231 protein-coding genes, 2 tRNA genes and 2 riboswitches (2 of these 235 cut by a window edge) are annotated in these 222,839 nt (G+C 70.2%); of the genes, 112 read left to right on the forward strand and 121 right to left on the reverse strand.

From position 1 onward, the window contains the following. A protein-coding gene (locus J4573_RS12995; protein ID WP_208255681.1) for a chemotaxis protein CheB crosses the window boundary here: on the forward strand, positions 1-2,434 show its 3' portion. The gene continues 767 nt to the left of window position 1, outside the view; only the last 2,434 of its 3,201 coding nucleotides appear in the window; its start codon lies beyond the left edge, outside the window; the stop codon is at positions 2,432-2,434. Positions 2,435-2,445: 11 nt separating this feature from the next. On the opposite strand, the gene J4573_RS13000 is transcribed toward J4573_RS12995, so the two are convergent. Further along, entirely contained in the window at positions 2,446-3,681 is a 1,236-nt protein-coding gene (locus tag J4573_RS13000) for an alginate lyase family protein (protein WP_208255682.1), read from the reverse strand. 127 nt (positions 3,682-3,808) lie between these two features. Then, a riboswitch (glycine riboswitch) is annotated at positions 3,809-3,905 on the forward strand. Positions 3,906-3,909: 4 nt separating this feature from the next. Then, positions 3,910-4,011: riboswitch (glycine riboswitch) on the forward strand. Positions 4,012-4,083: 72 nt separating this feature from the next. Between J4573_RS13000 and gcvT the strand changes: the two genes are divergently transcribed. From gcvT to J4573_RS13020, 4 genes are all read left to right on the forward strand, one after another. Further along, positions 4,084-5,283, forward strand: coding sequence for a glycine cleavage system aminomethyltransferase GcvT (gene gcvT / locus J4573_RS13005; RefSeq protein ID WP_208255683.1), 1,200 nt, complete (start codon positions 4,084-4,086; stop codon positions 5,281-5,283). 55 nt (positions 5,284-5,338) lie between these two features. Beyond that, a complete protein-coding gene (gene gcvH, locus J4573_RS13010; protein WP_208255684.1) occupies positions 5,339-5,731 on the forward strand; it encodes a glycine cleavage system protein GcvH in 393 nt (130 codons plus the stop codon). A 2-nt stretch (positions 5,732-5,733) separates the two neighbouring features. Continuing rightward, positions 5,734-6,990: a serine hydroxymethyltransferase gene (gene glyA, locus J4573_RS13015; protein WP_208255685.1), complete on the forward strand. Its 1,257-nt coding sequence runs from the start codon at positions 5,734-5,736 to the stop codon at positions 6,988-6,990. 75 nt (positions 6,991-7,065) lie between these two features. Next, a complete protein-coding gene (locus tag J4573_RS13020; protein ID WP_208255686.1) occupies positions 7,066-8,439 on the forward strand; it encodes an L-serine ammonia-lyase in 1,374 nt (457 codons plus the stop codon). A 20-nt stretch (positions 8,440-8,459) separates the two neighbouring features. Here the strand turns inward: J4573_RS13020 and J4573_RS13025 are convergent, their stop codons facing one another. The 7 genes from J4573_RS13025 to J4573_RS13055 all read right to left on the reverse strand — a co-directional run bounded on the left by J4573_RS13025 (position 8,460) and on the right by J4573_RS13055 (position 13,729). Beyond that, positions 8,460-9,011 carry a carboxymuconolactone decarboxylase family protein gene (locus tag J4573_RS13025; protein WP_208255687.1) on the reverse strand — a complete coding sequence of 184 codons (552 nt, stop codon included), beginning with the start codon at positions 9,009-9,011 and terminating at the stop codon, positions 8,460-8,462. Further along, positions 9,011-9,574, reverse strand: coding sequence for an EF-hand domain-containing protein (locus J4573_RS13030; protein ID WP_208255688.1), 564 nt, complete (start codon positions 9,572-9,574; stop codon positions 9,011-9,013). Before J4573_RS13030 ends, J4573_RS13025 begins: the two co-directional genes overlap by 1 nt. Before the next feature lie 114 nt (positions 9,575-9,688). Continuing rightward, the gene (locus J4573_RS13035) at positions 9,689-10,132 is read right to left on the reverse strand and encodes a winged helix-turn-helix transcriptional regulator (RefSeq protein WP_208255689.1); all 444 of its coding nucleotides are present in this window, start codon (positions 10,130-10,132) and stop codon (positions 9,689-9,691) included. A 98-nt stretch (positions 10,133-10,230) separates the two neighbouring features. Then, on the reverse strand, positions 10,231-11,394 hold the full coding sequence (locus J4573_RS13040; protein WP_208255690.1) for a thiolase family protein: 1,164 nt from the start codon (positions 11,392-11,394) through the stop codon (positions 10,231-10,233). A 359-nt stretch (positions 11,395-11,753) separates the two neighbouring features. Then, complete coding sequence (locus J4573_RS13045) at positions 11,754-12,560, reverse strand: maleylpyruvate isomerase family mycothiol-dependent enzyme (protein WP_208255691.1); 807 nt, start codon at positions 12,558-12,560, stop codon at positions 11,754-11,756. A gap of 10 nt (positions 12,561-12,570) precedes the next feature. Next, a complete protein-coding gene (locus J4573_RS13050) occupies positions 12,571-13,107 on the reverse strand; it encodes a hypothetical protein (protein ID WP_208255692.1) in 537 nt (178 codons plus the stop codon). A gap of 4 nt (positions 13,108-13,111) precedes the next feature. Then, positions 13,112-13,729, reverse strand: coding sequence for a DUF6286 domain-containing protein (locus tag J4573_RS13055; RefSeq protein ID WP_208255693.1), 618 nt, complete (start codon positions 13,727-13,729; stop codon positions 13,112-13,114). 175 nt (positions 13,730-13,904) lie between these two features. Here J4573_RS13055 and J4573_RS13060 point away from each other — a divergent pair, with 175 nt between their 5' ends. Then, positions 13,905-14,570: a LysR substrate-binding domain-containing protein gene (locus J4573_RS13060; RefSeq protein ID WP_208255694.1), complete on the forward strand. Its 666-nt coding sequence runs from the start codon at positions 13,905-13,907 to the stop codon at positions 14,568-14,570. Here J4573_RS13060 and J4573_RS13065 read toward each other — a convergent pair. Continuing rightward, complete coding sequence (locus tag J4573_RS13065; protein WP_208255695.1) at positions 14,542-15,261, reverse strand: ABC transporter permease; 720 nt, start codon at positions 15,259-15,261, stop codon at positions 14,542-14,544. The genes J4573_RS13060 and J4573_RS13065 overlap by 29 nt on opposite strands. After that, positions 15,258-16,745: a DUF1349 domain-containing protein gene (locus tag J4573_RS13070; protein ID WP_307796611.1), complete on the reverse strand. Its 1,488-nt coding sequence runs from the start codon at positions 16,743-16,745 to the stop codon at positions 15,258-15,260. The genes J4573_RS13065 and J4573_RS13070 overlap by 4 nt, the downstream gene beginning before the upstream one ends. A 114-nt stretch (positions 16,746-16,859) precedes the next feature. Here J4573_RS13070 and J4573_RS13075 point away from each other — a divergent pair, with 114 nt between their 5' ends. After that, positions 16,860-17,858 carry a sensor histidine kinase gene (locus tag J4573_RS13075; protein WP_208255696.1) on the forward strand — a complete coding sequence of 333 codons (999 nt, stop codon included), beginning with the start codon at positions 16,860-16,862 and terminating at the stop codon, positions 17,856-17,858. Further along, entirely contained in the window at positions 17,855-18,514 is a 660-nt protein-coding gene (locus J4573_RS13080) for a response regulator transcription factor (RefSeq protein WP_208255697.1), read from the forward strand. The genes J4573_RS13075 and J4573_RS13080 overlap by 4 nt, the downstream gene beginning before the upstream one ends. Before the next feature lie 7 nt (positions 18,515-18,521). Here the strand turns inward: J4573_RS13080 and purU are convergent, their stop codons facing one another. The 4 genes from purU to J4573_RS13100 form a co-directional block, all read right to left on the reverse strand. Next, entirely contained in the window at positions 18,522-19,346 is an 825-nt protein-coding gene (gene purU / locus J4573_RS13085; RefSeq protein WP_208255698.1) for a formyltetrahydrofolate deformylase, read from the reverse strand. Continuing rightward, the gene (locus tag J4573_RS13090; RefSeq protein WP_208255699.1) at positions 19,343-21,754 is read right to left on the reverse strand and encodes a GcvT family protein; all 2,412 of its coding nucleotides are present in this window, start codon (positions 21,752-21,754) and stop codon (positions 19,343-19,345) included. Before J4573_RS13090 ends, purU begins: the two co-directional genes overlap by 4 nt. A 70-nt stretch (positions 21,755-21,824) precedes the next feature. Next, positions 21,825-22,760, reverse strand: coding sequence for a LysR substrate-binding domain-containing protein (locus J4573_RS13095; RefSeq protein ID WP_208255700.1), 936 nt, complete (start codon positions 22,758-22,760; stop codon positions 21,825-21,827). Positions 22,761-22,780: 20 nt separating this feature from the next. Continuing rightward, positions 22,781-23,893 carry a pyridoxal-phosphate-dependent aminotransferase family protein gene (locus J4573_RS13100; RefSeq protein WP_208255701.1) on the reverse strand — a complete coding sequence of 371 codons (1,113 nt, stop codon included), beginning with the start codon at positions 23,891-23,893 and terminating at the stop codon, positions 22,781-22,783. Between the two features lie 71 nt (positions 23,894-23,964). On the opposite strand from J4573_RS13100, the gene J4573_RS13105 reads away from it, so the two are divergent. Beyond that, the gene (locus tag J4573_RS13105) at positions 23,965-24,441 is read left to right on the forward strand and encodes an NUDIX hydrolase (protein WP_208255702.1); all 477 of its coding nucleotides are present in this window, start codon (positions 23,965-23,967) and stop codon (positions 24,439-24,441) included. 48 nt (positions 24,442-24,489) lie between these two features. Here J4573_RS13105 and J4573_RS13110 read toward each other — a convergent pair whose 3' ends face one another. Both J4573_RS13110 and J4573_RS13115 read right to left on the reverse strand, forming a co-directional pair. Further along, entirely contained in the window at positions 24,490-26,100 is a 1,611-nt protein-coding gene (locus tag J4573_RS13110) for an alkaline phosphatase D family protein (protein ID WP_208255703.1), read from the reverse strand. 192 nt (positions 26,101-26,292) lie between these two features. After that, entirely contained in the window at positions 26,293-26,904 is a 612-nt protein-coding gene (locus J4573_RS13115; protein ID WP_208255704.1) for a TetR/AcrR family transcriptional regulator, read from the reverse strand. A 108-nt stretch (positions 26,905-27,012) separates the two neighbouring features. Here J4573_RS13115 and J4573_RS13120 point away from each other — a divergent pair, with 108 nt between their 5' ends. The 3 genes from J4573_RS13120 to J4573_RS13130 all read left to right on the forward strand — a co-directional run bounded on the left by J4573_RS13120 (position 27,013) and on the right by J4573_RS13130 (position 28,358). Continuing rightward, positions 27,013-27,660: an FMN-dependent NADH-azoreductase gene (locus J4573_RS13120; protein WP_208255705.1), complete on the forward strand. Its 648-nt coding sequence runs from the start codon at positions 27,013-27,015 to the stop codon at positions 27,658-27,660. 2 nt (positions 27,661-27,662) lie between these two features. Then, positions 27,663-27,983 carry a DMT family transporter gene (locus tag J4573_RS13125; RefSeq protein WP_208255706.1) on the forward strand — a complete coding sequence of 107 codons (321 nt, stop codon included), beginning with the start codon at positions 27,663-27,665 and terminating at the stop codon, positions 27,981-27,983. Positions 27,984-28,088: 105 nt separating this feature from the next. Continuing rightward, on the forward strand, positions 28,089-28,358 hold the full coding sequence (locus tag J4573_RS13130; RefSeq protein ID WP_208255707.1) for an acyl carrier protein: 270 nt from the start codon (positions 28,089-28,091) through the stop codon (positions 28,356-28,358). On the opposite strand, the gene J4573_RS13135 is transcribed toward J4573_RS13130, so the two are convergent. Further along, complete coding sequence (locus J4573_RS13135; RefSeq protein WP_208255708.1) at positions 28,355-29,560, reverse strand: CU044_5270 family protein; 1,206 nt, start codon at positions 29,558-29,560, stop codon at positions 28,355-28,357. The genes J4573_RS13130 and J4573_RS13135 overlap by 4 nt on opposite strands. Beyond that, positions 29,553-30,149, reverse strand: a complete 597-nt coding sequence (locus J4573_RS13140; protein ID WP_243772946.1) for an RNA polymerase sigma factor — start codon at positions 30,147-30,149, stop codon at positions 29,553-29,555. Before J4573_RS13140 ends, J4573_RS13135 begins: the two co-directional genes overlap by 8 nt. A 121-nt stretch (positions 30,150-30,270) precedes the next feature. Here J4573_RS13140 and J4573_RS13145 point away from each other — a divergent pair, with 121 nt between their 5' ends. The 3 genes from J4573_RS13145 to J4573_RS13155 all read left to right on the forward strand — a co-directional run bounded on the left by J4573_RS13145 (position 30,271) and on the right by J4573_RS13155 (position 33,504). Further along, positions 30,271-31,284, forward strand: coding sequence for an LLM class flavin-dependent oxidoreductase (locus J4573_RS13145; RefSeq protein ID WP_208255709.1), 1,014 nt, complete (start codon positions 30,271-30,273; stop codon positions 31,282-31,284). Between the two features lie 40 nt (positions 31,285-31,324). After that, positions 31,325-31,861, forward strand: a complete 537-nt coding sequence (locus J4573_RS13150) for a TetR/AcrR family transcriptional regulator (protein ID WP_208255710.1) — start codon at positions 31,325-31,327, stop codon at positions 31,859-31,861. 80 nt (positions 31,862-31,941) lie between these two features. Continuing rightward, positions 31,942-33,504 (forward strand): MFS transporter, encoded by a 1,563-nt coding sequence (locus J4573_RS13155; RefSeq protein WP_208255711.1) that lies wholly within the window; start codon positions 31,942-31,944, stop codon positions 33,502-33,504. A gap of 94 nt (positions 33,505-33,598) precedes the next feature. On the opposite strand, the gene J4573_RS13160 is transcribed toward J4573_RS13155, so the two are convergent. Beyond that, positions 33,599-34,078, reverse strand: coding sequence for a carboxymuconolactone decarboxylase family protein (locus tag J4573_RS13160; RefSeq protein ID WP_208255712.1), 480 nt, complete (start codon positions 34,076-34,078; stop codon positions 33,599-33,601). 164 nt (positions 34,079-34,242) lie between these two features. Between J4573_RS13160 and J4573_RS13165 the strand changes: the two genes are divergently transcribed. The 5 genes from J4573_RS13165 to J4573_RS13185 all read left to right on the forward strand — a co-directional run bounded on the left by J4573_RS13165 (position 34,243) and on the right by J4573_RS13185 (position 40,820). Beyond that, complete coding sequence (locus J4573_RS13165; protein ID WP_372442834.1) at positions 34,243-35,145, forward strand: RNA polymerase sigma-70 factor; 903 nt, start codon at positions 34,243-34,245, stop codon at positions 35,143-35,145. A 97-nt stretch (positions 35,146-35,242) separates the two neighbouring features. Continuing rightward, positions 35,243-36,034 (forward strand): alpha/beta fold hydrolase, encoded by a 792-nt coding sequence (locus tag J4573_RS13170; protein WP_208255713.1) that lies wholly within the window; start codon positions 35,243-35,245, stop codon positions 36,032-36,034. A 101-nt stretch (positions 36,035-36,135) separates the two neighbouring features. Then, positions 36,136-39,462 carry a S8 family serine peptidase gene (locus J4573_RS13175; protein ID WP_208255714.1) on the forward strand — a complete coding sequence of 1,109 codons (3,327 nt, stop codon included), beginning with the start codon at positions 36,136-36,138 and terminating at the stop codon, positions 39,460-39,462. A gap of 122 nt (positions 39,463-39,584) precedes the next feature. Then, on the forward strand, positions 39,585-39,941 hold the full coding sequence (locus J4573_RS13180) for a hypothetical protein (protein ID WP_208255715.1): 357 nt from the start codon (positions 39,585-39,587) through the stop codon (positions 39,939-39,941). A gap of 129 nt (positions 39,942-40,070) precedes the next feature. Next, positions 40,071-40,820: a DUF899 domain-containing protein gene (locus J4573_RS13185; protein WP_208255716.1), complete on the forward strand. Its 750-nt coding sequence runs from the start codon at positions 40,071-40,073 to the stop codon at positions 40,818-40,820. Between the two features lie 30 nt (positions 40,821-40,850). On the opposite strand, the gene J4573_RS13190 is transcribed toward J4573_RS13185, so the two are convergent. From J4573_RS13190 to J4573_RS13205, 4 genes are all read right to left on the reverse strand, one after another. Then, a complete protein-coding gene (locus J4573_RS13190) occupies positions 40,851-41,477 on the reverse strand; it encodes a hypothetical protein (RefSeq protein ID WP_208255717.1) in 627 nt (208 codons plus the stop codon). Next, positions 41,474-41,944, reverse strand: coding sequence for a SigE family RNA polymerase sigma factor (locus J4573_RS13195; RefSeq protein WP_243772990.1), 471 nt, complete (start codon positions 41,942-41,944; stop codon positions 41,474-41,476). The genes J4573_RS13190 and J4573_RS13195 overlap by 4 nt, the downstream gene beginning before the upstream one ends. 121 nt (positions 41,945-42,065) lie before the next feature. Next, positions 42,066-42,659 (reverse strand): HAD-IA family hydrolase, encoded by a 594-nt coding sequence (locus J4573_RS13200; protein WP_208255719.1) that lies wholly within the window; start codon positions 42,657-42,659, stop codon positions 42,066-42,068. A gap of 8 nt (positions 42,660-42,667) precedes the next feature. Then, positions 42,668-43,264, reverse strand: a complete 597-nt coding sequence (locus J4573_RS13205; protein WP_307796646.1) for a cytochrome P450 — start codon at positions 43,262-43,264, stop codon at positions 42,668-42,670. Positions 43,265-43,267: 3 nt separating this feature from the next. Between J4573_RS13205 and J4573_RS13210 the strand changes: the two genes are divergently transcribed. From J4573_RS13210 to J4573_RS13225, 4 genes are read left to right on the forward strand one after another with little or no spacing between them, the layout of a single operon-like run. Further along, on the forward strand, positions 43,268-43,471 hold the full coding sequence (locus tag J4573_RS13210; RefSeq protein ID WP_208255721.1) for a hypothetical protein: 204 nt from the start codon (positions 43,268-43,270) through the stop codon (positions 43,469-43,471). Between the two features lie 20 nt (positions 43,472-43,491). Continuing rightward, on the forward strand, positions 43,492-43,890 hold the full coding sequence (locus tag J4573_RS13215; RefSeq protein ID WP_307796612.1) for a helix-turn-helix domain-containing protein: 399 nt from the start codon (positions 43,492-43,494) through the stop codon (positions 43,888-43,890). Between the two features lie 34 nt (positions 43,891-43,924). Continuing rightward, on the forward strand, positions 43,925-44,335 hold the full coding sequence (locus tag J4573_RS13220) for a VOC family protein (protein ID WP_208255722.1): 411 nt from the start codon (positions 43,925-43,927) through the stop codon (positions 44,333-44,335). A 48-nt stretch (positions 44,336-44,383) separates the two neighbouring features. Continuing rightward, positions 44,384-45,181: an LLM class flavin-dependent oxidoreductase gene (locus J4573_RS13225; RefSeq protein WP_208255723.1), complete on the forward strand. Its 798-nt coding sequence runs from the start codon at positions 44,384-44,386 to the stop codon at positions 45,179-45,181. Here J4573_RS13225 and J4573_RS13230 read toward each other — a convergent pair. Both J4573_RS13230 and J4573_RS13235 read right to left on the reverse strand, forming a co-directional pair. Further along, entirely contained in the window at positions 45,147-45,278 is a 132-nt protein-coding gene (locus tag J4573_RS13230) for a DUF397 domain-containing protein (protein WP_307796647.1), read from the reverse strand. The two genes, J4573_RS13225 and J4573_RS13230, sit on opposite strands and share 35 nt — an antisense overlap. Positions 45,279-45,331: 53 nt before the next feature. Then, positions 45,332-46,147, reverse strand: coding sequence for a helix-turn-helix domain-containing protein (locus J4573_RS13235; protein ID WP_208255725.1), 816 nt, complete (start codon positions 46,145-46,147; stop codon positions 45,332-45,334). A gap of 111 nt (positions 46,148-46,258) precedes the next feature. Here J4573_RS13235 and J4573_RS13240 point away from each other — a divergent pair, with 111 nt between their 5' ends. Together J4573_RS13240 and J4573_RS13245 are read left to right on the forward strand one after the other, a co-directional pair. Beyond that, positions 46,259-46,642, forward strand: coding sequence for an ATP-binding protein (locus J4573_RS13240; protein WP_279575457.1), 384 nt, complete (start codon positions 46,259-46,261; stop codon positions 46,640-46,642). Beyond that, positions 46,643-47,023, forward strand: coding sequence for a VOC family protein (locus tag J4573_RS13245; protein ID WP_208255727.1), 381 nt, complete (start codon positions 46,643-46,645; stop codon positions 47,021-47,023). Here the strand turns inward: J4573_RS13245 and J4573_RS13250 are convergent. Beyond that, positions 47,020-48,120, reverse strand: coding sequence for an FAD-dependent oxidoreductase (locus J4573_RS13250; protein WP_208255728.1), 1,101 nt, complete (start codon positions 48,118-48,120; stop codon positions 47,020-47,022). The genes J4573_RS13245 and J4573_RS13250 overlap by 4 nt on opposite strands. A gap of 88 nt (positions 48,121-48,208) precedes the next feature. On the opposite strand from J4573_RS13250, the gene J4573_RS13255 reads away from it, so the two are divergent. Next, a complete protein-coding gene (locus J4573_RS13255) occupies positions 48,209-48,877 on the forward strand; it encodes a TetR/AcrR family transcriptional regulator (RefSeq protein WP_243772947.1) in 669 nt (222 codons plus the stop codon). Here J4573_RS13255 and J4573_RS13260 read toward each other — a convergent pair. The 3 genes from J4573_RS13260 to J4573_RS13270 all read right to left on the reverse strand — a co-directional run bounded on the left by J4573_RS13260 (position 48,860) and on the right by J4573_RS13270 (position 51,142). Continuing rightward, positions 48,860-49,771 (reverse strand): LysR family transcriptional regulator, encoded by a 912-nt coding sequence (locus J4573_RS13260; RefSeq protein ID WP_208255730.1) that lies wholly within the window; start codon positions 49,769-49,771, stop codon positions 48,860-48,862. The genes J4573_RS13255 and J4573_RS13260 overlap by 18 nt on opposite strands. Positions 49,772-49,887: 116 nt before the next feature. Then, positions 49,888-50,205, reverse strand: coding sequence for a hypothetical protein (locus J4573_RS13265; protein WP_208255731.1), 318 nt, complete (start codon positions 50,203-50,205; stop codon positions 49,888-49,890). Positions 50,206-50,242: 37 nt separating this feature from the next. Beyond that, on the reverse strand, positions 50,243-51,142 hold the full coding sequence (locus J4573_RS13270; protein WP_208255732.1) for a helix-turn-helix domain-containing protein: 900 nt from the start codon (positions 51,140-51,142) through the stop codon (positions 50,243-50,245). A gap of 81 nt (positions 51,143-51,223) precedes the next feature. Between J4573_RS13270 and J4573_RS13275 the strand changes: the two genes are divergently transcribed. Beyond that, entirely contained in the window at positions 51,224-52,609 is a 1,386-nt protein-coding gene (locus J4573_RS13275) for an MFS transporter (RefSeq protein WP_208255733.1), read from the forward strand. Here J4573_RS13275 and J4573_RS13280 read toward each other — a convergent pair. From J4573_RS13280 to J4573_RS13295, 4 genes are read right to left on the reverse strand one after another with little or no spacing between them, the layout of a single operon-like run. Next, positions 52,579-53,388, reverse strand: a complete 810-nt coding sequence (locus J4573_RS13280) for a citrate/2-methylcitrate synthase (protein ID WP_208255734.1) — start codon at positions 53,386-53,388, stop codon at positions 52,579-52,581. The two genes, J4573_RS13275 and J4573_RS13280, sit on opposite strands and share 31 nt — an antisense overlap. Next, the gene (locus J4573_RS13285) at positions 53,385-54,137 is read right to left on the reverse strand and encodes a CoA-transferase subunit beta (RefSeq protein ID WP_208255735.1); all 753 of its coding nucleotides are present in this window, start codon (positions 54,135-54,137) and stop codon (positions 53,385-53,387) included. The genes J4573_RS13280 and J4573_RS13285 overlap by 4 nt, the downstream gene beginning before the upstream one ends. Continuing rightward, positions 54,134-54,952, reverse strand: a complete 819-nt coding sequence (locus tag J4573_RS13290; RefSeq protein ID WP_208255736.1) for a CoA transferase subunit A — start codon at positions 54,950-54,952, stop codon at positions 54,134-54,136. Before J4573_RS13290 ends, J4573_RS13285 begins: the two co-directional genes overlap by 4 nt. Then, positions 54,937-56,370 (reverse strand): aldehyde dehydrogenase family protein, encoded by a 1,434-nt coding sequence (locus J4573_RS13295; RefSeq protein WP_208255737.1) that lies wholly within the window; start codon positions 56,368-56,370, stop codon positions 54,937-54,939. The genes J4573_RS13290 and J4573_RS13295 overlap by 16 nt, the downstream gene beginning before the upstream one ends. Before the next feature lie 259 nt (positions 56,371-56,629). On the opposite strand from J4573_RS13295, the gene J4573_RS13300 reads away from it, so the two are divergent. The 11 genes from J4573_RS13300 to J4573_RS56670 all read left to right on the forward strand — a co-directional run bounded on the left by J4573_RS13300 (position 56,630) and on the right by J4573_RS56670 (position 67,005). Continuing rightward, on the forward strand, positions 56,630-57,733 hold the full coding sequence (locus J4573_RS13300; protein WP_208255738.1) for an extracellular solute-binding protein: 1,104 nt from the start codon (positions 56,630-56,632) through the stop codon (positions 57,731-57,733). Further along, positions 57,730-58,653, forward strand: coding sequence for an ABC transporter permease subunit (locus J4573_RS13305; protein ID WP_208255739.1), 924 nt, complete (start codon positions 57,730-57,732; stop codon positions 58,651-58,653). The genes J4573_RS13300 and J4573_RS13305 overlap by 4 nt, the downstream gene beginning before the upstream one ends. Then, positions 58,654-59,520, forward strand: coding sequence for an ABC transporter permease (locus J4573_RS13310; protein WP_208255740.1), 867 nt, complete (start codon positions 58,654-58,656; stop codon positions 59,518-59,520). Positions 59,521-59,526: 6 nt separating this feature from the next. Then, positions 59,527-60,549 carry an ABC transporter ATP-binding protein gene (locus J4573_RS56665; protein ID WP_208255741.1) on the forward strand — a complete coding sequence of 341 codons (1,023 nt, stop codon included), beginning with the start codon at positions 59,527-59,529 and terminating at the stop codon, positions 60,547-60,549. A gap of 95 nt (positions 60,550-60,644) precedes the next feature. Continuing rightward, positions 60,645-61,256 carry a hypothetical protein gene (locus J4573_RS13320; protein WP_208255742.1) on the forward strand — a complete coding sequence of 204 codons (612 nt, stop codon included), beginning with the start codon at positions 60,645-60,647 and terminating at the stop codon, positions 61,254-61,256. Positions 61,257-61,335: 79 nt separating this feature from the next. Then, on the forward strand, positions 61,336-62,274 hold the full coding sequence (locus tag J4573_RS13325) for a CE1 family esterase (RefSeq protein WP_208255743.1): 939 nt from the start codon (positions 61,336-61,338) through the stop codon (positions 62,272-62,274). Positions 62,275-62,329: 55 nt separating this feature from the next. Beyond that, a complete protein-coding gene (locus J4573_RS13330) occupies positions 62,330-63,514 on the forward strand; it encodes an amino acid deaminase/aldolase (RefSeq protein WP_208255744.1) in 1,185 nt (394 codons plus the stop codon). 198 nt (positions 63,515-63,712) lie between these two features. After that, positions 63,713-64,555 carry a peptidoglycan-binding domain-containing protein gene (locus J4573_RS13335; RefSeq protein WP_243772948.1) on the forward strand — a complete coding sequence of 281 codons (843 nt, stop codon included), beginning with the start codon at positions 63,713-63,715 and terminating at the stop codon, positions 64,553-64,555. Between the two features lie 262 nt (positions 64,556-64,817). Continuing rightward, a complete protein-coding gene (locus tag J4573_RS13340; protein WP_208255745.1) occupies positions 64,818-65,618 on the forward strand; it encodes an SIMPL domain-containing protein in 801 nt (266 codons plus the stop codon). Beyond that, the gene (locus J4573_RS13345; protein ID WP_208255746.1) at positions 65,615-66,730 is read left to right on the forward strand and encodes a carbohydrate kinase family protein; all 1,116 of its coding nucleotides are present in this window, start codon (positions 65,615-65,617) and stop codon (positions 66,728-66,730) included. Before J4573_RS13340 ends, J4573_RS13345 begins: the two co-directional genes overlap by 4 nt. A gap of 32 nt (positions 66,731-66,762) precedes the next feature. Next, positions 66,763-67,005 carry an anti-sigma factor family protein gene (locus J4573_RS56670; protein WP_208255747.1) on the forward strand — a complete coding sequence of 81 codons (243 nt, stop codon included), beginning with the start codon at positions 66,763-66,765 and terminating at the stop codon, positions 67,003-67,005. On the opposite strand, the gene J4573_RS13355 is transcribed toward J4573_RS56670, so the two are convergent. After that, positions 66,968-67,270, reverse strand: a complete 303-nt coding sequence (locus tag J4573_RS13355; RefSeq protein WP_208255748.1) for a DUF3618 domain-containing protein — start codon at positions 67,268-67,270, stop codon at positions 66,968-66,970. The genes J4573_RS56670 and J4573_RS13355 overlap by 38 nt on opposite strands. Before the next feature lie 121 nt (positions 67,271-67,391). Here J4573_RS13355 and bcp point away from each other — a divergent pair, with 121 nt between their 5' ends. The 6 genes from bcp to J4573_RS13385 all read left to right on the forward strand — a co-directional run bounded on the left by bcp (position 67,392) and on the right by J4573_RS13385 (position 72,327). Continuing rightward, positions 67,392-67,859, forward strand: coding sequence for a thioredoxin-dependent thiol peroxidase (bcp, locus tag J4573_RS13360; RefSeq protein ID WP_208255749.1), 468 nt, complete (start codon positions 67,392-67,394; stop codon positions 67,857-67,859). 247 nt (positions 67,860-68,106) lie between these two features. Beyond that, positions 68,107-68,182: transfer RNA gene (locus tag J4573_RS13365), tRNA-Leu, on the forward strand. Positions 68,183-68,360: 178 nt separating this feature from the next. Next, complete coding sequence (locus J4573_RS13370; RefSeq protein ID WP_208255750.1) at positions 68,361-69,335, forward strand: anti-sigma factor RsbA family regulatory protein; 975 nt, start codon at positions 68,361-68,363, stop codon at positions 69,333-69,335. A 104-nt stretch (positions 69,336-69,439) separates the two neighbouring features. Then, positions 69,440-70,351 (forward strand): MEDS and STAS domain-containing protein, encoded by a 912-nt coding sequence (locus tag J4573_RS13375; protein WP_208255751.1) that lies wholly within the window; start codon positions 69,440-69,442, stop codon positions 70,349-70,351. After that, on the forward strand, positions 70,348-71,304 hold the full coding sequence (locus tag J4573_RS13380; protein ID WP_208255752.1) for an anti-sigma factor RsbA family regulatory protein: 957 nt from the start codon (positions 70,348-70,350) through the stop codon (positions 71,302-71,304). The genes J4573_RS13375 and J4573_RS13380 overlap by 4 nt, the downstream gene beginning before the upstream one ends. 180 nt (positions 71,305-71,484) lie before the next feature. Then, positions 71,485-72,327 (forward strand): MEDS and STAS domain-containing protein, encoded by an 843-nt coding sequence (locus J4573_RS13385; RefSeq protein ID WP_307796613.1) that lies wholly within the window; start codon positions 71,485-71,487, stop codon positions 72,325-72,327. Between the two features lie 105 nt (positions 72,328-72,432). Here J4573_RS13385 and J4573_RS13390 read toward each other — a convergent pair whose 3' ends face one another. The 16 genes from J4573_RS13390 to clpS all read right to left on the reverse strand — a co-directional run bounded on the left by J4573_RS13390 (position 72,433) and on the right by clpS (position 84,541). Next, complete coding sequence (locus tag J4573_RS13390) at positions 72,433-72,939, reverse strand: hypothetical protein (RefSeq protein WP_208255754.1); 507 nt, start codon at positions 72,937-72,939, stop codon at positions 72,433-72,435. Then, positions 72,929-73,471, reverse strand: coding sequence for a SigE family RNA polymerase sigma factor (locus J4573_RS13395; protein ID WP_307796614.1), 543 nt, complete (start codon positions 73,469-73,471; stop codon positions 72,929-72,931). Before J4573_RS13395 ends, J4573_RS13390 begins: the two co-directional genes overlap by 11 nt. Beyond that, on the reverse strand, positions 73,472-74,047 hold the full coding sequence (locus J4573_RS13400; protein WP_208255755.1) for a hypothetical protein: 576 nt from the start codon (positions 74,045-74,047) through the stop codon (positions 73,472-73,474). Positions 74,048-74,129: 82 nt separating this feature from the next. Then, positions 74,130-74,747, reverse strand: coding sequence for an RdgB/HAM1 family non-canonical purine NTP pyrophosphatase (rdgB, locus tag J4573_RS13405; protein WP_208255756.1), 618 nt, complete (start codon positions 74,745-74,747; stop codon positions 74,130-74,132). Beyond that, a complete protein-coding gene (gene rph, locus J4573_RS13410) occupies positions 74,744-75,463 on the reverse strand; it encodes a ribonuclease PH (RefSeq protein ID WP_208255757.1) in 720 nt (239 codons plus the stop codon). Before rph ends, rdgB begins: the two co-directional genes overlap by 4 nt. A gap of 49 nt (positions 75,464-75,512) precedes the next feature. Continuing rightward, complete coding sequence (locus J4573_RS13415) at positions 75,513-76,271, reverse strand: MBL fold metallo-hydrolase (protein WP_208255758.1); 759 nt, start codon at positions 76,269-76,271, stop codon at positions 75,513-75,515. Between the two features lie 30 nt (positions 76,272-76,301). After that, positions 76,302-77,183 carry a glutamate racemase gene (gene murI / locus J4573_RS13420; RefSeq protein WP_208255759.1) on the reverse strand — a complete coding sequence of 294 codons (882 nt, stop codon included), beginning with the start codon at positions 77,181-77,183 and terminating at the stop codon, positions 76,302-76,304. 190 nt (positions 77,184-77,373) lie between these two features. Beyond that, entirely contained in the window at positions 77,374-78,159 is a 786-nt protein-coding gene (locus J4573_RS13425) for a thioesterase family protein (RefSeq protein WP_208255760.1), read from the reverse strand. Positions 78,160-78,271: 112 nt separating this feature from the next. Next, the gene (locus J4573_RS13430) at positions 78,272-79,219 is read right to left on the reverse strand and encodes a PLP-dependent cysteine synthase family protein (protein ID WP_208255761.1); all 948 of its coding nucleotides are present in this window, start codon (positions 79,217-79,219) and stop codon (positions 78,272-78,274) included. A 45-nt stretch (positions 79,220-79,264) separates the two neighbouring features. Beyond that, the gene (locus tag J4573_RS13435; RefSeq protein ID WP_208255762.1) at positions 79,265-79,537 is read right to left on the reverse strand and encodes a MoaD/ThiS family protein; all 273 of its coding nucleotides are present in this window, start codon (positions 79,535-79,537) and stop codon (positions 79,265-79,267) included. A gap of 354 nt (positions 79,538-79,891) precedes the next feature. Continuing rightward, on the reverse strand, positions 79,892-80,308 hold the full coding sequence (locus J4573_RS13440; RefSeq protein ID WP_208255763.1) for a M67 family metallopeptidase: 417 nt from the start codon (positions 80,306-80,308) through the stop codon (positions 79,892-79,894). A gap of 24 nt (positions 80,309-80,332) precedes the next feature. Next, positions 80,333-81,481 carry an MEDS domain-containing protein gene (locus J4573_RS13445; RefSeq protein WP_208255764.1) on the reverse strand — a complete coding sequence of 383 codons (1,149 nt, stop codon included), beginning with the start codon at positions 81,479-81,481 and terminating at the stop codon, positions 80,333-80,335. Then, positions 81,478-82,443 (reverse strand): MEDS domain-containing protein, encoded by a 966-nt coding sequence (locus J4573_RS13450; protein WP_243773005.1) that lies wholly within the window; start codon positions 82,441-82,443, stop codon positions 81,478-81,480. Before J4573_RS13450 ends, J4573_RS13445 begins: the two co-directional genes overlap by 4 nt. Before the next feature lie 2 nt (positions 82,444-82,445). Continuing rightward, the gene (locus J4573_RS13455; RefSeq protein ID WP_208255766.1) at positions 82,446-83,375 is read right to left on the reverse strand and encodes an MEDS and STAS domain-containing protein; all 930 of its coding nucleotides are present in this window, start codon (positions 83,373-83,375) and stop codon (positions 82,446-82,448) included. 306 nt (positions 83,376-83,681) lie between these two features. Beyond that, positions 83,682-84,218 carry a DUF2017 domain-containing protein gene (locus J4573_RS13460; protein WP_208255767.1) on the reverse strand — a complete coding sequence of 179 codons (537 nt, stop codon included), beginning with the start codon at positions 84,216-84,218 and terminating at the stop codon, positions 83,682-83,684. Positions 84,219-84,244: 26 nt separating this feature from the next. Then, positions 84,245-84,541: an ATP-dependent Clp protease adapter ClpS gene (gene clpS / locus J4573_RS13465; protein WP_208255768.1), complete on the reverse strand. Its 297-nt coding sequence runs from the start codon at positions 84,539-84,541 to the stop codon at positions 84,245-84,247. 113 nt (positions 84,542-84,654) lie between these two features. On the opposite strand from clpS, the gene J4573_RS13470 reads away from it, so the two are divergent. From J4573_RS13470 to J4573_RS13480, 3 genes are all read left to right on the forward strand, one after another. Then, positions 84,655-86,007 (forward strand): nicotinate phosphoribosyltransferase, encoded by a 1,353-nt coding sequence (locus J4573_RS13470; protein ID WP_208255769.1) that lies wholly within the window; start codon positions 84,655-84,657, stop codon positions 86,005-86,007. A gap of 70 nt (positions 86,008-86,077) precedes the next feature. Continuing rightward, positions 86,078-86,656, forward strand: coding sequence for an isochorismatase family protein (locus J4573_RS13475; protein ID WP_208255770.1), 579 nt, complete (start codon positions 86,078-86,080; stop codon positions 86,654-86,656). 121 nt (positions 86,657-86,777) lie between these two features. Beyond that, entirely contained in the window at positions 86,778-87,284 is a 507-nt protein-coding gene (locus tag J4573_RS13480; protein WP_307796615.1) for a gluconokinase, read from the forward strand. Between the two features lie 15 nt (positions 87,285-87,299). Here the strand turns inward: J4573_RS13480 and J4573_RS13485 are convergent, their stop codons facing one another. The 4 genes from J4573_RS13485 to J4573_RS13500 all read right to left on the reverse strand — a co-directional run bounded on the left by J4573_RS13485 (position 87,300) and on the right by J4573_RS13500 (position 91,117). After that, positions 87,300-89,051, reverse strand: coding sequence for a DEAD/DEAH box helicase (locus J4573_RS13485; RefSeq protein ID WP_208256119.1), 1,752 nt, complete (start codon positions 89,049-89,051; stop codon positions 87,300-87,302). 36 nt (positions 89,052-89,087) lie between these two features. Then, positions 89,088-89,903, reverse strand: a complete 816-nt coding sequence (locus J4573_RS13490; RefSeq protein ID WP_208256120.1) for a zinc metalloprotease — start codon at positions 89,901-89,903, stop codon at positions 89,088-89,090. 365 nt (positions 89,904-90,268) lie between these two features. Beyond that, positions 90,269-90,532, reverse strand: coding sequence for a DUF3039 domain-containing protein (locus tag J4573_RS13495; protein WP_208255771.1), 264 nt, complete (start codon positions 90,530-90,532; stop codon positions 90,269-90,271). Positions 90,533-90,541: 9 nt separating this feature from the next. Beyond that, positions 90,542-91,117 (reverse strand): YqgE/AlgH family protein, encoded by a 576-nt coding sequence (locus J4573_RS13500; protein WP_208255772.1) that lies wholly within the window; start codon positions 91,115-91,117, stop codon positions 90,542-90,544. Positions 91,118-91,285: 168 nt separating this feature from the next. Between J4573_RS13500 and J4573_RS13505 the strand changes: the two genes are divergently transcribed. Beyond that, entirely contained in the window at positions 91,286-91,918 is a 633-nt protein-coding gene (locus J4573_RS13505) for a phospholipase domain-containing protein (RefSeq protein ID WP_208255773.1), read from the forward strand. A gap of 82 nt (positions 91,919-92,000) precedes the next feature. Here J4573_RS13505 and J4573_RS13510 read toward each other — a convergent pair whose 3' ends face one another. From J4573_RS13510 to J4573_RS13520, 3 genes are all read right to left on the reverse strand, one after another. Beyond that, a complete protein-coding gene (locus J4573_RS13510) occupies positions 92,001-93,404 on the reverse strand; it encodes an NAD-dependent malic enzyme (protein WP_208255774.1) in 1,404 nt (467 codons plus the stop codon). Between the two features lie 91 nt (positions 93,405-93,495). Continuing rightward, positions 93,496-94,197, reverse strand: a complete 702-nt coding sequence (locus tag J4573_RS13515; RefSeq protein WP_208255775.1) for a cytidylate kinase-like family protein — start codon at positions 94,195-94,197, stop codon at positions 93,496-93,498. A 78-nt stretch (positions 94,198-94,275) separates the two neighbouring features. After that, positions 94,276-95,250: a tetratricopeptide repeat protein gene (locus J4573_RS13520; protein ID WP_243772950.1), complete on the reverse strand. Its 975-nt coding sequence runs from the start codon at positions 95,248-95,250 to the stop codon at positions 94,276-94,278. Positions 95,251-95,626: 376 nt separating this feature from the next. Between J4573_RS13520 and J4573_RS13525 the strand changes: the two genes are divergently transcribed. Both J4573_RS13525 and J4573_RS13530 read left to right on the forward strand, forming a co-directional pair. Then, positions 95,627-96,535, forward strand: a complete 909-nt coding sequence (locus J4573_RS13525; RefSeq protein ID WP_307796616.1) for an ATP-binding cassette domain-containing protein — start codon at positions 95,627-95,629, stop codon at positions 96,533-96,535. Next, entirely contained in the window at positions 96,528-97,781 is a 1,254-nt protein-coding gene (locus tag J4573_RS13530) for a hypothetical protein (RefSeq protein WP_208255777.1), read from the forward strand. The genes J4573_RS13525 and J4573_RS13530 overlap by 8 nt, the downstream gene beginning before the upstream one ends. Before the next feature lie 95 nt (positions 97,782-97,876). On the opposite strand, the gene J4573_RS56060 is transcribed toward J4573_RS13530, so the two are convergent. After that, a complete protein-coding gene (locus tag J4573_RS56060; RefSeq protein ID WP_208255778.1) occupies positions 97,877-98,185 on the reverse strand; it encodes a DUF3817 domain-containing protein in 309 nt (102 codons plus the stop codon). Between the two features lie 141 nt (positions 98,186-98,326). On the opposite strand from J4573_RS56060, the gene J4573_RS13540 reads away from it, so the two are divergent. Together J4573_RS13540 and J4573_RS13545 are read left to right on the forward strand one after the other, a co-directional pair. Then, positions 98,327-99,103, forward strand: a complete 777-nt coding sequence (locus J4573_RS13540) for a DUF2127 domain-containing protein (protein ID WP_208255779.1) — start codon at positions 98,327-98,329, stop codon at positions 99,101-99,103. 35 nt (positions 99,104-99,138) lie between these two features. Beyond that, positions 99,139-99,843, forward strand: coding sequence for a DUF4230 domain-containing protein (locus tag J4573_RS13545; RefSeq protein WP_208255780.1), 705 nt, complete (start codon positions 99,139-99,141; stop codon positions 99,841-99,843). Positions 99,844-99,979: 136 nt separating this feature from the next. Here the strand turns inward: J4573_RS13545 and J4573_RS13550 are convergent, their stop codons facing one another. Then, on the reverse strand, positions 99,980-101,164 hold the full coding sequence (locus tag J4573_RS13550) for an acetyl-CoA C-acetyltransferase (RefSeq protein ID WP_208255781.1): 1,185 nt from the start codon (positions 101,162-101,164) through the stop codon (positions 99,980-99,982). Positions 101,165-101,280: 116 nt separating this feature from the next. Between J4573_RS13550 and mce the strand changes: the two genes are divergently transcribed. From mce to J4573_RS53940, 3 genes are all read left to right on the forward strand, one after another. After that, complete coding sequence (mce, locus tag J4573_RS13555) at positions 101,281-101,703, forward strand: methylmalonyl-CoA epimerase (protein WP_208255782.1); 423 nt, start codon at positions 101,281-101,283, stop codon at positions 101,701-101,703. 364 nt (positions 101,704-102,067) lie between these two features. Beyond that, complete coding sequence (locus tag J4573_RS13560) at positions 102,068-103,405, forward strand: DivIVA domain-containing protein (protein ID WP_208255783.1); 1,338 nt, start codon at positions 102,068-102,070, stop codon at positions 103,403-103,405. Between the two features lie 420 nt (positions 103,406-103,825). After that, positions 103,826-105,112, forward strand: a complete 1,287-nt coding sequence (locus J4573_RS53940; protein ID WP_372442835.1) for an AI-2E family transporter — start codon at positions 103,826-103,828, stop codon at positions 105,110-105,112. A 63-nt stretch (positions 105,113-105,175) separates the two neighbouring features. Here the strand turns inward: J4573_RS53940 and J4573_RS13570 are convergent, their stop codons facing one another. The 5 genes from J4573_RS13570 to J4573_RS13590 all read right to left on the reverse strand — a co-directional run bounded on the left by J4573_RS13570 (position 105,176) and on the right by J4573_RS13590 (position 109,907). Beyond that, positions 105,176-106,048, reverse strand: coding sequence for a hypothetical protein (locus J4573_RS13570; protein ID WP_208255785.1), 873 nt, complete (start codon positions 106,046-106,048; stop codon positions 105,176-105,178). Between the two features lie 65 nt (positions 106,049-106,113). Next, positions 106,114-106,905, reverse strand: a complete 792-nt coding sequence (locus J4573_RS13575; RefSeq protein ID WP_208255786.1) for an alpha/beta fold hydrolase — start codon at positions 106,903-106,905, stop codon at positions 106,114-106,116. A gap of 118 nt (positions 106,906-107,023) precedes the next feature. Further along, complete coding sequence (locus tag J4573_RS13580; RefSeq protein WP_208255787.1) at positions 107,024-107,752, reverse strand: alpha/beta hydrolase; 729 nt, start codon at positions 107,750-107,752, stop codon at positions 107,024-107,026. 14 nt (positions 107,753-107,766) lie between these two features. Next, complete coding sequence (locus tag J4573_RS13585; protein ID WP_208255788.1) at positions 107,767-108,087, reverse strand: Rv1322 family protein; 321 nt, start codon at positions 108,085-108,087, stop codon at positions 107,767-107,769. Positions 108,088-108,251: 164 nt separating this feature from the next. Then, positions 108,252-109,907 carry a 3-hydroxyacyl-CoA dehydrogenase family protein gene (locus J4573_RS13590; RefSeq protein WP_208255789.1) on the reverse strand — a complete coding sequence of 552 codons (1,656 nt, stop codon included), beginning with the start codon at positions 109,905-109,907 and terminating at the stop codon, positions 108,252-108,254. A 56-nt stretch (positions 109,908-109,963) separates the two neighbouring features. Here J4573_RS13590 and J4573_RS13595 point away from each other — a divergent pair, with 56 nt between their 5' ends. Genes J4573_RS13595 through J4573_RS55285 form a run of 3 tightly spaced genes read left to right on the forward strand, consistent with a single transcriptional unit; the run spans position 109,964 to position 111,546 of the window. Further along, on the forward strand, positions 109,964-110,959 hold the full coding sequence (locus J4573_RS13595) for an LLM class flavin-dependent oxidoreductase (RefSeq protein ID WP_208255790.1): 996 nt from the start codon (positions 109,964-109,966) through the stop codon (positions 110,957-110,959). Next, on the forward strand, positions 110,956-111,387 hold the full coding sequence (locus tag J4573_RS13600; RefSeq protein WP_208255791.1) for a phosphatase domain-containing protein: 432 nt from the start codon (positions 110,956-110,958) through the stop codon (positions 111,385-111,387). The genes J4573_RS13595 and J4573_RS13600 overlap by 4 nt, the downstream gene beginning before the upstream one ends. 36 nt (positions 111,388-111,423) lie before the next feature. Next, on the forward strand, positions 111,424-111,546 hold the full coding sequence (locus tag J4573_RS55285) for a hypothetical protein (RefSeq protein WP_279575460.1): 123 nt from the start codon (positions 111,424-111,426) through the stop codon (positions 111,544-111,546). 68 nt (positions 111,547-111,614) lie between these two features. On the opposite strand, the gene J4573_RS13605 is transcribed toward J4573_RS55285, so the two are convergent. The 3 genes from J4573_RS13605 to J4573_RS13615 all read right to left on the reverse strand — a co-directional run bounded on the left by J4573_RS13605 (position 111,615) and on the right by J4573_RS13615 (position 112,922). Further along, on the reverse strand, positions 111,615-112,001 hold the full coding sequence (locus J4573_RS13605; RefSeq protein WP_208255792.1) for an SCO5389 family protein: 387 nt from the start codon (positions 111,999-112,001) through the stop codon (positions 111,615-111,617). A gap of 102 nt (positions 112,002-112,103) precedes the next feature. Beyond that, the gene (locus J4573_RS13610; RefSeq protein WP_208255793.1) at positions 112,104-112,298 is read right to left on the reverse strand and encodes a hypothetical protein; all 195 of its coding nucleotides are present in this window, start codon (positions 112,296-112,298) and stop codon (positions 112,104-112,106) included. A 132-nt stretch (positions 112,299-112,430) separates the two neighbouring features. Next, positions 112,431-112,922, reverse strand: coding sequence for a GNAT family N-acetyltransferase (locus J4573_RS13615; RefSeq protein WP_307796617.1), 492 nt, complete (start codon positions 112,920-112,922; stop codon positions 112,431-112,433). Between the two features lie 67 nt (positions 112,923-112,989). Here J4573_RS13615 and nucS point away from each other — a divergent pair, with 67 nt between their 5' ends. The 4 genes from nucS (at position 112,990) to J4573_RS13635 (ending at position 115,636) form a co-directional block, all read left to right on the forward strand. Beyond that, complete coding sequence (nucS, locus tag J4573_RS13620; RefSeq protein WP_208255795.1) at positions 112,990-113,679, forward strand: endonuclease NucS; 690 nt, start codon at positions 112,990-112,992, stop codon at positions 113,677-113,679. 69 nt (positions 113,680-113,748) lie between these two features. Then, positions 113,749-114,156 (forward strand): DUF3224 domain-containing protein, encoded by a 408-nt coding sequence (locus tag J4573_RS13625; RefSeq protein WP_208255796.1) that lies wholly within the window; start codon positions 113,749-113,751, stop codon positions 114,154-114,156. A gap of 22 nt (positions 114,157-114,178) precedes the next feature. Then, positions 114,179-114,763: a TetR/AcrR family transcriptional regulator gene (locus J4573_RS13630; RefSeq protein ID WP_208255797.1), complete on the forward strand. Its 585-nt coding sequence runs from the start codon at positions 114,179-114,181 to the stop codon at positions 114,761-114,763. Between the two features lie 66 nt (positions 114,764-114,829). After that, positions 114,830-115,636: a site-2 protease family protein gene (locus J4573_RS13635; RefSeq protein ID WP_208255798.1), complete on the forward strand. Its 807-nt coding sequence runs from the start codon at positions 114,830-114,832 to the stop codon at positions 115,634-115,636. A gap of 4 nt (positions 115,637-115,640) precedes the next feature. Here the strand turns inward: J4573_RS13635 and J4573_RS13640 are convergent, their stop codons facing one another. Beyond that, positions 115,641-116,306 carry a TetR/AcrR family transcriptional regulator gene (locus J4573_RS13640; protein WP_307796618.1) on the reverse strand — a complete coding sequence of 222 codons (666 nt, stop codon included), beginning with the start codon at positions 116,304-116,306 and terminating at the stop codon, positions 115,641-115,643. Between the two features lie 115 nt (positions 116,307-116,421). Between J4573_RS13640 and J4573_RS13645 the strand changes: the two genes are divergently transcribed. Beyond that, positions 116,422-117,243, forward strand: a complete 822-nt coding sequence (locus tag J4573_RS13645) for an NAD(P)H-binding protein (protein WP_208255799.1) — start codon at positions 116,422-116,424, stop codon at positions 117,241-117,243. 32 nt (positions 117,244-117,275) lie between these two features. On the opposite strand, the gene J4573_RS13650 is transcribed toward J4573_RS13645, so the two are convergent. Continuing rightward, positions 117,276-117,803, reverse strand: a complete 528-nt coding sequence (locus J4573_RS13650) for a PadR family transcriptional regulator (RefSeq protein WP_208255800.1) — start codon at positions 117,801-117,803, stop codon at positions 117,276-117,278. Positions 117,804-117,900: 97 nt separating this feature from the next. Between J4573_RS13650 and J4573_RS13655 the strand changes: the two genes are divergently transcribed. Both J4573_RS13655 and J4573_RS13660 read left to right on the forward strand, forming a co-directional pair. Next, the gene (locus J4573_RS13655) at positions 117,901-119,268 is read left to right on the forward strand and encodes a carotenoid oxygenase family protein (RefSeq protein WP_208255801.1); all 1,368 of its coding nucleotides are present in this window, start codon (positions 117,901-117,903) and stop codon (positions 119,266-119,268) included. Between the two features lie 113 nt (positions 119,269-119,381). Next, positions 119,382-120,884 carry an aldehyde dehydrogenase family protein gene (locus J4573_RS13660; RefSeq protein WP_208255802.1) on the forward strand — a complete coding sequence of 501 codons (1,503 nt, stop codon included), beginning with the start codon at positions 119,382-119,384 and terminating at the stop codon, positions 120,882-120,884. Positions 120,885-121,435: 551 nt separating this feature from the next. Here J4573_RS13660 and J4573_RS13665 read toward each other — a convergent pair. Then, positions 121,436-123,022, reverse strand: a complete 1,587-nt coding sequence (locus J4573_RS13665; RefSeq protein ID WP_208255803.1) for a GMC family oxidoreductase — start codon at positions 123,020-123,022, stop codon at positions 121,436-121,438. 107 nt (positions 123,023-123,129) lie between these two features. Between J4573_RS13665 and J4573_RS13670 the strand changes: the two genes are divergently transcribed. Beyond that, positions 123,130-123,741: a cob(I)yrinic acid a,c-diamide adenosyltransferase gene (locus J4573_RS13670; RefSeq protein WP_208255804.1), complete on the forward strand. Its 612-nt coding sequence runs from the start codon at positions 123,130-123,132 to the stop codon at positions 123,739-123,741. Positions 123,742-123,821: 80 nt separating this feature from the next. Beyond that, positions 123,822-124,640, forward strand: a complete 819-nt coding sequence (locus J4573_RS13675) for a DUF4097 family beta strand repeat-containing protein (protein WP_208255805.1) — start codon at positions 123,822-123,824, stop codon at positions 124,638-124,640. 13 nt (positions 124,641-124,653) lie between these two features. On the opposite strand, the gene J4573_RS13680 is transcribed toward J4573_RS13675, so the two are convergent. From J4573_RS13680 to J4573_RS13690, 3 genes are read right to left on the reverse strand one after another with little or no spacing between them, the layout of a single operon-like run. Then, the gene (locus J4573_RS13680; protein WP_208255806.1) at positions 124,654-125,265 is read right to left on the reverse strand and encodes a GTP-binding protein; all 612 of its coding nucleotides are present in this window, start codon (positions 125,263-125,265) and stop codon (positions 124,654-124,656) included. Next, positions 125,246-125,629 carry a DUF742 domain-containing protein gene (locus J4573_RS13685; RefSeq protein ID WP_208255807.1) on the reverse strand — a complete coding sequence of 128 codons (384 nt, stop codon included), beginning with the start codon at positions 125,627-125,629 and terminating at the stop codon, positions 125,246-125,248. The genes J4573_RS13680 and J4573_RS13685 overlap by 20 nt, the downstream gene beginning before the upstream one ends. 5 nt (positions 125,630-125,634) lie before the next feature. Further along, positions 125,635-128,418: a sensor histidine kinase gene (locus J4573_RS13690; RefSeq protein WP_208255808.1), complete on the reverse strand. Its 2,784-nt coding sequence runs from the start codon at positions 128,416-128,418 to the stop codon at positions 125,635-125,637. 251 nt (positions 128,419-128,669) lie between these two features. Here J4573_RS13690 and J4573_RS13695 point away from each other — a divergent pair, with 251 nt between their 5' ends. The 6 genes from J4573_RS13695 (at position 128,670) to J4573_RS13720 (ending at position 135,475) form a co-directional block, all read left to right on the forward strand. Next, positions 128,670-129,878: an ABC transporter substrate-binding protein gene (locus tag J4573_RS13695; RefSeq protein ID WP_208255809.1), complete on the forward strand. Its 1,209-nt coding sequence runs from the start codon at positions 128,670-128,672 to the stop codon at positions 129,876-129,878. After that, entirely contained in the window at positions 129,875-131,011 is a 1,137-nt protein-coding gene (locus J4573_RS13700; protein ID WP_208255810.1) for an ABC transporter ATP-binding protein, read from the forward strand. The genes J4573_RS13695 and J4573_RS13700 overlap by 4 nt, the downstream gene beginning before the upstream one ends. A gap of 14 nt (positions 131,012-131,025) precedes the next feature. Then, positions 131,026-132,237 (forward strand): ABC transporter substrate-binding protein, encoded by a 1,212-nt coding sequence (locus J4573_RS13705; RefSeq protein WP_243772952.1) that lies wholly within the window; start codon positions 131,026-131,028, stop codon positions 132,235-132,237. Between the two features lie 61 nt (positions 132,238-132,298). After that, on the forward strand, positions 132,299-133,222 hold the full coding sequence (locus J4573_RS13710) for an ABC transporter permease (RefSeq protein ID WP_208255811.1): 924 nt from the start codon (positions 132,299-132,301) through the stop codon (positions 133,220-133,222). Then, the gene (locus J4573_RS13715) at positions 133,222-134,028 is read left to right on the forward strand and encodes an ABC transporter permease (RefSeq protein ID WP_243772953.1); all 807 of its coding nucleotides are present in this window, start codon (positions 133,222-133,224) and stop codon (positions 134,026-134,028) included. The genes J4573_RS13710 and J4573_RS13715 overlap by 1 nt, the downstream gene beginning before the upstream one ends. Positions 134,029-134,038: 10 nt before the next feature. Next, positions 134,039-135,475 carry a gamma-aminobutyraldehyde dehydrogenase gene (locus J4573_RS13720; RefSeq protein WP_208255812.1) on the forward strand — a complete coding sequence of 479 codons (1,437 nt, stop codon included), beginning with the start codon at positions 134,039-134,041 and terminating at the stop codon, positions 135,473-135,475. 47 nt (positions 135,476-135,522) lie between these two features. On the opposite strand, the gene J4573_RS13725 is transcribed toward J4573_RS13720, so the two are convergent. From J4573_RS13725 to J4573_RS13800, 16 genes are all read right to left on the reverse strand, one after another. Next, entirely contained in the window at positions 135,523-136,881 is a 1,359-nt protein-coding gene (locus J4573_RS13725; RefSeq protein ID WP_208255813.1) for a hypothetical protein, read from the reverse strand. 300 nt (positions 136,882-137,181) lie between these two features. Then, positions 137,182-138,699 carry a M28 family peptidase gene (locus tag J4573_RS13730; RefSeq protein WP_208255814.1) on the reverse strand — a complete coding sequence of 506 codons (1,518 nt, stop codon included), beginning with the start codon at positions 138,697-138,699 and terminating at the stop codon, positions 137,182-137,184. A 125-nt stretch (positions 138,700-138,824) separates the two neighbouring features. Next, the gene (locus tag J4573_RS55290; RefSeq protein WP_208255815.1) at positions 138,825-140,318 is read right to left on the reverse strand and encodes a M28 family peptidase; all 1,494 of its coding nucleotides are present in this window, start codon (positions 140,316-140,318) and stop codon (positions 138,825-138,827) included. A 138-nt stretch (positions 140,319-140,456) separates the two neighbouring features. Beyond that, positions 140,457-140,921, reverse strand: a complete 465-nt coding sequence (locus J4573_RS13740; RefSeq protein WP_208255816.1) for a DUF2550 domain-containing protein — start codon at positions 140,919-140,921, stop codon at positions 140,457-140,459. A gap of 20 nt (positions 140,922-140,941) precedes the next feature. Next, positions 140,942-141,328: a F0F1 ATP synthase subunit epsilon gene (locus tag J4573_RS13745; RefSeq protein WP_208255817.1), complete on the reverse strand. Its 387-nt coding sequence runs from the start codon at positions 141,326-141,328 to the stop codon at positions 140,942-140,944. Between the two features lie 69 nt (positions 141,329-141,397). Continuing rightward, positions 141,398-142,828, reverse strand: coding sequence for a F0F1 ATP synthase subunit beta (atpD, locus tag J4573_RS13750; RefSeq protein WP_208255818.1), 1,431 nt, complete (start codon positions 142,826-142,828; stop codon positions 141,398-141,400). A 2-nt stretch (positions 142,829-142,830) separates the two neighbouring features. Continuing rightward, positions 142,831-143,730 (reverse strand): F0F1 ATP synthase subunit gamma, encoded by a 900-nt coding sequence (locus J4573_RS13755; protein ID WP_208255819.1) that lies wholly within the window; start codon positions 143,728-143,730, stop codon positions 142,831-142,833. A gap of 6 nt (positions 143,731-143,736) precedes the next feature. Continuing rightward, positions 143,737-145,374 (reverse strand): F0F1 ATP synthase subunit alpha, encoded by a 1,638-nt coding sequence (gene atpA, locus J4573_RS13760; RefSeq protein WP_208255820.1) that lies wholly within the window; start codon positions 145,372-145,374, stop codon positions 143,737-143,739. A 29-nt stretch (positions 145,375-145,403) separates the two neighbouring features. Then, positions 145,404-146,222 carry a F0F1 ATP synthase subunit delta gene (locus tag J4573_RS13765; RefSeq protein WP_208255821.1) on the reverse strand — a complete coding sequence of 273 codons (819 nt, stop codon included), beginning with the start codon at positions 146,220-146,222 and terminating at the stop codon, positions 145,404-145,406. Beyond that, positions 146,219-146,755: a F0F1 ATP synthase subunit B gene (locus J4573_RS13770; RefSeq protein ID WP_243772954.1), complete on the reverse strand. Its 537-nt coding sequence runs from the start codon at positions 146,753-146,755 to the stop codon at positions 146,219-146,221. Before J4573_RS13770 ends, J4573_RS13765 begins: the two co-directional genes overlap by 4 nt. 42 nt (positions 146,756-146,797) lie before the next feature. Then, a complete protein-coding gene (gene atpE / locus J4573_RS13775; RefSeq protein WP_208255822.1) occupies positions 146,798-147,046 on the reverse strand; it encodes an ATP synthase F0 subunit C in 249 nt (82 codons plus the stop codon). Between the two features lie 73 nt (positions 147,047-147,119). Further along, positions 147,120-147,920: a F0F1 ATP synthase subunit A gene (gene atpB / locus J4573_RS13780; protein ID WP_208255823.1), complete on the reverse strand. Its 801-nt coding sequence runs from the start codon at positions 147,918-147,920 to the stop codon at positions 147,120-147,122. A 127-nt stretch (positions 147,921-148,047) separates the two neighbouring features. After that, complete coding sequence (locus J4573_RS13785; protein WP_208255824.1) at positions 148,048-148,281, reverse strand: AtpZ/AtpI family protein; 234 nt, start codon at positions 148,279-148,281, stop codon at positions 148,048-148,050. Positions 148,282-148,362: 81 nt separating this feature from the next. After that, positions 148,363-148,791: a Cg1360 family ATP-synthase-associated protein gene (locus tag J4573_RS13790; RefSeq protein ID WP_208255825.1), complete on the reverse strand. Its 429-nt coding sequence runs from the start codon at positions 148,789-148,791 to the stop codon at positions 148,363-148,365. Between the two features lie 318 nt (positions 148,792-149,109). Then, positions 149,110-150,270, reverse strand: a complete 1,161-nt coding sequence (locus J4573_RS13795) for a glycosyltransferase family 4 protein (RefSeq protein WP_208255826.1) — start codon at positions 150,268-150,270, stop codon at positions 149,110-149,112. Between the two features lie 91 nt (positions 150,271-150,361). Continuing rightward, the gene (locus tag J4573_RS13800) at positions 150,362-151,405 is read right to left on the reverse strand and encodes a DUF2207 domain-containing protein (protein ID WP_208255827.1); all 1,044 of its coding nucleotides are present in this window, start codon (positions 151,403-151,405) and stop codon (positions 150,362-150,364) included. A gap of 85 nt (positions 151,406-151,490) precedes the next feature. Here J4573_RS13800 and J4573_RS13805 point away from each other — a divergent pair, with 85 nt between their 5' ends. The 3 genes from J4573_RS13805 to J4573_RS13815 all read left to right on the forward strand — a co-directional run bounded on the left by J4573_RS13805 (position 151,491) and on the right by J4573_RS13815 (position 154,758). Then, entirely contained in the window at positions 151,491-151,961 is a 471-nt protein-coding gene (locus J4573_RS13805; RefSeq protein ID WP_208255828.1) for a hypothetical protein, read from the forward strand. 132 nt (positions 151,962-152,093) lie between these two features. After that, positions 152,094-154,058, forward strand: a complete 1,965-nt coding sequence (locus J4573_RS13810) for a sensor histidine kinase (RefSeq protein WP_208255829.1) — start codon at positions 152,094-152,096, stop codon at positions 154,056-154,058. A gap of 13 nt (positions 154,059-154,071) precedes the next feature. Beyond that, positions 154,072-154,758, forward strand: a complete 687-nt coding sequence (locus J4573_RS13815) for a response regulator (protein WP_307796619.1) — start codon at positions 154,072-154,074, stop codon at positions 154,756-154,758. Here the strand turns inward: J4573_RS13815 and J4573_RS13820 are convergent. Then, positions 154,742-155,032: a hypothetical protein gene (locus J4573_RS13820; RefSeq protein WP_208255830.1), complete on the reverse strand. Its 291-nt coding sequence runs from the start codon at positions 155,030-155,032 to the stop codon at positions 154,742-154,744. The two genes, J4573_RS13815 and J4573_RS13820, sit on opposite strands and share 17 nt — an antisense overlap. 204 nt (positions 155,033-155,236) lie before the next feature. Here J4573_RS13820 and J4573_RS13825 point away from each other — a divergent pair, with 204 nt between their 5' ends. Together J4573_RS13825 and J4573_RS13830 are read left to right on the forward strand one after the other, a co-directional pair. After that, positions 155,237-155,692, forward strand: a complete 456-nt coding sequence (locus J4573_RS13825; RefSeq protein ID WP_208255831.1) for a hypothetical protein — start codon at positions 155,237-155,239, stop codon at positions 155,690-155,692. Between the two features lie 95 nt (positions 155,693-155,787). Continuing rightward, on the forward strand, positions 155,788-156,237 hold the full coding sequence (locus J4573_RS13830; protein WP_208255832.1) for a hypothetical protein: 450 nt from the start codon (positions 155,788-155,790) through the stop codon (positions 156,235-156,237). Here the strand turns inward: J4573_RS13830 and J4573_RS13835 are convergent, their stop codons facing one another. The 16 genes from J4573_RS13835 to J4573_RS13910 all read right to left on the reverse strand — a co-directional run bounded on the left by J4573_RS13835 (position 156,238) and on the right by J4573_RS13910 (position 173,763). Continuing rightward, positions 156,238-157,281, reverse strand: a complete 1,044-nt coding sequence (locus tag J4573_RS13835) for a hypothetical protein (protein ID WP_208255833.1) — start codon at positions 157,279-157,281, stop codon at positions 156,238-156,240. Between the two features lie 218 nt (positions 157,282-157,499). Then, entirely contained in the window at positions 157,500-158,054 is a 555-nt protein-coding gene (locus tag J4573_RS13840) for an RNA polymerase sigma factor (RefSeq protein WP_243772955.1), read from the reverse strand. Between the two features lie 273 nt (positions 158,055-158,327). Further along, positions 158,328-159,089, reverse strand: a complete 762-nt coding sequence (locus J4573_RS13845) for an AfsR/SARP family transcriptional regulator (RefSeq protein WP_208255834.1) — start codon at positions 159,087-159,089, stop codon at positions 158,328-158,330. A gap of 109 nt (positions 159,090-159,198) precedes the next feature. Next, positions 159,199-160,140, reverse strand: coding sequence for an L-threonylcarbamoyladenylate synthase (locus J4573_RS13850; protein WP_208255835.1), 942 nt, complete (start codon positions 160,138-160,140; stop codon positions 159,199-159,201). 43 nt (positions 160,141-160,183) lie between these two features. Further along, the gene (prmC, locus tag J4573_RS13855; protein WP_208255836.1) at positions 160,184-161,044 is read right to left on the reverse strand and encodes a peptide chain release factor N(5)-glutamine methyltransferase; all 861 of its coding nucleotides are present in this window, start codon (positions 161,042-161,044) and stop codon (positions 160,184-160,186) included. After that, positions 161,041-162,123, reverse strand: coding sequence for a peptide chain release factor 1 (gene prfA, locus J4573_RS13860; protein ID WP_208255837.1), 1,083 nt, complete (start codon positions 162,121-162,123; stop codon positions 161,041-161,043). Before prfA ends, prmC begins: the two co-directional genes overlap by 4 nt. A 118-nt stretch (positions 162,124-162,241) precedes the next feature. After that, entirely contained in the window at positions 162,242-162,463 is a 222-nt protein-coding gene (rpmE, locus tag J4573_RS13865; protein WP_208255838.1) for a 50S ribosomal protein L31, read from the reverse strand. A gap of 171 nt (positions 162,464-162,634) precedes the next feature. After that, entirely contained in the window at positions 162,635-163,282 is a 648-nt protein-coding gene (locus J4573_RS13870; protein ID WP_208255839.1) for a response regulator transcription factor, read from the reverse strand. Positions 163,283-163,383: 101 nt separating this feature from the next. Continuing rightward, the gene (locus tag J4573_RS13875) at positions 163,384-164,739 is read right to left on the reverse strand and encodes a sensor histidine kinase (protein WP_307796620.1); all 1,356 of its coding nucleotides are present in this window, start codon (positions 164,737-164,739) and stop codon (positions 163,384-163,386) included. 319 nt (positions 164,740-165,058) lie between these two features. Continuing rightward, complete coding sequence (rho, locus tag J4573_RS13880) at positions 165,059-167,107, reverse strand: transcription termination factor Rho (protein ID WP_208255840.1); 2,049 nt, start codon at positions 167,105-167,107, stop codon at positions 165,059-165,061. A 447-nt stretch (positions 167,108-167,554) separates the two neighbouring features. Beyond that, entirely contained in the window at positions 167,555-168,667 is a 1,113-nt protein-coding gene (locus tag J4573_RS13885; RefSeq protein ID WP_208255841.1) for a homoserine kinase, read from the reverse strand. Further along, positions 168,664-169,737 (reverse strand): threonine synthase, encoded by a 1,074-nt coding sequence (gene thrC / locus J4573_RS13890; protein WP_208255842.1) that lies wholly within the window; start codon positions 169,735-169,737, stop codon positions 168,664-168,666. The genes J4573_RS13885 and thrC overlap by 4 nt, the downstream gene beginning before the upstream one ends. Positions 169,738-169,883: 146 nt before the next feature. Beyond that, on the reverse strand, positions 169,884-171,305 hold the full coding sequence (locus J4573_RS13895; RefSeq protein WP_208256129.1) for a homoserine dehydrogenase: 1,422 nt from the start codon (positions 171,303-171,305) through the stop codon (positions 169,884-169,886). A gap of 20 nt (positions 171,306-171,325) precedes the next feature. Next, entirely contained in the window at positions 171,326-172,717 is a 1,392-nt protein-coding gene (gene lysA / locus J4573_RS13900; RefSeq protein WP_208255843.1) for a diaminopimelate decarboxylase, read from the reverse strand. After that, the gene (locus J4573_RS13905; protein ID WP_208255844.1) at positions 172,714-173,376 is read right to left on the reverse strand and encodes a DALR anticodon-binding domain-containing protein; all 663 of its coding nucleotides are present in this window, start codon (positions 173,374-173,376) and stop codon (positions 172,714-172,716) included. Before J4573_RS13905 ends, lysA begins: the two co-directional genes overlap by 4 nt. Positions 173,377-173,397: 21 nt before the next feature. Then, entirely contained in the window at positions 173,398-173,763 is a 366-nt protein-coding gene (locus tag J4573_RS13910) for a response regulator transcription factor (protein ID WP_208256130.1), read from the reverse strand. A 118-nt stretch (positions 173,764-173,881) separates the two neighbouring features. Here J4573_RS13910 and J4573_RS13915 point away from each other — a divergent pair. From J4573_RS13915 to J4573_RS13925, 3 genes are all read left to right on the forward strand, one after another. Continuing rightward, a tRNA-Arg gene (locus J4573_RS13915) sits at positions 173,882-173,953 on the forward strand. A 297-nt stretch (positions 173,954-174,250) separates the two neighbouring features. Beyond that, the gene (locus J4573_RS13920) at positions 174,251-175,207 is read left to right on the forward strand and encodes a Sco1979 family transcriptional regulator (RefSeq protein WP_208255845.1); all 957 of its coding nucleotides are present in this window, start codon (positions 174,251-174,253) and stop codon (positions 175,205-175,207) included. A gap of 97 nt (positions 175,208-175,304) precedes the next feature. Further along, positions 175,305-176,123 carry an SAM-dependent methyltransferase gene (locus J4573_RS13925; protein WP_208255846.1) on the forward strand — a complete coding sequence of 273 codons (819 nt, stop codon included), beginning with the start codon at positions 175,305-175,307 and terminating at the stop codon, positions 176,121-176,123. A 29-nt stretch (positions 176,124-176,152) separates the two neighbouring features. Here J4573_RS13925 and J4573_RS13930 read toward each other — a convergent pair whose 3' ends face one another. Beyond that, positions 176,153-177,181, reverse strand: a complete 1,029-nt coding sequence (locus J4573_RS13930; protein WP_208255847.1) for an alpha/beta fold hydrolase — start codon at positions 177,179-177,181, stop codon at positions 176,153-176,155. Then, entirely contained in the window at positions 177,178-177,843 is a 666-nt protein-coding gene (locus J4573_RS13935; protein WP_208255848.1) for an SAM-dependent methyltransferase, read from the reverse strand. Before J4573_RS13935 ends, J4573_RS13930 begins: the two co-directional genes overlap by 4 nt. Positions 177,844-178,128: 285 nt before the next feature. On the opposite strand from J4573_RS13935, the gene J4573_RS13940 reads away from it, so the two are divergent. The 5 genes from J4573_RS13940 to J4573_RS13960 all read left to right on the forward strand — a co-directional run bounded on the left by J4573_RS13940 (position 178,129) and on the right by J4573_RS13960 (position 183,010). Continuing rightward, positions 178,129-179,217: an alpha/beta fold hydrolase gene (locus tag J4573_RS13940; protein ID WP_208255849.1), complete on the forward strand. Its 1,089-nt coding sequence runs from the start codon at positions 178,129-178,131 to the stop codon at positions 179,215-179,217. 113 nt (positions 179,218-179,330) lie between these two features. Continuing rightward, positions 179,331-179,963, forward strand: coding sequence for a class I SAM-dependent methyltransferase (locus tag J4573_RS13945; RefSeq protein ID WP_208255850.1), 633 nt, complete (start codon positions 179,331-179,333; stop codon positions 179,961-179,963). 142 nt (positions 179,964-180,105) lie between these two features. Continuing rightward, positions 180,106-181,326, forward strand: coding sequence for an IS256 family transposase (locus J4573_RS13950; protein WP_208256131.1), 1,221 nt, complete (start codon positions 180,106-180,108; stop codon positions 181,324-181,326). A 141-nt stretch (positions 181,327-181,467) separates the two neighbouring features. Continuing rightward, complete coding sequence (locus J4573_RS13955) at positions 181,468-181,926, forward strand: YdeI/OmpD-associated family protein (RefSeq protein ID WP_208255851.1); 459 nt, start codon at positions 181,468-181,470, stop codon at positions 181,924-181,926. 127 nt (positions 181,927-182,053) lie between these two features. Further along, entirely contained in the window at positions 182,054-183,010 is a 957-nt protein-coding gene (locus J4573_RS13960) for an NAD(P)-dependent alcohol dehydrogenase (protein ID WP_208255852.1), read from the forward strand. Here the strand turns inward: J4573_RS13960 and J4573_RS13965 are convergent. Continuing rightward, positions 183,007-183,531 carry a GAF domain-containing protein gene (locus J4573_RS13965; RefSeq protein ID WP_208255853.1) on the reverse strand — a complete coding sequence of 175 codons (525 nt, stop codon included), beginning with the start codon at positions 183,529-183,531 and terminating at the stop codon, positions 183,007-183,009. The genes J4573_RS13960 and J4573_RS13965 overlap by 4 nt on opposite strands. A gap of 70 nt (positions 183,532-183,601) precedes the next feature. Further along, the gene (locus J4573_RS13970; RefSeq protein ID WP_208255854.1) at positions 183,602-184,180 is read right to left on the reverse strand and encodes a TetR/AcrR family transcriptional regulator; all 579 of its coding nucleotides are present in this window, start codon (positions 184,178-184,180) and stop codon (positions 183,602-183,604) included. Positions 184,181-184,248: 68 nt separating this feature from the next. Between J4573_RS13970 and J4573_RS13975 the strand changes: the two genes are divergently transcribed. The 12 genes from J4573_RS13975 (at position 184,249) to J4573_RS14030 (ending at position 196,694) form a co-directional block, all read left to right on the forward strand. After that, positions 184,249-184,743, forward strand: a complete 495-nt coding sequence (locus J4573_RS13975; protein ID WP_208255855.1) for an FBP domain-containing protein — start codon at positions 184,249-184,251, stop codon at positions 184,741-184,743. A gap of 153 nt (positions 184,744-184,896) precedes the next feature. Then, positions 184,897-186,213, forward strand: a complete 1,317-nt coding sequence (locus J4573_RS13980) for an FAD/NAD(P)-binding protein (RefSeq protein ID WP_208255856.1) — start codon at positions 184,897-184,899, stop codon at positions 186,211-186,213. 40 nt (positions 186,214-186,253) lie between these two features. Next, on the forward strand, positions 186,254-188,038 hold the full coding sequence (locus J4573_RS13985; RefSeq protein WP_208255857.1) for an MFS transporter: 1,785 nt from the start codon (positions 186,254-186,256) through the stop codon (positions 188,036-188,038). 32 nt (positions 188,039-188,070) lie between these two features. Next, positions 188,071-188,475: a YchJ family protein gene (locus J4573_RS13990; RefSeq protein WP_243772958.1), complete on the forward strand. Its 405-nt coding sequence runs from the start codon at positions 188,071-188,073 to the stop codon at positions 188,473-188,475. A 95-nt stretch (positions 188,476-188,570) separates the two neighbouring features. After that, complete coding sequence (locus J4573_RS13995; protein ID WP_208255859.1) at positions 188,571-189,695, forward strand: S1 family peptidase; 1,125 nt, start codon at positions 188,571-188,573, stop codon at positions 189,693-189,695. A 165-nt stretch (positions 189,696-189,860) separates the two neighbouring features. Then, entirely contained in the window at positions 189,861-190,832 is a 972-nt protein-coding gene (locus J4573_RS14000; RefSeq protein ID WP_208255860.1) for an SH3 domain-containing protein, read from the forward strand. 105 nt (positions 190,833-190,937) lie between these two features. Beyond that, a complete protein-coding gene (locus J4573_RS14005) occupies positions 190,938-191,465 on the forward strand; it encodes a GNAT family N-acetyltransferase (RefSeq protein ID WP_208255861.1) in 528 nt (175 codons plus the stop codon). Between the two features lie 78 nt (positions 191,466-191,543). Then, positions 191,544-192,371 carry a class I SAM-dependent methyltransferase gene (locus tag J4573_RS14010; protein ID WP_208255862.1) on the forward strand — a complete coding sequence of 276 codons (828 nt, stop codon included), beginning with the start codon at positions 191,544-191,546 and terminating at the stop codon, positions 192,369-192,371. Positions 192,372-192,773: 402 nt separating this feature from the next. Further along, positions 192,774-194,024, forward strand: a complete 1,251-nt coding sequence (locus tag J4573_RS14015; RefSeq protein ID WP_208255863.1) for an extracellular solute-binding protein — start codon at positions 192,774-192,776, stop codon at positions 194,022-194,024. Then, the gene (locus J4573_RS14020; RefSeq protein ID WP_307796621.1) at positions 194,025-194,969 is read left to right on the forward strand and encodes a carbohydrate ABC transporter permease; all 945 of its coding nucleotides are present in this window, start codon (positions 194,025-194,027) and stop codon (positions 194,967-194,969) included. Further along, positions 194,966-195,856, forward strand: a complete 891-nt coding sequence (locus J4573_RS14025; RefSeq protein ID WP_208255864.1) for a carbohydrate ABC transporter permease — start codon at positions 194,966-194,968, stop codon at positions 195,854-195,856. Before J4573_RS14020 ends, J4573_RS14025 begins: the two co-directional genes overlap by 4 nt. Positions 195,857-195,869: 13 nt before the next feature. After that, positions 195,870-196,694, forward strand: coding sequence for a L,D-transpeptidase family protein (locus J4573_RS14030; RefSeq protein ID WP_208255865.1), 825 nt, complete (start codon positions 195,870-195,872; stop codon positions 196,692-196,694). A 141-nt stretch (positions 196,695-196,835) separates the two neighbouring features. Here the strand turns inward: J4573_RS14030 and J4573_RS14035 are convergent, their stop codons facing one another. Next, positions 196,836-198,770 carry an ABC transporter ATP-binding protein gene (locus J4573_RS14035; protein WP_208255866.1) on the reverse strand — a complete coding sequence of 645 codons (1,935 nt, stop codon included), beginning with the start codon at positions 198,768-198,770 and terminating at the stop codon, positions 196,836-196,838. Between the two features lie 217 nt (positions 198,771-198,987). Here J4573_RS14035 and J4573_RS14040 point away from each other — a divergent pair, with 217 nt between their 5' ends. After that, a complete protein-coding gene (locus J4573_RS14040) occupies positions 198,988-200,160 on the forward strand; it encodes an aminotransferase class V-fold PLP-dependent enzyme (RefSeq protein WP_208255867.1) in 1,173 nt (390 codons plus the stop codon). A gap of 109 nt (positions 200,161-200,269) precedes the next feature. On the opposite strand, the gene J4573_RS14045 is transcribed toward J4573_RS14040, so the two are convergent. Continuing rightward, positions 200,270-201,304: an LCP family protein gene (locus J4573_RS14045; protein WP_208255868.1), complete on the reverse strand. Its 1,035-nt coding sequence runs from the start codon at positions 201,302-201,304 to the stop codon at positions 200,270-200,272. Position 201,305: 1 nt separating this feature from the next. Next, entirely contained in the window at positions 201,306-201,980 is a 675-nt protein-coding gene (locus J4573_RS14050) for an RNA polymerase sigma factor (protein WP_208255869.1), read from the reverse strand. 168 nt (positions 201,981-202,148) lie between these two features. Here J4573_RS14050 and zwf point away from each other — a divergent pair, with 168 nt between their 5' ends. The 3 genes from zwf (at position 202,149) to J4573_RS56065 (ending at position 207,160) form a co-directional block, all read left to right on the forward strand. Further along, positions 202,149-203,648 carry a glucose-6-phosphate dehydrogenase gene (gene zwf / locus J4573_RS14055; protein WP_243772960.1) on the forward strand — a complete coding sequence of 500 codons (1,500 nt, stop codon included), beginning with the start codon at positions 202,149-202,151 and terminating at the stop codon, positions 203,646-203,648. Continuing rightward, positions 203,645-204,427, forward strand: coding sequence for a bestrophin-like domain (locus J4573_RS14060; RefSeq protein ID WP_208255870.1), 783 nt, complete (start codon positions 203,645-203,647; stop codon positions 204,425-204,427). The genes zwf and J4573_RS14060 overlap by 4 nt, the downstream gene beginning before the upstream one ends. 114 nt (positions 204,428-204,541) lie before the next feature. After that, positions 204,542-207,160 carry a D-alanyl-D-alanine carboxypeptidase family protein gene (locus J4573_RS56065; RefSeq protein WP_307796622.1) on the forward strand — a complete coding sequence of 873 codons (2,619 nt, stop codon included), beginning with the start codon at positions 204,542-204,544 and terminating at the stop codon, positions 207,158-207,160. A gap of 7 nt (positions 207,161-207,167) precedes the next feature. On the opposite strand, the gene J4573_RS14070 is transcribed toward J4573_RS56065, so the two are convergent. The 4 genes from J4573_RS14070 to J4573_RS14085 form a co-directional block, all read right to left on the reverse strand. After that, a complete protein-coding gene (locus J4573_RS14070) occupies positions 207,168-208,421 on the reverse strand; it encodes a PucR family transcriptional regulator (RefSeq protein WP_208255871.1) in 1,254 nt (417 codons plus the stop codon). 121 nt (positions 208,422-208,542) lie between these two features. Then, a complete protein-coding gene (locus J4573_RS14075) occupies positions 208,543-209,181 on the reverse strand; it encodes a LysE family translocator (protein ID WP_208255872.1) in 639 nt (212 codons plus the stop codon). A gap of 148 nt (positions 209,182-209,329) precedes the next feature. Next, positions 209,330-209,947 carry a TetR/AcrR family transcriptional regulator gene (locus J4573_RS14080; protein WP_208255873.1) on the reverse strand — a complete coding sequence of 206 codons (618 nt, stop codon included), beginning with the start codon at positions 209,945-209,947 and terminating at the stop codon, positions 209,330-209,332. 75 nt (positions 209,948-210,022) lie between these two features. Beyond that, the gene (locus J4573_RS14085) at positions 210,023-210,877 is read right to left on the reverse strand and encodes an SDR family NAD(P)-dependent oxidoreductase (protein WP_208255874.1); all 855 of its coding nucleotides are present in this window, start codon (positions 210,875-210,877) and stop codon (positions 210,023-210,025) included. Positions 210,878-210,980: 103 nt separating this feature from the next. On the opposite strand from J4573_RS14085, the gene J4573_RS14090 reads away from it, so the two are divergent. The 6 genes from J4573_RS14090 (at position 210,981) to J4573_RS14115 (ending at position 217,893) form a co-directional block, all read left to right on the forward strand. Beyond that, positions 210,981-211,745, forward strand: coding sequence for an SDR family NAD(P)-dependent oxidoreductase (locus J4573_RS14090; RefSeq protein ID WP_208255875.1), 765 nt, complete (start codon positions 210,981-210,983; stop codon positions 211,743-211,745). A 38-nt stretch (positions 211,746-211,783) separates the two neighbouring features. Then, complete coding sequence (locus J4573_RS14095) at positions 211,784-212,614, forward strand: SDR family oxidoreductase (protein WP_243772961.1); 831 nt, start codon at positions 211,784-211,786, stop codon at positions 212,612-212,614. A 5-nt stretch (positions 212,615-212,619) separates the two neighbouring features. Next, complete coding sequence (locus J4573_RS14100; RefSeq protein WP_208255877.1) at positions 212,620-214,335, forward strand: N-acyl-D-amino-acid deacylase family protein; 1,716 nt, start codon at positions 212,620-212,622, stop codon at positions 214,333-214,335. 216 nt (positions 214,336-214,551) lie between these two features. Continuing rightward, a complete protein-coding gene (locus J4573_RS14105; RefSeq protein WP_208255878.1) occupies positions 214,552-215,745 on the forward strand; it encodes a cytochrome P450 in 1,194 nt (397 codons plus the stop codon). Next, the gene (locus J4573_RS14110) at positions 215,742-217,247 is read left to right on the forward strand and encodes an AMP-binding protein (protein WP_208255879.1); all 1,506 of its coding nucleotides are present in this window, start codon (positions 215,742-215,744) and stop codon (positions 217,245-217,247) included. The genes J4573_RS14105 and J4573_RS14110 overlap by 4 nt, the downstream gene beginning before the upstream one ends. Before the next feature lie 7 nt (positions 217,248-217,254). Next, a complete protein-coding gene (locus J4573_RS14115; protein ID WP_208255880.1) occupies positions 217,255-217,893 on the forward strand; it encodes a class I SAM-dependent methyltransferase in 639 nt (212 codons plus the stop codon). On the opposite strand, the gene J4573_RS14120 is transcribed toward J4573_RS14115, so the two are convergent. The 3 genes from J4573_RS14120 to J4573_RS14130 form a co-directional block, all read right to left on the reverse strand. Next, complete coding sequence (locus tag J4573_RS14120) at positions 217,890-218,822, reverse strand: NAD-dependent epimerase/dehydratase family protein (RefSeq protein WP_208255881.1); 933 nt, start codon at positions 218,820-218,822, stop codon at positions 217,890-217,892. The two genes, J4573_RS14115 and J4573_RS14120, sit on opposite strands and share 4 nt — an antisense overlap. 71 nt (positions 218,823-218,893) lie before the next feature. Then, a complete protein-coding gene (locus J4573_RS14125) occupies positions 218,894-219,562 on the reverse strand; it encodes a class I SAM-dependent methyltransferase (protein WP_307796624.1) in 669 nt (222 codons plus the stop codon). A 34-nt stretch (positions 219,563-219,596) separates the two neighbouring features. Beyond that, positions 219,597-219,800: a hypothetical protein gene (locus J4573_RS14130; RefSeq protein WP_208255883.1), complete on the reverse strand. Its 204-nt coding sequence runs from the start codon at positions 219,798-219,800 to the stop codon at positions 219,597-219,599. A gap of 291 nt (positions 219,801-220,091) precedes the next feature. On the opposite strand from J4573_RS14130, the gene J4573_RS14135 reads away from it, so the two are divergent. Next, a complete protein-coding gene (locus J4573_RS14135) occupies positions 220,092-220,580 on the forward strand; it encodes a helix-turn-helix domain-containing protein (protein WP_208255884.1) in 489 nt (162 codons plus the stop codon). 17 nt (positions 220,581-220,597) lie between these two features. Beyond that, positions 220,598-220,939 carry a hypothetical protein gene (locus J4573_RS14140; RefSeq protein ID WP_307796625.1) on the forward strand — a complete coding sequence of 114 codons (342 nt, stop codon included), beginning with the start codon at positions 220,598-220,600 and terminating at the stop codon, positions 220,937-220,939. A 237-nt stretch (positions 220,940-221,176) separates the two neighbouring features. Here the strand turns inward: J4573_RS14140 and J4573_RS14145 are convergent, their stop codons facing one another. After that, on the reverse strand, positions 221,177-222,376 hold the full coding sequence (locus tag J4573_RS14145) for a phytoene desaturase family protein (RefSeq protein WP_307796626.1): 1,200 nt from the start codon (positions 222,374-222,376) through the stop codon (positions 221,177-221,179). Positions 222,377-222,457: 81 nt separating this feature from the next. On the opposite strand from J4573_RS14145, the gene J4573_RS53955 reads away from it, so the two are divergent. Then, positions 222,458-222,839, forward strand: the 5' portion of a protein-coding gene (locus tag J4573_RS53955; protein WP_307796627.1) for an RNA polymerase sigma factor. 113 nt of this gene lie beyond the right edge of the window; 382 of the gene's 495 nt are visible here — the first part of the coding sequence; it begins with the start codon at positions 222,458-222,460; its stop codon lies beyond the right edge, outside the window.

Here is a 222,839-nt window from a genome sequence, read left to right on the forward strand (position 1 = left end):
GCTGTGGGGCGAACAGCACGTCCTGATCTTCAACGACGCCGAGCTGGCGACCGGCGGCGACGAGCACGCGCGGCGGTTCGCCCTGCCGCTGCTGGACGGGCGGCCGGAGCTACGGCCGTCGATGGAGCCGGTGTTCCGCCGGGTGCTGGACGGGGAGACCGTGGAGCTGTCCACCCTCCTGTGGACGGTGCCCCGGCGCGGCGGGCCCGGGCACGCGTGGTTCGACGTCTCGTTCACGCCCGTGCGCGACGCGCACGGCGAGGTCACCGCGATCCTGCGGGCGTCCACCGAACGCACGACCGAGGTCCTGGCGGCCCGGCGGCTGCGGGCGCTCCAGCGGCTCGCGGCCCTGCCGACCGCGCGGAACGATCGTGAGGCCCTTGAGGGAATCGTCTCCGTGCTCGCCGAGGAGCCCGACGTGCTGTTCGCCGTGGCCTACCTGGTCCAGCCGTCGCAGCCGCGCGCGGACCTGGCCGGGGCCGCCGGCGTCCACGCGAACGGGCCGCTCGCGCGGCGGGAGCTGCGGCTCGCGCCGGGCGACGGCTGGCCGCTGGACCAGGCGCTCACGCGACGCGCTCCGATCGTGGTCGACGACATCGCCGTGCGCTTCCTCAGCGCGCCGGACGCGGTGGACACGGTGGACGCACCCGGGCCCGAGCGCGCCGTCGTCCACCCGCTCGTGGACGAGGCGGCGGACCAGGCCGCCGGCGCGCTGATCCTCGGCACGGACCCTCGGCTGCCGTTCGACGGGCCGTACCGCGAGTTCCTGACGCTCGTCGCGCGGATCGCCGCCGGGCGGCTGGTCGAGGCGCGCTCGTGGCGGCGGATGGAGGAACTGTCGGAGCTGGAACGGGCGCGGGCCGACTTCTTCTCCAACGTGTCGCACGAGTTCGGGACGCCGCTGACGCTGATGCTTGGGCCGCTGGAACAGCTACGGCGCGACCCCGGCCGGCCCGCCGCCGAGCGGATGGCCGACGTGGAGCTGGTCGACCGCAACGCCAGGCGGCTGCTGCGGCTCGTCGCGACGCTGCTGGACCTGTCGCAGGCCGGGCGGCCGAACGCCTCGTTCGTCCGGGTCGACCTGGGCGCGCTGACCGAGGAGATCGTCGCGGCGTTCGGCGGCGCCGCCGAACGCGCCGGCCTGGCGCTGGTCGTCGAGGTTCCCCCGGCGCCCGCGCAGGTCACGGTGGACGTGGAGATGTGGGAGAAGATCGTCTCCCACCTGCTGTCCAACGCGCTCAAGTTCACCTGGAACGGCTCGGTGGAGGTCGCGCTGCGGATCCTGCCGAGGCACGCCGAGCTCACCGTCCGCGACACCGGCGTCGGCATCCCCTCCGCGGAGCTGCCGTACGTCTTCCAGCGCTTCCACCGGGTCCGCGAGACGCGCGGCCGCAGCAACGAGGGCGCCGGGATCGGCCTTTCGCTCGTGCACGAGCTCGTCCGCGTCCACACGGGGCGCATCCGCGTCACGAGCGAGCCGGGCAGCGGGACGACGTTCACCGTCTGGATCCCCAGCGACGCGCCCTTCCGCGACGAACCCGGCGACGCCGCGCCGAAGCCCGTCGGGAGCGTGGCGGCGATGATGGCCGACGAGGCCGACCGCTGGGACCCCGAACGCGAGACCGCGGACCTGGACCATGACCTCGCCGCAGACGCCGGGAACGCCGGCGATCCGGGGCGGCGCGCGCCGGGCGCGCGGATCCTGGTCGTCGACGACAACGCCGACATGCGCGAGTACCTGGCCCGGCTGCTCGGCGCCTCCTGGCAGGTCGTCGAGGCCACCGACGGCGACCGGGCGCTGGAGCTGGCCGTACGGGAGCCGCCCGACCTGCTCCTGGCCGACGTGCGGCTGCCGGGCATGGACGGCTTCACGCTGCTACGCAAGATCCGTTCCGACCCCGCGCTGACGGGGCTGCCGGTCATCCTGCTCACCGCGCGGGCCGGCGAGGAGACCGCGATCGAGGGGCTTCTCGCCGGCGCGGACGACTACGTCGTCAAGCCGTTCACCGCCAGGGAGCTGCTCGCGCGCGTGGGCGCACAGCTGGTGCTCTCGCGCACCCGCCGCGCCGTCGAGGAACGGCTGCTGCTCGTGATGGAGACCGAGAACGTCGGCGTTCTGTACTTCGACCCGACCGGGACCGTGGTCGACGCCAACCAGGCGTTCCTGAAGATGACCGGCTACACCCGCGAACAGGTCGACCGGCGGAAACTCCACTGGCAGGAGATGACGCCGCCGGAGTGGATCGCGGTCAGCGACGCCCAGATGGTCAACCTCGACGCCACCGGCCGGATCGGGCCCTACGAGAAGGAGTACTTCATGGCCGACGGCAGCCGGCGCTGGATGCTCTTCGCCGGCCGCGCCCTCGGGGACGGGACCATCTCGGAGTTCTGCATCGACATCACCGACATCAAGAACCGGGAGTCCCGCAGTTAGGTCGCGCGGTCCTAGGGCACGCCCGCGTGGGTGAGGGTCTCCCAGCCGAGGAAGTAGCTGACACCGGCGGGACGGCCCGCCAGCACGAGCTTCCTGGTGCTGGGCAGCGCGACGGCCATGTGACCGGCGTACTGGTTGTAGCCGACCTCCAGGACCGGGCCGAGACCCTTCTTCAGCTTTCCCTTGCACAGCCACGAGGGAGTGGTCTTGGCCTGCTGGAGCTTGGCGTGGAACTCCAGCGCCTTGGTGAGCCGCTCCTTCTGCTCGCCGTAGAGGTCGAGGCCCTGCAGCCGGGCGGTCTCGGCGGTGTGGACCGCGGCGCCCAGGCCCCAGCCGGTGTGGCCGAAGTCGCGGCAGGTCTCCTGCGCGAGGCCGTCCACGAAGGTCGACTGGCCCTGCCAGTACTTGATCACCTTGGCCCGGGTGTTCATGGCGGCCGGTGCCTTCGGCAGGGCGCCGTCCTTCTTCAGGTAGACGTACATCGGGACGCGTTTGCGCCAGGTGGCCACGGCGCGGTCGAACGAGGCGCGGTCGTCCAGGAAGACGGCGATCGACGACGCGGCGTCGGTCATGATCAGTTCCCAGTTGCCGTTCTTGGTCGCCGCACCCTTGATCACCGTCGGCAGGTAGACGGTGCGGAGCAGGGTGGCGAAGCGCGCCCGGCCGGGCCAGGACACCTTGCCGGTGTGGGCCATGAGCTCGGCGGCGCGGCCGAAGTCGGCGCCCGCCCAGCCGGTCTGGAGCGGCGCGTTGCTGTTGGTGTGCTGCTTCAGCACCTTGGCCCAGGCGTCCATGATCTCGATGGCCTTGCGGGCGTGCCTCTGGTCGCCGTTGATCGCGAAGATCAGCGCGTGCGTGTAGGCGGCCATCGCGTCGTCACGCTCGTCGGAGCAGCCGTGATCGGGATTGGAGCTCGACCCGCACTCGACCACGGCGCGCGGCCGGGGCTTGGCGGTCAGCGAGGCGTACTTGCTGGCCTTGGCCGTGTCGAACGCCTTGGTCCACGGCTGCTTCCTGGCCTTGATCCTGGCCCGGACGTAGGCGAGCTGCTTGCCGCCGACCAGCACGCCAGGGTGGCTGAACTCAGCGGGCGCGGCGGCCTGCGCGACGGCGGCCTGGGCATCCTGGGCGGCGCTCACCGAACGTGCCGTACGGCCGTCCCCGCGGCTCAGGGTGACGGCGAGCGCGGCGGCCAGCGCGGCCACCAGGCCCACCACGATCCATACTCGGTGGCGGCTCAGCGTCATCGCCATCCCCTTAGACCGGGTTCGGGAGCTTGATCATGAATCCGAACATGGAACCGGTATGCGGTGGTCGCGTCAAGGCCGGCGGTGGTCGGGCCGCGTATGCGCTGCTAGCCTGGCTCCCAGCCAATGATCCCGTGCGGGAGAGTGCCCTGGCAGCCGGTCAGGGACGCCGAAGGAGCAACTCCTCCCCGGAACCTCTCAGGCCCACGGACCGCGCGGACCAGGCGACCTCTGGAAAGCGGGGACCTTCACGGTCCCCCGCCGAAGGTGAAAGCCCCGCAGTACGGGCGATGCCCGCGGGGTGAAGCTCTCAGGCGCCGATGACAGAGGGGGAGGCACCGCCGACCCGGTGCGCGAGTGGGACCATTGGATCACGCGCGCCCGCGACCAAGGAGCCGACCCATGTCCGCCGCAGAATCCTCAAGCACGGGGACCGTGAAGAAGACGCCGCTGTACGACGTCCATCAGGACCTCGGCGCCAACCTCGTCGACTTCGCCGGCTACTACATGCCGCTGCGCTACGCGAGCGAGACCGCCGAGCACAAGGCGGTCCGCAGCGGGGCCGGCCTCTTCGACCTCTCCCACATGGGTGAGATCTTCCTGTCCGGGCCGCAGGCCGGGGACGCCCTCGACCACGCCCTGGTCGGCAACCTCTCGCCGATGAAGGTGGGCAAGGCCCGCTACACCATGATCTGCGCGCACGACGGCGGCGTCCTCGACGACCTGATCGTCTACCGGCTCGCCGACGAGGTCTGGATGGTGGTCGCCAACGCCGCCAACGTCCGCGTCGTACGGGAGGCGCTGATCGAGCGCGCCGCCGGGTTCGAGGCCGTCGTCGACGACCGTTCCGACGCGTACGCGCTGATCGCCCTGCAGGGGCCGGACGCCCAGGGGATCCTGACCGGGTTCACCGACGCGCCGCTGGCCGACCTGAAGTACTACGCGATCCTGGCCGGCAGTGTTACCCGAGGGGGGACGACCCCCCACACCCCCCGCGGCGAAGAGGCGGCTTCGCCGGTAGGCGCCGAACGCGTCGCCGGGATCGACGTCCTCATCGCCCGCACCGGCTACACCGGCGAGGACGGCTTCGAGCTGTTCGCCGACGCCGGCGACGCGGTCGCGATCTGGCAGGAGCTGGCCAAGGTCGAGGGCGTCGTGCCGTGCGGGCTCGCCTCGCGCGACTCGCTGCGCCTGGAGGCCGGGATGCCGCTGTACGGCAACGAGCTGACCGCCGAGACCTCCCCGTTCGAGGCGGGCCTCGGCCGGGTCGTGAAGCTGGACAAGCCCGGCGACTTCGTCGGCAAGGCCGCGCTCGCCGCGCAGGCCCAGACCCCGCCCGGCCGGCGCCTGGTCGGGCTGGTCGCGCAGGGCCGCCGGGCGCCGCGCAAGGGGTACGAGGTGGTCACGTCGGACGGCACGCCGTGCGGTGTCGTGACGAGCGGCGCTCCTTCGCCCACACTGGGCAAGCCGATCGCCATGGCCTACGTCGACAGCGCCGTGCTGGACACCGAGCCGGCGGCCGGTCTGGCGGTGGACGTGCGCGGCCGGCGGGAGCCGGTCGACGTCGTGGACCTGCCCTTCTACAAGCGTCAAGCGTCCTGAGAGTTCTGAGAAGACAGCGTTCTGAGAAGACCTGGATCTGGGAGAGAGAACAATCGTGAGCGTTCCGGAGCAGCTCCGTTACAGCGAAGAGCACGAGTGGGTGTCGGGTCTCGAGGGTGAGGGCGGCGGCATCGTCACCGTCGGCATCACCCAGCACGCGGCGGACGCGCTGGGCGAGATCGTCTACCTCGAGCTGACCCCCGGCGAGGGCGACACCGTGGAGGCGGGCGAGACCTGCGGCGAGGTCGAGTCGACCAAGTCGGTCAGCGACCTGTACTCCCCGGTGAGCGGCGAGATCACGGCGATCAACTCGTCGGTGATCGACGAGCCCAAGGTGATCAACGACGACCCGTACGGCGAGGGCTGGATCTTCAAGGTGCGGGTCAGCGACGAGCCCGGCGACCTGCTGGACGCCGAGGCCTACAACAAGCTGATCGAGGAGAGCTGAGCATGACGCTGTTCGACTCCCTGGCCACCGTCGACCCCGAGGTGGCGGAGGCGGTCGGCCAGGAGCTGAACCGCCAGCAGTCCACGCTCGAGATGATCGCCTCGGAGAACTTCGCGCCGGTCTCGGTGCTGGAGGCGCAGGGTTCGGTCCTCACCAACAAGTACGCCGAGGGCTACCCGGGCAGGCGCTACTACGGCGGCTGCGAGTACGTCGACGTCACCGAGCAGCTGGCGATCGACCGGGCCAAGGCGCTGTTCGGCGCCGAGCACGCGAACGTGCAGCCGCACAGCGGCGCGCAGGCCAACACCGCGGTCTACTTCGCCCTGCTCCAGCACGGCGACACGATCCTCGGGCTGGACCTGGCGCACGGCGGGCACCTCACGCACGGCATGCGGCTGAACTACTCCGGCAAGACGCTGAACGTGGTGCCCTACCACGTGCGCGCGGAGGACGGCCTGGTCGACATGGACGAGGTGGCGGCACTGGCGGCCGAGCACCAGCCCAAGATGATCGTGGCGGGCTGGTCGGCGTACCCGCGGCAGCTGGACTTCGCCGCGTTCCGCGAGATCGCCGACTCGGTCGGCGCGCTGCTGATGGTCGACATGGCGCACTTCGCGGGCCTGGTGGCCGCGGGCCTGCACCCGTCGCCCGTGCCGCACGCCGACATCGTGACGACCACGACGCACAAGACGCTCGGCGGTCCGCGCGGCGGCCTGATCCTCGCCCGCGAGGAGTACGGCAAGAAGATCAACTCCGCGGTCTTCCCCGGCATGCAGGGCGGGCCGCTGGAGCACGTGATCGCGGCCAAGGCGGTGGCGCTCAAGGTCGCCGCCTCCGACGAGTTCAAGGACCGCCAGCGGCGCACGATCGACGGCGCCCGGATCCTCGCCGAGCGGCTGCTCGCCGAGGACTCGGCCAAGGCCGGCGTGAAGGTGCTCACCGGCGGCACGGACGTGCATCTGGTCCTGGTCGACCTGGTGGACTCCGAACTCACCGGCCGCGACGCCGAGGACCGGCTGCACTCGGTCGGCATCACGGTGAACCGCAACGCGGTGCCGAACGACCCGCGCCCGCCGATGGTGACGTCGGGGCTGCGGATCGGTACGCCCGCGCTGGCGACCCGCGGGTTCGGCGCCGACGACTTCCGCGAGGTGGCGGACGTCATCGCGCTGGCCCTCCAGCCGTCCTTCGACGCCGAGGCACTGTCGGCTCGGGTCAAGGCGCTGGCGGACAAGCACCCCCTGTACCCCAACCTGTAGTGACGCGGCTCCCCGCCGTTCGCTCGGCGGGGAGCCGGCTACGACGGCGTAGCCAAGCAGTGACGAGGTAGCACCATGGCGATCAGCGTTTTCGACCTCTTCAAGATCGGTATCGGCCCCTCCTCCTCCCACACCGGCGGCCCGATGGCCGCGGCCCACCGCTTCGCCCGCGGCCTCGACCGCGACGGCATCCTGGAGAAGACGGCCACCGTCCAGGCGACCCTCTACGGATCACTCGGCCTCACCGGCAAGGGTCATGGCAGCGACAAGGCCGTCATGCTGGGCCTTGAGGGCGACAAGCCCGAGCAGGTGGACGTCGACACCGCCGACGACCGCGTCGCGGCGATCCGCGAGCGCGGCACCCTCAATCTCTTCGGCCACCACGACATCCCGTTCGTGGTCGGCGAGCACCTGGTCTTCGAGCGCAAGCAGTCGCTGCCGGGCCACCCGAACGGCATGCGCTTCACCGCCCTCTCCCCCGACGGCACCGAGCTGCGTTCCAAGGTCTTCTACTCGGTCGGCGGCGGCTTCATCGTGGACGAGAACGCCACCGGCGCCGACCGCATCAAGCCCGACGACACCGTTCTGCCGCACCGCTTCGACACCGCCGCCGAGTTGCTGGAGCGCTGCCGCGAGACGGGCCTGTCGATCTCCGCGCTGATGATGGAGAACGAGAAGGCGTTCGGCCGCACCGAGGGCGAGATCAAGACGGGCCTGATCGACCTGTGGCACGTCATGCAGGCCTGCGTGGAGCGCGGCTGCACCCGCGAGGGCCTGCTCCCGGGCGGGCTCAAGGTCCGCCGCCGCGCGCCCCAGCTGCACCGGCAGCTGTCCTGCGAGGAGCCCGCCGACCCGCTGCACGCGATGGACTGGGTGACGCTGTTCGCGCTGGCCGTCAACGAGGAGAACGCCGCGGGGGGCCGCATCGTCACGGCCCCCACCAACGGCGCCGCCGGGATCATCCCGGCCGTGCTGCACTACTACGCCAAGTTCGTTCCCGGCGCCTCCGACGAGGGCGCCGTCCGCTTCCTCCTCACCGCCGGAGCCATCGGCGTCCTGTTCAAGCAGAACGCCAGCATCTCCGGCGCCGAGGTCGGCTGCCAGGGCGAGGTCGGCTCGGCCTGCTCGATGGCCGCCGCGGGCCTCACCGAGGTCATGGGCGGCACGCCCGAGCAGGTCGAGAACGCCGCCGAGATCGGCATCGAGCACAACCTCGGCCTCACCTGCGACCCGGTGGGCGGCCTGGTCCAGGTCCCGTGCATCGAACGGAACGCGGTGGGCGCCATCAAGTCGATCAGCGCCACCCGCATATCGCTGCGCGGCGACGGCCGCCACTTCGTCTCCCTCGACCGCGCCATCAAGACGATGCGCGACACCGGCCGGGACATGCTCGACAAGTACAAGGAGACCAGTCGCGGCGGCCTCGCCGTCAACGTCATCGAGTGCTGACCCTCATCCGGCGCTGAACCTCATCGGCCGCTGACGATGCGCGTGGCCTCGTCGGCGAGCTGATCGCCGACGGGGTCCACGTCGATGTCGAGGGTGACCATCAGCCCGGCCAGCATCGTGTAGTAGCCCACGACCAGGACGAGCTCGGTGATCTGCCGCGCCGGGAAGTGCCGCAGCAGTCCGTCGATGTCGGTGACCGGCTGTCTCATCAGCAGCCGGTCGGCCAGCCCGAGGGCGAGCCGGTCCGGTCCGGCGAAGGCGTCCAGGTCCAGGTCCCGTACGGCCCGGATCTGCTCGTCGCCCGCGCCGACCCGCCGCGCGAACGGCTCGTGCTGGATCCACTCGTAGTCCGCGCCGGTCCGCCGCGCCACCCACAGGATGGTGAGCTCCCGGATCCTGGCGTCCAGTTCCAGGGTGGTCAGCAGCGCCCGGCCGAGGCCGATGATCGGCGCCGTGGTGGTCGGCGCGTGCGCCGCCATCGTGAAGATGTTGAGCGGTGCGGGCAGCGCGGCGATCGCCTCTTCGGCCTCGGGCGGCAGCGCCGTGAGGTCGGGGAACGGGATCCGCGCCATCAGAGGGTCCCGAACATCGCGTTGCCCGGGGCGTTCGGGTCGAGGCTCAGGTAGAAGTCCCGGTCGGCCTCGAAGACCTCCTGAACGGTCAGGTAGCCGTCGCCGTCGGTGTCGACGAGCGTGAAGAAGGTGTCGGCCTCCTCGTCGCTGATGCCCATGCCGCGGCCGAGGGCGCGTACCTCGTCGGGCGAGAGCCGCCCGTCGCCGCTGGTGTCGGCGAGCGCGACGACGGCCTTGGTGACGGGCAGGATGGCGCGTTCGAAGCCGCCGTCCCTGTTGAGCACGCCGCCGACCACGGCGTTCTGGAACTCCTCCGGGCTGACCCGGCCGTCGCCGTCGGTGTCGGAGGTCATCGCGAGGGCGCGCCACAGCACCTGGTAGCCGCGCCGCAGGGCGACGGCCCGCTCGGAGCCGGGCGGCTCGTCGAAGATCTGGAGGATCCGGTCGACCAGCTTGTCGTAGTCCTCCCCGGTGATGTAGCCGTCGCCGTCGAAGTCCAGGAGCTGGAACCGCTTGGCGAGCTTGCGCGCGATCAGGGTGTCCACCGCGTGGGCTGTCCTCAATCTTCTTCCTTCCCTCGTGACGCACAGTGAAGATCTGTGTCTCACTTAACGACAGGGAGTGAGATCGGTACAGGGAACCGTTCGTCATGGTCGGAACGGTTCACAGGCCGGGCGTCAGGACGTTCGGGCGCCCCGGCCCTCGGGGTGGCCGCCCTCGCTCGCCGGGCGGCCGCAGTGGCCGCAGACCAGGACGGGGTCGAGGCGTTCGCCGCAGGTGTGGATCCAGCGGACCGGCGGGTCCTCGGGGTTCAGGTGCCGGTCGCCCCACTTCATGAGGACGGCCAGCACGTCGCTCAGCTCGCGGCCGGCGGAGGTCAGGTGGTACTCGTGGCGGGCGGGGTGCTCGCTGTAGAGCTCGCGCCGGATCAGCCCGGCGGCCTCCAGCTTGCGGAGCCGGACGGTGAGGATGTCGCGGGACGCGCCGGTGTTGCGGGCGATGCCGTCGAAGCGGCGCACGCCGTAGATCAGCTCCCGGATGACCAGCAGCGTCCAGCGCTCGCCGACGACCTGGAGTGCGTCGGCGACCGAGCATTCGCGCGGGTCGGCGTCCTTGGGCATAGCGATCAGCATAGGTGGGCGGGCCGGCCGGAACGGCCGGCCCGCGGTGTCCTCCGAGGGGGGACGACCCCCCACACCCCCCGCATCGCTTCGCGGTGTCAGAGGAGCTCGAGAACGGTCGCGTTGGCCAGGCCGCCCGCCTCGCACATGGTCTGGAGTCCGTAGCGGGCGCCGCGGTCCTCCATGGCGTGCACGAGGGTGGTCATGATGCGGGCGCCGCTGGCGCCGAGCGGGTGGCCGATGGCGATCGCGCCGCCGCGCACATTGACCTTGTCCAGGTCGGCGCCGGTCTCGTGCTGCCAGGCCAGCACGACGGGCGAGAACGCCTCGTTCACCTCGAAGAGGCCGATGTCGGCGAGCGAGAGGTTCGCGCGGGCCAGCACCTTCTCGGTGGCGGGGATGATCGCGGTGAGCATCAGCAGCGGGTCGTCGCCCACGACGGCGAACGAGTGGAAGCGGGCGCGCGGGCGCAGGCCGAGGCGGCGGGCGGTCTCGGCCTCCATGGTGAGCAGCGCGGCGGCGCCGTCGTTGATCGGGGAGGCGTTGCCCGCGGTCACCTGCCAGGTGATCTCGGGGAACCGCTCCTCGAACATCGGGTGGTGGTAGGCGGGCTTCAGCCCGGCGAGCGCCTCCAGGGAGGTTCCCGGCCGAATGGTCTCGTCGCGCTGCCCCGTCCAGGCGACCTCGCGGTCGAACTCGCCGCGCTCCCACGCGGCGGCGGCGCGGCGGTGCGACTCCAGCGCGAACGCGTCCAGGTCGGTGCGGTCGAGCTTCCAGCGGGCGGTGATCAGCTCGGCGCTGATGCCCTGGCCGACCAGGCCCTCGGGGTAGCGGCCCGCGAGGTTCTTGCCGAACGGGTCGCTGCCGGGCAGGACGTTGCTGCCCATCGGCACGCGCGACATCGACTCGACGCCGCACGCGATCGCGATGTCGTACGCGCCACTGATCACGCCCTGCGCGGCGAAGTGCGCGGCCTGCTGGGACGAGCCGCACTGGCGGTCGACGGTGGTGGCCGGGACGCTCTCGGGGAAGCCGGCGGCGAGCACGGCCTGGCGGGTGGCGTTGATCGCCTGCTCGCCGACCTGGGTCACGACGCCGCCCACGACGTCGTCGACCTGCGCCGGGTCGATGCCGGCGCGCTCGACCAGCGTCTGGAGCGTGCGGGCCAGCAGGTCGACGGGGTGCTCGCCGTGCAGCGCACCGTTCGGCTTGCCCTTACCCACCGGCGTGCGGACCGCCTCGACGATCACCGCGTCTCTCATGGCCGACCTCCTCAGTCTGGTTTTCCTACTCACTGGTAGTGAGTGTGCGCCTGAGAGTTGGAAAACACAACCGACCGACCGCGTGGCGGCCGTCACACACATGAACAAGGGCCGTGGTGAACGTTCTCACCACGGCCCTCGGCTGGGACGGGCCTCAGTGGAAGGGGCCCGAGTAGTTGTCCGTAGTTGCCCCCTGTGCGTCGAAGGGCTCCGACTTCGAGCCACCGTTTCCTGGAGCATCAAGCAAGCCTGTTCCCCCGTTCCCCTCGACGTAGAGCGGTCACTTCGGACAGTAGCCCAGCAATCCGGAGACTTGGGGATTCATGACCCCAATAACACCCAAAGCCCTCACCAAGGTGTCAGGGTGTGACGGACATGTTGGACAGCACGCGCGAGCCCAGGTCGGCGTCGCCCTCGACCTCGACATCGAAGGCCTGCGGCTCGCACCGGCCCGCCGCCAGTCGCGTGTAGGCCTCCCAGTCCATCCGCAGCGACACCGTCGGGGTGCCCTCCACCTCGTCCGCCAGGCGCCCGCGGCCGTCGTCGCCCACCTTCACGAACGCCGTGAACGGCTGCTCGCGGCCGACGCGGAACTCCACCGACTGACCCGGCTTCGCGCCCGCCCGCTTGGCGACCACGACCGGCAGCCCGGGACGCAGGATCGTCAGCGCGCACGCGGCGGCGGGCGCGTCCAGGTTGCCCGGACGGCCGACGGCCCGGCGGACGTCCTGCTCGTGCACCCAGCAGTCGAACGCGCGGAACACCATGAACATCGAGTACGGCACCTGGCGCCCGGTCGGCGCCGTCGTCAGCCCCTCCGGATCGATCTCCGGCAACCGCGCCATCCGCCGCTCGAGCACGTCGCGCAACTCGGCGAGCACCTCCTCGCCCGGCCTCCCCCGCCGCGCGTCGACGCCGACCTCGAGCATCCGCCCGAAGTCGTTGCGCACGTACGGCAACCCGTCCGGCAGCACGTGGTCGGGAGCGGGATCGCCGAGCAGCGCCGCCTCCACGCTGACCAGGTGCGAGACGACGTCCTTCACGCTCCAGCCCGGGCACTCGGTCGCCAGGTCCCACTCCGCGGTGCCGAACGACTCGCACAGCTCGATCGTGGACCGCAGCGTCTGCTCGAAGGCCGCGACGTTCGCCGACATCTCGGAAGTCATGGCGGCAACACTAGGACAGGCGTGCCTCGCGGTATACAAGGCGGAAGCGGACGACCACGGTGAGATCGTCCATCCCCATCGCCGCGCGGTAGCGCGCGGTGGGACCGAGTTCGAGCCCGCGGTAGACCTCGCCCAGCGGCGCGTCCTCGTCGCACAGCACGGTCATCACCAGCCGCGGCCTGGCCTTCGTCCCGGTGAGGCGGAGCTTCACGTCCTCGACGCCCGGCAGCACGCGGGCGTCCCGCAGCAGGTCGCCGCCCGCCGCACGCGCGAGCATCCGGGTCGGGCCGTCGAGCGCGGGCCGCAGCCGGCGGACGCCGTCGCGGCTCTGCCGCGTCACCCACACCAGCCCGGCGAGCATCACGGCCTCGCCGGCGCCCGCGACGACCGGCCAGAACCAGCCGGTCGTGTCCGCGTACCGCCCGGCCGCCGGATCCAGCACGGGCCGCGCCGCGGGCCCGGGGCCGAACAGGCCCAGCCCCACGCACAGCGCCGCCACGCCCGCGCCCAGCAGCACCAGCCCGGTCACCGCGATCCCGGCTCGCATCCGCCTAGTCCTTCCGCCAGCTGAGCCGTACGACCACGTACCGCTCGTTCATCAGACCCACGCCGCCCATGCGGCCGATCACCGAGGTCCGCACCAGGTCGGCCAGGTTGGCGGGGTTGCGATAGCCGGTGCCCGCCCACACCACGACTCGTCGCCGCCGCTTGGAGCGGCCCCTCAGCCGCACCTTCGCCTTGTCCACCCCGGGAACGTCCAGCGCCGCGTGCATGAGGACCCGCTGCATCGCCGAACGGGCCAGCGCACCCGCGACCCGCGGGTCTCCGCCGCGCAGCGCGATCGGCCGAGGCCTGCCCGGCAGCGCCGCCACCAGCAGCAGGACGCCGGTCAGGACCATGACCCCAGCTGCCAGCAGCACCCAGGGCGAGTTCCAGTCCGTCCGGCGCAGGATGTCCACCAGCCGCTGGACCGCGGGGTTCCACCGGGGCAGGCCGATAGTGAGCGTGAGCGCCTCGGCCGCGACGACGGTCCCGGCCAGCGTGACCGCGAGCCCGGTGACCAGCCCGACCGCCGAACGGCGCGGCCGGAACTCTTGCACGGCAAGGCGCCGGGCGCGCTGGCGGACCTCCGCCTCGCCCATCAAATCCGTGATCAGCGTCTCGCCCATGACCACCCCCGTGAAGCATTCGGCGATTACACGGGCGCCGTTACCCATAGTGAGGCAATGTCACCGTCCGGGCCGGGTAAGCGCGTCGGCGTGTCACCGATTCCCCTTCACGACCTCCAGCCCAAAGCCCGCCCAACCTGCACGAATCGGCGCGCGTCAGCGGCCGAGGGCCTCGATGACCAGGCGGGCGACGGCCGTCGCCGAGGTCCGGCGGATGGCGCAGGGGCTGTCGGTCGGCTATTTCGGCTCGTTCATCGACGTCCTGGACGAGCTCGTCCGCGTCTACAAGGGACGGGACTCCGGCCGCGAAGTGCGGGTCCGCGAGATCCACTGGGCGGACATGCTCGGGCCGCTGCGCCGGGGCGAGGTCGACGTCCAGCTCACCTCCTCGCCCCTCGACCAGCCCGACCTGGTCACCGGCCCGGTCGTCGCCGAGTACCCGCGGGTCCTGGCGATCTCCAGCGCGCATCCGCTGGTCGCCGCGGCGGGGACCTCGCCGGTGACGGTGGAGGATCTCGCGGGGGTGACCATGGTGCGGCCGCACGAGTCGGTGCCCCCGGAGCTGGCCGCGGCCTTCATGCCGCCGCCGGCCACGCCGAGCGGCCGTCCCATCCCCCGCGGCCCGATCGCCCGCAGCCACCACGAGATGCTGAACTTCGTCGCGCGCGGCGACGGCGCCTACCTCACCTGCACGGCCACGACCCTCCACTACGCGTATCCAGGCGTGGCGTTCCTCCCGTTCGCCGGCCTGCCCCCGGCCCGCGCGGTCCTCTACTGGCGCCGCGGGACCGAGACCGACCGGATCCGCGATCTCATCGACGCAGCCGGAGCCAGCCGGTGAGGAGGGCGGTGGCGGTCCAGGCGGCCAGGACGCCTAGGCCCGCCCACGGGCCGATGGGCTGGTCGTGCAGGTCGGTGGTGACCTGAACGGCGAGCCCGGCGCTCATCGGCGCGACCTGCTGGAGCAGGCGCTGCCAGTGCGGGTCGCCGATCGTCCGGGCGATGATCGGGACGAGGTAGAGCAGGCCGAGGACGACCCCGATGCTGGTCGCGGAATCCCGTACGGCGGTGGCGACGCCGAGGCTGAGCAGGGCGATGAGGATCAAGTAGAGGACCGACCCGGCGACCGCACGCGGCGTCGGCTCGTGGGTGATGGGCGGAGCGGGGAGGATGAGCCGTCCGGCGATGAACGCGCCGAGGACCGCGACGGTTCCGGCGGCCGTCACGGCGGCTGTGAGCGTGATGGCCTTGGCCGCCAGGACGTTCATCCGGCGCGGCATCGCCGTGAGCGTGGTCTGGATCATGCCCGAGCCGAACTCGCCGCTGATGACCAGCACGGCCAGGACCGCGACCAGGGCCTGGCCGAGTTCGACGCCGATGAGGCTGAGCCGGGTCGGGTCGTCGGTGTTCGTGACGACCGAGGCCGCTGCGGCGCTGAGGGCCACGGTCGCGACGATGGTGCCGAGCAGCAGCCACGCGGGGGCGGCGACCGTCCGCAGTTTGGTCCACTCGGCGTGCAGGGCGAGCCTCATGCGTCCCTCCTGCGGAGAAGGACGGCCGCTGCGGCCAGGCTGACCGCCGCGTAGGCGGCCAGGACCGCGAAGCCCTCCCAAGGGGCCAGGGGGTAGTAGCCGTTGTAGGGCGAATAGATGCTCGTCACCTGGTGGTATTCGACGAGCGTCTGCTGGAGGGCGAGTGCCGCGGCCGGTGTCACCCGGGTCAGCCAGTCGGAGGCGCTCGCGGGCATGAACGGGATGGCGATCAGGAAGTAGGGCAGCACGACGGCCACGATGACGGTCGCGACCGCGCCGGCGCTGTGGCGGAACGCGGTGCCTGCGGCGAGGGCCATGACCGCGACGGTCGCGAGCAGCGCGGCGGTGCCGAGTTCGACGCGCAGTTCGGTCCACGCCGTCGCCGGGAAGACGACGACGCCGTTGGAGCGGGCGAGGTGTTCGCCGAGCGGCAGCGCGACGGCCGTCCCCACGAACCCGGCGACGAACGTGACGCCTCCCAGCACGAGGGCCTTGGCCACCAGGACTCGGGCCCGATGCGGGCTGGCGGCGAGGGTGACGCGGATCAGGCTCAGCCTGTACTCGGAGGTGACGAACAGCGCTCCGACGACGATCACCGCGATGAGGGCGGGGAACGTGCCGGTGAGGATCTCGCCGAGGGTGCCGCCGGTCGGCAGGCTGTCGCGGACGGCGGGCGCCAGGTCACCGGCCCCGGTCACCGTGAAGCCGCCGGATCCCGCGCCGGATCGGGTGAACGAACCCGACGTGCCCTGCGGGTAGCCGGCGAAGGTCGGAGATGTGGCTCCCACCTGGTCGCCTGTCCAGGCGCCAGGGGCCCAGCCTCCCTGCGTTCGGAGATCCTTGAAGGCGGCGGTGGAGACGCTGGGCACCGTCCCCATGCCTCGTGGGGAGGGCGGCGACGCGACGAAGAGCCCGCCTTGGACGGTCGGGCCGAGCCCGTTCACATGGACGGTGCCCACCTTGGTCCAGTGCGTGCCGTCGGCGGAGGCGTGGCCGGTGACCTCGTCGCCTGAACGATCCAGCCGCAGCCAGCGCGGAGACGCGCCGGGGACGATGCCTGCCGTGTCGTTGACGAAGTCGTTCTGCATCCGGACGCCGTGGCCGCCGGTCAGCATGATCGCCGCGTAGGGCGATCCTTGACGGCTGCTCCCCCTGATGATGAGCCCGGCCTTCGCCCACGGCACGACGCCCGGCTTCATGTGCTCGGGGCCCTGGGGAACGCTGCTCTTGAGCGTGGACACCGAGACGGTGACGCTGCCGTTCCCCGCCAGCGGCCGGTGTACGAAGTAGAAGGTGTCGGTGACCGGCTCACCGCCCGGCCCGACCGGAACGGGCGGTGACCCGCTCTGATCGCTGCTCGCCCCGGCGAGCAGGGCGACCAGGACCACCATCAGCGCGGCGGCCGCCATGCCGAGCACCCATCCGCGCACGGTCCGGAACTTGGTCCATTCCGCACGCACCACCTGCAGAAAGTCTTGTTTCACGGCGTCTCCCGGCCTCGTTCATCGGTCGGGGACCGTTCTACGGCCGGGGCGGTTGCGGCAGCCGAACGCGGCCTGTTATCTCCGTGTCATGCCGGACCGGGCACCCTTGCGGTCATGCGGCTCCATTACTGGCGGCTCATCGTGGCGGCGGGCGCCATCCTGCTGGTGGTCACGGTCGGCCTGTGGCAGAGCGTCTCGACCACCACCCACGTGTCCCGGTCCGACCCGGCCGGGACGGGGTCCGGGTCGGGGTCCGGGTCGGGGTCCGGGTCGGGCGGCGTCACGACCGTGCACGGCTCGAACCTGCAAGGGCTGCTCATCCTGGCGGGCATCGCGATGGCGACGATGGCGGTCGTCTCGATCGTGTTCGGGCGGCTGGTGGCCGCGCGTCTGGAGCGGTCGTTCGAGTTCGAGCGGCGGTTCGTCGCCAACGTGTCGCATGAGCTGCGCACCCCGCTGGCGACCATGCGCGTCTGGCTGGACGTGGCGATGGCCAAGCCCGGTCCGCTGCCGCCGGAGAACGTCGCCCTCGCCGGACGGATCCGCCACGAACTCGACCACATCGACTCTCTCCTGGAGGGCTTCCTCACCCTCGCCCGCACGCGGCAGGTCCCGGCCTCCGACCAGGCCACCGTCTCACTGAGCGGCACGGCCTCCGCCGCGATCGAGCGACGGGCGGAAGCCGCCTCGGACCTGGCGCTCACCATCGACCACGAGCCCGGCCCCGACTCCGGTCCTGAGGCGGTCGTCACGGGGAGCCTCGCGCTGCTGTCCCGCATGATCGAGAACATCATCGACAACGCGATCCGGCACAACGAGCCCGGCGGCTGGGTCCGCGTCCGCACGCAGGCCGAAGGCGGGCACGCCCGGGTCGTCGTAGAGAACGGCGGCGCGGTCCTGGCTCAGGACGACGTCGACCGGCTCGGCAGGCCGTTCCACCGCCTCGGCCAGGAACGCACCAACACCGGCGACGGCAACGGGCTCGGCCTGTCCATCGTGAAGTCGATCGCCGAGGCCCACGGCGGCGGCCTCGGCCTCAAGGCCCTCCCCGGCGGCGGTCTCCGGGTGACGATCACCCTCCCCCGCGCCGCGACGATGGCGGGCCGGTCGTGAAGGTCCTGGTCGTGGAGGACTCCCGTTCACTCGCCGACGGCATCGCCGAAGGGCTGCGGGACCAGGGCATGGCCGTCGACATCGCCTACGACGGGCGCGACGCGGCGGCCAAGCTCGACCTCGCCGCCTACCAGGTCGTCGTCCTCGACCGCGACCTGCCCGGCCTGCACGGCGACCTGCTCTGCCGGATGATCGCCGACCGCGACGATCCCGCGATGGTGCTCATGCTCACCGCTGCGGCCGCTCCCGGCGACCGCGTCACCGGGCTCAGCATCGGCGCGGACGACTACCTGCCCAAGCCGTTCCACTTTCCCGAGCTCGTCCTGCGGGTCCGGGCGCTGGCCCGGCGGCAGCCGACCGTGCGGCCACGGGTGTTCCGCGCGGCGGGCATCGAGCTCGATCCGCTCGGCCACACCGCCACCCGGCACGGGCACCGGCTCGACCTGTCGGCACGGGAGTTCGCCGTTCTGGAGGCGCTCATGCGCGCGCATCCGACCGTGCTCAGCGCCGAGGATCTCCTGGAGAACGTGTGGGACGAGCACATCGACCCGTTCTCCAACATCGTGACGGTGACCATCAGCAGGCTCCGCCGCAAGCTCGGCGATCCGCCCGCCGTCCACACCATCCCCAACGTGGGCTACCGCATCGGGGACTAGCGGAGGATCAACGGAAGACGACGGTGCGCTGGCCGTTCAGCAGAACGCGGTGCTCGGCATGCCAGCGGACCGCGCGCGCAAGGGCCAGGCACTCCATGTCACGGCCGACCGCCATGAGGTCTTCGGCGCTCTGGGAGTGGTCCACGCGCGCCACCTCCTGCTCGATGATCGGGCCCTCGTCCAGGTCGGGCGTGACGTAGTGGGCGGTCGCGCCGATGAGCTTCACGCCCCGGGCGTGCGCCTGGTGGTACGGCTTGGCGCCCTTGAAACTCGGCAGGAACGAGTGGTGGATGTTGATGACCTTGCCCGGCAGCTTGGCGCAGAAGTCGCTGGACAGGATCTGCATGTAGCGGGCCAGGACCACCAGGTCGGCGTTGTAGTGCTCGACCAGGGTGAGGATCTCGGCCTCCTGCGCGGGCTTGCCCTGCGGGGCGACCGGCAGATGGTGGTAGTCGATGCCGTACGACTGGGTCAGCGGCCGCAGGTCGGGGTGGTTGGAGACGACCGCGACGACGTCGATGTCCAGCAGCCCCGAACGGTGGCGGTAGAGAAGGTCGTTCAGGCAGTGGCCCGCCTTGGAGACCATGATGAGCACCCGTGTCCTGGCGGAGTCGAGCTGCCATTCGTGGTCGAGGTCCAGCGCGCCGAAGGCGTTCTCCAGGTCGGTGACGCCGGCCGGGGTGGTGAAGGCGACGCGCATGAAGAAGCGGCCGGTGTCCAGGTCGCTGAACTGCTGGCTCTCGACGATGTTGCAGCCGCGCTCGGCCAGCAGGCCCGAGACCGCCGCGACGATGCCCGGTCGGTCGGGGCAGGAGAGCGTCAGGACGTTCATGTTTTCACCTTCGCCGCGTTCGGGTCGTACGGCGCCCTGAGGTGGACGGTCGCGTCGTAACGCCGGCCGGCCGCCTCGACCTCGTACTTGGCGCCCGTGAGGTGGGCGCGCTCGATGACGTGCTCCGCCTGGACGTAGGCCAGCGCGACCGCCGTGCCGAGAGTGTGGCCGTGGGCGGCCGAGCTGACCGATCCGGAGGGTTCGCCGTCGCGGAGCAGCAGTTCGCCGCCCCACAGCGTCGCCGCCGGGTCGTCCAGGGTGAGTGAGACGAGCCTACGGCGTACGCCCTCCGCGCGCTGGCGCTCGACGGCCTCGCGCCCTCGGTAGAGGGTGTCTTTCTTGCAGGCGAAGGTCAGACCCGCCTCGACAGGGGTCCGGTCGGGGGTCAGCTCGCGTCCCCAGGCCCGGTAGCCCTTCTCGATCCGCATGGCCTCGATCGCGTAGTAACCGGCTTGGGCGGGCTCCTGCGCGAGCAGGGTCTCGTAGACGGTGACGGCGAACTCGGCCGGTACGTACAGCTCCCACCCCAGCTCCCCCACGTACGTCACGCGCGTGGCCCGGACCGTCGCGTAGCCGAGGTCGATGAGGCGGCTGGTGCCGAACGGGAACTCCTCGTTGGACAGGTCCGCCTTCGAGAGCGCCGAGAGCAGGTCGCGGGACCGAGGACCCATGATCCCGAAGACCGCATAGGCGCTCGTCACGTCGACCACGGCGCAACCGGAGTCGGAATCGGTGAGATTGCGTTCCAGGTAGTCGAAGTCGCGGGTGGCCTGCGCCGAGCCGCTGACCAGGAGATATTCGTCGCCGGAGACGCGGGTGACGGTCAGGTCGCTCTCGTAGCCGCCCCGGTCGTTCAGCAGGCCGGTGTAGACGACGCGGCCGGGATCGACGGCGACGTCGTTGGCGCACAACCACTGGAGCGCCTGCTCGGCGCCGCGTCCCTTGACCGTGAACTTGGAGAACGAGGTCTGGTCGAACAGCGCGACGTCCTCGCGGGTGGCGCGGACCTCGGCGCCGACCTGGTCGTGCCAGTTCTGGCGATCGAACGAATAGACCGGCGGCGGGCCGAAGTAGTTGACCCGTTCCCAGCCCATCTTCGTACCGAACGAGGCGCCCGCGTCGCGCAGCAGGTGGTGAACGGGCGAGCGGCGCAGCGGGCGGGCGGTGCCGAGCTCCTTGTTGGGCCAGGCCATCGCGTAGTGCAGCCCGAGCGTCTCCTTGACCCGGTCGTGCAGCCAGGCGTCGTTGTCGGCCCAGCGGGCGAAGCGGCGGATGTCGACCGGCCACAGGTCCATCCCGGGTTCGCCCGCGAGGATCCATTCCGCGAGCGCCCGGCCCGCTCCCCCGGCCGAGGCGATCCCGGCCGAGTTGAAGCCCGCGCCGACGTAGAAGTCGCGCAGCTCTGGAGCCGCGCCGAGAAGGAAGTTGTTGTCCGGGGTGAAGCTTTCGGGGCCGTTGTAGAACTTCTTCACGCCGGTGCGGTCGAGCTCGGGCACCCGCTGGATCGCGTTCTCCATGAGGATCGCGAACTGGTCCCAGTCCTCGTCCAGCAGCTGGAACTCGAACGGGTACGGGATGCCGTCCATCCCCCACGGCTTGGCGTCGGGCTCGAACCCGCCGACGACCAGCCCGCCGACCTCCTCCTTGAAGTAGGTGCAGCCGTCCGGGTCGCGGAGGACGGGCAGGTCGGGATGCACGCCCGCCATGCGCTCGGTGACGATGTAGTAGTGCTCGGCCGAGTGCAGCGGAACGGTCACGCCCGCCATCCGGCCGATCTCCCGCGCCCACTGCCCGGCGCAGTTGACGACGATCTCGCACTCGATGGCGCCGTTGTCCGTGCACACCCTGTGGACCGTGCGGTCGCGGATCTCCATGCCGGTGACCTTGGTACGTTCCACCACGGTCACGCCGCGCTGCGCGGCGCCACGGGCCAGCGCCTGGGTCAGGTCGGACGGGTTGGCCTTCCCATCGCCGGGCAGCCAGACCCCGCCCGCCAGGTCGCCCGTCCGCATGACCGGCCACAGCCCGCCCGCCTCGCGCGCCGAGATCACCTCCGCCTCGACGCCGTACGAGCGGGCCGCGGCGGCGGTACGGCGCAGCTGGGTCATGCGTTCGGGCGTACGGGCCACCGAGACCGAGCCGGTGCGCTTCCAGCCGGTCGCGAACCCGGTCTCGGCCTCCAGCTCGGCGTACAGCTCGGTCGAGTAGCGGATCAGCCGCGTCATGTTCTCGGTGCTGCGCAGTTGCCCGACGAGCCCGGCCGCGTGCCAGGTGGTGCCGCACGACAGCCGCCCCTGTTCCAGCAGGACGACGTCGCGTTCGCCTTCGCGGGCCAGGTGGTAGGCCACGCTGCAGCCGACGATCCCGCCGCCGATGATCACGATCCGGGCGCGCGAGGGCAGCGCCATGACTGGGCCTCCAGGGGAACGGGGGTCAGCGCGCGTGGTCGAGGCGACGACGCGCGGTTTCAGCGCGGTCTCAGCGCGGCGTCGAGGCGACGACGCGCAGGGAACGGCGCGACGGCCACGAGTGGGTGGTCTTGAGGAGCTTGATGAACTCCTGCTCGGCCGGGCCGAGCAGGCGGTCGCGGCGGTGGGCCATCACGATCGGGCGGGGCTCGGGCGCCGGCGTGACGTCCAGGACGGCGAGGCGCCGGTCGGCGAGCTCGGCCTCCACGCAGTGCTCGGACACCAGCGAGATGCCGAGCCCGGCGGCGACCGCCTGCTTGATCGTCTCGGGTCCCCAGATCTCGGCCTGGGAGGCGTCCTCCAGGCCCCAGGACCGCAGTGCCTCCTCCTGCACGCCGCGGGTGGACGAGCCGGGTTCGCGCAGCAGGAACCGTTCATCGGTCAGCCGGTCCGGCGAGATCGCCTTCTCGGCGGCGAGCGGATGGTCGGGCGGCGTGATCAGGACGACCCGGTCCTCCAGGATCGGCTCGCTGTCGAGCTGCGGCGCCTTCGGCACCCCGGCGAAGACCGCGATCCCGACCTCGCCGTCGACCAGCCGCTTCTCCACCTGCTCGGCGTTGCCGACGAAGATCCCCACGTCGATGCCCGGGTGCTCCTGCCGGAAGGCGGCCAGCAGCGGCGGGAGCAGGTACGTTCCGACGGTCGTGGAGCCGCCCGCGACCAGCGTCCCGCTCTGCAGTCCCGACACCTGCCGGATCGCGGTGACCGCCTCGTCTGCCAGCAGGAAGACGCGCTTGGCGTACTCCAGCAGCACCTCGCCCTCGGCGGTGAGCCGGATGCGGGCGCCGCTGCGGTCGATCAGCGTCGTGCGCAGGGCCTGCTCGAGCTGCCTGACCTGGTTGGAGACCGATGGCTGGCTGAGGTAGAGCTTGTTCGCGGCGGCGGAGAACCCGCCCTCCTCCACGACCGTCATGAAGATCCACAACCGGTACAGGTTCAGCTGCAAGGAGCGCTCCAGTCCCTAGATCACGGGTGTATCGATTCGCCGAGCGCCTCTTCGAGACGCTCCAGCCGATGCCAAGGGATCTCCCCCATCGTGCAGATTCGGAAGAAACGGGACGAAAGAGCCCCTTGACCGGCATATATGACGTATCCGCGCTCCTTGAGCCGGTCGTGAAGCCTGTCGTACGGGACGGCATCCGGAAGGTGAAGCATCGTCACCGAGTTGGACCGGGCACCCGGCCTGACCAGGATCTCCAGGCCCAGCCGCTCGAAGCCCGAGCGCACCAGCGCGGCCCGTTCGCGGTAGAGCTTGGTCCGCGCCTGGAAGCCGCCCGCCTCGAAGTACTCGCGCAGCGCCTCGTCCAGCGAGTAGCAGACCTGCACGGCCGGAGTGAACGGCACGTTCCCGTCCCGCTGCCCCTTCAGGTAGGAGGCCGCGTTCAGGTAGAGGCTGCGCGCCGGCACGTCCTGGATCCGCTCGATGCCCTTGTCCGAGCACAGGATGAACGCGACGCCCGGCAGCCCGTGCAGGCCCTTGTTGGCCGTGCCGCAGACGATGTCGGCGCCGACCTCGCCGAGGCTCTGGTCCTCGTTCCCGGTGCCGCTGATCGCGTCGATCACCAAGACGGCGTCCGACTCGGCCACCACCGCGCCGATCTCCCGGATCGGGTTGATCATGCCGGTGGTCGTCTCGTGGTGAACGACCGCGACCGCGTCCACGTCCGGATGCGCGGCGAGCGCCGCCCGGACGGCCTCGGGGTCGATCGGCGTCGTCCAGCGGGTCAGCTCGTCACCGTCGGGCGCTTCCGGCCGCACGGCGTGGGCGGTGATCCCGTTCGCCCGCGCGATCTTCAGCAGCCGGTCGCCGTAGACGCCGTTGTCGACCACCAGGATCGACCGGCCCTCGCGCACCGAGCTGATGACCGCCATCTCCATGGCCGCCGTTCCAGAGCCGGTGACCAGCAGCGCCTCGTGGCCGTCCAGCTCCAGCGCCCGCGGCAGGTCCGCCCGCAGCCCCGCGAGCAGCTCGCCGAACTCCGGCTCCCGATGGCACAGGTCGCCGCGCAGCATCGCGTCCTTGACCCGCCGGGAGGTGCAGGCCGGGCCCGGATTGAGAAGGATCAGTTCATCGTCCACGTCACCGGACGCTAACCAGCCGGAGGCTCCCTGAGTAGAGCCGATTTCCCCATACCGGTCATAGTCGAACCATGAGCGAGGAGATCCAGACCCGGCCCGCCGTTCGCATCATCTGCCTGGACGGGGATGAACGCGTCCTGCTCATGCAGTGGCGCGACACCGAGTCCGGGCGCGTGTTCTGGGAGCCTCCAGGCGGCGGAATCGAGGGCGAGGAGACGCCGATCGAGGCGGCGCGGCGGGAGCTGGACGAGGAGACCGGGCTGGACGCGGCGGCCATCGGCGACCGCTCGATCCCGGTCGAGCGCGACTCCTCCTGGCTGGGGCAGCGCTTCAAGAAGACCGAGCCGTTCTTCCTCGCGCGCTACCAGGGCCGGCCGGAGGTCTCCCCCAACGGCTTCACCCCCGAGGAGAACGAGACGTTCGTCGCGTTCGGCTGGCACAGGCTGGACGAGATCGGGCGGCTCGACGAACTCGAGCCGCCCGATCTCCTGGACGCCATCACGGCACTTCTGCGGGGTGAGCAGGGGCCTGCCTTCGACGGGGGATAACGCGCGGCCTGCCAAAGCGGGGACGGCGCCAGGTTCTATGTGCCCGCTCTAGGCGGGGGTGACTCCCGGTTTGCGGTCCTCCACGACGAAACTGGCCCGGGTGGTGATGGGAGCGCCGGGCTTGCTCACGTACGGGAGGGCGCGGAAGTCGCTCTTCCAGCGTTCACGGTCGACGTTCACGCGCACGTAGCCGCGCTGCGCGCTGTAGAACTTCATGTGCGGGTTGGCCGCCAGGAAGGTCTTGCCGACGGCGTCGATGTCGGCGCCGTCGCCGCCGCTGGTGACCGACGTACCGACGAACTCGGTCGCGACCGTCGGCGAGTTCGGGTCGGCGAAATCGCGCTTCAGGTCCCACGCGTAGGCCTGGTGCCGGTCGCCGGTGATGACGACGAGGTTGCGCACGTGCCGGTCCTGCGCGGCGCCGAGCAGCTTGTTGCGGTCGGCGACGTAGCCGTCCCACGGGTCCACCCACACGTCCTTGCCGGGCCCCGGGTCCCAGTCGGTCTCGCCCATCGGGACCTGGTTGCCGAGGACCTGCCAGCGGGCGCGGGACCGGCTGAAGCCGTCCAGGATCCAGCGCCGCTGCTCGTCGCCGAGGATCGTGCGGCCCGCGTCGAAGCGCTCGTCGCAGTTGGTGGTGCGGCCCGTTCCGTTGCCGTACGAGCAGGCCTGGATGTCGCGCGACTGGCGGGTGTCGATCATCGTGAAGTCGGCGAGGCGGCCGTACGACAGCCGCCGGTGCAGCCGGATGTGCGGGCCGGAGGGGATCTGGGAGCGCCGCAGCGGCAGGTTCTCGTAGAACGCTTGGAACGCTCCCGCCTTGCGCTTGGCGAACTCGACCGGGTCGGGATTGGGGTTGCGGCCCATGAGGACGGTGTCGCCGGCCCAGTCGTTGCACACCTCGTGGTCGTCGAGGGTGTGGATGAACGGGAAGCGGGCGTGCGCCTTCTGCAGCGGCGCCTCCAGCTTGTAGAAGGAGTACTGGAGCCGGTAGCGCGCCAGGTCCTTGGCCTCGGTGCCGAGCTGCGGCGGCGGGGTGGCGCCGCGCTTGTTGTTGGCGGTCAGCTCGTACTCGTAGATGTAGTCGCCCAGGTGGACGACCAGGTCGAGGTCGTCCTCGGCGATGTGGTCGTAGGCGGTGAAGTAGCCGTCCTGCCAGGCCTGGCAGGAGGCGAACGCGAAGTCCAGCGAATGGGGGTTGGAGTTCGCGGCGGGCATGGTCTTGGTGCGGCCGACCGGGGAGATCTCATTGCCGGCGCGGAACCGGTAGAAGTAGTGGCGCGAGGGAGCCAGGCCGCGGATCTCGGGGTGGACCGAGTGCGCCAGCTCGGGGGTCGCGACGGCGGAGCCGCGCCGCACGATGTGCTTGAAGCGCTCGTCGGTCGCCACCTCGTAGTCGACCTTGACGCTCTTGGCGGGCATCCCGCCGAGGCCGTCGGCGGCGATCGGGTCGGGGGCGAGCCGCGTCCACAGGACGAAGCCGTCGGGGGCCGGGTCGCCGGACGCGACGCCGAGCGTGAACAGGCCCGCCTTCTTCAGCGTGTACGCCGAGGCGCTCTCACCGCCGAGCGCGCCGGTGCCGAGCAGGACGGCGGCGGTCCCCGCCCCACCCCACCCGAGGAACCGCCGCCGCGAGAACGAACTGGAATCTTGGGCCATCGAACCCCTCCTGCCTGCGAGCTGCCAGCGAGCAAACGAGGGTCAGCCAACCTCACCAGGCGTGCCGAGTCGATAACCGCACGGTGAACATCACGACTCTCAAAGTGAACATCACAGCAAGCAGCGTGAAATCGCTCTGGAATCTCGTGAGGTCGTGGCGTTCTTAACACCGACTTCACATCAGGCTTCACATCAGGCGAGAACGCCCCGCGCCAGGCGTCCGAGCGCCTCGGCGATCCGCTCCGGCGGGACGCCCAGGTCGCGCTGGTGCGTGTAGACCTCGGCAGCCAGGGGCGCGAGCAGCACGTCGACCAGGGCGTCGGGGTCGGGCACACCCGCTTCCGCGACCAGCGCCCTGACGTGCGCCCGCCAGAAACCGTACGCGCCCGCCGCGAACCGCAGGCGACCGGGCTCGGCTCCCAGCGCGAGAGCCGAGTTTCCTTCGAGCAGCTCCACCATCGCCGTATAGAAGGCCGCGAGGCGTTCGGCGGGCGGGGCGCCGGGACCGAGGGGCGGGGCGCCGCGCATGAGGCGTTCCTGCAGGTCGCGCTCATGCTCGTCCAGCAGCGCCTGCGCAATCGCGGCGGTGTCGGGATAGCGGCGGTAGAGCGTCCCCCGGCCGACGCCCGCCGCCTTGGCGATGTCGTCCATCGTCACCTCGCGCGGGTCGCGGGTGGCGAAGAGGGCGCCGGCGGCGGCCAGGACCTTGGCCCGGTTGCGAGCGGCGTCGGCACGTTCGGGCCGCCCGGAGCGCTCTGAGCCCTCCGCCGACTGCCCGCTGAGCAGGTCCTTTCGGCTCGTCATGACCACGACCCTAGCCGATCTTCGGCGATCTGGACAGAGTGTCCGCTTTACGGGTACAGTCCAGAGCGTTCAAACGGACACAACGTCCACTTAACACAGGAGCCCGTGATGACCTCGTTGTTGCATCTGGACGCCAGCGCCCGGCGCCGTTCCATCAGCCGGGAAGTGGGCGACGCGTTCGCCGCCTCGTGGCACGACGCGCACCCGGACGGGACGTACGTACACCGCGATTTGGCGCTCGACCCCGTCCCGCACATCGGCGAGGCCTGGACCGAGCTGTGCGACTACGTGCTCGGGAACGAGATCACCGACATCGACCGCTACAAGGAGGCCGTCCGTACGCCGGAGCAGGCCGCGGCCTGGGCGGTCGTCGAACCGCTGCTGGCCGAGGTGGTCGCCGCCGACGTCATCCTGATCGCGACGCCGATGTACAACTACTCGATCCCGTCGTCGCTCAAGGCGTGGCTCGACCAGGTGACGTTCCCCAAGATGTCGCTGGCGCCGCGCCGCTTCGTGGTGGCGACCGCGCGCGGCGGCGCCTACACGCCGGGCGCGCCCAAGGCGCCGTTCGACTACCAGGAGCCCTACCTGCGCGCCTTCTTCGCCGGTCACTTCGCCGTCGACGACACCGCGTTCGTCAACGCCGAGCTGGCCAACTCCCGCATCGACCCCGGCCTCGCCCACCTGCGCGGCAAGCACGAGGAGCTGCACGCCGCCGCTCTGCGCGCCGCCCGCGACCTCGGAAAGGACTACTGACGATGAACTGGGTCGTGCTGGGGCTGGCGGGGCTCGTCGAGATCGCCTGGTCGCAGAGCATCAAGCCCACGCAGAACTTCACCCGGCCGCTGCCCACCCTGGTCTGCTTCGTGCTGGCGGCGGTCGCGGTGTGGCTGCTGTCGTACGCGATGCGGACGCTTCCGGTCGGCACCTCGTACGCCATCTTCACCGGCATCGGCGCCGTCGGCGCGATCGCGCTCGGCATCGTCGTCCAGAAGGACCCGCTCACCGTCGGCCGCACCATCGCGCTCGCGCTGATCCTCGGCGGCATCGTGCTCGCCCGCGTCACCAACCCCGAATGACGGGAGCGGGACGTTCGGCCCGCCAGAAGGCACCCGAAAGGCCGGAGCGGCACACGCCGCTCCGGCCTTTCAATGGGTCCAGACGGCCGCCGACCTGGAGGAATCATGGACACCTGGCTCGCACGCCGGCTCGTCGTCCAGACCATCTCCCGCCTCGCGCCGGGCGTGGACCCGGCGTCGCTGGACGGCGGCGCCGACCTGCGCGACGAGCTCGGACTGGACTCGATCGGCTTCCTCCAGCTGGTCGACCTGATGAGCCGCCGCGTCGGCCACCTCATCCAGGAGTGCGACCAGCTGGAGCTGACCACGATCGACGGCTGCGTCCGCTCCCTGCTGGAACAACCGGGCCAAGCGGACCACGCCGCAGTCGCCTAGCGGGGACCGGCGTTGGTCCACTCGGCGGTCTCGTACACGGTGTACGCGACGAGCTCACCGGGCTTGTGGAACCGGTCGGGCATGTCGTTCACCTCGATGCGGGTCATCTTGCCGGAGTCGCGGCGCGTGTACGGTCCATGACCATGCGGCGGCGTCGCCGTCAGGTCGCGGATGGCCAGCACCATGCCCCGCGCCGGGTCGATGATCCACTGCCGGCGGTACGTGCCGAGCTGCCTCGGCGCGGTGGAGAGCCCGAGGGGCGTGGTCGTCACGAGCGGCAGCGAGATCACCGTTCCCTTACGGCCCAGCGGATCGGCCGCCGTCCCCTCGGCCTTGATGCCCGGCAGCGAGGCGAGCAGGCGGAACGCGGCGGCGCGCACCTTCGGCGGAGCCGGGGCCTCCGACAGGAGCGATCCCGCGACGTCGCTGAGCGCCCGCACCTGCTCGGCGCCGTGCACGTCCCGCAACCTTTCCTTGCGTCCGTCGCGGGGAGAGACCGCGCGCCAGTTCGCCTTGACGTTCAGCAGCGCCGCCCTCAGCCCCTCCGGAGTGGTCGGGAGCTGCGTGACCTGCTTCGCCGTGAGGCCGAAGTAGTCCATGTCGTTGATGGGCGGCTGGCCATTCCGCATGTTCCCACCCGACATCAAGAGCTCGCAGTTGTGTTCGGGGCACGGGGCCTTCACCCACTTGGGCGACCCCGCCGCCTGCCATTTGCGGAGACCCTCCGGGCCGACCGGACGGCCGTCCCAGTCGAGATGGAAGCTCTGCTGGCGGCCCGTGGAGTCGACCCAGCTCTCGACGCCCTGCCGCGCATCGATCTGGTAGTGGTCGGCACGGGACTTCCCGACGTCGTTGATCTCCCCCATGATGCGCTTGACGTACCAGTACGCGCCGACCGGCGCCTTCTCGGCGTTGGTGGCCGCCACCAGCAGCGCGTTCCCTCCCCCGAGCGCCACCGTCGGCGGCGTACCGGACTTGCCGGGGGTGGCGGGGCCGCCGTCCGAACCCACCGTGATGACGGCGACGGCGCCTGCGGCCACGGCGGTGGCCGCGGCCAGGCCGATCATCGGGAGCCGCCACGACGAACGCGACCGCCGCGCGGACCGCTCGGCCCGCCAGTTGACCCGCAACGCGAGGCGCTCGGGGCTCTCCTCGACGGTCAGATCGGTGCGCATACCCCGCAGGGCATCCAGCTCATCCATGGTGGGTCTCCTCGGGAAGGGCCTTGCGGAGCTTGGCTCGGGCCCGGTGAATCTTGGCCTTGACGGTGCCGAGCGGCAGGTCGAGCGCCGCCGCGATCTCGGCGTACGAGAGCTCCCCCCAGGCGAGCAGCAGCACGGCGTTGCGGTCTTGGGCGTTCAGGGAGGCGAGCGCCTTCGCCAGCTGCGGGCCGAGCGCCTGGGCGGCGGCGCGTTCGCTCGCCACCTCGGCCAGGCCGTCCTCGGCGGGGTCGACGCCGGTACGGGCGAACGCCCGGAACATGCGCGTCTCCTGGCGGTGGTGCTTGGCGATCAGGTTGCTCGCGATGCCCCACAGCCACGCGCCGAACTCCGCGCGGCCGTCGTAGGTCGCGCGGCGCCGGAACGCGACGGCGAATGCCTCGGACACCAGGTCGTCGGCGAGCGGGGGGCCGAGGCGCCGCTTGATGTAGGCGTGCAGCCGGGGCGCGTGCCGGCGGAAGAGCTCGCCGAACGCCTCGGGGTCGTCCAGTGAGGCTCTGACGATCGACCCGTCGTCGATCGGGCCGTCGACCGCCTCACCGGACCGTTTCACCGGATGCGCCATGGCCATGGGCGAGGGTGTCCCTTCATGGTGATCCTCCGTGTCTAAGGTCCTGACACCCCCTCTCCCCCGAAGTGCCCCCGCCGGTTGCGCAGTGGAATGGTGTGCGTTCTGAGGTGTTGGAACAGATGTGAGCGTTGACCTGAGTCAGACCCGGTTCTCCATCTTGGACCGTTCCCGCACGCGGATGGGCGAAGATCCGTCCATCGCACTGCGGGAGACGGCCACGTTCGCGCGGCAGGCCGAGGAGCTGGGCTATCACCGGTTCTGGGTGTCCGAGCACCACAGCGTCCCGGGCGTCGCCGGTCCCGCGCCGACCGTGCTCGCGGCGGCCGTGGCGGCGGCGACCTCCCGGATCCGGGTGGGAACGGGCGGGGTGATGCTGCCCAACCACCGGCCGCTGGTGGTCGCCGAGCAGTTCGGCGTGCTGGAGGCGCTGTATCCGGGGCGGATCGACATGGGTCTCGGCCGGTCGGTCGGTTTCACGGGCGGCGTACGGCAGGCCCTGGGGCACGGCAAGGATGACGCGGACGACTTCGGCGGCCAGGTGCGGGAGCTGCTGGGCTACTTCACGGGCGAGCAGGACCTTTATCCGGGTGTGCACGCCTGGCCTGCGGAGGGATTGCGGGTCCCCGCGTTCATCCTCGCGACCGGCGCCGGAGCCGACCTGGCGGCCGAGCTCGGGCTGCCCCTGGTGATCGCGGCGGCCCGCGGCGAAGACCGAATGGTCGAAGCGATCGACCGCTACCGCGCCAAGTTCCAGGGTGCCGAGCCGTACGTGATCGTGTCGGGGACGGTCGCGGTCGCGGACACGAACGAGGAGGCGCGGCGGCTGCTCATGCCTGAGGCCTGGTCGAACGCCTACGCCAGGACGCGCGGGGAGTTCCCGCCGCTGTCGCCGGTGGAGGAGATCCTCGCGCTCGACATGACCGACCAGGAACGGCGGATCTTCGACCGTTCGATGACCGGGCACATCCACGGCACCGAGGACGAGGCCGCCGAGCAGCTGGAACGCCTGATCGCGCGGACCGGGGCCGACGAGTACCTCGTGCACACCAGCACCTACGACCGGGAGGCGCGCCTGGAGTCGCACCGGCGCCTCGCCCGGCTGGTCACGGCGCCGGGCCACATCGCCGTCGCGTGAGGGGTTGACAGGTTCTGATTGGTGTATCAATAATGAACCCATGACAGCGAACACGACGGGCCGCAGGCCCACCGCCGAGGAGCGCCGGGACCAGGTGCTCGAGGCGGCCATCCACGAGTTCGCCGAGTACGGGTACCACGCGACCAAGACCGCCGGCATCGCCAAGCGGGCCGGCATCTCTCAGCCCTACATCTACGCACTCTTCGACGACAAGAAGGCTCTGTTCCTGGCCACCCTGGAGCGGGTGCGCGACCAGATCCGGGACGCGTTCTCCGCCGCCTACCGGCCGGCGGACTCCCCCCAGCAGGCCCTGCTCAACATGGGCGCCAACTACCGCAAGTGGCTCGCCAACCCGGCCGCGACGCGCTGCCAGCTCCAGGGGCACGCCGCCTCGGCCGACCCGGAGATCCAGGCGTTCATGCGCACCGGCTACATCGACATGTTCGACTACATCGTCAAGCTCACCGGGGCCGACCGCCCGCAAGTCGCCCAGTTCATGGCCATCGGGAACCTGCTCAACCTGGGCGCCATGCTGGAGCTCCCCGAGGAGTACATCCGCCCCGCCATCAACCTCTGATCTCCGGCCCGCACCCAGGCCCCCTTTTTTTCCGCAGCTATTGATAGGTCTATCAATCAAGACTTGAAGGAGCCCCACCCATGTCCGCCACCACCGAAACCCAGACCCGCACCACCGCCTCCACGAACGCCTCACAGGCCGTTCCCGCCTCACAGGCACCCGCGCCAAGGCCGAGCGAGCCGCCGGATCGGCGCCGCTGGTGGACCCTGGCCGTCCTGTGCCTGTCCCTGCTGGTGATCGTCGTCGACACGACCATCGTGAACGTGGCGATCCCGACCCTGGCCTCCGACCTTCACGTCGGCTCGACCGCGCTGACCTGGATCGTCGACGCCTACACGCTCGTCTTCGCCGCCCTGCTGCTGCCCGCCGGAAGCCTCGGCGACAGGTTCGGCAGGCACCACGCCCTCGCGGGCGGCCTGCTGATCTTCGGCGCCGGATCGCTGGGAGCCGCGCTCTCCACGACCGCGACCGAGCTGATCGTCTGGCGTGGTGTCATGGGGATCGGCGCGGCGTTCGCCATGCCGGCCACGATGGCCGTCCTCACCGCCACGTTCACCGTCCCCGCCGAACGGGCGAAGGCGCTCGGCATCTGGTCGGCCGTCAGCGGCCTCGGCGTCGCGATCGGCCCGACCGCCGGCGGCTGGCTGCTCCAGCACTACTCCTGGTCCGCGATCTTCGCGGTGAACCTGCCCATCATCGCCATCGCCCTGATCGCCGGGCACTTCCTGGTCCCGCCGTCGGTCGCGCCGCACCGGCCGCGCCTCGACCCCGTCGGCGCCGTTCTGGCCACCGCCGGGCTGGGCACGCTGACCTACGCGATCATCCAGGCGTCCGACAGCGGCTGGGGCAGCACCTCGACGCTGGTCCGCTTCGCGGCGGCGGCCGTGCTGCTGGCGGTCTTCGCGGCCTCGCAGCTGCGCAGCGACCACCCGATGCTCGACCTCGGCCTGTTCCGGAACGCCCGGTTCACCTCGGCGGCGGTCGCGGTGATGGTCCTGTTCTTCGGGCTCGGCGGCTACACCTTCGTCCTGACGCAGATCTACCAGTTCATCCTCGGCTACTCGCCGCTCGGCGCCGGCGTCCGCTCGCTGCCCGCCGCCGTCATGATCATGGTCGGGGCGCCGCTCGGAACGCGGGTCGCCGCCCGGTTCGGCAACCGCGCCGCCATCACCACCGGGATGCTGACCGCCGCCGCGGGGCTGGCGTTCTTCGCCCTCGCCTCCGGCGACACCGGCTACGCCCACTACCTGATCGCCTCGGCCGCGACCAGCCTCGGCATCGGCCTCACGATGGCGCCCGCCATCGAGACGGTCATGTCCTCGCTGCCGCCCGCCAAGACCGGCATCGGCTCGGCGGTCAGCAACACCACCCGCAACCTCGGCACCGTCCTCGGCGTCGCGGTCATCGGCAGCATCGCCGCCACCACCTACACCCGCACCATGCCGTCCGGCACCGCCGGCTCGGACTCGATCGGCGCCGCCGCCGCGGTCGCCCACCACCTGCCCGCCCCGGCGGCCCAGGCCCTGCACACCACCGCCTCCGACGCGTTCGTCCACGGCGCCGACCTGGGCGTCATCGCCACCGCCGCGATCGTGCTGATCACCGCGGTCCTCACCTTCCGCCACCTGCCCGGCAAGCACTGACCGAACAAGAAGAGCGGGCCGTACGGAGTCATCACTCCGTACGGCCCGCTCTTGTGCTCTGCCGTTGGCGAGGCCAGCCGGCTCGTCGGCGAGGTCAGTTGGCGAGCTTGTCGAACGCGCCGGCCTCGTACGAGCCGCCCGGCATCTGCAGGATCACGCCGAGCCGGTTGGCGGCGTTGATCATCGCGACCACGTAGACCAGCGCGGCGGTCTGATCGTCGTCGTAGTGCTTGCGCACCTGCTCCCAGGTCTCGTCGGACACCCCGGTGAAGGCGTCGGCGAGCCGGGTGCCCTCCTCGGCGAACGCCAGCGCGGCCCGTTCGGCCTCGGTGAAGACGTTCGACTCGCGCCAGGCGGCGACCAGGTTGATGCGGGTGGCGGACTCGCCGCCATGGGCGAGCTCCTTGGTGTGTGCGTCGACGCAGTAGCCGCAGCCGTTGATCTGGCTGGCCCGCAGCTCCACCATCTCCAGCAGCACCCGCGGCAGCGACGACTGCATGATCGCCACGCTCACGTTCGCGAACCGCTTGCCGATCTTGGCGCCGAGCTCGTTGGACATCAGGTCGAAACGCATGAGCGGTTCCTCTCGTTCGGCCGCCTCGTTCGCGGCGGGGATGCCCAAGAGATGCCGGCGCCCCGGTTCCTGTGACGGGTCGCCGGTGTGACCTAGGCCACCGCGATCGCCTGTCACAAACCCGCGACGGTCGGCGTCTCGTGCGTATGGCAAGGTCAACGTGGATGAACGGGCGGGAGACCGACATGAACGACGAGCGCATGGACACCGCGACCGAGGCGTTCGTCGCCCATCGCAATCTGCTCTTCACCGTCGCCTACGAGATGCTCGGCTCGGCGGCCGACGCCGAGGACGTCCTTCAGGAGACCTGGCTGAAGTGGGCGGACGTCGATCTCGACACGATCCAGAACCAGCGCGCCTACCTGGTCCGGATCACCACCCGCCAGGCCCTCACCCGCCTGCGCACGCTCGGCCGCCGCAAGGAGTCCTACGTCGGACCGTGGCTCCCCGAACCGCTGCTCACGACGCCCGACGTGGCCGAGGACGTCGAGCTGGCCGACAGCGTCTCGATGGCCATGCTGCTGGTCCTGGAGACGCTCAACCCCACCGAACGGGCCGTCTTCGTGCTCCGCGACGTGTTCGCGATGGAGTACGACGAGATCGCCGCGGCCGTCGACAAGTCCCCCGCCGCCGTACGGCAGATCGCCCACCGGGCCCGCGCGCACGTGGCCGAACGCCGCCCCCGCGACGTCGTCTCGCCCGCCGACACCCGGGCCGCGCTCCAGGCGTTCCAGAAGGCGGTCCAGACCGGAGACCTGCAAAGCCTCCTGGACACCCTCGCGCCCGACGTCGTCCTGCTCACCGACGGCGGCGGCGTGGTCCAGGCCGCACTGGAGCCCATCATGGGCGCCGCCACCGTGGCCGGCATCCTGACCAACATCACCGGCGTGGGCACCCTCCACCTGGCGCAGGTCAACGGCCACCCCGCGCTCATGATGCGGGTGAACGGCGAGATCGACGCCGTGATCGCGGTCCGCATCGACGAGGGCCGCATCACCGGCCTCTACGCCGTCCGCAACCCCGAGAAGCTCGCCCGCATCGACCAGGAGACCCCGGTCAGCCGCTAGCCGCCACCCACCGAAAGACTTAAAACTCACCTTTAACTCTTACCTCTGCTACGGTAAGCGTGTAACGCACGCTATGACCCTTACAGGAGGGATGGGCATGAAGATCCGCGTCTCCGGCGGCGAGGTGGCGGCCGACGTCATCGGCGAAGGACCCCCGGTCGTCCTGACCCACGGCGCCCCCGCGTCCTCCTACCTCTGGCGCGAGGTCGCGCGGGACCTCGCGCGCACGCACACCGTGCACGTCTGGGACCTGCTCGGGTACGGCGACTCCCGCGCGACCGAGCTGCCCACGATCGATCTCCAGGCCCGTACGCTCGCCGAGCTGGTCGACCATTGGGGCCTGAAGGACCCGGCGCTGGTCGGGCACGACATCGGCGGCGCCACGACCCTGCGCGCCCACCTCGTTCACCAGGCGCCGGCCCGCCGCCTGGCCCTGCTCGACGCGGCGGTCCTCGATCCGTGGATCACCCCGTTCACCCTCCACATGCAGCGGTACCAGGACGCCTACCGCACGATGCCTCACCACGTCTTCGACGAGATCATCACGACCCGCCTCCGGACCGCCGCCCACAACCCCATGACGCCCGAGACGCTCGCCGCCTACCACGCGCCCTGGTCCGGCGACGACGGGCAGCAACGCTGGATCGACCAGGTCGTGGGCACCACCCCCGACCACACCCGGGACATCGCGGCGCGCCTCACACAGCTCAACGTCCCGACCCTGATCCTGTGGGGCGACAACGACGAGTGGCTGGAGCCCGCGACCGCCGACCGCCTGGCCGCCGCGATCCCCGGCGCCCGCAAGGCCACGATCTCCGGCGCGGGCCACTTCCTCCCCGAGGACAACCCGCACGACACCGCGGCAGCCCTCCGCAGCTTTCTCAACTAGCACCGCGACGCTCCCGCCGGTCGTCCAGAAGTGCGCTGAAACATCCGGCGCACCAGCACCACTACTTGGTGGTGATCGACGACTAGGGAGGAGCCCTGCCGATGAGGCGATGGGCCATGGGAGCCGCCGCGCTCGCCGGAACCACGGCGGTCGTGTCGGTGGTGGCGGCGGTGACGTCGCACGGTGGAGCGACGGCCGGTGGAACGACGGTCGCGCTCGCCGGAGCGACGGCGGACGGGAGCCGTGAGGCGATCGTGACGCTGGTGACCGGCGACCGCGTGCACATCGTGACCGGCCCGGGCGGGCGCCGGCTCGTCCGGACCGAACTCGGCGCAGGGCGGAAGAACGTCGCCTTCTACCGGCAGACCAGGGCGGGGGAGGTATCGGTCATCCCCTCGGACGCCGCACCGTTGATCACGGCGGGACGGGTGGACCCCGCACTGTTCAACGTCACCCGGCTACTGAAAGCGGGCTACGGCGACGCCTCCCGGCGGGACATTCCGCTGATCATCGCCGGTACGCCCGTCCACCGGGCCGCGGCTCCGCCGGGCACGACGGCGACGCGGCCGCTGGCGGCGCTGAACGGCACGGCGGTCACCGCCCGCAAGGACCGTACGGCTTCGATGTGGGCGTCCCTGACCGGGGGCGGACGGACGCTCGCCTCCGGGGGCGGACGGACGCTCGCCTCCGGCGTCGGCCATGTGTGGCTGGACGGCAAGGTGCACACGACCCTTGACAAGAGCGTCACGCGAATCGGCGCTCCAACGGCGTGGAAGGCCGGATACACCGGCAAGGGCGTAACGGTGGGCCTGCTCGACAGCGGCATCGATGCCACCCATCCGGACCTCACCGGCGCTGTGGCGGCGGAGCACGACTTCACCGGCTCCGGGGACGTCAAGGACCACAACGGGCACGGCACCCACGTGGCCTCGATCATCACCGGGGACGGCGTCGCCGACCCGAGGTACCGGGGCGTGGCCCCGGACGCGCGCCTGGTCGTGGGCAAGGTCCTGGACGCCGACGGTCAGGGGAGCTTCTCCACCGTCATCGCGGGCATGGACTGGATCGCGCAGCAGCACGTCGGCGTGGTGAACGCGAGCCTCGGCTCGTGGATCTCCAGCGATGGCACCGACCCGATCTCGGCGGCGGTGGACGCGTTGACCGCGCGCACCGGCACGCTGTTCGTCGTCGGGGCCGGGAACGACGGGCAGGACCGCTCGGTGTCGGTCCCGGGCCTGGCGACCTCGGCGCTGACCGTCGGGGCCGCCGATGCCGAGGACGGCGTCGCGGGCTTCTCCAGCCGGGGCCCGCGCATGGGCGACGGCGCGATCAAACCCGACGTGACCGCACCGGGCGTCGACATCACCGCCGCGCGCGCCGCCGGCACCTCGGCCGGGACGCCGGTCGACGACCACTACACCACCATGAGCGGCACCTCGATGGCCGCGCCACATGCCGCGGGCGCGGCCGCGCTGCTGCTCCAGCAGCATCCGGGCTGGACGCCCGCCCAGGTCAAGTCCGCGCTGATGACGACCGCCGCGCCGAAGCCCGGTGTCTCGGTGTTCGCCCAGGGTGCGGGCCGGATCGACGTGGGCCGGGCCGTGTCCGCGCAGGTCCTGGCCGACCAGGGCAGTGTGTCCTTCGACCTGTCGCGCGGCGCCGCCACCCGGAGCGTGCGGTTCCGCAACGAGGGCGGCACGCCGGTGCGGCTGGACCTCGCGCTGCGGATGCTCGGTCCGGACGGTGCTTCCGCGCCGTCCGGGATGTTCGCCGTCAGTCCGGCCACGCTGGACGTCCCGGCGGGCGGCACCGCCGAGGCCACGGTCACCGCCGATCCGGCGAAGGGGATCACCGGCTCCTACAGCGGCGCGCTGACGGCCTCGCGCGGCGGCGAGGAAACGCTGCACCTGGCCGTCGGAGGTGTCCGGGAGGCCGCGTCACGCGAGATCAGGCTGACCGGCGTCGACCGCGCCGGGAAGCCCGCCGGGACGACCATGGAGACGCTGCCCTGGGCGTCCCTGACCGACCTCGCCACCGGGGAGCAGGTCGAGACGTACACCAGCGGTAACGGCGTCGCCGCGCGGGTGCCCGCCGGGCGGTACTCGCTGAACGCCGTCGTCCCCACCGGGGACGCGGACCTGGCGCTGTTCTCCTACCCGGAGCTGACCGTGGGCGACCACGACGTGACGATCACCGCCGACGCGCGCCGGGCCCGCCGGGTCGGCGCACGGGTGGACAGCCGGACGGCCGTGCGCGCCGGCATCGACGAGATCGGCATCACCGAGCAGGTCGCCGGGACGCCGCTGTCGTTCGGGGTGGCCGTCTCCGGGACGACCGGGCTGTCCGCGCTGCCCACCCCGAAGGTCACCGGGCATCCGTACGGCTTCTATCACGTGGCCAATCTGGCCGAGCCGGAAGGCCGCCGCGCCTACCACCTGCAACGCCTGGTCCAGGAGCGCGTTCCGAGCCGTCTGGACTACCGGGTCAGGGACACGCGGCTCGCGGCCGTGGACTCGGTGTACCACTCCGACCGTCCGCTCACCGGAAGGCGCGAGACCATCGCGCTCGTCCCCGGCGTCGCGTTCGGAGCGGGATACGGCGAGTACCCCGTCCGGCTCCCGGGGCGGCGCACCGAGTTCTACACCGCCTCCCCCACCCTGCGCTGGTATCGGGGACTGGCCGGAAGCAGTGACGGCCAGGGCTTCACCAGCACCGGGACCGCCCCGTCCACCAGCCGGCCGGGCGCCACGACCCACCACTGGAACGTCGCCGCGCTGGGCACGGTCGGCACCGGCATCCGGAAGGCGAAGAACAGCCCTCTCATCTTCGGCGCGCTTCCGTTCGTGACCGCCGACGCCCTGGACGAGGCGAGCGACCCGATGACCGTGCGGACCTCGGTCATGCGCAACGATGAGTCGCTCGGCTCGGCGGATTCCACCCGCGTCGCGGTGACCACACCCCCTGGCGAGGCCCGCTACACCGTGCGCTCGACCGCGGAACGCGCCGCTTCCTGGACCGGCCTCGGGACCCGTTCCTGGACCGAGTGGACGTTCCCCTACACGCCGACGATGGCCGCTCTTGAGGAACCGCCGCTGTTCGCCGCCCGCGTCGATGGAGCCTTCGACCAGAACAACCGCGCCCCGGCCGGGTCCCCGTTCGCGCTGACCCTGCGGATCACCGACGGCCGGGTCCTGAATCCCGGCCCGCTGCCGCATCTCACCCACGCCACCGTCGAGGCGTCCTACGACGACGGCGCGACCTGGCGGCCCGCCAAGGTGACCGCGACCGGCGACGACCGCTGGAAGGCGACACTGATCCACCCGGCAGGCCCCGACGGGTACGTCTCGCTGCGCATCCGCCTGGCCGACGGCGCGGGGACGTCACTGAAGCAGACCGTCATCCGCGCTTACGGGCTCGGCCCCAACTAATTCGATTAATCGCCAATAACGTCGCGCCGCCAGTCGCATCGAAAGCGAATTGGGGTCTTGACAGACGATCTTGGTCGACCGATGATCATCTCACGCAAGACCTCCCCCCGAAAGGAGCCCGAATGCGAATGACGGGCAATCGCGTCCTGTCCATGGCCGCCGCGGCTATCACAGTGGTCGTGGCGCCAGCCGTGATGACCATTCCGAGCGCGTCCGCGAGCGAGCAGGGCCCTGCACTCAAGGCCGCGTGCACGAACTGGACGCCGCACGTCAGGCGCGTCATCGTCGCGAACGCCAAGGTGCACAGCAGCTATTCGGGATCATCGAGCGTCATCGCCACATGGAAGTACAAGCAGCTGTTCCGTATCGACAAGCGCTGCGTCAACAGCGCCGGAAACCTGTGGTGGCACTCGGACTGCTGCACCGGCGTCAAGGGCTATATCTGGAACGACTATACCGAGCTCGCCGAATGGAACTAAAAGGCCTCACATAGCGATCTGTGGCTGCGGCTGCGAGCCGCGGCCACAGATCGTGGGCTCGAGACCGATGAGTTTCGGCCGAGCCGCGAGTCCTCTCTGGTGACGTTGCCCGACATCACGGAGGACACCATGACCAATGGCCGCCCGCCCATCGTCGACCAGGCCGCCTGGCAGAAGGCCCGCGACGAGCTCCTGCTCCGCGAGAAGGCCCACACTCGCGAGGGCGACGCGATCGCCGCCGCCCGCCGCCGGCTCCCGATGGTCGAGTTCGACGGAACGGTCGAGGTCGTCGGCCCCGACGGCCCGGTCCCGTTCATCGACCTGTTCCAGGGCCGCGACGAGCTCGTGGTCTACAAGCACATGTGGCATGACGGCGCGCCGCACCAGGGCCAGTGCGAGGGCTGCACCAACGCCGCGTGGCACCTGCGCGACGCCGTCTACCTGCGCGCCCGAGGCGTCGCGTTCGCCATCGTCACCACCGGCCCATGGGACGAGGTCGCGCCGTTCGTCGAGTTCATGGGCTACACCCAGCCCTGGTACTCGGTGCGCGACGTGACCGGCCCCGCAGGCGGCGACATGGGCTACATCACCTGCTACCTGCGCGACGGCGACCGCGTGTTCCTCACCTACTCCACCACCGGCCGGGGGAACGAGGCGTTCAGCGGCACCTTCGCCCTGCTCGACATGACGCCCTACGGCCGCGGCGAGTCGTGGCAGGACACTCCCGACGACTGGCCCGAGGGCAACCACCAGTGCTGGTACTGGCGTACGGACGCCGACGGCAACGCCGTCTGGGGCGACACCAGCCGCCCGGTCCCCCAGTGGTCCCGCCCCGGCGCCACCCCCGTCACGACCCTGGGCAGGAAAGGCCACCACTAGGTCCTGTCCGGCTCCGGTCCCGAACGGGTGTTACGGGCCGGTGGCGATGCTCATGACGAACGGCACCGTGCCCTCCCTCGGCGTGAACGTGACGAAGCGTGTGTTCACGCCATTGCCCCAAGCTCCGGTGGCGCCGCGGAAGGTGAGATCGATCTCCACGTCCAGGGCAAGGCCGTCGGCTGATCGCGAGGAACTCGTCACTTTGATGACGCGGCCCTTAGCGAGCACGAGCGCGTCGCCCTTATCGGTGACTTGCTCGTCCTCGACGAGATAGGTACGGCTTGCGACGACCAGGCCGTTTCTGCGCCAACTGTCAAGGAATGCCTGGAGCTGCTTGGCCGCCGACGAAGCTGACAGGGTGACGGATGAACGTGTCGGCGTAGGTCGTTGCGACGGAGCGGGCCGAGGAGCCGATCCCGACACCGGCCCCGACACCGACACGTTCGGCGGCGGCGGCGCGTTCGGACCGGTGGCCGACAACGTCAGCGGCACGGCGGCACACGCGGCGGCGATGGCGGCCCCTGCGGCGAGGGGCCGCCAGGCCGGTGTACGGCGGTTCATCCGGGCCTCGGCCCGCTCCCAGGCATCGTCGCTGACGCCGAACGTGCCGCTCTGCGCCTGCAGCATGTCGGTGAGCTGCTCTTCGAGATCGTTCACGGCTGCCTCTCCTTCAGGATGCGATTGAGCGCGTCCAGCCCACGGCTGGTGTGCACCTTGACGGTTCCGGTGCTGACGCCCATGGCGGCGGCGATCTCCTGGACCGACAGGTCCAGCCAGTAGCGGAGCACCAGGGCCTCGCGCTGGCGTACGGCCAGGGTGCCCAGCGCCTCCCACAGCTCGCGGCGGCTCTCGCCCCGGATCGCCGACTCCTCGGCGGCCATGTGATGATCGGGCGGCGGCGGCGCGTTCAGCCGGGCGATCCGCAGGTGCCGGAACCGGTTCCTGGCCAGGTTGCAGACGGTCGATCGCAGGTAGGGCAGTGCCTTGTGCGGATCCTTGAGCATTCCCCGCCGCCGGTGCAGCCGCGCGAAGGCCTCCTGAGCCAGATCCTCAGGATCATCGGCCCCGAGGAGCCCCGCCAGCCGGACCAGCCCCGCATAGTGCGCAGCGAACAGCTCCGCCATGGTCGGCACCACGGCAGGCTCAGCCCCCCGGTTCACAATCACGCTTTTGAGACACTCGTCAGGCGGATCGGTTGACACCATCTCCGGAAAAGTCGCAAGCATCCACGTGGCCTTCGAAGAGCTAAGCCCCCGGAAACCGCCCGATCCGTTCCACGGTCCCGGGCCCGTTCGCATGCACGTGCCCGGTCATCCCCAGCCCCTCCGCCGCTGCGACGTGACCGGCCGTGTCGTCGATGAACAAGGCGTCGCCAGGCCCGGCCCCGACTCGTTCGAGCGCGATCTCGAAGATGCGCGGGTCTGGCTTCGCGCACCCCACCTCGCACGACAGAACGACCTCTGCCCCGACATCGAGCACCCCGGCCGCCCCCATCCACTCCCGCACAGGCGGCCAGGCATTGCTGACAACGCACACCCGTTCGAGCCCCCGCACGCACGAAACCAGCCCCTCGTCCCACCGCCCCCGAATCACGTCCCGCCGCAGTTCCCCCAGCTGCCCCGCGTCAAGCCGCAGCCGCCCCCGCACGATCTCCCACCACGCCTCCTCGCCCATCCGCCCGATGAGGATCGTGTCGTCGCTGCCGCCGTACACGGCGTCCAGGAACGACCGCGGCGTGATCGCCAGACGCTCGGCCCACTCGGCCGCCACCACCTTGATCTCGTCGCGATAGAGCACTCCGCCCAGATCAATGAGAACGGCACGCCGCGTCGAGGGCATGCCGACCGTTATATGGCGTGGGCGGCGCGTGCGGTGGGCTTTGTGTGCACGGGTTGTGAACGGAGGCCTCGCAGGACCGGGCTGTTGATCCGGGTGGGTTCTCCGGCGGGCGCCAGGTCGGGTAGGCGGCGGGCCAGGGCTTCGATGGCCACCCGGCTTTCGATGCGGGCGAGCATGTGGCCGATGCAGAAGTGGATGCCCGTGCCGAAGGCGATGTGGTCCTTGGCGTTCGGGCGGTCCAGGCGGAACTCGTCGGCGTCGGTCCAGTACCCGGGGTCGCGGTTGGCTGACGCGATCAGCGGCAGGACCTTGGCCCGGGCCGGGATCGTCACGCCGCTGAGGGTGACGTCGGTGGTGGTGATGCGGAGCAGGCCCTGTCCGGTGCCGTCGTAGCGCAGCGTCTCTTCCACGACGGCCGCCGCCAGCGTGGGGTCGGCGGTGACCTGCCGCCAGAGGTCGGGGCGGTCGAACATGGCGAGCATGGCGTTGGAGATCAGGTTGGTCGTGGTCTCGTTGCCCGCCACCAGCAGCAGCACACAGAAGTTGATCAGTTCGGGGAGGGTGAGTTTCTGGTCGCCGTCCCCGGTGACCAGCAGGCTGACCAGGTCGTGATCGGCACCTCCCTGCGGCTACCCAAGCCGATCATGGACCTGGTCCGGGAGCGCGCGGCTCAGCACGGCATGCGGCCGACCGCCTATATGCGGCAGGTGATCGAGGCCGCCGTGACCGGCGAGGACATCGCCGTTCCCATGCGTGTCCTGCTCGCGGCGGCGATCGAGTATGAGAGCTCGCGCAAGGAGCGGGTGTCGTAGGGGCGTGGTGGGATGGGGGTGTGAGTCGGGCTGTTGAGGAGTCCAACCGGCGGATGTTGCGGGCGCGGGACGCGATGGACCGCGACTATGCGCAGCCGCTGGACGTGCCGGCGCTGGCGCGGATCGCGCATGTGTCGGAGTCGCACTTCAACCGGACGTTCCGCGCGACCTTCGGCGAGACGCCGCACAGGTATCTGCAGCGGCGGCGGATCGAACGGGCGATGTACCTGTTGCGGGAGACCGGGCGGAGCGTCACCGAGATCAGCTTCGATGTGGGCTTCGTGAGTCCGGGGACGTTCAGCAGGACGTTCCGCGACATCGTGGGGCGGTCGCCGCGGGAGTATCGGAAGGAAGCGGTGGCCGTGGCGGTGCCGGGCTGTTTCTCCAGGGCGTGGTCGCGACCGAGCGGTTTTGGATAAGTCTTCCGCGGGTGTGCTCAGTAGCGTGACGTGCATGTTCAACTCCATCACGCATTCGCAGATCTACGTTCTCGACCAGGACGAGGCCCTCGCGTTCTATGTGGGCAAGCTCGGGCTGGAGGTCACCGCCGACGTCGACATGGGCTTCATGCGCTGGCTGACCGTGGCCGTTCCATCTGATCCGGAACGGCACATCCTGCTGGAGAAGCCGGGGCCGCCGGCGATGTCGGAGGAGACCGCCGCGCAGGTGCGGGAGCTGGTCACCAAGGGTGCGACGGGCGGGACGCTGGTCTTCGGCGTGAGCGACTGCCGCAAGACGTATGAAGAGCTGAAGGAGCGCGGGGTCGAGTTCACCGAGGAGCCGACCGAGCGGCCGTACGGGATCGACGCGGCGCTGCGCGACCCGTTCGGCAACCACATTCGCATGACGCAGCTGGGCGGCTGACCGGGGTGTCGCCGGGCGGACGGCGGCCTCGTGTGATCGCATCGAACGATGCGTCACGCGTTGTACCTGCCGCCGTTCGGCGAACTCGCCGACCCGGGTGTTCTTGGGGAGCTTGCCGTTCAGGCGGAGGAGGCCGGGTTCGAGGGCGTGTTCCTGTGGGATCACGTCGTGCGGCCCAAGCATGCCGGGCTGGAGGTCTGCGATCCGTGGATCGCCCTCGCCGCCATTGCCGAACGCACGGAACGCGTGACCATCGGGACGCGGATCACCCCGCTGTCCCGGCGCAGGCCCCATGACGTGGCCCGGCAGGCGATCGCCCTGGATCGGCTGAGCGGAGGGCGGTTCGTGCTGGGGGTCGGGCTTGGTGGAGATAACGGCGGCGAGCTCTCCAAGCTGGGCGAGGAGACTGACGCCCGCACCCGCGCCGAGATGCTGGACGAGAGCCTGGAGCTGCTCGGTCAGCTGTGGTCTGGGGAGACGGTCACGCACGATGGGCCGCACTATCGGGTGGACGGGCTGCGCTTTGTGTCTGGACCCGTTCGCATTCCGATCTGGGTGGCCGCGCAGTCGGTGAAGCCCGGTCCGCTGCGCCGGGCGGCGCGCTTCGACGGACTATGCCCGGAGACCACGCCGGACGGGCTGCGCGCCATGCTCGCCGAGATCGAACGGCAGCGGGGCTGCCTGGAGCACTACGAGGTCGCGGTGGGCGGCCGTCCGGGCGATGATCCGGAGCCGTTCCGCGAGGCCGGCGCCACGTGGTGGCTCGTGACGCTTCCCGAGATCACGACGGTGAAGGAAGCGATGGACGCCATCAACCGTAGCGGTCCGCCTTCACCTGGTCAATGAAACGCCGCCAGTCGGCCGCTACAAACGCGATGTAGCCATCCTCCGGCGCCTTGCTGTCCCGTACGGCGACGCCACCGGACACCCCGGCCAACTCCACACAGGACTTGTCATTATCGGTAGCGCTGCGGCTACTCTTCCGCCACTCGTGGGTCAAAGCAGAGCCTCCATCGCCCGGTTGATCAGGACCCGCGTATCACTGTCAGACAGCGCCTTTGCGCGGGCTCGATCATAATTTATGCCCAGCCTCCGGACCTCCTTCCCATCCTCCAGTAGCCGACCTCCCAAGTGGGCCTCGGTATAGGCGACCTGGCGATCCTCCTGACCGATGAGCGCCAACGGGCCGTTCAACCCCTTGTACTCGCCTGCCAAGAACGGAACTACCTGGATGCACACACGAGGATGCTGACTCATCTCAAGCAAGTGCTCGAGTTGCTCACGCATCACCTCGGCCCCGCCGACCCTGCGCAGCAAGACCGCCTCGTCCAAGAGCAACCACACGTAGGGTGGCGGCGGGTCAGTCCTCGTCAGAATCGATTGCCGGGACAGACGTTCGGCCACATCGCCGTCCAGATCGCTGAGGTCCTCCGCCAATGACAGCAGGGCCCGCGCATACCGCTCTGTCTGGAGAAGTGCATGAACGACCTGTGCCTCGTACAACTTGAGCGAGTCTGCCCCCGCCTCGTAGCGCAAGTAACTCTTGAGCCAGCCGGAGTCGTGTTCGCGGTGTGCGTGGTGCCGGATGATTTCCAGGCGATGGCGTGTGCCGAGGCGCTTGTCGGCGGAGACCACGTAGTCCTTGCCGGGGCGGCGGGTTTCGTTCTCGTACGCGCTGACGCTGGCGCGCGTGGTGAACAGGTCTCCGGCGAGGGCGTCCTGGGAGAGGCCCGCGTCCTCGCGTGAATGCCTCAGTTCGTAGGCGAGAAACGACGCCAGGCTCTTGAACGGGTCGATCGGTTCGTCGCTCATGGTTGCCCTCCGTCGCTACATCGCGAATGTGGCGGTCGTTCGCCTCCAGAGAGTAATCGCACAGGTGCACGCTTAGCAGCGCAATCATCACCGAACGCGATGGGAAGACCGATGTGCGCTTGCACTACTCCGCATTACGCCCTGGCACTTAAGGCCACCGCGGCCGCCGTGCCGACCGGACGTGAATTGGTCCGGGCGATGCTGGAGGAGTGCGGCCTGGAGCCGCTGACCGACGACGCCACACTCATCACGGCCGAGCTGCTGGGCAACGCGATCCGGCACGGGGAGGACGTCGTTCTCCTGGTGTACGTGGACCGGGAGCGGAAGCTGAACGTTCAGGTGTGGGATCCGGGACCCGGCGAGCCGAGGGTCGGGGCGCCCGAGGAACTCGACGAGGGCGGGCGCGGGCTGATGCTCGTGGAGGCTTTGGCCGATGAGTGGGGTTCTATGCCGGATGTCCTTGGCGGGAAGGTCGTCTGGGCTAGGGTCGGTTAGGTGCGAGGACGATCGCTTGCTCGGTACTGGGGCGCGGTGCTGGAGGCGCCCGACGCTCGTGAGCTCGCTGATTTCTACGTGCGCATGCTCGGGTGGACCATCGAGAAGGACGAGCCCGGATGGGTCGCCGTCTCACCGCCCGATGGCGTCGCCTACATCGCGTTCCAGAGTTCGCCGGAGTACGAGCGGCCGGTGTGGCCGCCGACCAAGGGCGAGCAGCAGATGATGATGCACCTCGACATCGAGGTCGACGACCTGGACGAGGCCGTCGAGGACGCCGTCTCCATGGGCGCGATGCTCGCGGACACCCAGCCGCAGGACGACGTGCGCGTCCTCCTCGATCCGGCCGGGCATCCGTTCTGCCTCTACCTCGGCGACTAGTTCCCGTTCATCATGGCGACCCAGCTGTGGGGCGCGTCGTCGCCGAGCATGAGGTCGTAGACGTCCTCGTCGTCTGCTTCGGCATTGCGCGCGAACATGGCCTGCTCATAGGCGGCTAGCGCGGCCTCGATGCCGTTGGGGTGCGCGGCGATGGCCTGGCCCAGCCCGGCTCCGTCCTGCATGGCCGTGTTGGCGCCTTCGCCGTTCGGGGGCGCGAGGTGGGCGGCGTCGCCGAGCAGGGTGACTCCGGGCGCCCGAGCCCAGCGGTGATCGGCCGGGAGCGTGTGGAGCGGGCGTACGATCGGCGCGGTGTCGCTGTCGGAGATCAGCGCGGTGAGCTCGGGCGCCCAACCGTCGAACTCCGCAAGGACCTGCGCCGAGACGGACTCGTCGTCGACGAACCAGTCCTCGGGCACCTTGAGTTGCACGTAGGCGTGCAGCGTGCCGCCTCGTTCCCGGTGGGCCAGAAGGCCCTTGCCCGGCGCGAGCGCGAACAACGCCCCGGCGCCGACCGCCTTCGCCGTGGCGGGATGACGGGTGTCCGCATCGAACACGAAGTACTCGACGGACGTGAAGCCCACGTACCGCGGGGAAGCGTCCGACAGCAGCGGACGGACCCGCGACCACGCGCCGTCCGCCCCGATCAGGACGTTCGTGAGGACGGTGGCGCCGTCGGTGAAGCGCAGCTCGTGGCGGCCGTCGGTGAGGGGCCGCACGCCGGTGACCTTGTGGCCCCACTGCACGACGCCGTCGGGAAGCGAGTCCAGCAAGAGCTGCCGCAGTTCGCCGCGTGACACCTCGGGGCGCTCGCCCGTGCCGTCGTCGGGCAGGTCGAGCAGGACGTTCCCCGTCTGGTCCAGCACCCGATAGGACTCGCGGCCGGGGAGGACGAGCTTGCGGAACTCCTCGATCAGCCCGGCTGCGGCGAGTGCCTGCTGACCGTTCCAGGGATGGACGTCGAGCAGCCCGCCCTGGGTGCGCGCGGCGGCCGAGTCCTCCGCCTCATAGACCGTGACCGGGATGCCGTTCACGTGCAGGACGCGGGCCAGGACGAGACCGCCGAGTCCGGCCCCGACGACGGTGATCGGTGTGGTCATGCGCTCCTCCGAGTCGACTTTGGATTGCCACTCCAATCAAGCTAACACACGTTTGGAGTGGCAATCCAAACGTGGCAGAATGGGGATCATGGCACCCCGGCGTACGCAGGCGCTGTCCAAGGACGTGATCGTCAAGGCCGCCACCGAGATCCTCGACGCCGAGGGCGAGGACGCCCTGACCTTGAAGGCGCTGACCGTGCGCCTGTCCACGGGTTACGGGGCGATCTATCACCACGTCGCCGACCGGAACGACCTGCTCGCGGCGGCCACCGACGACGTCATCGGCCGCATCGTGACCGGCCCCGCCCCCGAGCCCCGGCAGGGGTTGCGCGGCCTGGCGCTCGGCCTGTTCGACGCGATCGACGCGCATCCGTGGGTCGGCGCGCAGCTCACTCGCGAGCCGTGGCGGCCGGCGGTGCTGGACATCTACGAGAGCGTCAGCCGGCACCTACAGGCGCTCGGCGTGCCCGAACGGGCGATGTCCGACTCGGCCGGCGTACTGGTGCACTACATCCTCGGCGTCGCCGGGCAGAACGCCGCCAACGCCCGTGCGCTCGCCGGCAGCAAGACGGACCGTTCGACGTTCCTCGCGGGCGTCGCCGCGCGATGGGCGGACCTCGACCCGGCCAGATACCCGTCCCTGCACAAGGCCGGAACGGATCTGCGCGAGCACGACGACCGCGAGCAGTTCCTCGCCGGGATCGACCTCATCCTCACCGGCATCGAGACCACGACGGCGTCAGCCGGGGATCGCTGACCTCCAGACGGGGTCGGCGGCCTCCTTCATGAGGGCCTCGACGAAGTCGCGGATCATGAGGGTCTCGCCGTCGTGCAGCCACTGCAGGGCCCAGTCGATGGTGGGCGCGTCGCGGACGGGGACGAACACCACGTCGGAACGTCCATAGAACTCGCCCGCCCGTACCGCCGTCGGGCAGACCCCCTTGCCCGCCCCGACCAGCGAAAGCACCTCCTGCCAGGCGACCGTCGCAGGCCCTCGCGGGATGCGGCGGCCCGAGGGCGTGTAGTGCGGAATGTGGTGGTCGAGGAAGTACGCGGGCGGCCCGGTGATCGTGATCAAGGAGGCGTCCCCGTAGTCCTCAAGGGTCACGAACTCGCGCCCCGCGAAGGGATGGTCGGCGGGGACGAGCAGCGCGCGGGGCTCTCGGAAGATGACCGGGCTGACGGCGATGTCGGGTTCGTAGGCGGGGAGCTCGGTGATCTGGACGTCCAGGTCGTGCGCGCGGAGCCCGCCGAAGCGGTCGTGCAGCGGCACCTCGTACAGCTCGATCTCGCACCCGGGATGGCGCTCCTTGAGCCGGTCGCCCGCCTTCAGGACCAGCTTCGCGGTCCACGCGGCCGCCCAGCCGACCCGCAGCACCCCGGTCAGCCCGTGCCCGCTCGCGGCCGCCCCGGCGAGCGCCTCCCGGATCTGCCGTACGGCGGGGGCGAGCTCGTCGGCCAGCCGCCGCCCGGCCTCGGTGAGGTTCACCTGGCGGCTGCTGCGCTCGAACAGCTCCACGCCAAGGGCGCGTTCCTGCTTCTTGATCGCCTTGCTGACGCGCGCGGGCGTGACGTGGAGCCGCTCGGCGGTCCTGCCGAAGTGCAGTTCCTCCGCCAACGTCAGGAAGATCTCGATGTCCCTGAGCTCCACCGTGCCGCCTCGATTCCAGAACGAACAAGCCGAGACAGTATGCCATGAACTGGTCAAATAACCCTGAGTAAGGGCACCGGTCTGCGCACGCGGACCGATGCCCTGACCGGGGGGCGTCAGGCGAGCTTGCCGAAGAACTCCCGGATGTCGCCGATCAGCAGGTCACTGGCGTCGTGCGCGGCCCAGTGGCCGCCGCGGTCGTAGTCGTTCCAGTGAACGATGTTGCCGTGGTCGCGCTCGGCGAACCTGCGGATGGCCTTGAAGTCGTAGGCGAACGAGGCCAGCCCGATCGGGACCGAGGTCCGGGCGTTCACGCTCTCGCCCTGGTGGGTGGCGAACCAGTCGCGGTTCTCGAAGTAGAACCGGGCCGAGGACGCCGAGGTGTTGGTGAACCAGAACAGCGAGGCGATCGTCAGCAGCTCGTCCGGGTCCACTGAACGGAACGTTCTGTTCCTATCATAGCAGAACGAATCATTCCGTTCCAGATTTCAACAGGCCCCGCACCACCCCAGGCGTGGACCCCAGCTCGTCCCGCATCACCCGGCTGAGGTGCGCCTGATCGCTGAACCCCAACCCCACGGCCAGCCCCGCCAGATCGCGTTCGCCGCCCTCCATCGCCGCCAGCGCCCGGCTTACCCGCACCCGGTTGCGGTAGCGGCTCACGGTCATGCCCACGTGATGCCGGAACGTCCGGCTCAGATGCGACGGCGTGGTCCCGAGCAGCCCCGCCAGCCCCACCAGGTCAGCTCCCTCCCCCGCCACGATCGCCTCCCGCGCCCGTTCCGCCAGCTCAACCCGCCCCGGCCCCGGCACTCGCGCCCCCACCCCCGACCGCACCGCCAGCGTCAACAACCCCAACAGCCCCTCATCGAGACTCCCAACCTCATCGGTGCCCACGGAGCCGGCACCCCGCGCGCAGCCGGCATCCGCCCCGGGCTCGGCGCCACCTGTGCAGGCGGCGGGCGCGGGAGCGGGCTTGCGGCTCGGCGGGGCGGTCTGCTTGAGGAGGAGGCGGTGGGCCAGCTCCAGGCGGGCGTCCACGCGGACGCTGGGTGAGGCTGCGTCGATGGCGGCGCGGAGCCAGGGCTCGGCGGTCAGGACGTCGCCGGTGAACGTGATGGCGGTGCAGACGTCGCCGCCCGCCGGGTGGGCGAAGCGTTCCTCGGTGCCTGGGCCGTGCAGGTAGCCGGTGGTGGGATCGACCATGACCGTGCGGCCCTGCGCGTCCAGGCGGAAGCGGCCGCGGCGGACCAGGACGATCTGGACCGCGTTCGACACCTCGGGCTCGGACCAGCCGGTGTGGTCGTCCGCGCACGCGACCCGGCTGATCGTGTAGTGCGGGCTCGTCACCACGGCCTGCGAGGTCAGCACGGAACGGACACTACGCGCCGCCTCCGACAGTCCGCATATTTCTTCAAGACCAGGTCACCCCGGGCGGCGGATGCTCGACGCATGATCACTCAGACTCGTCCGGGCGGCGCGAGGGCCGTCCGGCAGGGGCCGATGCTGGCGGTGCTGCTCACCGGGCAGGCGATGGCGTCGATGGACGGCTCGATCGTGTCGGTGGCGGCGCAGACGATCCGGGAGGACCTCGGCGCGGGCGGGACGGCGGTCCAGCTCGTGGTGTCGGGGTACCTGCTGACGACCGGGCTGCTGCTGGTCACGTGCGCGCGGCTCGGCGACATCATCGGGCATCGGCGCGCGTTCCTGATCGGGCTCGGCTGGTTCACGGCGGCCTCGCTGGTGTGCGGGCTGGCACCGAACGCGACGTCCCTGGTCCTGGCACGGGTGGCCCAGGCCGTCGGGGCCGCCCTGTTGATGCCGCAGGTCTTCTCGCTCATCCAGTTGCACTGGGACGGCGCCGCGCGCAGGAGGGCGATCGGCCTCTACAGCATGGTGTTGTCGCTCGGTGTGGCGCTCGGCCAGATCCTCGGCGGCCTCATCACGACCGTGAGCTGGCGCCCGGCGTTCCTCATCAACCTGCCCATCGGCGTGGTGCTGCTGGTGGTCGGCTCGCGGACGCTGGTCGAGGGTGAACGGGCCAGCGCGCGGCTCGACCTCGGCGGAGTGGGTCTGCTGACGGGAGCGATGGGTGCGCTGGTAGGCCCGCTCATCTTCGGCAGGGACTACGGCTGGCCGGTGTGGGTTTGGGTCTCACTGGCATGCGGTGCCGTGCTGCTGGTGGCGTTCGTCGCGTACGAGAGACACAAGGGCGAGGCCGCTCTCCTTAACCTGGCGGCGCTTCGGCCTCGCGGCGTAAAGCCGGGCCTTGCCGCGTGCTGGATAGTCATGGGCTGCTACACGGTCTTCCTACTCACGCTGACCCTGCACCTGCAATCGGCGCTCGGCTTCTCTCCGCTGGAGGCCGGGCTTGCCTTCGTTCCGTACGCGCTGGGATTCGGCTCGCTCAGCCTCAGCTGGACCCGCTACCCCCTGCGCCTGCAGAACGTTCTGCCCGTCGCAGGCCCGATCGCCTTCGCCGCATGCGCGACCGGACTCGTCCTACTGGCCAAGCACCAGTGGCCCGTGGCGGCCTCGATTCCGCTCCTCTATATGGCGGGAGCGGGACACGCGGCCGGATACAGCCCGCTGATCGCCCGCCTCACCACGCTGGTGGACGCGAGCCTGGCGTCCGCGTTGTCGGGGCTCAACTCCACCGGCCCGCTGCTGGCGGGCGTCATCTGCGTCGCCGGGCTCGGCAGCGTCTACTTCGCCGCCCCCACCTCGGCCGACGGCCTCCTCCGCGTGACCGCGTCGATCGCCGCGCTGCTCGCGGTGGGGGCTGCCTGCGCTTACAGAGTGCGCGCCTACAGGGTCCGGTCGGCGGGGCCGTCGTAGTGGTCGGGCCCCTGCATCTCCAGCGACAACGGCTGCACCATGTCGGAGTTGTCGGAGGCCCGCCACCCCTTCTCGCGGGTGACCTCCTCGATCGAGTGGGCGCACAGGGACAGCGAACGGCACACGATGAACATGGCCTTCAGCTGCAGCGGCTCGTAGCCCATGTCCAGGCCGACGCAGCCCATCGAGCCCGGGCCGTTCAGCCAGATCCGGCGGCCGAAGACCTCCTCGGTCGCGTCCTCCATCGCCCGCGCGATCGTCACGTACCGGCCCGTGACGCCCAGCTCGTCGGACAGGCCGAGCAGGCGGACGGTGCGCGGGTCGCGGATGTGCTGCGCGTGGTGGAACCCGGGCATCCGCTCGCGCCGTTCCCGCATCTCGCGAACGACCTTGGCGGCGGCCTCGGCGTCCGGCAGGCCGTCGCGTTCAGCCCGTTCGGCGACGCCCAGGAACATCTCGGCGGGCCGGTCGGCGGTGCCGTGCAGCCGACCGATGCCCGCGACGCCGGCCGCGACGGCCGCGTTCAGGTCGGCGCCGCCGGACGTGGCGAACCGGACGGTGGCCGACGACGGGGACATGGCGTGCTCGGCCATGTTCACCATGATCGCGTCGGTCATCCGGCCGGCCTCGGGCGTCGGCAGCTCGCCGCGCAGCACCAGGTGGAAGTGCTCGGCGAAGGAGATGTTGCCGGTCAGCGCGTTCACGTCATAGCCGCGGACGACGATCCGGTCCTTGTTCTTCCAGGCGATGCCCGTCTCCCAGGCGAACGGCTTCTTCACTGGTCGATCCTTTCGGGGAAGTACACACGATCGGGGTCGAGCACCTCGCGCAGGAGCGTCAGCTCCTCGGCGGTGGGCGGCTCGACCGTGGTGAGGTTCCCGGCCGCCTCGACGGCGAAGCCGGTGCCGGCCCGTACGTCCTCCAGCGAGGCGCCGGGCATGAGCGCGGTGACGGTGAGGGCGGAGTCGGCCGCCTCCATCACGCACAGGTCGGTGATGACCTTGACGGCCAGCGGCGGGAGGCCGGCGGCGGCGCGGGCGCCGGGGCCGGTCAGGAACCCGGGGCTGGTGACGTGGTCGCACGCCTCGGGGAAGCGCCGCTTCTCGTGGTCGGTGAGGACGACGACCGTACGGCAGTGGCTGGCGATGTCGTTGGCGCCGCCGCTGCCCGGCAGGCGCTTGCCCGCCACCCACGTCGAGTTGATGTTGGCGTACCGGTCGATCTGCGCGCCGCCGAGGAAGCCGGTGTGCACCATGCCGCGCTGCACGAGCCCGCCGAGCGCCTCGAACAGCGACCCGTGCCGGGACGCGCCGTTCATCAGCTTCGGGTCGACCACCGAGATCGGCGTGGGCAGCACCTTGGGGAACACCACGCCGGACTCGATGACCAGCTTGGCGCCCGGCGCGTGCGTGCGCTGGGCCAGCGTGGCGGCGAGCAGCGGCAGGCCCGTGCCGACGATGACCACATCGCCGTCGCCGATCTGCCGTGCGCCCTCCACCGCGAGAATCTCCCTGGGCAGCGGGGTCACGCGTCACCCCCCAGCACGTTGTCGTTCAGCCAGGCCGCGAACTCCGCGCCGCCCGCGCGGGCGAGACGCTGATAGGCCTTGATCTCGTCCTCGGCGAAGTCGTAGCGCCGGTAGACCGCGGTCGGGTGCGCGCCGCGCGGTGCCTCCACGACCGCCGTCACGTAGGCGCCGGAGATGGTGACCTCCTCCGGGCGCTCGGACAGTGTCGGAACGATCTCCTCGACCGACACGATCGTCGCCTTGGACGCGCGCACCATGTCGACCTCGTGGCTGGTCACACCCTCGATGACGACGTTGCCCGCCAGGTCGGCGCGGTGCGCGTGGATGAGCGAGACGTCCGGGCTCAGCGCCTTCATCAACACGACCGGGTCGCCGTTCCACGGATCCTCGGTCAGCCGTGCGACCCCCTCCTCGGCGAGGCCGGTGAGGAGGTCCGAGCCGAGCAGGCTGCGCGTCGGCATGAACGGAACGCCGTTGGCGGCGGCCGCGAAGCGGGTGGCCATCGCCAGGTGACTGTGGTCGCGGACCTCGATCTCGCCGCGTTCGACCGCGCGTCGCCAGGCGAACAGCGTGCCGTAGCGCTCCAGGTTGCCCGAGCCCTGCTCGGTCCTGGCCACCAGGCCGCAGGCGACGAGGATGTCGAGCGGCAGCGACAGGTTGCAGCCGACGACGGTGAGGTCGCCGATGCGCTGCCGTGCCACCTCGTTCACCAGGGCCATCGGGCAGCGGTTGATGTTCTGGCCGCCCATGCCGATGATTGCGCCTTGCTTCACATACGTGCGGACGGCGTCCGTGATGCTCAGTACGTGATGCACGCGGACCGCCATTCGGTGTAGAAGTCCCAGACCTGCGGGGAGCACTCGGGCGGGCCGAACTGGCTGAGCTTGGCGCCCATGTGGGGCAGGTGCGCGTACGCGCCGACGCCGGGCCGGTTGACGTGCAGCATCCCGGCCTCGAAGCGGTCCAGGGCCTCGAACATCGTCGCCGGGTCCTGCGTGAAGATCGTGCCGGACATCCCGTAGCGGACCGAGTTGGAGATGCGCATCGCGTCGTCGAAGCCGTCGCAGTCGATGACCGACAGGACCGGGCCGAAGATCTCCTCCTGGGCGATCTCGGAGTCCCACGGCACGTCGCGCAGCACGGTCGGCTGAACGTAGTAGCCGTCGGGCAGGCCGTCGGTGGCGCGCGAGCCGCCGACGGCGACCTTGGCACCGGCCTCCTGGGCGTGGGTGATCGCGTTCAGGCAGGCGTTCATGCGCTGCTCGTTCACGACCGGGCAGATGTCGGTGCCGGGCTTCAGCGCGGACACCTCGGCGACGAGCTTGGCGAGGAACGCGTCCTTCACGCGGACGTCGACGATGACGCGCGAGGTGGCGCTGCAACGCTGCCCGGCCTGGCCGAACGCGCCGAAGACGGTCGCCTTCACCGCCTTGTCGAGATCGGCGTCCGCGAGGACCAGCACCGCGTTCTTGCCGCCGAGCTCCAGCTGCGTGCGCAGCAGCCGGGACGCTCCGGCCTCCTGGATCTTCACGCCGACCGGCAGCGAGCCGGTGAAGCTGACCCCGGCGACCGACGGGTTGCCGACGAGCGCCTCACCCGCCGCGATGTCGCCCTGCACGAGGTTGAGCACGCCCGGCGGCAGGCCCGCGTCCGCGAACGCCTCGGTGAGCAGCGCCGCGCTGAGCGGGGTGAACGGCGAGGGCTTGAACACCGCCGTGCACCCGGCGAGCAGCGCCGGGGCCACCTTCCACATCGGGATCGCGAGCGGGAAGTTCCATGGCGTGATGAGCCCGACCACGCCGAGCGGCGCACGGAAGGTGTAGGAGAGCGTGCGCGGCTCCTCGGCCGGGGTCGTGACCCCGTTCAGGCGCCGCGCCTCCCCCGCCGTGAAGTCGATGATGGCCAGCGCGCGCTTGACCTCGCCGCGCGCCTCCTTCAGGAGCTTGCCCTGCTCCCGCGAGATCGCCGCCGCGAAATCCTCGGCGCGCTTCTCGATGAGCCGTTCCACCGTGCGCAGATACTCCGCCCGACGGATCGGGCCCAGCGCCTTCCATTCGGGAAACGCCGCCGCGGCCGCGTCCACCGCGTTGTCGACATCGGGGCCGCCCGACTCGGCGAAGTCGCCGATCCGGTCGGTGATATCGGCGGGGCTGATATTGGGCCGGGTACGCCCGCTCTCGGGCGGCCGCCATTCTCCCCCGATGAAATTGAGCCCATGGGTGGTTGCTGCCATGCGGCCAGCCTGTCCCGCGCCGGACGGCCCCACAATGGCCTCTTGGCGATGGCCCCCATAGAGCGCGGTTATAGGCGAAGCCACAGGTAAAGGCCTGGCGGCCCGAAGGTTACGCCCGGATTGCCGCATATTCATTTCCGCAGGTCAAGAGGGTGCCGATCGGCGCTGCCTATAGCCCCCATAGCCATATGCACGTGGCGGGGCCCACATGCGCGGATTAGACATGGCCGCACATCGACGAACCAGAAGGGTCCGCATCATGAGAACTCCCCGTGGGCTCGCCTCCGCCCTGGCGGTCGCGGCGGCCGGGCTGATCGGCCTGATCGGCCTGGCGGGCTGCGGCGGGTCCGGCAGCGACTACGACTGGAAGGCCGCGCCGGACGACGCGAAGATCGCCGCGCAGGGGAAGGACCTGCCGACGTACGGGCTGGCGCCGGACTGGGCCGACTACGGCGAGGTCGTCAAGGCGTTCTGCGCCCAGCATGGCGGCACGTGCGCCCACAAGGACACCGACATGTCCTCGGCCGACGAGATCCAGCGCTTCGACGCCGAGCAGAAGAACCCGGTCGGCACCGCCAGCGACATCGGCCTGATGTGGGGCCCGGTCGCCGAGGCCAAGGGCGTCGTGCCGCCCTATCTTCCGCCGTCGGCGAGCAAGCTGAAGGACTGGCAGAAGGCCAAGGACGGCGGCTGGATCGCCACGTTCGTCGGCACGCCCGCGTTCGTGGTGAACGTCGACAAGGTGAAGAACCCACCCAAGTCCTGGGCCGACCTCCTCAAGCCCGAGTACAAGGGCCTGATCGCGACCAAGAGCCCCGCGTCCTCGGGCACCGGCCAGGCGATGGTGGTCGCCGCCGCGTACGGCAACGGCGGGTCGATCGACAATCTCGGCCCCGCGTTCGACTACTTCGCCAAGCTGAAGAAGGCGGGCAACCTGTCGGACGCCAAGATGAGCGAGGAGACGCTGGAGAAGGGCGAGGCCCCGATCCAGATCAACTACGACTTCAACGGGATCACGCAGAAGGCCGAGCTGGCGAAGAAGAACGTCAAGCTCGAGGTCATCGTCCCGTCCGACGGCTCGATCTGGGCGCCGTCCGGGCTGATGATCAACAAGTACAACGGCGCCAAGGGCGACTTCCTCAAGGCGTTCATGGACTACGTGCTGTCGGACCAGGCGCAGATCTCGTTCGCCAAGTTCGGCGCGCGGCCGATCCGATTCCTGAACGGCGACCTGCGGTTGCCGGCCGACGCCAAGGCCAACTGGCTGCCGGAGTCCTCCTACGCGGGCGTCAAGGAGGTCCCCTACTCCAAGGTCGACCCCGCCAAGATCGTGAGCGACTGGGAAGCGAAGGTCGTGGCTTGACACCCCACGTGTCCCCGCCGCCGGTGGCCGACGGCGTCCCTGACCAGGGCGCCGCTCGGCCATCGGCCGCGTCACGCCGCGTTCCGCTGCCGACCCGGGTCGGCCGGTCGCTCGCCGGGTGGCTGCCCGCGCTGCCGCTGCTGGTCTTCGCACTGGCGACGCTCGTACTGCCCGCGCTGCGGCTGGTGCACGACACGTTCGCGCTGAGCTCGGGCGGCTACGGCCTGGGCAACGTCCAGAAGGTCATCGACAACCCGGTCGACCGCGAGGCGATCCGCAACTCGCTCGCCCTCGGCGCCCTGCAGGCCACGCTCGCCGCCGCGCTCGGCGCGCCCGCCGCGTGGCTGATCTCGCGGATGCGGCTGGCGGGCCGGGCGACCTGGCTGGCGCTGATGAACGTCGCCGCCAACTTCGCCGGGATCGGGCTCGCGTTCGGCTTCGTCGCGCTGATCGGCACCACCGGGATGCTCACCCACCTGCTGAACGTGACGTTCCCGTCGACCGCCTCGTTCACCGGGATCAACATCGCCTACCTCTACTTCAACGTGCCGATGTTCGTGCTGCTCACGCTGCCCGCGATGAGCGTGCTGCGGGACGACTGGTGGGAGGCCGCGCAGGTCTGCCACGCGAGCCGCGCGCAGTTCTGGCGGCGCATCGGCGTGCCGATCCTGTCGCCGTTCGTGGTGGCGGGCTGGCTGCTCATCTTCACCTGGACGATCGGGATCTACGCGGTGACGTACGCGCTGGCGTCCGGGCCGAACAGCGTCAAGCTCATCACCCTGCAGATCGGCGCGACGCTCGAATCGTCGGTCTTCGGCCTGGAGCGGGCCGCGGTCCTGTCCGTTCTGCTCATGCTGCTGGCCGTGCTGTCCACGCTGCTCTACCGGCTGTCGATCCGCCGCGCGACGAGGTGGTTGTAGATGACCCGGACCCGGATGACCCGGACCCTGATGACCCGGATGAGCAGGCGCCGCATCGGCTCGAAGATCTTCCTGGCGCTCCTGGCCGCCTACTTCCTCCTCCCGTTGCTGGCCGCGTTCCTCTACTCGGTCGCCACCAAGTGGGGCGACACCGCGCTGCCCAGCGGCTACACGTTCAGCCACTGGGCGGACGTCTTCACCCAGCCGGACGTCATCAGCGCGCTCGGCCGCTCGTTCGTCCTGTCGGCGACCTCGCTCGGCATCGATCTCGCCCTGGTCGTGCCCGCCGCGTACTGGGCGGTCGTCCGCAACCCGCGCATCGGAACGGTCGTGCAGACCATGGCCGTCATCCCGTTCGCGATCCCGTGGGTGGTCGTCGGCGCGGGCCTCCAACTCGTCGTGAAGGACACCGCCCCCGAACTCTTCGGCACGTTCTGGCTGCTCGCCGCCGCCACCGCCGCGATCGCGTTCCCGTTCCTGTACTGGGCGGTGGAGAACGCGCTGCTCGCCGCCGACGCCGCCCGGCTCAGCGAGGCCGCCGCGACCTGCGGCGCGCACCCCATGACCACCCTCGTCCGCGTCATCCTCCCGGCGATCAAGGGCGGCATCGTCTCCGGCTCGCTCCTGGTGGTCGCGACCGCGATGAACGAGTTCGCGCTCGCCAAGATCCTGGTCGGCACCCGCTACGAGACGCTGCCGCTCTGGTCGGCCCGCGAGTTCACCTCGCGCACCGGCAACGACCCGAACGCGCTCGCCGTCATCACGATCTTCACGTTCGGGCTGCTGTTCGCCCTCTCGGCCTTCGTCGTCTGGCTCGGCCGGGGCCGGAGCACCGTGGCCCTCACCCCCGCGACCGAGAAAGGCTGAAGCACGATGGCCCACGTCGTCCTCACCGGCGTCACCAAGCGGTTCGGCTCCCACACCGCCCTCGACGCGGTCGACGTCAGCGTCGCCAAGGGCGAGATGCTGGCGCTGCTCGGCCCGTCCGGCTGCGGCAAGACCACCCTGCTCCGCTGCGTCGCCGGGCTCGCCGGCACCGACGCCGGAACGATCTCCATCGGCGGCGCCGACGTCACCCGGATGCCCGTGCGCAAGCGGCCGATCGGGATGGTCTTCCAGTCGTACGCCCTGTTCCCCAACCTCACCGCCGCCGCCAACATCGCGTTCCCCCTCACAGTCCGCCGCCTTCCCAAGCCCGAGATCGCGACCCGCGTCAGCGAACTCCTCACCCTCGTCGGCCTCGACACCTACGGCGACCGCCTCCCCAACCAACTCTCCGGCGGCCAGCAACAACGCGTCGCCCTGGCCCGCGCCCTGGCGCCCGACCCCGAGGTCCTCCTCCTGGACGAACCCCTCTCCGCCCTCGACGCCCAGGTCCGCACCCGCCTCCGCGACGAGGTACGCCGCATCCAGCACCAGGTCGGCATCACGACGATCTTCGTCACGCACGACCAGTCCGAGGCCCTGGCCATCTCAGACCGCGTCGCGGTGATGAACGCGGGCCGGATCGAGCAGTGCGCCCCGCCCCCGGAGATCTACGCCGCGCCGTCCACCCGCTTCACCGCAGGCTTCGTCGGCAACCGCAACACCCTCGAACTCCCCACCTCGAACGGTCGCGTCTCCTGGGGCGGCGCCTTCGAAGTAGAAGCGCCCGCAGCCGAACGAGCGCTCTGCCTCTTCCGCCCCGAGGACGTGGAGATCACCGCCGACGGCCCCGGCCTCCCCGCGACCGTCGACGTCAAGGTCTTCCTCGGCGCCGTCACCCGCGTCTACGCCACCGCCGACGGCGCCACCGTCTTCGCCGACGTCCCCTCCCGCAAGGCGACGACCTTGGAAGAAGGCCAGGAGATCCGCGTCCGGGTGGCCCCCGACCACGTCCAGGTCTTCGCCGCCTGACGCACGCCCTCACGGAAAAGTTCGGCGGTGGCAGGATCCGGCCACACTCCGATCATCGCCGAACTCCGTGATCTCCATCCGCATCAACTATTCACATGAACAACACGACGAAGAATGCACGGGCAGCTCTCAGCAAGGCGGCCGCTTTCGGCCTTATCGGATTCGCCGCACTTGGCCTTTCAGCGTGTCAGTTCAACGCCAGTGGAAATGCAGCCCAAAGCGGCAACAACCAAAATGCCGGCAGCGGCAACGCGACCCACCAGACCCCGTCCACCAGTGGCAACACCCACAACCAGACCTCACCGAGCAAGCACTCCAACTCGCCACAAACACCGAGCCAGGGATCGCCCACCTACGACGGAAATCCCGCAGGAGCCCCCGGAACTTCAGACGTCCTTAAGCTTTCCGAGCCCACCCGCAGCCGACTCTGGACCACGCTCAAGGAACACGTTCACTCCACCGAGATCGCCGTTCCCGCGAACGTCTATTACGGCGTCGCCTACGGCGCGAAGGACTTCACCTACTACGCCGTGGGCCAGACCGGCCGCGACTACTGGGTCTGGCGCCAGGACGGCCGCGACGGCGACTGGAAGGTCGTCGGCGAGTCCTGGCGCAACCGCCTCGTCTGCGACCAGATCCCCCAGGACCTCTTCCGCAAGTGGGGCAACTCCGTAGGCGGCTACACCTACAACGAATGCTTCGCGTAACCGGTCGGTGACGGGGGTGGGGCCAGGGTTCGCTACCAACGAGTAGTTTGCGGTTGGTTCGGGCGGTTAAGTTCGGGCTATGCGGCGAATCCTGCTCCTCTTGCTGGCGGCCTCCCTGGTGGTGGCCGGGTGTACGGGGAAGACCAAGGACAACGGCGGCGGTGGCGGTCAGCCGAGTGGCAAGCGGCCCGCCTCGGTCGACGGGATCCCTACCAGTGCGGGGACCCACAAGCAGAAGCTTGATGTGGGGACGGTGGGGCATCGGGAGTTCCTGCTGCACGTGCCGCCGAAGATGGCCGACGGGAAGTGGCGGGGCGGGAAGCCGGCCAAGGCGATGCCGCTGGTGATCGCGCTGCACGGCGGGCTGGCGAACATGGGGCAGATGGAGAAGCTGACGGGCTTCGACTCGATGTCGGACGACAAGGGGTTCCTGGCCGCCTACCCGGACGGCGTCGCGATGACCTGGAACGCCGGGGGGTGCTGCGGGGTCGCCCAGTGGACCCATATCGATGATGTGGGGTTCCTGAGCAAGATGATCGACAAGCTGACCGGGTCCGGCCTGGTCGATCCGAAGCGGGTGTTCGTGACCGGGTTCTCCAACGGGGCCGGCATGGCGTACCGGCTGGCCTGCGAGAAGCCCGACAAGGTGGCCGGGATCGGGGTCGTCGAGGGGGCCCTGGTGACGGGGTGCGACCCGGGGCGGGGGGTTTCCGCCATGATCTTTCATGGAACCGCCGATCGCGGAGTCCCGTTCAATGGAGGGGGGAACGGCAACAATGGCAAGCCGTTCCCGCCGGTCTCCTACTCGGTGAACTTCTGGCGGAAGGCGGGGAAGCTGCCCGAGCTGCGGCAGCCGGTCAAGGCGGAGGCGGCCGCCGGGACCGAGTGCAGCTCGACCGGCAAGGGGAAGGGCGGCGCCGAGGTGACGTTCTGCAAGATCGCAGGGGGAACGCATCGGTGGCCGCCGGGGGCGAGCACGATGCTCTGGGGCTTCTTCGACGATCATCCCCGCACGTAGACGCTATATATGAAAAACTTTCATATCTAACCGATTCTGTGGCAACCTGGCAGGTATGAACCTCCGGGAGCGCTACGACGCCGCCACCGCCGACCTCGAGGCGCCCCTCGCGATCGTCGATCTCGAGGCGTTCCGCGCCAACGCCGCCGACCTCGTGCGCCGGGCCGCCGGCAAGCCGATCCGGGTCGCGAGCAAGTCGGTGCGCTGCCGGGCGCTCCTGGACGAGGTCCTGGCGATGGACGGGTTCGCCGGGATCATGGCGTTCACCCTGCCCGAGGCGCTGTGGCTCGCCGAGAACGAGGTCTCCGACGACATCCTGGTGGCCTACCCGACGGCCGACCGGACCGCCATGGCCGCGCTGGCCGCCGACGAACGCGCCGCACGGACGATCACGCTGATGGTCGACTCCGTCGAGCACCTGGACATGATCGAGCAGAACGCGTCCGGGCACCCGATCCGGATCTGCGTCGACATCGACGCGGCGTACCGCGCCCTGGGCGGGAAGGTGCGGATCGGGCCGCGCCGCTCGCCGCTGCACTCCCCCGGCGAGGTGCGCGCCTTCGCCGAGCAGGTGCTGAAGCGGCCCGGGCTGCAGCTGGTCGGCCTGATGGCGTACGAGGGACAGATCGCGGGCGTCGGCGACGTCCCGCCCGGCAAGCCCCTCATGGGCCGCGCGATCCGCGAGATGCAGAAGCGTTCCCGGATGGAGCTGGCCCGCCGCCGCGCCGCGATCGTGCGGTCCGTGCGGGAGCTCACCGAGCTGGAGTTCGTGAACGGCGGCGGGACCGGCAGCGTCGAGAAGACCGTCGCCGAGAAGGCCGTCACCGAGGTCGCCGCCGGGTCCGGGCTCTACCAGCCGCACCTGTTCGACTACTACTCCAACTTCTCCGGGCGGCCCGCCGCGCTCTTCGCGCTGCCGGTCGTACGGCGCCCGGCCCCCGGCGTGGTCACCTGCCTGGGCGGCGGCTACCTGGCCTCCGGCCCGGCCGACGCGGTCCGGCTGCCGCAGCCCTACCTGCCGACCGGCCTGTCGTACGACGGGAACGAGGGCGCGGGCGAGGTGCAGACCCCGCTGATCGGGCACGCCGCGGACCGGCTGGAGATCGGCGACCGGGTCTGGTTCCGCCACACCAAGGCCGGCGAGCTGTGCGAGCGCTTCGAATCCCTCCACCTGATCGAGGGCGACCGCCTGGTCAGGACGGTCCCGACGTATCGGGGCGAAGGCCGCACCTTCCTCTGAGCCGCACTCCTTCCGGCGGACACCCCATCCGGGCCCTGTTGGCGGTCCTACCAGGGCGTTTGGATAATTGGACATTCCCTGGACGGACCCTGGACGCCCAGAGCTTGTTCGCGCGCGGCGAAACGGCCGATCATGTTTCCACGGATGTGCTGATCATGACCGAGTCAGTCATGACGCCCCCCTTTTCAGGAGGAAACAATGAAGCGCGCCTACATGGCTCCCGCTCTCGCCATATCCGCCGCCGCCGCGATCACCGCCACCGCCGTTCCGGCGATGGCCGCGCCGACCGCCGCCGCCGCGAAGCTGCCGTCCGTCAACTACGACGCCACCCTGCTGGCGTCCCAGCTCGACCCGGGCCGCCCGGGCACCGGCACCACGTCCGGCGCCAAGGCCTCCGTGCTCCTCGTCGAGAAGGCCCTGTACGCCAAGCACCTGCTCGCCAAGAAGTACGTGGACGGGTCGTTCGGCTCCTCCACGGTCAAGGCGATGACCACCTACCAGAAGAAGCTCGGGTACACCGGCTGCAGCGCCAACGGCATCCCGGGCCCGACGTCGCTCGCCAAGCTCGGCGCCGGCCGGTTCACGGTCACCAACAAGATCTCCGTCGGGTCGACCAACTCCAGCTACGGCGGCAAGCGGGTCAACACCCGCAGCAAGAAGATGCTCGCCGCCGCCGACGCCAAGTACGCCGGCCGCATCACCCTGACCCAGGGCGAATACCACAAGGGCGTCGGCGCCTCCGCCGGCACCCACGACTGCGGCGGCGCGGTCGACATCAACATCAACGGCGTCTCCACCACCAACCGCTGGAAGATGGTGAAGGCGCTGCGCTCGGTCGGCTTCGCCGCCTGGCTGCGCACCCCGGCGCAGGGCTTCGCGTACCACATCCATGCGGTCGCGATCAACGACGCCGACCTGGCTCCGGCCGCCCAGCCGCAGGTCTGGGACTACTACCGCGGCCGGAACGGGCTCGCCAGCCACGGCGCGGACAACACCCCGAAGGCCTACCGGGCGCCGTTCCGCACCTTCGAGCACAAGTGAGCCACGCTCACTCGTAGCCGAGCGACACGCTCGCTCGCAGCCGAGTGAAGGGGCGCCCGCCAACGTCGCCGGGCGCCCCTTACGCGTTTCCGAGCGCCCCTTCCCGCATCTCCAGGTGCCCCTTCCGCGTCTCCAGGCGCCCCTTTCGCGTCTCCAGGCGCCCCTTCCGCGTCTCCAGGCGCCCCTTTCGCGTTTCCGGCGGGTCCGCGGCCCCCGCGAGGAGCCGACGAAAATGTCGGCTGGACCGGTTAAGTTGGCCGGTATGACCGAGGCACCGTTGATCAGCGTGCGGGGCGAGGCCCTCCTTGAGGTCGAGCCGGAGATCGCACGCCTGTCCGTGCACGTTCAGTCCCAGGAGGGCGACCGGCGCCGGGCCCTCGACAAGCTGACCGACAGCAACCGGCGGGCCCTCGACCTGATCAAGTCCTACGGTGACGCCGTGGAGAAGCTGGAGACCGGCGGGGTGTCGATCACCCCCGTGCTGCGGCACAAGCGCCGCGAGGGCGAGGTCCGCGCCTACCAGGGAACGGTCTGGATCAAGATCGTCGTCGTCGACTTCGCCGTGCTGGGCGAGCTGGTCACCAGGCTCGGCGACCTGGAGCGCACGTACGTCCACGGCCCCGACTGGGCCCTGCGGCGCGACAGCGAGGTCTACGACCGGGCCGCCCGCCAGGCCGCGCACGAGGCCGTCGCGCGCGCCCGCAGCTACGCCGAGGCGCTCGGCTCCAGCCTCACCGGCCTGGTCGAGCTGGCCGACGAGGGCCTCACCACCGACACCCGCGGGCACGGCCCCGCCGACGGCATGATGCGCACGATGGCCTTCGGCGGCGCCCCGGGCGGCGCCGAGGAGCCCGAGCCGATCGACCTGGAGCCCGAGACCCAGATCGTCCGCGCCGCCGTCGAGGCCCGCTTCCGCGCCACCGCACCCGACCTGGGCGCCCCGGCCGCCACCGCGACCTCGGCGGGCACCGCGACCTCAGCGGGCACCGCGACCTCAGCGGGCACCGCGACCTCAGCGGGCACTGCAACCCCAGAGGCCCCGGGAGGGTTTGGAGGGCCATGACCGTCTCCGAACGCGGCACTCCGCCCAGCCCCGGCCTCGACGACCCCTGCGCCGAACGCGGCCCCGGAGTCCCCGGGCCCCCCGGGTCCCCCGGCCAGCGCGGCCTGGACGTCTTCCTGACCGGCCAGGTCTTCATGGACATGATCTTCACCGGGCTGCCCGGGCTCCCGCCGCCCGGCACCGAGCTGGTCACCGACGGCCTCGGCTCCGCGCCCGGCGGCATCGCCAACATCGCCATCGCGATGAGCCGCCTCGGGCTGCGCACCGGCCTCGCCGCCCCGTTCGGCGACGACATGTTCGGCAACTACCTGTGGCGCACCCTCGCCGAGCAGGAGGACGTCGACCTGCGCTGGTCCCGCAGGGTCAAGAGCTGGTCCACCCCGGTCACGGTCTCGATGGCCTACGCCTCCGACCGCAGCATGGTCACCTACGCCACGCCGCTCCCGCTGGCCGAGGAGGACGTGGTCGGCGACCCGCCGCCCGCCGCCACCTGCTTCACCGACATCGACCGGGACGTGCCCGCCTGGGCGCTGGCGATGCGCCGCGCGGGCGCGCTGGTCTTCGCCGACCTCGGCTGGGACCCGACCGAGACCTGGTCCACCGACGTCCTCGACCGGCTCCAGCACGTCGACGTCTTCCTGCCGAACGCGGTGGAGGCCATGGCCTACACCCGCACCCGCACGCCCGAGGCCGCCCTGGAGTCCCTGTCCGCCCGGGTCCCGGTCGTCGTGGTCAAGCAGGGCTCCCAAGGCGCGATCGCCATCGACTCCACCACCGGTGAACGCGCCGCCGCCCCCGCCCTGCCCGTTCAGGCCCTCGACCCGACCGGCGCGGGCGACGTCTTCGCGGCCGGCTTCGTCTTCGGCACCCTCGCCGGCTGGACGCTCGCCCAGCGTCTCTCGTTCGCCAACCTGTGCGCGGGCCTGTCGGTCCGCCACTACAGCGGATCGCTCGGCGCGCCCTGCTGGGGCGAGATCGCCGCTTTCGGCGAGTCCGGTGAGGTCCCGCCCGAGGTGCTGGAACGTTACGAGTTCATCGTCCCCTACATCCCCGAGGCCGAGCTCGAAAGCGGCGCCGACTCGGTCACCCGAGCCGAGCCCACCCTCCGCTGAACGCGTTGGGGCCCCATTCCGTACCTTCCATTGTGGACTGCGACTACCGTCTCGACCTGGGGGTCTTCGTCCTCGGGCAGCTGAGCGGGCCTGAGGAGGCCCAGCTCCGTGCGCATCTGTACGCCTGCCCGCCGTGCCGTGCCGAACTGACCGAGCTGCAGAACGTCGCCGACATCCTGGCGCGGGCACGCAAAGGCGCCGGCCGCAGAAAGCGGTCCGGCGCCTCGTTGCTGTGGCTCAGCGGCGCTTGCGCCGCAAGAGGACCAAGGCCGTGAGCGCGACGCCCACACCCACCCCGACCGCGACGGCCTTGGGGTTGATCTTGCCGGGTTCGCCGTCCTTGGGCTCCTCGGTGTACACGAACGCCCGCGCGGCCTTGGCGACCTGATCGGCCTCGGCCTTCATACGTTCGACCCCCCGGTGCGCGACGTTGCGCGGACTGAGCCGATCGGCGAGCTCGTCGATCGTCTGGGCGAGCTCCAGACGAGTGCGCTCTATCTCGCGCTCCAGCGCCTCGGGGTCGCGGGCCCTCTCAGCCATGCCGTGTCCTTCTCGTCCGACGCATGATCCGAACAGTGTGTCAGGTCTTCCCCCCGAACGCCCGCCCCACCCCAGCCGGTACGGTGGACCTGACCAACGCGTGAGTGAAAGGCGGGATCAGGTGTCCGAGCGGCTGCAGCCCGGCGACGTCGCCCCCGAGTTCGAGCTTCCCGACGCCGACGGCAAGCCCGTCAGCCTGGCGTCCTTTCGCGGCAAGCGGGTGATCCTCTACTTCTACCCTGCCGCCATGACCCCGGGATGCACCAAGGAGTCGGTCGACTTCCAGAGCAGCCTGGCCGACCTGGAGGCCGCCGGCGTGGCCGTGGTCGGCCTCTCACCGGACAAGCCCGAGAAGCTCGCCAAGTTCCGCGAGAAGGAGAGCCTCACCTTCCCGCTCCTGTCCGACCCGGAGACGGGCGTTCTCCAGGCGTACGGCGCGTACGGCGAGAAGAAGCTCTACGGCAAGGTCGTCGTCGGGGTGATCCGCTCCACCTTCATCATCGACGCCGACGGCAAGGTCGAGCACGCCTACTACAACGTGAAGGCCACGGGCCACGTAGACCGCCTCCGCCGCGACCTCGGCCTGTAACTCCGGGCCAGTCCCTGGGCATCGATACGTCCCATTTCCTGGGGCAGGCCCACGCGCGCGGTAAGCCGGGGCCGCAGAAGCTCCGGCGGAGATCCTCGTGCTCTGCCCGCCAGAGGCGGGCAGAGCCAAGACGCACATCAGCGGCGACTACTGCGACAACCGCAGGGAGAACCTGCGATTCCTCTGCCCTAACTGCCACGCGCAGACCCCTACCTACGCTGGTAGGGTCAAGATTCGAAGAAATCCAGGGGCCGTAGCCCAACAGGCTAGGAGGCGCCAGCTTTAGGTGCTGGACAGTGTGGGTTCGAATCCCACCGGCCCTACTCTCTTGTTCTGCGAGGTTCCCGCCTGTGATGGCGATCCGCAGGGCGGAACGGCTGGGTCACGCTCCATCATCTGAAAAACGCTCTCGGTGATCATGGCGTCCGCGGATTAGGCTTGTTCAGTCCGTCTCACGGGACGGGCGGTGACGCCGTGATCGTTCGACGCAGGTGGGGAACCGTGAGCCATAGCTTCACCCATCGCGTCCTCCCCTACGACGGGATGGACGAGTTCCTGGCAGGGAGCGTGCCGTTCCTGCGCGCGGGGGTGGAGGCGGGCGACCGGGTGGTCGCGGTCACCGGGCTCGGCAGCGAGCTGGCGCTCCGCGAGGTCCTCGGGGGCTACGGCGACGAGGTGGAGTTCTTCGAGTCCTCCGACTGGTACTCCCATCCCGCGCGGACGCTGGCCGACTGCCTGAGCGACGCCGGGGCGCTGTGCGGGCGCGGGCGGCGGCTGCGGATCCTCGGCGAGCCGGCCTGGACGGCGCGGCCCGACCTGGAGGTCCTGGAGTGGCAGCGGGTCGAGGCGATCGTGAACGTGGCGTTCGCCGACACCGGGGCCGCCATCCTGTGCCCGTACGCCAAGACCCTGCCGCCGGGCGTGGTCGCGGCGGCACGCAGGACCCATCCGGAGACGGTGCGCGGCAATACGGCCGTCCAGAACCCCAGCTACATGAATCCGTGGACCTACAGCGCCCAGTGCGACCGTACGCCCCTCAGCCCGGTGCCCGACCACGCGGAGAAACTGCCCATCGAACGGCCCGACCTGTTCTGGCTGCGCGCCTGGGTCAGCGACTACGCCAAGCGGACGCCGCTCCCCGAGGAGGAGCTCCAGCGGCTCCTGGTCGCGGTCACCGAGGTCGTGACCAACTCGATGAGGCACGGCGCTCCCCCGATCGTGCTGCGGATGTGGATGGAGCCCGCCGAGCTGGTCTGCGAGGTCGTCGACCACGGCGAGTGGGGAGCCGACACCGGCTTCGGGCTGCTGCCGCCGCCCGCCGACGGGCCGGCGCGGTTCGGGCTGTGGGCCGTACGGCTGCTGTGCGCGATCGTGCAGATCCGCACGGGTGGGGGCCGGACGGCGGTGCGGCTGCGGCTGCGGTTGCCGAACGTGCCGACCGGCGTGCCGTTGAGAGCGATCGAAGGCGGAGCCTGAACAGGGGGGTGGGACGCAGCGTGAGCGATTCTGTGCAATGGGCTGTCAAATCCCGTCAGGCGACGTACTCTGAACGAATCCATAGCAACCTCGATGGGCAGGCCATGGACCTCTTCGCCGAACGGCCCGTGCATGCGATCCGGCCGGGCGACCACGCCTGGCTGGCCTTCTCGGGTGAGGAAGAGCGCGAGCACGTCATCGGTGACTTCGTGTACGACGGGCTCGCCCACGACGAGAAGGTCGTCTACGTGACCGACGCCGCGCCCGAGCGCCTTCCCGGCGTACGGCCCCGGCACGGCTACGACCTCTGCGGCTACACCGAGTCCAGGCAGCTGCGCGTCATCCCGCGCGAGCTCGCCTGCCTGAACGGCCGGGGCCGCTTCGACCCCGACCGGATGCTGAAGACGCTCGAGCGCGAGGTCGGCGAGGCCTTCGACCAGGGCTTCCGCGCCGTGCGCCTCACCACGGACTTCAGCTGGGTCCTGCACGAGCCCAGCCGGTCCGACATCACCCAGATGCTGGGCTGCGAGCACCAGGTAGGCGAGGCGGTCTCGCCCAGCACCATGGCGATGGCGATCTGCCAGGTGGACAAGCACGCCTGCCCGCCCGACGAGCTCATCGCACTACGGAACACTCACGAGGTCCTCGTGGAAGTGAACCCCGAATTCGACGACGGAATCCTCCGGATCGTCCGCACCTTCGAGCCGCACGGGCTGCGCGTCGAGGGCGAGCTGGACGCCGCCAGGCACGCCGTGTTCGCCGAGAAGCTCTCGCTGGTGACCACGGAACGGCGGCGGATCCACCTCGACTTCTCACGGCTCGGCTTCATCGACCTCGGTGGCCTCAACCTGCTGGCGCACCACGCCACGGAGCTGCCGGTGGACGAGACGCTCGTGCTGGACAATCTGCCGCCCGATGTGGAGAACGTGATCGAGATGGTGGGCTGGCACCGCCTGCCCGGACTGGCCCGCGGCCAAGACCGGCTCTTCCCCGGCGCGGGAGGAATGGCCTCATGACACTGGAACACGCCGCTTCACCGGAACAGAGCGCGTCACTGGAGCACAGAGCGTTCCTGTACGGGGGCATGGAGGACTTCCTGTCCGTCACCGTGCCCTGGCTGCGCGAGGGAGTGGAGGCCGACGAGGCCGTCATCGTCGTCGTCCAGCGACCCGGTCTCGACGCCCTGCGCGACGCGCTCGCGCCGTACGGCCAGAAGGTCCAGTACGCCGACTCCGCCGAGTTCTACCTGCACCCGGTGCGGACCCTGCGCGACTACCAGGGCATCGTCGAGCAGAGCAAGCCGCGCTCGGTGCGCGCGCTGGCCGAGCCGGTCTGGCGCGGCCAGGACGAGCGCCAGACGCTCGAGTGGGTCCGGTACGAGTCGCTGATCAACGCCGCGTTCGCCCAATCCGGCGCGCGGGCCCTGTGCCCGTACGACCGGACCGCGCTCCCACCCGCCATCGTGGAGCAGGCCCGCCTGACCCACCCGAAGCTCGTCGGCGGCCGCGGCACCACGCACGAGAACGGCTCCTACCTCGACCCGGTGGCGTTCGGCAACGGCTGCGACGCCTCGCTGGCCTTCGACCGGCCGCGTGACGCCGAGTACCTGCCGATCACCGGCGCCGACCTGCACGAGCTCCGCACGTTCGTCGGCGACCGCGCCGCCGCGCACGGCCTGGACACCCAGGCCGCACGCAGCCTGGTGACCGCCGCGAACGAGGTGGCCGCCAACGCGGTCCGGCACGGCATCCCGCCGATGGGCCTGTGGCTCTGGCGGGAACGCGGGGACGTGGTGTGCGAGATCGGCGACAACGGCTACTGGCGCCCCGGCCCGCTGACCGGCTTCATCCCGCCCGACTCGGCGCTCCAGCGCGGGTTCGGCCTGTGGACCGTGCGGCTGCTGGTGGACCTGATGGAGCTGCGCGCCGGGTGGGACGGGACGTTCGTGCGACTGCATGTGCACAGGTGACAACACCTTGTCACCGGACCAAAAATCGGTAAAAGGCGGTAAGCGGACTGCTACTCGCCGTGGCACTCTGGGACGTAACCTGAAGTGGAGAGGCGAGGGCTCCTGGCCCGCGCCACGAGCGATGCTCGTCCGTTGACAGGGCGGATGGGCGGGGGCTGAGGGAAGGCTATGGAGACCTTGGTGTCCGTACGCCGGCCGGTGCGCGAGCTGCGTCCCGGCGACCATTCCCTGCTCGTCTACAACTGCGACGAAGAGCAACGCCATGTCATCGGCGCGTTCGTCGGTGACGGTCTGGCCGCGGGCGACAAGGTGATCTGCCTGGCGGACACCGCGAACACCCCGATACCCGGGCTGCTGGGGCTCCACCCGGAGGGCCTCACCGTCGTCTCGCTCCAGGACGTGCGCCGCGCGGGCCGGTTCGGCCCGCGGGCCGCGATGGAGGCGCTCGCGCGCGAGATCAAGCGCGCCGAGGAGACCGGCTTCCGCGACATCCGCGTCACCGCGGACATGACCTGGGCGCTGCGGCTGCCCGGCGGGCTGCCCGAGCTGCTGGAGAACGAGCGCCATATCGAGGCGACCATCTCGCCGAGCACCTGCGTCATCGCCGTCTGCCAGCTGGACGGCCGCCGGATGCGCCCCGGCGACCTGGAGGCGCTGCGCGGCGCGCACAGCGTCCAGGCCGTCCCGAACCCCGCGTTCGAGGACTCGGTGCTGCGGATCGTGCGCACGTTCAAGCCGACCGGCCTCGCGCTGATCGGCGAGCTGGACGCGTCCCGGCACTCGGTCCTGGACGAGGAGCTGGCGCAGCTCACCCGCAGCGTGAACGGCAACGAGATCCACCTGGACCTGTCCGGGCTCGGCTTCATCGACCTCGGCGCGCTCAACATCTTCGCCGACGTCGCCAAGCGCCGCGCCGGCCACGGGCCGCTGGTCCTCGACCGGATGTCGCCGCAGCTGCGCACCGTCATGGAGACCGTGGGCTGGCACATGCTCCCCGGCCTGTGTCTCGGCGAGTCCGACTGACCGTCCGCCCGGTCGACCCGCCCGACCGCGAGGCGGTCCGGCCGCGAGGCGGTCAGGGGCTCGCGGAACGGTCAGGGACGGGCGGCGGTCAGGGACGGGCGGCGGTCAGGGGCGGGCGGTCGGGAACGTCGAGGGCGTGGGCGGCCGCTTCTTGTGCGGTCCGGGCGACATCGTGGGGTGCGGCGACGGGCCGGCCCAGCTCGGCGTCGCGGTCGGCACCGGCTTCGACGGGGTGGCGGACGGCGGACTCGACGGCACGGCGGGCGTCGGCCGCGCGGGCGGCGTCGCCCCCGGGCTCGGCGGCACCGTGGACGGGACCGGCGTGGGCGGGAAGGTCGGCGTCTCGGTCGACTGCTGAACGGGCTGCGGCCCCAGCGGACGCGGATGCTCGGGCTTCGGCCACAGCAGGACGGCGACCGTGAGCACGACCGCGGCCGTCACCGCGGCGGCCAGCACGGGGAACATCCAGCGCCGCGCCCTGCGTTCGGGCTCGCCGCCCGGGTCGGGCCGTCCGGCGGACGCGAGCCGTTCGACCAGCTCCGGGGTGGCGTGAACGTCGTTGGCCGCGTGCCGGTAGTGGCGGCGCAGCATGATCTCCAGCTCATCGTCCATGTGCCCCGCCCTCCTGTCCCATGTGGGCCCGCAGCGCGGCCATCGCGCGTGCCGTGTGGCTCTTCACCGTTCCCCGGGAGATCCCGAGGGTCTCGGCGATCTCCTGTTCGTTCAGGTCGCACCAGTACCGCAGCACGACGACGGCCCGCTGCTTGGCGGGCAGCGACCGCAGCACCTCGTCGAGCTCCCCGTCCGGCCCGCCGGGGACCGCGGGGGCCCCGGCGGCCCGTTCGACGTCGGTGGGCATGCCGACCGGCATGTCGCCCCGCCGCGCCCGCCGCTTGCGCTCGTCGATCGCCAGGTTGACCAGCACCTTGCGGGTGTAGGCCTCCGGATTGTCGCGCGAGACCCGCTTCCACCGCTTGGCGACCCGTTCATAGGCGACCTGGAGCAGGTCCTCGGCGAGGTGGCGGTCGTAGACCAGGAACACGGCCGTGCGCAGCAGGCGACCCGCGGTGGCGGTGACGAACTCCTCGAACGTCAACTCGGCCCCGCGGATCTCCTGTGCGCTCGGCGTGGTCAGAGGCGGCACCTACTTCCCGTGGCCGTGCCGGGGGCGGCTCGGGCTCGGCGTCGGCGGCAGGTAGGTGGGTGTCGGGACCGGGGCGGCCGTCGGAGGCGCCGACGGGCTCGGCACCGGCGGCTTGGAGGGCCGCGGGCGCGGCTTGGTGCAGTGCGGCGGCACCGGGTGCGGACGCTTGCTCGGGACCGCGGTCGACGGCACCGCGGACGGGACCGGGTGCGGGGCCTTGGTCGGGAACGCCGACGGCACCGGACGCGGGGCCTTCGTCGGGACCTTGGACGGCACCGGACGCGGGGCCTTGGGCGGCGAGGCGGTCGGCTTCGGGTGCGGGAACGGCGGCTTGCTCGGGCGGGGGTGCGGCTTGCCCGGCTTGCACGGAACGGCCGTCGGCGCCGGGGCGGGCGGCTTCGGCACGGGAGCGGCCGTGGGCCGGCCCGGCGTCGGCGTCGCGTGCCCGTTCGCCGACATCGGCGCCACCGACGATCCCGACGCCGCGGACGCCCAGATGACGGCGGCCAGCGCGCCGGTACCGCCTATGCCCGCGATGGCGATCGCCATCGTGCGGGTTCGACCCTTCTCGATCATGTCGCTCCTCCGGGGGAAAGATCCGTACACCCTGCAAACCCCCGGAGAGGGGCTCCCGGTTGTCATGGACCGGGAGAATTTCTCAGCCGGCCGCGGCGAGCGCCTCGGGCAGGATCCCGGCGAGGGCGCGGAAGGCCCGGCCACGGTGGCTGATCGCGTCCTTCTCCTCGGCGGTCAGCTCGGCGGAGGTACGGGTCTCCCCCTCCGGCTGGAAGATCGGGTCGTAGCCGAACCCGCCCTCACCGCGCGGCGCGGCGATGATCGTGCCGTACATCCGGCCCTCGACGCAGTGCTCGACGCCGGTCGGCAGCACCAGCGCGGCCGCCGCGACGAAGTGCGCGCCGCGGTGCCCGGCGGCGACGTCGGCGAGCTGGTCCAGCACCAGGTCGAGGTTGGCACGGTCCTTGTCGCCCGAGGCGTCGCCGAACCGGCCCGACCAGCGGGCCGACAGCACGCCCGGCATGCCGTTCAGCGCGTCCACGCACAGGCCCGAGTCGTCGGCGACCGCGGGCAGCCCGGTGTGGGCGGCGATCGCGCGGGCCTTGAGCAGCGCGTTGCCCTCGAAGGTCAGCTCGGTCTCGGGCACCTCGGGCGCGTCCGGGAACGCGTCCAGCCCGACGACCTCGATCCCGTCCAGGATCCGGTACAGCTCGACGATCTTTCCCTTGTTGCGGGTGGCGAGCACGACGCGGCTCGTCATGAGGCGAGGGCTTCCTTCTGCAGGCGGGTGAGGTCGGCGCAGCCGCCCGCGGCCAGGTCCAGCAGCGCGTCCAGCTCGCTCCGGTCGAACGGCTGGCCCTCGGCGGTGCCCTGCACCTCGACGAACCGGCCGTCGCCGGTGCACACCACGTTCATGTCGGTCTCGGCGGCGACGTCCTCCTCGTAGCAGAGGTCGAGCCGCGGCTGCCCGTCGACGACGCCGACGCTGATGGCGGCGACCGAGGTGATGAACGGGTCGCCCTTCACCCAGCCCTTCTCGCGCATCCACGTGACCGCGTCGGCCAGCGCCACGTACGCGCCGGTGATCGCGGCGGTGCGGGTGCCGCCGTCGGCCTGGAGCACGTCGCAGTCGAGCTGGACGGTGTTCTCGCCGAGGGCCTTGAAGTCGATCGCGGCGCGCAGGGAGCGGCCGATCAGGCGGGAGATCTCGTGCGTACGGCCGCCGAGCCGGCCCTTGACCGACTCGCGGTCGTTGCGGGTGTTGGTGGCCCGCGGCAGCATCGCGTACTCCGCGGTCACCCAGCCGAGGCCGCTGTCGCGCCGCCAGCGCGGGACCGAGTCCTGGACGGAGGCCGCGCACAGCACCCGGGTGCCGCCGAACTCGATCAGCACCGATCCCTCGGCGTGGTCGAGCCAGCCGCGCTGGATGGTGACGGGACGGAGCTGGTCGGTTGCGCGATCGTCAGGGCGAGCCATGGCTCAACCCTAACGGCCCGGCGGCGCCCCCCGTCCCCGTCTCCCGCCCCTACAGCTCGTAGACGGCCCCGACCCGCGCGAGCTCGATCGGGCCGCTGAATCCGCTCGCCTTGGCCTCGGCGAGCGAGGCGTTCGGGTCGTTCCAGGGCTGGAGGTGGGTGAGGACGAGCCTGCCGACACCGGCGCGGGCGGCGTGCTCGCCCGCCTCCCGGCCGGTCAGGTGCAGGTCCTCGGGCAGCTCAGGCCCCTCAAGGAACGAGGCCTCGCACAAGAACAGGTCGGCGCCGCGCGCCAGGTCCACCAGGGCGTCGGACTCGCCTGTGTCCCCCGAGTAGGCGAGTGCGGCGCCGTCGTGCTCGATGCGGAACGCGTAGGCCTCGACCGGGTGCGGCATCAGCGCGGTCGTCACGCGGAACGGTCCCACCTCGAAGGTCTCGAACGACCGGGTCGGCAACTCCCGGAACTCGAACGCCTCGGTCATCCCCGGATCGGGCTCCAGGTCATAGGCGAGCGCCATGCGTTCGGCGGTGATGGCGGGGCCGTACACCGGAATCCGCGGCGCCATCCCCTCGGGCCGGTACCGCCGGGCCACCCAATATCCGCACATGTCATGACAGTGATCGGGATGCAGGTGCGACAGGCAGATCGCATCGATCTCGTACAACGGCTGAAACCGCTGCAACGACCCGAGCGCGCCGCTGCCCAGGTCGAGCAGCATGGAGAAGCCCTCGGCCTGGATCAGATAGCTGGACGCGGGGCTGTCCGGTCCCGGAAAGCTGCCTGAGCAGCCGATCACAGTGACCCGCACGCTCACTCCTCCTCTTGTGTCCCCCGAGGATCAGGTGGTCAGAGCCTTGTTCGAGGTGGTCTCCACCAGTCCGATCTCCGGCCCCAGGAAACGGCGGCCGAGCGCGGCGAACACGGCGGGGTCACCGGTCGCGCGGAACCGGTGTTCGGGCGGGGATGTCGCCTCCGCACGGGCGAGCCCCTGGTCGTACAGCACGCGATAGACGTCCTTGGCGGTCTCATCGGCACTTGAGACCAGTGTGACCCCGTCGCCGACGACATACGAGATGACACCGGCGAGCAATGGATAGTGCGTGCAACCGAGGATGAGGGTGTCGCATCCCCGGTCCACGATCGGCTCGAGGTATTCCCTCGCCGCCGCGATCAATTCCTCGCCCTGGGTCACGCCCGCCTCGACGAACGGCACGAAGCGCGGGCAGGCGACCGAGGTCAGCTCGATGTCGGGGGCCGCGGCGAACGCGTCCTCGTAGGCCCGGCTGGTCACGGTCGCGCTGGTGGCGATCAGCCCCACCCGCCCGTTGCCGGTCGCGCGGGCGGCCCGCCTGGACGCCGGGTTGATCACCTCGATCACCGGCACGTCATAGCGTTCGCGCGCGTCGCGCAGCATCGCCGAGCTGGCGCTGTTGCACGCGATGACCAGCATCTTCACGCCCTCGTCGACCAGCTCGTCCAGCATCTCCAGCGCGAACGCACGGACCTGCGCGATCGGGCGCGGGCCGTACGGCTGGCGGGCCGAGTCGCCGAGGTAGACGACGGGCTCGTCGGGGAGCTGGTCCAGGATCGCGCGGGCCACGGTGAGCCCGCCGAACCCGCTGTCGAAGATCCCGATGGGCGCCTCAGGTCCGGGTGAGGTCAGCCCGGGAGCCGGGGATGGTCGTCCCCCCTCGGAGGGGCCTGACGGGCGCGGTGACATGGTGAACAAGGCTAAGCGAACTCTCGGCGTGGCACGGCGTCATGCGGTGTACATCACATGGTCACATACCTGAAACGCCCCTGGTCACACCGGCACGAGTGACCAAGCGCACGTTTAGGGCGCAGCTCAAGGTCGGCGCCCGTAGCGAGCGGGGCAGCTGACCTTGAGCTGCGCCCCCGTGCTGAGAGTGTCAGGCTCGGCCCACTCGGGCGAGCTGGCGGCTCTGGGCCACCAGACGGCCCGCCGAGTCCCAGATCTCGACCTCCTCGTCGAACCAGCCGCCCGTGACCAGCCGCCCGGAACCGTGCACGGCCAGCCAGCCGGGCGCCGGAACGGCCCGCATGTGCCAGGTCAGCTCGACGGTCGGGGCCCAGCCCTTGGCGCCCATGCTGAGCACGACCGGCGGCAGCGCGTCCACGGCGAGCGCGAGGGCGAACGCGTCGTTCTCGTAGCCGGGAAGCCGGAACCAGGCGCGCGCCTCGGGACGGCCGGACGGGTTGCCGTCCAGCCAGCCCATGGACGCAGGGTCGAACTCCATCTCCACGTTGTCGGCGAAGCCGCGGTCGCCCTTGCCCGAGGCGAACGTGCGGCAGTCCTCGACGGCGGGCATGGCGGGCGGCTTCTCGCCGGTCCAGGTGGGCTCGACGTCGGCGTCCAGGGTGCCGGTGGTGATGAGCGCGTCCACCACCGGGCGGTCGTCCTGAACGAGGGTGACGCGCGACATCGCCGCCGTACGCCCGGTCTTGCGCTCCTCGACGATGAGCTCGGCAGGGCCGGGCTTGGCGACGCGCAGGAAGTTGGTCGCGGTGGAGACCGGATGGGCGTGCGGCGAGGCCTCCACGGCCGCCCGCGCCAGCACGGCCACGAGGTAGCCGCCGTTGATGGCCTCGGCGAAACCGTAGCCCGGGTCGAGGTCGGCCTCGTACCGCCCGTCACCGAGCGGACGCACCGCCGTCGCGTCGCCGAACCTGCTCATCCGCTCTCCTGGGGGGCCGTTTCTAGAATCCCGTTCGAGTAGCACCATACCCAGCCAGGCGGACAGCGCTCACTGTCGGGTCAGGCCCGCGTCAGGCCAGAGCCGGCCCGCGTCAGGCCCAGAGCTGGCCCTCCAGCCTGGCCTCGGCCTCCTCCAGCGTTCCGCCGTACGCACCGGTCGACAGGTACTTCCAGCCGCCGTCGGCGACGACGAACGCGATGTCGGCCCGTTCACCCGCCTTGACGGCCTTGCGCGCCATGCCGATCGCCGCGTGCAGGGCGCCGCCGGTGGAGATGCCCGCGAAGATGCCCTCCTGCTCCAGCAGCTCGCGGGTGCGGCGGAGGGCGTCCGCCGAGCCCACCGAGAAGCGGGTGGTGAGCACCGAGTCGTCGTACAGCTCGGGGATGAAGCCCTCGTCGATGTTGCGCAGCCCGTAGACCAGCTCGCCGTAGCGCGGCTCGGCTGCGACGATCTTGACGTCCGGCGCGTTCTCGCGCAGGTAGCGGCCGACGCCCATCAGGGTGCCGGTGGTGCCGAGCCCGGCGACGAAGTGCGTCACCGTGGGCAGGTCCTCGAGGAGCTCCGGGCCGGTCGTCTCGTAGTGCGCGAGGGCGTTGGCCTCGTTGCCGTACTGGTAGAGCATCACCCAGTCGGGGTTCTCCGCCGCCAGGCCCTTGGCGACGCGCACGGCCTCGTTGGAGCCGCCCGCCGCGGGCGAGGAGATGATCTTCGCGCCCCACATCTCCAGCAGCTGGCGCCGCTCGGCCGAGGTGTTCTCGGGCATGACGCAGATCATGTTGTAGCCGCGCAGCTTGGCGACCATGGCCAGGGAGATGCCGGTGTTGCCGGAGGTCGGCTCCAGGATCGTGCAGCCGGGCGTGAGGAGCCCCTCCTTCTCCGCCTTGGAGATCATCCAGAAGGCGGGCCGGTCCTTGACCGAGCCGGTGGGGTTGCGGTCCTCCAGCTTGGCCCAGAGCCGCACCTCGGGGCTCGGGGACAGCCGGGGCAGGCCGACCAGCGGGGTACGGCCGAGGGATTCCAGCAGCGAGTCGAAACGCATGGGCACGGGTTCCGATGCAGTCGTCTGAGTCGTCGCGGCCGGCGCTCAGCCGCCGGCGACGGCGGGCAGGATGGTGACGTTGTCACCGTCGGAGACCTGGGTCTCCAGGCCGCCCAGGAACCGGACGTCCTCGTCGTTCAGGTAGACGTTGACGAACTTGCGCAGGCCCTTCTCGTCGACCAGCCGGGCCCGCAGGCCGGGGTGGCGGACGTCCAGGTCGGCGAACAGCTCGTCCAGCGAGGCGCCCTTGCCCTCGACGGACTTCGCGCCGTCGGTCAGGTTGCGCAGGATGGTCGGGATCCGGACCTCGATCGCCATGATGATCTCCTTTGGTTCGTACGGGCTGTGTTTTGGGCTTTCGCGGCCTCGGGCCCCTCGCCTGGCGGCTCGGGACCCGAACCGCAAAAGCGGCGAGCGCGACACGGCTTCGCCGTCTTCGCCAGGGGCCTCGCCTTCGGCATCGTCCCCCGGCTCAGGTAGCGCGCTCGCGTGCGGGGCCGGGTTGTTGGCCGTCAGCGACAGTCGTAGACGACTTCGGCGCGCGAGTGCCCGAACAGGAAGCTCTGTACGGGAGAAATGGCGAGGAGACGGCGCCGCCTGGCACCCGTCCGCTGCTCCTCCATCCACATGACCATCAGTTTACCGACCCCTGCGACGGCCGGACTCGTCCGCCTAGGCGTACGCCTCGACGATCTTGACCTCTTCCTCGGTCACCTCGCCGTCCACGATCGAGTACGAGCGGAACTCGGTCTCGTCGTCGTCCCGGGTGGAGACCAGGACGTAGTGGGCGTTCGGCTCGGCCGCGTAGGAGATGTCGGTGCGCGAGGGGTAGGCCTCGGTGGCGGTGTGCGAGTGGTAGATCACCACCGGCTCCTCGTCCCGGTCGTCCATCTCGCGCCAGACCTTGAGCTGTTCGAGCGAGTCGAAGCGGTAGAACGTCGGCGACCGCTCGGCGTTGATCATGGCCACGAACCGGGTGGGCCGGTCGGACCCGGCCGGGCCGGCGATCACGCCACAGGCCTCGTCGGGGTGGTCGGCGCGCGCATGCGCGACGATCTGGTCGACCAGGGCACGCTCGATCGTCAGCATGACTCGAAGGCTACCGCCCGGGGGTCAGCGCAGCTTGAGGTGGATCCGGATCACGGTGCCGCCCGCGCCGGAACGGATCTCGACGATGTGGCACAGCCGGCGGACCGCCCACATGGTGTCGTTGCCCTCGTCGTCGGGCCGCGGCCGCAGGTAGCCGAGGAACCGGTCTTCCAGGGTGCGGCCCGGGTCGCCGACGTCGCAGATCAGCTCGTCGTGCTCGGCCCACAGCCAGACCGTGCCGACGCCGCCGCCCTGCCTTATGACGTTGGTCGCCACCTCGTTCACGGCGAGCACGAACGGGAGCGTCTTCTCGTGCGGCAGCCCGTACCGCGCCGCCTCGTCCTCCAGGAACGCGCGCAGCCCCGGCAGCTCACCGGCCGCGAACCGGCGCCGGGCGGCGTCCAGCGGCGGCGCGGCCAGCGGATGGGCGTTGCACTCGTCGTAGAAGTCGCGCGGGTCGACGAAGCGTTCGCTGGGGAACGGGGTCAGCAGCGGGTTGACGTCCCCGGGCCGTACGAGCGCGCCAGGCGGCTCCGAGCCGGCCGGAGCGGCCGGAGCGGACGGGTCGAACGGGAGGCCGGAGGCGCCGTGCAGGGGCTCGCCGGGATCCACGATCTCGGGGTGGGTGCGGGCGGCGTCGGCGAGGATGTGGCCGGGCAGCGCCATCACGTCGTACGCGCACATGATCGTGCTCGGCGTGCCGGCGAACGCGACGTTGAGGATCGCCTCGTGCCGCTTCCACTCCCAGATCTCCAGCGGGCTGCGGCCCGTCCAGAGCGGCTCGGCCAGCAGCCGCAGCCGCCCGCGCGGCCACCAGTCCCGCTGGGTGCGCTCGTAGTAGGCGGCGAGCGCTGCCACCGGGCTCTGGAACCAGGTCACCGCGTCGAGGAACTCGACCCGCGCGGCGAGCCGTTCACCCAGATGCTCGATCAGCAGCGCGGTGCGCGGCGGCGGAGTGATCACCACGACGGCCTCGTCCGCGCGCAATCCCTCGTGCAGGTACGGCAGGGCCGCCTCGACCAGGTCGCGGACCGACCGGTAGCGCAGCGCCCGGTGCTGGAACAGGTCACCGCCGAGCCGCACGTGCTGCGTGGGGATCACCATGTCGGACCTGCCGTCGGCCGTGTCTTCGAAGGGACCGCCGCCCGAGCCGGGGCCCGCGGGGGGCGTCATCGGGCCGCCTCCTCCACCACGACACCGGGCATGGCTTCCAGCCCGGCGATCCGCATCATCAATTCAAGGTAGCCCGGCACCCCGCGCAGGATCACATGGCGGTCCACGCTGGAGCCGCTGCGCCGCGCCCCGAGCAGCGCGCGCAGCCCCTCCATGTCACAGAAGTCCAGGTCGGAGAGGTCCAGGCACAGGTGCCCGCCGCGGTCGGACCCGCTGATGCGGCGCAGGGCCGCCTCGACGCCGGGCAGCGTGGACTCGTCGAGGTCGCCCGCCAGCCGGAGGCCGGGAGGCATGAACGTGGGGGTGATCCGCAGCACTCCGTTGTCGAAGAGGTCGTCGATCCGTACCCGGCCCGCATGGCAGGCCTCCAGCTCGCGCAGCTGAACGGCGTCGAACCAGCGCCGGTCGTACTGGCAGATCGCCATCGCCCGCGCGTCGCCCGAGGTGCGCAGCATCCCGGCGCAGCGGCGTTCGGACGCGGCGAACCCCTCGCTGCCCGGCCAGCCGCGCAGCGAGAACGCCGTCTCGCCGGTCACCCGCACCCCTTCGTAGCCCTGCATCAGGGCCAGGTCGATCTCCGCGCCGAGCAGCGCCATCTCGTCCTCGGCGCCGCCGCCCGTCTCGCCCGCCTGGTGGATCACCAGCTGGCCCGCGGCCACGGCGGTGGCCAGATCCAGCGGGGCGGCGCCGGGCGCGGCCGACAGCCGTGCGAGCACGCCGTCCAGCTCGTCCCCGCCGCGCCGGCGCTCACGCGCGCCCCGGTCGCCGCCCAGGGCGGTGCCGCCCAAACCGCCGTCGGCGGGGTTGCCGGTCGCGTCCGCCACGTAAATGACCTTGTGCCCGGCGGCCAGGCCGTCGCCGACGTAGGCGATGAGGACGGCGAGGCGTTCCTCCTCGCTCTCGTAGATCAGGCAGAGGTGGTCGCCGAGGAGCATGTCGCCCACCGCGGTCCCGGCCGCCATGGTCACCGGACGGCCCCCTCGATCGACACGCCGGGCTCGCGGTCCAGACCGGCGGCGCGCAGCATCTCCGCGAGCCGCTCGGACACTCCGCGCAGCAGCAGCTGGCGGCCCCGCCCACTTTCGCGGCCCGTGCCGACCAGCATCCGCAGGCCCTCCTCGTCGCACGTGCCGACCGCGGACAGGTCAAGGCAGATGAGTTGGGAACGGAGCGCGACCGCGGCGAGCGCGCCCTCCATCGCGGGCCGCGTGGCGGCGCCGATGTCGCCGGCCAGCTCCGCCCCGGGCGGGCCGAAGATCGGCGTGATGCGCAGCGTTCCGTCGTCGTAGTAGTCGTCGGCGCGCACCCGGCCGCCGGCGTGGTTGGCGACCACCTCGGCCAGCCGGTCCGGGTCGAACCAGCGCAGGTCGAACTGGCAGATCGCCATCGCCTTGATGTCGCTGTCCATCATGACCTCGTCGAGCATCCGCTCGAAGTCGCCGAACCGCTCGGTCCCCGGCCAGCTGCGCAGCGAGAACCGCGCCTCGCCCGCGACCCGGACGCCGTCGTACCCCTGCACGAGGGCCAGGTCGATCTCGGTGGCCATCAGCTCGACGCTCTCCTGCGGGTCGAAGCTGCCGCTGGCGAGGAAGGTCTCCTCGGCCGTACGGACGACGAAGTCGCCCGCGTCCATGGCGGCCGCCAGGTCGACCTCGGCGCGTCCGGCGGCGGACGGTTCGGGCGCGTCCTTGTGCTCGCCGAGCAGCCAGTCGAGCAGGTCCGGCGCGGCCACGCCGTCGGAGATGTAGATGACCTTCTGGTTGGCGCGGACGCCGTCGCGCACGTAGGCCGCCATGATGGCGCGGCGCTCGTCGTCGTTGTCGTACACCAGGCACATGTGGTCGCCGAGTTCGAGCGCGCCGACGGCCTTGCGGCGCTCCTGCGGTGAGGACATGCGGGCCTCCGAAAGAGTCGCGGACCCGCGCGTGAGCGGGCCCTCGATGTCCCCGAGACTCCAACGTAGAACACTGAACGCGGCCGGGTGCCGACATTGCGTAAGGGTCATGGACGACGGCCGCAGCCGGTCATCCGGAACCCCGGCCACGCACGCGAGACCCCGGCCACGCACGCGAGCGCGCTACCTGAGCGGGCGACGAGCCGAAGGCGGAGTCGCCCGCGAAGACGGCGAAGCCGTGTCGCGCTCGCACGCTTGGCGGTTCGGGGTCGAGCCGCCAGGCGAGACCCCGAGGCCGAAAAGCTCCTAAAAAACAGCGCGGACGAGGCTCTCCTGGAGCATGGTGAGCCAGTCGTAGGCAGCGAACATCGCCATCCGCGGATCGTTCGGGTCCATCTCGGCGGCCTGCTCGTACCACTCCTCGGAGATGTCGAGCCGGGTTCCGAGCGCCAGGCGCACGTCGTTCAGCGCCTTCAGCCAGCACTGCGCCTGCTCGTCGTCCAGGACGGTGTCCAGGCCCGCGTCGCTGACGCCCTTCAGGGTGTCCAGCACGGTGTCGGCGGCCTCGCGCTTGCCCTCGCGCAGGCCCATCTCGGTGTAGCGCCGGAACTCGCCCGCCGCCTCGCCGTCGTCGGCGTAGGCGTCGGGGAACAGCCGGGCCAGCACGGGGTCGTCGGACTTGGAGGCGTCGTCGGCGATCCCCAGGGCGGCCAGCTCGTCATCGGGGCCCGGCGGCTCGCCGAGCAGCGACAGCAGCTGCTCCATCAGCGCCCGGACCAGCGCGGCCTCCTCGGGCTCCAGCCGGAGCGTGAGGCCCTTGCGCGTCTTCTTGACGGTGCTCACTCAGTGATCCTCGGCAGTCCGCTCGGTCAGTCGTCGCGTCTCACGGTCGCCCACAGGCCGTAGGAGTGCAGGATCTCGACGTCCCGCTCCATCTCCTCGCGGGTCCCGTTGGCCACGACCGCGCGGCCCTTGTGGTGCACGTCGAGCATCAGCTTCTCGGCCTTGGCCTTGGGATAGGCGAAGACCGTCTGGAACACGTACGTGACATAGGACATCAGGTTGATCGGGTCGTTCCAGACGATCGCCAGCCACGGTCTGTCCGCGCTCGTGCTCTCTTCGGTGTCCGGCCGTTCCAGCTCAACCGGCGCAGGTGAGGTGCTCATCTCGCCGCGTTTTCCCCTTCTCCCCACGGGGGCGTTCCCCGTCAGGTCCGATCCGCCCACCACGTCCGATGCTATTCGCCTCGCCCGGTGGGCGCGCGCCGCCCTGCCCGTCCATGGTGCACACACCGGGCCTTAAGGTTCCACTTGTGGACCTTGGTTACCGCACCGCACTGCTCACCGACCAGTACGAACTGACCATGCTGCAGGCGGCGCTGCGCAGCGGCACGGCCGACCGCAGAGCGGTCTTCGAGGTGTTCGCGCGGCAGCTCCCGGCGGGCCGCCGCTACGGCGTCGTAGCCGGTACGGGACGGCTGCTGGACGCGATCGAGGCGTTCCGGTTCGAGGGGCCGGAGCTGGAGTTCCTGAACGAGCACGGGATCGTGGACGAGCCCACGGCGGAATGGCTGGAAAAGTACCGATTCTCCGGGAACATCTGGGGATACGCCGAGGGCGATTGTTATTTCCCGAACTCGCCGATTCTGGTGGTGGAAGGCACGTTCGCCGAGGCCGTCCTGCTGGAGACCCTCGCCCTGTCGATCCTCAACCACGATTGCGCGATCGCCTCGGCCGCGTCCCGGATGGCCATGGCCGCCGGCGACCGCCCGCTGATCGAGATGGGCTCGCGCCGCGCCCACGAGCAGGCCGCCGTCGCCGCCGCCCGCGCCGCCTACATCTGCGGCTTCGCGACCACCTCCAACCTGGAGGCGGGGCGCAGCTACGGCGTCCCCACCGCGGGCACCAGCGCCCACTCGTTCACCCTGCTGCACGACAGCGAGCGGCACGCCTTCCAGGCCCAGCTCGACTCGCTGGGCGAGAGCACCACGCTGCTGGTGGACACCTACGACGTCGAACGAGCGGTCACGACGGCCGTGGAGCTCGCCGGTCCCGCCCTGGGGGCCGTACGGATCGACAGCGGCGACCTGGGGGTCATGGCGCGCCGCGTACGGGCGCAGCTGGACTCCCTGGGCGCCCACGACACCCGCATCGTGGTGACCGGGGACCTGGACGAGTACGGCATCGCGGCCCTGGCAGCGGCGCCTGTGAACGGCTACGGCGTCGGCACGTCCCTGGTGACCGGCTCCGGGGCGCCCACCGCGTCGCTGGTCTACAAGCTGGTGGCGCGGGCGGACGGCCCCGAGGAGGGCGCGCCCATGCGGCCGGTCGCCAAGCGTTCCACGGGCAAGCCCAGCCGGGGCGGGCGCAAGGCCGCCGTGCGCCGCGTCGACGGCCACGGAACGGCCCACACCGAGGAGGTCACCACGGGCGAGCCCACGCCGGGCAAGCGCGACCGCGTCCTCCAGGTGCCGCTCGTACGGGCCGGAGAGGTCGTGGGGCGGGAGCGGCTGGAGGAGGCCCGGGAACGCCACGTCGCGGCCGTACGGGAGCTTCCTGCGACCGCCCTGCAGCTGTCCAGGGGAGAGCCCGCCATCCCGACCGACTTCGTCAACGGCGGCCCGCGCCGATAGAGCCACCGCCGGTTGGGATAGCGTCGCCCGTGTCTGGGGACATACGGGGGAACCGGATCGAGGAGCGATCATGGGCAAGGCCTTGATCATCGTTGATGTGCAGAACGACTTCTGCGAGGGCGGCTCGCTGGCCGTCGGCGGCGGCGCCGACGTGGCGACGCTGATCTCGGAGTACGTCGACGAGCGCCGTACCGGCTACGACCACATCGTGGCCACCCGGGACTTCCACCTCGACCCGGGCGAGCACTTCTCCGAGACGCCGGACTTCGTGGACACCTGGCCGCCGCACTGCGTGATCGGCACGCCGGGCGCCGACTTCCACGCCAACCTGCGGCTCGCCCCGATCGAGACCGTGTTCAGCAAGGGCCGCGAGACCGCCGCCTACAGCGGCTTCGAGGGCGTGTCCGACGACGACGTCCTGCTCGGCGACTGGCTGCGCGAGCGCGGCGTGGACGCGGTCGACGTCGTCGGCATCGCGACCGACCACTGCGTACGGGCGACCGCGGTGGACGCGGCCCGCCTCGGGCTGCGCACGACCGTCCTGCTGGAGCTGACCGCGGGCGTGGCCAAGGACACCACCGGACGGGCCATGGACGAGCTGCGCGGCGCGGGCGTGCAGCTCTCCGGCGAGCCCGTGGTCCAGCCCTGACGCCGGTGTCCCGCATCCCGGTGTCCCGCATCCCGGTGTCCCGCATCCCGGTGTCCCGCATCCCGGTGTCCTGCGTCCCGGTGTCCTGCATCCCTCCAATGATCGCGGGTAGGTGATCTGCGTGACCGTCATCGTGATCATGGGCGTGTCCGGCAGCGGCAAGACCACGATCGGCGAGCTGCTCGGCCGACGCCTCGGCTGGGAGTACGCCGACGCCGACCATTTCCACCCGAAGGCCAACATCGAGAAGATGGCGGCCGGGCAGCCCCTGACCGACGTCGACCGCGCGCCCTGGCTGGGCGCCATCGCACAGTGGGTCACCGATCACCTGGAGCACGGCACACCCGGCGTGGTGTCGTGCTCGGCGCTGCGCCGCCGCTACCGCGACCAGGTGCTGCTGAACGGCCGTCCCGACGTCAAGGGCGTCTACCTGGACGGCGACCGCGACCTCATCGCCGAGCGGATGCGCATCCGGCCCGGCCACTTCTTCAAGGTCGAGATGCTGGACACCCAGTTCGAGGCGCTGGAGCTGCCCGAGCCCGACGAGCACATCCTGAGCGTCCCGGTGAACGGAACGCCCGAGGAGACCGTCGAGCTCATCCTCAAGGGCCTCGACCTGAACGTCTGACCGCCCGGCCGAGCTTCAGCGGCGGCGCGCCGCCCACTCGCGGATCTTGCCGATCCGCTTCTTGACGTCCTCGGCGGAGGCCTGCGCGATCGGCGGGCCGCCGCAGCTGGCCCGCAGCTCGGTGTGGATGACGCCGTGCGGCTTGCCGGTGCGGTGGTTCCACGCGCCGACCAGGCCGTTCAGCTCCTTGCGCAGCGCCGCGATGTCCTCGGCGGCCGTACGGTCGGCGCGGTCCTCGCGCGGGTCGCCGGTCTTCTTGCGCTTGCGGTCGTTGGCGATCTGCTCGGCCTGCCGCTTGCGCAGCAGCGCGGTCACCTGCTCGGGCTCCAGCAGCCCCGGGATGCCGAGGAACTCCTCCTCCTCGGCGGAGCCGTGCTCGGCCTGCATGCCGAACTCGCCGCCGTCATAGAGCACCCGGTCGAACGTGGCGGACGCCTCGACGGTCTCGAACGGCAGCTCCTCGCCGACGTCCGGATTGTCCTGCCTGCGGTTGGCCTGCTCCAGCAGGTCGTCGTCCAGGCCGTCCTCGCGCACGGGCCGGTCGAGCACGTGGTCGCGCTCGACCTCCATCTCGTTCGCGTGCCCCATCAGCGTCGGCACCGACGGCAGGAACACCGACGCGGTCTCACCGCGCTTGCGCGCACGCACGAAACGGCCGATCGCCTGCGCGAAGAACAGCGGCGTGCTGGTCGAGGTCGCGTACACCCCGACCGCCAGCCGCGGAATGTCGACGCCCTCGGACACCATCCGGACCGCGACCATCCAGCGGTCCTCGGTCTCGCTGAACGTCTTGATCTTCTTGGACGCGGTCGGGTCGTCCGACAGCACAATGGTCGCGCCCTGCCCCGTCACCGCCCGCAGCATCCCCGCGTACGCGCGCGCCGACTCGTGGTCGGTGGCGATCACCAGGCCGCCGGCGTCCGGGATGGCGCGGCGCAACTCGGTGAGGCGCTTGTCGGCCGCGGCCAGCACCTGCTTGATCCAGTTGCCCTTCGGGTCCAGCGCCGCGCGCCAGGCCTGCGCGGTCTGGTCCTGGGTGAGCGGCTCGCCGAGCGTCGCGGCCAGCTCGTCGCCCGCCCGCGTACGCCAGCGCATCTCGCCGGAGTACGCCAAGAAGATCACCGGCCGGACGACGCCGTCGGCGAGCGCCGGGCCGTAGCCGTAGGTGTAGTCGGCGCGGCTGCGGCGGATGCCGTCCGGGCCCTCCTCGTACTCCACGAACGGGATCGGGTTGATGTCGGTGCGGAACGGCGTGCCCGACAGCGCCAGCCGCCGCGTCGCGGGCTCGAACGCCTCGCGCACCGCGTCGCCCCACGACAGCCCGTCGCCCGCGTGATGCACCTCGTCGAAGATGATCAGGGTCTTGCGCGCCTCGGTGCGGTTGCGGTGCAGCGCCGGGCGCGCGGCCACCGTCGCGTACGTCACCGCGACGCCGTCGAAGTCCTTGCCGACCCGGCCCTGCGCGTTCTGGAACTCGGGGTCGATCTTGATGCCGACCCGCGCCGCCGACTCGGCCCACTGCCGCTTCAGGTGCTCGGTCGGGCACACCACCGTCAGGCCCTGGATGATCCGGCGCTCCAGCAGCTCGCGCGCCAGCCGCAGCGCGAACGTGGTCTTGCCGGCGCCCGGCGTCGCGACGGTCAGGAAGTCGCGCGGACCGGGGTCCTCCCCCTTGGGCCCGAAGTAGCCCTCCAGCGCCTGCTGCTGCCAGGCGCGCAGGGATTGCGCGGTGCCCCAGGCGGCCCGCTCGGGGAAGGCTGGGGGCATGCTCGATGCGGCGAAAGTGCTCACGGTCATCGAAGGCTACCGAGCCTCACCGACATAACGCGCCCCGCTGCGCCGGATGTGAGCACGCTCTCCACTCGCCCCGGCGGCCCGATAGGCCGCCCACGTGGCCCTGACGCGCCGCCCCTGACCAGGAGTGAACTCTCGCATGCAGTCGTCCCATCCGTAGTTCATGAAGTTGTGGACCGGGTCCGAACCCGGTTGCGGGCAGGTGTCCTTCAGCCAGGGACAGCCCTCGGCCGGAACCGCCTCGGCGGGGGTGTCGGCCACTCCGTCGCCCGGCTCCTCGCACCCGTTCTCGAACGTGTGGAACAGCCCCAGCCAGTGCCCGATCTCATGCACCGCCGTGTAGCCGAGGTTGAAGTGCCGATAAGGCCCGCCCGGCACGCTCCGGTAGTCGATGACGACACCATCGGTCACCGGCTTCTTCCGATACCACTGCGGGAACGTCGAGAACCCGAGCACATCGGAACCCACCGCCGCACTGTAGAGGTTGAGCGTTCCCGGCCCGCCCCGGCGCAGCGCGTCCTTCATATCCCGCTCGAACTTCTGCGGCGTGTGGAACCAGTCCGCGTTGTCGGTCACGCCATACTTCTGCAGCTCGAAGGTGACGCCGGTGTCCGCGCCGCCGGTCTTGCCGCCGTACGCCGCGTTCAGCGTCGCGATCTGCTGCCGCGCCGCCGCCTCCGACAGCCGCCCGGTGTCCCCGTCCGAGATCACGTGGAACCGCACCGGCACCACGATCCCCCCGGCCCGGCGCTGCCGGGCGTCCAGCAACCTCTCATCGTCGGTCCCGTACCGCTCCCGCAGCCGCCCGCGCAGCTCGTCCAGCATCCGCACGACCTCACTCCGAGTCAGATCATGCGCATCCCGAGTCGCGCCCCCATCCCCCCGAGCCGACCTGGCTACGGACGCGGACGTGGAAACGTTTCCACCTTGCTTGGCGCACGTGGCCTTCGCAGTGGTGGGGTGCTCGGCGGCGGTGTGCTCACGCCGCTTTGCGGTCCCTCCCCCGAAGGCCGTGCCGAAACTCGCCGTACCCGATGCCGTACACACCGTGACCGACAGTGCGCACAGCAGAACCCCGATGCCCCGCCCCATGGCTCCCCGTACGTAGAAACGCGGCGGGCGGCCGCCACCTCGGCGGCCACCCGGCCACGAACAAGATCACGAAAGAGTGGTGCCCAGCCGGCGGGCCGTTATTCGTCCTTGCCGCCCTTGCCGGCCTGCATCGACTCGTAGATCTCCTTGCACTCCGGGCAGACCGGGAACTTCTTCGGGTCCCGGTTGGGCACCCAGACCTTGCCGCACAGCGCCACCACCGGCGAGCCGCTCACGGCGCTCTCGGTGATCTTGGCCTTCTTCACGTAGTGGGCGAACCGCTCATGGTCGCCGTCCCCGTGCGACAGATCCGGGCGTACGTCTGTCTGTGTGTCGCCCTCGGGCAGGATCTTCGTACTCACAGCATCACCTTAGTTCAGCGTCGGGTCGTCGGGGAAAGTGGAGACGAACGCCAGGTCGCCGCCCTGCCTGCGCAGGACCTCCTGCCACAGCCGTTCCGGATCCGCGGCGAAGACGTCGCCCGGCTCGGCCGGCACCAGGTACCACTCGCCCTCTTCGATCTCTGACCGGAGCTGGCCAGCCGACCAGCCCGCGTAGCCGGCGAACACGCGCAGCTGCAGCAGCTCGGCGGCGAGCAGCCCGGGAGGGGCGTCCAGGTCCACCAGGCCCACCCTGGCGACCTCGGAGTCGCCGTCCAGGGCGCGCCAGCCGAGCGGCTCGTCCTCCCCCGGGAGGCGGGCCAGCGCGAGCGCGTTGTCGAGCGCCACCGGGCCGCCCTGGAAGACGACGGACGGGCCGGTCACGAGCTCGGCCCAGGGCGGCAGGACCCGGTCGACGGGAACCTCCGTCGGCCGGTTGAGGACGACGCCCAGGGTCCCTCCCTCGAGGTCGTGCTCGACCACCAGGACCACACTTCGCTTGAAGTTGGGGTCGTCGAGCTGGGGAGTCGCCACGAGAAGCAACCCCACCCTGATGCCGTCTTCCATGCGTTCCATGATGCGTTGCCCAGTCCCCCGGCGGCACGTCCCCCCACTCGTTAACCTGTTACGCATTCCTATCGGTGGGGATATCGGAAGAATAAGGGCCTCGGGGAAAAATGATCTAGGATCGCCAGGCCCGTGCTTGGTGTCGACCGGTGAGCCGGAGGGACCGCGATGCAGTTGCCCAGGGTCGTCATCGCAGCCGTGTTCTTCGTCATCGGAGCGCTGATCGCGATCCCTGCCATCCTGAAGACCACGGGCGGGGAGTCGAAGGCCTCCAGCACGCCCGCGGCTTCCACCACCAGCCCGTCGCCGTCCAAGGGCTCCCCGACGCCGACGGCCACGCACACGACCGCGTCGCCGAAGCCGCTGTCGGCGACCATCGGCGGCGTGAAGTGCCCCGAGCGCACGGTGAAGGTCACGGTCCGCAACTCCGGGTCGGCGACCATCAACTACGCCATCGAGCGCAATGACGGCTCGGCCGCCGAACCGTTCACCGTCGGGCCCGGCGCGACCCGCGAGCACAGCGTGACGCTGCGCGAGGACCACGCCACCCGCATCCAGGTCACCCAGGACAACGAGCCGATCCTGGTGAAGACCCGTACCGCCAACTGCAAGACCACCGCGACGCACAGCCCGACGCATCCGCCGTCGAGCCTGCCGCACACCGGCGCCGACGACACCATGCTGTGGGCGCGCGGCCTCACCGGCGCCGCCGCGATGGTCACCGGCGTGATCATCTTCTGGTACGGAGGCGTCTGGCCGCGCCGCCGCGACCAGATCTTCGCCAAGAAGTCCTCCGACTGACAGGAACAACAACGCCGATCTTGCTCTCAGCGCCCTCCCAGGGGTCTGGAGAGGGCGCTGAGAGCAAGATCGGCGTGGGTGACTACGCCTCGGTGCGGGGGCGGCCTCCTGCGGCCTCGCGGACGGCACCGGCGACGCGCGTGGTGACGTCCGGGTGGAAGACGCTCGGAACGATGTAGTTCGGGCCGAGCTCGCCGTCGGTGACGACCTCGGCGAGGGCCTTGGCGGCGGCCAGCAGCATCGTCTGGTCGACGCCGTCGGCCTGCGCGTCCAGGAGGCCGCGGAAGACGCCGGGGAACGCCAGCACGTTGTTGATCTGGTTCGGGTAGTCGCTGCGGCCGGTGGCGACGACGGCGGCGTGCTCGCGGGCCTCGTCGGGCGAGACCTCGGGCTCGGGGTTGGCGAGCGCGAAAACGATCGCGTCGCCCGCCATCGTCGCGATGTCGTCGCCGTTGAGGATGCCGGGCGCGGAGACGCCGACGAACACGTCGGCGCCCTTCACCGCGCCGCGCAGGTCGCCGGAGTAGCCCTCGGCGTTGGTGTGGTCGGCGATCCAGCGCAGCGAGGAGTCCATGTCCGCGCGGCCCTTGTGAACGGCGCCGTAGAAGTCGCAGACGACGACGTTGCGCGCGCCGGCGTGCAGCAGCAGGCGCAGGATCGCGCTGCCCGCGGCGCCCGCGCCCGACATCGCGATGCGGACCTGGCCGATGTCCTTGCCGACCACGCGCAGCGCGTTGGTCAGCGCGGCGAGCACGCAGATCGCGGTGCCGTGCTGGTCGTCGTGGAACACCGGGATGTCCAGCAGCTCGCGCAGCCGCCGCTCGACCTCGAAGCAGCGCGGCGCGGAGATGTCCTCCAGGTTGATGCCGCCGAACGCGGGCGCCAGGATCTGCACGGTCCGCACGATCTCGTCGGTGTCCTGGGTGTCCAGGCAGATCGGCCAGGCGTCGATGCCCGCGAACCGCTTGAACAGCGCCGCCTTGCCCTCCATGACCGGCAGCGCGGCCTCCGGGCCGATGTTGCCGAGCCCGAGCACCGCCGAGCCGTCGGTCACGACCGCGACGCTGTTGCGCTTGATGGTCAGCCGGCGCACGTCCTCGGGGTTGCGCGCGATCGCCAGCGAGACCCGCGCGACGCCCGGCGTGTAGGCCATCGACAGCTCGTCGCGGTTGCGCAGCGGCACCTTGGACTGCATCTCGATCTTGCCGCCGAGGTGCATGAGGAACGTGCGGTCGCTGACCTTGTGGATGCTGATGTCGTCGATCGTCTCGAGCGCCGCGGCGATCGCCTCGGCGTGCTCGGTGTCGCGGGTGGCGATGGTGACGTCGATGCGCAGCTTCTCGTGGCCGGCGGTGTTGACGTCGAGCGCCGTGACGATGCCTCCGGCGTTCTCGACCACGTGGGTGATCTGGCTGACGGCCTTGCCGCCGGCCGGAACCTCCAGCCGGACGGTGATGGAGTACGAAACGCTGGGCACGCTCGCCACGGTTGGCTCCCTTTTACTACCGGGGGTACGTCCTTGTCCCGCCCACATCGTCCCACGTCAGGGGCGATGGGGCACCGCGGCCGGCCCGGGCTCAGACCGCCCGGGCCGCGGCGACGACGAGCTCCACGACGGCCGCGCCGGGGAGCCTCGTCGAGTCGATGACGAGGTGGTAGAGCCGCGGATCGGCGGGATCGGCCCCGTAGAAGTGCTTCACGTAGGCCGCCCGGGCGCGGTCATTGTCATCGAGCATACGCTTCAGATCACCCTGGGACGTCACTGTCTCCCGCGTTGCCCCTGCGTTTGGAGGTTCCCCCGGACCCGCGCCCGCCTCGGACTCCGCACCCTGGAGATCCGTCCGCGCCCGTTCCAGGCGCCGCTCCCGGTCGCCGTCCAGGCGTACGTGGAGGGCGTGGGGATGGTCGGCGAGCAGGACCGCGCCCGCGCGTCCGAGCAGCACGCCGCCGTCGGCGTCGACGGCCCTGGTGATCACCTGCTCGGTGCGGGTGACGAACTCCTCCTCGGGCAGGATCGTCCGGTCCGGCAGGTAGATGTCCATGCCCGCGAGCGACACGTTCGGCAGCCGCGCCGCGCCCGCCAGGATCCGCCCGATGCCGCTCTCGGTACGCCCGTCGTGGGCGAGCGCCTCCTCCAGCGTGCACCCGATCTCGGCGGCGACGGTGGCGGGCACGGCACGGTCGATGAACGGGAGCCCCAGCCGTTCCGCCACGGCGGGCCCGACCGTACTGCCACCCGCACCGAACGTCGCCGAAATCGTCACCACACGCGCGCTCATACCGCGTTCATGCCCGTGACCAAGCGATAGATGCGCGGGACCGGCGGTCGAGACCGCCGGAAAAGCCCCGGATCGCCGTTAGAACAGCGCGGAGGCCAGGGCCCGGCGGGCCTTGCCTACGCGGGGGTCCTCGGGGGGCAGAAGCTCGAAGAGCTGGAGCAGGCGCTTGCGGACGGCCTCGCGGTCGTCGCCGGCCATGCGCTTCACGGCGCCGACCAGGCGGTCGAACGCGGCCTCGATCTGGCCGGAGACCATCTCGACGTCGGCGGCGTTCAGCTGGGCCGTCACGTCGGCCGGCTTCGCGGCGGCGTCGGTGAGGGCCTGCTGGGCCTCCAGGCCGCGCACGCGCTGGCTGAGCTCGACGAGGGCCAAGCCCTGCTGGGCCTGGTCGTCGTTCGGGTTCTTGTCCAGAACGCGCTGGAACGCGGCCTGGGCGGCGTCCAGATCGCCGGACTGCAGGGCCTCCTCGGCCTCCTGGTACACCGGGTCGACCGCGGGCATCGCCGACTCGGGGGCGTCCTCGCCCGGCGCGCCGGGCTCGCCCTCGGGCAGGATGCCCTCCTGGCGCAGCGCCTCAAAAAGCTGGTCGATGGCCTGGCGGACCTGCGCCTCGGGCGCGGCACCGTTCAGGAACGGCATGAGCTGCCCGGCGACGACCACCGCGACGAACGGGATGCCGCGCACGCCCATCTGCTGCATGTACGCGCCGAGCTGCGGGTTGGCGTCGATGTCGACCTTGGCGAGCACCCACTTGCCGGCCGCCTCGGCCGCCAGCTTCTCCAGGATCGGGCCGAGCTGCTTGCACGGCCCGCACCATTCGGCCCAGAAGTCGACCAGCACCGGGACGGTGCGCGAGCGCTCCACCACGTCGGCGTTGAAGCTCTGGTCGGTGACGTCCAGGACCGCGGGACCAGCCGCACCGGCGCCACCGGCGCCCGCCGCGCCCGCCGGCGCGTTCGCCGCGGCGGCCTGGCGCTCCTGCTGCTTCTTGGCGGCTGCCTGGCGGGCTCCGAGATCGACGGCCCCGTACAACGAAAAGTCCCGAGAAGGCATGGGTCCATCCTGCCCCATCGACGCCCCCGGCCGCTCACCCGTCCGCTCCCAGCGGACGGCCGCCCTGCTTTCGGACACAGCCGACCATTCTCTGAATTCACCCGCCAAGGCGTTTGGCAAAGAATCCGGGGCGCTCCCGGGCGAGAGAAGAAAGAGGGCTGACAGCGATCGCCAAGGCTGGTTATAGTCGCGATGTCGATGCGGAGCGTGATGGCAAAAGCACACTGTGTGACGGGGGGAACTGTCACCGGGCCGCTGCTGGCCTGACGCGCGCATCGCCACAAACACGGGGGGTTAGATTGTGATCGCGGAGCATTCCGCGATCGTGGCCCAAGGGATGGGTGTTCGCCGCGGGGGGCGGTGGCTCCTACGCCCTGTGGACTTGCGGTTCTCGGAGGGCGTGGCCGGCGTGGCCGGCCCGTCCGGCGTCGGCAAGTCCACTCTTCTGGCCACGTTCGCGACCTTGCGCCGACCACATGTCGGCGAGCTTGAGATTCTCGGTGCGGACATCGGGAATGTGTCCGGGCTGCGCTCCGTGCGCGCCCGGATCGGTTATCTGCCGGGCCGCTGCTCGTGGGCCGAGAATCTCTCGGCGAGCGAGTTCGTTTCCTATGCGGCGTACTACAAACGGGTGGGTTCGGAGGCCGCCCGCTCCATCCTCAAACGGCTCGAACTGAACGAGGCCGCCGGCACGGAACTGCGCCTGCTGCCGCCCGACGTCCGGCTGCGCGCCGGGCTCGCGGCGACCTGCGTGCACGAGCCCGAGCTGGTGATCCTGGACGATCCGCTGGAGGACCTGGCCGGCGATCCGGCCACGGTCGCCGAGCTCGTGCCGCTGATCCGCGCGCTCGCGCCGACCGTCGTGGTCTCGGCCTCGGCGGCCGAGACGCTGACCGGCTGGTGCGACCGGGTCACCACGCTGGCGCGCGGCAAGCTGACCGACCTGCCGACCCATCGCCGCCAGACCGCCGCCTACGACGCCGACGGCTCGCCCGCCCTGCCCCGGCAGACCGTACGAGGGGGGGCGTCAGCTTCGTCCCCTCGATCTGAGCTCGCGGCGGCCGGCCCCGCGCCGCGAGCGCGCCACCTGAGCGGAAGGCGAGCCGAAGGCGATGCCTTCCGCGAAGATCGCGAAGCGATGTCGCGCTCGCCGCTTTCGCGGTTCGAGGCCGAGCCGCCAGGCGAGGACTCGAGGCCGCGAGAGCCAAAGAAATACAGTCTTGGTGGGCGCCGTACGCGTGGCCGGGCGGAACGACTGCCCGCGGGAAGCACCGCAGGTGTCTGAGTTTGGGCGGGTCCTCCGGCTGGAGGCCCGCCGCACGGCGCTGCTCGTCGCGGTGCCGCTGCTCACGGCGGTCGGGGCGGCAGTGGCCTGGGTGTCGCTGGCGCCGGTCGCCTACTGGGACAACTCGGTGATCGCGCTGATGAACTCGGTGCGATTGCTGGGGCCGCTCGCGGCCGGGCTCGCGGCCTGGACCGCGGTCCGCGAGCGGCGCCTGGACTACCTGCGCGACCTCACTCCCCGCTCCCCGGCCACCGGGGCGTTCATGGACATGCTGCTGCTCAGCGGGGCGGCGCTGATCGCGTACGCGGCGGTCAGCGCCGTCGTGGTGATCGGCACGTTCCTGCGGGACGAGGCGGGACCGCTGCACCTGACCGGCGTGCTGGCGGGCGCGGCCGCGCTCGTCATGCACGTGGTCGCCGGCTATCTGGCGGGGCGCCTCGTACCGCGCCTCGCCACCGTCGTCGTGGTCGTCGTGGCGACCTGGCTGTGGTCGGCGCTGCGGGTCCCGGCGACGTCCTGGGTGAGTCTGCTGCCCCCGGCGGCGCTCAACCGGGTCGAGCTGTTCACGGGCCTTCGGGTCGGCGTGCTGCTCAGCCAGACGCTCTGGTCGGCCGGGCTGACGGCCGCGATGATCCTGGCGTACGCGTGGTGGACGACGCGGCGGCACCTGCTCGCGGCGGCGCTCGCCGCCGCGCTCGCTCTCGTCGTGTTCGCCACCCTGCGGCTGGAGTCCACCGGCGGGCAGGCCGTCGGCCCGGTGGCGATCGACTCGGCCTGCCGGGAGTGGCCGATCACCGTGTGCGTTCATCCGGCGCTGCGAGACGGGCTGCCGGCGCTGATGAACGCCGCCACCCCGCTCGCGGCCCGGCTGAACGACACTCCGGGCGCGTTCACCAAGGTGGAGCAGCGGCCCGACACCTCCGAGGCCACGCTGGTCCACGGGGTCGCGTCGATCCACCTGCGCGATCTGGAGCCCGGCTACGAGGCCGACGCCGTCCGGCAGATCCGGAACGAGCTCGTGGACCCCGGCGCCTGTTCGGTGCCGAAGCCCGCGGCGGCGCAGTACCGCTCACTGATCGACGCGTGGCTGGTCGGCGCGGAGCCGCCCGCGATCTCCGACCTGCGCGCGGCGCGCGCGTTCGGGCTCTGGACCGAGGAGCAGCGGCGCGGCTGGCTGCGCGTTCACTACCGCGACTACCACCGCTGCGCGCTCAACGCGCGCGACTTCGCCCGCCCCTCGCCCTGACGCGGCGGCCGTTCATCGGCTCGGGTGGGCTTTCAGGTAACCCTCTGCATGACCACGACGGAACCCCCCAGACCCGCCGCGGCCATGCAGAAGCCTTACGCGCGGACCGCTTCGGGCTGAGGCGCCTGCTTCAGCCAGAACCGCTCCACGAAGTACGGGGCGACCGGCAGTACGGCCGCGATGAGCGCGAGAACGGTGCGCTTGATGTCCCAGCCCAGCTGCCCCCGGACCATCAGGACCAGGCCCACGTACGCCAGGAACAGGACGCCGTGGATCGGCCCCATGACCTGAACCGCCTGCGGGGTGTCCGCGCCGTACTTGAGCGGCATTGCCACCAGCAGGAGCAGCAGGAACGAGGTCGCCTCGGCGATCGAGACGTACCTGAGGATGCGCACGATGTCCACGGCTGGCCAACGTACCGGGACCCTGCCGGTGTTTCTGACAGGAGTATGGCTCTGATCACATCGGGTCCCGGCGACGTCGCCGGGACAGGGCAGTGGAACGATCTCGTGACCGCGCGTACCGCCTGGCTCTAAGGTGTCGCCGTGGACTGGAGCCTGCTGACCTGCGCGCGCAAGGGGCACATCACCTACGCGCCCGACGAACCGCCGCTGCGGCACAACCTGCACGTCGACACCCCGGTCGGCGAGGCGTGGCGCTGCCTGCGCTGCGGCACGTACGTGCACGGGGAGCCGCACGGCTCGGGACCCGCGGAGAAGGCCCCGCTGGTGAAGCGCGGCAAGGAGCTGCGGGACGCGTTCATCATGCGGTTCTTCGCCGTCGAGCGCGCCATCCGCGGCATCGTCGTGCTGGTCGCGGCGTACGGGGTGTGGCGGTTCGCCGAGAGCCGCGGCTCGGTCCAGCGGATCTTCGAGAAGGAGATCCCGCTGCTGCGCCCGATCGCCGACCAGGTCGGCTGGGACCTGGACCACTCCAAGGTCGTGGAGTCGATCCGGCACGTCTTCGATCTGAACGCGACGACACTGCGCTGGCTCGCGATCGGGCTGCTGGTGTACGCGGCGATCGAGATCATCGAGGCCGTCGGGCTCTGGATGCTGAAGCGCTGGGGCGAGTACTTCGCGGTGATCGCCACCTCGTTCGGGCTGCCCATCGAGATCTACGAGCTGAGCGAGAAGATCACCGTCGTCCGGATCGGCGCGCTGCTCATCAACATCGGGCTCATCGTCTACATCGTGGTCACCAAGCGCCTCTTCGGCGTCCGCGGTGGCAAGGCGGCGCACGAGGCGCACCTGCGCAGCGAGTCGCTCATCGAGATCGAGCACGCCTCCCAGCAGGCGGACCTCAAGCACACCTCCGGGTGAGGTGAACATGCGCACAAGCGGGGCATGCCACCTACATGGCACGCTCCGAACAGAAGGAACATAAAGACGCCAAGCCCGCGCCCGCCCCGGCTCCCGCACGGCGCCGGGGCTTCGGAACGGGTCTCATCCTGATCGTGGCGACCGTCGCGCTGGTCCTGCTGGCGCAGCAGACGCTCCACTTCCTCCCGCACTGGCTCAACCCGTTCGCCGAGGACACCAAGGACCGCAGCGGCCCGGTCCTGCTGCAGTCCATGCGCGACCTGTCCCGGTACGAGTCGGCCACCGGCAACTACCAGGTCATCGTCGACCTGGAGAAGGACGCCAAGTTCCTGCCGTCGGCCCTGCGCGGCTCGCGCACCCTGTTCGTCGGCCAGGGCTCGGTCGACGCCTACGTCGACTTCGGCAAGCTGAGCTCCGGCGCCATCACGGTCAACAAGGACCGCACCGCCGTGACCGTACGGCTCCCCCGCGCCCAGCTCGAGGCCACCAACCTCGACCCGAAGCAGAGTCACGTCGTCGCCACCCAGCGCGGCATCATCAACCGCTTCGGCGACTTCTTCAGCGGCAACCCCAACAACCAGCAGCAGCTCTACATGCTGGCGAGCCAGAAGATCCAGACGGCCGCGCAGCAGAGCGGCCTCCCCCAGCGCGCCGACCAGAACACCAAGCTCATGCTCCAGAACATGCTCAAGGCGCTGGGCTTCAAGACCATCACCATCCAGCAGCAGAACGCCCAGTAACCACCGACAAGCTCAGCCACCGCGAGCGCGTTACCTGAGCCTGAAGCGAGCCGAAGGCGAAGCTTCAGGCTCAGATCGCGAAGCGATGTCGCGCTCGCCATTACGCGATTGAGCCGCGAGCCGCCAGGCGAGCGGCTCAGGTCGCGGAATGAATGATCAAGGCGTCTCCCTGACCACCGCCGCCGCACAGCCCGGCGGCGCCGGTGCCGCCGCCGCGGCGCTTCAGCTCGTACGCCAGGGTCAGCACGATGCGGGCGCCGGACATGCCGACCGGGTGGCCGAGCGCGATGGCGCCGCCGTTCACGTTGACCTTCTCGGGGCCGACGCCGAGGTCCTTCATCGACTGGAGGCCGACCGAGGCGAACGCCTCGTTGATCTCGATCAGGTCGAGGTCGCCGACCGACAGGCCCGCCTTGCCGAGGGCGTGCTTGATGGCGTTGGAGGGCTGCGACTGCAGCGAGTTGTCCGGGCCCGCGACGTTGCCGTGCGCGCCGATCTCGGCGAGCCAGGTGAGGCCGAGCTCCTGCGCCTTGGCCTTGGACATCACCACGACCGCGGCGGCGCCGTCGGAGATCTGCGAGGCCGAGCCGGCGGTGATCGTGCCCTCCTTGCTGAACGCGGGGCGCAGCCGGGCCAGGGACTCGGTGGTGGTGTCGCCGCGCACGCCCTCGTCGGTGGCGAACACGACCGGGTCGCCCTTGCGCTGCGGGATCTCGACCGGCGCGATCTCGTCCTCGAAGACGCCGTTCTTGATCGCCTCGGCCGCGCGCTGGTGCGAGCGGGCGGAGAACTCGTCCTGCTCGGCGCGGGTGATGCCGAGCCTGGCGTTGTGCCCCTCGGTCGACTCGCCCATCGAGACGCCGTCGAACGCGTCGGTGAGGGCGTCGTGGGCCATGTGGTCCAGGACCTCGACCGAGCCGTACTTGTAACCGCCGCGCGACTTGGGCAGCAGGTGCGGCGCCTGGGTCATCGACTCCATGCCGCCCGCGACGACGATGTCGAACTCGCCCGCGCGGATCAGCTGGTCGGCCAGCGCGATCGCGTCCAGGCCGGACAGGCACACCTTGTTGATGGTGATGGACGGGACCGTCATCGGGATGCCCGCCTTGACGGCGGCCTGCCGGGACGGGATCTGCCCGGCGCCCGCCTGGAGCACCTGGCCCATGATCACGTACTGCACCTGGTCGCCGGAGATCCCGGCACGTTCCAGCGCGGCCTTGATGGCGTGCGCGCCCAGATCGGCTCCGGAGAAGTCCTTGAGCGAGCCGAGCAGGCGGCCGATCGGCGTGCGCGCACCGGCGACGATCACGGATTCGGTCATGACAGGGGGCCTCCATCAAGGTTCCACGGCGACATTTGTCACGATACCCAGCGAGGGACGCCGCTCCGCGCGCCGCCCCGGCCCGGCTTCGACCCACGCACGAGACGGAGAACGCCATGCTCACCCGCATCGACCACATCGGGATCGCCTGCCACGACCTGGACGCGACCGTGGCGTTCTACCGCGAGACCTACGGGTTCACCGACGTGCACATCGAGGTGAACGAGGAGCAGGGCGTCCGGGAGGCCATGCTCAAGATCAACGAGACCGGGGACGGCGCGGCGAGCTACCTGCAGCTGCTGGAGCCGACCCGGGAGGACTCGACCGTGGCCAAGTGGCTGGCCAAGAACGGTGAGGGCGTCCACCACATCGCGTTCGGCACGGACGGGGACGTTCAGGACGAGGCGGACGGAATCGCCGCGAAGGGCGTGCGGGTGCTCTACGACAGCCCGCGGCGCGGCTCGATGGGATCGCGGATCACCTTCCTCCATCCGAAGGACGCGCACGGGGTCCTCACCGAGCTCGTCCAGAAGGCCTGAGGACCGCCCGGACGAGCCTCAAGATCGTCTAGAAGGGCCCAAAACAGACCTTCGGGCGTGTCGCCCAAGATCGTGACGTGTTCGAAATCACAGTGGCTCACGACGACCTCGGAACCCGCCTCTCTGTAGCCGTTCCTGCACGAATGGTGGCTTTGAGGGCCGCATGGCCGCGCACCTGGGGCGTCATCCAGCAAGGTCACAAAAACGACAAAGCACGCAGCGCGTCAAGATGAGCCCCCAACACGGCAGTCGCGGGAGTACGCTTCTTTCGCCGGAAGAGGTCTGGGGCCGAGCGCCCGTCAGCCAGGCGATCAACCGGTCCCCGGATACCACCCGTAGCCCCGTCACATCAGGATTGAGCCACATGCAGTCCGACATCGACGCCCAGCTCAGCAACTTCTTTGAAGACACGCCCCCACGCGAGTTCGACGTGGTGCTTCGCGGCTACGACCGGCACCAGGTCGACGAGCACATCAAGCAGCTCGACAACGAGGTACGCCAGTCGCGCGAGTCGACCCAGGCGCTGCAGCGTGAGCTGTCGGACGCCCATCGGCAGCTGCAGGAGCAGGAACGCCCGACCTACTCAGGTCTCGGCGCCCGCATCGAGCAGCTGCTCCGGCTCGCCGAGGAACAGGCCACCGAGCTCGTCCAGGCCGCCCGTTCCGAGGCCAACGAGATCAAGGCGGCCGCCAAGGTCGACGCCGCCGAGCTCCGCGCCACGGCCGAGAACGAGGCCTCCGAGCTGCGCGCGACCGCGCAGCGCGAGGGCGACGACCTGCGCAACGCCGCCGAGCGTGAGGCCGAGGAGGTGCGCACCTCCGCCCGCCGTGAGTCGGACGAGCTGACCTCCACGACCGAGCGCGAGGTCGCCAAGCTGCGCGCCACCGCCGACCACGAGGTCGCCGAGAAGCGCGCCGCGGCCGAGCGGGAGATCGCCAAGCTCCGCACCACGACCGAGCGCGAGGTCGCCCAGCTGCGCGCCTCGACCAAGCGCGAGCGCGACGAGATCCTCACCACGGCCAAGCGCCAGGCCGACGAGATGCGGGCTCAGGCCCAGCGCATCCTCGAGGAGAGCGAGGCGCAGCGCGCCCAGGCCGAGGCCGAGTTCGAGATCCAGCTGGCCGCCCGCCGCGAGGAGGCCGACCGGCAGGACGCCGAACGGCACGCCGCCGCCCAGGCCGCCACCCAGAAGCTGGTGGCCGAGGCCGAGCAGCGCGCCGCCTCCGCCGAGCAGCGGGCCGCCAAGGCGACCCAGCAGGCCGAGCAGACCCGGCGCGAGGCCGACTCGCACGCCAAGCAGCTCATGGCGAACGCGCGCAAGAACTCCGACCAGGTCATCTCCGAGGCCAAGGGCCAGGCCGAGCAGCTGCTCGCCGAGACCAAGGCCGAGGCCGACCGGGTCCGCACCTCCGCGCAGCGCCAGGTGGACGAGCTCACGCGCCAGCGCGACAGCATCACCAGCCACCTGAACCAGCTCCGCCAGCTGATCGGTGGCATGCAGCCGCCGATGGGCCTCCCGGAAGAGCTCCCCGCGGCCCCCGAGAAGGCGGCCATCGAGAGCAAGCCCGCGCAGGGCGGCGGGCAGCCCAAGCCGCAGCCCGCGGCGGCCAAGGCCGCACCCGCCAAGGGTGGCCAGCAGGGTCAGGGCAACGCTCAGGGCAAGAAGCAGAACGAGGACGACGAGGACTGGTGGCAGGAGTAGTTCCGCCCGTTCGCCACGGAGGCTGCATCCCTGGCTGACTCAATCCGTTCCACTGCGAAAAGCCTAGAAGGAGACATCTCCTCTAGGCTTTTCGCATCTGCGGAGTAAAGAAGTAAAGAGGAGTACGGCGTGCCGGAGGAGACCCCCCAGAAGGACCGGGCGGCGGCCACTGAGGGTCGCCCGGCCGAGGAGAGCCCCGTGCCCTCTGAGGAGAGCCCCGCAACCCCAAAGGAGAGTCCCGCCCCGAAGAAGGGCCCCGCGAGCTCTAAGAAGAGCTCTGAGGCTCCTGAGGCCCCTGAGACAGAGGGCGGCGAGGCTCAGGAGGCCGAGACCGAGGCCGAGACCGAGGCCGGGGCCGAGACCGAGACCGAGGCCGGGGCTGAGGCTGAGGCGGCGGAGGCCGAGGCGCCTGAGTCTGCGGTGGCCAAGGCGAGGAAGAAGCAGGTGCCCTCCCCCGCGCCGCCGCCCGACGACGACGCGCCGGAGCCCCCGGACGCACGCGAGGCGGTCGAGGCACGGCAGGAGGCCGCCGAGAACCGGCTGCCCGCCGTGCGCGAGGACGAGGCGGGCGACCTCGACGACGTCCCCGACCCGGCGCACGATCTGGAGCAGCGCAAGGTCGAGGCGGGCGTGGACCAGCGGTTCCCGTTCGGCCGGCCAGGCGAGCCGATCGGCACCTCGCACCCGTTCAAGTTCGGCTTCATCGCCGCGCTCGGCGTGATCACCGCCTGGATGCTGGTCCAGGCGGCGCAGAACGCCAAGTCGGTGATCGTGATGATCGTCGTGGCGCTGTTCCTGGCGGTCGGACTGAACCCCGCGGTGGAGCGGCTGAAGAAGGTCGGGATGCCGCGCACGCTGGCGGTCGCGACGGTCTTCCTCGGCGTGATCCTGTTCTTCGCCGGCTTCGTCGCCTCGCTGGTGCAGCCGGTCTCCGAGCAGACCGACCAGCTCCGCAAGAACATCCCCCACTACGTGCAGCAGCTCCAGGACAACAAGACGCTGGCCAAGTGGGACAAGCGCTATCACCTGCTGGAGAAGGCCGAGAAGGCCGTCAACAGCAACGGCTTCCAGCAGGGGCTGACCGACACCGCGACCGGCATCGGCAAGGTCGCGCTGAACGGCGTCTTCCAGACGATCACGATCCTGATCCTGACGCTGTACTTCCTCAGCTCGCTGCCGCAGATCAAGACGTTCTTCTACCAGCTCGCCCCGCGCTCACGAAGAGCCCGCGTCGCCCTGCTGGGCGACGAGATCCTGGACCGGATCGGCGGCTACGTGGCGGGCCAGTTCACCATCGCTTTCATCGCGGGCGTCTCGACCTACATCTTCCTGTCGGTCCTCGACGTGAAATACGCGACCGCGCTGGCGCTCATCGTCGCGGTCACCGACCTGATCCCGCTGATCGGCGCGACGATCGGCGCGGTGATCGTCTGTCTCGTCGCGTTCCTCACCGGCGGTGATCACAGCATCACGCACGGGATAGCCTGCATCATCTTCTACGTGATCTACCAGCAGGTGGAGAACTACGTCGTCTACCCGCGCGTGATGAAACGGACGGTGGACGTCCAGCCCGCGGTGACCATCGTGGCGGCGCTGGTCGGCGCGGCCCTGCTCGGGGTCGTCGGCGCGCTGCTGGCGATCCCGACGGCGGCGGCGATCTCGCTGCTGATCCGGGAAGTCGTGATGCCCCGCCAGGAGAACATGTAGCCCTCCCGGCGAGGCATCGTCACGACCCGCAGGTTCTTGCCGTTCTTGCCGTTCTCGCCGGTCCTACTTGGTCCAGATGCCGGCGTAGACGTTGCCGCCGCCGGCGATCTGGATCGGGTGGGCGCCCTGCGTGCGGCCCTTGTTGACGTACGCGGTCAGCTGCGCGGACGTGAGGCCCGTGCGCTCGGCCCAGGCGCCGACCTTGTCGTTGCGCCAGATGGCGCTGTAGGTGTTGCCGGTGCCGACCACCACGTAGGACGTGCGGTAGCCCTTCTTCACCTGCGCCTTGAAGAGCTTGTCGTGCGCGCTGAAGCTCTTGGCCAGCGAGACGCTCCACTTCACCTTGCGCGGGTTGGCGGCCCACACGCCCAGGTAACGCGGCGACTTGGCGGTGCCATAGGCGTCGATGGACACCGGGATGTAGCCGTGGCTCGCCGCGTACTTGTTGTACGAGGCGAGCTTGGCGGCGCTCAGGTCGCCCCAGGAGAAGAACTTGCCGCCCTTCTTCTCGAAGACGCCCGAGTACAGGGCCGACGCGCTCGGGCCGGTGGCCGTGACGACGGTCGGCTGGTAGCCCTTCTTGCGAAGACCGTCGAAGGTCTTCTGGAACTTGGCGCGCGACTGCCCGATGACCTCGGTGAACGCGGGGCCCGACTTCTTCAGCCACACCGCGGCGTACTTGGGGTGCGCCCGGTCGGACACGTTCAGCGAGACGAGGCGGTAGCCGCTCTTGGAGAGCTTCTTGTACTGCCCCACGTGGTAGGCGGCCGTCTTGCCGTGGTACTCCACGAACGGCGTGCCCTTGGCGGCGGCAGCGGTGGCTGCGACGGGCGCGGCCGACTTGGCGGAGTGACCGCCGGTCTGGCTCGCGGCGACGGGAACGGCGACGCCGGCGGCGGCCACGGTGGCCACGCCCGCGATGATGTATTTTTTCACCCAAAAAGATCTACCAGACATGGCACAAACCGGGGATTGGGCCCCCGAAACCGACCTTCCGCGCGTCAGTTCGTCATCCGCGCCAGCGCCGCCGCGAACTCCGCGACCGCCTGGTTGAACAGATCCGGCTGCTCGACCGCGCACAGGTGTCCCGCACGCGGGATGACCAGCAGTTCGGCGTTCGGCAGCGCGTCGACCATGGCGTGCGCGTCCTCCTCGGTGGCGAGGGTGTCCTCGGAGCCGACGATGACCAGCGCGGGCACCTTCAGCTCGCGCAGCGTCTCGAAGCTCTCGGCCCGCGCGGCCATCGCACGCTGCGCCCACGCCGCCGCCCGCGGCGGTGTCGCCTGGACGAGCCCGCGAACCCGCCCGTAGACCAGGGCGCGCTGCCGCAGCGTCGTCGGGCCGACCAGGTCGGGGAGCACCTCGTCCACCAGCACCGCGACCGTGCCGTCGGTCTCCAGCCGTTCGGCCTGGCGGACACGGCCGTCGCGGACCTCATCGGTGTCGGCCGAGGCCCGGGTGTCGGCCAGGACGACGCCCATCACCAGGTCAGGGTGGCGGCGGCACATGGCCATCGCCACGTACCCGCCCATGGACAGCCCGCCGACGACCGCGCGGGTGATGCCCAGCCGGCGGAACAGCCGCGCGACGTCGTCGGCCATCTCCTCGATCGACGGCTCGTCGCCGCCCAGCACCGAGCCGCCGAACCCGCGCAGGTCGGGGGTGATGACCCGGAACCGGGTCGCCAGCCCCTCGCGTTGGTTCAGCCACATCGCCGAGGACAGCGGGAACGCGTGCAGCAGTACGAGTGGCGTGCCAGAGCCGACGTCCCTTGCGTACAACTGCACGGTCATGGTGGAGAGGCCCTCCCCGGCGACGGTCGCGATTACCCACCGTCCATACGGCGGCTAGGCAATCGTCACCCCGATCGCGGGTCAGCGGAGGGGAGTGGCCGTGATCGGTCGCACTCGTTTAGCCGTCCGAAATGTCCCATTCGGTGGGCAGCGGGTACGCGTCCGGGGCGACCCTCTTGACGATCTCGTTCAACACGATCCGGACATACGGCTCACCGACCCACAGATGCTTGGCGCCGTCCACCGCGACCACCTCTGCCTGCGGGATTCTCTTGAAACGTTCCCGTGCCTCAGCGGGCCTCAGATAGTCGTCGAACTCGGGAACGAGGGCCACCACGGGCCGCCCGTCCGGGTCGGCGCCCCACGCGTCCAGGTCGGCGTCGCTCGCGCGATGCAGCGGCGGCGACAACAGGAGCAGGCCCTCGACGCCCGGATCCCGACCCCATGTGAGCGCGAGTTCGGTGCCGAACGACCAGCCCAGCAGCCACGGATGCGGTAGATCGTGATACTCAGCGTATTCAATCGCCGCGGCGACGTCGTAGCGCTCGGTCTCGCCCTCGCCGAACTCGCCCTGGCTGGTGCCTCGCGCCGAGGTCGTGCCCCGCGTGTTGAAGCGCAGCACGGCGAGACCGGCGAGCGCGGGCAGCCGGTAGGAGGCCTTGCGCTGCACGTGGCTGTCCATCATGCCCTCGGCCGTCGGCAGCGGGTGCAGGCAGACCAGGGTCGCGACCGGCGGCCGATCCTCGGGAAGCGCGAGCTCGCCCACGAGCTCCAGCCCGTCGGCGGTGTGCAGCGTGATGTCCTCGCGCCGCGCCGGCAGGACGGTGCCCGCCCGGATCTCCCCCATCGCTTCCCTTCCGTTCAGTAGCGCGGGCCGTTGCGCGAACGCTGGACGTTCGGCGTGCGGCGGCCGCGGGCGTTCCAGCACGGGCGGTGCCAGTGCCGGCGGTCGTCGGTGCCGCCGCGCTCGTCCGCGGGCCAGGCGACGACATGCGGCACCCCGGCGGGGATCAGCTGGTCGCAGCCCGGGCAGCGGTACGGCTTGATCGCGTTCGCCCCGGCGACCGTCCGGACGATCCACTCGCCGTCCGGGCCCTCCTCGGTGCTCTGGCCCCACAGCGAACCGCTCGCGCCCTCCGGCTGCGCGCCGGGCGCGTTGCGGCGGTTCTTCCGAGGGCTCATGACTCCAGGATATGGGCCGCTGGAGTCCCTGGTTTCACACCAATATCGGCGAACCGGTTGAGCGCAAAGATCGGATACCTCTAGGTTCGCGAACGTTCGCGGTGAAGGGTCCCTGCGTGCTCCCCCATGCGGGGACCCTTCCCGTTGAGCGTCGTACGGGCCGGTCAGCGCAGCGTGCGGCGGGCCGTGTAGTACTCCTCCAGCAGCGGTGTCGGCGCCAGGGCCTGCTCGCGGCTCTCGGCGTAGAGGGCCCGCAGGCCGGTGATGACCCGGGCCAGGCCCAGGCGGTCCAGGTCGGTGATCGGCCCGCTCGGGTAGCCGCAGCCCAGCGTCATCGCGGCGTCGATCGAGTCGGCGTCGGCGTAGCCCGCGCCTAGCATCGCCGCCGCGTCGTTCAGGTACGGGAAGCGCAGCGCGTCCACGATGAAGCCGGCGCGGTCCCGGCAGCGCACGGTGGTGATGCCCGTGGCCCTCAGCAGCGCGGCCGCCTTGTCCACGGCGGCGGCGTCGCTGAGGACGGTGGGCGCGACCTCCGCGAACCTCGTGATCCAGGACTCCGGGAAGTTCAGCGCCACGACGTCGCCGGGCCGGCCGGTGGCGGCGGCGAGTCCGGCGGCGGGGGCGGCCGGGGCCACGACGCCGAGGACGGCACCCGGGGCCACGGCGGCGAGCTCCGAGAGCGACGCGGCGTCGCCGCGCACGTCGATGATCAGGTCGGCGTCGGCCAGCCCGGCGCGCCCGTGCGCGCGCCTCACCCTCGCCTCCTTGGTGAGGATCGCCCCCAGGGCGTCCTCCAGGCCCTCGTCGGAGGCGTCGTAGATGACCTCCCTGGCGTCGCCGTGCCAGGCGAGCAGCATGATGATCTCGGCCGCGAGCCGGCCGGAGCCCGCGACGCCCACGACCGGCGCGTCCGCGATGGCGAGGGTGCCGATGGGGTCCGGCTCGGCGGCCGGGGCGGACGTGTCGTAGGAGTAGAAGCCGTGGCCGGTCTTGCGGCCGAGCAGCCCGGCGGTGACGAGCTCGCGCAGCAGCGGCGACGGGGCGTGGCGCCGGTCCCGCGACTCGCGGTAGATGGCCTCCAGCACCTCCAGGCAGGTGTCCAGCCCGATGAGGTCCATGAGCGTGAACGGCCCCATCGGCAGCCCGCCGCCGGCCTTCATCGCCGCGTCGATGTCGTCGCGGGTCGCGTGCCCGGACTCCAGCATCCCGGCGGCCTGGTTGAGGTAGCCGAACAGCAGCCGGTTGGCGACGAACCCGGCGCGGTCGCCGATCGAGACCGGCGTCTTGCCGAGGCTCTTCACCAGGTTCGCGACCCGGCCCGCGGCGCCGTCCTCGGTGAGCACGGTCCCGATCACCTCGACCAGCTTCATCACCGGCGCCGGGTTGAAGAAGTGCACGCCGACGATCTTGGCGGGCCGGTTGGTGGTCACCGCGATGTCGGTCACCGACAGCGAGGAGGTGTTGGTGGCGAGCACGGCGTCGTCCCGGCAGACCCGGTCCAGCTCCTCGAACACCCGGCGCTTCAGGTCCAGGCGCTCCGGCACGGCCTCGATGACCAGGTCGCACTCGGCGAGGGCCGCGAACTCGGTGGACAGCGCGATCCGGTCGAGGATCTCCTGCTTGCCCTCCTCGGTCAGCTTGCCGCGCTTCACCGCGCGCCCGGTCGAGGTCTCCAGGTTGCCGCGCCCGCGGTCGAGCGCCTGCCGGTCGACCTCGATGCCGACCACCTCGACGCCGCCGCGAGCGAGCACCTCGGCGATGCCCGCGCCCATGGTGCCCAGTCCGACGACCCCGACCCTGCTGAACGATCCGCTGCTCATGCCGGGCAGTCTCGCAGAGCCGCTCAGTTACGCCCAAGTTCGGGTACCACTCTCGAGTGCGCTTCGGAATCTTCCTCCTGGCGACCCGTTACCCAGGTCAGTCGGACGCCGACGCCCTCGCCCGTACGGTGGAGGCGGCCGTCGCGGCCGAACGCGCCGGGTTCGATGACGTGTGGCTGGCCGAGCACCACTTCATGTCGTACGGCGTCTGCCCGTCGGCGACGACCCTGGCCGGTCACCTCCTCGCGCTCACGAGCCGCGTCCACGTGGGAACGGCGGTCAGCGTCCTGTCCAACCAGCACCCGGTGGCGCTGGCCGAGCAGGCGGCGCTGCTGACACTGCTGTCCGGCGGCCGTTTCCGCCTGGGCGTGGGGCGCGGCGGGCCGTGGCGGGATCTTGAGGTCTTCGGAACGGGTCTCGCCCGCTATGAGGAGGCGTTCGCCGAGTCGCTCGACCTCCTCCTCGGATGGCTGAATGGGGAGCGGCTCGGCTGGGCGGGCGATCACTTCGCCTTCCGCGAGGTCCCGGTCGTCCCGCACCTGGCAGCTCCACCGCCCGTCGTCGTGGCCTGCACTTCGCTCTCGACTGAAAAGATCACCGCGAGCCGTGGTCTTCCTATGCTGCTGGGCATGCACGTGAGCGACACCGAGAAGCGGGAGGCCGTCTCCCGATACGAAGACCATGGCGGCGGGCACGCGCCGCACGTCTCCGCGCACCTGGCCCAGGTCGCCGACTCCCGTTCGGAGGCGGAAGGGCTGCTGATGCGCGAGATGCCCACCTGGCTCGGCCCCGGGCTCGAGGGGTACGTGGCGGTCGACGACCGGCCGCGTTCACCCCGCGACCCCGCCGCCTACACCCGCCACCTGATCGGCCTGCACCCGGTCGGCTCCCCCGACGACTGCGCCGAGTCGCTCCTGGCGACCGCGGAGAGCACCGGCATCCAGCACCAGATCTTCCTTGTGGAGGCCGCGGGCTCTCGGGAGGCCACGCTCGAGAACATCGCGCGGCTGGGCGCCGAGGTCCTTCCCAAGGTCCGGGCGGCGACGGCATGACCCTGACGAACGCGATCGAACTCCCCGACGGCACCTGGATCAGGGGACGCGGGCTCCGCAACCCGGAGCCGGACGACACCGACGCCCCCGACTACGGCCTCTACCTGGGCTCCCGGCGTCTCCAGCGCCGCCACGACGCCGCGCTCACCTGGCCGCACGACTGGATCGAGTGGCCCGACTTCCTGCTCCCCCGCGACCGGGCCGCCGCCGTGCGCCAGATCCAGAAGCTGCACGAGAAGGCGCGGTCGGGCCGGGCCGAGGTCGCGTGCGGCGGAGGCGTCGGACGCACCGGCACGGTCATCGCCTGCCTCGCCGTGCTCTCCGGCCTGCCGGCGAACGAGGCCGTCGCCTGGACCAGGGCGAACTACAACAAACGTGCGGTGGAAACGCCCTGGCAGCGTCGCTGGGTGGAGAATTACAGAAAGTAGTCGCGCCATCACCGATTCGGACGTATGGTCGTCATCATGCCCGAAAGCGATGTCGCAGAGACACCCGACTACATGGACCTCCTCGACTCGATCAAGGAGCTCATCGACGAATACACCCGAGCGGGCGAACCCGAGCAGGACGAGCAGTCCGGCTCGTGAGTTCGGCCCCGGAACGTGAGAACCGGCCCTCCGCGCGGGAGGGCCGGTTCTCTGTGTGAGGAGGGGTGTCAGCAGTCGCGCAGCTCGGGCGACTGGTTCAGGATCTGCTCACGGGGAGTGACGAAGCGATCGAACGCGGCGGACTCGCCCGCCGGGAAGACCGCGACGCGGTGGCAGTTCTGGAAGGCCAGCCGGACGCCGAAGTAGCGTTCCAGCGTGCCGCGCATGGCATCGCTGGCCAGCACCCGGAGCAGTTGCCCGCGGGCCTTCTCGTCCGGCGGCGGCGTGTGGTTGTCGGCGAACTCGCCACCGTCCACCTGGAGCCTGGCGACCAGGCCGCTGATCATTTCCCAGGCGTACGGGAGCGAGGTCCGGATGCAGTCGACGAAGGCGGCGTCGTCGATCTCGCCCTGCTGTGCCGTCTCAAGGAGTTCGGGAGTCACGTCAAGGGACATGCGGGTTCCTTTCACCCGGCGTGATGAAGACGAACCATCTGTGACGCTAAATCCCGTTTCCGAAGAATTCCAGGTCTTGACAGCGGTCGGCCGAGTATTGACTCAGCGGGCGGTGGCGGGCCGGTGCGCCTGCTGGGCCTTCCGTGAGCGCCGTACGGTCAGCGCGTTCACCACCCGCGACTCCCAGTACTTGCGCGCCTTGCGGACGGCGGCGGCGTCGTGGTCGGCGCGGGCCTCGGCCTGCATGTCCCGAACGCGCTCCTGCATGACCGAGTAGACGATGTCGTTGTGGAACATGGCCCCTCCTAGGCTCCCCGGGCCGATCCCCTCGGCCCGACACCCTCTACGTTCGTTCTAAGGCCCCGGTGCCCACATCGGGACGACGCCTTAGTTCCGCGCGCGAAAGGGACTTAGCCTGCTCAGGGGGACTTAGGACGGGAGGGGGCGGCCCATGATGACGTCGTCCACGTACTGGCCGTCGATGTAGAACTCCCCTGGCATGACGCCCTCCACGGCGAACCCGGCCGCCTCGTACAGCCGCCTGGCGCCCGCGTTCCAGCCCAGCACGCGCAGGGTGATCCGCCGCGCGCCCTGCCGTACGGCCTCGACGCAGGCCGCGTCCACCAGTGCCCGGCCCACGCCGCGCCCGCGCTCGGACGAATCCACGACCAGCCCCTGGATCTGCCGGACATGATCGCCCGACGGGAACGGGATGTCCTGTACGACCCTGACGTAGCCCGTCACGCGGCCTTCGCGCTCAGAGACCAGGTAGTGCTCGGGCGGGTGGCCGCGGTCGAAGAAGGGCCGGTCCGCGGGCGGCCGCGGCGTGATGGCGTGCAGGGTGGACCACTCGCGGTGGTCCAGCTCGGCCAGGGCCGTGCCGTCGGCGGCCCGGGCCACGCGGATCTCGGTGTCGCTCACCCGATCAGTGTCCTCGAATCGGCGCAGCGGGCGCGAGGGGCCGCCGCTCTCACTAAGGTGGTCCATCGTGCGTCTCGTTATCGCCCGCTGCAGCGTCGACTACGCCGGCAAGCTCACCGCCCATCTCCCGCTGGCCCTCCGGCTCATCCTGATCAAGGCCGACGGGTCGGTGAGCGTGCATGCCGACGACCGCGCCTACAAGCCGCTGAACTGGATGAACCCGCCGTGCTCCCTGCGCGAGGAGCCGTTCGTCGAGCCCGACGAGAGCGGCGTGATCGCCCGCTGGACCGTCACGCACAGCAAGTCGGGCGAACGGCTGATCCTCAACGTCCACGAGCTCGTGCACGACTCCAGCCACGAGCTCGGCCTGGACCCCGGCCTCCAGAAGGACGGCGTCGAGGCCCACCTCCAGGAGCTGCTCGCCGAGCACATCACCACCCTCGGCGACGGCTGGACGCTGATCCGCCGCGAGTACCCGACCGCGATCGGCCCGGTCGACATCCTGTGCCGCGACGAGGGCAGCGCGACCGTCGCCGTCGAGATCAAGCGCCGCGGCGAGATCGACGGCGTCGAGCAGCTCACCAGGTACCTGGAACTGCTGAACCGCGACCCGCACCTGGCCCCGGTCCGCGGCATCTTCGCGGCCCAGGAGATCAAGCCGCAGGCCCGCGTCCTCGCCACCGACCGCGGCATCGACTGCGTCACCCTCGACTACGACGCCCTGCGCGGCATCGAGCACGAGGGCACCCTCTTCTAGCCCCGTTCCCCCGCCCTTCTGGCGCCGTCCTCTTGGCGCGTTCCGTGCGCGGCTTGGCATCATGACGTCATGACTCTTCACGCCGCGGGCACCTTCGACATCGACACCTGGGACGCGGAGAAGCCCTACGAGGAGGGCGACGGCCAGAAGCTGACCCGCGTGCACGTGCGCAAGACCTTCCACGGCGACATGGTGGGGACGAGCACCACCGACCTGATCACGGTCGAGACCAAGGCCGGGCCCGCGGCGTACGTGGGGATCGAGACCGTGCGGGCCATCCTGCACGGGCGCGAGGGGACGTTCGTTCTCCAGCACTCGGCGGGCAGCGAGGACGGCACCGCCGAGACGCAGTGGCTGCGGTGGCTGATCGTGCCGACCTCGGGCACCGGCGAGCTCGCGGGCATCAGCGGGCAGGGCACGATCGAGGTCGGCGAGGACGGCGGCCATTCCTGGACGCTCGAGTACGCGCTGGACTGAGCACCCCTTGTAATCTTCAGGCATGTCCCAGGCGACCACCGACACCACGCGCGAACGCATCATCGATGCGGCGGAGAAGTGCTTCGCGCGGTTCGGCCTCGCCAAGACCACGGTCGAGGACATCGCCGCCGCGGCCGGGCTGTCGCGGGCGACGGTCTACCGCAGCATCACCGGCGGGCGGGACGAGCTGATCCTGGCGGTCGTGCTGCGCGACCTGCAGCGGTTCATGGACCGGCTCGCCGAGCGGCTGCGGCGCAAGCAGTCGGTCACCGACGCGGTGATCGAGGGCACCATGGACGCCGTCGAGTTCGTCCGGAACGAGCCGACGGTCGCCGCGTTCCTGGCCCCGGAGGCCGCCGGGCACATGCAGGCGGCGGTGGCGGGCGCGGCCGAGCACGTGCTGGCGCTGTGCTGCGACTACGTCCGGCCCTACTTCGACCTCGCCCAGCGGGAACGGCTGCTGCGGCAGGACATCGAGGTCGAGGGGACCGTGGAGTTCCTGTTCAGGATCATCACCTCACTGATCGTGATGAACCGGAACCGCGACGACACCGGCACACGTTCCTTCCTACGTACGTATGTCGTGCCCGTCATCGTCGGGCCTTGACCCGAGTGATGCCGCCGAGGCGGTAGCGTCTTTGATCAGCTGAGACACCTGGAGAGGGACACGAGCATGGGATCGGTACACAAGATGCGAGGCCGCTCGGCGGTCTCACCGAGCCCCGTGTTCCTGGCGATCGTGGCCGCCACGGTGATCTTCGGGCTGATGACCTGGCGCTATGGCAACACCCTCGGCGACCGCTTCAGCCTGGTGCGGATCTCGGTGTTCGGCTTCGTGCTGTCCGGCTGGGTGCTGTCGCTGTGCGTCCACGAGTTCGGGCACGCCTACCTGGCCTATCGTTCCGGCGACCACAGCGTCGCCACCCGCGGCTACCTCACGCTCAACCCGGCCAAGTACGCCGACATGACGCTGAGCTTCCTCATCCCGGTGCTGTTCATCCTGCTCGGCGGCATCGGCCTGCCGGGCGGCGCGGTCTGGATCGACCGCGGGGTGATCAGGGGCAAGGTCCGGCACAGCCTGATCTCGGCGGCGGGACCGCTGGCGAACGTGTTCTTCGCGATCATCCTGGCCGTGCTCTTCAAGAACTTCGCGCACGCCGACCACACGGTCTTCTGGTCGGCGCTGGCGTTCCTGGCGTTCCTCCAGGTCACCGCCGCGATCCTCAACCTGCTGCCGATCCCGGGCCTGGACGGCTTCGGGATCGTCGAGCCGTACCTGCCCCGGCCCTGGGTGCAACAGGCCAACCAGTACGGCGGCTACATCTTCCTCGGCCTGATCGCCCTGCTGTGGGTCGGGCCGATCAACCGGGCGTTCTTCGACCTGATCTACAACGTGACCGACGCCCTGGGCGTGGGCGACTTCTTCATCCAGCTCGGCCACTACTTCTTCCAGTTCTGGCGCCAGCTGCCGGGCCAGTGATCCGCTAGGCCTCTGTGGGCCCGGCGTCCTCGGCTGTGGGCCCGGCGTCCTTCGCGGCGCCGGTGCCCAGGCGGCGGACGATCCGGCGTACGCCCTCGATGTAGCGCTCGCGGAACTCCGGTGACTCCGGGTCCAGGCCGTAGATCCGCCGGACCGCGTTCGGCAGCACGATCGGGGCCGCGGTGAGGGCGTGCATCATCAGCATGACCGCCGCCGGATCGAGGTCCTCGGCCAGCTCGCCGTCCGCCTGGCGGTCCTCCAGGTTCGAGAGGTCTTCCCGGGGGCCGATCGGGAGGTCCTTGGGGTCCTCGGTCAGGCCGCGCCAGGCCTCCAGCCGGGTGCCGCGCGGGTCGTCCAGCGTGTGCCGCAGGTAGAGCAGCAGCAGCTCGTCGAGCGGCAGGTCGGGGCCGTTGAACCCGGCCTCCTGCGCCATCCACTGGCGGCCGAGTTCGCAGTAGAGCCCCTCCTTGCCGCCGAAGTAGTAGTTGATCAACTGCTTGTTGACCCCGGCGCGGTCGGCGATGTCCTGGACGCGCGCGCCCGCGAAGCCCTTGGCGGCGAACTCGTCCTTGGCGGCCTCGATGAGCAGCCGGCGCGACCGTTCGGCGTCCAGCTTGCGCTCCCCCGGCCCCGGCGACCGGCGAGGCGGCGGCCTCATCTCCTGCGTCACTCGCTCATCGTAACCGCCCTGGTGACGGCGTCATCCATCCACCTGGTTGACGTCTTCATCCATTTGGTTGAAGATGGGCGTCGTCGTCCTGCCGCACCCTTTCCTGGAGACCTTGATGATCTTGATCACCGGCGCCACCGGCAATGTCGGCCGCCACCTCGTCACCGCACTGCTGGACGCCGGGGAGAAGGTGCGCGCACTCACCCGCGACCCCGCCACCGCCAGCCTTCCGGAGGGCGCCGAGGTCGCCCGCACCGACGAGATGCCCATGGACGACGTGGAGGCGGTGTTCTTCAACCCGGCGGCGTCATGGAACGGACCGGGCGAGCTCCTGGAGAAGGCGGCCGCACACGGAGTCCGCCGCGTCGTGATGCTGTCCTCGCTGGCCTGCACCTACGAAGAGGGCCCGGCCAACCCGATCGGCACGCACCATCTGAAGATGGAACGCGAGGTCGAGGCGTCCGGACTGGAATGGACGTTCCTGCGGCCCGGCCTGTTCGCCACCAACAGCCTGGTCTGGGCCGACCAGATCCGGAACGGGGGTGCGGTGCAGGGGGCCTACGCCGAGGCGCAGTTCTCCCCCACCCACGAGCGCGACATCGCGGACGCGGCGGCACAGGCGTTCCTGACCGACGACCACGTGGGGGCCAAGCCGCTCCTCACCGGCCCGGAGTCCCTCACCCACGCCGAGATGGTCGCCACCGTCGGCGAGGCGATCGGGCGGCCGGCGCGGTTCGAGGAGATCGCGCCGGAGGTGGCGCGCGAACGGATGGTCGGCGGCCACATGACCCCGCAGATCGCGGACTCGATTCTGCGGATGCAGGCCGCGGCGGTGGGCGTGCCCGCCCTGATCGCCCCGGACGTCGAGCGCGTCATCGGCCACCCGGCCCGCACGTTCGCCCAGTGGGCGGCCGACCACGCCGCCGACTTCAGCTGACGGCCACCGCCGGCGACGGCGGCCGCGGTTGATCAGGACTCGCGGGTCTTCAGCTCGTTCTCGGCCCACTCGGCCCACTCCCGGCGCATGGCCATGAAGCGGCGCCCGTACTCCATGGCCAGCCGCCCGTAGACCGACAGGTTGTCGTCGCCCCAGTCGATCCGCCCCTGGAGGGCGGCGAGCTCCTCGGCTCGCCGCCCCATGTCCTCGGCTCGCGCGTGCAGATAGGCCTGAGCCTGGTCCGGATCCAGCTGCCCGAGGAAGAAGACGCGCAGCAGCGTCGCGTCCCGGCGGGCCTGCTTGGGCTCCTCCTCCAGCAGCCAGCGCCGCAGCTCCCCACGGCCGGCCTCGGTGACCCCGTACTCCTTGCGACCGCGCGGGCCCTCGGCCGTGACCTCGATGAGCCCGTCGGCCGTGAGCTTGCCCAGCTCCCCGTACACCTGGCTCTGGTTGGCCGACCACACGTTGCCGAGGGAGACCTCGAACATCTTCATCAGGTCGTAGCCGCTGCCGCCGTCGAGCTCGGCGAGCAGGCCCAGCACCGCATGTCGCAGACTCATGCTTCTAACTGTACACGTCGGTGTTGACATGTCACTTCTGAAATGTCTAGATTTGAGAGGTCGGATCGATCGAGGAGCACCAGCGAGATGAGCCGAGATGAGCACTGACACCGACCGCCCGCTCTGGCTGAGCGGCCACATGGCGCCCGTCCCCGACGAGATCGACGCCGTCGGCCTCGAGGTCACGGGAACGCTCCCCGACGAGCTCACCGGCCGCTACTTCCGCAACGGCCCGAACCCGCTGCCCGGCAACGACTCGGGTCACTGGTTCACCGGCCACGGCATGATCCACGGCGTCCGGCTGAACGGGGGCCGCGCCGAGTGGTACCGCAACCGGTGGGTCCGCACGAAGAAGCTGGCCGACAACTCCCCGTTCCTGCGCGACGACCTGACCTTCGACCGCGCCGCCGTGCACGCCAACACGCACGTCATCCCGCACGCGGGCAAGATCCTGGCGCTGGTCGAGGTCGGCTTCCCGTACGAGATGACGCCCGAGCTGGAGACGGTCGGCCCGTGCGACTTCGGCGGCAGGCTGACCACCGGGATGACCGCGCACCCGAAGCAGGACCCGGTCACCGGTGAGCTGCTGTTCTTCGGCTACGGGTTCATGGGGCCCTACCTCACCTACCACCGGCTGTCGGCGGACGGGGAACTGGTCGAGAGCCGCGACATCGACGTTCCCGGGCCGACGATGATGCACGACTTCGCCATCACCGAGAACCACGTGGTCTGGATGGACCTGCCGGTGGTGTTCGACCTGGAGCTGGTGAACGGCAGCATGCCGTTCCGCTGGGACGACGGCTATGGCGCGCGGCTCGGCGTGATGCCCCGGCACGGCGACGGTCCCGTGCGCTGGTTCGACATCGACCCCTGCTACGTCTTCCATGTCGGGAACGCACACGAGGACGAGCAGGGCCGCGTCGTGCTGGACGGCGCTCGCTACAGTCCCGCCGCCTTCACGGCGATCTGGTCCGAGACCGGCGGGCCGGTCTCGGAGGTTCCAGCCGCCGACGCGAAGGACCCCGCGACGGCCGCCGCGTCGACCGGGTCCGCGCGCCTGCACCGCTGGACGCTCGACCCGGCGACCGGCAAGGCCACCGAGGAGGCGCTGGACGACCGCGGCGTGGAGTTCCCCACCCACGACGACACCCGGACCGGCCACCGGCACCGCTACCTCTACACCGAGGCCGACGGCGGCGCGATCGTGAAGTACGACCTGCGCACCGGCTCCTCCACGGCGCTGGAGCTCGGGGCCGACATGGCGCCGGGCGAGGCGGTCTTCGTGCCGGCCGAGGGCGCGCGGGCCGAGGACGAGGGCTGGCTGATGACCATCGTCTCCGACCGGGCGGGCAAGGGCTCGGAGCTGCTGGTGGTGAACGCGGCCGACCTGTCCCGTACGGCGTCGGTACGACTGCCGCGCCGCGTACCGGCCGGATTCCACGGCAGCTGGATCCCGGACGCCTAAGTCAGGGACGCCTAAGTCAGGGACATCACGCTTAACCCAGGGGCATAAGGTGATTTACTAGGCGGTATCTCATGCAAGCGAGTACTTACTGAACCCTCGCCGGGAGGTCCCACATGTCCGTGGCCACGGAGAGCACGTCCACCTTCGAGTCGCTGAATCCGGCGACCGGTGAGGTCGTCGCCGAGCATCCGGTCCAAGACGAGAAGGCCGTGGGCGAGGCCGTCGAGCGGGCGCGCGAGGCCGCCGAGTGGTGGCAGGCGCTCGGCTGGAAGGAGCGGCGCGTCCGGCTGCTCAACTTCAAGGGCTCGCTGACCCGCAACCTCAACCGGATGGCCGAGCTCATCCACGAGGAGACCGGCAAGCCGGTCCAGGACGCCCAGCTCGAGACCATCATGGCGATCACCCACCTGGACTGGGCGGCCAAGAACGCCCAGAAGGTGCTCGGCCCGCGCAGCGTCTTCCCCGGCATGGTCGCCATCAACCAGAAATGCGTGCTGGAGTACCAGTCGCTCGGCGTCGTCGGCGTCATCGGCCCGTGGAACTACCCGATCTTCACCCCGATGGGCTCGATCGCCTACGCGCTCGCCGCCGGCAACGCGGTGGTCTTCAAGCCGTCGGAGTTCACCCCCGGCGTCGGTGTGCTGCTCGCCGAGCTGTTCGCCGCCGTCGTCCCCGAACGCCCCGTCCTGCAGACCGTCACCGGCCTCGGCGCGACCGGCGGCGCGCTCGCCTCGCACCCGGGCATCAACAAGATCGCCTTCACCGGCTCCACCCGTACCGCCAAGAAGGTCATGGCGGCCTGCGCCGAGAACCTCACCCCGATCGTCGCCGAGTGCGGCGGCAAGGACGCCTGCATCGTCGACGCGGACGCCGACCTGGACGCCGCCGCCGACGCCGCACTCTGGGGCGCGATGTCGAACGCGGGCCAGACCTGCATCGGCGTCGAGCGCATCTACGTGGTCGACTCCGCCTACGACGCGTTCCTGTCCAAGCTCACCGACAAGGCCAAGGACCTGCGCCCCGGCTTCGACCGCGAGGCCGCCTACGGCCCGATCACGATGCCCGGCCAGATGGACATCATCGAGCGGCACATCAAGGACGCCCTCGACCAGGGCGCCACCGCCGTCGTCGGCGGCGCCGAGTCGGTCCGCAAGCCCTACGTCGAGCCGGTCGTGCTGACGGGCGTGCCGGACGACTCCTCGGCGGTCTGCGAGGAGACCTTCGGGCCCACCATCACCGTCCACAAGGTGAAGGACCTCGAAGAGGCCCTGGAGAAGACTAACAAGACCAACTACGGCCTGGCCGGCACCATCTTCTCCGGCAACAAGGCCCGCGCGATGGACGTCGCCCGCCGGATGCGCTCGGGCATGACCTCCATCAACGCCTTCGCCGCGTTCGCCCAGGTCGCCGCCCTGCCGTTCGGCGGCGTCGGCGAGTCGGGCTTCGGCCGCATCCACGGCGCCGACGGGCTCCGCGAGTTCACCCGGCCGAAGGCCATCACCCGGCAGCGCTTCGCCGTCCCGATGAACCTCACCTCGTTCTCCCGCACGGAGAAGGAGATGGCGCGCATCCTGCAGATGGTGAACATGCTGCACGCCAAGCACTACAAGCGGTGACCGGCTGAGGCGGACTCAGGCTTCACGCAAGGCGACTTAGGGCGGCTTAGGACCACTAAGCCGCCCTAAGCCTTTCTTATGAGCAGAGATAAGGCTTCGTCCCGATGCCCGGGGTGCCGCCTTAGAACGAACCTTGAACATGTCGGGCCGGGAAGGCCGGCCCGCAGCTCAAGGAGACAGACAATGATGCACCCGGACATCTCCAAGGTCATCGCCGACGACCGCGCCCGCCAGCTGCGGAACGAGGCCAAGCTGCGCCGCCAGGCCGCCAAGGCCAAGGCCCGTCGCCGGTGACCCGGCAGGTCCCCGGTCCGCGAACGCACCCGGCCCCCCGGCAGCCCGCACTGCCAGGCTGCCGCACTGCCAGGCTGCCAGGCTGCCGGACTGCCGCACTGCCAGGCTGCCAGGCTGCCGCACTGCCGGGCTGCCGGATCGAACAGACCAGACGCCCCCGCCCATCTCCCGGGGGCGTCTCGCATTCCTACGCCGATCTTGCTCTGAGCGCCCCATTCCGATGCCGGTAGGGGCGCTGAGAGCAAGATCGGCGTGGTTCAGACCTTCGGGGTGAGCGGGGCACGGCCTCGGATGAGGTCGGCGGCACGCTCGGCGATGGCGATGGTGGGAGCGTTGGTGTTGCCCCGCGGGACCGCCGGCATGACGGAGGCGTCGACGACCCGCAGGCCCTCGACACCGCGCACCCGCAGCTCCGGGTCGCACACCGAGTCCGCGCCGCCGCCCATCGCGCACGTGCTGGTCGGGTGGAACAGCGTGGCGACCTCGCGCCGCACGAACTCGCGCACCGACGCGTCGTCGTCGGCCTGCTCGCCCGGCGCGGTCTCGCCGCCGACCAGCGCGGCCAGGGGGCCGGTGGCGGCGATCTCGCGGGCCTGCCGGACCCCCGCGACCAGGATGTCCAGGTCGGCCTTGTCGGCGAGGTAGGCCGGGTCGATCAGCGGCTTGGCGTACGGGCTGCCCGAACGGAGCGTCAGCGCGCCCCGGCTGGCGACCGCGACCGCCGTGGCGAAGACCGACAGCGCCCGTTCGGTCGACTCCACCAGCCCCTGGTTGACGAACGGCGTGGGCAGCACGTGGTACTGCATGTCGGGCGCGGGCAGGCCCTCGACCGTACGGACGAAGCCCCCCGCCTCGGCGACGTTGGAGGCGTACGGGCCCCGCCCGAACGCCTGCCAGACCGCGAAGTTGCGGGCGTTCGCCAGCTCCCACAGCGGCTTGCTGCGCGGGGTGGCGAACATGACGTTCACGAACGGGTGGTCCTGCAGGCCCTGCCCGACCGGGGAGTCGACCAGCACGTCGATGCCGTGCTCGCGCAGGTGGTCGGCCGGGCCGACGCCCGACAGCATGAGCAGCTGCGGGCTGTTGACCGCGCCGCCCGACAGCAGCACCTCGCGTTCGGCGCGGACCTCGACGGTCTTGCCGCGCGCCTCGTACGCGACGCCGACGGCCCGGCCGTTCTCGATCAGGACCTTGGTGGCCAGGGCGTCGGTCACCACGGTGAGGTTGGTGCGCAGCATCGCCGGGTGGAGGTAGCCGACCGCCGTCGACCAGCGCTTACCGCGCCGGTGGGTGACCTGGTAGAAGCCGACACCGTCCTGCTCGGACCCGTTGAAGTCGTGGTTGGCGGCCAGCCCGTACGCCTTGGCCGACTGCACCCACGCCTGGCTGAGCTTGTGCTTGAAGCGCAGGTCCTCGACGCGGAGCGGTCCATCGATGCCGTGGAAGTCGGACTCTCCTCGCTGCTGGTCCTCGGCCCGCCGGAAGTAGGGCAGCATCTCCTCGAAGCCCCAGCCCGTACAGCCGTAGGAGTCGCGCCAGGTGTCGTAGTCGTACCGGTGCCCGCGGATGTAGATCATCGCGTTGGTGGAGGAGCTGCCGCCGAGGGTCCGGCCGCGCGGCCAGTAGACCTTCCGGCCACCCGCGTGCTCCTGCGGGACGGTGTCGTAGTTCCAGTCGTACGGGCCCTTGATCAGCGCCGCGACGGCCGCCGGGATGTGGATCTCTGGGGCGTCGTCGGGCGGACCGGCCTCCAATAGCAGCACCTTGGTGCCGGGATCCTCGCTCAGCCGGGCGGCCAGCACACAGCCCGCGCTGCCAGCGCCCACGATGATGTAGTCGTACAAGGCCGCCTCCGGAGGTCGCGCCAGGCGAAAGTAAGTAAAACCCTACCGAACATCATTCTGCCCCCTACCTCGGCAGGGGCCCCCGGCAGCCCGGTTAGGGTGACCTCATGGCGAAGAACAGGGAGACCCCCGTCGTGCTGTCCCGGATCTACACCCGTACCGGCGACGACGGCACGACCGCGCTCGGCGACGCGTCCCGTACGGCCAAGACCGACCCCCGGCTCGCCGCCTACGCCGACGTGGAGGAGGCCAACGCCGCGATCGGCGTCGCCATCGCCCTGGGCTCCCTGCCCGAGCCGCTCGCCGCCCTCCTCACCCGCCTGCAGAACGACCTGTTCGACGTGGGCGCCGACCTGTGCGCGCCCGTCGTCGCCGACCCGGAGTACCCGCCGCTGCGCATCGACGAGTCCTATGTGGACTTCCTCGAAGAGGCCTGCGACACCCACAACGCCGAGCTGGAGCCCCTGCGCAGCTTCATCCTCCCCGGCGGCTCTCCCGGCGCCGCGCTGCTCCACGTCGCCCGCACCGTCAGCCGCCGCGCCGAACGCAGCGCCTGGGCGGCGATCGAGGCGCACGGCGTCGCCCCCGAGGCCGACGGCGGCGTGAACCCGCTGACCGCCCGCTACCTGAACCGGCTGTCGGACCTGCTGTTCATCCTCTGCCGGGTCGCCAACGCGGGCCACGGCGACATCCTGTGGAAGCCGGGCGGCGAACGCTGACCGATGGTGGGGTTAGCCCCACCCCGCACACTCCAGGACACCACCTGGCACCGACGGGACCCGCGAGAGATCCTGAAACCGTGAAGACCTTGATGAGCGTGGCGGTGCTGGCCGGGGCGGCGATCGCCCTCGCCGGTTGCCGCGTGGACGTGAACACCGAGACCCACCACGAGGACCGCTCGTACGCCGCCCCGGACGCCAAGTCGATCAAGGTGTCGGGCGCCGGCGGCAAGGTGGAGATCGTCGGCTCCGACTCGCCCGGCATCAAGGTCGAGGAGCGACTGACCTGGACCAGCGAGCACCGCAAGCCCGAGCCGAAGCACGTCATCCAGAACGGCACCCTGTCGCTCTCGGCCACCTGCAAGGGCCACGTGATCGGCTTCAGCAACTGCGGTGTCTCGTACAAGATCCAGGTCCCCCGCGACACCGGCCTGGACCTGCACAACGACGACGGCGCCGTCACCGTCTCCGACGTCCAGGGCGCCATCCGCGTCACGACCGACACCGGCAGCATCGAGGCCAACGCGCTCCGCGCGACCTCCCTCTACGCCAAGACCGGCGACGGAACGGTCCGCGCCTCCGGCGAGGTCGGCTCGGCCGAGTTCCACACCGACACCGGCAGCGTCGCCGCCACCGCCCTGCGCACCGACAAGCTCATCGCCGGCTCGGGCGACGGCACCCTCAGCTTCGGCCTCACCCAGCCCCCGAACTCGGTGAAGCTCACCGCCGACACCGGCGACGTCAAGCTCAAGCTGCCGTTCGCCGACGTCAAGTACGCCCTCGACGCCTCCACCGACACCGGCAACGTCGACAAGAACGGCATCCCCGTCGACTCCGCCTCCCCGCACAAGATCACCATCAAGACCGGCGACGGCAACATCACCATCACCCCCGCCTAGGCACGGGCCCGGGTCAGGTGCGGCGGGCGGGGGCGCCGGCTTCTTGGGTGTCCACTCTGAGGCCTATGACGTGGCGGACCAGGGCTACCAGGACGTTCTTGCCGGACTCGCGGCGGCGGACGTCACAGAGGACCACGGGGACGACGGGGTCCAGGTCGAGTGCCTCGCGGACCTCGTCGCCGCTGTAGTCGAAGCCGTCGGAGAAGACGTTCACGCCGACCAGGAAGGGCAGGCCGCGGCGTTCGAAGTAGTCGATGGCCGGGAAGCAGTCGGCCAGGCGGCGGGTGTCGGCGAGGACGACGGCGCCGAGCGCGCCGGTGGCGAGCTCGTCCCACATGAACCAGAAGCGGTCCTGGCCGGGCGTGCCGAACAGGTAGAGGATCAGGCCGTCCCGGATGGTGATGCGGCCGAAGTCCATCGCGACCGTGGTGGTCGTCTTCTGCTCGACGCCCGCGGTGTCGTCGACGCCGACGCCGCGGTCGGTGAGGAGCTCCTCGGTCTGGAGCGGCCGGATCTCGCTCACGGCGCCGACCAGGGTGGTCTTGCCGACCCCGAAGCCGCCGGCGATGAGGATCTTGACCGGGATCGGGGCCTCGGCGTCGCCTTCAGAGCGCTTCGAGTCCATGCAGCACTTCTCTCAACAGGTCTTCGGTGACGACGCCGTCCTTAGCGTGGAGTCGCGGACGGCGGATGGTGACGAACCCGTGGTCGACGAGGTCGCCGAGCAGCACCCGGACCACCACCAGCGGCAGCCGGAGCCGGGCCGAGACCTCCGCGACCGACAGGGGCTCCAGGCAGAGCTCGATGATCGAGATGTGCTCGGGGCCTATACCCGGGTGCGCGCCCGCGGGCCGGGCCACCGTCGCGACGTTCGCCATCATGGCGAAGTCCTCGCGGCCGGAGTGGCGGGCGCGGCCGCCGGTCATCGCGTACGCCCGCACCAGGGGCCCGGCGTCGTCGTCGAACCACTCGTTCCCAGGACCGGTCATCCCGTTCACGATTCCTCGCCGTCCTCCTGCAGCTCCTCGCGCCCGCGCCGGGTGCCGGTCTGGATGGCCGACATCATCGCCCGCAGGTCCTCGGGCGAGCGTTCGGGCCGGGTCGACGCCGGGTCCGCGGGCGGCGGCGGTGCCTGGTCCTCACGCAACTGCGGGGCGATGTTGGCCTGCCGGACGCGGCGCGGCAGATGCGGCTTGCCGCTCTTGCCGCTCTTGCCTTCGCTGCCGTCGCGCCTGTTCAGCCTGGTGGGCGAGGACGACGGGAAGGGGTCCGGGTCTGCCGGAGCGTTCTGCGGCGCCGAGGGCAGGTCGGACGAGTCGTAGGGCGGAACGGTCCCGCCGTGCCGAGAAGTGGGCTCGTCGTAGGGCGACGGGGGCCCGCCATAACGCGACGCGGGTCCGCCATAGGAAAGCTCGGACTCGTCATAGGTGGGGCCGTACGGCGAAGCGCCGCCGTCGTAGGACAACCTCGGGCTGCCGTAGGGCAAGGAGGGGCTGTCGAACGGCGAGGCCTCGTCGTACTGCGATCCCGGCTGGTCGAACGACACCGGGGGCTGGTCATAGCCTGCCGCCGGACGGTCGAACGGTGACGTGGGCGCGTCATAGGGCGCCGCCGGCTGGTCAAAGGGCGACCTGGGCGGGTCGTACGGAGACTCGCCATACGGAGACTCACCGTACGAAGGCTCGCCCTGCGGGGGCTGCGGAGGTGGCGGCTCTTCTGGGGGCGGGCCCTGCGGGGGCTGCTGGGACGGGGAGTCGGGCGACAGCGGGAGCCGCAGCACCGAGCCGCTCGCCGAGCCGCTCGCCGGGCCCGCCTCCAGCGCGGCGGCGTCGCGGGTGTTGCGGTACGGGTCGCGGAACGATCCAGCGGGCACGAGGGCGTCCTGCGCGCGGCGGGTCATCGCGGCCAGCGGCGCGCCGCCGAGTTCCTGGTCGCCGGAGACGACCAGTTCGTCGGGCAGTAGCACGATCGCGGTCATGCCGCCGAACGGGGACGTGCGCAGCGTGACCTTGATGCCGTGGCGCTGAGCGAGGCGGCCGACGACGAACAGGCCGAGGCGGCTGGTGTCGGACAGGTCGAACTCGGGCGGCTCGGCCAGGCGCCGGTTGGCGGCGGCCAGGCTCTCCTCGTTCATGCTGAGGCCGCGGTCCTCGATCTCCAGGCTGAAGCCGTGCGAGACCGACTGGCCGGTGACCTGAACGGTGGTGTGCGGCGGCGAGAAGGCGGTGGCGTTCTCGATCAGCTCGGCGAGCAGGTGCACGACGTCGGCGACCGCGACGCCGACGATCGCCGACTCGGGCATCGGCGCCACGGTCACGCGGGTGAAGTCCTCGATCTCCGAGGCGGCCGCGCGGGTGACGTCGATGACCTTCACCGGGTTGCGCCAGCCGCGGCCCGGCGCGCGGCCGGACAGGATGATGAGGCCCTCCGCGTGGCGGCGCATGCGGGCGGCCATGTGGTCGACCCGGAACAGGTCCTCCAGGTCGCCGGGGTCGGTGAGGCGCCGTTCCATCGAGTCGAGCAGGGCGAGCTGGCGGTGCAGCAGCGCCTGGCTGCGGCGCGCGAGGTTGACGAACACCTCGCTGACGTTGCGGCGCAGCGCGGCCTCGTCGATGGCGCCCTGGATCGCGGTGCGGCGGGCGGCGTTGAACGCCTCGCCGACCTCGTCGATCTCCCGGGTGCCGAACGACAGCGGCGGCGCCTCGGTGGCCAGGTCGACCTCCTCGCCGCGGCGCAGCCGGCGGATGACCCGCGGCAGCCGTTCGTGCGCGAGGTCGAGCGCGGCGCGGCGCAGGCCCGTGAGGTCGCGGATGACCGAGCGGGCCACCCAGATCGCCAGGATGACCGACGCGACGACCGCGATGAGGCCGACGACGCCGGCGAGCGCGACGCGCAGGATGATGCCGTCGGAGATCGGCTCGGCCCGCTTCTCCGCGCCCGCCGTCATGGCGAGCTCGACGCCGCGCAACCGGGTGAGGTTGGAGTCGGCGGTGGTCTTCCACAGCACGTCGTCGCCGGGGCGCGGCCGGAAACCGCGGTTGGCGGCGGTGAAGCGGTCCTCCAGCGTGCGCAGCCGCGCGTACTCGGGGGTGCCGGTGACGCGCAGGTAGTACGCGCGGTCGGCGTCGCGCAGCTCGGGCGAGGACAGGTGGTAGAGGCTGCGCTGGGCGCCGACGAGCCGGACGAAGTCGGCGTGGTCGGTCGCGGTCATCCGCCCCGCCGCGAGAGCGCCCGCCATGATGGCGTCCTCCTGCGACAGCAGCTCCCGGGCGCGGGTGAAGTTGACCTGGTTGCGGGCGTCCTTGGAGACGTCGGCGTCGTTCAGCGTGGACAGCGCGCCTTGCAACGTTCCCAGGTCGCCCAGAATGTCGGTGAAGTTGGCGAACGCCTGCGTCTGCGTCGTCCGGCCGCGGTCGATCGCGGCCCGCCGGCCGTCGAGGTCGCCGAGGTGGGCGACGATGCGGTCGGCCAGCTTGCGCGCGTCGCCGGGGGCGGCGTCGCGCGCGCCCTTGTCGGCTGCCTGGTCGCGGAACAGGGTCGCCTGCCGGTCGGTGTCGAGCCGCGCGGACTCCATCGCGGCCTGGTCGCCGGGGGTGTGGCTGCCGAGGTAGACCAGCGACAGCCGCCGTTCGGCCTGGAGCGCGCTCCCGAGCGCACCGGCCGGATAGCCGTAGTGGTCGTGGACCGTTTTGACGTTGCGGAGGTTCAGCCCGTCGCCGAGCGTCACGCTCGCCGCGAAGGCCCACAGTGTGCTCAGCGAGACCAGGGACACCAGCACCAGGGCGATGATCTTGAACCGGACCGAACCGGTCCGTCCGGCCCTCGCCCGCCGGTGTCCGTTCCCCGGGCCCGCCGTTCGTCCCGTTGGTCGCACAGCGTGATGTTTCCCGTTCGTGGCGGAATCGATGGACGCCCAGACGTTACTACGCGACGATCGGTCATGTACTAGTTGTTGCCAAATCCCCGGTTCTTGAGGATTTCAGTCCTCAAACCGGACACCACACCCCCTAGACTCCTGCGATCGTGATCATGCCCCGCTTTCCCCAGAGAACGTCTCGCGGCCTGCGCCACGCCGCCGCGACGGCGGCGGCGCTCACTCTGACGGCCGCCTCCGCCACCGCCTGCAGCGGCTCGGGCGACGACGCCACGACGTCGGTCCCGCACCTGAACGCCCAGCAGGAGATCGGGCCCGCCGAGGGCTCGCTCGACCTCGTGGTCTGGGCCGGCTACGCCGAGGACGGCACGAACGACAAGACCGCCGACTGGGTCACCCCGTTCGAGAAGGCCTCGGGGTGCCGGGTCAACGCGAAGATCGCCGACACCTCGGACTCGATGGTCGCGCTGATGAAGACCGGCCGCTACGACGGCGTCTCGGCGTCCGGCGACGCGAGCCTGCGGCTGGTCTACGGCGGCGACGTCGTGCCGGTCAACACCGGCCTGCTCACCGAGTACGGCGACATCGCCGGCTACCTGAAGAACCAGTCCTACAACTCCATCAACGGGCAGATGTACGGCGTCCCGCACGGCTACGGCGCCAACCTGCTGATGTACCGGACCGACATGTTCTCCCAGCCGCCGACCTCGTGGAACGTGGTCTGGGACACCAACTCCCAGGCCGCCGGGCACGTGGCCGCCTACGACTCCCCGATCTACATCGCCGACGCCGCGCTCTACCTGCGCGCGCACAAGCCGAGCCTGAAGATCAAGGATCCGTACGCGCTGAACGACAAGCAGTTCGACGCGGCGGTCGACCTGCTGAAGAAGCAGCGGCCCAACATCAACCAGTACTGGCACAACTACCTGGACGAGGTCCAGTCGTTCAAGAGCGGCGACAACCACGCGGGCACCGCGTGGCAGGTCATCGCGAACGTGGCCAAGTCCGAGCGGGCGCCGGTCGCGACGACGCTGCCCGCCGAGGGCGCGACCGGCTGGTCCGACACCTGGATGCTCTCGTCCAAGGCGCAGCACCCGAACTGCATGTACCGGTGGATGAACTGGATCACCAAGCCGCAGATCCAGGCGCAGGTCGCGCAGTACTTCGGCGAGGCGCCCGCCAACCCCAAGGCCTGCCGCTTCACCGCCAAGGGGTTCTGCGCCGACTTCCACGTGGGCGACGACGCGTTCTACCAACGACTGGCGTTCTGGCGTACGCCGACGGCCGATTGCGGCAAACCCGGAAAATCCGGGTGCGTCGACTACTCGCGCTGGACGCAGGCATGGACTCAAATCAAGGGATGAAGGACGTGAATTCCGCTGATTCCGCGGTGGAGGCCGACAGCGAACCCAAGCCCGAAAACGGGTCCGAGCCCGGAATCGGGCCGGAGTCCGGGGCCGCCTCCGCGAGCGCGGTGCGGCTGAACGGGCTGCGCAAGGAGTTCGGCGACGTCGTCGCGGTGGACGGGATCGACCTGGAGATCGCCGACGGCGAGTTCTTCGCGATGCTCGGCCCGTCCGGCTCCGGTAAGACGACCGTGCTGCGGCTCATCGCCGGGTTCGAGGCGCCGACCGCGGGAGCGGTCCACCTCGGCGGCCAGGACGTGACGAAACGCGCGCCGTTCGAACGCGACGTCAACACCGTCTTCCAGGACTACGCGCTGTTCCCGCACATGAACGTGCTGGCCAACGTGGAGTACGGCCTCAAGGTCAAGAAGGTGGCCAAGGCCGAGCGCCGCGAGCGCGCCCGTGAGGCGCTGCGCACCGTGCGGCTTGAGGACTACGGCGCCCGGCGCCCCCGCGAGCTGTCCGGGGGGCAGCGCCAGCGGGTCGCACTCGCCCGGGCGCTGGTCAACCGGCCGAAGGTGCTGCTGCTGGACGAGCCGCTCGGCGCGCTCGACCGCGGGCTCCGCGAGGAGATGCAGGTCGAGCTGAAGCAGATCCAGCGCGAGGTCGGCATCACGTTCCTGTTCGTGACCCACGACCAGGAGGAGGCGCTCACCATGAGCGACCGGATCGCGGTGTTCAACGCGGGCCGGATCGAGCAGGTGGGCACCCCCGCCGAGGTGTACGAGCGGCCGGCCAGCGCGTTCGTCGCGGGCTTCGTCGGCACCTCCAACCTGATCGAGGGCGAGGCCGCGGAGACCGTTCTCGGGCGTGCCGGGCGCTACAGCGTCCGGCCCGAGCGGATCCGCGTCGGCACCGACCTCGACGCGGACACCCCCGCGGACGAGCGGTCGGCGGCCGGCACCGTCGCCGAGGTCGCCTACGCGGGCGCGGTCACCCGGTTCGTCGTCGACCTCGACGCGGGCGGCCGGCTGCTGGTGGTCCAGCAGAACCTGCACGGCACGTCCGTGGACGTGCTGGAGCTGCGCGGCACGCGAGTCCGGCTCGCCTGGAGCCGCGAACACGAGTTCTCCATCCCTTCCCCCCACTGATCGGAGAAACCACGATGCGCTTCACGCGCCTCACCATGTCCACCGCTCTGGTAGCCGCGGGCCTGCTGGTCGCCGCCGGCTGCGGAGGAGACGACGGAAAGGGCGGCGGTGGCGGCGGTACGGTCGCGGGCTTCAACCCGCCGAAGATCGCCCCGCTCCAGTCGCTCGGCAAGGGCGAGGGCCAGGTCAACCTCGTCGCCTGGGCCGGTTACACCGAGAACGGCAGCAACGACAAGTCGGTCGACTGGGTCCACCCGTTCGAGAAGCAGACCGGCTGCAAGGTGAACGCCAAGACGGCCGGGACCTCCGACGAGATGGTCACGCTGATGAAGACCGGGCAGTACGACGCGGTCTCGGCGTCCGGCGACGCGTCCCTGCGGCTGATCGCCTCCGGCACGGTCGCGCCGGTCAACACCGCGCTGATCCCGAACTACTCCGACATCTTCGACGACCTGAAGCTGAAGCCGTGGAACTCGGTGAAGGGCGTCGCCTACGGCGTCCCGCACGGCCGCGGCGCCAACATGCTGATGTACAACACCGACAAGGTGAAGCCCGCGCCCGACTCGTGGAAGGCCGTGTTCGACCCGGCCTCCCCCTACAAGGGCAAGATCACCGCGTACGACTCGCCCATCTACATCGCCGACGCCGCGCTCTACCTCAAGGCGACCCAGCCCGCGCTCGGCATCAAGGACCCCTACGCGCTCGACCAGAAGCAGTTCGACGCGTCGGTGAACCTGCTGAAGCAGCAGAAGGCCCTGATCGGCGAGTACTGGTCGGACGCCACCAAGTCGGTCCAGTCGTTCAAGAGCGGCGACACCCTGCTCGGCACCACCTGGCAGGTCATCGCCAACATGGCCAAGGACGCCAAGGCGCCCGTCGCGACCGTGCTGCCCAAGGAGGGCGCGACCGGCTGGTCGGACACCTGGATGGTCGCGGCCAAGGCCCAGCACCCCAACTGCGCCTACCAGTGGATGAACTGGATCGTGTCGCCGGAGGCCAACGCGCAGGTCGCCGAGTACTTCGGTGAGGCGCCCTCCAACGCCAAGGCCTGCACGAAGACCACCGACAAGAAGTTCTGCGACACCTACCACGCCGCGGACGACCTGTACTGGACGAACGTGCACTACTGGAACACCCCGATCCCGCAGTGCCTGGACGGCCGGACCAACGTCAAGTGCGTGGACTACTCCGCGTGGACGCGGGCCTGGACGGAGATCAAGGGATGAGTGAGCGGAGCGAGCGATGCGGGGGGTGTGGGGGGTCGTCCCCCCACCAGGAGCAAGGCTGATGACGCTCGCCGACCAGGCGACCGGCACGACCGGCGCGCGCGGCGGCCGGGTGGCCGCCGCGCGCCGCCGGGTGGCCGGGCAGCTGCACCGGCGGCCGCGCGTGCGGCTGTCGGTGCTGCTGTCGGCCCCGCTGCTCTGGCTGGTGGTCGCCTACCTCGGGTCGCTGGCGGCGCTGTTCGCGGCGGCGTTCTGGACCACGAACGTCTTCACCGGCGACGTGGTCAAGACCTACACGACGCAGAACTTCCACGACCTGCTGACGATGGGCGTCTACCGGACGATCACGTTGCGCAGCGTGCTGATCGCGGTGGCGGTCACGGTGGTGGACGTGGTCATCGCGTTCCCGATGGCCTTCTACATGGCCAAGGTCGCCTCGCCGCGGGCCCGCCGCCGGCTGGTCATCGCGATCATGACGCCGCTGTGGGCGGGCTACCTGGTCAAGGCCTACGCGTGGCGGGTGCTGCTGGCGACCGGCGGGCCGATCGACTGGGTGCTGGACCCGTTCGGGCTGCACGGCCCGGGGTACGGGGTGCCCGCGACCGTCATGACGCTGTCCTACTTGTGGCTGCCGTACATGATCCTGCCGATCTACGCGGGGCTTGAGCGGCTGCCCGACTCGCTGCTGGACGCGGCGGGCGACCTCGGCGCACGTTCGTTCCGCACGTTCCGCACGGTCGTCTGGCCGACCGCCTTCCCCGCCGTCGTGGCGGGCTCGATCTTCACCTTCTCGCTCTCGCTGGGCGACTACATCACGGTGAAGCTGGTCGGCGGGAAGAGCCAGATGATCGGGAACGTGGTGTACGACAACGTCGGCGTCGCGGGCAACCTGCCGTTCGCGGCGGCGGTGGCGACCGTGCCGGTCGCCGTGATGGTGGTCTACCTCCTCGCGGTCCGGCGCACCGGCGCATTGGAGAACCTCTGATGTTGTCTAAGAGCGCGCGGATCTGGCTGCGGCTGGCGATGGTCGCGGGCCTGGGCGTGATCTACGTTCCGCTGCTGGTCGTGCTGATCGGCTCGTTCAACTCCAGCACCACCTTCAGCTGGCCGCCGAGCGGGCTCACCGGGCACTGGTGGTCGGTCACGCTCCACAACACCGGCGTACGGTCGGCGTTGTGGACCTCGGTCAAGGCGGGCCTCGCGGCGACGGCCGTCGCGCTGCTGCTCGGCACGATGCTGGCGTTCGCGGTGCAGCGCTACCGCTTCTTCGGGCGCGGCACCGTGTCCCTGCTCGTCGTGCTGCCGATCGCGCTGCCCGGCATCGTCACCGGCATCGCGCTGAACAACGCCTTCCGCACGGTGCTGGACCCGCTCGGGATCAAGCTGGGCCTCTTTACGGTGATCGTGGGACATGCGACGTTCTGCATCGTGGTGGTCTTCAACAACACGCAGGCGCGGCTGCGGCGCCTGGGCGCGAGCATGGAGGAGGCGTCCGCCGACCTCGGCGCCGACACCTTCCAGACCTTCCGGTACGTGACGTTCCCGCTGATGCGGTCGGCGCTGCTGGCCGGCGGGCTCCTGGCCTTCGCGCTCTCCTTCGACGAGATCATCGTGACCACCTTCACCGCCGGGGCCGGGGTCGAGACGCTGCCGATCTGGATCTTCAACAACCTGTTCCGGCCGGGCCAGGCGCCGGTGGTCAACGTGGTCGCCGCCGCGCTGATCGTGCTGTCGATCGTGCCGATCTACCTCGCGCAGCGGCTGTCCGGCGACGACGCCAAGCTGATCTGAAAGGACTTTCATGAGCGACCTCCGGGTGACCCGCAACTTCGTGAACGGAACCTGGACGGACGCGGCCGACGGCCGTACCGCCGAGCTCATCAGCCCGGTCACGGGCGAGGCGACCGGCACCGCGCCCGTCTCAAGCGCAGCCGACGTCGACACCGCCCTTTCCGCCGCGTCCACCGCGTTCGAGACCTGGCGCGACACCACCCCCGGCGAACGCCAGCTGGCCCTCCTGCGGATCGCCGACGCCATCGAGGCGCGAGCCGAGGAACTGGTCGCGGCGGAGTCGGAGAACACCGGCAAGCCGCTGGGCCTCACCATGTCGGAGGAGATCCCGCCGCTCGTCGACCAGATCCGCTTCTTCGCCGGCGCCGCCCGCGTCCTCGAAGGACGCTCCGCAGGCGAGTACATGCCCGGCCACACGTCCATGATCCGGCGCGAGCCCATCGGCGTCTGCGCGCAGGTGACGCCCTGGAACTACCCCATGCTGATGGCCGTCTGGAAGTTCGCCCCGGCGCTGGCGGCGGGCAACACCGTCGTCCTGAAGCCCTCCGACACCACCCCGGTCACCACCACCCTCATGGCCGAGATCGCCGCCGAGTTCCTGCCGCCCGGCGTCTTCAACGTGGTCTGCGGCGACCGCGACACCGGCCGCGCGCTCGTCGAGAACAAGATCCCGCAGCTCGTCTCCATCACCGGCTCGGTCCGCGCGGGCATGGAGGTCGCGGGCTCTGCCGCCCGCGACCTCAAGCGCGTGCACCTTGAGCTGGGCGGCAAGGCCCCGGTCATCGTGTTCGACGACGCCGACGTGGAGGCCGCGGCGGCCGCGATCGCCGAGGCGGGCTACTTCAACGCCGGGCAGGACTGCACCGCCGCGACCCGCGTCCTCGCTGGTCCCGGCGTTCACGACGACTTCGTCTCCGCCCTCGCCGAGCAGGCCGGGCAGACCAAGACCGGCCTGCCCGACGACGAGGACGTCCTGTACGGGCCGCTCAACAACGCCAACCAGCTCGACCGGGTCGCGGGGTTCGTCGACCGGCTGCCCGGCCACGCGAGCGTCCGCGCTGGCGGCTCCCGCGTCGGCTCGCGCGGCTTCTTCTACGAGCCGACCGTCGTGTCCGGCCTGGCGCAGGACGACGAGGCGATCCAGAACGAGATCTTCGGCCCGGTCATCACCGTTCAGCGGTTCTCCGACGAGGCCGAGGCGCTGCGCTGGGCGAACGGCGTGGAGTACGGCCTCGCCTCCTCGGTGTGGACCCGCGACCACGGCCGCGCGATGCGCATGGCCCGCCGCCTCGACTACGGCTGCGTCTGGATCAACACCCACATCCCGCTCGTCGCCGAGATGCCGCACGGCGGCTTCAAGCACTCCGGCTACGGCAAGGACCTGTCGATGTACGGCCTGGAGGACTACACGCGCGTCAAGCACGTGATGTCCAACATCGAGTCCTGAGATCTGGACAATAAGGGCCGGGCTGCGTGCGCAGCCCGGCCCTTATGTCACTGGGGCAGGGTGGCGTAGACCATGCGCCGGTTGGGGTGTTCCGAAGCGGTCCAGATGGTGCCGAGGCTCGGGGTGTCCTCGGTGCCGAACGGCCAGTGAGACAAGGCCTCGGCGCCGATCGCTCCGGGTTGCACCGAGTCCTTGGTGAGTGCTCCGGTGGCGGACGTGACCGGCTTCATCTTGAAGAGCTCACTGAGGTCATCCTGACCGGCCTCGTTGTCGCCATGGGTCTGGGACACGTACCACCTGCCGCTGAACCTGGTGGCTCCGTTGACGTTCGGTACCGACAGGGTGTGGAGGGACTTCGCGTCCCAATAGCCACTGGTGCGCTGTTCCCCGCCCGAGGTGGCGTCGGCGATGTCCCAGGAGGCCACGCGGCCCTTGGTGTAGCCGTCGCAGTACTCACCGGCGAGCAGGCTGTCGGTGCCGGAGCGGTCCAGGCTCGTGTAGGAGAACCTGAGCGGACCCGCCGAGTCGGTGCACGCCGTTCCACCGCTGCCGGCGTGCTCCCACACGGTGACCTCGGGCATCACGTAGCGGTAGCCGTAGCCGTAGAAGACCCCGTCGATCCGGCCGACCTTGCCCTGGTCGGTGACATTGCCCTTATCGCCGGCGGCCTTCAGGTCGTAGATGTGGCGCATGTCGAAGACCCGGAGACCATGGCTGGTGTCGGCCACGTAGAGGAAGTTGCCGTACCAGGTGATCCCGCCCGCGTGCAGAGAGTCTCCCTTCCCCGCGGTCTGGTCGTCCCGGAGGCTCGTGTAGCTCGCGTTCCCCGAGGAGTTCTCGTACGGGTGGGCGAGCAGCACGTGCCGGTACTCGCCGGTGCCCGGATCGATGAAGCTGACCCGGACACCCTTCTGGTCGTTGCCCGCCGGAGCGGCGCCGGCGAAGTACCAGCTGACCAGGACGGGCTGGTTCGAGTCGCCCCACTTCTGGTCCGCCTGTGCGTCGGCCACGGTGGTCACGCCCTGCGGGAACCAGTTCTTGGTGTTGCGGTCGTCCTCGCCGGTCGGGTCGTCCTGCCAGCAGAAGCTCTTGGTCACCGAGACCGCGGGCTTGCTCGGGTCGCGGTCCGCGTCGACCACGGCGGCGGAGTTGCAGGCGGATCCGGAACGCACCGTCCCGGTGCGGTTGGCCTCGGCCATGATGTCCCCGACGCCGACGTTGGGCAGCGCGTCGTCGAGGCCCTGGACGTTCGCCTTCAGGTAGGCCGCGTTGTCCTTGACCTGGAGTCTGGCGTTGGCCAGGTCGAGCGGCGCCGCCGAGGCGGCGGGTGCGTGGACGGCCACCAGTCCGGCGGCCGCCACCATGAGGGTCGTGACGGAAGTGAGCACCTTGTGGCGCCACATCATGTGTCCTCCTCGTGATCGGCACTTGGGCCGCCGGAGGGCACGGGAACGCTGAGGTAGGGACGAGGGCGCCAGGAGGGGACGGCGGCGCCGGGGGCAGCGCGGCGGGGATGCGTAGGGGCGAGCCAAGATCGTCCAATTACGATCAAGGTGTCACAAAGCTCACATTCTGACCATTATGGAAGTTTGTTACATAAGTCACAGCCTGCGCAGGTTGACACCCAAAAAACGCCGATCTTGCTCTCAGCGCCCTTCCGGCGTCGGGTTAGGGGCGCTGAGAGCAAGATCGGCGTGGTTGTGGGACTAGCGGACGATCTGGCCGCCCTTGTAGGTGAGGACGGGGGCGCGGTGCGCGGACTTGGCCTTCAGGGCCTGGCCGTTCACGGGCAGGGTGCTGAGCGCCAGACGCTGGATGACGGCGGCGATGCCGTCGGCGTTGGTGTCCAGCAGATGCCAGTTGATGTTGGTGATGCGGTCGCACTTGGCGTGGTAGCACGCGTCGTACGGCTGACCGGCCGTACCACCGAAGATCTTGGCCTCCTCGGCCGTCTTCAGCTGCTCGGCGCCGGTGTCGACGCCGCCCGCCGGGATGCCGGCCTCAAGGAACGGCCCGTAGTCGGAGCGGCCGTTGAACTCGCTCGGGACGGTCGGCAGCTTCCGCTTGGCGAAGTACTGGTTGAACATCTTCTGGATGGCGGCCGAGCCCGCGGGGGCCGTGGGGTCGGAGCCGTTGTAGACGCCGCGGACGCCGTTCGGCGAGGCCGTCATGTCGAAGTTCAGGTTGAGGGCGATCTTCGCCTTCTGTGCGGCGGTCAGGTGCGTGACGTAGTACTCCGCGCCGACCAGGCCGGACTCCTCGGCGCCCCACCACGCGAAGCGGACCTTGTTCTTCAGGTTCTTCTTGCCCAGCTTGTTGATCTTCTGGGCGGCGGCCAGGATCGTGGACGACCCGGAACCGTTGTCGTTGACGCCGGGACCGGCTTCGACGCTGTCCAGGTGCGCGCCGACCACGACCACGTTGTTCGGGTTGCCGTACTTGGACTCGGCGATCACGTTGGAGATCTGCTTCGGGGTGTTGGTGACCTCGGTCTTCACCCGCACCTTGAGCGTGCCGGCCTTGGCGGAGGCCGCCATCTCGTTGCCGATCTTGTACGTGGTGCCGATGACCGGGACCGGGGACGGCTTGGACAGGCCGTAGACGGCCGGGTCGTCGGTCGGCTGGTCGGCGCCGACGCGCTGGTAGATGATCGTGGCCGAGGCTCCGGCGGCGGCCGCGTTGCTGGCCTTGATGTCAAAGACGCAGCTGCCCCGGCGGATCAGGGCGATCGCGCCCTTGGGGAAGTTCTTGAAGTCGTCGGCCTCGCAGCCGCTGTTGCCCGTGCCGTCCTGCGGGCCGTCCAGGTCGACGGGGACGACCTTGCCGGTCACGTCGCCCTGGCCGGAGTATTCGTAGGTGCCGAACTCGGTGACGGGCTTGTAGGTGGCCTTGTTCGGCTCAAGCTGCTCGAAGGCTCCCGGGCCGTCCTGCTTGAACACCCAGAACGGGAAGTTCTGCAGCTTCGGCTTGAGCCCGGCCTTCTTGAGCTCGTTGTAGACGTACTTCACCGAGATGTCGTAACCGGCGAGGCCCGCCTTGCGGTTGCCGCCGTTGTAGTCGCCGATCTTCTGCAGGTTGAGCAGATGGCGCTTGATGTCCTTGGCGGTGACCAGCTTGGCCAGGTCGGGCTTCGGCTTGGGTTTGGCCGCCGCCTGAGCGGACGGGGCCGCGACCAAGGGCAGAGCCAGGGCGGCAGCGGTGACGCCGATGGCGAACTTGCGCAAAGTGATGCTCCAGACGGAGTGAGAGCGGGGGGACGAAACTGTGGGTAGGACTCGCTAGCCCGCTGGCCCGGTCGGTGACCGGGCCAGCGGATCTGCGGTTCTTCTGGATGGGCGGACGGGTCCTGTTAGCGGACCAGGTGGCCGCCCTTGTACTCGTACGAGGGGGCGCTCAGCGACGGCAGAGCGCGCAGGGCGTGGCCGTTCACCGGGAGGGTGGACAGGGCCAGCGTCTGGACCGCGTGCGCGACACCGTCGGCGTTGGTGTCCAGCAGCTTCCAGTTGATGTTGGTGATGCGGTCGCAGGCCTGGTGGTAGCAGCCGTCGTAGGCCTTGCCCGCGGTACCACCGAAGATCTTCGCCTCTTCGGCGGTCTTGATGCCCTCGGCACCGGTGTCGATGCCGCCGGCCGGGATGCCCGCCTCAAGGAACGGCCCGTAGTCCGAACGCCCGTTGAACTCGCTGGGCGTGGTGGGCAGCTTCCGCTTCGCGAAGTAGTCGTTGAAGATCTTCTGGATCGCCGCCGAACCCGCGGGGGCCGTCGGGTCCGAGCCGTTGTACACGCCGCGCACGCCGTTCGGCGAGGCGGTCATGTCGAAGTTCAGGTTGAGCGCGATCTTGGCCTTCTCGGCGTCGCTCAGCGTGGTGACGTAGTGCTCGGAACCGAGCAGGCCCTCCTCCTCAGCACCCCACCAGGCGAGGCGGACCTTGTTCTTCAGGCCCTTCTTGCCCAGCTTGTTGATGTGCTTGGCGAGCGAGAGCAGCGTCGAGGTGCCCGAGCCGTTGTCGTTGATGCCGGGACCGGCCTGCACGCTGTCCAGGTGCGCGCCGACGACGACCACGTTGTTCGGGTCGCCGTACTTGGACTCGGCGATGACGTTGGAGGCCTGCCGCTTGCCGGCCTCGGTGTCGGTCTTCAGGTGCAGCTTCACGCCGCCCCCGTTCGCGAGCTTGACCAGCTCGTTGCCGATCTTGAACGTGGGGCCGACGACCGGCTGGTCGAACGGGGCGCCGAGCGTGCCGCCGACGGGCGAGTCCTCGACGGTCGGCTTCTGGAAGATGACCGAGCCGACCGCGCCCGCGGCCTTGGCGTTGGCGGCCTTCACGGCGAAGTCACAGCCGCCGCGCTGGATCAGCGCGATCGAGCCCTTCGGGAAGTTCGCGAAGTCGGCGGCCTCACAGCCCGACGTGCCGTCCTCGACCGTGGTCGGAACGTCCACCGGCACGGCCGCGGCCGTCACGTCGCCGGAGCCGGAGTACTGGTAGGTCGAGAAGTCGGTGTCGGGCGTGTAGGTCACCTGGCCGGGGGCGGTCTGGGCGAACACCGCCGGGGACTTCTCGGCCCAGTAGTCGAACTCGAACTTCTGGACCGTCGGGCTGAGCCCGGCCTTCTTCAGCTCGTTGACGACGTACTTCACCGAGATCTCGAAGCCCGGCAGGCCGGCGGCGCGGTTGCCGCCGTTGTAGTCGCCGATCGTCTGGAGATTCTGCAGGTGCTGCTTGATCTCCTTGACGGTCACCAGCTGGGCCAGGTCGGGCTTGGCTGCGGCGTCGGCGGCAGGGGCCGTGACCATGGTCAGGGTCAGGGCCGCTGCGGCTCCTATGGCGAGCTTGCGCAACATTCACTCCTGTAGGGGGGATATGGAGCGGATTGGCAAGATCGTGGCAGCAAACCCCAGGGCCCACAAGACTCACATCAGGCCACAATGTGACAGTTACGTCTCAACACTGGCCAATGTCACCGCCCGCACGAGGAATCCCTACGGCTCGTGCTGCGGCAGGTCGACGGGGAAGCCGGGCGGCGCGGCCTCCAGCCACGCCAGGAAGCCGGTCAGCGCCGACGCGCTCATCGCCAGCTCCACGGTCAGGTCGCCGTCCTTGACCTCGATCACGCTGACGTCGGGGAGCAGCCCGGCGGCCTCCTCCCCCTCGGGCCGGCGCCGTCCGGACACGACGAGGCCCCGGCGGTGAATCACCTGCCGGGGCCTGCGGCGAAAGCCGAACACGCGGTGCCAGTTCAGTACGTCGCCCTTGTAGCGGCCGATACCGAGCCGCCATACGCCGGGCGCGTCATCACGGCCGATCACGCGGAGGCTGGCCTCGACCGTGCCGCCGCCGCGCTCGAACAACCATCGGCGCACGGTCATGGCGACGAAGACGCACGCCACCAGGAGAACGACGAAGGCGAGCACCCCGCCCACGTCCAGTGCCAGGTGCCCGCCCAAGTCCCCCCGCCCGTTCCGGTCTAGGCCTCTTGGCCCGCCGCGCGCAGCCGCGCGCGGGCGCGCCGTTCGGCCGTGGAGTCCTCGCCGCCGCCGGCGAGCACGTCTTCCAGTGCCCGCCGCGCGTCGGCGACGTCGATCTCGGCGCCGAGCTCGGCCTGCTCGGCCAGGACCGACACCTCGTCATCGGCGATGGAGAAGAACCCGCTGCCGACCATCGCGGTGATCCACTCGCCGCCGTCGGCCGGCTCGATCTTCACCACGCTGCCGTCCAGCAGGACGCCCAGCACCGGGGCGTGGCCCGGCATGATGCCGAGCTGCCCCTCGATGGTCTGGGCGACCACCATCTTGGCCTCGCCGGACCAGATCTCGCGCTCCGGCGAGACCAGCCCGACCTTCAGGGTTGCCACGTGTCAATCCTCCGAATACTGGAGCCGATCCGGCGGGGCGCGCGTCGCGGCGCGCCCCGCCGGAGCTGACTACTTCTCCAGCTCCTTGGCCTTCTTCTCGACGTCCTCGATGCCACCGCACATGAAGAACGCCTGCTCGGGGATGTGGTCGTACTTGCCCTCGGTCAGCGCCTTGAAGGAGGCGACCGTCTCGTCCTTGGACACGGTCACGCCCTCCTGGCCGGTGAACTGCTCGGCCACGTACATCGGGTGCGACAGGAAACGCTCGATGCGCCGCGCCCGGTTGACGGTGACCTTGTCCTCTTCGGACAGCTCGTCGATACCGAGGATCGCGATGATGTCCTGCAGCTCCTTGTACTTCTGCAGGATCCGCCGGACCTCCTGGGCGACCTCGTAGTGCTCCCGGCCGAGCACCTGCGGGTCCATGATCCGCGAGGTGGAGTCGAGCGGGTCCACCGCCGGGAAGATGCCCTTCTCGGAGATGGCGCGCGAGAGCACCGTGGTGGCGTCCAGGTGGGCGAACGTGGTGTGCGGCGCCGGGTCGGTGATGTCGTCCGCGGGAACGTAGATCGCCTGCATCGAGGTGATCGAGTGACCGCGGGTCGAGGTGATCCGCTCCTGGAGCACGCCCATCTCGTCGGCCAGCGTGGGCTGGTAGCCCACGGCCGAGGGCATGCGGCCCAGCAGGGTGGAGACCTCGGAACCGGCCTGGGTGAAACGGAAGATGTTGTCGATGAACAACATCACGTCCTGGCCCTGGACGTCCCGGAAGTACTCCGCCATCGTCAGCGCCGACAGCGCCACGCGAAGACGGGTGCCCGGGGGCTCGTCCATCTGGCCGAAGACCAGGGCGGTGTCCTTGAGGACGTCCGCCTCGTCCATCTCCACCCAGAGGTCGTTGCCCTCACGGGTGCGCTCGCCGACGCCGGCGAAGCAGGACGTACCACCGAAGTTGCGGGCGACGCGCCGGATCATCTCCTGGATGAGGACGGTCTTGCCCACACCCGCGCCGCCGAACAGGCCGATCTTGCCGCCCTTGACGTACGGGGACAGCAGGTCGATGACCTTGATGCCGGTCTCCAGCATCTCGGTCTTGGACTCCAGCTGGTCGAACGCCGGAGCCTTGCGGTGGATGCCCCAGCGCTCGCTGACCTCGAGGGAGGCCGTCGGAACGTCCAGGGTCTCGCCGAGGGCGTTCCACACGTGGCCCTTGGTCACGTCGCCGACGGGCACCGAGATCGGGCCGCCGGTGTCGGTGACCGAGGCGCCGCGCACGAGGCCGTCGGTCGGCTGCATGGAGATCGCGCGCACCATGTTGTCGCCCAGGTGCTGGGCGACCTCGAAGGTCAGCGTCCGGGTGTCGTCCCCGAGCGTGACCTCCACGTGCAGCGCGTTGTAGATGTCCGGAATGGAGTCGGCGGGAAATTCCACGTCGACGACCGGGCCGATGACCCGGGCGACTCGCCCGGTGGCGGTCGCCGTCTCTACCTGAGCAGTCATTCTCACTCCCCGCCAGACTCGGCCAGCGCGTTCGCGCCCCCGACGATCTCGCTGATTTCCTGGGTGATCATGGCCTGGCGCGCCTGGTTCATCTGGCGCGTGTAGACCTCGACCAGTTCGTTGGCATTGTCGGTCGCCGACTTCATCGCGCGGCGCCGCGAGGCGTGCTCGGAAGCCGCCGACTGGAGCAGCATGTGGAAGATGCGGCTCTCGATGTAGTTCGGCAGCAGCAGGTCGAGCGCCGCCTGGGCGGAGGGCTCGAACTCGTACGCCGGCAGGACGCCGCGCCCCTCGTCGACCCGCTCCTCGATCTCGAGCGGGATCAGACGGCTGACGTGCACCTGCTGGGTCAGCATCGAGACGAACTCGGTGTAGACCACGTGGATCTCACCGACCCCGCCCTCGTCGTCGGCCTTGAGGAAGTCCTCGGCGAGCCTGCGGCCGATCCGCTCCGCGCTGGCGAAGTCGGGCCGGTCGCTGAACCCGGTCCAGCTGGCCGCCACCTCACGGGCGCGGAACCGGTACCAGGTCAGGCCCTTGTTGCCGACCACGTACGGGATCGGCCGCTTGCCCTGCTCGCGCAGGGCGGTGATCAGCGACTCGGCCTCGCGGATCACGTTGGCGTTGTAGCCGCCGCAGAAGCCGCGGTCGCTGGTCACGATCAGGACGGCCGTGCGGCTGTCCTCGGGCTGCTCGTTCAGCAGCGGGTGATCGATCCCGACGTTGTGGCTGACCAGGGCGGTGAGCGCCTGCGTGATCTGCTCGGCGTACGGCTTGGAGGCCGCGACCGCCTGCTGGGCCTTGACGATGCGCGAGGTCGCGATCATCTCCTGGGCCCGGGTGATCTTCGCGGTGGACTTCACCGACCTGATCTGGTTCCGGAGCTGGCGAAGCTGAGCCATCGCCGATCAGCCCTTCTTCACGCGGGTGATCTTCTCCTGCTCGACGTCCTCGTCATCGATCGCCTCGACCGGCTCGTCCTCGCCGAGGAGCTTGCCGTCGCTGGTCTCGAAGCCCTTCTTGAACTCGGTGATCGAGTCCTTCAGGGAGGTGAGGGCGTCGTCAGAGAGCTGCCCGGTCTCGCGGATGGAGGTCAGCAGCCCGGACTCGTTGCGCTCGACGTAGTCGAGGAACTCGGCTTCGAACCGCTTGACGTCCTCGACCGGGATCTCGTCGAGCTCACCGGTCGTACCGGCCCACACCGACACGACCTGCTGCTCCACCGGGTACGGGCTGAACTGCGGCTGCTTCAGCAGCTCGACCAGGCGTGCACCGCGGTCCAGCTGGGCGCGGGAGGCCGCGTCCAGGTCGGACGCGAAGGCCGCGAAGGCCTCCAGGTCACGGAACTGCGACAGCGCCAGGCGGAGCGTACCGGCGACCTTGCGCATGGCCTTCACCTGCGCGGAGCCGCCGACTCGGGAGACGGAGATACCGACGTTGATCGCAGGGCGGACGCCCTGGTTGAACAGGTCGGTCTCCAGGAAGCACTGGCCGTCGGTGATGGAGATGACGTTGGTCGGGATGAACGCCGACACGTCGTTGCCCTTGGTCTCGATGATCGGCAGACCCGTCATCGAACCGGCGCCCAGGTCGTCCGACAGCTTCGCGCAACGCTCGAGGAGCCGCGAGTGCAGGTAGAAGACGTCACCGGGGTAGGCCTCACGGCCCGGCGGGCGGCGCAGCAGCAGCGAGACCGCGCGGTAGGCCTCGGCCTGCTTCGACAGGTCGTCGAAGACGATCAGGACGTGCTTGCCCTGGTACATCCAGTGCTGGCCGATCGCGGACCCGGTGTAGGGCGCGATGTACTTGTAGCCCGCGGGCTCGGAGGCGGGCGCGGCGACGATCGTGGTGTACTCCAGCGCACCGGCCTCTTCGAGGGTGCGGCGCACGTTGGCGATCGTGGAGCCCTTCTGGCCGACCGCGACGTAGATGCAGCGAACCTGCTTGCTCTCGTCGCCGGAAGCCCAGTTCTCCTTCTGGTTGATGATGGTGTCGATGCAGACCGTGGTCTTGCCGGTCTGCCGGTCACCGATGATCAGCTGCCGCTGGCCACGGCCGATCGGCGTCATCGCGTCGATGGCCTTGATGCCGGTCTGCAGCGGCTCCTTGACCGACTGCCGCTGAACGACCGTCGGGGCCTGCAGTTCGAGCGCGCGGCGCTCGGTCGACTCGATCGCACCCTTGCCGTCGATGGGGTTGCCCAGCGCGTCGACGACGCGGCCGAGGAAGCCGTCGCCGACCGGGGCCGAGAGGACCTCGCCGGTACGGCGGACCTTCTGGCCCTCCTCGATGTTGCTGAAGTCACCCAGGACAACGGCACCGATCTCACGGACGTCCAGGTTCAGAGCCAGGCCACGGGTGCCGTCCTCGAATTCGAGGAGCTCGTTGGCCATCGCCGAGGGCAGGCCCTCGACGTGCGCGATGCCGTCGCCGGAATCGACAACGGTGCCGACCTCTTCGCGCGCGGCGGCCTCGGGCTCGTACGACTGGACGAAGCGCTCCAGCGCGTTCCGGATCTCATCCGGACGGATCGTCAGCTCCGCCATGATTCCTCTCTTACTCCCTCAGGGATCCGCTAGCCGGCGAGCCGCCGGCGGACGTCGTCCAGCCGCCCGGCGATCGTGCCGTCGATGATCTCGTCCCCGATCTGGATGGACAGGCCGCCCAGCGACTCGGGGTCGAGCTCGATGTTCAGGTGTACTTCGTGGCCGTAGGCCGCGGCGAGGACCGCGGCGAGCCGGGTCCGCTGCGCTTCGGTCAGCTCCACCGGGCTGCGCACCAGCGCCACCAGGCGCTGCCGCCGCTGGGCGACGAGCCGGCCGTACTCGGCGAGCCCGCCCTCCAGGCTACGTCCTCGCGGCCGCAGCACCAGCTCGGCGATCAGTTCCAGCGCGGGCGCCGTGACCTTGCCGCCCAGCAGGGCGTCCAGCAGGCCCTGCTTGCGCTCGTCCGGCAGTCCCGCACCGGCGAGCGCGCCGCGCAGCTCGGGCTCGCCCTCGACGACGCGGGAGAACCGGAACAGCTCGTCCTCCAGGTCGTCGATCTGGTTCGCCTGCTCGGCCCGCGCCGACTCGGCGGTGACCGCGAGCGACTCGATCCCGTCCGAGAGCTCCGACGGCTTGGACCAGCGGAGCCGGACCACGTCGGCGACCAGCTCGAGAGCGGCCGGTGAGACCTTGCCCTCGAGCAGTGCCTGGACGAGCTGCGCCTTGTCGGCCCCGTCCCGCGCCGGGTCGGACACCGCGCGCCGCAGCCCGTGCTCGCGGTCGATCAGGTGCAGCACCGCGAACAGGTCGCCGCCGAGCGTGCCGAGGTCGGCCGACGGAATGACCGCCTCCAGCCGCTCCTTGGCCTCCGCCAGCGACGCCCTGCTCACCGCTCCCGTGATGGTCATGATGTGATCTGCTCCTGCGAACGGGCGCGGCCCTCGAGCTCCTCGAGGAACCGGTCGACCACGCGGCTCTGCCGGGCCGGGTCCTCCAGGGACTCGCCGACGACCCGCGAGGCGAGGTCGACCGACAGGGTGCCGACCTCGGCCCGGAGCTGCTGCAGTGCCTGCTGCCGCTCGGCCTCGATCTGCGCCTGCGCCGACTCGACGATGCGCCGCGCCTCGGCCTGCGCCTGCTCGCGCATCTCGGCCACGATCTGCGCGCCCTCTTCGCGAGCCTGCTCGCGAAGCCGGGACGCCTCGTGCCGGGCCTCCTTGAGGTTCGCCTGGTAGTCGTCCAGGGTCGCCTGTGCCTCGGCCTGCGCGGCCTCGGCCCGCTTCAGCCCGCCCTCGATCGCGTCGGTCCGCTCGTCGAGCGTCTTACGGATCTGCGGAACGAGCTTCCAGGCGACCACGAGCAGCACGATGGCGAACGCGATGGTGCCGAAGACGAGCTCGGAAGCCTCGGGAACTACTGGGTTGTCCGAAGCCATAATCATCGGGGTTCCGCCTTCCTCTCAGGAATGTGGAAGGTCAGCGGTTTACTTGTGCACGAAGGGCACGACGAAACCGATGAGGGCGAGCGCCTCGGTGAGCGCGAAGCCCAGCAGCATGTTCTGACGGATGACGTTGGTGAGCTCCGGCTGGCGGGCGATGGCCTGCACGCCCTGACCGAAGATGATGCCCACGCCGATACCGGGGCCGATGGCGGCAAGACCGTACGCGACGGCACCGAGGCTACCGCTGACGGAGTCACTCGCAGCGAGAACGTTGGCGGCTTCAGCGAGCATGTGCTCTTTCCTTTTCACTCGGACCGGTGGGTGCTGCCCCACCGGAGGCTTTTCTGTTGCGGGTGGAGATCGGTCAGTGGTCGGCGTGCAGGGCGCCGCCGATGTAGGAGGCGGCCAGCAGCACGAAGATGAAGGCCTGAAGCGCCTGGATGAACATCTCGAAAGCCGTCATGACGATCGTCATGAGGAAGCCGACGATGCCGACCGGGGCGCCGAGCGGGGTGAGCTTCTCCACCAGGAACCAGTAGGCGACCGACGCGAAGAAGGCCAGCAGAAGGTGGCCTGCGAACATGTTCGCGAAGAGCCGGACCGCGTGGGTGAAGGGTCGCAGGATGATGTTCGAGAGCAGCTCGATGGGGGCCAGGATCACGTACAGGGGCTTGGGCAGTCCCGGCGGGAACATCATGTTCTTGAAGTAGCCGACCAGGCCCTGGTGCTTGATGCTCAGGAAGAGCATGATCACGTAGACGGTCAGCGCGAGCACGATCGGGAACGCGATGTGCGAGTTGACCGGCAGGTAAAGGATCGGAACGACGCCCATCCAGTTCATGAACAGGATGAAGAAGAACGTCGAGAACAGGAAGGGCATCCACGCGTCGCCCTCCTTGCCGATCATCGGCCGGGCGACCTGGTCGCGAACGAAGAGGTAAGCGACCTCTCCGACGTTCTGGATGCCCCGGGGGACGAGCTTCGGACTGCGGAACGCCGCCCACGCGAACCAGATCACCAGCACCGCGCAGATCGCGACGATCAGGGTCGGCTTGGTGAGCCAGCTGGGCGCGCCGTCCCAGAGCGGGCCCCACTGGAAGATTTCGGTGCCGGGGGCCTCGAACTCATCCTTGCCCCCGGAGGCGAGGAGGTGCAGCGCGCTCACGCGGCAGTCCCTTCGTCAGTGACCGGTTGTTCGGTCGTGGCTTGCTTGTGCCTGCCCGAGGGGCGCGGCTTCAGTCTGAAGACTGTGCAGGTCACTGCCGTCACGGGTGCCTTCGGCGGGGTGGCTGTCAGCGTCCGTAGCGGTGGTAGACCAGGTAGAGCGCGAGACCGAGGCCCACCAGGATTCCGATGGGGAACAGCGCCGAGAGACCCAACCAGCGATCCAGCAGCCAGCCGAGGCCGCCGTAGACGGCCATTCCGCTCAGCACATAGCTGGGAATGGACCAGGCGGCGTTGGCGAAACTGCGGTGGTCCATGTCCTCGTCGGACCCCGGATCGGGCTGGTGCCCCTCCTCGCTCATCGCAGGACGGACCATAGCAGGCCACCCCCCTGGTGGTCATATTGGAGTAGTCCAATTGCGCCACGGCAGCCCACGAGATCATCAGGGGCTCCGGTCGGCGGCGGTCTTCGGAGCCTCGGCGGGCTCGACGTAGAGCATCTTGGTCTTCAGCGTGGTCCGGATCTCGGCGCCGATCCACACCAGGGTCAGTGCGATGACCGACCAGGCGAAGGCGCTGGAGTTCCAGGCGGTCACGCCGTCAAGCAGCGCGACCAGCGCGAACATCACGAAGATCTTGGTGATGTAGCTGAAGACGGCTGCGGCGAACATGAGTTGCGCGGAGATCTTGGAGGCGTAGCTGACCGCCACCACGCTGATGCTGAAAAAGACGATCACCACGACGGTCGCGATTGCGGCACCCAGCGCTCCCTTGGCCCCGGCGAGGAGCAGACCGGCCAGAACGGCGGCCACACCCGCGAGGGCGGACGGGATCGCGGCGCCGCGGAGGATCCGGGCGTCGGAAGGCTGCATGTGGGCTCCGGGTGGTCACTTTCAGTGTCCGTGTCTTGTTCGTGAAAGGTATCACAAGCGTCCAGAACGCCCGCAATTACCCTAGAAGTAACGTACTGGGCCTCGTTGAACTGTCACGCTCCCCACACGGACTGTAGCCCAGGGCGCCCCCTGCTTCGGCTGAATCGCGTCCGCGTTGTCGCAGGTGTTCGCCGGTCTTGGACTAGTCCACCGGCACTCGAAGGTGTCGCCCTACCCGGCCCGCGACGTCCTACACGAGCCGGATTTCCTGTTCTGAACGGAAGATCCCGGGTCGAAGCGGAGGAGGATCCGGATCGGTCAGACGGGCTGGTGGGGGCGCTGGGCCGGGGCGGCCGGGCCGGCTGCGTGGCGGGGGGTGCGGCGGCGGACCCGGGGGGCGGCGATCATGACGACGACGCCGAGGACCGCGACCACGAGGGTGACCGATGACACCAGCGGGACCGAGTTGGTGACCGAGAGCCCGACGAGGCTGGAGGCGATCAGGCCGACCCAGAAGTACATGATCAGGACGGCCCGGCGGTGCGAATGGCCCAGTTCCAGGAGCCGGTGGTGCAGGTGCTGCTTGTCCGGCGCGAACGGCGAACGGCCCTGGTTCGTACGGCGCCAGACCGCGAGCAGCATGTCGAGGAACGGGACGAGCGCGACGGCCGGGACCAGCAGGATCGGCATCCAGAACGGGAACTGCGCGTACGAGCCGATGACCGCCGGGTCGAACTGGCCGGTGAGCATGATCGTCGCGGCGCTGAGCAGGAGGCCGATCAGCATCGAGCCGGTGTCGCCCATGAAGATGCGCGCCGGGTTGAAGTTGTGCGGCAGGAACCCCGCGCAGATGCCGACCAGGATGGCGGCGGTGAGGGTCGCGGGGGTCAGCTTGGTCAGGCCGTTGGTGTAGGAGAGCAGGTAGGCGTAGGAGAACAGCGCGCTGGCGGCGATGCCCACGACGCCGGCGGCCAGGCCGTCCAGGCCGTCGATGAAGTTGACCGCGTTGATCGTCGCGACCACCACGAAGACGGTCAGCGGGACGCCATAGGCGGGCGGCAGCGCCAGCGGCTCGCCGTTCGGCATGGGCAGCTGGTAGAGCTGGATGCCCTGCATGATGAAGATCCCGGCCGCCGCGACCTGGCCCGCGAACTTGGTGAGGGCGTCCACGCCCCACCGGTCGTCGGCGATCCCGACGAGGACGATCAGGCCGCCCGACAGCAGCATCGCGCGGCCCACATTGACGTCGCCGGCCGCCAGCACCTTGCGGAACGCGGGCAGCCCCGCGGCGACGATCAGCGCGCCGACCAGGCCGCCGAACATCGCCAATCCGCCGAGGCGGGGGGTCGGGATCGTGTGCACGTCGCGGTCGCGCGGCGCCGCCTGGGCCCCGAACCAGACCGCGAACCGGCGCACCGCCGGAGTCAGCAGGTAGGTGACGAGTGCGGCGACGAGAATGGTGAGCAGGTATTCCCGCACGCCCCGCGCCTCCCTCGCACCCAAGTGCCCCTGTACGGAATCAGATGTCCGTCGCGGCCGATCTGTTCGCCCTACGACGTAACGACCAACTCTAATCGCCCCGGCCCGTGACCGCTGCGCGTTCCCACGCCCGAAATCGGTACGTGCCGAGCGCCGCGGCGCCGATGATCACCAGGGCCAGACCCGCCAGGCAGCCGTCTCCCAGGGAGAACGCCCACAAACCGCGTGCCGCGACGTCATCCACAACGTCCAGGACGACCAGAGCCGTTCCCAACACGATCAGGATCTCACCCACCCGGGGGCGGGGCGTCGGCCGCCTCGCCACAAGGCCCACCGAGCCGAGGGCGAGGACCAGCATCACCGAGCCCGCCCACGAGCCGGTCCAGTGCGGCCGGGCATAGTGCGGCGGGGGTACGACGATCGCGCCCTTGGGCAGCCTGACCTTGATCATCACACCCTCGTGCGGGCGCAGCCCGGTCTGGGTGAAGTCGATGGCGAACGGGCCGTCCCGGTCGCGCAGGCAGCGCGTGTAGGAGGTGGCGGTGCCGGCGAGGCAGCCGACGTGGCGCAGCGGGACCGGCGCCTCCACCCGTACCGCCGCCTCGCCGATCGGCACGTCCCAGTAGGTGCCGATGGCGTTCCACAGGAACTCGTCGCGGTCGGCGTAGGGGGTGATCGCCCAGGCCAGGTCGTACTCGATCACGTACGCCTGGCGGCCGTGCACCCGATGGCCCATGTTGCCGACGGTGATCTGCACGTCGTGCAGCAGCTTCAGCGTGTCGGCCCGCGCGGGCGCGCCGGTCGAGGAGCTCGTGCGCACGTCCCGCACGTCGTACAGCCGGTTGTGGCGCCGGTACGGCACGCTCAGCACGATCCCGTGCTCGCCGCGCACGTCGAAGTCGTAGGTGATCGTCTCGCGGACGTGGACCACCCCGTCCGCTCGGATCGTCATCACCACGTCATAGGTGGGGATGCGTTCCACCGGATCGGCCACCGGATCGGTGACCGCTGCTTCGGTGACCGCTGCTTCGGCGGGCAGCGGGGCGAGCAGAACGGGCAGGGCGAGAAGGGCGATCGCCAGCACCAGCCATACGGCGACCGCCGGGCCCCGGACCAAGCCACGCACCTCTGGCATATTTCCACCGTCGACGCCGCGCCACGGCGTAACGAAGTGATTACTCTATGGAGTCGTCCACCACTCTCCGCTTAGGCTACGCGCCGTGTCCACTGTTGGGCGCGGTCTCCTCGGGGGTGTCGTCGGGACCGTGCTGATCACCGGGTGCGCACGGGGGCCCACGCTGTCGGAATCGTCCGACCGCCTGAACGCCGACACCGCGCACGTCCTTCGGGACGGCGCGCAACGGCTCGGCCCTCCGGGCGGCAAACCCCGCACACTGACCAGCCGCACGGAGCCGTGCACGGGCGGCCGGTCACGCCGCCAGCTGCGCACCGAGCTTCCGCTGCGCCCGGGCCTCGCACCCACCGTCCTGGTCGACCAGGCCACCGGCGTCACCCTGGGACTGATGGGCGACCGCGGCTATCGTCTGACCAATCCGCCGAGCGGCAAGGGCCGCCACCGCTCGTTCACGATGACGCGCGATGTGCCGAGCGTCACGTTCACCGTCCGCTTCCAAAGCGGCCGCCACCCCGCTTTGGTCCTCGACGGCGTCACTCCATGCCTTCCTGAGTGAAGTCCAACCCGCGAGCGGGCTGAAAAGGCGGCAAGTCCGCCATAAGGTCGATTCGTGCGGGTGAACGGGGGTGCACGAATGCACGGGGGTGCTGTGGTGCGCGATGGCGCGAGTGCGCGCGACGGTGCCACGGTGCGCGGTGCCACGATGCGCGGCGACGGCGGTGAGGGCGCGGCTCGGTGGCCGAGCGTCGCCGACATGGCCGTGCCCGCCGTTCTGGCGGTCGCGCAGCTGTCGGTGACCTGGCTGATCGACGAGGACGCCGAGCACAAGCTGTCGCAGGGCGACTGGATGATCGCCACGTCCGCCGTGGTGCTGTCGGCGCTGGCCCTTTTGTGGCGGCGGCGGGCGCCCGTTCCGGTGCTGGTCGTGACCGTGCTGATCGGCGACCTGGCGACGGTGGCGATCGGCCATCACGACACGGTGGTCGGCGGCGTCGCCGACGGGGTCGCGCTCTATTCGCTGGCTGTGCACCGAGGGCGGCGCCAGGCGGTGCTCGGGGCGCTGTTCGCCTACTTCGTGGCCTTCGCCGCCTACGTGCCGCGGCAAAAGGGCGGGCCGGACTTCGTGTCGACCGAAGTGATCGACGTCTTCTTCTACGCGCTCGTGACCACACTCGGGCAGATCCGGCGCCAGCAGAAGGTGCGGCGCCGCGAGCTCATGGAGCGGCTGGACGAGGCCGACCGGGAACGCCGCGCCGCGGCCGAGTCCGAGCGTGAACGGCTCGCCCGCGATCTGCACGACGTCGCCGGTCACCACCTGAGCGCGGTCGTCGTCCACAGCGGCGCCGCCGCGCGCCTGGACTCCCCCGACCTCACCACCGAGGCGCTGCGCACCGCCGCCGACACCGGCCGCGACGTGCTCACCTCGCTCAGCCGGCTGGTCGACGTGGTCGGTCCGCAGGCCGACGACGGCGGGCTGGAGGCGCTGCTGCCGCCGCTGTGCCACGGCCTGTCCAGGCTCGGCATCCCGATCTCGCTGGAGGTCGAAGGCCGCGCCCGGCGGCTGCCGCCGGACGTGGTCACCGCCGCGTACCGGATCGTGCAGGAGTCGCTGACCAACGCCATGCGGTACGCGTCCGGCAGGCCGGTGGCGGTCGAGGTCCGCTACGTTCCGGGCGCGCTGGAGATCAGCGTCGGGAACGAGGCGGCCGAGAACGGCGACGTGGCCCCGCCGCCGCTCGGCACCGGCCGCGGCATCGCCGGGATGACCGAACGCGCGGCCGGGGTCGGCGGCACGCTGGAGGCGGGCCCGGACCCGGCGGGCGGCTGGTCGGTCCAGGCCGTACTGCCGACGTCGCGGCCGCGGCGCGGGCCCGGCTGGCAGGAGGTGCTGGACGCCCTCGCGGTGCTGTTCTGCGCCGTGCTGCCCACGCTGCTGGCGTTCACCCCGCCCGATCAGGCGCTGAAGGACGTCACGTTCGGCGAGGGCGCACTCATCTGCGCGGCCATCGTGCTGCGCGCGCTGCCGCTGTGGTGGCGGCGTCGCTTCCCGTACGCCGTGCTGGCCGTGCTGACCGTGATCGATTCGATCTGGCTGGTCAGCGCCGCGCTCTGGTACCACGAGCTGGCGGCGGTGACGGCGATCGGCGCCGGGGCCTCGATGATCGCCGTCTACTCGGTCGCCGCGTACGCGCGCCCCCGCACGCACACCTGGCCCGCCGCCATCATCGCGGGCCTGCCGTGGGGGCTCATGCTGTCGGTGTCGCTGGTGGTCGACAAGGACCAGTCCGGGCCCGTCGCGCTCAGGATCCTGTACGGGCTGGGCGCCGGCACGCTGTTCGCGACGCTGATCCTGCTGCCGTTCTGGGCGTGGGGAAAGACCATCGCGCGGCGCGGCAGGCGGTGGGAGGCCAGCGCCCTGGAGACGATGGCGGCCCGTACCGGCGAGGCGGTCCTGGCCGAACGGCACCGCGTCGCGATGGGCCTGCGCGGCACCGTCCTGGACCACACCTCCCGGCTGGTCCGTGCCGCCGAGGCGGGCCTGGCCGGAACGGGGTCCGACGCGCAGGCGGCGCTGGACGTGGTGACCACCCAGGCCCGCGCCGCCCTGATCGACATGCGCGAACTGCTCGACGCGATGGAGGAGACGACGTGACGGAGCGGACGACGTGGCCGGAGCGGACGACGTGACGACCCGGGTGCTCGTGGTGGACGACCAGCACATCGTCCGCGCGGGCTTCACCGCGATCATCTCCGGCGAGCCCGACCTGGAGGTCGTCGGCCAGGCCGCCGACGGCGCCGAGGCGCTGCGCGCCGTCCGCGAGCACACGCCCGACGTCGTGCTCATGGACGTCCGGATGCCCGGGATGGACGGCCTCACCGCCACCCAGGAGCTCACCACGGGCGACTCCCCCGCGCGCGTCCTGGTGCTCACCACGTTCCACCGCGACGAGTACGTCTTCGGGGCGCTGCGCGCGGGCGCGTCCGGCTTCCTGCTGAAGGACTGCGACCCGCAGGAGCTCGTGGACGCCATCCGTACGGTCGCGGGCGGCGAGGCCATGCTCGCGCCCGCCGTCACCCGCCGCCTGATCAACGCGTTCGTCACCGGCACCGTCGCTCCGCCGTCCCCGGCCGACGACCGCGTGGGCCTGCTCACCCAGCGGGAACGGGACGTGCTCGTGAAGGTCGCGCAGGGGCTCAGCAACACCGAGGTCGGCACGGCCCTCGGCATCGGCACCGCGACCGTGAAGACGCACGTCAACGCGATCTTCACCAAGCTGCACCTGCGCGACCGCGTGCAGGCGACGATCTTCGCCTACGACACCGGGCTGGTCCGCCCTACAAATGGCCCTTGAGGTGCAGCAGCGCGCAGAACACGCCCGCGCCCACCGCCAGCGTGATCAGCGTCTCGTACGCCCGCCTGCGCACGCCGACCACGATCACCGCGGCGAACCCGATCGCGGACAGGGTCCCGAAGACCACCGTCAGGACCATGCCCCACATGCCGTCGCTGATGTCGTACGAGCACTTGGCGGTCAGCAGGAGCAGGGGCGGCGCCGCCCACAGCCAGTCGGCGACCTCGCCCTCCTCGGCGGCCGGATCTCTCACCGGCGCCCGCTTGTCGGTCATGACTCCAGCGAACCGCGTCGGGACCTCCCGCGCGTCAGCCCTCAGTACGCTTCCGCATCCCTCGTCGGATAGTCCCGCGCATCAACCTTGAGGTGGATGCGTGGCCGATCTCGGACATGGGACGCCCATCGGGCGCGGAACGCCGGGGCGGTCACGCTAATTTGACCGTGATCATCCCTGAAACCCCTGAGTCTGGAGTGATTCATGCGTCGTTCCGCAGCCGTGGCCCTGGCCGCCGGCACCCTGGTGGCCGGCGTGGGCGTCATCGCCACCCCCGCCCAGGCCGCCGCTCCCCTCAAGGGCCGGTACGTGAGCAAGAACGGCTGGAAGACGATCGAGGCGAGCGGCTCGTTCACCCGTACGGGCCGCAGGGTCACGGTCGCGCTCACGCTGAAGGACACGGCCAGGGACGGCCGGACCGCCTGCGTACGGTTCCGCTTCGAGCCGGCCAAGGGCCAGGGCAGGCAGGCCAACGTCCAGACCTTCTTCCTCAAGGACTGGCTCCCCAAGAAGCAGCGCTGGGTCCGCGCGGACCGGCCGATGACCCAGAAGGGCCAGACCTACAGCTACATGACCGGCCACGCCTACGTGCGCGAGTGCTCGATGGACCCGCGCGCCAAGAACAAGCTGCGGCTCGGCCCGGCGCGCAAGCTCTACTGACACGACACGATCGGACCCCGCCGATTCGGCGGGGTCTTTTGTCATCGCGGTGCTAACTTCGGACCGACCGATCGGGCCCCCGCCGAAGGAACGCCATGCGCCGTTTCGTCACCGTGACAGCCGCCACCACGCTCACCGCACTCGCGTTCGGCACTCTCGCCACCACCGCCGACGCAGCGACCACCCGATCATGGTCCACAAAGGGCTACAAGGCCGTCAAAGCAGGCGGCACCTATACGCGCACCTCAAAGTCGGTCACCGTGAAGGGCTGGATCCGCGACTACGCCAAGAACGGCTGGGCCGCCGCCGTCCAATTCAACGCGACCGAACGCGGCAAGAAGGACGCCAAGAGCGACGTCTATTTCTTCCTCACGCGCAAGAACATCCCTGCCGACTACGACTTCGGAACGAACGTCGCCTACGGCAGCCGCTTCTTCTACTCAACGAACACGTCACACCTCTACGCACGCGAATGCGGCGTGACACCCATCAAGTCCATCAAGCACCGCACCACCAAGTGCGCCGCCTGGCACAAGATCTACTGATCACCAGGCGACGTCCTCGGCTCCCCTGAGCCCGGTGACCTGCCGCGGCCGCCCACCCCGCTGCAGGTCCACGATTCCGTCGCCCGACAGCAGATAACGCCCTGACGCCTCACCGTGAAGAATCGCGATGCTCAGGTCATCCGGCACGGTGGTCGATGCCACGCCCTCCAGCGTCGTCGAGCCCGCCGACATCTTGACGATCTGCGCCGAGACGGGTTCGCCCGCGGCTGAGGGGCCCATATATCTATAGTCGCCTCCGCTAGGTGTCGCCGGATCGGACTTGTCGGCCGCCGCCTTGTAGCGGGTCGCGAAGAAATAGTAAGTGCGGCCATCAGGAGCCGGGAAAACAGCATCCAACGAGGTCTGTTCCGGCGCCCGGTAAACCAGGGCACTGTTCTTGATCAGTTCGACCGCGGAAGGGCTGGAAGGGCTGATCCTGCGCAACTGATCAGGGTGGTCCAGCGCGTCGCCGACCAAAAATCCGATGCCCTGACCGTGGGGAAGCCAGTTGACACCTGCGATGGAGCAATCCGAACCGGCCGTCCACTGGGAACGTTTCCGGGAAGCGATATCAAAGACCCCGACGCCGACCTTCGGCAAGGATCGGGGTGTCGCGACCCCCGCTGAATCACCACCGCTTCCGCCATTTCCTCCACCGCTGTCACCGCTTCCAGTGTCCAGAGGGGCGCCACCGCAACCATCGTCGGAGTAGAGATAGGCGATCTTCGTTCGGTCGGGCGAGACCGCGAGGTCTGTGACCCCCCGGTCGTGCATCGTCAGCCCGGTCGGGATGAGCGTCTGGGGGCGTCCGTCCGCGCTCAGCGAGAACCGGTAGAGGTCCGTCCGGCAGCTCTTCTTCCCCGTGACGCCCGCCACCGCGTAGAAGGTGCGGCCGTCACCCGCGCTGACGACCCGCTGAAATTCCGTGTGCGTGCCGGTGACCCGGTGGGTGCCGATGAGGCGGCCGGTTCGGGAGTCGCGGACTTCGAGGCGGGAGGGGGTGGTCTTGGCCTTGGGCATGACGGCCACGACGAACTTGGGCATGCCGGGGATCTTGCGGAGGACGGGCTTGTCCTCGTGGGTGACGTAGCGGAGGCCTACGGCGCCGGCGAGGAGGATCAGGACGGCGATGGCGGCCAGGACGGGGCGTGTCAGTCGCGATCGGGGGGTGGAGCGGGGGCCGGGGAGGGGGCGTTCGACGCGTTCGTCGACGGTGGAGGCCGTCGCGGTGAGGGCATCGCGGAGGCGGTCTTCAAGCGAGCTCATCGGGCCTCCTCCCCCATCTCGCGGGCCAGCGCTGCGAGCGCCCTGGTCATCGTGGACCGCACGGTCCCGGGCCGGATCCCCATGACCTGGGAGACCTCGGCGTCGCTGAAATCTAGGTAGTAGCGCAGGACGAGTGCCTCGCGCTGGCGGCGCGGGAGGCGCTGGAGGGCCCGCATCACCTCGCGGCGGTCCTCGCTGAGGATCGCGGCGGACTCCGCCGACCACACCGGCGGCTGGTGGGGCTCGACCTGGCGCCACATCCGCTTGCGGCGGCGCAGCGACATGCGGCAGCCGTTCAGGACGGCGGCGCGTACGTAGGCCAGCAGCTTGCCGTCGTCGTCGAGCGTCGGCAGCTTGTCCTGCATGCGCAGGAAGACGTCCTGAACGACGTCCTCCGCCGTGGCCTCGTCACCGACCAGCAGGACGGCCATGCGGATGAGCCCCACCTGGTGTTCGCGGTAGAGCTCGGTCAGCGCCGCCATCGTGTCGGCGTCGGCCGTCATCTCCGGCCCGTCGAGCGCCCGCCCACCGGAGCGGCGCCCGCCCGGCATGCGCGCGCCCGCGGTGCGCCGGCCGGTGTACGGCGGGCGGTCGCGAGGGCGGGGATGCTGGCCACGGAGGGATCATAGGGCCATATGACCCCGAACCTGACAGGAGTCGGGATTTCGGGCTGACTCCACGATCAAAGGCCCAGATCGCCGCAGGTCAGGGGCGGATCGCGGCCGTGCCGGGAGTCCAGGCGCGCAGCATGAGAGTCCCCGCGGGTCCCACGGGCGCCCGACAGGACGGTGACACTCAGCGACGGCGGCGACATGCGCGGGCGGTCAGAACGCGAGGCTGGGACGCCGGACCGCGCGGGGCTGCTGACGCCGCGCGGGGCCGGTCGCCTGGGCGCCGATCAGGTCGCGGAACGCCGTGCTCGGCTCCAGGCCCATCTCGCCGGCCAGGAAGTCGCGGTAGCGCGTGTAGACGCGCCACGCGCTGGCCTGGTCGCCGCGCGCGAGGTAGGCGGCGGCGAGGATCCGGTGCGGTGCCTCGCTGAACTCGTCCACGTTCATCGCCCGGCCCGCCACCTCGATGGCCTCCAGAACGTCCCCGGCGGCCAGCAGCCGCTCGGCGAGCCGTTCCAGCGCGAGCAGGCGCAGGCGGTCCCAGCGGTCCTGCTCGTCGTACACGCCCTCGTCGGGCCAGCTGGTGAGCAGTTCCTCGCCCAGCAGACCCCAATCGGCGGGCAGACCGGCCGCGACGCCGTCGATCGCCCGCCGGGCGCACAGCTCGGCGTCCCGCAGATCTACCCCGACCATGTCGGCAAGCCGGACGCACTCGGCGGTCACGTCCAGCAACCGATCGTCGGTCGCCTGGCGGATGCGCCACAGCAGCTGCCTCAGCCGCTTGGACGCGTCGCCGCTGTCGAGGTCGGGCCACATCCGCGCCTGCAGGGCCCTCCGGCTCAGCCCCTCCTTGCGGATCGCGACGGCCACGACCAGGGCGGACATCGCCTCCGAAAGCCGTACCTCACGCCCGCCCAGCCGGAGCCGGACCGCCGGCATCAGCTCCAGGTAGCAGGCATCGTGTTGCGTACTCAACTGTCCAATCGCCATAGCAGCCCCCAGGCCTCTCGCACATCACTTACGAAACATAGATGCACAAGTCTGGCCTTTTGCTGCTTGATCAGACTAGAAACTTTTTCGCGACTTACGAGCCGTCACCCTTATGTAGCGACGGCGTCTCAGCCGAGGACTCGGGAGCCCCCTCGGCGGCGGCCTCCGCGACGGCCTCGGGAGCCGCGTCCGGGGCGGGCTCGCGCCCGTCCTTGACCAGCGACGGCGTCTGCGGCTCGTCCTTGGTGAGGGACGGCGCGCTCGGCTCGTCCTTGGTGAGAGAGGCCGCCGGCTCGTCCTTGGTGAGGGACGGTGTGCTCGGCTCCTCGCCCTTGGTCAGCGAGACTTCCTCGGGCTCTTCGTCGGTCAGGGACGGCGGCTCCAACTCGTCCTCATCGGTGAGCAGGATGCCGACCACCGAACGGATCTTGTCCTCGGAGATGGCGCCGGCGCGCAGCAGGCGCGGGATGGAGCCGGTCAGGTCGACGATCGTGGAGGCCTCGCCCTGGCCCGCGGCGGCGCCGTCGAGGTAGATCTCGACGGAGTCGCCGAGCATCTTCTGGGCCTCGTCGGCGGTGCGGGCGGCGGGCTGGCCGCTCAGGTTGGCGCTGCTCACCGCGAGCGGCCCGGTCTCCTTGAGGAGCTCGACGGCCAGCTCGTGCATGGGCATGCGGACCGCGACGGTGCCCTTGGTCTCGCCCAGGTCCCAGAGCAGGTTCTGGTTGGCGCGGCACACCAGCGTGAGGGCGCCGGGCCAGAACTCGTCGATCAGATCCTGGCCGTACGTGCCGAGGTCCTCGATCAGCGCGGTCGCGGCGCGCACCGAGCCGACGAGCACGGGCGGGGGCATCTCGCGGCCGCGGCCCTTGGCGTCCAGCAGGCCCTGCACGGCCGCGGGGGTGAACGCGTCGGCGCCGATCCCGTAGACGGTGTCCGTCGGCAGCACGATGAGCTCTCCGCGCCGTACGGCCGCAACGGCCTCGGCGATTCCGCGGGTGCGCTCCATCGGCTCGGAGCAGTCATAGCGTCGGCTCACGGTGGTCCCATCTGCGCGGATGCTTGCGGGATCAGACTATCGCTCAGTCCGCACCCAGCTTGGCGGTGACGAATCGATCTCGGTTGGTCAGGTCGCGGCGGTTACGGACGTCCCGCCAGCCGTTCTCCTCGGCGAACACCCAGTAGACGGCGTTCCCCTGCAGGTCGCTGTGCTCGACCGCCACGTAGCCGCCGGGGCGGAGCAGGCGGCGGGCGGTCTGCTCGACCACGCGGATCGCGTCCAGGCCGTCGTCGCCGCCGCCCCACAGGGCGTCGGCGGGGTCGTGGTCGCGGACGTCGCGCGGCACGTACTCCCACTCGCTCATCGGGATGTACGGCGGGTTGCTGACGACCATGTCCACCTTGCCGTCGAACTCGGTGAGGGCGGTGGAGAAGTCGTCCAGGTGGAGCTTCACCTGGCCGCGTTCGTCGAGGTCCTCGATGTTGCGGGTGGCGTGGACGAACGCGGTGGGGTCCTTCTCGACGGCGTGCACGCGGGCGCGGGGCGACTCCTGGGCGATCGACAGGGCGATCGCGGCCGAACCGGTGCCGAGGTCGACGACCAGCGGGTCCTGCACGTCCATGTCGCGCAGCACGTCCAGCGCCCAGCCCGCCACGACCTCGGTCTCGGGCCGCGGCACGAAGACGCCGGGGCCGACCTTCAGCTCCAGGTAGCGGAAGAACGCGCGGCCGGTGATGTGCTGGAGCGGCTCCCCGGCCTCGCGGCGCGCCACGTACTCCCAGAAGCGGGCGTCGAACGCGCCGTCGGAGACCATGTGGAGCTCCGAACGGTTCACGCCGTGGACGGCGGCGGCGAGCTCCTCGGCGTCGGCGCGCGGGGAGGCGGCGCCGGCGTCGGCCAGCCGCGCGGTGGCCCGGGCGATCTCGTCGAGCAGCAGGTTCATGACGGCTGCTGGGCCTCTGATTGCTGCGCCTCGGTGAGCCGGCGCTCCATGTCCGCGTCGACCAGCGCCTGCGTCACGTTCTGCAGGTCGCCGTCGAGGACCTGGTCGAGGTTGTAGGCCTTGTAGCCGACCCGGTGGTCGGAGATCCGGTTCTCCGGATAGTTGTAGGTGCGCACGCGCTCGGAGCGGTCGACCGTACGGACCTGGCTCTTGCGTTCGGCGGACGCGGCGGCCTCGGCCTCCTCCTGCGCCATCGCCAGCAGGCGGGATCGCAGGATGCGCAGGGCCTGCTCCTTGTTCTGGAGCTGGCTCTTCTCGTTCTGGCAGGAGACGACGACGCCGGTCGGCTCGTGCGTGATGCGGACGGCCGAGTCGGTGGTGTTGACGCTCTGCCCGCCGGGGCCGGACGAGCGGTAGACGTCGATGCGCAGGTCGTTCGGGTCGATCTGGACGTCGACCTCCTCGGCCTCGGGGGTGACCAGGACGCCGACCGCGCTGGTGTGGATGCGGCCCTGCGACTCGGTCGCCGGAACGCGCTGCACCCGGTGCACGCCGCCCTCGAACTTCAGCCGCGTCCAGACGCCCTCTTCCTGGGAGGCCTTGGCCTTCACCGCGACCGTGACGTCCTTGTAGCCGCCCAGGTCGGAGGGGTGCGAGTCGATGATCTCGGTCTTCCAGCCGATGCGCTCGGCGTAGCGCAGGTACATGCGCAGCAGGTCGCCGGCGAACAGCGCCGACTCCTCGCCGCCCTCGCCTGCCTTGACCTCGAGGATCACGTCCTTGTCGTCGGACGGGTCGCGCGGGACCAGCAGGTGCCGCAGGCGCTCCTCGAGGTCGCCCTTGCGCTTCTCCAGCACGGTGGCCTCGGCGGCGAACGCCTCGTCCTCGCTCGCCAGCTCGAGGGCGGCGGACAGGTCGTCCTCGGTCGAGCCGAGCTCACGGTAGGTCTCGACGATCGGGCGCAACTCGGCGTAGCGCTTGCCGAGCTTGCGGGCCAGCGCCTGGTCGGCGTGCACGGCCGGGTCGGCCAGCCGGCCCTCGAGGTCGCCGTATTCGCTGATGAGGTCGTCGAGATTCACGTGATCGTCCTGTCTGCTTCGCGCTCTTCGCCGCTCTTTTGTGGGCCGAGCCTGAACTTCGAGCGGCCCGGGGACGCCGCGACTGGTCGCGTCCCCGGGCCGGCGAAAGCAGAGAGGGCTACTTGGCGGCCTTCTTGCCCTTCCCGAAGCGCTGCTCGAAGCGCGCCACGCGGCCACCGGTGTCCAGGATCTTCTGCTTGCCCGTGTAGAACGGGTGGCAGTTGGAGCAGACGTCCGCGTGGATCACGCCGTTCTCGGCGGTGCTGCGGGTCTCAAAGGTGTTGCCGCACGTACACGTCACGGTCGTGACGACGTAGTTCGGGTGGATCTCGGGCTTCATGGGTTCTCCTCGCCGTGGGGCGGTCGCCGGGCGTCTCTACTCACACGGTCTTCGCCGTGGGAGATCTGGGAGACGTGAACCGGTACCGCAGCGGTTGCACTCCAAGTGTGCCAGATACCCGAACGTGCCGAGGTCACCGGGCATTCCCGATCTTGCACGAGAAGACGAGTCTCAGCCGGCTCGCAGGTAGGTGAGGACGGCCATCACGCGGCGGTGATCATCTGAGGTGGGCGGCAGGGTGAGCTTGGCGAAGATGTTGGAGATGTGCTTCTCCACGGCTCCGTCGGAGACGACCAGATCCCTTGCGATGGCGGCGTTCGAGCGTCCCTCGGCCATCAGCCCGAGCACCTCGCGTTCCCGCGGCGTGAGGGCCGCCAGCGGGTCGCCCGCCCTGCGCCGCCCGAGCAGCTGCCCGATCACCTCGGGGTCGATCACCGTTCCGCCGCCCGCGATCCGGCGGACCGCGTCGATGAACTCCTCGACGTCCGACACCCGTTCCTTGAGCAGATAGCCCACGCCCTCGGCGCCGCCGCCGATCAGGTCGGTGGCGTACCGCTCCTCCACGTACTGCGAGAGCACCAGGATCGGCGTTCCGGGGCGGCTCTCCCGTACGGCCAGGGCCGCGCGCAGCCCCTCGTCGGTGAACGAGGGCGGCATCCGCACGTCCACGATCGCCAGGTCGGGCGCATGCTTCTCGACGATCCCGAGCAACCCCGGCCCGTCCCCGACCGTGGCCACCGTCTCGATGTCCGCGTCCGCCAACAGCCGGACGAGCCCCTCCCGCAACAGCACCGAGTCCTCGGCGATCACCACCCGCATCCCCCCATTATCGGGGCCCGTCCACCCGGATGCGCCGCTCTCCTCCCCAGAAAGCCCCCACCCCCACGCCCTGTGCGGGCGTAGGGGCGGGCTGGGACGGGTTACCAGGTGCAGGGGAGGTCGGCGCGGATGATCGTGGGGCCGCCGGGCGGGCTGTCCACGATGAGCATGCCGTCGATGGTGGCGGCGCGGTCGGCCAGGCCCGCCAGGCCGCCGCTCGGCTCGGCGACGGCGCCGCCGACGCCGTTGTCGATCACCTCGACGACGACCCAGGTGTCCTCGCGGGCGACCCGTACCGAGGCCCGCGTGGCCCTGGCGTACTTGGCGATGTTGGCCAGCGACTCGGCCACGATGAAGTACGCGATGCTCTCGACGGCCGCCGGGGGCCGTTCGGGCAGGTCCACCTCGACCTCGACGGGCACCGGGGCGCGGGCCGCCAGGCCCGACAGCGCCGGGTCCAGGCCGCGGTCGGTCAAGATCGCCGGGTAGATGCCCCGGGCCAGGTCGCGGAGCTCGGAGATGGCCTCCTTGGTGCCCGAGTGGGCCTGCTCGATCAGCGCCCGCGCACCCTCGGGGTCGTCCTCCAGCTTGGCCCGCGCGCGGCCGATGTCCATCGCCACCGCCAGCAGGCGCTGCTGGGCGCCGTCGTGCAGATCCCGCTCGATCCGGCGGCGTTCGGCCTCCACCGCGTCCACGCCGCGGGCCCGGCTGGCCTGCAGATGCTCGGTGCGCTCGCGGAGCTGGCGGTTCTCGGCCTGCGCCGAGCTGGGGCCGAGCAGGGCGCGGGCGTACAGCGCGTGCCCGATCGCCATCACGCGCGTCACGTACATCGCCAAGATCAGCAGCAGCACGCCGACCAGGGTCCAGGGCAGCGCGGTCAGCGGGTTGCCCGCCCAGTACGAGAAGAAGCCGAAGTTGACCTCGACGCCCTCGTCCATCGCCAGGAACGGCATGAACAGGAACGTGCCGACCATCGCCCACAGCGTCACCGAGATCACGAACTCGGCCAGCGAGATCGGGAAGAGCAGCGCCAGGTAGGCGAAGTCCTTCCAGGTGGCCGGGTCCGTCGCCATGACCCGCAGCTTGCGCAGCGGGTTGCCGCCCTCGGGCAGCCGCCGGTACGGCGTGGGGATCGACACCCCGAACGCCGCCTTGGCCAGCACCCGTTCCAGCATCGCCCCGCCGCGCCACGCGGTCATCAGCAGCACGGCCAGCGGCACACCCACCCACACGATCAGCAGGCTCACCGACAGCATGGACCCGACCAGCAAGATCACGAACCAGGAGAGCCCGAAGGCCATGCTGATCGCGAGATAGATCGCCGACCGCCACGTGAGGGACGACCGGAACATCGCCGGCGGACTCCACGACCCGTCCGCCACGTTCACCGCGCGACCGCCCGTACCGGCCCTGTCCACCGGCCGGCCACCGATCGCACTGCTGCTCAGCTCGCCCACATCGTCCCTCCGTGCCCTTGCTCCAAGGTACGTCCCCAGCCTGCTCCCCCAGTCCCTGCCAGGCCATACGGTCCACCGCCAAGTCCAGGGTGGGGCTAGCCCTACCAACCCCTCACCGCGCCGATCTTGCTCTCAGGGCCCTTTCACCCGCCGGAACGGGGCCATGAGAGCAAGATCGGCGCGATGGACGGGGCCGCGCTGGAGGGGGGCCGCGCTGGAGGGGGACAAGAAGAACGCCCCGGGAGAGTGCTCCCGGGGCGTTCTTTAGAGTTGGGCAGTCCGGCCGCCTCCGCTGGGGCGGGTCAGGCGCCGCTCATGCTCAGCGGTCGTCGGAGACGGTGGTCTTCTGGACCTGGAGCAGGAACTCGGCGTTGGACTTGGTCTCCTTCATCTTCTCGATGAGGAGCTCCAGCGCCTGCTGGGTGTCGAGGGCGTGCAGGACGCGGCGGAGCTGCCAGACCACGCGCAGCTCCTCGGGCGCCATGAGGATCTCTTCCTTACGGGTGGACGACTGGTCGACGTCCACCGCCGGGAAGATCCGCTTGTCGGCCAGGCCGCGGTTGAGCTTGAGCTCCATGTTGCCGGTGCCCTTGAACTCCTCGAAGATGACCTCGTCCATACGGGATCCGGTCTCGACGAGCGCGGTCGCCAGGATGGTCAGCGAGCCGCCGTTCTCGATGTTGCGGGCCGCGCCGAAGAACCGCTTGGGCGGGTACAGCGCGGTCGAGTCGACACCACCGGACAGGATGCGGCCCGAGGCCGGCGCCGCCAGGTTGTAGGCGCGGCCCAGCCGGGTGATCGAGTCGAGCAGCACGACCACGTCGTGGCCCAGCTCCACCAGCCGCTTGGCGCGCTCGATGGCGAGCTCGGCGACCGTGGTGTGGTCCTCGGCCGGACGGTCGAAGGTCGAGTGGATGACCTCGCCCTTCACCGTCCGCTGCATGTCGGTGACCTCTTCCGGCCGTTCGTCGACCAGAACGACCATCAGGTGGCACTCGGGGTTGTTCTTGGTGATCGCGTTCGCGATCGCCTGCAGCACCATCGTCTTACCGGCCTTCGGCGGCGAGACGATGAGGCCGCGCTGGCCCTTGCCGATCGGCGACACCAGGTCGATGATCCGCGTGGTCAGGATGCCCGGGTCCGACTCCAGCCGCAGCCGCTCCTGCGGGTACAGCGGGGTCAGCTTGGAGAACTCGACGCGGCCCTTGGCCTGGTCGGGCTCCATGCCGTTCACCGTGTCCAGGCGGACCAGCGCGTTGAACTTCTCGCGCCGCTCGCCCTCGCGGGCCTGGCGGACCGCACCGGTGATCACGTCGCCCTTGCGCAGGCCGTTCTTGCGGACCTGGGCGAGCGAGACGTACACGTCGTTCGGGCCCGGCAGGTAGCCGGTGGTGCGCACGAACGCGTAGTTGTCGAGGATGTCGAGGATGCCCGCGACCGGGATGAGGACGTCGTCCTCGCTGATCACCGGCTCCTCGTAACGGTCGCCCCCCCGGCCCTGGCCGCGCCCGCGGTTGCGCTCGCGGAACCGGCGCCCGCGCCGGCCCCTGCCGCCCTCGTCGTCGTCGGACTGTCCGCCGCCGCCCTGGTTCTGGCCCCGCTGGCGGTTGCCCTGACCGCCGCCCTGCTGGTCACGGTCCCCGCGGTCGCCCCGGTCCCCGCGCTCGCCCCGGTCGCCCCGCTCACCGCGGTCGCCCCGCTCGCCGCGGTCACGGCCGTTGCGGCCGCGCTGGCGTCCGCCGTCACGGCCGCCCTGGCCGCCGTCGCGCCCGCCCTGGCCCTCGCCGTCGTCGGAACCGCCGTCGGTCTTGCCGCGCTCGCCCCGGTCCCCGCGCTCGCCGCGCTCGGAGCGGTCGGAACGGTCCGACTGCCGCTCCCCGCGGTCGCCGCGGTCACTACGGTCGCCGCGGTCGGAAGCCTTGTCCTTGCCGTCCTGCCTGGTCTCCTTGGAGCCCTTGCCGGAACCGCCCTGGTCGGTCTTCTCCGCCGGCTCGGCGGTGGTCGTCGCCGCGTCGGCGATGGTGACCTGCCCCTCGGCCGCGTCGCGCTTGGCGGCCGTGGAACGGGTACGCCGCGGACGCTCGGTCTTCGGCGCGGCAGCGGCTCCCTGCTCGCCTCCGGCCGAGCCCTGCCCCGCGCCGCCACCCTGCTTCTCTTGGATGGCCGCGATGAGCTGGCTCTTGCGCATCCCGGTCGTACCGGTGATGCCGAGGCTGGACGCGAGCGCCTTGAGCTCGGGCAACACCATGGCCGAAAGGCCGGTGCCCGTCCGGCGACGCCGGGGGGTGGCACTCGCGCCGGCCTCGGCGGCGTCGGCTGCAGGTGCCGTGCTGGATGCGTCCGTAAGGAGTTCGCTGGATTCGCTCACTAAGGGTCCTTCCCAGGGAGCGGGCGTAGGCCGGCGGTCGGCCAGGCAACCCGATAGTGCGGCTCGGCGGGGGCGCCGAGTCGGGCTCCGCTGATCACGATGGGGCCGCGATCTGCGATTTCTGGGCACAGCCAGATGGTGGTCGGGCCTGCTTGCTCGCGCGTGTCCCCGCTACCGCCACGTCCGAAGTTTCGCTGGAATGCCTGACAACGGGATGTCACGGTGTCGGGAAGCCTAGTACGCGGGACCGACACGGCCGGAGAGCCGAACTGGTGACGCGTGGCTGACGAGCACACGGCCCCGAGCGGGGCACCTGGTGCGGCAATCAGCCTAACATCACCTGGGCACACTGCTATTCCCCAGAGGTCGATGTCTTCGCATTTTACCTAGCTGGATCATTGCACCTGGCCGAAGCACTCCGCCAACTCCCGCTCGACGCGGGAATCGTCAGGGACGCACGAACGAACCGACGGGCTGAACGCAGGCGCCACGGGGGGCAACGTTCAGCGGGTGTATGCACCACCCATTACCCACATCGAGGCCCATCGAATCAACTTGTGATGCGCTTGTGAAGGCCAGGACAGTAGGACCTGCCCCGGAAATCACCGCCGGCACCCCGTTCACGCGCAACCGGGCTACCAGCGCGGCGGATTCGGGCATGGCGGGCGAACGATAGTCCTGGTGCAGCCGGTCTTCCGTCGCGTCCAGAAGTACGTCCTGCGGGAGCCCCTCGTTCAGCGCCGCTATCAGCAGCGCAGCCCTGCCCGCGTTGGCGGCCGCGTCCTTGTGGGGCACGGTCTCCGGAAGCAGGCCGCGCGCCCGTTCGGTGGCCAGGCGCTGGTCCGGAACGAACGCGACGACCTCACGTTCGAGGTCCAGACGTACGAGCCGAGGGCCTTCGTCGGTCGTCCAGGCGATCGTCAGGCCTCCTGCCAGGCAGGGGGCGACGTTGTCGGGGTGGCCCTCGATGTCGGTGGCGAGCCTGAGCGCGCCCTCGTCGTCGAGGAGATGCCCGTACGGATGCAGCCGCCGCGCCGCCACGATCCCCGCCACGATCGCCGCCGAGGACGAACCGAGGCCGCGCGAATGCGGGATCCGATTCGTACAGCGAAGCCTGAGCCCAGGCGGCGCTCCCAGCCTCCCGGCAGCAGCCTGGGCCGCGGCTGCCGCCACTCCTGCGGCGGCTGCGGCCGCGCCGGCGGTGCCCGGCTGCGCGGCGATGCCGACGTGATCCGCCGCCGAGCCGGGCTGGTCGGTGGCCGAGCCGGGCTGGTCGGTGGCCGGGCCGGGGTGACCGGTGGCGGCCAGGTCGTCCAGGAGCTCGAACGTCTGGAGCAGCGTTCGGACGATCAGGTGGCGCTCGCCGCGGTCGGCGACCTCCGCGCCCTCGCCCTCGACCTCGATCGACAGGCCACCGTCGGTCACCTCGACCGTGACGTCGTCGTAGAGCGTCAGTGCCAGGCCCAGCGAGTCGAAGCCGGGCCCGAGGTTGGCGCTGGTCGCGGGCACGCGTACGGTCACCGGCCCGGAGGCCCAGCCGGGGGTCGGGCCAGGGCTCATGTGAGGCCCAGCGCGGAGGCGGCGGCGTGCGCGTCGACCTTGACGGTGGTGGGCGTGGGTGCGCCGGCGATGGCCCAGTCGGGGTCCTTGAGGCCGTTTCCGGTCACCGTGCAGACGACCTTGGAGCCGGGCTGGACGACGCCCTGCTCGTGGGCCTGCAGCAGGCCGGCGACGCTCGCGGCGGAGGCGGGCTCCACGAACACGCCCTCTTCGGAGGCCAGCATCCGGTAGGCGCGCAGGATCTGGCGGTCGGTGACCGAGTCGATGGCGCCGCCGGACTCGTCCCGCGCGGCGATCGCCAGGTCCCAGGAGGCCGGGTTGCCGATGCGGATCGCGGTCGCGATGGTCTGCGGCTTCAGGACAGGCTCGCCCTTGACGAACGGCGCGGCGCCGCTGGCCTGGAAGCCGAGCATCCGGGGGCGCCGGGAGGCGACACCGTCGGTGGCGTACTCCTTGTAGCCCATCCAGTAGGCCGAGATGTTGCCGGCGTTCCCGACCGGCAGGCAGTGCACGTCGGGTGCGTCGCCGAGCGCGTCCACGATCTCGAACGCGGCGGTCTTCTGGCCCTGCAGGCGGTACTTGTTGACCGAGTTGACCAGCGCCACAGGGTAGTCGACCGACAGCTTGCGGGCGAGCTCCAGGCAGTCGTCGAAGTTGCCGTCCACCTGCAGCAGGCGGGCGCCGTGCACGAGGGCCTGCGCCAGCTTGCCCATCGCGATCTTGCCCTGCGGTACGAGGACCGCGCACGTCATCCCGGCCCGTACGGCATAGGCGGCGGCCGACGCCGAGGTGTTGCCGGTGGAGGCGCAGATCACCGCCTTGGCGCCGTCCTCGGCGGCCTTGCTGATCGCCATCGTCATGCCGCGGTCCTTGAACGAACCGGTCGGGTTGGCGCCCTCGACCTTGAGATAGACCTCACAGCCGGTGAGCTGGGAGACCCGGTTGGCGGGCACCAGCGGGGTGCCGCCCTCCAGCAGCGTGACGACCGGCGTCCGCTCCGTCACCGGAAGGCGGTCGCGGTACTCCTCGATCAGCCCGCGCCAGGCGCGGCGGGCGGCGGTCGCGTTCACAGTCGTCTCCTCGATGACCTGCTCGGATGACCTGCGATGGTGCGCAGAATTCTATGACTGAATCGCCCGTCGCCGTTGACGCGCAGGATGATCGTGGCGGCACTGGCCGCCCTTGGCTAGGGCCGCCGTGCCCAGGGCCGTACGGGCTAGGGCTGCTCGTCGCCTTCGACGCGCATCACGCTGGCCACCTCGCGTACGTCCTCCATGCCGCGCAGGCTCTCGACGGTCGCGGCGAGGGCGGCGTCGGGGGCCCGGTGGGTGACCACGACGAGCTGGGCGTCGTCGCCGAAGCCGACCTGCCGTACGGCCTGGATCGACACGTCGTGGCGCGCGAACAGCTCGGCCACCGTGGCCAGCACGCCGGAACGGTCGGCCACGTCGAGCTGGATGTAGTAGCGGGTGGTCGTCTCGCCCATCGGCAGCACGGGCAGCTGGGCGTAGGTGACCTCGACCGGTCCCGGCGTACCGCCGACGAGGTTGCGCGCCACCGCCACCAGGTCGCCGAGGATCGCCGACGCGGTCGGTGCCCCGCCGGCGCCCGCGCCGTAGAACATCAGCGAGCCCGCCGACTCGGCCTCCACGAACACCGCGTTGTAGGCCTCGCGGACGCTGGCCAGCGGGTGCGAACGCGGGATCATCGCCGGGTAGACCCGTACCGACACCCCGCGCCCGTTACGCGCCCCGGGCTCGCCCGCCGCACCGTCACCGGCTGCCGCGCCGTCACCGGCTGCCGCGCCGTCACCGCCGGTCGCGCCGTTGCCGCCGGTCGCGCCGTCACCGCCCGCGCCTGCCTCGCCGTCGCCGCTGCCGGTCGCGGACGGGACGCGCTCGCAGATGGCCAGCAGCTTGACCACGCTGTCCATCGCCTTGGCCCCGGCCACGTCGGCGGCGGTGACCTCGGTGATGCCCTCGCGGTGCACGTCCGCGGCCGTCACATGCGTGTGGAACGCCAGCTGCGCCAGGATCGCCGCCTTGGCCGCCGCGTCGAAGCCCTCGACGTCGGCCGTCGGGTCCGCCTCGGCGTACCCCAGTGCCTGGGCCTCCTCCAGCGCCTCGTTGAACCCGGCGTCGCGCGAGTCCATCTGGTCGAGGATGTAGTTGGTGGTGCCGTTCACGATCCCCAGCACGCGGTGCACGTGGTCGCCGACCAGCGACTCGCGCAGCGGCCGCAGCAGCGGGATGGCCCCCGCCACCGAGGCCTCGTAGTAGAGATCGGCGCCGTACTCGCGGGCCGCGGCGAAGAGCGTCTCGCCATCGGAGGCCAGCAGCGCCTTGTTGGCGGTGATCACCGATTTGCCGGCCTTCATGGCGGCCAGCGTCAGCGTGCGGGCGGGCTCGATGCCGCCGATCACCTCGATGACGATGTCGACGTCCGGGCTCGTGACCAGGCCCTGGGCGTCGGTGGTGAGCAGCGCCGGGTCCACGCCCTCGCGGGCACGGTCCATCCTGCGCACGGCGATCCCGGCCAGCTCCAGCGGTGCTCCGACGCGCGCCGTGAGGTCGTCGGCCTGCTCGCGCAGCAGCCGTACGACCTCCGTGCCGACGACGCCGCACCCGAGCAGCGCCACCCGCAGAGCCCGCTGGTGTTTCACGCGCCCACCTCCGCATCGAGCCGCAGCAGATCGTCGTCGGTCTCCCGGCGGACGATGACCCGCGACCTGCCGTCCCGGACCGCCACCACGGCGGCCTTCGGGACATAGTTGTAGTTACTGGCCATCGATCGACAGTACGCACCGGTCGCCGCCACCGCCACCAGGTCCCCCGCCGCAAGATCTTCGGGCAACCACAGGTCGCGCACGACGATGTCCCCGCTTTCGCAGTGCTTGCCGACAAGTCTGCTGAGCATGGGGGCGGCCTCGGACGTGCGGCTGGCGAGTACGCAGCTGTATTCGGCGCCGTAGAGGGCCGTGCGCAGGTTGTCGCTCATGCCACCGTTCACCGAGACGTAGGTGCGAAGGCCCTCGACGTCCTTGACGGTGCCGACCTCGTACAGGGTAACCCCGCCCGGGCCGACGATCGCGCGGCCCGGTTCCACGGTCAGGCGGGGCATGGAGAGCCCGTACGCCTTGCATTCGCGGCTCACGATGGCCCGCAGCCCGTCCGCGATCGCCTTCGGGTCGTGCGGCTCGTCGCCGGGCACGTAGGCGATCCCGTAGCCGCCGCCGAGGTCCAGCTCGGGCAGCTCGACGCCGTGCTCGTCACGGATGGCCACCAGCAGCTCGGCCAGCCGGTGCGCCGCGACCTCGAAGCCGTCGGTGTCGAAGATCTGCGACCCGATGTGCGAGTGCAGCCCCACCAGCTGAAGCTGATCAAGCTCCAGAACGCGCCGTACCGCCTCCAGGGCGGCGCCCGAGCTCCGCGAGAACCCGAACTTCTGGTCGTCGTGGGCCGTGGCGATGAACTCGTGCGTGTGAGCCTCGACCCCGGTCGTGACCCGGATCATGACCTTGGGCCGGGCGCCGCGCTCCTTGGCCAGATACCCCAGCCGCGCGATCTCCTCGTACGAGTCCAGAACGATCCGCCCGACGCCGGCCTCCAGGGCCCGCTCAAGCTCGCCTACGGACTTGTTGTTCCCATGAAGAGTGATGCGCTCCACCGGAAACCCTGCCGCGAGGGCGACCGCGAGCTCTCCCCCACTACAGACATCAAGCCCGAGCCCCTCTTCGTGAAGCCACTTGGCCACGGCGGTGCACAGAAAGGCCTTGCCCGCATAGTGGACGTCCCCGTCGTCAAAGGCGGCCGCATACTCCCGCGCCCGGGCACGCACGTCGTTCTCGTCGTACACGTACAGCGGCGTCCCGTACTGCTCCGCCAACTCCCGTACGTCGACACCGCCGACCGTCATCACGCCGTCGTCCCGCTTGGCGCTCCGCGGCCAGATCTGCGGGTCCAAAGCGTTCAGATCCGGTGCCGGGGGCAGCGGGTGGTCTTCGGGAAGCACATCGGCGTGCCGGGGCCCGGCCGGGTGAACTCTGCTCATATCCGCTCTCTAGGGGTCTCACCGATCATTTTCATGCCATTACCAAGGGCGATGCCCACGACCGAAGCCAAAGTGACCCTGGCAGCGTGCACCGCCCCAGGTTTCTCGTCCCCCTTGGGAACGGCCGGATACCGTTCGAAAAAGTCGTGGTAGATGTCGCCGAGCCGCACCAGGAACCTCACCAACGGCAAGGCCTGCCGCTCCCTGCGAGCCTGGTCAGCCCGGCCAGGAAGCTCCCCGAGAGCCCCGAGCAACAAGAGCTCCTCGTTGCGTCCCGAAACGTCTCCGCCCCGTACGCCCAGCTCCCGAGCCCATTCCCCGACCCAAAAGCTCCGGGCGAACGCATACCGAACCCGAAATCCCGGATTCTCAAAAGTCCGAGGCCGATCGCTCCACCCGGCGGGACCGACAAACCCCTTGTCCCCATAGGAATTCCCCTCGGCCAAAATCCCCGAGACAACCCCCTCCGGCGCAACCCGCACCGTCAAGAAGGCCCCAGAAACCTCAACCCCGAGAACACCCGCCGCACTCCGCATCCGCTCCGCGACGACCTGCGGCTCTTCCACCACCGCCCCGTACGCGCCCGCGCCAAGAGAGCGCACCTCGACGGGCGCGCCGGCAGCCCGCGCCAGGGCACGGCGAACGTCGGCTGGGGTCACCCTCGTGAGACTATCCGACCACTATCTGGACAGCGGCCGGGCCAGCTTCCGCACGGTCTGGATCAGCTGGTTCGGGTCGAACGGCTTGGTGACATAGGCGTCCACGCCGATCTCATGCCCCCGCCGCACGTCGTGCTCCTGCGCCCGCGCAGTGATCATCACGACCTTGATGTGCTCCGTCGCCGGGTCCTCCCGCAGCCGCACCGCGGTCACCCACCCGTCCAGCCGCGGCATCATCACGTCCAACGTGATCACATCGGGCGCGACGTCCTTCACCCGCTCCAGGCAGTCCTGCCCGTCCACGGCCGTCGCCACCTCGAACCCCTCGAGCTGAAGATTCACCGCGATGAGCTGCCGGATCACCTCGTCGTCGTCGACGACCAGCACGCGTCCCAGTGGCTCGGTCACGGCCACGAAGCTAGCCGACTCCACAGAGCAACGCACGCCGAACGCCCAGGTGCGCGCCGACCCCCGAACCCTGGTAGCCTTCTTCTCGCGCAAGCGGGCCCCCTTAGCTCAGGGGATAGAGCAACGGCCTCCGGAGCCGTGTGCGCAGGTTCGAATCCTGCAGGGGGCACATACATCACATCCGCGTTTTGGTCATCGATCTTGGATCGGTGGCCATTTGTGCTTTCTGGCCCATTCGTTCTGGCCGGCCGGGTGCCGCCTGGCGCCGCGGGGGGCGTCTGACATCGCCTGATGGGGTCTGTCTCGGCTGTTGGGTGAACGGGCCTTGCAGTTACGGTCTTTGAAGTGGGGCAAGGGGCGCAAATGGGGCAGGTGGAACGGCTTTCTCTTTGGTCTGAGTGATGGGGTCTTCTGGTCGGGAAAGGCAGTGGCCGTTGTTGCGATGATGGGACACTGGGGGGCGCGGATGAGTCGATTTCTTGGAGGACGAGGAGTGCACGCCCTTCAGCCGGACGATGACTCTCGGGCGGCGGGGTCTGGCGAGGTGGATGGTCGTCGGCCTGATCCTGCTCGTGGTGGACCTACCGTTCTGCGGATCATGCTGGGTGGGCAACTTCGGCGGCTGCGTGAAGGGCGGGGGATCTCGCGGGACACGGCCGGTCATGCGATTCGGGGGTCCGGGTCCAAGATCAGTCGGCTTGAGCTCGGGCGGGTCAGTTTTAAGGAACGCGATGTGGCCGACCTGCTCACGCTTTACGGCGTGAGTGATGCGGGTGAGCGCGCTGGGCTTCTGGAGCTTGCGCGGCAGGCCAAGGCGCCGGGGTGGTGGCATCAGTACGGGGATGTCCTTCCTCAAGGGTTCGATGCCTACATCGGCCTGGAGGAGGCGGCCTCCGCGGTGCGGATCCATGAGACGCGGGTCGTGCCGGGGCTTTTGCAGACACCGGAGTACGCACGGGCTGTTACTGAGCTCAGCCATCCCACTGCGTCGGCTAGCGAGGTCGAGCGGAGGGTGAGCGTGCTCATGCGGCGGCAAGAGTCGCTTCGAGGGCCTCAGCCTCCGCAGTTGTGGGTGGTGGTGGACGAGGCGGCGCTGCGGCGCCGGGTCGGCGATGTCGACATCATGCGTGCGCAACTTGCTTCGCTGGCGGAGGCCGTTCGGTCGCCGAGGGTCGGGGTGCAGATCGTTCGGCCGCGGCGCAGTGCGATTTCTGCGGTGACCGGGCCGTTCAGCTTGTTGAGGTTCGCCGAGCCGAGCCTCCCCGACATCGTCTACCTGGAGCTGCAGACCAGCGCGCTCTACCTGGACAAGCAGGCCGACCTTTCGGTTTACAAGAGAGCCCTCGATCGGCTGGCGGTCAACGCCGATCCGCCGACGGCGACCGAAGCCACCCTCGCCGAGATCGTTGATGATCTCGGCTGAGCTGTTCACGCACCGTGACCAGGGATAATTGCGTCCTATTGAGAGTCGGTTCAGACTTGTCGCGGTAGCGCCAATACGCAGGGTGAAAGGTGAGCCCGTGACTGATGAGTCGAGCCCGTCCGGAGAATCCTCGGAAATCGAGATCGATACCACGGTCGCGCATCCCGCGCGGGTATGGGATTACTGGCTCGGCGGCAAGGACAATTATCCCGCCGACCAGGAAGTCGGGGACCATCTCAATAAGACCATGCCCGAAGTGGTGATTTGGGCGCGTGCAGATCGCGAGTTCCTTGGTCGTGCCGTTCGTTACATGGTGGCCGAGGCCGGTCTGCGGCAGTTCCTGGACATCGGAACGGGCATTCCCACCGCCGACAACACGCATGAGGTCGCCCAGCGGCTGGAGCCCACGTCTCGTGTGGTGTACGTCGACAACGATCCGATCGTGCTGGCTCACGCCCGCGCGTTGCTCGACAGTGCACCGGGCGGGGCCACCGACTACATCGACGCCGATCTGCACCAGCCGGAGGTCATCCTGAGAGAAGCGCGGCGGACTCTCGATTTCTCCCGGCCGGTGGGGATCACGCTGCTGGGCATCCTGGAATTCGTCACGACGGACGAGGCGTACACCATCGTCGGGACCCTGCTGGACGCCGTGCCTTCGGGCAGCCATCTGGCCATCGCCTGCCCCACGGACGAAGTGAACACCGAGGCCATGCGCGCGGTCGTTCAGAGCTGGAACGACAGCGGCGCCACCCCTGCCGTGCTGCGCGGCGCGGCTGAGCTGGCGCGCTTCTTCGACGGTACTGAGTTGCTGGAACCCGGCTTGGTCTCGCTGCCGCAATGGCGCCCCGACCGCAGCACCCTCTACGCCGACCGAGAGATCGGATTCTTCTGCGGCGTTGGGCGTAAGCCTTAGCAGGGCGTTGGGCGTAAGCCTTAGCAGGGTCATTGGGCTAGGAAGCGGAGGAGCTCGGTGATGACGAACTGAGGGTTCTCCTCGACTAGCCAATGGCCCGCATGAGGGACGTCCGCTGCCCGCACGATGTTGGTCAGGCGCGGCGTCACGGTGGCTCGAACCCCGTTGAGCTGGCCTTGGGCGGTCAGGAGGAGGGTCGGGACACGGAGCCGCGGCGCCGCCACGGTGTCGCGGACGTCCTTGTCGAGGGCGCGGTAGAGCCCGAATCCGCCTGACAGGACCTCGGGCCGGCGGTAGGTCCGCGCGTATTCGTTGATCTCGGCGTCGGTGAACGGGGACCGCTCAGAGGTGCCGCCGAACGCCGTTCCGCCGAACGAGACCTGCGGATAGAACAGGGCCAGGTACTCGCGGACGTCGTCGCCGACGACCGCCTCGGGGACCCTTCGCTGGGAGTGGAAGGCGATGTGCCAGCTCAGCGAACGGTACCTGGATGCGTCGAGCGCGGGCCCGGGCAGTGGCAGGTCGAAGTAGCCGAGGCGCGCGGTGTCATGGGGGAACTGGGCGGCGTACTGGAAGGCCACCGCGGCGCCGAAGTCGTGCCCGACGACGCGGGGGTCGCGTACCCCGAGCCGTTCGGCGATCAGCTTGTGCACGTACCGCGCCAGGGTCGCCTTGTCGTAGCCGGTCGGTGAGCCGGCACTGTCGCCCAGCCCGGGAAGATCGACTGCGTAAACGGTGTGCTTCTTGGCGATCGCAGGCATGATCGGCCACCAGCCGTACCAGCTCTGCGGCCAGCCGTGGATCAGCACGACCGGCGTGCCACGGCCGCCGGTCACGTAGTGCATGCGGACGCCATCGACGTCGGCGAACTCGTGCCGGAAGGCGTTCTTGAAGGCCGGGTCGTTGCGCGTGGCGGCGGCGTAGGCCGGAACGTCGCCGACTGTCGGCGACGAGCAAGCCGCGACACCGATCGCGAGCAGGAGGGCGAGTGCGAAGGCGACCATCGTGCGCGCGGATCGGAGAAGGCGACGCGACGGCCGCCGCGCTGGGGTGATCATGTTTCCTGTCCTGGAGAAGTCAGTGGCCGGCGGCGGATGAGCAGGACGTGGTCGGTGATCTCGGCGGTACGGCCGCCCGGCCCGGTCGCGATCCGGCGGGGCGCGTCGGCCCGTTCGACCGTCCACGTCGCCGCGTCCAGGTCGATGCCTGCGGCGACCTCTCGTGGGCTCGGGTACCGGACGTCGGAGTCGCGGTTCCACGACCAGGGCGCGGTCGAACCGTGGTCGACGACCAGCAGGCGGCCACCTGGGCGAAGCGCGTGTGCGGCCGAACGCAGGACAGTCGCTCTGTCCAGGTCGAACGGCGTGTGCAGGTAGCTGGCGCAGATCAGATCGAACGCGCCTTGCGCACCCTGCGGGAAAGGCCCGCGCAGGTCATGCCGTACGGCGCGGACACGATCGCCCAGGTCGTGCGAGCAGGCGAGACCGGCGAGCCGTTCGACCGCCACGGCCGAGATGTCGACGGCCGTGACCTGCCAGCCCTGGCGGGCGAGCCACAACGCGTCCCCGCCGTTGCCGCAGCCGAGGTCCAGCGCTTCGCCGGGCGGCAGACCTGTGGCCGCCTCGGTCAGGCGAACGTTCGGCCGCGGGTTCGCCGCCCCCGTTCGGGCCGCGTAGATGCCGTCCCAGAATGCAGCGGGGTCGGTGGTGCTCCCGTCCATCAAGACTCCTTCAGTCGGCGCGCGCTCAGTTACACCAGACGGCCCGTCCACCTGGCACGAAACCTTGCCGTTCCAGCAAGACGACCTCGGCGCCAAGCTGGCCGCTCCCCCGGTGACCGCGTGGACGGCGTTGACCGTGTCCGGCCGTACGTCCTGGCCTGAAAGCACGGCCTGGCCTGAAGCACGGCCTGCACGTGGCATTCAGGCAGAGCGATATGCGACGTTGATGGAGTTGGGTTGGGGTTGGATTGGGATTGGGGTTGGCCGTAAGGCGCGGCCCGTTCCATGGACCGCGTGGGGGCCTGGGTGGTGAACGGCGGGCTGATCGGCGGCCACGAGCCGCGCTTCGAGATCCGTTTCTGCGCCGCCGAGAACGGGGTGCGGATCGCCTACGGCACGGTCGGCAGCGGCCCCCTGATGATCGTTCCTCCCGCCTGGATCAGCCACCTGGAACTGTCGTGGCACGACCCGGCCATCCGCGCGTTCCTGACTCCGCTGGCCGCGCGCCGGACGGTGGTGCTGTACGACAAGCCCGGCTGCGGGCTGTCCGACCCCTGGCCAGGCCGCCAGACCATCGACACCAACGTTCAAGTGCTGCAAGCAGTCGCCGACCACCTCCAACACGAGCGTTTCGACCTGCTCGGCATCTCGACGGCCGCAGCGGCATCGCTGGCCTTCGCCGTACGGCATCCGGAACGCGTCGAACGCCTGATCCTGTACGGCGGCTACGCCGACGGCGACCAGGTCGCGTCCCCGCAGGTCCGGGCGGCCGTCCTGGGCATGGTGCGCGCACACTGGGGGCTGGGCTCGGACGTGCTGGCCGACATCTTCATGGCCGACGCCGCCGCCGACACGAAAGCGCATTTCGCACGCTTGCAACGCGGCACCGCCACCGCGGAGTTCGCCTGCGAACTGTTGGAGCAGTGCTACGAGACGTCCGTCGAGGACCAGCTGGACAAGGTGGTCACGCCAACCCTCGTGCTGCACCGGCGCGACGACCGCGCGATCCCGTACCGCCTCGGGCGTGACATGGCTTCGCGCATCCCCGGCGCGCAACTGGTGACGCTCCCCGGCCGCAGCCACTTCGCCTGGGCCGGTGACTCCGCCTCGGTGGTCCGCGCCATCCTCGAGTACCTGGGCGAGAACGCAAGCCCACCCGAACCACACACCGCACGTTCAACAGACGAGGTGCTCACTCCCCGCCAGCTCCAAGTCGCGGCTCTGATCGCGGACGGCCTGAGCAACCGCCAGATCGGCCGTCGCCTCGGAATCGAGGAGCGTTCCGCCGAAGGCCACGTCGAACGGATCCGCCAGCGCCTCGACGTCCGTTCCCGCACGCAGATCGCCGCCTGGTGGGCCCGGCGCGACCGCTGAGGTAGCGCACTCAGGTAGAGCCTGGCGTAGTTCCCCGCCTGACAGTTCACCGTGCGCCATCGGATCCTTCAGGAAACCCACCATTGGCGACATCTCTGTCAAGGAGCGGCACATTGTCGGCGCTGACCCCGAATCCCGTACGCGGACGCCTGAACTCGGTCTTCTTCGCGCTCATGTCCGGCTACATCAACCAGCGGCTGGCCCGCCACAAGCGAAAGATCTTCCCCCGGACCACCGGCGTCGTCGCCGAGATCGGCGCGGGCAACGGCCCCAACCTGCGCTACCTGCCGCCGAAGACGACCGTGCACGCCATCGAGCCCAACCCGTACTTCCACAAGCGGCTGGAACGCGCCGCCGCCCGCCACGACATCGACCTGATCATCCACCCCGTCCCCGGAGAGGCCATCGACCTGCCCGACGCGAGCGTGGACGCGGTCCTGTGCACCTGGGTCCTCTGCACCGTCGACGACCCGGCCCAGGTGCTCCGCGAGATCCACCGCATCCTCCGCCCCGGCGGCCAACTCGCGTTCGTCGAACACGTCGCCGCACCCCACGGCCCCGTACGACGCATCCAACGCCTGGTACGCCGCCCATGGCGATGGGCCTTCGAAGGCTGCCACACCGACCGAGACACCGCCGCCGCCATCCGCGCCACCGGCTTCGCCTCGGTAGACATCACCAACTTCCGCTTCCGCTCCACCTTCGTCCCAGTCCGCACCCAAATAGCCGGCACCGCCCTCCGCTAAGCCCCCAACGCTCCAGGCGCATGGGACGGGACTGTCTGAAAGATCGTGTGGGTGGGGTGGTGATCCGGAAGGCTGGGGCTGACGCCCCGGCTGGGAAGGATCATGTGTGACCCACCACGACGAGGACGAGACGGGCAGCGGGCTGGATGTTCAGCTCGCGGCTGAGCTGATCGAGCGGGCCAAGGCTGAAGGGGTGTCGCTGGTCGGTCCGGATGGGCTGCTGGCCGGGATCACCAAGACCCTGCTGCAGGCTGCCCTTGAGGCCGAGATGGCCGAGCATCTGGGTTATGACAAGGGTGAACGTTCTGCTCAAGCCACAGGTAACCACCGCAATGGCACCTCGCCCAAGACGGTGTCGACCGAGGTCGGGCCGGTGCAGATCCAGGTTCCGCGGGACCGGGCGGGCGGGTTCGAGCCGCAGATCGTGCCCAAGCACGCCCGCCGGGTGAACGGCTTCGACGAGTCGATCATCTCGCTGTATGCCAAAGGCCTGACGACCGGCGAGATCAAGGCGCACCTGGCCGAGATCTACCAGGTCGAGGTGTCCAAAGATCTGATCTCCCGGATCACTGACAAGGTCGTCGAGGAGATGGAGGCCTGGCGGTCTCGGCCGCTGGACGCGGTGTATCCGGTCGTGCTGATCGACGCGTTGTATGTGAAGATCCGCGAAGGCAGCGTCACCAACCGCCCGATCTATGTCGCGCTGGGCATCAACTGCGCCGGTGAACGCGATGTGCTGGGCATGTGGGTCGGCACCGGCGGCGAGGGCGCCAAGCACTGGATGACCGTGCTGGCCGAGCTCAAAAACCGCGGCGTCGCTGATGTGTGCATCGCCTGCTGCGACGGACTCAAAGGCCTGCCCGAGGCGATTGAGGAGATCTGGCCGCAGGTCACCGTCCAGCAGTGTGTGGTGCACCTGGTCCGCTCGTCGCTGCGGTATGCCTCCAAAGCGCACTGGAGCCGGCTCACCCGCGATCTGCGTGAGATCTACACCGCCCCCACCGAGACGGCCGCCGAGCAGAGGTTCGCCGAGTTCGAGAACGATTGGGGCCAGAGGTATCCGGCGGTGATCCGGCTCTGGCGGGACTCCTGGACCACGTTCGTGCCGTTCCTGGCATTCCCGGCCGAGATCCGCAAGGTGATCTATACGACGAACGCGATCGAGTCACTGAACGCCCGATTCCGCCAGGCCACCCGCCGACGCGGGCACTTCCCCACCGAGCAGGCCGCGCTCAAGGTGCTGTATCTGGTCATCCGCAGCCCGGCCAAAGGCCGCACCAACGTCACCGGCACAACCCGCGGCTGGAAAGCCGCCCTGAACGCGCTGTCGCTGCACTACGGCGACCGCATCACTCTCAACTGAAGGCGATCACCGCCCCACCCACGAAGTTTCGGACAGTCCCCATGGGAGTGGGACTGGTTGAGGGGCTCGCGGCTGAATCGGGCCTTGATGTCTGGGGTGGTGGCCTGATTACTGTGTCGGGACGGGTCCCACGATTGGGGAGTGGCTGCGGTGAAGTTTCGGGCTGAGTTGGAAGCTACTGGGAAGACGACTACGGGGTTTCATGTGCCTGAGTCGGTTGTGGAGGGGCTGGGCGGAGGCGGGCATCCGAAGGTTGTCGTGACCGTGAATGGGTTCGTCTTTCGGACGTCGATCGCCAAGATGGGCGGTCGGTATCTGCTGGGCGTCAGCGGTGAACGGCGCAAGGAAGCGGATATCGCTGCGGGGCAGGTCCTCGATGTTGAGGTGGAGCTTGATACGGCTCCTCGGACGCTTGAGGTGCCTGATGATTTTGCCGCTGCGTTGGCGGCGGAGCCTCGGGCCAAGGAGTTCTGGGACACGCTTTCGCACAGTAAGCAGTCCTGGCACGTTCAGCAGGTCACCGGTGCCAAGAAGGCCGAGACGCGGGTTGCTCGGATTGAGAAGTCCGTTGCCATGCTCAGCGAAGGCCGGGCTCGCTGAACAACATGCCGGCGGCCGCTTGGGCGGGGCGGGGTTGTGGTCGAAAGCGGCCATTGGGGGGCGGGACGATCCGGGGTGGTGTTTCGTTGCCCGGACGAGGTCGCCGCCGTACCTGAGGAGGTACGCCATGAAAGCCGTCGTCCAGCATGTCTACGGCTCCGCCGACGTTCTGCGGGTGGAGGAGATCGAACGGCCTGAACCGCGTGACGGGGAGGTGCTGATCCGGGTGCACGCGGCGGGGGCCGGGCCTGATGTGTGGCATCTGATGGCCGGGAAGCCGTACGTCGTCCGCCTGGTCATGGGGGTTCGCAAGCCGCGCAATCCCGTGCGGGGGTGGGACGTGGCGGGGGTCGTGGAGAAGGTCGGGGCGAAGGTGACCCGGTTCAAGCCGGGTGATGAGGTCTTCGGCATCGCGCCCGGGTCGTTCGCGGAGTACACGAGAGGTAAGGAAGGCAAGCTGGCGCTCAAGCCGGAGGGGCTGAGCTTCGAGCAGGCCGCGGCGCTGCCGGTGTCGGGCGAGACCGCGCTCCAGGCGGTCAGGGGCAAGGGGCAGCTGAGGGCCGGGCAGAAGGCTCTGGTCATCGGCGCGTCCGGTGGGGTGGGGTGCTTCGCCGTTCAGCTGGCCGCGCATTTCGGCGCGGAGGTCACGGGGGTCGCCGGGCCGGGCAAGGGCGAGTTCGTACGGTCGCTGGGGGCGAGCGAGTTCCTCGACTACAGCAGCGACGAAATCACGGGGAAGTACGACCTGATCGTGGATACGGCCGGGAACAGGTCTCTTTCCGCGCTGCGGGGTGTGCTTGCGGAGAAGGGCACTCTGGTGATCGTGGGTGGTGAGAACGGCGGGCAGTGGGTCGGCATGGGCAGGAACGTGAGTGCCGCCGCGATGTCGCCGTTCATTGGCCAGCGGCTCATCGGGCTGACGGCGAAGGTGAGCAGCGACGGCCTGCTGACGCTCAAGGAGCTGGTGGAGAAGGGTGATCTCACTCCTGTGATCGACCGCGCCTATCCGCTGGACGAGGCCGCGGACGCCGTACGGCATCTGCGGGACGGCCACCCGCGCGGCAAGATCGTGGTCACCGTCTAGTCCTCAGCGAGGGGCTTCTCGTCCTGGATCATGCTCATCAGGCGGCCGCCTCGGGCGGCGAGGCGGCGGAGCAGTTCCAGGTCGGGCTCGGCGGACAGGCGGGGCGTCGTGTAGTGGACGGACACGATGCCCGCCATCCGGCCGTTGGCCAGCACCAGGGGGACCGAGATCACGGCGTGGCTTCCCTCGCGCAGCATCGCGTCGCGGGCGGACGGGGTGAAGATCGGGCTCCAGACGACGTTCGGCACCAGGACCGCGTCGCCGCGGGCGAGGGCCTCACCGCAGGCGGAACCCCGGGCCTCGACGAGCTCGAAGAAGCGCAGGAACTCCATCGAGTGGTCGCGGTGGACGGCGATGCGCAGGCCTCCGTGGTCCAGCAGTTGCAGGTTTCCACGCTGGGCTCCGGTGAGTTCCAGCGCGGCGTCGAGCATCGTGCGCAGGAGAAAGCGCAGGTCGGTCCCTGCTCCGAGGGTGGGATCGAAGAAGGTGGCCGTGGCCGAGCGAAGCTCGGTCTGGCGCACGCGACTCCTCGGGCGTTGGTCCATGGCGACAGGTCCTCAGGAGAGCTGTTCGCTACCCAGTATGTGGCCCCTAGGCCGGTTCGCGCGGGCTTGGCCAGTTACGGAGGGCCATATCCAGCGCGTCCATAATTCGGAGCCAGGACGCGTCCAAGCCGGGGGCCCGGTGGTTGCCGCCCGTCGTCTCGAGGCTGACGTAGCCGTGGAACGCGCTGTGGAGCAGGCGCACGGCGTGCCGATGATCGGATTCGGGCACGTCGTAGCCGCGCAAGATGGCGTGCGTCATCTCCACGTGGCGGCCGGTGGCCCTCGCGGCGGCGGTCTCGGGGGCGATCTCGATCTGGGTCGCGGCGTAGCGGCCCGGGTGGCGCTTGGCGTACTCGCGGTAGGCGTTGGCGAACGCGACCAGGGCGTCCTTGCCCGAGCGGCCGACGAGCGCGGCGGCGACCTGGTCGGCGAGCTCGGTGAGGGCGAGCAGGGCGACCCTTTCCTTGAGGTCCTGCGCGTTCTTGATGTGGGAGTACAGGCTCGCGTCCTTGACCCCGAACCCGCGCGCGAGCGCCGACACGGTCACGTTCTCGAAGCCGATCTCGTCGGCCAGCTCCGCCGCCGCCCTGGTCAGGCGCTCGGCGGTCAGCCCGGCACGCGCCATCCGCACCCCCTCCGGCTATGGAATTTAATCATTTGCCTAGGACCTCTAGGAAAGCTAGCTTCCATAGTATGAGACCCCTGACCGAACGCGATATCCGCGACTCCTTCGTCAACTGCACCAAGGGCGAGGCCAAGCGCCTCAACCTGCCACGTGACCTGGCCGAACGACCATGGGACGACCTGGACTTCCTCGGCTGGCAAGATCACACCTCGCCCGAACGGTCGTACCTGGTGGTCGAGACCGGCGACGGCCTCATGGGCGTGGCGCTGCGGCGCGCGACGGCCTCGGCGGGGTTCGCACGGCGCAGCATGTGCTCACTGTGCCTGACCAACCACCTGGGCGGCGGCGTCTCGCTGCTGACCGCCCGCAGGGCCGGGAAGACCGGCCAGCAGGGCAACTCCGTGGGCGCCTACATGTGCACCGATCTCGCCTGCTCGCTTTACGTACGCGGCAAGAAGCAGGTCGGCCCCGGCGGCCGCCTCCAGGAGTCGCTCACGATGGAAGAGAAGATCGACCGCACGACGGCCAACCTGACCGACTTCCTGGACAAGGTCGTCGCCTGACCGTGACCGCTCGGTCATCCGGCGGGTCCGGATCGACAACACCTGGTTCACCGGCGACCCGGCGGCGATCTTCGGCTGAATTACCTACTATTCTCACTGGGAATACTGGGTATCATCACCCCGTTGGCTGAACTCGCAGGTCAAGGGGGTCCGGTGATCGCCATCGCAGGTGGAGGCGCCAGCGCGGCGCTGATCGCGGCACAGCTGCCGCCGGACCGGAAGGTCCTGCTGATCGACAAGGACGGGCGGCACGGGCTGGGGCAGGCCTACTCGACCACCGATCCCCATCATCTGCTGAACGCGTGCGTCTCGAAGATGAGCGCGCTGGAGCAGGACCCTGATCATCTCCTGCGCTGGGTCCAGGACCAGGGCCTCGGCGTCGCGGCGACCGACTACATCCCGCGCATGGAGTACGGCCGCTACCTACGGGACGTTCTCGCAGGGACAGGTGCCGAAGAGGTGACCGCCGAGGTCACCTCGGTCACGCCGGACGGGCGCGGCGGCTGGCGGCTCGGGCTGGCGAACGGCACCGGCGGCGCCGTCAGCGCCAGCGGCCATGAACGCGAGATCCACGCCGATGCCGTGGTGCTCGCGACCGGCAACCGGGCGCCGGGGAACCTGCCGGGCGCCCACGGGCCCCGCCATATCGCCGATCCGTGGGCGCCGGGCGCGCTGGACGGGGTCGGGGACGGCTCGCCGGTGATGGTGGTGGGCACCGGGCTGACCATGATCGATCTGGCCGTGACGCTGACCAAGGCGCACCCGGACACGGTCGTGCACGCCGTCTCGCGGCATGGCCTGCTGCCGCGCCGGCATCGATGTCCGGGCGTACCTTTGGCCGAGCTCGAGCTGCCGGACCAGCTGACACTGGCCGGGCTCATGCGGGCCGTACGGAAGACGATCGAGGCCAACGACGGCGAGTGGCGCGGCGTGGTGGACGCCCTGCGGCCCCACGTGCCGGGCATCTGGGAAGCGTTCTCCTTGAAGGACAAGGAGCGCTTCCTTCGTCATGTAGGGCGCCTTTGGGAAGTGCACCGGCACCGGATCCCCCCGGCGACGGCCGAGCGGATCGACCGGCTCCAGGCGTCCGGGCGGCTGCGGATCACGCGCGGCCGGGTGCAGAACGTTGAAACGAACGACGACGACCGCCTGACCGTACGGCTGGACGACGGAAAAGCCCTCCAATCAGGCTGGCTGATCAACGGGACCGGCCCGTCCCACTCCCCCGACCCGTTCTACGCGCGCCTGATCGCGGCCGGGATCGCGCGCCCCGGCCCGCTCGGACTCGGCATCGACGCCGATCTGGACGGCGCCGTACTGGACGAACGCGGCGAGCCGCACCGGACGCTGTTCACGCTCGGCCCGACGCTGCGAGGCCGGCGGTACGAGACCACGGCGATCCCTGAGATCCGCGCGCAGGCGGCGGTCGTCGCCAAACGACTGGACGAATCGGCACTCTCCGGTAGATAGTTAGCTTAGGTAAGCTAACTATCTACCTCGGCAGGGGGCAATGGGGACACCAGGGGCGCGCTTCGACGCCGGGCACCCGCACTACAAATGGGTGGCACTGTCCAACACCACGCTGGGAACGCTGCTGGCGACGATCAACAGCTCGATCGTCCTCATCTCACTCCCCGCGATCTTCAACGGGATCAAGCTGAACCCGCTGGAACCGGGCAATGTCAGCTACCTGCTCTGGATGCTGATGGGCTACATGCTCGTCTCGGCGGTGCTGGTGGTCACGCTCGGGCGGCTGGGCGACATGTGGGGCCGCGTCCGCATCTACAACGCGGGATTCGCCATCTTCACCGTCACCTCGGTGATCCTTTCCCTGGACCCGCTGCACGGCGGCGGGGGCGCCCTCTGGCTGATCGGCTGGCGGGTCGTGCAGGCCATCGGCGGCTCGATGCTGATGGCCAACTCGGCCGCGATCATCACCGACGCGTTCCCGCTGAACAAGCGCGGCATGGCGCTCGGCGTCAACATGGTCGCGGGCATCGCCGGCTCGTTCATCGGCCTGGTCCTCGGCGGGCTGCTCGCCGAGTGGGACTGGCGCAGCATCTTCTGGGTGAACGTGCCGATCGGCATCATCGGCACGATCTGGGCCTACCGTTCCCTGCACGACACCGGGGTGCGCAGGCCCGCGCGCATCGACTGGTGGGGCAACGTCACGTTCGGCGTCGGCCTCACCGCGCTGCTCGCGGCGATCACCTATGGGATCCAGCCGTACGGCGGCCACACCATGGGCTGGACCAACCCGTGGGTGCTCGCCGGGCTGATCGGCGGCGCCGCGCTGCTGGTGATCTTCTGCGTCGTGGAGACCAGGGTCGCCGAGCCGATGTTCCCGCTGAAGCTCTTCCGCAACGCCGTCTTCGCGGGCGGCAACCTGGCCACGCTGCTGGGCTCGATCGCGCGCGGCGGCCTGCAGTTCATGCTGATCATCTGGCTGCAGGGCATCTGGCTCCCGCTGCACGGCTACGACTACGAGGACACCCCGCTGTGGGCGGGCATCTACCTGATCCCGCTGACCATCGGGTTCCTGGCGGGCGGGCCGATCGCGGGCTACCTGTCGGACCGGTTCGGGGCGCGCTACTTCGCCGCCTCCGGGTTCGTGGTCATGGCGGTCTCGTTCGCGGGGCTGCTGATGATCCCGACCGACTTCAACTACGGCTGGTTCGCGTTCCTGGTGTTCCTGAACGGGCTGGGCGGCGCCATGTTCGCGGCGCCCAACACCTCGATCGTGATGTCCAGCGTTCCGCCCGAGGCGCGCGGCGCCGCGTCCGGGATGCGGGCGACGTTCCAGAACGCGGGGATGGTGCTGTCCATCGGCGTGTTCTTCTCGCTGATGGTGATCGGGCTGGCGGGCTCGCTGCCGGACACGCTCAGCTCGGGCCTCACCGCGCAGGGCGTACCGGCGCACGACGCGAACACCATCGCCCAGCTGCCACCGGTCGGCACGCTGTTCGCGGCGTTCCTCGGCTACAACCCGATCCAGTCGCTGCTCGGCTCGGACGTGCTGCACAACCTGCCCCCGGCGAACGCGGCGACGCTCACCGGCCGCGAGTTCTTCCCGCACCTGATCTCCGAGCCGTTCCACAGCGGCCTGATCGTGGTGTTCTCGATGGCGATCGTGATGTCGCTGGTCGCGGGCTGGGCGTGCCTCATCCGCGGCCGCTCGAACACCAAGCCGGCCGAGGAGACGGAGGAGGCCGAGGGGACCGCCGCCGCTCCGGCCACCACGACCGACGCGACCGACGCGACCACCACGACGAGCACGACCAAGACCGGTGCCTGATACGCGTCCCTGACCTTGGAAGAATGGGGCGCATGCCCAAGCGCCCCGCTTCCTCGACTTCCGCCTCGTGCCCCTGTGGGCTGCCCGCCTCGTACGCCGAGTGCTGCGGGCGGTTCCACAGGGGCGAGGCCAAGCCGCCGACCGCCGAGCTGCTGATGCGCTCGCGCTACAGCGCCTTCGCGGTGCAGGACGAGGCGTACCTCCTCAGTAGCTGGCATCCGTCCACGCGGCCGCCCGCCGTCGGCTTCGAGCCGGGGATGCGCTGGGAGGGGCTGACGATCGTCGGCACCACCGGCGGCAGCGCGTTCGACAAGCAGGGCACCGTGGAGTTCCGGGCGCGCTACACGCAGGGCGGGCGCGACGGCGAGATGCACGAGGTCAGCCGGTTCGTGCGCGACGGCGGCGCCTGGTCGTACCTGAACGGCACGGTGGACTGAACGCCGGCCCTGCGGAGGCCGTGGAACGGCTTTGGAACGGATTGGAACGCCTATCGGGTGACAGCCTTTCCGTCCCCTCAGAAAGCAGAGCGGAAATGAGACTTCGTCATGCTGCCTGTGCCGTCACGGTGACCGCGACGGCGCTCCTCTCGGCCGTCGTACCGAACGCCGCCGCCAACGCCGCGACGCCGGCCGCCCCCACTCCCCCGAAGCCCTCCTCCCCCGCCGCCGACCAGGCTCTGGCGAAGCTCGCGACCAGGCTGGAGAAGAACCTGGGCGGCGCCCACAGCGCGGGCTCGTACGTCGACCAGAAGACCGGCAGGCTGGTCGTCAACGTCACCGACGGCTCGGCGGCGCAGAGCGTGCGCGCCGCGGGCGCGACGCCGCGCACGGTCTCCCACAGCCGCGACGACCTTCAGAAGGCGACCGCGCGGCTCGACCGCTCGGCGCGGATTCCGGGCACCGCCTGGTCCCTCGACCCGGCCACCGACCAGGTCGTCGTTCAGGCGGACCAGTCCGTGACGGGGGCCAGGCTCGCCAAGCTCACCTCCGTCACCGGCAAGCTCGGCTCGTCGGCCAGGCTCCAGCGCGTCCCCGGCAGGTTCAGCACGCACGGCCCGACGATGCTGGACGGCACGGCCGTATGGTCGGCCGCCGGACGGTGCACGCTCGGCTTCAACGTGTTCGACGGCTTCGGCAGGCACTACTTCATCACCGCCGGGCACTGCACGCACGCCGCCTCCGACTGGTACGCCGACTCGGGCCTGACCAGCCGCCTCGGAACCAACGCCGGCCACCCGAACGTCTTCGGCCCGGGCGGCGACTACGGCATCGTCGAATACGACACCGCCCAGATCCACGCCTACGGGACGGTGGCCGACAGCGGCAAGTTCATCACCACCTCGGGCGACGCCGTGGTCGGCCTGTCCATCCGGCACGACGGCAGCACCACGCATCTGCGCGGCGGTCACGTCGTCTCGCTGAACAAGACCGTGACCTACGGCGACGGCACCACGGTCACCGGCCTGATCGAGACGGACGCGTGCTCCGAGCCCGGCGACAGCGGCGGCCCGCTGTACGACGGCGGCAGCATCGCGCTCGGGATTCTGTCCGGCGGCAACGGCAGCTGCTCGATTTCGGGCAGCCACACCGTCTACCAGCCCGTCGCGCCCATCCTGCGGGACTTCGCCCTGACGCTGTGGGACGTTCCGAAGCCCTGACCGTCCGCGGCCCCGACCGTCCGTCCGCTCCCCGGGCGGCTCCGGCACCTCCACCGCCGGAGCCGCCCGTTCCATGATCAAGTAAACGTCCGACAGACGGTCCCGCGAGGTCGCGCCCGGGCCGGAGAAGGCTGGTTGAGTCCGCCCCGAGAGGCGGACGCGCGCATGCGCGTCCGCACCATCGACCACGGGGGACTCATGCGTCCGATCGTCATTTCCACCGCTCTCGCCGCGGGGCTCGCGGGCTCCGCGCTGACCGTGCCGGCCGCCGTCGCCGCCTCGCACACTGTCGCCGCCTCGCGCACCGTCGCCTCGCGCACCGTCGCCTCGCACGCCGTCGTCGCGCCCGCGCCGTCGTTCAAGGTGAACGCCAAGTCCGGGCTGAAGGTGCGCTCCGGGCCGGGCAGCAAGTACAAGGAGTCCGGCAGCCTGAGGTTCGGCACGGTCGTCGCCGGGACCGGCAAGACGTCCGGCAGCTGGACGCAGATCCGGATGCCCAAGGGCGGCGTGGCCTGGGCGCCGTCGATGTACCTCACCATGGTCAAGCCCGGCCCGCCGCCGAAGCCGAAGCCGAAGCCCACGGGCGTCGCCGCGTTCAAGGTCACCCGCGCGGGCGTGAACCTGCGCACCGCCCCGAACACCCAGGCCAAGGTCATCAACGTCCTGCGCGCGGGCGGTCTGCTGGCCTCCACCGGGCAGGTCGCCAAGGGCTGGACGCAGGTCTCTGTGTCGGCCGGCGGCGTCGGCTGGGTCGCCGCGCAGTACCTCGCCAAGACCACCAACCCCGTCTATCGCGTCGTCGGTTCGCCCGGCGTCAACGTCCGCGCGGGCGCGGGCGTGAAGTTCAAGCAGATCGCGTTCGTCAAGACCGCGATCCTGCTGCCCGGCACCGGCACGGTGCAGAGCGGCTGGGCCCAGCTGAACCTGTCGAACGGCCTGACCGGCTTCGCGTCCCGCCGCTACCTCTCGCAGACCGTTCAGGACCGCGGGGACGCCGCCGCTCCCGCGCCCGCCGCCACACCTGATCCCGCCTCCACGCCCGATCCCGCCGACTGTCCCGAGGACGCGCCGAACCCGAACGCGCCCGCGGAGGAGCCGCCCGCGCAGCCCGCGACCGAGGTGGCGCCCGGTTCCTGACCCGACGCAGCTGAACGCCGACGAAGGCCGACGAGGGGGACGCGCACGGGCGCGTCCCCCTCATTGATGGGATCCTCGTGGCTCCGGCACCGAACGGAGTCACCCGTGGACGTATCGCTGCACGAGGCCGACGTCGGCCACACCGAGGAGCTGACCCGCCTCTATAGCGAGAACCGCGCCTACCTCAGGAAATGGGAGCCGGAGCGCGACCCGTCCTTCTTCGAACCCGAGACGCAGCGCCGCCTGCTCGCCGAGATCGACCGCCGCCGCCGCGAGGGACGCCAGTGGACCGCCCTCATCCACAACGGCCACGACTACGTCGGCTACATGACGCTCAACCACATCGTCTGGGGCGCGCTGCGCAACTGCCGGATCGGCTACTGGGTCTCGCAGCGCCACGCGGGCCAGGGCATCGCGACCGCCGCCGTGGCCCGCTGCCTCGACATCGCCTTCGGCGAGCTCGGGCTGCATCGCGTCGAGGCCTCCGTACGGACCGACAACCCGGCCTCCATCCGCGTCCTGGAGAACAACGGCTTCCGCCTCATCGGCCTGGCCCGCGCCCACGTCTTCCTTGAGGGCCGCTGGCACGACGAGTGGCTCTACGAGCGCTCGGAGCCCGGCCCGTTCATGTGACCATTTCACCCGGGCAATTGTTATTCGCAATTTATTTTGAGCTGATATGCTTAGGAAAAGCGCCGTTACTTTGCGGGCATGGAGAAAGAAATGCCCAGCCGTACGGCACTGGCGGCGGCCGTCGCGCGCGCCGCGCACCTCGTCGTCGACCGCGAGCCCTTGATCTTCCGGGACGAACTCGCCGCGACGCTGCTCGGCGACCTGGGCGAGGAAATGCTCGGGTATCACCGCGCGCACGGCGACCACATCATCCTCGCCGGCACCAGGACCGTCGTCACGACGCGCGCTCGCTATGCCGAACGGGTCGCCGCCGAGTCGCGGCCGGAGCGCTGCGTGATCCTCGGCGCCGGGCTCGACACGTTCGCGCATCGCGCCGGGCGGGGAGTCCGCGTTCACGAGGTCGACCGACCCGGCACGCAGGCGTGGAAGCTCGCACTGATGGAGAGGGCGGGCGTCGCGGTGCCCGAGTGCCTCGAGTTCGTTCCGGTGGATCTGGAGACCGAGAGCCTTGAGGGACGCTTCGAGCCCGGCCCGAACACGCTGGTGATGTGGTCGGGGGCGAGCTTCTACCTGACCCCCGAGGCCGTCGAACGGACGCTGTCGCAGATCGCGGCGTTCGGCCCAGGCACGGAACTGGTCATGGACTACGCGCTGCCCGAGGAACTGCGGGACGAGAAGGGCGCGGAGTACGCGACGATCGCCGCGCAGGTCGTCTCCGAGAGCGGCGAGCCCTACCGCTCGTTCTGGACACCGGAAGAGATCGCCGAGTCGCTCGGGCGTCTCGGCTTCACGGTCGTGGACGACGCAGGTGTCCGCGAGGCCGTTCCGGAGTGGATCTGGCGGCGCGACGACGCACTCGCCCCGTTCGGACTCTTCAGGATCGTCCGCGCCGCCGCACGCGCGTGACGCCCCCGCACGCTCGTGCGTTCGTGACGCCCTCCGTGCGGGCGTGACGGGCGGCGTGCGCTCGTGACCACTGCACGTGACCGGGACGGCCGTGACACCGGACCAGCCCAGCGTGCGGACCGTACCGGAGCGGGCCCCTGATAACGGTTAAGACTCTTGCGTAATGCACCCCTTGAACTGGTACGGACCAGCTTTTATCTTCATGGCCACGCGCGATTCTGCTCACAGGGCACGCACACCGCGCACAATTTTTCATGCGCGAAAGGGGGCGGCAGCGGCTTCGGCCGCACAGGGACACCACGCCAAAGGCCGCAAACACGGTCTGCCGGGGGGTTGGCGGCACAGCGAACGCACGGGCGCAGGGGTGCGCCTCGTGATCGAAGCCGGAGAAGGCGGGGACAGATGAAACGGCACCTCACAGGCGCCATCGCCGCGGGCCTGACGTTGGCCCTCGGTGTGAGCGGATGCAGCAAGGGCTCGTCGGGCGACAGCGGCTCGGACGGCAAGACGATCAAGTTCGTCGCGGCCATCTACGACGACAACACCAAGGGCTACTGGGACCAGCTGATCAAGGACTTCGAGGCGAAGAACTCGGGGTACAAGGTCAACCTGGAAATGGTCGACTGGACGCAGATGGACGCCAAGGTCAAGACCTACGTCCAGACCAAGCAGGTCCCCGACATCCTCAACTACAACTCCTTCTCCGACTTCGCGCGGGACGGGCTCATCTACAAGGCCTCCGAGGTCGTCTCGCCGCAGACGCTGAGCGACTTCACCCCGACCTTCGTCGAGCAGGCCAAGTACCAGGGCGAGCAGTACGGCCTGCCGTTCATCTCCAGCGCGCGGCTGCTGTTCTACAACAAGGACCTGATCAAGCAGGCCGGCATCTCCGAGCCGCCCAAGACCTGGGCCGACATCAAGACCGACGCGCAGAAGATCAAGTCCAAGACCAAGAAGATCGGTTACGGTCTGCCGCTCGGTCCCGAGGAGTCGCAGGCCGAGTTCTACTCCTGGGCGATGAACAACGGCGGCGGCTGGGTCGACGCGTCCGGCAAGTGGGCGATCAACCAGCAGGCCAACGTCGACACGATGAACTTCCTCAAGGACCTCAACAAGTCCGGCCTCACCCAGCCGAACCCGGAGACCACCGACCGCAAGACGGTGTTCAACCAGTTCGCGCAGGGCGGCGTCGGCATGGCGATCGGCGGCCCGTTCACCCGCGAGGGCTTCATCACCAAGGTCAACCCGAACCTGCAGTTCGGCGTCACCTCGCTGCCGACCAAGAGCGGCGGCCCTTCCAGCACGCTTGGCGTCATGGACGTTCTGGCCGCGTTCAAGAAGAGCGACGGCAAGAACAAGGACGCCATCGGCAAGTTCCTCAACTACTTCTACCAGCAGGACAACACCTCCAAGTTCCTCAAGCTGGAGGGCTTCCTGCCCGTCACCAAGTCCGCCGGTGACGCGCTGAGCGCCGACCCGTACTTCAAGCAGTTCGTCGACGCGCTGCCGACGTCGAAGTTCGCACCGACCACCAACCCCGCCTGGAGCGCGGTCGCCGGTGCGGTCAAGCAGGACCTCGGCTCGGCGGTGGCGAACAAGGACCCGAAGAAGGTCCTGGACGACATCCAGAAGACCGCCGAAAAGAGCGGCTGAGTGCACGACGTGAAGTCCCGTGGTGCCGGGGCGGCGACCGCCCCGGCCCCGCGTCACCGTTCCGGATCTCGGATCGGCCGGGCCCTGGCTCCACTGTTGTGGCTGGGGCCCTCGATCGTGCTCATCGCGGTCGTCGTGCTGTGGCCGGTCGTCGAGATGGTCCGTACCTCCACCCTCAAGATCAGCTCGTCCGGCGTCACGCTCGGCTCGGCCGGTGGGCGCAACTTCAGCGACCTGTTCGACGAGGAGGACTTCCTCCCCGTCGTGTTCCGCACCCTGCTGTGGGTGACGGCCGTCGTCGTCGTGACGATGGTGCTGTCGCTGGCGCTCGGTCAGCTGCTGAACGCCAGGTTCGCCGGTCGTCGCATAGTGCGCTGGGCGGTGATCGTGCCGTGGGCCGCCTCGGTGCTGATGACCGCGCTGATCTGGAAGTGGATGCTGGACAACTACTCCGGCCTGATCAACCGCGTGCTGCTGGACCTGAACGTCATCGACACTCCGGTGAACTGGCTGGCCCATCCGCACCAGGCGATGATCTGGATGATGTGGGTGGCGGTGTTCGTGTCGCTGCCGTTCACCTCGTTCGTCATCCTGGCCGGCCTGCAGACCATCCCCGGCGACGTGTACGAGGCGGCGCGGGTGGACGGGGCCGGTCCGTTCCGGACCTATTTCCAGATCACGCTGCCACTGCTGCGCCCGGCCATCCTGATCGCCGCGATCATCAACGTGATCAACGTGTTCAACTCGTTCCCGATCATCTGGGCGATGACCGGGGGCGGCCCGGGTCACGCCACCGACACCACCACCACGTACATGTACAAGATCGCCTTCTATGACCAGCACGTCGGCGAGTCCGCGGCGATGGCCGTGGTCAACTTCGCGCTGGTCCTGGTGCTGGTGCTGCTCTACCTGCGCGTCACGCGCTGGCGGGAGGAGGTCCGATGACCGCGACCACGCGACGCACCGCGTCCCGCGACGCCGCGCATCACGGCGGACGTACCGGGCGGCGGAACGTCCGGCCGCGCACGGTCATCCTCACCGGCGTCGGCTGGCTGGTGGCACTGCTGTTCCTGCTGCCCTACCTGCAGATGCTGCTGACCGCGCTGAAGCCGGAGAAGGAGCTGACGAAGTCCCCCGGCGCCTACCTCCCGTCCCACTGGCAGTGGTCGAACTTCGTCGACGTCTTCAAGGCCCAGCCGATCTGGACGAACATGCAGGTCTCGCTGATGGTCGCCGGGGCCGCGACGCTCGTCACGCTGGTCTGCGCACTGCCCGCGGCGTATTACACCGCGCGCAACCGGTTCGCGGGACGCAACGCGTTCCTGCTGCTGGTGCTGGTGACGCAGATGTTCGCGCCGACCGCGCTGGTCATCGGCATCTACCGGGAGATGGTCGCGCTCAACCTGACCGACACCCTGCTGGCGCTGATCCTGGTGAACGCGGCGTTCAACCTGCCGTTCTGCGTGTGGATCCTGCACGGCTACTTCTCCAGCATCCCGAAGGAACTGGAGGAGGCCGCGTTCCTGGACGGCGCCGGGCGGGTGAAGGCGCTGACCCGCGTGACCCTGCCCATCTCCATGCCGGGCGTGGTGACGGCGCTCGTCTACACCTTCATCTCGGCGTGGAACGAGTTCATCGTGGCGCTCACGGTGACCTCGTCCAACAACCGCAAGCCGCTGACGGTCGTGATCCCGTCCTTTGTCACGCAGTACCAAGAACACTGGCAGTACCTGTTCGCCGCCTCGTTGATCGCTATCGTGCCCGTGGTGATCCTGTTCATCTTCATCGAGCGCTACCTGATCGGCGGCCTCACGGCCGGCTCGGTCAAGTAGGAGAGGTGGTCGGGTGTTTCGAGGTCTGATCGTGTGCGCGGGAGTCGTCACCGCCGCCACGGCCCTGCAGCTGCCGTCCGCGACGGCATCGACGACCAGCGCAGCGGCCGACGACGCGGCGACGAACAGCGTGAACGGCGCGGCGACGGCGAGCGCGGCGACGAGCAGCGCGGGCGCAGCGGCGGTGAGTGCCGCGGTGGCCAGTGCGGCGAGCGCGCCGTGTCGTGCTCTTGCGCAGGGGCGTACGCGTTATCGGGTGGGCGCCGCCAAGCATGTGCTGTTCGCGGTCGCCGATCGGTACGGCGCGACGCAGGTGTCCATCACCGAGTGCGCCAAGAAGGGCCGCAGCTGGCAGCGGGTCCTGGTGAGCAAGGGCTGGACGGCCCGGAACGGCTTCGCCAAGCCGGGCGCCAAGCGCGAGGGCGACGGTACGGCCCCGACCGGGGCGTACACCCTGACCGAGGCGTTCGGCGAGCGCAATCCCGGCACCAAGCTGCCCTACCGGACCCTGCGCAAGACCGGCGACTGCTGGGGATCCACGATCGGCAGTCCGCTCTACAACCGCTACTACGCGGGCAAGTGCGGATCCGCCGACGAGGACCTGTCGGCGACGATGGCCTCGGGTCCCTACAAGGAGGCGGTCGTCATCAACTACAACCGCCCGCCGGACTCGCGCATCGTCCAGGGCAACGGCTCGGCCATCTTCCTGCACATCAGCATGAACAGGCCGACCGCGGGCTGCATCTCGCTCCCCCGCCCCGCCCTGGAGACCGCGATGAGGTCGTTCCGTCCGTACGACCGCATCGTCATGGGCACCAGCCAGGCCGTCTTCCGCTAAGCCGCACTCCGGTTCCGGTTCCGGTTCCGGCTCCGGCTCCGGCTCCGGCGAAGACATAGAGCCGCCCCAGTCCACTTCGGACTGGGGCGGCTTCCACGTTCCGGCCCTGGCCCGCCCCGCGGGCGGCTGAATGGGGGCGGGTCAGGCGACCGGTTCGAGGATCGGGGTGTCGGTGGCCGGCGGCTCGTCGTCATCAGTCGTGCCGGGGCCGTCGTCCTGCTGATCGAACTGGGTGCGGTAGAGCTCGGTGTAGCGGCCGTCGGCGGCCAGCAGCTCCTCGTGGGTGCCACGTTCGACCACGCGGCCGGACTCGATGACCAGGATCTGGTCGGCGGCCCGGACGGTGGACAGGCGGTGGGCGATCACGATGGCGGTACGGCCGTCCAGCGCCTCGCTCAGCGCCTCCTGGACGGCGGCCTCGGAGGTGGAGTCCAGGTGCGCGGTGGCCTCGTCCAGGATCACCACGCGCGGGCGGGCGAGCAGGAGCCGGGCGATCGTGAGGCGCTGGCGCTCGCCGCCGGACAGGCGGTAGCCGCGCTCGCCGACGATGGTGTCGAGGCCGTCGGGCAGGCTCCTGATGAGGTCGTCGAGACGTGCCCGGCGCAGCACGTCCCACAGGTCGTCCTCGCCGGCCTCGGGACGGGCCAGGACGAGGTTGGAACGGATCGACTCGTGGAAAAGGTGACCGTCCTGGGTGACCATGCCGAGCGTGTCGCGGATCTCCTCGAAGCTGAGGTCCCGGACGTCCACCCCGCCCAGCCGGACCGCGCCCTCGTCGGTGTCGTACAGGCGCGGCAGCAGTTGCGCGATCGTGGACTTGCCGGCGCCCGACGAGCCGACCAGCGCGATCATCTGGCCGGGCTCGGCGCGGAACGAGACGTCGTGCAGCACCTCGACGCCGCCGCGGGTGTCGAGCGTCGCGACCTCCTCCAGGGAGGCGAGGGAGACCTTGTCGGCGGACGGGTAGCTGAAGGTCACCTCGTCGAACTCGACGCCGACCGGCCCCTCGGGAACGGGCTTGGTCTCGGGCTTCTCGGCGACCAGCGGCTTCAGGTCGAGCACCTCGAAGACGCGCTCGAAGCTGACCAGCGCGCTCATCACCTCGACGCGGGCGCTGGCCAGGGCGGTCAGCGGGGCGTACAGGCGGGTGAGCAGCAGGGCCAGGGAGACCACGGCGCCCGCCTCCAGGTGGCCGCGCAGCGAGGACCAGCCGCCCAGGCCGTAGACCAGCGCGAGGGCGAGCGCGGACACGACGGTCAGCGCGGTGATGAAGACGTACTGCACCATCGCGGTCCGCACGCCGATGTCGCGGACGCGGCGGGCGCGGAGCGCGAACTCCTGCGACTCGCGGGCCGGGCGGCCGAACAGCTTGACCAGCGTCGCGCCCGGCGCCGAGAAGCGCTCGGTCATCTGCGTGCCCATCGCCGCGTCGTGCGCGGCGGCCTCGCGCTGCAGCCTGGCCAGGCGGCTGCCCATCCGGCGGGCCGGCAGCACGAAGATCGGCAGCAGGAGCAGCGCCAGCAGGGTGATCTGCCAGGAGATGCCGAGCATCACGACCAGGGTCAGCAGCAGCGTCACCAGGTTGCCGACCACGCCGGACAGGGTGTCGCTGAACGCCCGCTGGGCCCCGATCACGTCGTTGTTGAGGCGGCTGACCAGCGCGCCGGTGCGGGTACGGGTGAAGAACGCGACCGGCATCTTCTGCACGTGGTCGAAGACGGCCGTGCGCAGGTCGAGGATCAGGCCCTCACCGATGCTCGCCGACAGCCAGCGGCTGAGCAGGCCGAGGCCGCCCTCCGCCAGCGCCAGCACCGCGATCACGATGGCCAGCCACACCACCACGCGGGTGTCCTGGCCCTTGACGATCGCGTCGACGACCCGCCCGGCCAGCACCGGGGTGGCCACGGCGAGCACGGCGGTCACCACGCTGAGCAGCAGGAACCACACCACCATCACCCGGTGCGGCCGCGCGAAGCGCGCGATGCGGCCCAGCGTGGCGCGCGAGAACGGACGCTTGTCGTCCTGCGCGTTCATCGCGTGGTGCAAGGACATCCACGCGGTCACTTCCATGTCCATATGCGTCGCTCCGCCGATCGTTAGTGATCATCATCCGGGCCGTGCCGGGGGAGAACGGCCGCTGGAGTCGATCCTGATACCTCAACAATGCTTGAGGTCAAGTCGCCTCGGCCCGCTCACCTTCCCCCACGGGTCTGACAGTTTTCGCCTCGCGCGAGGATATGGACTTGAATGACCACGAAAACTCATCGGGACGTGCAGGGAGGTAGCGGACACCTTGGGAATCGATCTCGACAGAGTGCGGGCCGAGACGCCGGGCTGCCGCAGCGGCGTCGCCCACTTCAACAACGCCGGGTCCGCGCTGCCGCCGCAGGCCGTGATCGACGCGGTGAACGACCAGTTCCGGCTGGAGTCGACCATCGGCGGCTACGAGGCCGCCGAGGTGTCCGCGGACGCCGTCGAACGGTTCTACGACGCGATCGCGGGCCTCATCGGGGCGGGCCGCGACGAGATCGCCTACATCGAGAACGCCACCCGCGCCTGGGACATGGCCTTCTACGCGATCCCCTTCCGTACGGGCGACCGCATCCTGACCACCACCAGCGAGTACGCCAGCAACGCCATCGCCTACATCCAGATCGCCGCCGCGCGAGGCGTCAGCGTCGAGGTCGTCCCGGACGACGAGCACGGGACGATCTCCCTGGAGGCGCTGGAGGCCGAGCTCGCCAAGGGCGGCGTACGGCTGGTCGCGATCAACCACATCCCGACCCACAACGGCCTGGTCAACCCCGCCGCCGAGGTCGGGCGGCTGGCCCGCGCGGCGGGCGCGCTCTACCTGCTGGACGCCTGCCAGTCGGTCGGTCAGCTTCCCGTGGACGTGAACGAGATCGGCTGCGACATGCTGTCGGCGACCGGCCGCAAGTTCCTGCGCGGGCCGCGCGGCACAGGCTTCCTCTACGTGCGGCGCGATGTGCTGCCCGGCCTGAAGCCGCCGTTCCTGGACCTGCTGTCGGCCGAGTGGACCGGCCGCGAGTCGTACGAGCTGCGCGACGACGCCCGCCGGTTCGAGACCTGGGAACGCTACGTCGCCGGGCAGATCGGCCTCGGCGTCGCCGCCGACTACGCCGTCCGGCTCGGGCTCGACGCCGTCCACGACCGCGTCGGCGGCCTGGCCGCCCGGCTGCGGGAGGCGCTGGCCGCCAAGCCCGGCGTCACGCTCCTGGACCGGGGCGCGCACAGGTCCGGTCTCGTCACGTTCACCCTGGCCGGCCACGAGTCGGCCGCGGTCAAGGCGGCGCTGCGCGAACACGGCGTCAACGTGAGCACGACCGACGGCTCCCACCAGCGCTTCGACGCCCACGCCGTGCCGTCGGCCGTCCGGGCCTCGCCGCACTACTACAACACCGAGGAGGAGGTGGAGCGCCTCGTGGCCGCGCTCCCCTCCCCCTGACGTCTCGTCCTCTGGTCGCTTTGTCGACTCTCGCTTTGTCTACTTGTCTTTGCCTACTTGTCTTTGCCTACTTGTCTTTGCCTACGTGTCTTTGCCTACGTGTCTTTGTCTACTTGTCGTTCCGGATCCGGGCGAAGAGAGAGGCGGCCGACGGGGCCAGCGCCAGCCGGTTCGGGTCGGTGGAGTCGGGCTTCACCGGCACGACCGAGTAGCCGACCTGGTCAGGCCCGGTGTGTTCGAGGCTCTTGGCGATGGTCTGCATCGCCTTGAGGTCCAGCCCCTTCCAGGTCCGCACGGCCTCGGAGGTCGCCTTGATGAAGGCGGCCAGGCGCACCGGGTTCCTCAGTTTCAGGTCGTTGGCCTTTCTGACCATCCCCGAGATCAGGTTCTGCTGGCGCCGGACCCGGTCCAGGTCCGAGCCGTCCCCGATCCCGTGCCGCGCGCGGGCGTAGGCGAGCGCGGCGGTGCCGTTGAGGCTGTGACGGCCCACCGTCAGCTTGAGTCCCGGCACGTCCACCGCCTGCGGGACGACCAGTTCGATCCCACCGAGCGCGTTCACCATCTTCGTGAATCCGCCGAAGTCGATCGACAACGCGTGGTCCAGGCGGACATCGGTCATGGACTCGACGCTCTCGGCCGCGCAGGACAGGCCGCCCGTGGCGAACGCGCTGTTGATGATGTCCCGCCGGCCCGGAGCCGCCTTCCCCGACGGGGTCTTGCAGGACGGGACGTCGGTCATCACGTCTCGCGGGATGCTGACGACGTTCACCCGCTTGCGGTCGCCGGACAGGTGCAGCAGGACGATGCTGTCCGAACGGGCCTCGGAGTCGCCCCTGCGGGCATCCGAGCCCAGGACCAGGATGTTGATCGGCTTGCCCGGCTTCATCGGCCCGGGACCCGCGTTCAGCGGCCCGCCGCCCTTGCTCGACCCGCCGGCCTGCAGCAGCACGGTCGGAACGAGGATGAGCGCGGCGGTGACGGCGGCGGCCGTCGCGATCAGGATCCAGCGTCGGGGGCGCCGCCGGGCGCGCCTTCCGGCTCCGTTCGCGGCGTCGGTCAGGAGGTGGCGCTGCCGTACGAGCGACGCGGGCGGCTCGTGCTCCAGGCTCTGCCCGAGGTCGCGGAGCAGGTTCAGGTCGTCCATGTCACTCCTCCTCGTGCATCGGGTTGGTGTCGCCGAGCGCGGCGCGGACCTTGCGGCGGGCCCTGTTGAGGCGTGAACGGACGGTGCCGACGGGGATGTCGAGCGCCCGCGCCACCTCCTCGTACGCCAGATCGCCCCAGGCGACCAGCAGCAGGACGTCCAGGTCGCGTCGCGGCAGGCCCGCCAGCGCCTCGGCCAGCGCCGGGCGGGCGGCCGTCGCGGTCACCCCGGCCGCGACCATGTCGGCGGGGCCCTCGACCGGGCCGTCCACGGGGCTGCGGCGCAGCGCCCGGTAGCGCGCGGCCTCGGCCCGGTGATGCCGGGAGATCAACTTGGTGATGATGCCGAACAGCCAGGGCCTGGCGTCGTGGTGAGCCAGGTCGTAGCGGTCCCGGCGGCTGAAGGCGACCAGGAACGTCTCGCCGACCATGTCCTCGGCCGCCTCGGGGCCGAGCCGCCGCGAGACGTACCGGTAAAGCATCCCCGAGTAGCGGTCGAAGAGCGCCGCGAACACCTCCGGATCGGTCCGCGAACGCCGGATGAGGTCGGCGTCGCCGACCTGCACGTTCGGTCTTTCGCGACCGGCGGGGGCACCCGGGGCTCCTATGGCGGCGCCTGGGGTGCCGGCAGGGGCACCCGGGGCGCCGGCCTGGGGACCGGCGGGGTATGCGGTCATCGGGGACACCATGGCATGAAGACCGGCCTTCTCGTTGGGCGGACTTGTCAGCGATGTATCACCACAAGTCCCCCAATGGGTTCACGGTCACCGCCAGACCCTCCCGACTTGGCAAATTATCGGGCGCGGCGATGATCGGGACCGAGTGCCCCGGGAAGGACCCCAGGCATGAACGGCAACGCCATGGGCAACGGCACGGGCATGAGCGCAGGTGCGGGCGAGGGCGCAGGCATGAGCGCGAGTGCGGGCGCGGGTTCGGGTGATGGCAAGGGGAAGGGCGGCGGGCCGAAGGCGGACGCGCTCGTTCTCTTCGGCATCACCGGCGACCTGGCCAAGAAGATGCTGCTGCCCGCCCTCTACCGGCTGACCGCGCGCGGAGAGCTGAACGTGCCCGTGATCGGTGTGGCCAAGTCGGACTGGGACGACGAGGCGCTGCGTTCCCACGCGCGCGAGGCGATCGCCGATGTCTACGAGGTGGACGACGAGGTCTTCGGGCGGCTGGCGGACAAGCTCAGCATCGAGACCGGCGACTACACCGACGGCGCCACGTTCTCCCGCCTGCGCGACCGGGTCCGCGACCACGGGTTCCTGTCGCACTACCTGGCGATCCCGCCGTCGCTGTTCGCGACCGTGGCCGAGGGGCTGGCGGGCGTCGGGCTGAACGAGAACGCGCGGCTGGTCGTGGAGAAGCCGTTCGGGCACAACCTGGCCTCGGCCCGCGCGCTCAACGCCGAGCTGCAGAAATACTTCGACGAGGACCACCTGCTGCGGGTGGACCACTTCCTCGGCAGCGAGCCGGTCGACGGCCTGATGATCGCCCGCTTCGCCAACACGCTCCTCGAGCCGCTCTGGAACCGTTCCTACATCGACAACGTGCAGATCAGCCTGTCGGAGGACTTCGACGTCGCCGACCGCGGCTCGTTCTACGACTCGGTCGGCGCGCTGCGCGACGTCGTCCAGAACCACCTGCTCCAGGTGCTCGCGTACCTGATCATGGAGCCGCCCTCCTCGCCCGACGCGCAGGCCTGGCTGAACGAGAAGCAGCGCGCGCTCAGCGCCGTCCGCGCCATCGACCCGGCGGACGTGGTGCGCGGGCAGTACGAGGGATACCTCGGCGTCGAGGGCGTGAAGCCGGGCTCCACCACCGAGACGTTCATCGCCCTGAAGCTGCTCATCGACAACTGGCGCTGGGCGGGCGTGCCGTTCTACATCCGTTCCGGCAAGTGCATGTCGGTCTCGTCCACCGAGGTGATCGTCGAGCTGCGCCGCCCGCCGGTCACGCTCTTCAAGACCGCCGAGGGCGAGGCGCCGCCCAACCTGCTGCGGTTCCGGATGGAGCCCAAGGCCGGCATGACGTTCGACCTGCTGGTCGAGCAGCCCGGCAACGAGGACAAGCCCGTTCCGGTGCCGCTGTCGGTGGACTTCTCCACCGTGCTCGGCCCCGGCGAGATGCCCTACGAGCACATCCTGAGCGGCGCGATCTCCGGCAACCCGGAACTGTTCACGCGGTTCGACCTGGTCGAGGAGTCCTGGCGGATCGTCGAGCCGATCCTGGACCCGCCCGAGACGCCCGAGCCGTACGCGGTCGGCACCGACGGGCCCGCCCCCGCCGAGACGCTGCCCGGTTCGAACGGCTGGCACGTCCTGGAGGGCGTCCGCGAGCGATGAGCACGGTCCTCGCGGCCAGCCTGATCCTGTTCGCCTCCGGCGCGGCCGCGGTCCTGCTGGCCCTGCTCTCCGACCGGTTCGTTCCGCTGAGCCTGCGCAGGGACCTCGGGCGGTACGGCGGCATGGTGTCGGTGATCGCGCTCGGTCTGTTCACGCTGACCGTGGCGACGGTCGTGACGTTCGCCTGGCTCGATCTGGCGGCCGGGCAGCGTTCCTCGTCCAGGGAGGCCACCGCGCTGACCGAGGTCTATTGGTACGCGCATTCGGTCGGCGGTAAGGAGGGTCTGGAGCTTCAGGTGCTGCTGCGCGACTACACCACCCAGGTGATCAACGCGGAGTGGCCGTTCATGGCGTCCTCCGGCGAGCTCACCGACCGGGGCTGGAACCTCGCCGACCGGATCCGCCTCGACCTGGAGAAGATCGAACCGAAGCCCGACGGGCCGACAGTGCGCTACTCCGCGGCGCTGCAGAGCGTCTCCGACCTGTTCATCGGCCGCCGCGAACGGGAGGCGCTGGTCGACTCGCGCGCCCCGGCCCTGCTGTGGGTCGCGGTCGTCCTCAGTGCGCTCGTGGTCGTCCTGCTGCCCGTCGTCAGGGGAAATCCGCGACCGGCCACCCGAGCCGTCCTGGCCTTCGTCGCGGCCGCCTCCGTGGCCTTCGTGATCTTCCTGCTCTACCAGCTCAACGGCCCCTTCTCGGGGGCGATCAAGGTAGATCCCACCGCCTTCCGGTGGGCCGCCCAGGGTTACGACGACATCGACGCCCAATGGAAGCCTTGATCACTAATTCATCTCAAAGTGAACCTTCCGACTAAACTGCGCATCCTCAAAGGTGCACGGGGGTTGCCGGCGAGGCCGCTGCGCGTGTCGAGGACATCACGAGGAGGTCGCGCGGTGAACGAGCCGGAGTCCGGCAAGACGACCGACCCCACGGACGACTCCGTGGAGGCCGAAGGCCAGACCCGCACGCCCACCGCGGAGTTCGCGCTCCCGCCCACGGAGAGCGTGTCCGAGGCGCTGAACGGCGCTGCCGAAGCTTCTGAGGACGAGGCCGACACTGAGTCCGCGGCCGGGGCCGGGGCTGAGTCCGGGGCCAGAGCCGGGGCTGAGTCCGGGGCCAGAGCCGGGGCTGAGTCCGGGGCCGGGGCCAGGGCCGGGGCCGGGGCTGAGTCCGGGGTCGGGGCCGGGGCCGACGAGGTTGCGGCCTCTGAGAGCGCCGCGGAGCCCGAAAAGCCCGCAGCCGCCAAGCCTGCGGCGTCCGCAACGCCCGCTGCGCCTGCTTCGCCCGCGGAACCTGCTGCGAAGCCCGCCGCCGAGCCTGTGAAGCCCGCTGGGCCCTCAGCGCCCGCCTGGCCGCCGCCCGCCGACCCACGCTCCGCCTCTCCCGCCGCAGACAAGCCCACCGACTCCGAGGACCAGGCCGAGGCTGAGGAGCCCGAGCCGAAGCCGGAGCCGGCGCCGGAACCCAAGGCGGAAGCCAAGCCCGAGCCGGCGCCACAGCCCGAACCGGAGCCTGAGGCGGAAGCCGAGCCGGAGGCCGAAGCCGCAGCTGAGGTCACTCCCGAGCCGGAACCAGAACCCGAGCCCGAGGCGAAGACCGAACCCGCGCCCGAGCCCGAGCCCACTCCAGAACCGGAGCCCGAGCCCGCACCCGAGCCGGTGGCCCAGGCCGTTCCGAAGCCGGAACCCAAGCCGGAACCTGAGCCGGAGCCCGAACCAGCGCCGAAGCCGGAACCGACGCCGGAGCACGAGGCCCGCCCGCACGCCACGCGCGAAGAGCAGTTGCCCACGGCCACGACCACCGACTGGGGGCAGCCGCCGCAACCGCCGGAGCAGCCACAGCCTCCGCGGCCTGAGCCGCAGCAGCCGTCGCGGAGCGCGCACCCCACGGTCGAGGACACGGTCGTGGATCCGGCCTGGCGGGCCGCGTCGAGCTCGACGGTCGATGATCATGCGCCGCAGTCCCTGGGCCTGCCTCCGGGCTGGTCACCCGAGGTCCAGCACACGGTCGAGGAGCAGCGTCCGCCGTCGTCGACCGGCTCGGGCCAGTGGAGCACGCCCTGGACCGGCGATCAGCAGACCCAGCAGCCGCCGCCTCAGCAATACGAGCAGTACGAACAGCCCCAGCAGTACGAGCAGCCTCAGTACGAGCAGCCTCAGTACGAGCAGCAGCATCAGCAGTACGAGCAACCCCAGCAATATGAGCAGTACGAGCAGCCTCAGCAATACGAGCAGTATGAGCAGTACGAGCACGCGGCCCAGCAGGAGCAGCAGCAGGCGCCCGTACTGCCGCAGCCGACGGCTCAGGTCGAGCCGAAGAAGAAGCGCAAGCGCGGCTGGCTGATCGGCGCCGCGGTCCTCGTCGTCCTCCTGGCGGGGGCCGTCGCGGGCCAGCTTCTGCGGCCCGTACCGGACCCGACCATGCGGCTGACGGTCGCATCGACCCACACGTTCGCCGGGAGCAAGCCCGCCCTGCCGTTCCCCGTGCAGGGGCAGTCGGCCATCTGGGTGGACGGCCTGGGAACCATGGGCTCGTCGGGCCCGACGACGCCGACGCCCACGGCGAGCGTGGCCAAGACGATGACCGCGTACGTCTACCTGCGCAGCCATCCGTTGCAGAACGGCCAGCCGGGCCCCACGCTCACCGTCTCGCCCGAGGGCGTCGCCCAGATCCCCGCGCGGCAGCGGCGAGGAGAGTCTCTGCTGGGCATCACCGCAAACCAGCGTCTCACCGAGCGCAAGGCCCTCGAGGCCCTGATGATCATCTCCGCGAACGACCTGGCGCACGAGCTGGCCAAGTGGGACGCGGGCACCGAGCAGGCGTTCGTCGCGAAGATGAACGCGACGGCCAAGTCCCTCGGCATGAGCAACACCGTCTACACCGACCCGAGCGGCTACGACGCGCGAACCGTCAGCACGGCGGCCGACCAGGTGAAGCTGCTGCGCGCGGCCATGAAGATCCCCGCGTTCGCCGAGACCGTGAACAAGCCCGCGTACATCCCGGACGGTCCCGGCGAGACCAGGCACGGCGGCAACATCCTGCTCGGCCAGCTCGGCGTCGTCGGCGGCAAGACCGGCTACACCGACAAGGCCGGCGGCAACTACATCTTCGCGGCCCGCAAGGCCGTCGGCGGCGTCAACACCCTGATCGTGGGCGCCGTGATGGGCCAGCACTCGCCGAGCGCGGTGGGCGCGATCGACGTGGCCAAGCGGCTGGTCGCGGGCGCCGAAACCGCCCTGCAACCCGTCACCATCGCCAAACCCGGACAGAAGGTCGGCGAGGTCGACGACGGCCTGGGCAAGACCACGGCGGTGACCGTGAAATCGCCCGTGACGGTGATCGGATGGCCCGGTCTCACCGTCCCGGTCAAGGTCATCGGCGACGCCCCACACCAGGCCGCGCAGGGCGAACGAGTCGGCACCGTGAGCACAGGCGCCGGCAAGGTCCCGCTGGTCCTGGAGACCGCCCTAGAGAAGCCCGCGCTCACCGCCAGGCTGATCCGCCTCCAGTAACGCTGGGCTAGCCGGCTCGGCTGATGGGGATGACCTCGGCGGAACGGTCCTCTGCCGGGGCGGTCAGCCACACGGTGAGCACCATCTCCATTTCGAGGCGCGTCTCCGGGTCGTAGAGGCGGTCGCCGAAGAGCTCCTCGAGCTGGTGCAGGCGGTAGCGCACGGTCTGCGGGTGAACGTGCAGCCGGGTCGCGACCTCCGTGGCGTTGAAGCCGCTCTGCAGGCAGGCGAGCAGTGTGCGCGCCAGGCGCTCGCGGTGGCGTGGCCGTACGTTCCGCAGCGGGGCGAGGCGCTGCTCGGCCACGGCCCGCACCAGCTCCTCGTCCTTGAAGACGACGAGGGTCGGCATGTGCTCGGCGCAGCGGATCAGGCGGTCGGACGGCAGGATGCCGCGACGTGCCAGCGGGAGCGCCTCGCGCGCCCAGCGCAGCGACTTGGCGGCGTCCTCGGTCCGTACGGTCGGGCCCATCGCGGCCACCCAGTTGCGCAGCGCCGAGTCCAGGACTCTCCCGCGCCCGGGCCCATCCGGGTCGGGAACGATCAGGCAGGGCTCGCGCCGGTTGACGTCGGCGAGGACGTCCGGCGGCAGCGAGGGGTGGGAGAACGGCTGCTGGCCCCGTTCATAGAGCACGACGGCCGCAACGGTCCTTGGCACGCGCCACTGGGCGAGCCGGGCCAGGTCGGCGATCGCCTGCTGGGACGCGGCGGGCTCGGCGACCAGCATGTCCAGGAGCCGCCGGCGGCGGTGCTCCAGCTCGCCGGCCTCCTGCTCGCGCGCCTTGGTGTAGCCCTCGGTCGCGGCGCGCGCGATCTCGTCGAGGAAGGCGAATATCGCTTCGGCGATGCTGGCGAGCGTACGCCGCGAGACGTTCATCTTCTCCGACTCGGCGGCGAGGCGGCGCCAGGCCACCCGGGCGCCGAGGCGGAGCGTTCCCTGGAGGACGTCGAGGCTGCGCCCCTCGCGCGCCTCGGCGTGGCCGATCTCCCGGTAGACGGCGGCCACCGGCTCCCACGAGGCGTCCGGGTCGACGATCAGGTCGACGAACTGCCGCAGCGCGCCCTCCACGGCCAGCCGCACGAGCCGCGCGTACTCCTCGTCCTGCGGGCGGTCGTACTCGGGGATCCCCGCGAGGATCTCCTCGATCATCTCCTGGGCGAGCTCGCCGAGATGCGGACGGAACAGATCGGACAGTTCGCCGGGGACGCCGGCCCAGGGCTTCAAGGGGGAGCGTTCCTCGATCGACAGGGTCACTTCTCGCACCTCCAGGCCCCGCTTCGTTTACCGAGGCGACTTGAAGGTAACCGGCCCGTGACTCAGAAGACTTCACCGGAAGCGAAGCAATGACCCCGTCCGATTGTCATGCGGCTGACAACCGGCGCGTTCACGCACGGCGGTGGCCGGCGCCCGCGAAGACCGCGACCGCGCCGAGTCCGAGGTAGATGATCCCGGTCGCCTGCGACTGGCGGCGCCGGAACGCGGGCCGCGCCCGCAGCCAGCCCGCGACGCGGTCCGCGGTGAGCGCGTACGCGATGTCGCTGACCACCCCGATCGCGCCGGTGACCAGGCCCATCACCACGATCTGCAGCGGCACGGCGCCCGCCTCACGATCCACGAACTGCGGCAGGAACGCGAGAAAGAAGAGGATCACCTTGGGGTTGAGCACATTGACCAGGACGCCGTCCAGGTAAACACGGCCCAGCGAGGCGGGCTTGGCCTCGATGTCGTCGTCGACGCCCAGGTCACCGCGGCTGCGGAACGCGCGGATCGCCATGTAGACCAGGTAGGCCGCACCCGCGTACCGCACCGCCGAGAACGCGGTCGCCGACGCCGCGATCAGCGCCGACAACCCGGCCGCCGCGAACGCCACATGAACGATCGTGCCGGTCTCGACGCCGAGCGCGGACGCGATCCCGGCCCGGCGCCCCTCGGCGATGCTGCGCGTGATGATGAAAAGGTGGTTCGGCCCGGGTATCGCGATCAGCGTCGCGGCCGCGACCAGGAACAACAGCGGATTAGTCATGCCAGGACGTTAAGGCGCCACCCTGGACCGCGAACAGGGCCAACCCCCGCCCCGTTCCAAAGACCAATCCCGCAGCGAAGCAGCGACGTCAGGCGGTCAGGGGGTGGCGGGCGCCTGGGCGCTCAGGGGGCGGCGGACACCCGGGCGCTCAGGGGGCGGCGGGCTCTTGGGCGGTGAAGGCGCCAGCGAGGACGAGGCGGCCGGAGGTGCGGACCATCGCGACGACCTCTTCGGTCGGGCGGCGCAGCGCGGTCAGGCTGACCAGCGCGGCGAGCAGGATGTGGCCGAGCACGATCTCCACGTCGTCGCGGTCGGGCACCGGGTCGCCGATGGCGGCCGACAGGCGGTCGCGGACGAACAGGAACAGCACCGTGCGGGCGTCGTCCACGCTGGAGTCGTCCGAGGTCACCGCCTGGATGATGGCCGAGGTGAGGGTGAGCTCCTCGGCCGCGACCTCGACGATGCGCACCAGCAGCGCGGTCAGCCGCTGGACCGGGGTGTCGCCGATGGCGAGCGCGTCGATGTCGTTGGTGACGCGGTGCGCCCAGGTCGCGGCGACCTCGGTGAGCAGGTGGTCCTTGGTGGCGAAGTAGCGGTAGACCGTGGCCCTGGCCACGCCCGCGCGGTCGGCGACGTCGTGCATCGTCACGGCCGGGTAGCCGCCTTCGAGCGCGAGCTCGCGCGCCGCCTCGAGGAGCCGTTCGCGCCGGGCCTGCTGGTCCTTGGTCAGCGTCCGCGTGACGGTGATCCGCACATCGCCGCTCAAAGTTGCCGCCTCCTCGTCGTGGACCCCCTTATTCTCTCGCACATTTGTTTCACGCCGGTCGCATATGACGTCCGTTCAGCCGCCGGACTCGAAATCAGGGAGTTCGGGCAGCCGCCCGGCGGCGAGGGCTTCGGCACGCTCGCGCAGACCGGGTGCGTACGAGTCGTGCGTCAGGATCAGGAAACGCTCTGTGAGCACCGCGTCGATCACCGCTTCGGCGACCTTTTCAGGAGGAATGCCATGGGTGACGGTGCGGGAGATGACGTCGTCGATGAATTCCTGGTCCGCCGTTCCCTCCGTCATGAGGGAGGGCGGCCGGTTCCGGCCGGACTCGTGGATGCGAGTGGTGACGCCACCTGGGCAGAGCGCCGAGGCGCGCAGCTTGAGGTGGTTGATGTAGAACTCGTACGCGAGGGCCTCGGTGGCCGCGTACGCCGCGAACTTGGAGACCGAGTAGGGCCCGGAGAACGGGGCGCCGAACAGCCCGTTGACCGAGCAGGTATTGACGACGTGGCCCTCGGTGTCCTGCTCGATCATGCGGGGCACGAACGCGCGGATGCCGTGCAGGACGCCCCACAGGTTCACGCGCAGGGTCCACTCGAAGTCCTTGGCGGGGCGCGTCCACATCTGGCCGCCGGTGAAGACGCCCGCGTTGTTGCACAGCAGGTGCACGGCGCCGAACGTGCCGAAGACGTGATCGGCGAGCGCGTCGACCGACCCCTCGTCGCCGACGTCGGTGACGCGGGTCGTCACCGCGTCCGCCGGCGTTCCGCCGTCGACCATCAGGTCGCGCGTGGCCGCCAGCCCCGGCTCGTCGACGTCGGCCAGCGCGACCCGCATCCCCTCGGCCGCGAACCGCTGCGCCAGGGCCCGCCCGATGCCGCTGCCCGCGCCGGTGACCACCGCGACCCGGTCCTTGAGCTGCTCCACTTGTCGCCCACCTCCCGTGGGGTCAGGATGGCAGAGAGTTCGGCCTACCGCTTGCTTGGGTGAGACGCTAGCCTAGACTTCAGTCTCACACCAGGGAGCGTGGATGACCCCCGAACCCTCGACCGGACTCACGACCGGAGTCATCGTCACCGGCGGCGCCTCGGGCATCGGGGCCGCCAGCGCCCGCGCCCTCGCGGAGGCCGGCCGGCCCGTGGCCCTCTGGGATCTGACCGATCCCGCGGCCGTCGCCAAGGAGATCGCCGAGGCGCACGGCGTCCCCGCCCACCCCGTCACGATCGACGTCACCGACACCGCCGCGTTCCCGGCCGCGGTCGCCGCCACCCGCGAGGCTCTCGGGTCGATCGGCGGCCTCGTGCACGCCGCCGGAACGCCGAGCCCGCATCCGGTCGGGGATCTGACGGAGGAACGCTGGGACTTCGTTCTCGACGTCAATTTGCGGGCGCAGGCCCTGCTCTCCCAGGAGATCCTGGACGACCTCAAGGCGAACCCGGGCTCTGCCATCGTCGGCATCGCTTCCATCGAGGCGTTCCTAGGCCAGGCGTTCATCCCGGCCTATTGCTCTTCCAAAGCAGGACTTCTGGGCCTCACGCGTTCGCTGGCCCACCTGCTCGGCGGGGACGGCGTACGGGTGAACGCGGTGTGCCCCGGCTACATCGACACTCCCATGCTGCGCGGCACAACGCCTGAGGAGATGCTGAAAGGCTTCTCCACCAAGTCCGTCCTTGGCCGACTAGGGGATCCCACTGAGGTCGCCAAGGCGGTCCGCTTCCTGATGAGCAACGAAGCCTCGTTCGTCACAGGGACGCACCTGACCGTGGACGGCGGCACGACCGCGGTGGATCACTGATGTCGTCTCCGAGCGGGACCCCGTTGAGCGGAACCGCGTTGAGCGAAACCGCGTTGAGCGGGACCGCCGCGCTCGTGACGGGCGGCGGCAGCGGCATCGGCCTCGCCTGTGCGCGCCGCCTGGCCGCCGACGGCGCGGTCGTCACGATCTGCGGGCGTACGGAAGAACGGTTGAAGGCCGCAGCCGACCAGATCGGCGCGCGCTATGTCGTCGCGGACGTCACGGACGAGGCACAGGTCATCGAGGCCGTCCGTGCCGCCGCTGAGGCTGCCGAGGGCGCTCCTTTGCGCGCGGTCGTCCACAGCGCGGGCGGATCCACCTCCATCGGACCGCTCCCCAGCCTCGACACCGACTCGTGGCGCGCGACGCTGGAACTGAACGCGACCGGCACCATGCTCACGCTCAAGCACTCGTCGCGCGCGATGGCCCGCGCGGGCGGCGGCGCGTTCGTCGCCATCTCGTCGATCGCCTCGTCCAACACCCACCGCTGGTTCGGCGCGTACGGGGTGTCCAAGGCGGCCGTCGACCATCTGGTCGCGCTCGGAGCCGACGAGCTTGGCGCGGCAGGGATCCGGGTGAACGGCATCAGACCCGGCCTCGTCCGTACCGAACTGGTCGCGGGCATAGCCGACCCCGGGCCGATCCTGGACGACTACATCGCCTGCATGCCCCTGGCCCGCGTCGGCGAGCCCGACGACATCGCCGAGGCCGCCCGCTTCCTCGTCGGCCCCGAATCGTCCTGGATCACAGGCCAGGTCATCAACGTGGACGGCGGCCACCACCTGCGCCGGGGGCCCGACTACAGCGCCATGTTCGAGCCCATGTTCGGCGCCGACGCCCTGAACGGAGCACCACCCGAGGAGGACTGACCTCGATGCAGGACCTCGTCATCAAGGGCGCCCGTGTCGTAGACGGCACAGGCACCGCTCCCTACTCCGCAGACGTCAGCGTCACCGAGGGTCGTATCACCGCGGTAGGGCCCGATGTCGGCCGGGCCCGCCGAACGGTGGACGCCGAGGGCGCCCTCCTCACTCCGGGCTTCGTCGACATCCACACCCACTACGACGGCCAGGCGACGTGGGATCCGGTCCTCACGCCGTCCTCCCTGCACGGCGTCACCACGGTCGTCATGGGCAACTGCGGCGTCGGCTTCGCGCCCGCGGCCCGCGACCGGCACGACTGGCTGATCGGCCTCATGGAAGGGGTCGAGGACATCCCCGGCAGTGCTCTGTCTGCGGGGATCAGCTGGGAGTGGGAGACGTTCCCCGAGTTCCTGGACGCGCTGGATCGGCGCACGTTCACCATGGACCTCGGCACGCAGGTCCCGCACGGCGCCGTCCGCGCGTACGTCATGGGTGAACGCGGCGCCCGCAACCAGCCCGCCACCCCGGACGACATCGCCGCGATGAAGGCCATCGTGAAGGAGGGCGTCGCGGCGGGCGCGCTGGGTTTCTCCACCTCCCGAACGCTGACGCACAAGGCGATAGACGGGGAGTACGTGCCCGGGACGTTCGCCGCCGAAGACGAGCTTTTCGGCATCGGCGAGGCTCTTCAGGAGCTCGGCACGGGTGTCTATGAACTGGCGCCTGCGGGTGCTGCCGGAGAGGACGTCAACGCCCCCGCCAAGGAGATCGCCTGGATGCGGAGGCTCTCCAAGGCCATCGGCCGCCCGGTCTCCTTCGCGCTCCTGCAGATCGACTCCGTTCCAGACCTGTGGCGTGAACTGCTGGAGCTTTCCGCAGCCGACGATGCGCAGCTCTATCCGCAGGTGGCGTCCCGCCCGTTCGGCATGCTCATCTCCCTGGAGTCGCTGCACGCGTTCGGCGACCACCCGAGTTATGTGGAGCTGGCGCTCCTTCCCCTGCCGGAGAGGGTCGCCCGCCTACGCGACCCGGCCGTCAAGGCGCGAATCCTGGCCGAACGCCCGGAGCCCGAGGACATTCTCGCCTCGATGGTGCGGACCTTCCCCGAGCGCCTCTACCCCCTGGCCGCGCATAACCCCGACTACGAACCCGCCCCGGAAACGTCGCTCACCTTTCAGGCCGCCGCGACGGGCCGCGACCCGATGGAGCTGCTGTACGACCTGCTCCTGGAGGACGACGGCCGCAACGTGCTGATGATGCCGTTGCTCAACTACGCGGGGAACAACCTGGACGCGCAGCGCGAAATGCTCACCCACCCCCGCGCGGTCCTCGGTCTGGGAGACGGCGGCGCACACTGCGGCTTCATCTGCGACGCGTCCCTGCCCACCACCATGCTCAGCCACTGGGCACGCGACCGTTCCCGGGGTGAGCGCCTGCCGCTGGAGCACGTCGTACGGATGATGACGCGCGACACCGCCCGCCTCTACAGCCTGGGCGACCGCGGCGTCATCGCCCCCGGCATGCGCGCCGACCTCAACCTCATCGACTTCGACCGGGTGGCCCTGCACCGCCCCGAGATGCTGCACGACCTGCCCGGCGGCGGCCGCCGGCTGGTGCAGCGAGCGGACGGCTACCTCGCCACGTTCGTCCACGGCACGCAGGTCTTCGCCAACGGCGAGCACACCGGCGACCTCCCCGGCCGCCTCATCCGCGGACCCCGCCCATGACCGCACCTGGGACGCCCACGACCATGCGCGAGGGCCGCCCATCACTTCACGCGGGTGCGCGCCGACGACCGCACGCCGAGCACGCCGAGCACGCCGACGATCGCACCCGGAGGAGGCCCCCGACCGCACGAGAAGCACCGCCGTCACCACACGCGGGTGCATGCCCATGACCACACGCGAGGCCCGCCCGCCGATGACCCTGCGCGGAGGACGCTGATGACCGAGCTGCACACCGACCTCAAGATCGACCTGCTGGACGGCGAGATGTACGCGACCGACCCCTGGTCGGTGTACGCCCGCCTGCGCGCCGAGGCCCCGGTCTACCACGACGCGGAGAACGGCCTGTGGGGCATCGCCCGGCACGCCGACATCTTCGCGATCGAGCGCAACGCCAAGCTGTGGAGCAACGCGGGCGGCTACCGGCCCCAGCTCCCCTCCGACCCGTCGATGATCGGCCACGACGACCCCGAGCACATGCACCGGCGCCGCATGGTCTACCAGCGCTTCACGCCGCGCGGCGTCTCGCGGTACGCGGAGAAGATCCGTTCGACCGCCGTGGACTGCATCGAGACCGCCCTGGAGGCGGGCACGGTCGACGCGATCCCCGCACTCGCCGCGCCGCTGCCCGCGCGCGTCATCGGCTGGCTGCTGGGCTTCCCCGAGGAGGCGTGGCCGCAGCTCGTTCACTGGTCGGAGACAGCGGTCTTCGCGGGCGGCGGGCAGCGCTATGTGACCGAGAAGGCGACCGTGGCGGCGGGCGAGTTCGCGCTGGCCGTACTGGAGATGGCCAAGGACCGCCGCGCCTGCCCCTCGCAGGACCTCCTCTCGATCTGGTCGAACGCGGGCCCCGACGATCCGTCCTACGGCGACCAGCACCTGGCGCACGAGGCGCTGTTGCTGCTGGTCGGCGGCGCGGAGACCACCCGTACGGTCATCGCCACCGCCATCGACGCGCTCATCAGCCACCCCGACCAGTGGCGCCTGCTGCGCTCGGACCCGTCCCTCATCGGCGGCGCGGTCGAGGAGTTCGTCCGCTGGACCACCCCGATCCTCAACATGTGCCGCACCCCGAACGTCGACGCCGAGGTGTCGGGCGTGACGATCCCGGCGGGCGAGCAGGTGCTGCTGATGTACGGCTCGGCCAACCGAGACGAGGAGGTCTTCGAGCGTCCGGACGTCCTGGACGTCACGCGCACGCCCGGCGACCACATCGCGTTCGGGCTCGGCCCGCACTTCTGCCTGGGCGCCTCCCTCGCGCGCCTGGAACTCCAGATCTTCTTCGAGGAGTTCGTCGCCCGCGTGGAGGCCGCCGAATGGGCCGACGACGAGGGCCCCCGCATCCTGCGCAACGCCTTCGTACGCGGCGTCACGGAGTTCCCGATCACCCTCACCCGCCGAGCGACCGCATGACGGCCGCCGCGGGCGCGCGCTCGTTCAACCTGGCCGACCTGTACGAGGTCGTCGCGGACGCTTGTCCGTCGCGGCCGGCTCTGGTCGCCGGTTCCGTGCGGCTGACGTACGCCGAGCTGGACGAACGCGCCAACCGCGTCGCCGACCACCTTTCTTCGATCGGCATCGGGCCCGGGGACCACGTGGGCGTGCTGTCCCACAACCGCGCCGAGTGGGTCGAGTCGATGATCGGGTGTTACAAGCTGCGCGCGGCCCCCATCAACGTCAACTACCGCTACGTGGCCGACGAACTCGCCCACCTGCTCGGCGACTCGGACTGCAAGGCGCTGATAGCCGAACGCGACCTGCTTCCCGCCGTCGACATCCCCGTTCTGACCATCGACGGCGACTACGAAGACGCCCTGGCTTCCGCTTCACCTGCACGCCCGCCCGGCCCTCGTTCGTCCGACGACCCGTACGTCCTCTACACGGGCGGGACCACCGGCCTGCCCAAGGGCGTGGTGTGGCGCTGCGAGGACATCTTCATCGCGGCCATGGGCGGCGGCAACTTCGGCGGTACTCCCATCACCTCCCCCGAGGAATTGGCCTCCTGCGCCGACCGCGACCCTCTGCGCGCCCAGGTGCACGCGCCCCTCATGCACGGCGGCGGCCAGTGGATCACCTGGATCACGCTCACCACGGGCGGCACGGTCGTTCTGTGGTCCGAACGCCACTTCAACGCCGCTCGCGCTCTCGAGCTGGCCGTACGAGAGCGTTCGCAGATCCTCATGCTGGTCGGCAACGGCATGGCTCAGCCGATCGCGGACGAACTCGCTGCCAGGCAATGGCCGGGCTTGGAGGTCTTCGCGTTCGGCTCGGGTGGCGCTCCCCTCTCTGCCGACGTGAAGGAACGGCTGACAGCCGCAATCCCCAACGCCTACGTCTCCGACAACCTGGGCGGCTCAGAGACCGGCGCCATGGGAACGTCCATAGGCGATGGCCGTTTCCAGCTCGGCCCCGAGTTCGCCATCCTCCGCGAGGACTTCTCCCCGGCCGCCCCGGGTGAAGAAGGCATCGTCGCCCGTACCGGCCACATCCCCACCGCGTACTGGAACGACCCGGCCAAGTCCGCCGCCACGTTCGTCACCGCCCCGGACGGCCGCCGCTGGGCCCTGCAAGGCGACCACGCCCGCGTAGAGGAGGACGGCACGGTCACCCTCCTGGGCCGCGGCTCCCTGGTCATCAACACCGGCGGCGAGAAGGTCTTCGCCGAAGAGGTGGAGACAGTCCTCCGAACCCACCCCGCCGTCTCCGACGCCATAGTCATCGGCGCACCCGATGACCGCCTGGGCCACCGCGTCACCGCCGTCATAGCGGGCAAGGCAGCCGAGGAGGACCTGAAGACCCACTGCCGCCAATCCCTGGCCGGCTACAAGGTCCCACGCGCCTTCCATTTCGTCGACGCCGTGCAACGCACACCCGTCGGCAAGCCCGATTACGCCTGGGCCCGCTCAATGCTCTAATCGAACAATGACCGGCCGCGTCGGCTATTACCTCTCGTACCGTCTAGGCCTGGCGTTCTGGGACACCTTCGACACCGACCGCGCCCTGGCCGACCTCATCGAAGGGCCCAACGCCCTCAGGCCCGGCCGCGCCCTGGACCTGGGCTGCGGAACGGGCCGCAACTCGGTCTACCTGGCCCAGCACGGCTGGGACGTCACCGGCATAGACCTGGTCGAGACCACCATCGCTCAGGCCCGCCAACGAGCCACCACCGCAGGCGTCCAAGCCCATTTCATCCAAGGCGACATCACCCACCTGGAAGGCTTGGGCGACTTCACCCTCCTCATCGACTTCGGTTGCTTCCACAGCGTCCCCCTCCCCAAGCGGGACGCCTACGCGGCCGCAGTCACCAGAGCCGCCGCCCCAGGCGCAACGCTCTGGATGTGGGGATTAGGCATCAAGCCCCGCTTCGGCCTAGGCGTGACAGAAGCCGAACTCCGCACCCGCTTCAAAGCCTGGTGCCTAGAGACGACCGACCAAGTGCCAGGCCAGGAGCTCCGCGCGATAACCCGCAACATGCCGCTGGTCCAGCGCCCGGCCCGAGCCCTCATGACGAGACGCTGGTTCCCGCACGCCTACCGCTTCCGCCTGACCCGCCGGCCCTAGCGGTCGTGCCCTCGCAGCCAGTCGACATAGTCAGGCACCGCCCGTTCCACATCGAACTCCGGCCGGAACCCGGTGTCCTCCCGCAGCCGAGTGATGTCGAGGTAGTTGTCCGGCGGCCGTTCAGGGTTGCGCCCCTCCGGCAGAACGATCCCCGCCCCCGTAACGGCGTTGATCCGATCCACAACCTCCCCATACTTCACGAGCCGCCCGCTGGAGACGTTGTAGATCCGGTGGTTCAGCTGCTCCGCGACCATGAGCAGCGCAATCGCCCGCCCGCAGTCCTTCACGTAACAAAGGTCCGTCGCGTCCTCGGCGTAAGCCGCCGGCCGAGGCGGAGTCAGATCGGGATCCTCACCCCACACCGCCGCGCTCAACAACCGCGGCAGCGCGAAGAACGGCGAGTCGGGCAGCCCCAGCGGTCCCCAAACAGTCCCGATCCGCAGGCTGAGCGCCTCAAAACCGTCACCGGCCACCGTCGCGAACAACTCCGCGGTCTTCTTGAACGCATGAATCTGATGAGGCGCCACCACCGGCAAAGGAAGGTTCTCACTCCACGGAGAGTTCTCCACCCCCGCGTACACCCCGATGCTGCTGGCAACAGCGGACCGCCGAACGCCCCACACCGACGCCGCTTTAAGAGCGTTCAACAAAGCAACGCTCTCGCCCCGCAGATACTCGACCGGATCCGGCAGGTCGAATCGCCCGGCCGCCAGATGGACGATCCCGTCGACATCATGCCGCTTCCCGATATCCAGAAAAGCAGCCTCATCGGTAGCATCCAGCCGCTCAACAACGACCCGCTCACGTTCAAGGTATTCGGGCAGCTCGGTGGACCGATGGGCAGTGAGCACAACGGACTCACCCAGATCCAGCAGAGCCCGAGCCGTATGCGACCCGATAGACCCCAGGCCACCAGTAACGAGAATCATCCGTACCTCCCCATCTAGCTATCCAGCCTCCAACCACACCCCCGCCACCCAACAGATGCAGATGTCACTAATCAGGGCGCCGGTTTCGTCCACACCAGGGAGTACCGAAACCGCAGATGCCGCCGCCACCGCACCCCCGGAAGCACCTCGGCGGCCAGCCGCCGCACCGTCGCATACCGTTCCGGAGGAGGCCACACGATCGGCGGCCTGGGCATGTCCTCGCTCATGCCCGGCACCGGTCGAACCCGACTGACAATCGCCGCCGCCACCTCACGCGGAATGTCCTTAGGCAGATCAGGCCTGGCCAGCCCTACCACGGCAAGAACGCCCCCAGGCGCCACCAGGTCCCGAAGTCCGACAAGACCAGCCCGCGTATCCATATGGTGCAGCGACGCCATGGAGCTGACCAGATCAAAGCTCCCCGGCTCCAACGCCCCGCCAAGGACATCACCAACTACATACTTGATCCCCGCACCATCCGGGTGAGCCCTGCACCTCTCAATGCAGGCCTCCGAGAGGTCAATCCCCACAACCTCCGGAACACCCCGCCTCCGCAACTCCCGCGTCAGTCCCCCATTGCCACACCCCACATCCACCGCCCGCCCACACCCGCGCGGAATGGCATCAAGCACCACCGACTCGTACCGAGACCCCATCCAGCCGAGTATGCCGCCCAACAGGCGGCGCCTGCGGCACGTACGGGGCGGGAGGCCCCCCCAGCCCCCCAGCCCCCCCGCCATACAAATCCCCCCGCCACCCCTACAAATCCCCCCGTTACCCCTCACCGACAACCCGCCGTTCAGCAGCCCGCTCGATGATGTCCCCCAACACCCGCAACTCCTCCATCTCCTCAGCCGCCAGCCTCGACCCCGCAGAAACCGTCCTGCCCTGGTAGATATTCATAGCCCGGTTGAAAGCGGCCATCGCCCTGGCAAGCTCATGTGCCCGCTCTTCCCTGCCGATCTCCCGTTCAGCCATCGCGCCTCACCCGCGCAACTCCTCTCGAAGCTCCTCAGGGCCGGCAGCCTCAAAGCAAGACTCCCCGTGCTGAACAAGCTCCCCGGCCTTAGGCCCACGCGTAGCCCACCACCGCCCATCCGGCTCGCTCCGAATGATCGACCACCCCGGAAACTCCCTCCGAAGCGCCGCCTTGGCTTCCTCGGCCTCTGCCGTCCGCCGTGTGTGCGTCACAGCTCAAACGATGTCGGCGCCCCGGGCTTCTCGATCCCCCGACGCGTATCTCATCGTGAGATGTACGCTCATCCTGAGATGGACGCATCGGCGTACGGCCCCCTCAACGTCCCTGTTGCCGCATGGCAGCGGCCGAACGTTCGTGACGCGCTGGTCAAGCGCGACATCTCCGAGATCCTGCGCGTCGTTCAGCAGCACACCGGCGTCAGCCAGGCCCGCCTCGGTGCCGCCACCGGCCTCGGCCAGGGCCGCGTCAACGAGATCATCAACAGACGACGAGAAGTGGCGCGCCTCGACGTCTACGAGCGGATCGCAGACGGCTTGCGCATGCCGGACGACGCCCGTGCACTGCTGGGTCTGGCTCCACGCCGTGCCTTCGAAGCGGCGACTCTCGCTGGTCATGCCGAGATCGCACAGGTGTTCCCCAGCCAGCCCGACGCCGCCCAGGACATGCGTGACCAGGTGACCAACGCGGCGTCCGTGGACATTCTCGCCGTCCGCGTCCTCGGTCTCCTGGCGTTGAACGACTCCGTGCTGAGAAAGGCCGTCACCGAGCGCCGAACTTGACCTACAAAGAGCCCGCCGTGGACGAGGCCAGCGGCTCCAAGCCAGAGCACGAGACCAAGGTCGCCGATCTCACCGTCATCGACACGGTCCTGCGGGCCCTCGGCGCTGTGGAGTACGTCCGCCTGACCAAGCACTGTGCGAACTACCGGTTCACCGCCTCAGGTCGGAACATGCTCGCCACCATGGTCACCGTCCCCGAGCTGGACGGCACGTTCATCGAGCTGGAAACACTGGCCGAACCAGATGACCTGGCCTCGGCGCTAGCCGACGTCCGCGCCGTCCTGACCGTGCTCGGCATCGATGAACGCGACCTGACCAGCGAGCAGTACACCGACGCCGTGATCAACGCCCGCTCCTGAGCCACGGCCGGATCGGGTCCGCCACCCCGGATGCCGCCAGGGGAACCAACGCTGGATCAGGCCCTCTGAGGAGCCCGCGTCCAGACGTCAGCCTCTGCCGTCCTCCAACACCCGCTCGGATGCTAGACCCGCCGTTCCTCATACCCGCCCGGAGGTCACCCCCTCCCGCCGCTCACGGAGACCCGCGTGGGACAGACCCCGCCAGTCGCGAAGACCCGCGCGGGAGCGCCGGGGCATTCACTGGGGACTGCCTTGGGCGGGGTAGAGGTCGGGATTCGTTGGCGGGCTGAGGTTGGTTGGCGGGCTGAGGTGGTCTTGGGGGTTGGTGAGGTGGTGGAGGGCGCTTTGGGCGGCGGCGATTCCTACTTCGGAGAGGAGGCCGGGGGCGGCGGACTGGTCCGTGGCCACGGCGAGGGTGGGGGTGCGGCCGATGGCTGGGCGGTCGTGCCATGTTGTTCCGGGCAGGTCCACGGCGCCGGAGCAGTGTGTGCGCAGAGCGCTGCGGTGCCACTGAACGGCATCACGCCAGCCGGGCCAGGAGTGGTCGAGGAGGGCGTGCACTCGGCGTTCGGCGTCGGCTTTTCGTTCTTGGGGAGCGCATGCGGCGCAGATCTGGATGAGTTCGTGGCCGGGCGGGGCCAGGGTGGGGTCGGCTCGGCTGTAGCGGGCGGCGTAGATGCGGTTGTCCAGGTCCATGATGCGGAACCAGTCCGGGCCGCCGTCGGTGCGCAGGCCGAAGTCGAACGTTGCCACGCGGGCGCCGGGCCAGGTGAGTGAGTCGTCGCCGGTCAGCTGGCGTGCTGCGGCGAGGCTGGTGGCCAGGATCGTCGGGCTCGCGGGCAGGGTGGACAGTCGGGTCTGGGTGCGGATGTGCACGCCGAGGTCGGTGGCTCGTTCGATGATGGCGTCGGCCAGGGTGGACCAGCCGCCGGTCACGTAGCGGGCACCGCCGGCGAGTGCCCGGCGGAGGCGTTCGTGGACGAACGCGGCCGAGAGGCGGCCGGGGTCGTGGTCGAACGTGAAGATGAAGGCCAGCCCGACGATGGCCTCGGTCACCTTGGCGTCGACGTGCTTGAGCAGCCATGTGCGGAACGGGTCTTGTGGCGGCGCCTCGGTCGGCAGGGTGGCGATGGCCGCGGTGAGCTCGTCGGGCCATGGGCCGAGCCGGCCTCCCGTTCGGACGAGGCCTCCATCGGGCGGCGCCTTCACTATGGGTGGGGTGAGGTCGCGGCGTTCCAGCCAAGCCCACCATGGGCCGTCCACGTAGACCGCGTGGGGACCGTCGTTGGCCAGGTAGGGACCTTCCAGCGATCGCGCTCGCCCGCCCGGCCGGGAGTGCGCCTCGACAACGGTCACCTGCCAGCCGCGTTCGGCTGCCTCGATGGCGGCGGTGAGGCCGGTGAGCCCCGCGCCGACGATCGTCAGGTCTGATTTCACAAGATCGGCCCTTCTGTGTGATGTCCTCCTGAAAGAAAGGTGGCGAGGAACCGCCGAAAGGTTCCAAGTAATCTTCCTGGCGTGGACCCGGAGATCGTCGAGGCGGCTCAGCGGGGAGACGTGCTCGCGCTGGACCGGCTTCTGGACGAGCTCGCCCCGTACGTCCGCCGGTTGTGCGGCCGGATCGCCCCGGCGACGGCCGACGACGCGACGCAGGAGGCACTGCTGGCCATCTTCCGGGGGCTGGCCTCGCTGGACGCCCCCGAGGCGATCATGACCTGGGTACGGTCGGTCACCGTCCGGACCGCGATCCGGCTCGCCCGCCGGAACGACCTGGAGATCGCCACGGACGAGCCGGTCGTCGTCGACCGTCCCGACCCCTCGTTCGAAGGGCTGGTGGACATCGACGACGCCCTGAGGCGCCTGCCGGTCTCCCAGCGTGCCGTGCTGGTCTTGCGCACTC

Source organism: Actinomadura barringtoniae (genome assembly GCF_017573505.1).
Lineage (GTDB): Bacteria > Actinomycetota > Actinomycetes > Streptosporangiales > Streptosporangiaceae > Spirillospora > Spirillospora barringtoniae.

Excerpts from the sequence above, each read along its gene's own strand:
- J4573_RS13960 (WP_208255852.1), top strand. The coding sequence starts at position 182,054 with ATGAAAGCCGTCGTCCAGCATGTCTACGGCTCCGCCGACGTTCTGCGG.
- J4573_RS13700 (WP_208255810.1), top strand. The coding sequence starts at position 129,875 with ATGAAGGACGTGAATTCCGCTGATTCCGCGGTGGAGGCCGACAGCGAA.
- J4573_RS13575 (WP_208255786.1), bottom strand. The coding sequence starts at position 106,905 with ATGACCGTGCAGTTGTACGCAAGGGACGTCGGCTCTGGCACGCCACTC.
- J4573_RS13585 (WP_208255788.1), bottom strand. The coding sequence starts at position 108,087 with ATGAGCCCTCGGAAGAACCGCCGCAACGCGCCCGGCGCGCAGCCGGAG.
- J4573_RS14110 (WP_208255879.1), top strand. The coding sequence starts at position 215,742 with ATGACGGCCGCCGCGGGCGCGCGCTCGTTCAACCTGGCCGACCTGTAC.
- J4573_RS13345 (WP_208255746.1), top strand. The coding sequence starts at position 65,615 with ATGACCGTCTCCGAACGCGGCACTCCGCCCAGCCCCGGCCTCGACGAC.
- J4573_RS14090 (WP_208255875.1), top strand. The coding sequence starts at position 210,981 with ATGACCCCCGAACCCTCGACCGGACTCACGACCGGAGTCATCGTCACC.
- J4573_RS13335 (WP_243772948.1), top strand. The coding sequence starts at position 63,713 with ATGAAGCGCGCCTACATGGCTCCCGCTCTCGCCATATCCGCCGCCGCC.
- J4573_RS13175 (WP_208255714.1), top strand. The coding sequence starts at position 36,136 with ATGAGGCGATGGGCCATGGGAGCCGCCGCGCTCGCCGGAACCACGGCG.
- J4573_RS13445 (WP_208255764.1), bottom strand. The coding sequence starts at position 81,481 with ATGACGCCCCCCGCGGGCCCCGGCTCGGGCGGCGGTCCCTTCGAAGAC.
- J4573_RS14100 (WP_208255877.1), top strand. The coding sequence starts at position 212,620 with ATGCAGGACCTCGTCATCAAGGGCGCCCGTGTCGTAGACGGCACAGGC.
- J4573_RS13720 (WP_208255812.1), top strand. The coding sequence starts at position 134,039 with ATGAGCGACCTCCGGGTGACCCGCAACTTCGTGAACGGAACCTGGACG.
- J4573_RS13330 (WP_208255744.1), top strand. The coding sequence starts at position 62,330 with ATGAACCTCCGGGAGCGCTACGACGCCGCCACCGCCGACCTCGAGGCG.
- J4573_RS14045 (WP_208255868.1), bottom strand. The coding sequence starts at position 201,304 with ATGGACGACCTGAACCTGCTCCGCGACCTCGGGCAGAGCCTGGAGCAC.
- J4573_RS13300 (WP_208255738.1), top strand. The coding sequence starts at position 56,630 with ATGAGAACTCCCCGTGGGCTCGCCTCCGCCCTGGCGGTCGCGGCGGCC.
- atpA (WP_208255820.1), bottom strand. The coding sequence starts at position 145,374 with ATGGCGGAGCTGACGATCCGTCCGGATGAGATCCGGAACGCGCTGGAG.
- J4573_RS13840 (WP_243772955.1), bottom strand. The coding sequence starts at position 158,054 with ATGCCGGGCGGGCGCCGCTCCGGTGGGCGGGCGCTCGACGGGCCGGAG.
- purU (WP_208255698.1), bottom strand. The coding sequence starts at position 19,346 with ATGAACGTCCTGACGCTCTCCTGCCCCGACCGACCGGGCATCGTCGCG.
- J4573_RS13505 (WP_208255773.1), top strand. The coding sequence starts at position 91,286 with ATGCAGTTGCCCAGGGTCGTCATCGCAGCCGTGTTCTTCGTCATCGGA.
- J4573_RS13830 (WP_208255832.1), top strand. The coding sequence starts at position 155,788 with ATGCGCCGTTTCGTCACCGTGACAGCCGCCACCACGCTCACCGCACTC.
- J4573_RS13380 (WP_208255752.1), top strand. The coding sequence starts at position 70,348 with ATGACACTGGAACACGCCGCTTCACCGGAACAGAGCGCGTCACTGGAG.
- J4573_RS13770 (WP_243772954.1), bottom strand. The coding sequence starts at position 146,755 with ATGATTATGGCTTCGGACAACCCAGTAGTTCCCGAGGCTTCCGAGCTC.
- J4573_RS13155 (WP_208255711.1), top strand. The coding sequence starts at position 31,942 with ATGTCCGCCACCACCGAAACCCAGACCCGCACCACCGCCTCCACGAAC.
- J4573_RS13220 (WP_208255722.1), top strand. The coding sequence starts at position 43,925 with ATGTTCAACTCCATCACGCATTCGCAGATCTACGTTCTCGACCAGGAC.
- J4573_RS55285 (WP_279575460.1), top strand. The coding sequence starts at position 111,424 with ATGCCCGAAAGCGATGTCGCAGAGACACCCGACTACATGGACCTCCTC.
- J4573_RS13500 (WP_208255772.1), bottom strand. The coding sequence starts at position 91,117 with ATGGAAGACGGCATCAGGGTGGGGTTGCTTCTCGTGGCGACTCCCCAG.
- J4573_RS14035 (WP_208255866.1), bottom strand. The coding sequence starts at position 198,770 with ATGGACATGGAAGTGACCGCGTGGATGTCCTTGCACCACGCGATGAAC.
- J4573_RS14000 (WP_208255860.1), top strand. The coding sequence starts at position 189,861 with ATGCGCGTCCGCACCATCGACCACGGGGGACTCATGCGTCCGATCGTC.
- J4573_RS14010 (WP_208255862.1), top strand. The coding sequence starts at position 191,544 with ATGGAGAAAGAAATGCCCAGCCGTACGGCACTGGCGGCGGCCGTCGCG.
- J4573_RS13050 (WP_208255692.1), bottom strand. The coding sequence starts at position 13,107 with ATGCGAGCCGGGATCGCGGTGACCGGGCTGGTGCTGCTGGGCGCGGGC.
- J4573_RS13340 (WP_208255745.1), top strand. The coding sequence starts at position 64,818 with ATGACCGAGGCACCGTTGATCAGCGTGCGGGGCGAGGCCCTCCTTGAG.
- J4573_RS13035 (WP_208255689.1), bottom strand. The coding sequence starts at position 10,132 with ATGCCCAAGGACGCCGACCCGCGCGAATGCTCGGTCGCCGACGCACTC.
- J4573_RS14135 (WP_208255884.1), top strand. The coding sequence starts at position 220,092 with ATGGACGCATCGGCGTACGGCCCCCTCAACGTCCCTGTTGCCGCATGG.
- J4573_RS13130 (WP_208255707.1), top strand. The coding sequence starts at position 28,089 with ATGGACACCTGGCTCGCACGCCGGCTCGTCGTCCAGACCATCTCCCGC.
- J4573_RS13200 (WP_208255719.1), bottom strand. The coding sequence starts at position 42,659 with ATGCCCTCGACGCGGCGTGCCGTTCTCATTGATCTGGGCGGAGTGCTC.
- J4573_RS13375 (WP_208255751.1), top strand. The coding sequence starts at position 69,440 with ATGGACCTCTTCGCCGAACGGCCCGTGCATGCGATCCGGCCGGGCGAC.
- J4573_RS14050 (WP_208255869.1), bottom strand. The coding sequence starts at position 201,980 with ATGACCGCATACCCCGCCGGTCCCCAGGCCGGCGCCCCGGGTGCCCCT.
- J4573_RS13715 (WP_243772953.1), top strand. The coding sequence starts at position 133,222 with ATGTTGTCTAAGAGCGCGCGGATCTGGCTGCGGCTGGCGATGGTCGCG.
- J4573_RS14120 (WP_208255881.1), bottom strand. The coding sequence starts at position 218,822 with ATGATTCTCGTTACTGGTGGCCTGGGGTCTATCGGGTCGCATACGGCT.
- J4573_RS13235 (WP_208255725.1), bottom strand. The coding sequence starts at position 46,147 with ATGAGCGACGAACCGATCGACCCGTTCAAGAGCCTGGCGTCGTTTCTC.
- J4573_RS13400 (WP_208255755.1), bottom strand. The coding sequence starts at position 74,047 with ATGATCGAGAAGGGTCGAACCCGCACGATGGCGATCGCCATCGCGGGC.
- atpE (WP_208255822.1), bottom strand. The coding sequence starts at position 147,046 with ATGCTCGCTGAAGCCGCCAACGTTCTCGCTGCGAGTGACTCCGTCAGC.
- J4573_RS13590 (WP_208255789.1), bottom strand. The coding sequence starts at position 109,907 with ATGAGCAGCGGATCGTTCAGCAGGGTCGGGGTCGTCGGACTGGGCACC.
- J4573_RS13970 (WP_208255854.1), bottom strand. The coding sequence starts at position 184,180 with ATGGCGCGTGCCGGGCTGACCGCCGAGCGCCTGACCAGGGCGGCGGCG.
- J4573_RS13710 (WP_208255811.1), top strand. The coding sequence starts at position 132,299 with ATGACGCTCGCCGACCAGGCGACCGGCACGACCGGCGCGCGCGGCGGC.
- J4573_RS13160 (WP_208255712.1), bottom strand. The coding sequence starts at position 34,078 with ATGCGTTTCGACCTGATGTCCAACGAGCTCGGCGCCAAGATCGGCAAG.
- J4573_RS13765 (WP_208255821.1), bottom strand. The coding sequence starts at position 146,222 with ATGACCATCACGGGAGCGGTGAGCAGGGCGTCGCTGGCGGAGGCCAAG.
- J4573_RS14115 (WP_208255880.1), top strand. The coding sequence starts at position 217,255 with ATGACCGGCCGCGTCGGCTATTACCTCTCGTACCGTCTAGGCCTGGCG.
- J4573_RS13695 (WP_208255809.1), top strand. The coding sequence starts at position 128,670 with ATGCCCCGCTTTCCCCAGAGAACGTCTCGCGGCCTGCGCCACGCCGCC.
- lysA (WP_208255843.1), bottom strand. The coding sequence starts at position 172,717 with ATGAGCAGAGTTCACCCGGCCGGGCCCCGGCACGCCGATGTGCTTCCC.
- J4573_RS13755 (WP_208255819.1), bottom strand. The coding sequence starts at position 143,730 with ATGGCTCAGCTTCGCCAGCTCCGGAACCAGATCAGGTCGGTGAAGTCC.
- J4573_RS13425 (WP_208255760.1), bottom strand. The coding sequence starts at position 78,159 with ATGAGCAGGTTCGGCGACGCGACGGCGGTGCGTCCGCTCGGTGACGGG.
- J4573_RS56665 (WP_208255741.1), top strand. The coding sequence starts at position 59,527 with ATGGCCCACGTCGTCCTCACCGGCGTCACCAAGCGGTTCGGCTCCCAC.
- zwf (WP_243772960.1), top strand. The coding sequence starts at position 202,149 with ATGAACGGCAACGCCATGGGCAACGGCACGGGCATGAGCGCAGGTGCG.
- clpS (WP_208255768.1), bottom strand. The coding sequence starts at position 84,541 with ATGAGCACCTCACCTGCGCCGGTTGAGCTGGAACGGCCGGACACCGAA.
- J4573_RS13560 (WP_208255783.1), top strand. The coding sequence starts at position 102,068 with ATGCAGTCCGACATCGACGCCCAGCTCAGCAACTTCTTTGAAGACACG.
- J4573_RS13940 (WP_208255849.1), top strand. The coding sequence starts at position 178,129 with ATGGACCGCGTGGGGGCCTGGGTGGTGAACGGCGGGCTGATCGGCGGC.
- J4573_RS13255 (WP_243772947.1), top strand. The coding sequence starts at position 48,209 with ATGGCACCCCGGCGTACGCAGGCGCTGTCCAAGGACGTGATCGTCAAG.
- J4573_RS13075 (WP_208255696.1), top strand. The coding sequence starts at position 16,860 with ATGCGGCTCCATTACTGGCGGCTCATCGTGGCGGCGGGCGCCATCCTG.
- J4573_RS13800 (WP_208255827.1), bottom strand. The coding sequence starts at position 151,405 with ATGCCAGAGGTGCGTGGCTTGGTCCGGGGCCCGGCGGTCGCCGTATGG.
- J4573_RS13655 (WP_208255801.1), top strand. The coding sequence starts at position 117,901 with ATGAGCACTGACACCGACCGCCCGCTCTGGCTGAGCGGCCACATGGCG.
- J4573_RS13635 (WP_208255798.1), top strand. The coding sequence starts at position 114,830 with ATGGGATCGGTACACAAGATGCGAGGCCGCTCGGCGGTCTCACCGAGC.
- J4573_RS13625 (WP_208255796.1), top strand. The coding sequence starts at position 113,749 with ATGACTCTTCACGCCGCGGGCACCTTCGACATCGACACCTGGGACGCG.
- J4573_RS13150 (WP_208255710.1), top strand. The coding sequence starts at position 31,325 with ATGACAGCGAACACGACGGGCCGCAGGCCCACCGCCGAGGAGCGCCGG.
- J4573_RS13790 (WP_208255825.1), bottom strand. The coding sequence starts at position 148,791 with ATGCAGCCTTCCGACGCCCGGATCCTCCGCGGCGCCGCGATCCCGTCC.
- J4573_RS13680 (WP_208255806.1), bottom strand. The coding sequence starts at position 125,265 with ATGGACTCGAAGCGCTCTGAAGGCGACGCCGAGGCCCCGATCCCGGTC.
- J4573_RS13660 (WP_208255802.1), top strand. The coding sequence starts at position 119,382 with ATGTCCGTGGCCACGGAGAGCACGTCCACCTTCGAGTCGCTGAATCCG.
- J4573_RS13020 (WP_208255686.1), top strand. The coding sequence starts at position 7,066 with ATGGCGATCAGCGTTTTCGACCTCTTCAAGATCGGTATCGGCCCCTCC.
- J4573_RS13550 (WP_208255781.1), bottom strand. The coding sequence starts at position 101,164 with ATGACCGAATCCGTGATCGTCGCCGGTGCGCGCACGCCGATCGGCCGC.
- rdgB (WP_208255756.1), bottom strand. The coding sequence starts at position 74,747 with ATGACGAGCCGCGTCGTGCTCGCCACCCGCAACAAGGGAAAGATCGTC.
- J4573_RS13440 (WP_208255763.1), bottom strand. The coding sequence starts at position 80,308 with ATGCTGACGATCGAGCGTGCCCTGGTCGACCAGATCGTCGCGCATGCG.
- J4573_RS13785 (WP_208255824.1), bottom strand. The coding sequence starts at position 148,281 with ATGAGCGAGGAGGGGCACCAGCCCGATCCGGGGTCCGACGAGGACATG.
- J4573_RS13450 (WP_243773005.1), bottom strand. The coding sequence starts at position 82,443 with ATGGCGGCCGGGACCGCGGTGGGCGACATGCTCCTCGGCGACCACCTC.
- J4573_RS13990 (WP_243772958.1), top strand. The coding sequence starts at position 188,071 with ATGCCCAAGCGCCCCGCTTCCTCGACTTCCGCCTCGTGCCCCTGTGGG.
- J4573_RS13975 (WP_208255855.1), top strand. The coding sequence starts at position 184,249 with ATGAGACCCCTGACCGAACGCGATATCCGCGACTCCTTCGTCAACTGC.
- J4573_RS13520 (WP_243772950.1), bottom strand. The coding sequence starts at position 95,250 with ATGCCTTCTCGGGACTTTTCGTTGTACGGGGCCGTCGATCTCGGAGCC.
- J4573_RS13545 (WP_208255780.1), top strand. The coding sequence starts at position 99,139 with ATGGCACGCTCCGAACAGAAGGAACATAAAGACGCCAAGCCCGCGCCC.
- J4573_RS13120 (WP_208255705.1), top strand. The coding sequence starts at position 27,013 with ATGACCTCGTTGTTGCATCTGGACGCCAGCGCCCGGCGCCGTTCCATC.
- J4573_RS13180 (WP_208255715.1), top strand. The coding sequence starts at position 39,585 with ATGCGAATGACGGGCAATCGCGTCCTGTCCATGGCCGCCGCGGCTATC.
- J4573_RS13165 (WP_372442834.1), top strand. The coding sequence starts at position 34,243 with ATGAACGGGCGGGAGACCGACATGAACGACGAGCGCATGGACACCGCG.
- J4573_RS13325 (WP_208255743.1), top strand. The coding sequence starts at position 61,336 with ATGCGGCGAATCCTGCTCCTCTTGCTGGCGGCCTCCCTGGTGGTGGCC.
- gcvT (WP_208255683.1), top strand. The coding sequence starts at position 4,084 with ATGTCCGCCGCAGAATCCTCAAGCACGGGGACCGTGAAGAAGACGCCG.
- J4573_RS14060 (WP_208255870.1), top strand. The coding sequence starts at position 203,645 with ATGAGCACGGTCCTCGCGGCCAGCCTGATCCTGTTCGCCTCCGGCGCG.
- J4573_RS13920 (WP_208255845.1), top strand. The coding sequence starts at position 174,251 with ATGAGTCGATTTCTTGGAGGACGAGGAGTGCACGCCCTTCAGCCGGAC.
- atpD (WP_208255818.1), bottom strand. The coding sequence starts at position 142,828 with ATGACTGCTCAGGTAGAGACGGCGACCGCCACCGGGCGAGTCGCCCGG.
- J4573_RS13490 (WP_208256120.1), bottom strand. The coding sequence starts at position 89,903 with ATGCTGGACGAGCTGCGCGGGCGGCTGCGGGAGCGGTACGGGACCGAC.
- J4573_RS13275 (WP_208255733.1), top strand. The coding sequence starts at position 51,224 with ATGATCACTCAGACTCGTCCGGGCGGCGCGAGGGCCGTCCGGCAGGGG.
- J4573_RS13105 (WP_208255702.1), top strand. The coding sequence starts at position 23,965 with ATGAGCGAGGAGATCCAGACCCGGCCCGCCGTTCGCATCATCTGCCTG.
- J4573_RS13610 (WP_208255793.1), bottom strand. The coding sequence starts at position 112,298 with ATGTTCCACAACGACATCGTCTACTCGGTCATGCAGGAGCGCGTTCGG.
- J4573_RS13930 (WP_208255847.1), bottom strand. The coding sequence starts at position 177,181 with ATGATCACCCCAGCGCGGCGGCCGTCGCGTCGCCTTCTCCGATCCGCG.
- J4573_RS13115 (WP_208255704.1), bottom strand. The coding sequence starts at position 26,904 with ATGACGAGCCGAAAGGACCTGCTCAGCGGGCAGTCGGCGGAGGGCTCA.
- J4573_RS13000 (WP_208255682.1), bottom strand. The coding sequence starts at position 3,681 with ATGACGCTGAGCCGCCACCGAGTATGGATCGTGGTGGGCCTGGTGGCC.
- J4573_RS14025 (WP_208255864.1), top strand. The coding sequence starts at position 194,966 with ATGACCGCGACCACGCGACGCACCGCGTCCCGCGACGCCGCGCATCAC.
- J4573_RS14075 (WP_208255872.1), bottom strand. The coding sequence starts at position 209,181 with ATGACTAATCCGCTGTTGTTCCTGGTCGCGGCCGCGACGCTGATCGCG.
- J4573_RS13515 (WP_208255775.1), bottom strand. The coding sequence starts at position 94,197 with ATGAGCGCGCGTGTGGTGACGATTTCGGCGACGTTCGGTGCGGGTGGC.
- J4573_RS13250 (WP_208255728.1), bottom strand. The coding sequence starts at position 48,120 with ATGACCACACCGATCACCGTCGTCGGGGCCGGACTCGGCGGTCTCGTC.
- J4573_RS13025 (WP_208255687.1), bottom strand. The coding sequence starts at position 9,011 with ATGGCGCGGATCCCGTTCCCCGACCTCACGGCGCTGCCGCCCGAGGCC.
- J4573_RS14125 (WP_307796624.1), bottom strand. The coding sequence starts at position 219,562 with ATGGCGGGGGGGCTGGGGGGCTGGGGGGGCCTCCCGCCCCGTACGTGC.
- J4573_RS13225 (WP_208255723.1), top strand. The coding sequence starts at position 44,384 with ATGCGTCACGCGTTGTACCTGCCGCCGTTCGGCGAACTCGCCGACCCG.
- J4573_RS13065 (WP_208255695.1), bottom strand. The coding sequence starts at position 15,261 with ATGAGGCTCGCCCTGCACGCCGAGTGGACCAAACTGCGGACGGTCGCC.
- J4573_RS13725 (WP_208255813.1), bottom strand. The coding sequence starts at position 136,881 with ATGATGTGGCGCCACAAGGTGCTCACTTCCGTCACGACCCTCATGGTG.
- J4573_RS13470 (WP_208255769.1), top strand. The coding sequence starts at position 84,655 with ATGGTGCACACACCGGGCCTTAAGGTTCCACTTGTGGACCTTGGTTAC.
- J4573_RS13390 (WP_208255754.1), bottom strand. The coding sequence starts at position 72,939 with ATGGACGATGAGCTGGAGATCATGCTGCGCCGCCACTACCGGCACGCG.
- J4573_RS13090 (WP_208255699.1), bottom strand. The coding sequence starts at position 21,754 with ATGGCGCTGCCCTCGCGCGCCCGGATCGTGATCATCGGCGGCGGGATC.
- J4573_RS13125 (WP_208255706.1), top strand. The coding sequence starts at position 27,663 with ATGAACTGGGTCGTGCTGGGGCTGGCGGGGCTCGTCGAGATCGCCTGG.
- J4573_RS13040 (WP_208255690.1), bottom strand. The coding sequence starts at position 11,394 with ATGAGAGACGCGGTGATCGTCGAGGCGGTCCGCACGCCGGTGGGTAAG.
- murI (WP_208255759.1), bottom strand. The coding sequence starts at position 77,183 with ATGTCACCGCGCCCGTCAGGCCCCTCCGAGGGGGGACGACCATCCCCG.
- J4573_RS13705 (WP_243772952.1), top strand. The coding sequence starts at position 131,026 with ATGCGCTTCACGCGCCTCACCATGTCCACCGCTCTGGTAGCCGCGGGC.
- J4573_RS13110 (WP_208255703.1), bottom strand. The coding sequence starts at position 26,100 with ATGGCCCAAGATTCCAGTTCGTTCTCGCGGCGGCGGTTCCTCGGGTGG.
- J4573_RS13670 (WP_208255804.1), top strand. The coding sequence starts at position 123,130 with ATGGCGAAGAACAGGGAGACCCCCGTCGTGCTGTCCCGGATCTACACC.
- J4573_RS13320 (WP_208255742.1), top strand. The coding sequence starts at position 60,645 with ATGAACAACACGACGAAGAATGCACGGGCAGCTCTCAGCAAGGCGGCC.
- J4573_RS13055 (WP_208255693.1), bottom strand. The coding sequence starts at position 13,729 with ATGGGCGAGACGCTGATCACGGATTTGATGGGCGAGGCGGAGGTCCGC.
- J4573_RS13430 (WP_208255761.1), bottom strand. The coding sequence starts at position 79,219 with ATGCGTTTCGACTCGCTGCTGGAATCCCTCGGCCGTACCCCGCTGGTC.
- J4573_RS13475 (WP_208255770.1), top strand. The coding sequence starts at position 86,078 with ATGGGCAAGGCCTTGATCATCGTTGATGTGCAGAACGACTTCTGCGAG.
- J4573_RS13485 (WP_208256119.1), bottom strand. The coding sequence starts at position 89,051 with ATGCCCCCAGCCTTCCCCGAGCGGGCCGCCTGGGGCACCGCGCAATCC.
- J4573_RS14105 (WP_208255878.1), top strand. The coding sequence starts at position 214,552 with ATGACCGAGCTGCACACCGACCTCAAGATCGACCTGCTGGACGGCGAG.
- J4573_RS13600 (WP_208255791.1), top strand. The coding sequence starts at position 110,956 with ATGACCCTGACGAACGCGATCGAACTCCCCGACGGCACCTGGATCAGG.
- J4573_RS13185 (WP_208255716.1), top strand. The coding sequence starts at position 40,071 with ATGACCAATGGCCGCCCGCCCATCGTCGACCAGGCCGCCTGGCAGAAG.
- J4573_RS13870 (WP_208255839.1), bottom strand. The coding sequence starts at position 163,282 with ATGCGGGTGGTGATCGCCGAGGACTCGGTGCTGTTGCGGGAGGGGCTC.
- J4573_RS13060 (WP_208255694.1), top strand. The coding sequence starts at position 13,905 with ATGACCAGGCGGGCGACGGCCGTCGCCGAGGTCCGGCGGATGGCGCAG.
- J4573_RS13935 (WP_208255848.1), bottom strand. The coding sequence starts at position 177,843 with ATGGACGGGAGCACCACCGACCCCGCTGCATTCTGGGACGGCATCTAC.
- J4573_RS14130 (WP_208255883.1), bottom strand. The coding sequence starts at position 219,800 with ATGGCTGAACGGGAGATCGGCAGGGAAGAGCGGGCACATGAGCTTGCC.
- J4573_RS13630 (WP_208255797.1), top strand. The coding sequence starts at position 114,179 with ATGTCCCAGGCGACCACCGACACCACGCGCGAACGCATCATCGATGCG.
- J4573_RS13240 (WP_279575457.1), top strand. The coding sequence starts at position 46,259 with ATGTGCGCTTGCACTACTCCGCATTACGCCCTGGCACTTAAGGCCACC.
- J4573_RS13310 (WP_208255740.1), top strand. The coding sequence starts at position 58,654 with ATGACCCGGACCCGGATGACCCGGACCCTGATGACCCGGATGAGCAGG.
- J4573_RS13685 (WP_208255807.1), bottom strand. The coding sequence starts at position 125,629 with ATGACCGGTCCTGGGAACGAGTGGTTCGACGACGACGCCGGGCCCCTG.
- J4573_RS13825 (WP_208255831.1), top strand. The coding sequence starts at position 155,237 with ATGCGTCGTTCCGCAGCCGTGGCCCTGGCCGCCGGCACCCTGGTGGCC.
- J4573_RS55290 (WP_208255815.1), bottom strand. The coding sequence starts at position 140,318 with ATGTTGCGCAAGCTCGCCATAGGAGCCGCAGCGGCCCTGACCCTGACC.
- mce (WP_208255782.1), top strand. The coding sequence starts at position 101,281 with ATGCTCACCCGCATCGACCACATCGGGATCGCCTGCCACGACCTGGAC.
- J4573_RS14015 (WP_208255863.1), top strand. The coding sequence starts at position 192,774 with ATGAAACGGCACCTCACAGGCGCCATCGCCGCGGGCCTGACGTTGGCC.
- rph (WP_208255757.1), bottom strand. The coding sequence starts at position 75,463 with ATGGCTCGCCCTGACGATCGCGCAACCGACCAGCTCCGTCCCGTCACC.
- J4573_RS13455 (WP_208255766.1), bottom strand. The coding sequence starts at position 83,375 with ATGTCCTCACCGCAGGAGCGCCGCAAGGCCGTCGGCGCGCTCGAACTC.
- glyA (WP_208255685.1), top strand. The coding sequence starts at position 5,734 with ATGACGCTGTTCGACTCCCTGGCCACCGTCGACCCCGAGGTGGCGGAG.
- J4573_RS13045 (WP_208255691.1), bottom strand. The coding sequence starts at position 12,560 with ATGACTTCCGAGATGTCGGCGAACGTCGCGGCCTTCGAGCAGACGCTG.
- J4573_RS13435 (WP_208255762.1), bottom strand. The coding sequence starts at position 79,537 with ATGGCGATCGAGGTCCGGATCCCGACCATCCTGCGCAACCTGACCGAC.
- J4573_RS13820 (WP_208255830.1), bottom strand. The coding sequence starts at position 155,032 with ATGACCGACAAGCGGGCGCCGGTGAGAGATCCGGCCGCCGAGGAGGGC.
- J4573_RS13645 (WP_208255799.1), top strand. The coding sequence starts at position 116,422 with ATGATCTTGATCACCGGCGCCACCGGCAATGTCGGCCGCCACCTCGTC.
- J4573_RS13170 (WP_208255713.1), top strand. The coding sequence starts at position 35,243 with ATGAAGATCCGCGTCTCCGGCGGCGAGGTGGCGGCCGACGTCATCGGC.
- J4573_RS13195 (WP_243772990.1), bottom strand. The coding sequence starts at position 41,944 with ATGGCGGAGCTGTTCGCTGCGCACTATGCGGGGCTGGTCCGGCTGGCG.
- J4573_RS13135 (WP_208255708.1), bottom strand. The coding sequence starts at position 29,560 with ATGGATGAGCTGGATGCCCTGCGGGGTATGCGCACCGATCTGACCGTC.
- J4573_RS13995 (WP_208255859.1), top strand. The coding sequence starts at position 188,571 with ATGAGACTTCGTCATGCTGCCTGTGCCGTCACGGTGACCGCGACGGCG.
- J4573_RS13835 (WP_208255833.1), bottom strand. The coding sequence starts at position 157,281 with ATGCCCAAGTTCGTCGTGGCCGTCATGCCCAAGGCCAAGACCACCCCC.
- J4573_RS13885 (WP_208255841.1), bottom strand. The coding sequence starts at position 168,667 with ATGAGCCCTGGCCCGACCCCCGGCTGGGCCTCCGGGCCGGTGACCGTA.
- J4573_RS13650 (WP_208255800.1), bottom strand. The coding sequence starts at position 117,803 with ATGAGTCTGCGACATGCGGTGCTGGGCCTGCTCGCCGAGCTCGACGGC.
- J4573_RS13580 (WP_208255787.1), bottom strand. The coding sequence starts at position 107,752 with ATGGGGGAGATCCGGGCGGGCACCGTCCTGCCGGCGCGGCGCGAGGAC.
- prmC (WP_208255836.1), bottom strand. The coding sequence starts at position 161,044 with ATGAACCTGCTGCTCGACGAGATCGCCCGGGCCACCGCGCGGCTGGCC.
- J4573_RS13985 (WP_208255857.1), top strand. The coding sequence starts at position 186,254 with ATGGGGACACCAGGGGCGCGCTTCGACGCCGGGCACCCGCACTACAAA.
- J4573_RS13605 (WP_208255792.1), bottom strand. The coding sequence starts at position 112,001 with ATGTCCCTTGACGTGACTCCCGAACTCCTTGAGACGGCACAGCAGGGC.
- J4573_RS13355 (WP_208255748.1), bottom strand. The coding sequence starts at position 67,270 with ATGGCTGAGAGGGCCCGCGACCCCGAGGCGCTGGAGCGCGAGATAGAG.
- J4573_RS13295 (WP_208255737.1), bottom strand. The coding sequence starts at position 56,370 with ATGGCAGCAACCACCCATGGGCTCAATTTCATCGGGGGAGAATGGCGG.
- J4573_RS13140 (WP_243772946.1), bottom strand. The coding sequence starts at position 30,149 with ATGGCCATGGCGCATCCGGTGAAACGGTCCGGTGAGGCGGTCGACGGC.
- rpmE (WP_208255838.1), bottom strand. The coding sequence starts at position 162,463 with ATGAAGCCCGAGATCCACCCGAACTACGTCGTCACGACCGTGACGTGT.